The organism is Corynebacterium sp. LaCa_282, assembly GCF_057198125.1.
Genome location: NZ_CP191095.1, coordinates 1 through 229110 on the forward strand (window position 1 = coordinate 1; position 229110 = coordinate 229110).

The 229110-nt window shown below is 58.2% G+C and carries 194 protein-coding genes, 8 tRNA genes and 12 pseudogenes (1 of these 214 only partly in view); 117 read left to right on the plus strand and 97 right to left on the minus strand.

Annotated elements, in window-relative coordinates; all coding sequences use genetic code 11:
• From dnaA to gyrB, 5 genes are all read left to right on the plus strand, one after another.
• The gene (dnaA, locus tag ACP8KU_RS00005; protein WP_023028031.1) at window positions 1-1701 is read left to right on the plus strand and encodes a chromosomal replication initiator protein DnaA; all 1701 of its coding nucleotides are present in this window, start codon (window positions 1-3) and stop codon (window positions 1699-1701) included.
• A gap of 618 nt (window positions 1702-2319) precedes the next feature.
• Entirely contained in the window at window positions 2320-3501 is a 1182-nt protein-coding gene (gene dnaN, locus ACP8KU_RS00010) for a DNA polymerase III subunit beta (protein WP_005276004.1), read from the plus strand.
• Window positions 3501-4691 (plus strand): DNA replication/repair protein RecF, encoded by a 1191-nt coding sequence (gene recF, locus ACP8KU_RS00015; RefSeq protein WP_023029772.1) that lies wholly within the window; start codon window positions 3501-3503, stop codon window positions 4689-4691. The genes dnaN and recF overlap by 1 nt, the downstream gene beginning before the upstream one ends.
• Window positions 4688-5257 (plus strand): DciA family protein, encoded by a 570-nt coding sequence (locus ACP8KU_RS00020; RefSeq protein ID WP_005276009.1) that lies wholly within the window; start codon window positions 4688-4690, stop codon window positions 5255-5257. Before recF ends, ACP8KU_RS00020 begins: the two co-directional genes overlap by 4 nt.
• 168 nt (window positions 5258-5425) lie before the next feature.
• A complete protein-coding gene (gene gyrB, locus ACP8KU_RS00025; protein ID WP_023028034.1) occupies window positions 5426-7495 on the plus strand; it encodes a DNA topoisomerase (ATP-hydrolyzing) subunit B in 2070 nt (689 codons plus the stop codon).
• A gap of 89 nt (window positions 7496-7584) precedes the next feature.
• On the opposite strand, the gene ACP8KU_RS00030 is transcribed toward gyrB, so the two are convergent.
• The 4 genes from ACP8KU_RS00030 to ACP8KU_RS00045 are packed head-to-tail and all read right to left on the minus strand — an operon-like array spanning window position 7585 to window position 10069.
• Complete coding sequence (locus ACP8KU_RS00030) at window positions 7585-9084, minus strand: MFS transporter (RefSeq protein ID WP_484483789.1); 1500 nt, start codon at window positions 9082-9084, stop codon at window positions 7585-7587.
• 60 nt (window positions 9085-9144) lie between these two features.
• Window positions 9145-9582, minus strand: a complete 438-nt coding sequence (locus tag ACP8KU_RS00035) for a DUF6918 family protein (RefSeq protein WP_481971785.1) — start codon at window positions 9580-9582, stop codon at window positions 9145-9147.
• A gap of 11 nt (window positions 9583-9593) precedes the next feature.
• Window positions 9594-9851, minus strand: a complete 258-nt coding sequence (locus ACP8KU_RS00040) for a cell filamentation protein Fic (protein ID WP_237799792.1) — start codon at window positions 9849-9851, stop codon at window positions 9594-9596.
• Window positions 9848-10069, minus strand: a complete 222-nt coding sequence (locus tag ACP8KU_RS00045; protein ID WP_237799791.1) for a CopG family transcriptional regulator — start codon at window positions 10067-10069, stop codon at window positions 9848-9850. Before ACP8KU_RS00045 ends, ACP8KU_RS00040 begins: the two co-directional genes overlap by 4 nt.
• 78 nt (window positions 10070-10147) lie before the next feature.
• Between ACP8KU_RS00045 and gyrA the strand changes: the two genes are divergently transcribed.
• The 6 genes and pseudogenes from gyrA (at window position 10148) to ACP8KU_RS00075 (ending at window position 16325) form a co-directional block, all read left to right on the plus strand.
• A complete protein-coding gene (gene gyrA, locus ACP8KU_RS00050) occupies window positions 10148-12703 on the plus strand; it encodes a DNA gyrase subunit A (RefSeq protein ID WP_005276024.1) in 2556 nt (851 codons plus the stop codon).
• Window positions 12704-12706: 3 nt separating this feature from the next.
• On the plus strand, window positions 12707-13045 hold the full coding sequence (locus ACP8KU_RS00055; protein ID WP_005276027.1) for a DUF3566 domain-containing protein: 339 nt from the start codon (window positions 12707-12709) through the stop codon (window positions 13043-13045).
• A gap of 174 nt (window positions 13046-13219) precedes the next feature.
• Window positions 13220-13296 (plus strand) — tRNA-Ile (locus ACP8KU_RS00060).
• A gap of 9 nt (window positions 13297-13305) precedes the next feature.
• Window positions 13306-13378 (plus strand) — tRNA-Ala (locus ACP8KU_RS00065).
• Window positions 13379-13607: 229 nt separating this feature from the next.
• Window positions 13608-15750, plus strand: a pseudogene (locus ACP8KU_RS00070) (heavy metal translocating P-type ATPase).
• Between the two features lie 89 nt (window positions 15751-15839).
• Window positions 15840-16325, plus strand: coding sequence for a MarR family winged helix-turn-helix transcriptional regulator (locus ACP8KU_RS00075; protein ID WP_005276035.1), 486 nt, complete (start codon window positions 15840-15842; stop codon window positions 16323-16325).
• Here ACP8KU_RS00075 and ACP8KU_RS00080 read toward each other — a convergent pair whose 3' ends face one another.
• Window positions 16326-16874, minus strand: a complete 549-nt coding sequence (locus ACP8KU_RS00080; RefSeq protein ID WP_035108208.1) for a DNA-3-methyladenine glycosylase — start codon at window positions 16872-16874, stop codon at window positions 16326-16328.
• Window positions 16874-17776, minus strand: coding sequence for a polysaccharide deacetylase family protein (locus tag ACP8KU_RS00085; protein ID WP_284631262.1), 903 nt, complete (start codon window positions 17774-17776; stop codon window positions 16874-16876). The genes ACP8KU_RS00080 and ACP8KU_RS00085 overlap by 1 nt, the downstream gene beginning before the upstream one ends.
• Before the next feature lie 168 nt (window positions 17777-17944).
• Here ACP8KU_RS00085 and ACP8KU_RS00090 point away from each other — a divergent pair.
• Window positions 17945-18017: transfer RNA gene (locus tag ACP8KU_RS00090), tRNA-Ala, on the plus strand.
• 53 nt (window positions 18018-18070) lie between these two features.
• On the opposite strand, the gene ACP8KU_RS00095 is transcribed toward ACP8KU_RS00090, so the two are convergent.
• From ACP8KU_RS00095 to ACP8KU_RS00105, 3 genes are all read right to left on the minus strand, one after another.
• Window positions 18071-18544 (minus strand): GNAT family N-acetyltransferase, encoded by a 474-nt coding sequence (locus tag ACP8KU_RS00095; RefSeq protein ID WP_023016417.1) that lies wholly within the window; start codon window positions 18542-18544, stop codon window positions 18071-18073.
• Window positions 18545-18579: 35 nt separating this feature from the next.
• Window positions 18580-18783, minus strand: a complete 204-nt coding sequence (locus tag ACP8KU_RS00100) for a hypothetical protein (protein WP_023016418.1) — start codon at window positions 18781-18783, stop codon at window positions 18580-18582.
• 119 nt (window positions 18784-18902) lie between these two features.
• A complete protein-coding gene (locus ACP8KU_RS00105) occupies window positions 18903-19643 on the minus strand; it encodes a hypothetical protein (RefSeq protein WP_023016419.1) in 741 nt (246 codons plus the stop codon).
• 286 nt (window positions 19644-19929) lie between these two features.
• Here ACP8KU_RS00105 and ACP8KU_RS00110 point away from each other — a divergent pair, with 286 nt between their 5' ends.
• The 6 genes from ACP8KU_RS00110 (at window position 19930) to ACP8KU_RS00135 (ending at window position 27944) form a co-directional block, all read left to right on the plus strand.
• Window positions 19930-20862: a methylenetetrahydrofolate reductase gene (locus tag ACP8KU_RS00110; RefSeq protein ID WP_023016420.1), complete on the plus strand. Its 933-nt coding sequence runs from the start codon at window positions 19930-19932 to the stop codon at window positions 20860-20862.
• Entirely contained in the window at window positions 20849-23119 is a 2271-nt protein-coding gene (metE, locus tag ACP8KU_RS00115) for a 5-methyltetrahydropteroyltriglutamate--homocysteine S-methyltransferase (protein WP_484483790.1), read from the plus strand. Before ACP8KU_RS00110 ends, metE begins: the two co-directional genes overlap by 14 nt.
• A gap of 120 nt (window positions 23120-23239) precedes the next feature.
• A complete protein-coding gene (locus tag ACP8KU_RS00120) occupies window positions 23240-24877 on the plus strand; it encodes a dihydroxyacetone kinase family protein (RefSeq protein WP_484483791.1) in 1638 nt (545 codons plus the stop codon).
• A 69-nt stretch (window positions 24878-24946) separates the two neighbouring features.
• Window positions 24947-25477 carry a peptidylprolyl isomerase gene (locus ACP8KU_RS00125; RefSeq protein ID WP_005280498.1) on the plus strand — a complete coding sequence of 177 codons (531 nt, stop codon included), beginning with the start codon at window positions 24947-24949 and terminating at the stop codon, window positions 25475-25477.
• A 97-nt stretch (window positions 25478-25574) separates the two neighbouring features.
• Window positions 25575-26222: a rhomboid family intramembrane serine protease gene (locus ACP8KU_RS00130; protein WP_474897355.1), complete on the plus strand. Its 648-nt coding sequence runs from the start codon at window positions 25575-25577 to the stop codon at window positions 26220-26222.
• A gap of 306 nt (window positions 26223-26528) precedes the next feature.
• Window positions 26529-27944: a phytoene desaturase family protein gene (locus ACP8KU_RS00135; protein WP_484483792.1), complete on the plus strand. Its 1416-nt coding sequence runs from the start codon at window positions 26529-26531 to the stop codon at window positions 27942-27944.
• Here the strand turns inward: ACP8KU_RS00135 and ACP8KU_RS00140 are convergent.
• Together ACP8KU_RS00140 and ACP8KU_RS00145 are read right to left on the minus strand one after the other, a co-directional pair.
• Window positions 27934-28536, minus strand: a complete 603-nt coding sequence (locus ACP8KU_RS00140) for a hypothetical protein (protein WP_484483793.1) — start codon at window positions 28534-28536, stop codon at window positions 27934-27936. The two genes, ACP8KU_RS00135 and ACP8KU_RS00140, sit on opposite strands and share 11 nt — an antisense overlap.
• A gap of 349 nt (window positions 28537-28885) precedes the next feature.
• Complete coding sequence (locus ACP8KU_RS00145) at window positions 28886-29194, minus strand: hypothetical protein (protein ID WP_237792246.1); 309 nt, start codon at window positions 29192-29194, stop codon at window positions 28886-28888.
• 312 nt (window positions 29195-29506) lie between these two features.
• Here ACP8KU_RS00145 and ACP8KU_RS00150 point away from each other — a divergent pair, with 312 nt between their 5' ends.
• From ACP8KU_RS00150 to nagE, 3 genes are read left to right on the plus strand one after another with little or no spacing between them, the layout of a single operon-like run.
• Complete coding sequence (locus tag ACP8KU_RS00150; protein ID WP_484483794.1) at window positions 29507-30682, plus strand: N-acetylglucosamine-6-phosphate deacetylase; 1176 nt, start codon at window positions 29507-29509, stop codon at window positions 30680-30682.
• Between the two features lie 10 nt (window positions 30683-30692).
• Entirely contained in the window at window positions 30693-31457 is a 765-nt protein-coding gene (gene nagB / locus ACP8KU_RS00155; protein WP_023016428.1) for a glucosamine-6-phosphate deaminase, read from the plus strand.
• 57 nt (window positions 31458-31514) lie between these two features.
• The gene (gene nagE / locus ACP8KU_RS00160; protein ID WP_484484171.1) at window positions 31515-33602 is read left to right on the plus strand and encodes an N-acetylglucosamine-specific PTS transporter subunit IIBC; all 2088 of its coding nucleotides are present in this window, start codon (window positions 31515-31517) and stop codon (window positions 33600-33602) included.
• A gap of 66 nt (window positions 33603-33668) precedes the next feature.
• Here the strand turns inward: nagE and crgA are convergent, their stop codons facing one another.
• The 8 genes from crgA to ACP8KU_RS00200 all read right to left on the minus strand — a co-directional run bounded on the left by crgA (window position 33669) and on the right by ACP8KU_RS00200 (window position 42934).
• The gene (gene crgA / locus ACP8KU_RS00165) at window positions 33669-33941 is read right to left on the minus strand and encodes a cell division protein CrgA (RefSeq protein WP_005276080.1); all 273 of its coding nucleotides are present in this window, start codon (window positions 33939-33941) and stop codon (window positions 33669-33671) included.
• A 70-nt stretch (window positions 33942-34011) separates the two neighbouring features.
• Complete coding sequence (gene pknB / locus ACP8KU_RS00170; RefSeq protein WP_484483795.1) at window positions 34012-35964, minus strand: Stk1 family PASTA domain-containing Ser/Thr kinase; 1953 nt, start codon at window positions 35962-35964, stop codon at window positions 34012-34014.
• 3 nt (window positions 35965-35967) lie between these two features.
• Window positions 35968-37479: a serine/threonine-protein kinase gene (locus tag ACP8KU_RS00175; protein WP_023016431.1), complete on the minus strand. Its 1512-nt coding sequence runs from the start codon at window positions 37477-37479 to the stop codon at window positions 35968-35970.
• The gene (locus ACP8KU_RS00180) at window positions 37479-38909 is read right to left on the minus strand and encodes a penicillin-binding transpeptidase domain-containing protein (protein ID WP_484483796.1); all 1431 of its coding nucleotides are present in this window, start codon (window positions 38907-38909) and stop codon (window positions 37479-37481) included. Before ACP8KU_RS00180 ends, ACP8KU_RS00175 begins: the two co-directional genes overlap by 1 nt.
• Entirely contained in the window at window positions 38906-40258 is a 1353-nt protein-coding gene (locus ACP8KU_RS00185; protein ID WP_005276093.1) for an FtsW/RodA/SpoVE family cell cycle protein, read from the minus strand. The genes ACP8KU_RS00180 and ACP8KU_RS00185 overlap by 4 nt, the downstream gene beginning before the upstream one ends.
• A 3-nt stretch (window positions 40259-40261) precedes the next feature.
• On the minus strand, window positions 40262-41626 hold the full coding sequence (locus ACP8KU_RS00190) for a PP2C family protein-serine/threonine phosphatase (RefSeq protein ID WP_284638482.1): 1365 nt from the start codon (window positions 41624-41626) through the stop codon (window positions 40262-40264).
• Window positions 41623-42075, minus strand: coding sequence for an FHA domain-containing protein FhaB/FipA (locus tag ACP8KU_RS00195; RefSeq protein ID WP_005276102.1), 453 nt, complete (start codon window positions 42073-42075; stop codon window positions 41623-41625). Before ACP8KU_RS00195 ends, ACP8KU_RS00190 begins: the two co-directional genes overlap by 4 nt.
• A gap of 25 nt (window positions 42076-42100) precedes the next feature.
• Window positions 42101-42934 carry an FHA domain-containing protein gene (locus tag ACP8KU_RS00200; protein WP_005276103.1) on the minus strand — a complete coding sequence of 278 codons (834 nt, stop codon included), beginning with the start codon at window positions 42932-42934 and terminating at the stop codon, window positions 42101-42103.
• A 208-nt stretch (window positions 42935-43142) separates the two neighbouring features.
• Between ACP8KU_RS00200 and ACP8KU_RS00205 the strand changes: the two genes are divergently transcribed.
• Window positions 43143-43227, plus strand: a tRNA-Leu gene (locus ACP8KU_RS00205).
• A gap of 304 nt (window positions 43228-43531) precedes the next feature.
• Here the strand turns inward: ACP8KU_RS00205 and ACP8KU_RS00210 are convergent.
• The 7 genes and pseudogenes from ACP8KU_RS00210 to ACP8KU_RS00240 form a co-directional block, all read right to left on the minus strand.
• A complete protein-coding gene (locus ACP8KU_RS00210) occupies window positions 43532-43654 on the minus strand; it encodes a VOC family protein (RefSeq protein ID WP_005276107.1) in 123 nt (40 codons plus the stop codon).
• Window positions 43655-43719: 65 nt separating this feature from the next.
• Window positions 43720-44429: pseudogene (locus tag ACP8KU_RS00215) on the minus strand (IS6 family transposase).
• 267 nt (window positions 44430-44696) lie between these two features.
• Entirely contained in the window at window positions 44697-45311 is a 615-nt protein-coding gene (locus ACP8KU_RS00220) for a YdhK family protein (protein ID WP_005276111.1), read from the minus strand.
• Between the two features lie 47 nt (window positions 45312-45358).
• Window positions 45359-47593 carry a copper-translocating P-type ATPase gene (locus tag ACP8KU_RS00225; RefSeq protein ID WP_039885340.1) on the minus strand — a complete coding sequence of 745 codons (2235 nt, stop codon included), beginning with the start codon at window positions 47591-47593 and terminating at the stop codon, window positions 45359-45361.
• Between the two features lie 51 nt (window positions 47594-47644).
• Window positions 47645-47971, minus strand: coding sequence for a heavy-metal-associated domain-containing protein (locus tag ACP8KU_RS00230; protein ID WP_005276120.1), 327 nt, complete (start codon window positions 47969-47971; stop codon window positions 47645-47647).
• 114 nt (window positions 47972-48085) lie between these two features.
• Window positions 48086-49213 (minus strand): sensor histidine kinase, encoded by a 1128-nt coding sequence (locus ACP8KU_RS00235; protein WP_484483797.1) that lies wholly within the window; start codon window positions 49211-49213, stop codon window positions 48086-48088.
• Window positions 49210-49932 carry a response regulator transcription factor gene (locus tag ACP8KU_RS00240; protein ID WP_003859491.1) on the minus strand — a complete coding sequence of 241 codons (723 nt, stop codon included), beginning with the start codon at window positions 49930-49932 and terminating at the stop codon, window positions 49210-49212. The genes ACP8KU_RS00235 and ACP8KU_RS00240 overlap by 4 nt, the downstream gene beginning before the upstream one ends.
• A 404-nt stretch (window positions 49933-50336) precedes the next feature.
• Here ACP8KU_RS00240 and ACP8KU_RS00245 point away from each other — a divergent pair, with 404 nt between their 5' ends.
• The 4 genes and pseudogenes from ACP8KU_RS00245 (at window position 50337) to ACP8KU_RS00260 (ending at window position 53824) form a co-directional block, all read left to right on the plus strand.
• On the plus strand, window positions 50337-50912 hold the full coding sequence (locus tag ACP8KU_RS00245; RefSeq protein ID WP_023016447.1) for a CueP family metal-binding protein: 576 nt from the start codon (window positions 50337-50339) through the stop codon (window positions 50910-50912).
• A gap of 71 nt (window positions 50913-50983) precedes the next feature.
• Entirely contained in the window at window positions 50984-52465 is a 1482-nt protein-coding gene (locus tag ACP8KU_RS00250) for a multicopper oxidase family protein (protein WP_023028062.1), read from the plus strand.
• A gap of 72 nt (window positions 52466-52537) precedes the next feature.
• A pseudogene (locus ACP8KU_RS00255) lies at window positions 52538-52736 on the plus strand (hypothetical protein).
• A gap of 179 nt (window positions 52737-52915) precedes the next feature.
• Window positions 52916-53824 carry an IS3 family transposase gene (locus tag ACP8KU_RS00260; RefSeq protein WP_484483798.1) on the plus strand — a complete coding sequence of 303 codons (909 nt, stop codon included), beginning with the start codon at window positions 52916-52918 and terminating at the stop codon, window positions 53822-53824.
• 289 nt (window positions 53825-54113) lie between these two features.
• On the opposite strand, the gene ACP8KU_RS00265 is transcribed toward ACP8KU_RS00260, so the two are convergent.
• Window positions 54114-54695 (minus strand): LURP-one-related/scramblase family protein, encoded by a 582-nt coding sequence (locus ACP8KU_RS00265; RefSeq protein ID WP_284640629.1) that lies wholly within the window; start codon window positions 54693-54695, stop codon window positions 54114-54116.
• 28 nt (window positions 54696-54723) lie between these two features.
• The gene (locus ACP8KU_RS00270) at window positions 54724-55857 is read right to left on the minus strand and encodes an HNH endonuclease signature motif containing protein (protein WP_284640631.1); all 1134 of its coding nucleotides are present in this window, start codon (window positions 55855-55857) and stop codon (window positions 54724-54726) included.
• A 229-nt stretch (window positions 55858-56086) separates the two neighbouring features.
• Between ACP8KU_RS00270 and ACP8KU_RS00275 the strand changes: the two genes are divergently transcribed.
• Genes ACP8KU_RS00275 through ACP8KU_RS00285 form a run of 3 tightly spaced genes read left to right on the plus strand, consistent with a single transcriptional unit; the run spans window position 56087 to window position 57541 of the window.
• On the plus strand, window positions 56087-56428 hold the full coding sequence (locus ACP8KU_RS00275; protein ID WP_484483799.1) for a heme transporter: 342 nt from the start codon (window positions 56087-56089) through the stop codon (window positions 56426-56428).
• Window positions 56428-57258, plus strand: coding sequence for a hypothetical protein (locus ACP8KU_RS00280; protein ID WP_484483800.1), 831 nt, complete (start codon window positions 56428-56430; stop codon window positions 57256-57258). Before ACP8KU_RS00275 ends, ACP8KU_RS00280 begins: the two co-directional genes overlap by 1 nt.
• A complete protein-coding gene (locus tag ACP8KU_RS00285) occupies window positions 57236-57541 on the plus strand; it encodes a CHY zinc finger protein (protein ID WP_005280535.1) in 306 nt (101 codons plus the stop codon). Before ACP8KU_RS00280 ends, ACP8KU_RS00285 begins: the two co-directional genes overlap by 23 nt.
• Before the next feature lie 14 nt (window positions 57542-57555).
• On the opposite strand, the gene ACP8KU_RS00290 is transcribed toward ACP8KU_RS00285, so the two are convergent.
• The gene (locus ACP8KU_RS00290) at window positions 57556-58863 is read right to left on the minus strand and encodes a M20/M25/M40 family metallo-hydrolase (RefSeq protein WP_484483801.1); all 1308 of its coding nucleotides are present in this window, start codon (window positions 58861-58863) and stop codon (window positions 57556-57558) included.
• A 77-nt stretch (window positions 58864-58940) separates the two neighbouring features.
• Between ACP8KU_RS00290 and bioB the strand changes: the two genes are divergently transcribed.
• The 4 genes from bioB (at window position 58941) to ACP8KU_RS00310 (ending at window position 62465) form a co-directional block, all read left to right on the plus strand.
• On the plus strand, window positions 58941-59921 hold the full coding sequence (gene bioB / locus ACP8KU_RS00295; protein ID WP_484483802.1) for a biotin synthase BioB: 981 nt from the start codon (window positions 58941-58943) through the stop codon (window positions 59919-59921).
• Window positions 59921-60184 (plus strand): biotin synthase auxiliary protein BsaP, encoded by a 264-nt coding sequence (bsaP, locus tag ACP8KU_RS00300; RefSeq protein ID WP_023024778.1) that lies wholly within the window; start codon window positions 59921-59923, stop codon window positions 60182-60184. Before bioB ends, bsaP begins: the two co-directional genes overlap by 1 nt.
• Before the next feature lie 225 nt (window positions 60185-60409).
• A complete protein-coding gene (locus ACP8KU_RS00305) occupies window positions 60410-61531 on the plus strand; it encodes an ATP-binding protein (RefSeq protein WP_484483803.1) in 1122 nt (373 codons plus the stop codon).
• A 10-nt stretch (window positions 61532-61541) separates the two neighbouring features.
• Window positions 61542-62465, plus strand: a complete 924-nt coding sequence (locus ACP8KU_RS00310) for a Sir2 family NAD-dependent protein deacetylase (RefSeq protein ID WP_023016461.1) — start codon at window positions 61542-61544, stop codon at window positions 62463-62465.
• Here ACP8KU_RS00310 and ACP8KU_RS00315 read toward each other — a convergent pair whose 3' ends face one another.
• Window positions 62466-63479: an esterase/lipase family protein gene (locus ACP8KU_RS00315; protein WP_005276173.1), complete on the minus strand. Its 1014-nt coding sequence runs from the start codon at window positions 63477-63479 to the stop codon at window positions 62466-62468.
• A 440-nt stretch (window positions 63480-63919) separates the two neighbouring features.
• On the opposite strand from ACP8KU_RS00315, the gene amn reads away from it, so the two are divergent.
• The 6 genes from amn to ACP8KU_RS00345 all read left to right on the plus strand — a co-directional run bounded on the left by amn (window position 63920) and on the right by ACP8KU_RS00345 (window position 69222).
• Complete coding sequence (gene amn / locus ACP8KU_RS00320) at window positions 63920-65323, plus strand: AMP nucleosidase (RefSeq protein WP_005276174.1); 1404 nt, start codon at window positions 63920-63922, stop codon at window positions 65321-65323.
• A 72-nt stretch (window positions 65324-65395) separates the two neighbouring features.
• Window positions 65396-65908, plus strand: coding sequence for a phosphoribosyltransferase (locus tag ACP8KU_RS00325; protein ID WP_005276176.1), 513 nt, complete (start codon window positions 65396-65398; stop codon window positions 65906-65908).
• A 21-nt stretch (window positions 65909-65929) separates the two neighbouring features.
• Entirely contained in the window at window positions 65930-67411 is a 1482-nt protein-coding gene (locus tag ACP8KU_RS00330) for a SulP family inorganic anion transporter (RefSeq protein ID WP_023016463.1), read from the plus strand.
• A gap of 285 nt (window positions 67412-67696) precedes the next feature.
• The gene (locus ACP8KU_RS00335) at window positions 67697-68185 is read left to right on the plus strand and encodes a ferritin (RefSeq protein WP_023016464.1); all 489 of its coding nucleotides are present in this window, start codon (window positions 67697-67699) and stop codon (window positions 68183-68185) included.
• Between the two features lie 74 nt (window positions 68186-68259).
• Window positions 68260-68613 (plus strand): hypothetical protein, encoded by a 354-nt coding sequence (locus ACP8KU_RS00340; protein ID WP_023016465.1) that lies wholly within the window; start codon window positions 68260-68262, stop codon window positions 68611-68613.
• 12 nt (window positions 68614-68625) lie between these two features.
• The gene (locus tag ACP8KU_RS00345; RefSeq protein WP_023016466.1) at window positions 68626-69222 is read left to right on the plus strand and encodes an HAD-IA family hydrolase; all 597 of its coding nucleotides are present in this window, start codon (window positions 68626-68628) and stop codon (window positions 69220-69222) included.
• Here the strand turns inward: ACP8KU_RS00345 and ACP8KU_RS00350 are convergent.
• Entirely contained in the window at window positions 69205-70338 is a 1134-nt protein-coding gene (locus ACP8KU_RS00350; RefSeq protein ID WP_484483804.1) for an ROK family transcriptional regulator, read from the minus strand. The genes ACP8KU_RS00345 and ACP8KU_RS00350 overlap by 18 nt on opposite strands.
• Window positions 70339-70446: 108 nt before the next feature.
• Between ACP8KU_RS00350 and ACP8KU_RS00355 the strand changes: the two genes are divergently transcribed.
• Together ACP8KU_RS00355 and ACP8KU_RS00360 are read left to right on the plus strand one after the other, a co-directional pair.
• Window positions 70447-71016 (plus strand): LOG family protein, encoded by a 570-nt coding sequence (locus tag ACP8KU_RS00355; protein WP_484483805.1) that lies wholly within the window; start codon window positions 70447-70449, stop codon window positions 71014-71016.
• Window positions 71017-71087: 71 nt separating this feature from the next.
• Complete coding sequence (locus ACP8KU_RS00360; protein WP_237792267.1) at window positions 71088-72758, plus strand: DUF885 domain-containing protein; 1671 nt, start codon at window positions 71088-71090, stop codon at window positions 72756-72758.
• A 22-nt stretch (window positions 72759-72780) separates the two neighbouring features.
• Here ACP8KU_RS00360 and ACP8KU_RS00365 read toward each other — a convergent pair whose 3' ends face one another.
• Window positions 72781-73887, minus strand: coding sequence for an AbrB family transcriptional regulator (locus tag ACP8KU_RS00365; RefSeq protein ID WP_484483806.1), 1107 nt, complete (start codon window positions 73885-73887; stop codon window positions 72781-72783).
• Window positions 73888-73945: 58 nt separating this feature from the next.
• Here ACP8KU_RS00365 and ACP8KU_RS00370 point away from each other — a divergent pair, with 58 nt between their 5' ends.
• Complete coding sequence (locus ACP8KU_RS00370) at window positions 73946-74716, plus strand: TSUP family transporter (RefSeq protein WP_237799760.1); 771 nt, start codon at window positions 73946-73948, stop codon at window positions 74714-74716.
• Window position 74717: 1 nt separating this feature from the next.
• Here ACP8KU_RS00370 and ACP8KU_RS00375 read toward each other — a convergent pair whose 3' ends face one another.
• Both ACP8KU_RS00375 and ACP8KU_RS00380 read right to left on the minus strand, forming a co-directional pair.
• Window positions 74718-76994, minus strand: coding sequence for an ATP-dependent RNA helicase (locus tag ACP8KU_RS00375; RefSeq protein ID WP_484483807.1), 2277 nt, complete (start codon window positions 76992-76994; stop codon window positions 74718-74720).
• Window positions 76995-77660, minus strand: a complete 666-nt coding sequence (locus ACP8KU_RS00380) for a sugar O-acetyltransferase (protein WP_023016471.1) — start codon at window positions 77658-77660, stop codon at window positions 76995-76997. It lies immediately after the preceding gene.
• 39 nt (window positions 77661-77699) lie between these two features.
• Between ACP8KU_RS00380 and ACP8KU_RS00385 the strand changes: the two genes are divergently transcribed.
• The 3 genes from ACP8KU_RS00385 to ACP8KU_RS00395 are packed head-to-tail and all read left to right on the plus strand — an operon-like array spanning window position 77700 to window position 79724.
• Window positions 77700-78389, plus strand: coding sequence for an alpha-ketoglutarate-dependent dioxygenase AlkB family protein (locus ACP8KU_RS00385; protein ID WP_023028079.1), 690 nt, complete (start codon window positions 77700-77702; stop codon window positions 78387-78389).
• A 39-nt stretch (window positions 78390-78428) separates the two neighbouring features.
• A complete protein-coding gene (locus ACP8KU_RS00390; protein ID WP_237792271.1) occupies window positions 78429-78968 on the plus strand; it encodes an NADPH-dependent FMN reductase in 540 nt (179 codons plus the stop codon).
• 36 nt (window positions 78969-79004) lie between these two features.
• Window positions 79005-79724, plus strand: coding sequence for an SDR family oxidoreductase (locus tag ACP8KU_RS00395; protein WP_484483808.1), 720 nt, complete (start codon window positions 79005-79007; stop codon window positions 79722-79724).
• 67 nt (window positions 79725-79791) lie between these two features.
• On the opposite strand, the gene ACP8KU_RS00400 is transcribed toward ACP8KU_RS00395, so the two are convergent.
• Window positions 79792-81369 (minus strand): aldehyde dehydrogenase family protein, encoded by a 1578-nt coding sequence (locus ACP8KU_RS00400; RefSeq protein WP_005276211.1) that lies wholly within the window; start codon window positions 81367-81369, stop codon window positions 79792-79794.
• 45 nt (window positions 81370-81414) lie between these two features.
• Window positions 81415-83655 carry a choline BCCT transporter BetT gene (betT, locus tag ACP8KU_RS00405; protein ID WP_005276214.1) on the minus strand — a complete coding sequence of 747 codons (2241 nt, stop codon included), beginning with the start codon at window positions 83653-83655 and terminating at the stop codon, window positions 81415-81417.
• A 333-nt stretch (window positions 83656-83988) separates the two neighbouring features.
• Between betT and betA the strand changes: the two genes are divergently transcribed.
• From betA to ACP8KU_RS00435, 6 genes are all read left to right on the plus strand, one after another.
• Window positions 83989-85764, plus strand: coding sequence for a choline dehydrogenase (betA, locus tag ACP8KU_RS00410; protein WP_023029895.1), 1776 nt, complete (start codon window positions 83989-83991; stop codon window positions 85762-85764).
• Between the two features lie 190 nt (window positions 85765-85954).
• Window positions 85955-86083, plus strand: a complete 129-nt coding sequence (locus tag ACP8KU_RS00415) for a hypothetical protein (RefSeq protein WP_005280591.1) — start codon at window positions 85955-85957, stop codon at window positions 86081-86083.
• 576 nt (window positions 86084-86659) lie between these two features.
• Complete coding sequence (gene cmtR, locus ACP8KU_RS00420) at window positions 86660-87019, plus strand: Cd(II)/Pb(II)-sensing metalloregulatory transcriptional regulator CmtR (protein ID WP_023028086.1); 360 nt, start codon at window positions 86660-86662, stop codon at window positions 87017-87019.
• The gene (locus tag ACP8KU_RS00425; RefSeq protein ID WP_284643530.1) at window positions 87016-88908 is read left to right on the plus strand and encodes a heavy metal translocating P-type ATPase; all 1893 of its coding nucleotides are present in this window, start codon (window positions 87016-87018) and stop codon (window positions 88906-88908) included. The genes cmtR and ACP8KU_RS00425 overlap by 4 nt, the downstream gene beginning before the upstream one ends.
• Before the next feature lie 914 nt (window positions 88909-89822).
• A complete protein-coding gene (locus tag ACP8KU_RS00430) occupies window positions 89823-90410 on the plus strand; it encodes a Pycsar system effector family protein (protein WP_474898658.1) in 588 nt (195 codons plus the stop codon).
• 151 nt (window positions 90411-90561) lie between these two features.
• A complete protein-coding gene (locus ACP8KU_RS00435; RefSeq protein WP_237792314.1) occupies window positions 90562-91149 on the plus strand; it encodes an adenylate/guanylate cyclase domain-containing protein in 588 nt (195 codons plus the stop codon).
• Window positions 91150-91158: 9 nt separating this feature from the next.
• On the opposite strand, the gene ACP8KU_RS00440 is transcribed toward ACP8KU_RS00435, so the two are convergent.
• Entirely contained in the window at window positions 91159-91854 is a 696-nt protein-coding gene (locus ACP8KU_RS00440; protein WP_035108229.1) for an adenylate/guanylate cyclase domain-containing protein, read from the minus strand.
• A 296-nt stretch (window positions 91855-92150) separates the two neighbouring features.
• A complete protein-coding gene (locus ACP8KU_RS00445; protein WP_237792276.1) occupies window positions 92151-92840 on the minus strand; it encodes a Rossmann-fold NAD(P)-binding domain-containing protein in 690 nt (229 codons plus the stop codon).
• Between the two features lie 8 nt (window positions 92841-92848).
• Between ACP8KU_RS00445 and ACP8KU_RS00450 the strand changes: the two are divergent.
• The 10 genes and pseudogenes from ACP8KU_RS00450 (at window position 92849) to ACP8KU_RS00495 (ending at window position 97502) form a co-directional block, all read left to right on the plus strand.
• A pseudogene (locus ACP8KU_RS00450) lies at window positions 92849-93047 on the plus strand (hypothetical protein).
• Window positions 93048-93225: 178 nt separating this feature from the next.
• Entirely contained in the window at window positions 93226-93588 is a 363-nt protein-coding gene (locus ACP8KU_RS00455) for an IS3 family transposase (protein WP_284643532.1), read from the plus strand.
• Between the two features lie 71 nt (window positions 93589-93659).
• A complete protein-coding gene (locus ACP8KU_RS00460) occupies window positions 93660-93896 on the plus strand; it encodes a hypothetical protein (protein ID WP_484484172.1) in 237 nt (78 codons plus the stop codon).
• Window positions 93897-93938: 42 nt separating this feature from the next.
• Window positions 93939-94133: pseudogene (locus ACP8KU_RS00465) on the plus strand (integrase core domain-containing protein); the annotation flags it as partial.
• A 72-nt stretch (window positions 94134-94205) separates the two neighbouring features.
• On the plus strand, window positions 94206-94889 hold the full coding sequence (locus ACP8KU_RS00470) for a LysE family translocator (RefSeq protein ID WP_237800044.1): 684 nt from the start codon (window positions 94206-94208) through the stop codon (window positions 94887-94889).
• A 106-nt stretch (window positions 94890-94995) separates the two neighbouring features.
• Complete coding sequence (locus tag ACP8KU_RS00475) at window positions 94996-95643, plus strand: LysE family translocator (protein WP_232218889.1); 648 nt, start codon at window positions 94996-94998, stop codon at window positions 95641-95643.
• Window positions 95644-95652: 9 nt separating this feature from the next.
• A complete protein-coding gene (locus tag ACP8KU_RS00480; protein ID WP_005276253.1) occupies window positions 95653-95982 on the plus strand; it encodes a YbjQ family protein in 330 nt (109 codons plus the stop codon).
• 57 nt (window positions 95983-96039) lie between these two features.
• Window positions 96040-96324 (plus strand): RNA-binding S4 domain-containing protein, encoded by a 285-nt coding sequence (locus tag ACP8KU_RS00485; RefSeq protein WP_023016489.1) that lies wholly within the window; start codon window positions 96040-96042, stop codon window positions 96322-96324.
• The gene (locus ACP8KU_RS00490) at window positions 96325-97152 is read left to right on the plus strand and encodes a VOC family protein (protein WP_284643534.1); all 828 of its coding nucleotides are present in this window, start codon (window positions 96325-96327) and stop codon (window positions 97150-97152) included.
• Window positions 97153-97172: 20 nt separating this feature from the next.
• Entirely contained in the window at window positions 97173-97502 is a 330-nt protein-coding gene (locus tag ACP8KU_RS00495; protein WP_284643536.1) for an MGMT family protein, read from the plus strand.
• Here ACP8KU_RS00495 and ACP8KU_RS00500 read toward each other — a convergent pair.
• Window positions 97486-99111 (minus strand): amidohydrolase, encoded by a 1626-nt coding sequence (locus ACP8KU_RS00500; protein WP_023016492.1) that lies wholly within the window; start codon window positions 99109-99111, stop codon window positions 97486-97488. The genes ACP8KU_RS00495 and ACP8KU_RS00500 overlap by 17 nt on opposite strands.
• A 439-nt stretch (window positions 99112-99550) precedes the next feature.
• Here ACP8KU_RS00500 and ACP8KU_RS00505 point away from each other — a divergent pair, with 439 nt between their 5' ends.
• Entirely contained in the window at window positions 99551-100669 is a 1119-nt protein-coding gene (locus ACP8KU_RS00505; RefSeq protein WP_484483809.1) for an MFS transporter, read from the plus strand.
• Here ACP8KU_RS00505 and ACP8KU_RS00510 read toward each other — a convergent pair.
• Window positions 100666-102159, minus strand: a complete 1494-nt coding sequence (locus ACP8KU_RS00510; protein ID WP_484483810.1) for a PucR family transcriptional regulator ligand-binding domain-containing protein — start codon at window positions 102157-102159, stop codon at window positions 100666-100668. The two genes, ACP8KU_RS00505 and ACP8KU_RS00510, sit on opposite strands and share 4 nt — an antisense overlap.
• Window positions 102160-102305: 146 nt before the next feature.
• On the opposite strand from ACP8KU_RS00510, the gene gabT reads away from it, so the two are divergent.
• Window positions 102306-103634 (plus strand): 4-aminobutyrate--2-oxoglutarate transaminase, encoded by a 1329-nt coding sequence (gabT, locus tag ACP8KU_RS00515; RefSeq protein WP_284644403.1) that lies wholly within the window; start codon window positions 102306-102308, stop codon window positions 103632-103634.
• A 28-nt stretch (window positions 103635-103662) separates the two neighbouring features.
• On the opposite strand, the gene ACP8KU_RS00520 is transcribed toward gabT, so the two are convergent.
• From ACP8KU_RS00520 to ACP8KU_RS00530, 3 genes are all read right to left on the minus strand, one after another.
• The gene (locus ACP8KU_RS00520; RefSeq protein ID WP_284644401.1) at window positions 103663-104715 is read right to left on the minus strand and encodes a histidinol-phosphate transaminase; all 1053 of its coding nucleotides are present in this window, start codon (window positions 104713-104715) and stop codon (window positions 103663-103665) included.
• 103 nt (window positions 104716-104818) lie between these two features.
• On the minus strand, window positions 104819-106144 hold the full coding sequence (locus tag ACP8KU_RS00525) for an SLC5/6 family protein (RefSeq protein WP_284636569.1): 1326 nt from the start codon (window positions 106142-106144) through the stop codon (window positions 104819-104821).
• Window positions 106145-106214: 70 nt separating this feature from the next.
• Complete coding sequence (locus tag ACP8KU_RS00530) at window positions 106215-107468, minus strand: M20 family metallo-hydrolase (RefSeq protein WP_284644399.1); 1254 nt, start codon at window positions 107466-107468, stop codon at window positions 106215-106217.
• A gap of 168 nt (window positions 107469-107636) precedes the next feature.
• Here ACP8KU_RS00530 and ACP8KU_RS00535 point away from each other — a divergent pair, with 168 nt between their 5' ends.
• Complete coding sequence (locus tag ACP8KU_RS00535; RefSeq protein WP_484483811.1) at window positions 107637-108905, plus strand: RsbRD N-terminal domain-containing protein; 1269 nt, start codon at window positions 107637-107639, stop codon at window positions 108903-108905.
• Between the two features lie 7 nt (window positions 108906-108912).
• On the opposite strand, the gene ACP8KU_RS00540 is transcribed toward ACP8KU_RS00535, so the two are convergent.
• Window positions 108913-110568, minus strand: a complete 1656-nt coding sequence (locus ACP8KU_RS00540; RefSeq protein WP_023028097.1) for a thiamine pyrophosphate-dependent enzyme — start codon at window positions 110566-110568, stop codon at window positions 108913-108915.
• 130 nt (window positions 110569-110698) lie between these two features.
• Between ACP8KU_RS00540 and ACP8KU_RS00545 the strand changes: the two genes are divergently transcribed.
• Complete coding sequence (locus tag ACP8KU_RS00545; RefSeq protein ID WP_484483812.1) at window positions 110699-111598, plus strand: LysR family transcriptional regulator; 900 nt, start codon at window positions 110699-110701, stop codon at window positions 111596-111598.
• A gap of 301 nt (window positions 111599-111899) precedes the next feature.
• Window positions 111900-112748: a hypothetical protein gene (locus ACP8KU_RS00550; RefSeq protein ID WP_284622737.1), complete on the plus strand. Its 849-nt coding sequence runs from the start codon at window positions 111900-111902 to the stop codon at window positions 112746-112748.
• A gap of 18 nt (window positions 112749-112766) precedes the next feature.
• On the opposite strand, the gene ACP8KU_RS00555 is transcribed toward ACP8KU_RS00550, so the two are convergent.
• The 3 genes from ACP8KU_RS00555 to ACP8KU_RS00565 all read right to left on the minus strand — a co-directional run bounded on the left by ACP8KU_RS00555 (window position 112767) and on the right by ACP8KU_RS00565 (window position 115759).
• Complete coding sequence (locus ACP8KU_RS00555; protein WP_284624794.1) at window positions 112767-114098, minus strand: amino acid permease; 1332 nt, start codon at window positions 114096-114098, stop codon at window positions 112767-112769.
• A gap of 225 nt (window positions 114099-114323) precedes the next feature.
• Entirely contained in the window at window positions 114324-115175 is an 852-nt protein-coding gene (locus tag ACP8KU_RS00560) for a PrsW family intramembrane metalloprotease (protein WP_284624795.1), read from the minus strand.
• A 2-nt stretch (window positions 115176-115177) separates the two neighbouring features.
• A complete protein-coding gene (locus ACP8KU_RS00565; protein ID WP_284810260.1) occupies window positions 115178-115759 on the minus strand; it encodes a hypothetical protein in 582 nt (193 codons plus the stop codon).
• Window positions 115760-115801: 42 nt separating this feature from the next.
• On the opposite strand from ACP8KU_RS00565, the gene ACP8KU_RS00570 reads away from it, so the two are divergent.
• The 3 genes from ACP8KU_RS00570 to ACP8KU_RS00580 all read left to right on the plus strand — a co-directional run bounded on the left by ACP8KU_RS00570 (window position 115802) and on the right by ACP8KU_RS00580 (window position 120175).
• On the plus strand, window positions 115802-117736 hold the full coding sequence (locus ACP8KU_RS00570) for a M13 family metallopeptidase (protein WP_284810259.1): 1935 nt from the start codon (window positions 115802-115804) through the stop codon (window positions 117734-117736).
• Between the two features lie 58 nt (window positions 117737-117794).
• Window positions 117795-118673, plus strand: a complete 879-nt coding sequence (locus ACP8KU_RS00575; protein ID WP_284810258.1) for an alpha/beta hydrolase — start codon at window positions 117795-117797, stop codon at window positions 118671-118673.
• A 65-nt stretch (window positions 118674-118738) separates the two neighbouring features.
• On the plus strand, window positions 118739-120175 hold the full coding sequence (locus tag ACP8KU_RS00580) for a PepSY-associated TM helix domain-containing protein (protein WP_484483813.1): 1437 nt from the start codon (window positions 118739-118741) through the stop codon (window positions 120173-120175).
• On the opposite strand, the gene ACP8KU_RS00585 is transcribed toward ACP8KU_RS00580, so the two are convergent.
• The 5 genes from ACP8KU_RS00585 to ACP8KU_RS00605 all read right to left on the minus strand — a co-directional run bounded on the left by ACP8KU_RS00585 (window position 120114) and on the right by ACP8KU_RS00605 (window position 128393).
• Window positions 120114-123575 (minus strand): arabinosyltransferase domain-containing protein, encoded by a 3462-nt coding sequence (locus ACP8KU_RS00585; protein WP_484483814.1) that lies wholly within the window; start codon window positions 123573-123575, stop codon window positions 120114-120116. The two genes, ACP8KU_RS00580 and ACP8KU_RS00585, sit on opposite strands and share 62 nt — an antisense overlap.
• 74 nt (window positions 123576-123649) lie before the next feature.
• Complete coding sequence (locus tag ACP8KU_RS00590; RefSeq protein ID WP_484483815.1) at window positions 123650-125626, minus strand: galactan 5-O-arabinofuranosyltransferase; 1977 nt, start codon at window positions 125624-125626, stop codon at window positions 123650-123652.
• A 144-nt stretch (window positions 125627-125770) separates the two neighbouring features.
• Window positions 125771-126529, minus strand: a complete 759-nt coding sequence (dprE2, locus tag ACP8KU_RS00595; RefSeq protein WP_484483816.1) for a decaprenylphospho-beta-D-erythro-pentofuranosid-2-ulose 2-reductase — start codon at window positions 126527-126529, stop codon at window positions 125771-125773.
• Window positions 126530-126574: 45 nt separating this feature from the next.
• Window positions 126575-127990 (minus strand): decaprenylphosphoryl-beta-D-ribose oxidase, encoded by a 1416-nt coding sequence (gene dprE1, locus ACP8KU_RS00600; protein ID WP_284624802.1) that lies wholly within the window; start codon window positions 127988-127990, stop codon window positions 126575-126577.
• A 127-nt stretch (window positions 127991-128117) separates the two neighbouring features.
• On the minus strand, window positions 128118-128393 hold the full coding sequence (locus tag ACP8KU_RS00605; RefSeq protein ID WP_023028109.1) for a hypothetical protein: 276 nt from the start codon (window positions 128391-128393) through the stop codon (window positions 128118-128120).
• A 34-nt stretch (window positions 128394-128427) separates the two neighbouring features.
• On the opposite strand from ACP8KU_RS00605, the gene ACP8KU_RS00610 reads away from it, so the two are divergent.
• Genes ACP8KU_RS00610 through ACP8KU_RS00620 form a run of 3 tightly spaced genes read left to right on the plus strand, consistent with a single transcriptional unit; the run spans window position 128428 to window position 130262 of the window.
• A complete protein-coding gene (locus ACP8KU_RS00610; protein ID WP_023028110.1) occupies window positions 128428-128892 on the plus strand; it encodes a hypothetical protein in 465 nt (154 codons plus the stop codon).
• Between the two features lie 9 nt (window positions 128893-128901).
• Entirely contained in the window at window positions 128902-129810 is a 909-nt protein-coding gene (locus ACP8KU_RS00615; RefSeq protein WP_484483817.1) for a plasmid pRiA4b ORF-3 family protein, read from the plus strand.
• Window positions 129811-129821: 11 nt separating this feature from the next.
• Entirely contained in the window at window positions 129822-130262 is a 441-nt protein-coding gene (locus tag ACP8KU_RS00620; RefSeq protein WP_005280656.1) for a GtrA family protein, read from the plus strand.
• 12 nt (window positions 130263-130274) lie between these two features.
• Here ACP8KU_RS00620 and glfT1 read toward each other — a convergent pair whose 3' ends face one another.
• Window positions 130275-131201, minus strand: a complete 927-nt coding sequence (glfT1, locus tag ACP8KU_RS00625) for a galactofuranosyltransferase GlfT1 (RefSeq protein WP_198011985.1) — start codon at window positions 131199-131201, stop codon at window positions 130275-130277.
• A 62-nt stretch (window positions 131202-131263) separates the two neighbouring features.
• Between glfT1 and ACP8KU_RS00630 the strand changes: the two genes are divergently transcribed.
• A complete protein-coding gene (locus tag ACP8KU_RS00630; protein ID WP_034666764.1) occupies window positions 131264-131929 on the plus strand; it encodes a GNAT family N-acetyltransferase in 666 nt (221 codons plus the stop codon).
• Between the two features lie 3 nt (window positions 131930-131932).
• On the opposite strand, the gene wzt is transcribed toward ACP8KU_RS00630, so the two are convergent.
• Entirely contained in the window at window positions 131933-132733 is an 801-nt protein-coding gene (gene wzt, locus ACP8KU_RS00635; protein ID WP_005276318.1) for a galactan export ABC transporter ATP-binding subunit Wzt/RfbE, read from the minus strand.
• A 55-nt stretch (window positions 132734-132788) separates the two neighbouring features.
• Entirely contained in the window at window positions 132789-133640 is an 852-nt protein-coding gene (wzm, locus tag ACP8KU_RS00640) for a galactan export ABC transporter permease subunit Wzm/RfbD (protein ID WP_042404151.1), read from the minus strand.
• Window positions 133641-133854: 214 nt separating this feature from the next.
• On the opposite strand from wzm, the gene ACP8KU_RS00645 reads away from it, so the two are divergent.
• Window positions 133855-135108 carry an aminotransferase class V-fold PLP-dependent enzyme gene (locus ACP8KU_RS00645; protein ID WP_023016519.1) on the plus strand — a complete coding sequence of 418 codons (1254 nt, stop codon included), beginning with the start codon at window positions 133855-133857 and terminating at the stop codon, window positions 135106-135108.
• A 28-nt stretch (window positions 135109-135136) separates the two neighbouring features.
• Here ACP8KU_RS00645 and ACP8KU_RS00650 read toward each other — a convergent pair whose 3' ends face one another.
• Window positions 135137-136093 carry an NAD(P)H-quinone oxidoreductase gene (locus tag ACP8KU_RS00650; RefSeq protein ID WP_484484173.1) on the minus strand — a complete coding sequence of 319 codons (957 nt, stop codon included), beginning with the start codon at window positions 136091-136093 and terminating at the stop codon, window positions 135137-135139.
• Between the two features lie 128 nt (window positions 136094-136221).
• Between ACP8KU_RS00650 and ACP8KU_RS00655 the strand changes: the two genes are divergently transcribed.
• Window positions 136222-136306 (plus strand) — tRNA-Ser (locus ACP8KU_RS00655).
• A 109-nt stretch (window positions 136307-136415) separates the two neighbouring features.
• On the opposite strand, the gene ACP8KU_RS00660 is transcribed toward ACP8KU_RS00655, so the two are convergent.
• Window positions 136416-136709 carry a hypothetical protein gene (locus ACP8KU_RS00660; RefSeq protein ID WP_023016521.1) on the minus strand — a complete coding sequence of 98 codons (294 nt, stop codon included), beginning with the start codon at window positions 136707-136709 and terminating at the stop codon, window positions 136416-136418.
• A gap of 366 nt (window positions 136710-137075) precedes the next feature.
• On the opposite strand from ACP8KU_RS00660, the gene ACP8KU_RS00665 reads away from it, so the two are divergent.
• From ACP8KU_RS00665 to ACP8KU_RS00725, 13 genes and pseudogenes are all read left to right on the plus strand, one after another.
• Complete coding sequence (locus ACP8KU_RS00665; RefSeq protein ID WP_126318000.1) at window positions 137076-138380, plus strand: LGFP repeat-containing protein; 1305 nt, start codon at window positions 137076-137078, stop codon at window positions 138378-138380.
• Between the two features lie 41 nt (window positions 138381-138421).
• Complete coding sequence (locus ACP8KU_RS00670; RefSeq protein WP_126318002.1) at window positions 138422-139315, plus strand: AbfB domain-containing protein; 894 nt, start codon at window positions 138422-138424, stop codon at window positions 139313-139315.
• A gap of 117 nt (window positions 139316-139432) precedes the next feature.
• A complete protein-coding gene (locus ACP8KU_RS00675; RefSeq protein ID WP_484483818.1) occupies window positions 139433-143284 on the plus strand; it encodes a coiled-coil domain-containing protein in 3852 nt (1283 codons plus the stop codon).
• 89 nt (window positions 143285-143373) lie between these two features.
• On the plus strand, window positions 143374-143775 hold the full coding sequence (locus ACP8KU_RS00680) for a hypothetical protein (RefSeq protein WP_023016525.1): 402 nt from the start codon (window positions 143374-143376) through the stop codon (window positions 143773-143775).
• A 105-nt stretch (window positions 143776-143880) separates the two neighbouring features.
• On the plus strand, window positions 143881-144345 hold the full coding sequence (locus tag ACP8KU_RS00685) for a hypothetical protein (protein WP_431604295.1): 465 nt from the start codon (window positions 143881-143883) through the stop codon (window positions 144343-144345).
• A 307-nt stretch (window positions 144346-144652) separates the two neighbouring features.
• Window positions 144653-145486, plus strand: a complete 834-nt coding sequence (locus tag ACP8KU_RS00690; protein ID WP_284609939.1) for a hypothetical protein — start codon at window positions 144653-144655, stop codon at window positions 145484-145486.
• Between the two features lie 5 nt (window positions 145487-145491).
• Window positions 145492-146463 carry a hypothetical protein gene (locus ACP8KU_RS00695; RefSeq protein WP_484483819.1) on the plus strand — a complete coding sequence of 324 codons (972 nt, stop codon included), beginning with the start codon at window positions 145492-145494 and terminating at the stop codon, window positions 146461-146463.
• Window positions 146464-146763: 300 nt separating this feature from the next.
• Window positions 146764-147165, plus strand: coding sequence for a hypothetical protein (locus ACP8KU_RS00700; protein WP_484483820.1), 402 nt, complete (start codon window positions 146764-146766; stop codon window positions 147163-147165).
• A 163-nt stretch (window positions 147166-147328) separates the two neighbouring features.
• Entirely contained in the window at window positions 147329-147583 is a 255-nt protein-coding gene (locus ACP8KU_RS00705; protein WP_484483821.1) for a hypothetical protein, read from the plus strand.
• 74 nt (window positions 147584-147657) lie between these two features.
• Complete coding sequence (locus ACP8KU_RS00710) at window positions 147658-147903, plus strand: IS3 family transposase (protein WP_284810293.1); 246 nt, start codon at window positions 147658-147660, stop codon at window positions 147901-147903.
• Window positions 147904-148008: 105 nt separating this feature from the next.
• Window positions 148009-149244 (plus strand): IS256 family transposase, encoded by a 1236-nt coding sequence (locus ACP8KU_RS00715; protein ID WP_484483752.1) that lies wholly within the window; start codon window positions 148009-148011, stop codon window positions 149242-149244.
• A 95-nt stretch (window positions 149245-149339) separates the two neighbouring features.
• A pseudogene (locus tag ACP8KU_RS00720) lies at window positions 149340-149949 on the plus strand (IS3 family transposase); the annotation flags it as partial.
• Window positions 149950-150189: 240 nt separating this feature from the next.
• Window positions 150190-150441, plus strand: coding sequence for a hypothetical protein (locus ACP8KU_RS00725; RefSeq protein ID WP_284624921.1), 252 nt, complete (start codon window positions 150190-150192; stop codon window positions 150439-150441).
• Between the two features lie 21 nt (window positions 150442-150462).
• Here ACP8KU_RS00725 and ACP8KU_RS00730 read toward each other — a convergent pair whose 3' ends face one another.
• The 4 genes from ACP8KU_RS00730 to ACP8KU_RS00745 are packed head-to-tail and all read right to left on the minus strand — an operon-like array spanning window position 150463 to window position 153530.
• The gene (locus tag ACP8KU_RS00730) at window positions 150463-151470 is read right to left on the minus strand and encodes a ThiF family adenylyltransferase (protein WP_284624922.1); all 1008 of its coding nucleotides are present in this window, start codon (window positions 151468-151470) and stop codon (window positions 150463-150465) included.
• Window positions 151467-151928 carry a molybdenum cofactor biosynthesis protein MoaE gene (locus tag ACP8KU_RS00735; protein WP_278723874.1) on the minus strand — a complete coding sequence of 154 codons (462 nt, stop codon included), beginning with the start codon at window positions 151926-151928 and terminating at the stop codon, window positions 151467-151469. Before ACP8KU_RS00735 ends, ACP8KU_RS00730 begins: the two co-directional genes overlap by 4 nt.
• Complete coding sequence (locus ACP8KU_RS00740; protein ID WP_023028134.1) at window positions 151918-152397, minus strand: MogA/MoaB family molybdenum cofactor biosynthesis protein; 480 nt, start codon at window positions 152395-152397, stop codon at window positions 151918-151920. The genes ACP8KU_RS00735 and ACP8KU_RS00740 overlap by 11 nt, the downstream gene beginning before the upstream one ends.
• Window positions 152394-153530: a molybdopterin molybdotransferase MoeA gene (locus ACP8KU_RS00745; protein ID WP_023028133.1), complete on the minus strand. Its 1137-nt coding sequence runs from the start codon at window positions 153528-153530 to the stop codon at window positions 152394-152396. Before ACP8KU_RS00745 ends, ACP8KU_RS00740 begins: the two co-directional genes overlap by 4 nt.
• A gap of 58 nt (window positions 153531-153588) precedes the next feature.
• Here ACP8KU_RS00745 and ACP8KU_RS00750 point away from each other — a divergent pair, with 58 nt between their 5' ends.
• Entirely contained in the window at window positions 153589-153849 is a 261-nt protein-coding gene (locus tag ACP8KU_RS00750) for a MoaD/ThiS family protein (RefSeq protein ID WP_023016533.1), read from the plus strand.
• A 43-nt stretch (window positions 153850-153892) separates the two neighbouring features.
• On the opposite strand, the gene ACP8KU_RS00755 is transcribed toward ACP8KU_RS00750, so the two are convergent.
• Window positions 153893-154285, minus strand: coding sequence for a phage holin family protein (locus tag ACP8KU_RS00755; protein WP_023016534.1), 393 nt, complete (start codon window positions 154283-154285; stop codon window positions 153893-153895).
• Window positions 154286-155338, minus strand: a complete 1053-nt coding sequence (gene hisC / locus ACP8KU_RS00760) for a histidinol-phosphate transaminase (RefSeq protein WP_023028132.1) — start codon at window positions 155336-155338, stop codon at window positions 154286-154288. It lies immediately after the preceding gene.
• Window positions 155339-155458: 120 nt separating this feature from the next.
• Here hisC and ACP8KU_RS00765 point away from each other — a divergent pair.
• Window positions 155459-155547 (plus strand) — tRNA-Ser (locus tag ACP8KU_RS00765).
• 271 nt (window positions 155548-155818) lie between these two features.
• Window positions 155819-156007, plus strand: coding sequence for a hypothetical protein (locus ACP8KU_RS00770; RefSeq protein WP_023016536.1), 189 nt, complete (start codon window positions 155819-155821; stop codon window positions 156005-156007).
• 124 nt (window positions 156008-156131) lie between these two features.
• On the opposite strand, the gene ACP8KU_RS00775 is transcribed toward ACP8KU_RS00770, so the two are convergent.
• Window positions 156132-156509, minus strand: a complete 378-nt coding sequence (locus tag ACP8KU_RS00775) for an NUDIX domain-containing protein (RefSeq protein WP_034653750.1) — start codon at window positions 156507-156509, stop codon at window positions 156132-156134.
• An 85-nt stretch (window positions 156510-156594) separates the two neighbouring features.
• Between ACP8KU_RS00775 and ACP8KU_RS00780 the strand changes: the two genes are divergently transcribed.
• The 6 genes from ACP8KU_RS00780 (at window position 156595) to ACP8KU_RS00805 (ending at window position 161982) form a co-directional block, all read left to right on the plus strand.
• Window positions 156595-156957, plus strand: coding sequence for a YidH family protein (locus tag ACP8KU_RS00780; RefSeq protein ID WP_005276372.1), 363 nt, complete (start codon window positions 156595-156597; stop codon window positions 156955-156957).
• A complete protein-coding gene (locus ACP8KU_RS00785) occupies window positions 156950-157273 on the plus strand; it encodes a DUF202 domain-containing protein (RefSeq protein ID WP_126318016.1) in 324 nt (107 codons plus the stop codon). The genes ACP8KU_RS00780 and ACP8KU_RS00785 overlap by 8 nt, the downstream gene beginning before the upstream one ends.
• Before the next feature lie 125 nt (window positions 157274-157398).
• A complete protein-coding gene (mgtE, locus tag ACP8KU_RS00790) occupies window positions 157399-158763 on the plus strand; it encodes a magnesium transporter (protein WP_484483822.1) in 1365 nt (454 codons plus the stop codon).
• 282 nt (window positions 158764-159045) lie between these two features.
• Window positions 159046-160620, plus strand: coding sequence for an SLC13 family permease (locus ACP8KU_RS00795; protein WP_005280716.1), 1575 nt, complete (start codon window positions 159046-159048; stop codon window positions 160618-160620).
• 63 nt (window positions 160621-160683) lie between these two features.
• Window positions 160684-161751, plus strand: a complete 1068-nt coding sequence (locus ACP8KU_RS00800) for a GTP-binding protein (RefSeq protein WP_005276381.1) — start codon at window positions 160684-160686, stop codon at window positions 161749-161751.
• A gap of 158 nt (window positions 161752-161909) precedes the next feature.
• Window positions 161910-161982, plus strand: a tRNA-Arg gene (locus ACP8KU_RS00805).
• A 98-nt stretch (window positions 161983-162080) separates the two neighbouring features.
• On the opposite strand, the pseudogene ACP8KU_RS00810 reads toward ACP8KU_RS00805, so the two are convergent.
• The 4 genes and pseudogenes from ACP8KU_RS00810 to ACP8KU_RS00825 all read right to left on the minus strand — a co-directional run.
• A pseudogene (locus ACP8KU_RS00810) lies at window positions 162081-163169 on the minus strand (IS481 family transposase); the annotation flags it as partial.
• 92 nt (window positions 163170-163261) lie between these two features.
• Window positions 163262-164497 carry an IS256 family transposase gene (locus ACP8KU_RS00815; protein WP_023016495.1) on the minus strand — a complete coding sequence of 412 codons (1236 nt, stop codon included), beginning with the start codon at window positions 164495-164497 and terminating at the stop codon, window positions 163262-163264.
• A 105-nt stretch (window positions 164498-164602) separates the two neighbouring features.
• The gene (locus ACP8KU_RS00820) at window positions 164603-164731 is read right to left on the minus strand and encodes a hypothetical protein (RefSeq protein ID WP_484484176.1); all 129 of its coding nucleotides are present in this window, start codon (window positions 164729-164731) and stop codon (window positions 164603-164605) included.
• Window positions 164732-164960: 229 nt separating this feature from the next.
• A pseudogene (locus ACP8KU_RS00825) lies at window positions 164961-165095 on the minus strand (IS481 family transposase); the annotation flags it as partial.
• Between the two features lie 186 nt (window positions 165096-165281).
• Between ACP8KU_RS00825 and ACP8KU_RS00830 the strand changes: the two are divergent.
• From ACP8KU_RS00830 to ACP8KU_RS00845, 4 genes and pseudogenes are all read left to right on the plus strand, one after another.
• Window positions 165282-166091, plus strand: coding sequence for a class I SAM-dependent methyltransferase (locus tag ACP8KU_RS00830; protein WP_005280722.1), 810 nt, complete (start codon window positions 165282-165284; stop codon window positions 166089-166091).
• A 132-nt stretch (window positions 166092-166223) separates the two neighbouring features.
• Complete coding sequence (locus ACP8KU_RS00835) at window positions 166224-166517, plus strand: antibiotic biosynthesis monooxygenase family protein (RefSeq protein WP_005276388.1); 294 nt, start codon at window positions 166224-166226, stop codon at window positions 166515-166517.
• 344 nt (window positions 166518-166861) lie between these two features.
• Window positions 166862-167515, plus strand: a pseudogene (locus ACP8KU_RS00840) (IS256 family transposase); the annotation flags it as partial.
• Between the two features lie 36 nt (window positions 167516-167551).
• Window positions 167552-168279 (plus strand): annotated as a pseudogene (locus tag ACP8KU_RS00845) (IS1634 family transposase); the annotation flags it as partial.
• Window positions 168280-168309: 30 nt separating this feature from the next.
• Here the strand turns inward: ACP8KU_RS00845 and ACP8KU_RS00850 are convergent.
• Complete coding sequence (locus ACP8KU_RS00850; protein ID WP_023016542.1) at window positions 168310-169200, minus strand: cation diffusion facilitator family transporter; 891 nt, start codon at window positions 169198-169200, stop codon at window positions 168310-168312.
• A gap of 350 nt (window positions 169201-169550) precedes the next feature.
• Between ACP8KU_RS00850 and ACP8KU_RS00855 the strand changes: the two genes are divergently transcribed.
• A protein-coding gene (locus ACP8KU_RS00855) for an IS3 family transposase (RefSeq protein ID WP_284632127.1) occupies window positions 169551-170764 on the plus strand; the annotation gives its coding sequence in 2 pieces (ribosomal slippage) (window positions 169551-169824 and window positions 169824-170764; 1215 coding nt in all).
• 48 nt (window positions 170765-170812) lie between these two features.
• A pseudogene (locus tag ACP8KU_RS00860) lies at window positions 170813-171070 on the plus strand (IS110 family transposase); the annotation flags it as partial.
• Window positions 171071-171614: 544 nt separating this feature from the next.
• Here ACP8KU_RS00860 and ACP8KU_RS00865 read toward each other — a convergent pair.
• Genes ACP8KU_RS00865 through ACP8KU_RS00875 form a run of 3 tightly spaced genes read right to left on the minus strand, consistent with a single transcriptional unit; the run spans window position 171615 to window position 174251 of the window.
• A complete protein-coding gene (locus tag ACP8KU_RS00865) occupies window positions 171615-172436 on the minus strand; it encodes an ABC transporter permease (RefSeq protein WP_484483823.1) in 822 nt (273 codons plus the stop codon).
• On the minus strand, window positions 172429-173190 hold the full coding sequence (locus ACP8KU_RS00870; RefSeq protein ID WP_014303357.1) for an ABC transporter permease: 762 nt from the start codon (window positions 173188-173190) through the stop codon (window positions 172429-172431). Before ACP8KU_RS00870 ends, ACP8KU_RS00865 begins: the two co-directional genes overlap by 8 nt.
• On the minus strand, window positions 173187-174251 hold the full coding sequence (locus ACP8KU_RS00875; protein WP_014303358.1) for an ATP-binding cassette domain-containing protein: 1065 nt from the start codon (window positions 174249-174251) through the stop codon (window positions 173187-173189). Before ACP8KU_RS00875 ends, ACP8KU_RS00870 begins: the two co-directional genes overlap by 4 nt.
• A 411-nt stretch (window positions 174252-174662) precedes the next feature.
• Between ACP8KU_RS00875 and ACP8KU_RS00880 the strand changes: the two genes are divergently transcribed.
• The 5 genes from ACP8KU_RS00880 to ACP8KU_RS00900 are packed head-to-tail and all read left to right on the plus strand — an operon-like array spanning window position 174663 to window position 180817.
• Window positions 174663-175292 carry a sugar O-acetyltransferase gene (locus ACP8KU_RS00880; RefSeq protein WP_014303359.1) on the plus strand — a complete coding sequence of 210 codons (630 nt, stop codon included), beginning with the start codon at window positions 174663-174665 and terminating at the stop codon, window positions 175290-175292.
• Window positions 175293-175299: 7 nt separating this feature from the next.
• A complete protein-coding gene (locus ACP8KU_RS00885; RefSeq protein ID WP_284643938.1) occupies window positions 175300-176517 on the plus strand; it encodes a glycosyltransferase in 1218 nt (405 codons plus the stop codon).
• A complete protein-coding gene (locus ACP8KU_RS00890; RefSeq protein ID WP_023018093.1) occupies window positions 176514-177299 on the plus strand; it encodes a thioesterase II family protein in 786 nt (261 codons plus the stop codon). The genes ACP8KU_RS00885 and ACP8KU_RS00890 overlap by 4 nt, the downstream gene beginning before the upstream one ends.
• A 27-nt stretch (window positions 177300-177326) precedes the next feature.
• On the plus strand, window positions 177327-179093 hold the full coding sequence (locus ACP8KU_RS00895) for an ABC transporter ATP-binding protein (RefSeq protein ID WP_014307393.1): 1767 nt from the start codon (window positions 177327-177329) through the stop codon (window positions 179091-179093).
• On the plus strand, window positions 179093-180817 hold the full coding sequence (locus tag ACP8KU_RS00900) for an ABC transporter ATP-binding protein (RefSeq protein WP_014303363.1): 1725 nt from the start codon (window positions 179093-179095) through the stop codon (window positions 180815-180817). The genes ACP8KU_RS00895 and ACP8KU_RS00900 overlap by 1 nt, the downstream gene beginning before the upstream one ends.
• A 3-nt stretch (window positions 180818-180820) precedes the next feature.
• Here ACP8KU_RS00900 and ACP8KU_RS00905 read toward each other — a convergent pair whose 3' ends face one another.
• From ACP8KU_RS00905 to ACP8KU_RS00955, 11 genes and pseudogenes are all read right to left on the minus strand, one after another.
• On the minus strand, window positions 180821-182281 hold the full coding sequence (locus tag ACP8KU_RS00905) for an ABC transporter ATP-binding protein (RefSeq protein WP_227917020.1): 1461 nt from the start codon (window positions 182279-182281) through the stop codon (window positions 180821-180823).
• Window positions 182282-182295: 14 nt separating this feature from the next.
• Window positions 182296-183042 (minus strand): energy-coupling factor transporter transmembrane component T, encoded by a 747-nt coding sequence (locus ACP8KU_RS00910; protein WP_014303365.1) that lies wholly within the window; start codon window positions 183040-183042, stop codon window positions 182296-182298.
• The gene (locus ACP8KU_RS00915; protein ID WP_014307391.1) at window positions 183042-183668 is read right to left on the minus strand and encodes an MptD family putative ECF transporter S component; all 627 of its coding nucleotides are present in this window, start codon (window positions 183666-183668) and stop codon (window positions 183042-183044) included. Before ACP8KU_RS00915 ends, ACP8KU_RS00910 begins: the two co-directional genes overlap by 1 nt.
• 91 nt (window positions 183669-183759) lie before the next feature.
• Window positions 183760-191331: a non-ribosomal peptide synthetase gene (locus ACP8KU_RS00920; protein ID WP_070684482.1), complete on the minus strand. Its 7572-nt coding sequence runs from the start codon at window positions 191329-191331 to the stop codon at window positions 183760-183762.
• A 12-nt stretch (window positions 191332-191343) separates the two neighbouring features.
• Window positions 191344-192975 (minus strand): AMP-binding protein, encoded by a 1632-nt coding sequence (locus ACP8KU_RS00925; protein ID WP_284643944.1) that lies wholly within the window; start codon window positions 192973-192975, stop codon window positions 191344-191346.
• Entirely contained in the window at window positions 192972-193580 is a 609-nt protein-coding gene (locus tag ACP8KU_RS00930) for a VOC family protein (protein ID WP_014303369.1), read from the minus strand. The genes ACP8KU_RS00925 and ACP8KU_RS00930 overlap by 4 nt, the downstream gene beginning before the upstream one ends.
• Window positions 193573-199107, minus strand: a complete 5535-nt coding sequence (locus tag ACP8KU_RS00935) for a non-ribosomal peptide synthetase (RefSeq protein WP_070419941.1) — start codon at window positions 199105-199107, stop codon at window positions 193573-193575. The genes ACP8KU_RS00930 and ACP8KU_RS00935 overlap by 8 nt, the downstream gene beginning before the upstream one ends.
• On the minus strand, window positions 199089-200234 hold the full coding sequence (locus ACP8KU_RS00940; protein ID WP_014303371.1) for a Gfo/Idh/MocA family oxidoreductase: 1146 nt from the start codon (window positions 200232-200234) through the stop codon (window positions 199089-199091). The genes ACP8KU_RS00935 and ACP8KU_RS00940 overlap by 19 nt, the downstream gene beginning before the upstream one ends.
• Window positions 200235-200276: 42 nt before the next feature.
• Entirely contained in the window at window positions 200277-200876 is a 600-nt protein-coding gene (locus tag ACP8KU_RS00945) for a hypothetical protein (RefSeq protein ID WP_232218841.1), read from the minus strand.
• 291 nt (window positions 200877-201167) lie between these two features.
• A pseudogene (locus ACP8KU_RS00950) lies at window positions 201168-201386 on the minus strand (NAD-dependent epimerase/dehydratase family protein); the annotation flags it as partial.
• Between the two features lie 341 nt (window positions 201387-201727).
• Window positions 201728-202941, minus strand: a protein-coding gene (locus ACP8KU_RS00955; RefSeq protein WP_484483437.1) for an IS3 family transposase whose coding sequence is annotated in 2 segments (ribosomal slippage) — window positions 201728-202668 and window positions 202668-202941 — 1215 coding nt in all. Because the reading frame shifts where the segments join, the coding sequence is not laid out codon by codon here.
• 288 nt (window positions 202942-203229) lie between these two features.
• Between ACP8KU_RS00955 and ACP8KU_RS00960 the strand changes: the two genes are divergently transcribed.
• A complete protein-coding gene (locus tag ACP8KU_RS00960; RefSeq protein WP_484483824.1) occupies window positions 203230-204423 on the plus strand; it encodes an IS481 family transposase in 1194 nt (397 codons plus the stop codon).
• 95 nt (window positions 204424-204518) lie between these two features.
• Here ACP8KU_RS00960 and ACP8KU_RS00965 read toward each other — a convergent pair.
• Window positions 204519-204592: transfer RNA gene (locus tag ACP8KU_RS00965), tRNA-Gly, on the minus strand.
• Window positions 204593-204655: 63 nt separating this feature from the next.
• Between ACP8KU_RS00965 and dcd the strand changes: the two genes are divergently transcribed.
• Entirely contained in the window at window positions 204656-205225 is a 570-nt protein-coding gene (gene dcd, locus ACP8KU_RS00970; protein ID WP_023018083.1) for a dCTP deaminase, read from the plus strand.
• Window positions 205226-205261: 36 nt separating this feature from the next.
• A complete protein-coding gene (locus ACP8KU_RS00975; protein WP_302526147.1) occupies window positions 205262-206584 on the plus strand; it encodes a UDP-glucose dehydrogenase family protein in 1323 nt (440 codons plus the stop codon).
• Here ACP8KU_RS00975 and ACP8KU_RS00980 read toward each other — a convergent pair.
• The 9 genes from ACP8KU_RS00980 to ACP8KU_RS01020 form a co-directional block, all read right to left on the minus strand.
• Entirely contained in the window at window positions 206581-207708 is a 1128-nt protein-coding gene (locus tag ACP8KU_RS00980; RefSeq protein WP_284630798.1) for a YibE/F family protein, read from the minus strand. The genes ACP8KU_RS00975 and ACP8KU_RS00980 overlap by 4 nt on opposite strands.
• Window positions 207709-207964: 256 nt before the next feature.
• Entirely contained in the window at window positions 207965-209200 is a 1236-nt protein-coding gene (locus ACP8KU_RS00985) for a pyridoxal phosphate-dependent aminotransferase (protein ID WP_005279345.1), read from the minus strand.
• 49 nt (window positions 209201-209249) lie between these two features.
• Entirely contained in the window at window positions 209250-209900 is a 651-nt protein-coding gene (locus tag ACP8KU_RS00990) for a DUF1707 SHOCT-like domain-containing protein (RefSeq protein WP_005279347.1), read from the minus strand.
• A gap of 75 nt (window positions 209901-209975) precedes the next feature.
• Window positions 209976-211283, minus strand: coding sequence for a cation:proton antiporter (locus ACP8KU_RS00995; protein WP_284632003.1), 1308 nt, complete (start codon window positions 211281-211283; stop codon window positions 209976-209978).
• A gap of 34 nt (window positions 211284-211317) precedes the next feature.
• Window positions 211318-214236, minus strand: a complete 2919-nt coding sequence (locus ACP8KU_RS01000) for a (Fe-S)-binding protein (protein WP_484483825.1) — start codon at window positions 214234-214236, stop codon at window positions 211318-211320.
• Window positions 214237-214341: 105 nt separating this feature from the next.
• A complete protein-coding gene (locus ACP8KU_RS01005) occupies window positions 214342-215199 on the minus strand; it encodes an oxygenase MpaB family protein (protein ID WP_237799592.1) in 858 nt (285 codons plus the stop codon).
• A gap of 41 nt (window positions 215200-215240) precedes the next feature.
• The gene (locus ACP8KU_RS01010; RefSeq protein ID WP_023018075.1) at window positions 215241-216047 is read right to left on the minus strand and encodes an FAD-dependent oxidoreductase; all 807 of its coding nucleotides are present in this window, start codon (window positions 216045-216047) and stop codon (window positions 215241-215243) included.
• A 168-nt stretch (window positions 216048-216215) separates the two neighbouring features.
• Window positions 216216-217802 (minus strand): succinic semialdehyde dehydrogenase, encoded by a 1587-nt coding sequence (locus tag ACP8KU_RS01015; protein WP_023018074.1) that lies wholly within the window; start codon window positions 217800-217802, stop codon window positions 216216-216218.
• 77 nt (window positions 217803-217879) lie between these two features.
• Window positions 217880-218935 carry an oxygenase MpaB family protein gene (locus tag ACP8KU_RS01020; RefSeq protein ID WP_023018073.1) on the minus strand — a complete coding sequence of 352 codons (1056 nt, stop codon included), beginning with the start codon at window positions 218933-218935 and terminating at the stop codon, window positions 217880-217882.
• Window positions 218936-219335: 400 nt separating this feature from the next.
• Between ACP8KU_RS01020 and ACP8KU_RS01025 the strand changes: the two genes are divergently transcribed.
• The 3 genes from ACP8KU_RS01025 to ACP8KU_RS01035 are packed head-to-tail and all read left to right on the plus strand — an operon-like array spanning window position 219336 to window position 221174.
• Window positions 219336-219914 carry a DUF6230 family protein gene (locus tag ACP8KU_RS01025; RefSeq protein ID WP_005279354.1) on the plus strand — a complete coding sequence of 193 codons (579 nt, stop codon included), beginning with the start codon at window positions 219336-219338 and terminating at the stop codon, window positions 219912-219914.
• Entirely contained in the window at window positions 219904-220548 is a 645-nt protein-coding gene (locus tag ACP8KU_RS01030) for a DUF6114 domain-containing protein (RefSeq protein WP_284631681.1), read from the plus strand. Before ACP8KU_RS01025 ends, ACP8KU_RS01030 begins: the two co-directional genes overlap by 11 nt.
• Window positions 220545-221174, plus strand: coding sequence for a hypothetical protein (locus ACP8KU_RS01035; protein WP_023029329.1), 630 nt, complete (start codon window positions 220545-220547; stop codon window positions 221172-221174). The genes ACP8KU_RS01030 and ACP8KU_RS01035 overlap by 4 nt, the downstream gene beginning before the upstream one ends.
• Before the next feature lie 18 nt (window positions 221175-221192).
• Here the strand turns inward: ACP8KU_RS01035 and ACP8KU_RS01040 are convergent, their stop codons facing one another.
• From ACP8KU_RS01040 to ACP8KU_RS01050, 3 genes are all read right to left on the minus strand, one after another.
• On the minus strand, window positions 221193-223157 hold the full coding sequence (locus tag ACP8KU_RS01040; protein ID WP_484483826.1) for an ABC transporter ATP-binding protein: 1965 nt from the start codon (window positions 223155-223157) through the stop codon (window positions 221193-221195).
• On the minus strand, window positions 223157-224899 hold the full coding sequence (locus tag ACP8KU_RS01045) for an ABC transporter ATP-binding protein (RefSeq protein ID WP_484483827.1): 1743 nt from the start codon (window positions 224897-224899) through the stop codon (window positions 223157-223159). The genes ACP8KU_RS01040 and ACP8KU_RS01045 overlap by 1 nt, the downstream gene beginning before the upstream one ends.
• A gap of 110 nt (window positions 224900-225009) precedes the next feature.
• A complete protein-coding gene (locus ACP8KU_RS01050; protein WP_023018068.1) occupies window positions 225010-225426 on the minus strand; it encodes a hypothetical protein in 417 nt (138 codons plus the stop codon).
• A gap of 172 nt (window positions 225427-225598) precedes the next feature.
• Here ACP8KU_RS01050 and ACP8KU_RS01055 point away from each other — a divergent pair, with 172 nt between their 5' ends.
• The 3 genes from ACP8KU_RS01055 to ACP8KU_RS01065 are packed head-to-tail and all read left to right on the plus strand — an operon-like array spanning window position 225599 to window position 228566.
• Window positions 225599-226384, plus strand: a complete 786-nt coding sequence (locus ACP8KU_RS01055) for a phosphoadenylyl-sulfate reductase (RefSeq protein WP_284611542.1) — start codon at window positions 225599-225601, stop codon at window positions 226382-226384.
• Window positions 226384-227283 (plus strand): sulfate adenylyltransferase subunit CysD, encoded by a 900-nt coding sequence (gene cysD, locus ACP8KU_RS01060; RefSeq protein ID WP_284610898.1) that lies wholly within the window; start codon window positions 226384-226386, stop codon window positions 227281-227283. Before ACP8KU_RS01055 ends, cysD begins: the two co-directional genes overlap by 1 nt.
• Entirely contained in the window at window positions 227283-228566 is a 1284-nt protein-coding gene (locus tag ACP8KU_RS01065) for a sulfate adenylyltransferase subunit 1 (RefSeq protein ID WP_284631675.1), read from the plus strand. The genes cysD and ACP8KU_RS01065 overlap by 1 nt, the downstream gene beginning before the upstream one ends.
• A gap of 189 nt (window positions 228567-228755) precedes the next feature.
• Here ACP8KU_RS01065 and ACP8KU_RS01070 read toward each other — a convergent pair whose 3' ends face one another.
• Window positions 228756-229110 carry the 3' portion of a hypothetical protein gene (locus ACP8KU_RS01070; protein WP_284631674.1) on the minus strand. 317 nt of this gene lie beyond the right edge of the window, so the window shows 355 of its 672 coding nt (coding positions 318-672); its start codon lies off the right edge, out of view; it ends in the stop codon at window positions 228756-228758.

Consider the following 229110-nt stretch of genomic DNA (forward strand, 5'->3'; position numbering starts at 1 on the left):
GTGACTGAACCACAAGCGAACCTAGAAGCTGTGTGGCGCGCGATCGTCGATGATCTGCTCGCGCAATCCGAACAGCCCAACTCTGAGGTCCCGAGCTTTTCGCATACGCAACGCCTCTACCTGCAGTTGGTTCGCCCGATCATGATGGTGGAAGGCTACACGCTTGTCGCAGCAGAAAATGTCAACGCCAAAGAAGTTGTAGAAAATGAACTCGGCGGATACATCTCCAAGGCCCTTACCCGCCACCTCGGTCGCCCGTGTTCCTTCGCCGTCACCCTGGCTACCCCGCAAGAGCCACAACCGCCCGCGAGCGGATCGAATTCGGGGCCGGCACCGGGAGGGGCATCGGCAAGCACGCAGACCCCTTCCTCCCAACCCAACCCGCAAGCGCAGCACATGCCACCGGCGCAGACCGATTCTTCCTCCGCGCAAAGTTACGTCTCTCGCCCCCAGCAAACGGATGCGTCGGCAGCCCGCGGAAACAACAACTCCACCGCAGGTCAGACCCCGCCTAATTGGCGGTCCAGCCATGCCCCGGCAAGCCTGGATGAATTGGCGGAGCACTATACCAGCCAGCAGGACTATAACCGCCAGCAACCAGAATTTGGCGGATCTGCGAATGCCGCGCGCATTCCGCGGGAGGCCCCGGCGCACGATCCCAACCGGGAAACCTCGCTGAACCCGAAGCACACTTTTGAAAGCTTCGTCATCGGTTCTTCGAATCGTTTTGCCAATGGCGCGGCAGTAGCGGTGGCGGAAAATCCCGCCCGCGCCTATAACCCGCTATTTATCTGGGGCGGTTCTGGACTGGGTAAAACGCACCTTTTGCATGCCGCCGGCAACTACGCACAGGTGCTACACCCAGGGTTGCGCGTGAAATACGTGTCCTCGGAAGAATTTACGAATGACTATATTAATTCCTTGCGCGATGACCGCCAGGAATCCTTCAAGCGGCGCTACCGCAACCTCGATATTTTGATGGTGGATGACATCCAGTTCTTAGAGGGCAAGGAATCCACGCAGGAGGAGTTCTTCCACACCTTCAATGCGCTGCACCAGGCCAATAAACAGATCATTTTGTCCTCGGACCGGCCGCCAAAACAGCTCACCACGCTGGAAGACCGCCTGCGCACGCGCTTTGAGGGCGGGCTGATTACAGATATTCAACCGCCTGACCTGGAAACCCGCATCGCCATTTTGATGAAGAAGGCCGCCGCCGATGGCACTGAGGTGGATCGCTCCGTCCTGGAGCTCATCGCCTCGCGCTTCGAGTCTTCCATCCGCGAGCTCGAGGGCGCTCTCATTCGCGTCTCCGCCTACTCCTCCCTGGTCAATGAGCCGATCAACGTGGAAATGGCAGAAATTGCGTTGCGCGATCTCGCGCCGGATTCTGCTGACCGGCAAATTACCGCGGCCTCCATCATGGAGGTCACCGCGGAATACTTCGATATTGATGTAGAAACTCTGCGCGGTGCTGGCAAGAAGCGCGCGGTGGCCCACGCCCGCCAGCTGGCGATGTACCTCTGCCGCGAATTGACCGAGCTATCGCTGCCCAAGATTGGCGAGCAATTCGGCGGCAAGGACCACACCACGGTGATCTATGCCGATCGCAAGATCCGCAAAGAGATGACGGAAAAGCGCAATACCTACGACGAGATTCAGTCCCTGACCCAGCGCATCAAGAATCGCGGTCGCGCCTAGATCAAACGAACCACCCGGTGGCGTCTTCCTTAAATAACAGGAAGGCGCCATTTTTGTAAGCAGGCGCCGCGCTTGCCGATGCCCCCACCTTCCACCACCGCCTACCAGCGGTTATGTCCCTGCAAAGACCGCATAAACAGCTATCCACAGAGTTATCCACACCTGTGTAATTTCATGGATGTAATTTGTAGATTTTGCTCACATTTTTAAATTCCACAGGCCCTATCCAGCACGGACGCCCCTGTGATCAGCACTGTGTGCAGATCCGTGGAAAACTAGTGCAGGCTGTGGATAAAACGATGACCCGCCAATTTATCCACACTCCGGGCCGGTTGATCACAGCAAGATCACAAGAATTGGCACACCCCGGATCGCTGCGCTGAACTTGTCATTTACCCCGTTGATCACAGATCCCACAGCGCTTATTACTACTACTAAATTATTTCTCTGATCTTGTAAGTAGAAAGGGGATGTGTGAAATTGTGCCCGGCGCCGAGCACGCGGCGCTGGCTCGGACGGGCGGAGGGAAAATTACAAGGTTCACCGGATGCGGTAAGTTGGAAGCCAGCTTTTGAAAGTTACACATTCCTACCCCGCCAAAGAGGAGCTCTTCGCACCATGGATGAAGCCGTGTCATTTCGCGTTGCCAAAGATGACCTTGCCAACGCCGTAGCGTGGGTTGCCCGCAGCCTGCCTTCCAAGGTCACCCAGCCGGTACTGCGCGCAATGCTCATCACCGCTGATGACAACGGCTTAGAGTTCACCGGCTTTGATTACGAGGTTTCTACCAAGGTGCGCATCGCCGGCATGGTGGATGAGCCCGGCCAGATCGCTGTTGCCGGTAAGTTGCTTTCCGATATCGTGGCTACCTTGCCCAATAAGGAAGTTGAGATCTCTCAGGTAGATTCCAAGGCTTTGGTTACTTGTGGGTCCTCCCGCTTCGAGCTACCGCTCATCCCGCTCGATGATTACCCGCAATTGCCGGTATTGCCTGAGGTCACCGGCACGATCCAACCGCAGCTCTTCGCAGAAGCGATCCAGCAGGTTGCGGCCGCAGCCGGCAAGGATGACACCTTGCCCATGCTCACTGGCGTGCACATGGATATCCACGGCAAGGATATCGAGATGACGGCTACGGACCGCTTCCGCTTGGCCATGCGCACCCTAGAGTGGGAACCGGCTGCTGAGGACGTTGAAGCTAAGCTCCTAGTCCCAGCAAAGACCCTGCAAGATACCGGGCGCAGCCTGGATCCGCATTTGAATATCCCCATCGAGATTGCGGTGGGCTCCGGCGATAATATCGGCGCCGATGGCCTATTTGGCCTGCACGCGGATAACCGAGAAACCACTACGCGCATGTTGGATGCGGATTTCCCAAACGTTCAGCCCCTGCTTCCGAAGTCGCACACGAATATTGCCTCCGTTGAGGTAGCGCCGTTGCAAGAGGCCATTCGCCGCGTTTCCCTGCTGACGGACCGCAATGCGCAGATCCGCATGGAATTTGCCGATGGCCAGGTCACCCTGTCCGCCGGTGCCGATGCTGGTAATGCCACCGAGACGCTGCCGTGCGCGTTCCATGGCCGCGATGAATTCCTCATCGCCTTCAACCCGGGCTATCTGAAGGACGGCCTGGCGGTCATCAACACCGATCGCGTGGTCTTTGGGTTTACGGAGCCTTCCCGCCCCGCCATCATGATCCCGGAGCCAGAAGAGCTGCCGGAAGCCGATGAGGATGGCAATTTCCCCACGCCACAGACCAACTTCACCTACCTCTTAATGCCGGTTCGTCTGCCAGGTTAATGTTTATACGGGATCTCGATGTTCGGGATTTTCGCTCATGGCCCGAACTAAAGCTTGAGCTGGGCCCAGGGATTACTCTGTTTGTGGGCCGCAATGGCTTTGGCAAGACCAATATCGTGGAAGCCGTGGGCTATACCGCCCACCTGTCTTCCCACCGCGTCTCCCATGATTCGCCGCTGGTGCGCCAGGGCGCGCAGAGCGCGCGGGTGTCCCTTACTGCCGTCAATCAGGGGCGCGAATTAACCACCCACCTGCTGATAAAACCCCACGCCGCCAACCAGGCGCAGATTAACCGCACGAGGCTGCGCAGCCCGCGCGAGTTGCTCGGCGTGGTGAAAACGGTGCTGTTTTCCCCTGAGGATTTGGCTTTGGTGCGCGGTGAGCCCGCGGGGCGCCGCGCGTATCTCGATAGCATCATCGCCTCGCGCACCCCGCGCCTAGCTGGGGTTAAGGCGGATTATGACAAGGTATTAAAGCAGCGCAATGCGTTGTTGAAGTCGGCATCGGCAAGCTTGCGGCGCGGCTATGGCGATAGCGACGGCGCCTCGGCGCTGTCCACGCTGGATACGTGGGATGCCCAGCTCGCACGCTTAGGCGCACAGGTCATTGCGGCGCGCCTTGCGCTTGTCGATGCCCTCTTGGACCACATTCCCGCCGCCTATGCCGGCCTCGCGCCGGAGTCGCGGCCTGCGCACGTGGAGTATAAATCCACCATCGATACCTCTGACCGCGAGGTGCTGGAGGCCGTCATGCTGACCGAGCTGGCCTCTGCCCGGCAGCGCGAGATCGAGCGCGGCATCTCTCTGGTGGGCCCGCACCGCGATGATCTCGTGCTCCACCTGGGGGATCAGCCGGCCAAGGGTTTTGCCAGCCACGGCGAAACCTGGTCTTATGCCATCGCCCTGCGCTTGGCGGAGTTTGAGCTCCTGCGCGAAGAAGGGGGATCAGATCCGGTCCTCATCTTGGATGACGTCTTTGCCGAGCTCGATGCCAAGCGCCGCACCCAGCTGGTTCACCTCGCCGCCACGGCAGAACAGGTGCTAATTACCGCCGCGGTGGATGAGGATTTACCGGATAACCTGGAGCCCATCGTGCGTTACCGGGTAGGAGTGGAAGATACGGACCAGGGGCGCATTTCCACCCTGCACACGGAAGCAACAGCAGGAGAGGCTAGCGAGGAAGAAGCATGAGTGAGGAAGAAGGGGACACCGGCACGCAGCGCACGGATCCCGTTACCCAATACTTCCGGTTGGTGCGCTCTACCTCGAAGAATCCGCCAAAGCTTACGCGCCCAGTGCCGAAGATGCCGGTGCCCTCCTTGGCGGATGCCCAACAGCAGAACTATCGCGGCTACCAGGTGGGCAGGCCTACCGGCGCCGATGGCAGGAGGCCGCGGCGAAAGATTGATGTGCCGAGCCTGGGCGCACAGATTAAAAAGGAGATTTCCCACCGCGGCTGGGAGCATGAATTAGCGCACGGCTGGGTGATGGGGAATTGGGAAAGCCTGGTGGGCGAGCGCATTGCCGCCCATACGCAGCCGCAAAAAATCAAGGACAAGATCGTCTATATTTCCTGCGATAACTCCACTTGGGCCACGGAACTGCGCTACCTGCAGCGGGAAATCCTGCGCAAAATTGCGGACCGGCTCGGCCCCGATGTCATCGCTGAGCTGCGGATCCATGGCCCGCGGCAGCAGCGCAATTACGAGGGGCGGCAGTGGGTGAAGCCGCAAGGATCGCAAGATACCTACGGCTGATAAGTGGCTGATAGGCGCAGGTTAGCTCTGCCGTTTAAAAGATAAATAACCACAGAGCGCGCCACATAGCTACCTCTGGCCGGTGTGGGGTGTCATTCAGTAGGGGGTATGCGTGTAGAATAGTGAAAGTCTTAGAATCAGCTATAGCCAAAAGGAGAGCACGAATCCGTGGCTGAAGAACACGCATATGATGCTGGATCAATTACGATCCTGGAAGGTCTAGAGGCCGTCCGCAAGCGCCCCGGTATGTACATCGGTTCTACCGGATCGCGCGGTTTGCACCACCTTATCTGGGAGATCGTCGATAACTCCGTCGATGAGGCCATGGCAGGCTTCGCAGATAAGGTTACCGTCAAGCTCTTGGAAGATGGCGGCGTCGAGGTCATCGATAATGGCCGCGGTATCCCGGTGGAGATGCACGCCTCCGGTGCCCCGACCGTCCAGGTGGTCATGACGCAGCTGCACGCCGGCGGTAAATTCGACTCCGATTCCTATGCCGTTTCCGGCGGTTTGCACGGCGTCGGCATTTCCGTGGTCAACGCCTTGTCCACCCGCGTGGAGGCGGAGATCAAGCGTGAGGGTAAGCACTGGTACCAAAACTTCCAGAACGCCATCCCGGATGACCTTGTAGAAGGCGGCAACGCCCGCGGCACGGGTACCAAAATTCGCTTCTGGGCGGACCCGGAGATCTTTGAAACCACCGAGTTCGATTACGACACCATTGCGCGCCGCCTGCAGGAGATGGCCTTCTTGAACAAGGGCCTGACCATCGAGCTTATTGATGAACGCGTGACCCAAGAGCAGATCGAGCTCGAGGAAATCGCCGATGCGGAATCCGGTGAGGCGAGCGCGGATGAGACCTCCTTTGATGATGTGCCAGATGCCGGCGATACATTCAACGAGGAAGCCGACTCCAAGAACGTCACCAAGGCCGATAAGAAGCGCCGCAAGAAGATCACCTTCCACTACCCGGAGGGCCTGACGGACTACGTAAAATTCCTCAATAAGTCCAAGAGCGCAATTCACCCCACCATCGTGTCCTTCGAGGCTAAAGGCGAGGACCACGAGGTCGAGGTGGCCTTGCAGTGGAACCAGGGCTACAAGCAGTCCGTGCACACCTTTGCCAATACCATCAATACCCACGAGGGCGGCACGCACGAAGAGGGCTTCCGCGCAGCTTTGACCTCCTTGATGAACCGCTATGCCAAGGAGCACAAGCTCATCAAGGACAAGGACGGCAACCTTTCTGGCGATGACTGCCGCGAAGGCTTGGCCGCCGTCATTTCGGTCAAGGTGGGCGACCCGCAGTTCGAGGGCCAGACCAAGACTAAGCTGGGCAACTCCGAGATCAAGGGCTTTGTACAGCGCTCGGTCAACGAATACGTCAACGACTGGTTTGATGCCAACCCGGCAGAGGCAAAGGCCATTATCAATAAGGCCGTCTCCTCGGCGCATGCCCGCATGGCAGCGCGCAAGGCGCGCGAGATGGTGCGCCGCAAGTCCGCCACCGACTTAGGCGGACTGCCCGGCAAGCTTGCGGATTGCCGCTCTAAGGATCCGCGGAGTTCGGAGCTTTATATCGTGGAGGGTGACTCTGCGGGCGGTTCCGCGAAGGCCGGCCGTGACTCCATGTTCCAGGCCATCTTGCCCCTGCGCGGCAAGATCCTGAACGTGGAAAAGGCCCGCATGGATAAGGTCCTAAAGAACGCCGAGGTCCAGGCCATCATCACCGCGCTGGGCACAGGCATCCACGAGGAATTCGATATCAAGAAGCTGCGGTACGACAAGATCGTGCTGATGGCCGATGCCGACGTGGACGGCCAGCACATCGCCACGCTGCTGTTGACCCTGCTCTTCCGCTTTATGCCGCAGTTGGTTGAGGATGGCCACGTGTACTTGGCTAACCCGCCGCTCTACAAGCTGAAGTGGTCCAAGGGCACGCCTGGCTACGCCTTCTCTGATGACGAGCGCGATAAGCTGTTGGCAGAAGGCCTGGAGCAAAACCGCAAGATCAACAAGGATGACGGCATCCAGCGCTACAAGGGCTTGGGCGAGATGAACGCCTCCGAGCTCTGGGAGACCACCCTGGATCCCTCCACGCGCCTGTTGCGCCGCGTGGACCTGGAAGACGCACAGCGCGCTGATGAGTTGTTCTCCATCCTCATGGGTGATGACGTGGCCGCCCGCCGCTCCTTCATTACCCGCCGCGCGAAGGATGTCCGCTTCCTGGATATCTAAATCGCTGGCCTAGCCCTGTGCGTGCAGTGCCTAGAGCAATAGAGCCCACCGTGAATAATTCCACGGTGGGCTCTAACTATGGGGTGAGGTTAGCTGCGGGAAGAGCGCTGATCAGCAAACCCAAAGCTCAAGGACACCAAGCAGACGGCGATGATGACGCCAAAACCGGTCATGATCGAAACGGGCCAATCTCCGGAGGTGCTTTGGAGCATGGCAAAGACGATGGCGGTAATGATGGCCAAGCCAATGGCGGTGCCGATGCGCTGGCCGGTTTGCAGGACCGCGCCGGAGGAACCGGCGTAGTTATCTGGGACCTGCGCCAAGGTCAGGGTTTGGTTAGGCGAGACCACGGCACCCTGGCCAAGCCCGATAAATGCCAAGGAGAGGATGAGCCACCATTCGCTTATTCCCCAGTGCGTGGTGCCCCAGACGAATGCCACCGTGGCGATGAGGCCAAAGATTGTGGTCAGCATGCCGATGATGACCACTATGCGCCCGTACCGCGAGATCTTGCGGCCCGCGATGGTAGCGGTAATGGAGTTGAGAAGCGCGGATGGAATGCCCACCGAGCCGGCTGCCAGGGCGGAGTAGCCCAGGCCATTTTGGAAGTACAACGCAACGAGCACCCAGATGCTGGTAATGCCCATAAACCACAACGTGGCGATGATGGTGCCATTGCGGAAGCTCGAGGTGGCAAAGATATTGAGATCCACCATCGGCGGGTGGCCGGTGGCCTTGTGGTGGCGCTCCCACAGCACCCACACGCCAATAAGCACGGCACCTGCCAGAAGCAGCCACCACACGGCCGGGGACCCCGTGGAGTCCATGAAGGGAAAGAGGATGCACCATACCGCGGCACCGAGAATGAGCGCGCCGATGGGATCCAGGGTGGCCAGCGCCTTGAAGATGCCCAGCTTATTGCCCGCGGCATCGCGGACGCGGGAAAACAGCGGGCGTGGGAACCACATGAGGCCCAGGATGATGGCCAGCAGGCCGATCGGGGCATTGACCAACATGGTCAGCCGCCACCCGTGGTCAGGGCCGCCGATCTTAATGAGGAAGCCGCCTAAGACCGGGCCGATGGCCACGGCGATTCCCACGGTGGCACCAAAGTATCCAAAGGCGCGGCCGCGCTCTTCCCCGCGGAAGTATTGCTGAATCATTCCCACTCCCTGAGGGTTCAGCAATCCGGCGCCAACACCCTGCACAAAACGCGCGATATTCAGAGAATGCGCATTCGGCGCGAAACCCGCCACGGCGGCGCTGATGGTGTAGACGGCGATGCCGAGCAGGAAGATGCCCCCGCGCCCCACGAGATCGCCGGCGCGCCCTGCGGCGACGAGGACCACGCCGAAGGTAAGCGCATAACCAGACAGCACCCATTGCACATCCGAATCCGTGGCACCAAGCCCAGACTGAATCGACGGCAGCGCCACGTTCACGATGGACACGCTAATCAGTGACATAAACACCGTGACCAGCACAATAATAAGAACCCGCCAGCGGGCGGGGTCTTGGCCGGCGGGGTAGTCGGTACGGTTTGCTTCTGATGCCGACGATTTATGATGCGGGGAATAAGTCACTTCCACACTTATACTCCGCAGTCCAGAAAACCTTCAACCGCAGGAAAACCGGTGGAAACTATTTATTTACATGTGCTTTTGTACTATGCGGCCGAATGCAGGAACTTCCGGGCTTAAGATCTTGGTGGCCTTGCCACGCAGGGAATTATAGGGTTTGCGCAGTGCGGCGGAGTTCACCTTTTCTACGTGCTTATCTGCGATATTCATAATTTCATCGCTGACCTCTTCTTGGCGCGGTTCAAGGAAGGCGCCGAAATCATCCTTCCCGCTTTCCGCAAAGTCCTGCCACCGCGGATCCAGGGCATCGAGGACATCCGGCAGGATCCGTTCCAGCGCCTTGGGGACGACGTTGGCATCGGCCTTCTTGACGGCGGCCAATCCGCCTTTAATGGCCATGCCAGAAATGCCGGATTGGGAGGCGGCGACTTTTTCAACGAGATCCCCGCAGGCGGCGATGAACTCGGTGTGGGTGGATCCTTGCATCAAGGTAGAAAGGTGAGACATGGTGCCATACTTTACGCGAATTTAGTGGCCATATAGACGCGGGCGCAGTACTGCGCGAAGGTCTGATTTCCAGCATTTAACGCTGGCACCTTCTCTAAAACCTCAGCCATGGCCTTTGCGGCCTGTTGCTCATTGCCGTGAATGGCGATGCCCTCAAGGCGCGCGCTGCTGGCAGCGGCAGCGGCTACCAAGGCGGAATAGTTGATGATGCGGAGCTGAAAGCGGGCACAAAACTCTTGGGCTAGCAGGTACAACTGTTCGGCGCTCATGCGTGGGTCTTTCGTGCCCTGCGGATTTCGGCCTCTAGGTCTGAGCGGCCGGGGAGAAGTTCACGGGCGGTGGCTTGCACTTGGGCATCGGCAAGCGTGCGCGAGGCCGCCGCCACGATGGCACGCACCACGGCCTCGTGCTTCGAGGTCCCTTGCGCGGAAGCCAAGAGGGTAAGGGCGTGATCTTGTTCTGCGGTCAGCCGCAATGTCATTGCCATACCCCCGTGATACCACAGTGATACCACTCGTGTGGCAAATAAGGCCGATAAGGGCAGGAGAAGGTAGAATTTGGCCTTATGAGTGACAATAACGACGATCTTTTTGATCGGATTTTTCCCATTGACATTAATGAGGAGATGGAGTCGAGCTATATCGACTACGCCATGTCCGTCATTGTGGGCCGCGCGCTGCCTGAGGTGCGTGATGGTCTAAAACCGGTGCACCGCCGCATTCTTTACGCCATGTTCGATTCCGGCTACCGTCCTGAGCGCGGCTACGTGAAATCCGCTCGCCCCGTTTCTGACACCATGGGTCAATTCCACCCACACGGTGACTCGGCCATCTATGACACGTTGGTGCGCTTGGCGCAGTCTTGGAATATGCGCTATCCGCTTGTCGATGGCCAGGGTAACTTCGGTTCCCGCGGTAACGACGGCCCCGCCGCAATGCGTTATACCGAGTGCAAGCTCACCCCGTTGGCCATGGAAATGGTTCGCGATATCCGCGAAAATACCGTGGATTTCTCGCCCAACTACGATGGCAAGACCAGCGAGCCGGACGTCCTGCCGTCCCGCGTGCCTAACCTTTTGATGAATGGTTCCGGCGGAATTGCCGTGGGCATGGCCACCAATATCCCGCCGCATAACCTCAATGAGTTGGCTTCGGCCATCTATTGGTTGCTGGAGAACCCAGACGCGGACGAGGATGCCGCGCTCGCGGCCTGCATGGAACGCGTGAAGGGCCCGGATTTCCCCACCGCCGGCCTCATCGTGGGCGATCAGGGCATCAAGGATGCATACACCACCGGCCGCGGCTCCATACGCATGCGCGGTGTGACCTCCATCGAGGAATCCGGCTCCCGGCAGACCATCGTGATTACGGAACTACCGTTCCAGGTCAACCCCGATAACCTCATCTCCAATATCGCGGAGTCCGTAGCCAACGGCAAGATCGCCGGCATTTCCAAGATCGAAGATGAGTCCTCTGACCGCGTGGGCATGCGCATTGTTGTGACCCTGAAGCGCGATGCTGTTGCCCGCGTGGTGCTCAATAATCTGTACAAGCACTCTCAGCTGCAGACCTCCTTCGGCGCCAACATGCTCTCCATCGTCGATGGCGTGCCGCGCACCCTGCGCCTGGATCAGATGCTGAGCAATTATGTTGCGCACCAGATCGAGGTCATCGTTCGCCGCACCCAGTACCGCCTGGATGAGGCCGAAAAGCGCGCGCACATCTTGCGCGGCTTGGTCAAGGCGCTGGATATGTTGGATGAGGTCATCGCCCTGATCCGCCGTTCGCCCACCGTTGATGAGGCGCGCGAGGGCTTGAAGGAGCTTCTCGATGTCGACGATATCCAGGCCGATGCCATCCTCGCGATGCAGCTGCGCCGCCTGGCCGCCCTGGAACGTCAAAAGATCGTCGATGAACTGGCAGAAATCGAAGAGGAGATCGCAGACCTCAAGCACATCCTCGCCCACGAGGAACGCCAGCGCCAGATCGTCCACGATGAGCTGGAGGCGATCGTCGAAAAGTACGGCGACGAGCGCCGCACCGAGATCCTGCCTGCCTCCGGCGAGGTCACCGATGAAGACCTCATTGCCCGCGAAAACGTCGTGGTCACCATCACCGCTACGGGTTATGCCAAGCGCACCAAGGTCGATACCTATAAGTCACAAAAGCGTGGCGGCAAGGGCGTGCGCGGTGCGGAGCTCAAGCAAGATGACATTGTGAAAAACTTCTTCGTCTGCTCCACGCACGACTGGATCCTGTTCTTTACCAACTTTGGCCGCGTCTACCGCCTGAAGGCCTACGAGCTGCCGGAGAGCGGCCGCGCTGCCCGCGGCCAGCACGTGGCCAACCTGCTGGAATTCCAGCCGGAGGAAAAGATCGCCCAGGTCATTCAGATCCAGTCCTACGAGGATGCGCCATACCTGGTTCTGGCCACCCAGCAGGGCCGCGTGAAGAAGTCGCGCCTGACCGATTACGAGTCCGCTCGTTCCGCAGGGCTTATCGCCATCAACCTCAATGAGGGCGATGCGCTCATCGGTGCCCAGCTCGTTTCTGAGGGCGATGACATCCTGCTGACCTCTGAGCAGGGCCAGGCAATCCGCTTTACTGCCGATGACGACCAGCTACGCCCCATGGGACGTGCTACTGCCGGTGTGAAGGGCATGCGCTTCCGCGGCGATGACCAGCTGCTGGCGATGTCCGTCGTTCACGATGGCGAGTTCCTGCTCGTTGCTACCTCCGGTGGCTACGGTAAGCGCACCGCCATTGAGGAATACACCCCGCAGGGCCGCGGTGGCTTGGGCGTGATGACCTTCAAGTACACCCCGAAGCGCGGCAAGCTCATTGGCGCCATTTCCATTGACAAAGACGATGAAATCTTCGCCATTACCTCCGCCGGTGGGGTCATTCGCACCGAAGTAAACCAGATTCGTCCTTCCTCGCGCGCCACGATGGGCGTGCGCTTGGTTGACCTTGCCGATGATGTCGAATTGCTTGCCATCGACCGCAATGTTGAAGAAGATGGTGAGGAAGACGCGCAGGCTGTGGCCAAGGGCGAAAAGACCGTCGATGAGGTCCAGCAAGAGCACCACAAGGGTAGCGATGCTTCCAAGGATGAGGAGTAGGACATGGAACGACGAGACGTAACCATCCACCACATTTCGCCCACCTCGGCGTTTCGCGTTGGTCTGGCCCTGTCACTCGTCGGACTCATCGCGTGGTTGCTGGCCGTGTGCCTGCTGTACATCGGTTTGCACCAGGTGGGCATATGGGAGTCAGTCAATAGCCTCGTTGGTGGCGTCGGCGGCGGCTTTGAGGTCACCTTTGGCGTGGTGATCGCAGCCAGCGCGCTGATTGGCGTTATTTTCGCCGTCCTGTTCACCTTGCTCGCACCGCTGATGGCCGTGATCTATAACGCCATCGTGGATGTCTTCGGCGGGCTAAAGGTCAGCTTGGAGGACATCTAGACCACTGTGAGTGAGAGACAATGCCGGCAGCACACGTTGCCGGCATTTTTCTAGTTTTAAGCGCGAAGTAGCGTCCTCATTAGGCCCACGAAGAGCGCCTTTAAAAACCTCTTTGAGCTGCCGATTTGTGTTCTTTCCGGGGTGGTATGTAAAGTTACATCTCGTTCCGCTAAAGGGCCTATAGCTCAGTCGGTTAGAGCGCATCGCTGATAACGATGAGGTCGCTGGTTCGATTCCAGCTAGGCCCACCACGGAACAATGGGGCATTAGCTCAATTGGTAGAGCATCTGCTTTGCAAGCAGAAGGTCAGGAGTTCGATTCTCCTATGCTCCACAGCATCAGTCCGGTTTCCTTAAGGGAGCCGGACTTTTTCGTGTGTCCAGGTCGGTGCCATTAGGTAGGGAGCCTTTCTCGGCAGCTCCACTTCGCCTCTCATGCGAAAATGGCCCCTTTCGTTCCTGTAAATATACCTCCCCGGGGTATATGGTGGGGGAGTAACCATCACTGTGTTCCACCGACGCTAGGACTCCTCTCGGTGCAGGGAGGAGAAGAAAGGAACTTTATGAGTACTTCTCACCAACACGGTAAGCATTCCGGTGCTCACCAGGCCGCGGAAGCGGACCATACGCAACACACAGATCATGGCGGCCACGAAGGGCACTCTCACGGTGACCACCACGGTCACGAGCACGGGCATGGCCACGGTCACGGCGATCACGCGGCGATGTTCCGCAGCCGCTTCTGGTGGTCGCTGCTGCTATCGGTGCCGGTCGTCATCTTCAGCCCCATGGTCGCAGAATTGCTCGGCTACGGCGTACCCGAATTCAATGGTTCAGCCTGGATTCCCCCGGTGCTTGGCACCATCATCTTCATCTATGGCGGCACGCCGTTCCTGCAAGGCGGCTGGTCGGAACTGAACTCCCGCCAGCCCGGGATGATGCTGCTTATCGCCATGGCTATTACCGTGGCGTTCGTCGCCTCATGGGTCACCACCTTGGGGATTGGAGGATTCGACCTAGATTTCTGGTGGGAGCTGGCCTTGCTGGTCGTCATTATGCTGCTGGGCCACTGGTTGGAGATGCGCGCACTCGGCGCGGCCTCCTCCGCTTTGGACGCCTTAGCAGAACTTTTGCCTGACGAAGCCGAGAAGATCATCGATGGGCAGGCCCACACCGTGCCAGTCTCTGAGCTGGCGGTGGATGACATAGTACTGGTCCGCGCTGGAGCGCGGGCGCCTGCCGATGGCACCATTGTTAAAGGCTCAGCCGAATTCGATGAATCCATGATCACCGGTGAATCCCGCCCAGTCTACCGCGATAAAGGTGAGCGCGTGGTCGCCGGTACGGTGGCCACCGACAACACCGTCCGCGTCCAGGTAGAAGCCATCGGAGGAGATACGGCCCTGGGCGGTATCCAAAGCATGGTCGCCGAGGCGCAGGAATCCTCCTCCCGCGCTCAAGCTCTTGCCGATCGCGCCGCAGCGTTGCTCTTCTGGTTTGCGCTAATCGCAGCCCTCATTACTGCGGTGGTCTGGGCCATTATCGGGAGCCCAAGCGACGCCGTGGTACGCACCGTTACCGTGCTCGTCATCGCTTGCCCCCACGCCCTCGGTTTGGCTATCCCACTGGTCATTGCGATCTCTACCGAGCAGGCCGCACAGTCTGGGGTACTCATCAAGGAACGTATGGCGTTGGAGCGCATGCGCACCATCGACACCGTTCTCTTCGATAAGACCGGCACCCTAACCGAAGGCGCTCATGCCGTTACCGGTGTCGCAACCGTTGAGGACATCAGCGAGGGGCAGCTGCTAGCAGTGGCCGCCGCGGCCGAGGCCGATAGTGAACACCCGTTGGCCCGCGCCATCGTCAAGGCAGCCGAAGACCACGCGGAAGCATCCCAGGAGCAGCTGCACAGCACCGATTTCAGTGCTGCCGCCGGCCGGGGAATCCAGGCCACCGTAGATGGGGCAGAGGTCCTCGTCGGTGGACCGAATATGCTGCGCGAGCTAGGAGCTTGCCACCCCTGGGGTGTTCGATGCGCAGGTTGAAGAGTGGTCCCAGCGCGGCGCAGGTGTCCTGCATGTCGTGCGCGATGGTCAGATCATTGGCGCTCTCGCGGTCGAAGACAAGATTCGTCCCGAATCCCGCGCGGCCGTACAGGCCCTCCAAGAGCAGGGCGTCAAGGTTGCGATGATCACTGGCGATGCCACGCAGGTCGCCGAGGCCGTTGGCGAAGAACTGGGTATTGACGAGGTCTTTGCCGAAGTCCTGCCGCAGGACAAGGACTCCAAGGTCACCGAATTACAGGAGCGCAGCCTGGCCGTGGCCATGGTTGGCGATGGCGTCAACGACGCCCCAGCCTTGGCCCGCGCGGAAGTCGGCATCGCCATTGGCGCCGGTACCGATGTCGCCATGGAATCCGCCGAGGTCGTGCTCGCCAGCGATGACCCGCGGTCGGTGCTTTCAATGATCAGCTTGTCGCGCGCTAGCTACCGCAAGATGATCCAAAACCTTATTTGGGCATCTGGCTACAACATCATTGCCGTGCCCTTGGCGGCAGGCGTACTCGCACCCATCGGTGTCGTGCTCTCCCCGGCGACCGGTGCGGTATTGATGTCGCTTTCGACCATCGTGGTGGCATTCAACGCGCAGTTGTTGCGCCGGATTGAATTGGACCCAGCACGCTTAGCACCCACTAGCCACTAGGAGGATCAGTCCAAGCTCGGATAAGTGGGACGGGCTCCGGCTACTTGGGATTATTTTAGAATTGAAGTCCAGTTGCTAAAATAATCCTCATGACCGAGCGGGACGACTTTTGGCTGGAAGAGGATGAACTAGCAGCATTCATGTCCCTGATGAGCGTGAATGTCCGTCTCACCAATATTCTAGACGCGCAGCTGCGCGATGATGCCAAGCTAAGCTTCTTTGAATATACGGTGCTCTCACGGCTATCAGAGGCTGAGAACCATGAAATGCGCATGCGGGATCTTGCGATTACCGCAAATGGCTCCCTGTCCCGCCTGAGCCAAGTTGTCACCCGCCTAGAGCGCCAGGGTTGGGTCGTGCGGCGTCCTTGCCCCAATGATGGGCGGACGACGATGGCGCACCTCACCGATAGCGGCTGGGACAAGGTAGTAGAAACCGCCCCAGGCCATGCCAAGCAGGCCCGCCGATCCGTTATCGATAATCTGACCCGCGCCCAGATTCATCAGATGACCCAAATTAATGAGCGCATCATCAAAGCCATCGAAGCTGACGAGCGCTATGGCGGCCGCTATTAATTATTTTTTGGGATAGCCGCGGCGGCCGGAGACGGTCTTATCAAAGGGAATCCAAAACCGCAGGGCTGCATCCTGGTTTTTGGAGATGCCAATGCGCGGGCCGCGCACCCATTCCGGTGCAGACTCGCGCTCAGAAAGCTGCACTGGCAGGTGGTTATCCTCCAGCGTTGCTCCCAGAGCTTTTCCGAGGTTCCCGGGGCCGCGGGCTAGGTTATGAAAATCGCTGGTGCCGCGTCGTGCAAAGGCGGTATCGATCCCGGATAGCACCTCACCGCCGCGCAGTAGGCACCCTTGGCCCACGCCTTCGGGCGCGCACACGATATTGACATTGCGGTGGATACCGTAAGAGGCATACACATACAGCCGGCCGGGCGGGCCGAACATGGCGGCATTGCGCGGGGTTTTCCCACGAAAGGTATGGGCGGCGGCATCGTCTGTGCCCAAGTAGGCCTCGACCTCCGTAAGGCGAATGCTCACCCCAGCGTGCGTGATGACGCAGCCAAGGAGTTGCGGGGCTACGACATCAGCAGTGCGGGAGAAATCAATCATTAACGGGAGTAGTAGCGCTTTCCGTCTACCGGGGTGCGCAGCAACTCATCGAGGCTGACCGGCTCCAAGCCCTTGGCGCGCAGGCCATCGATAATGCACTCGGCCGCATTGACGGTGGTCGGGTGAATATCGTGCATCAGGACGATGGAACCTGGGTTAGCATCCTGGACGGCGGCATTGCAGACGTGCTGCGAGTCGCGGATCTTCCAGTCCAAGGTATCCACGTTCCATAGGGCCTGCGACAAGCCCTTATCCCTGGCTACCTGGTCAACCGTCTCATTGGTGGCACCGTAGGGCGGGCGCAGCCACTTTGGATTCTGCCCGGTGGCATTGCGGATCGCTGCATTGCCGGCGTCTATTTCTTGGGCAATATCGCCGTAAGCTAGTTGGTTGAGCTGGCGATGGGTCTTGGTGTGATTGCCAATGGTGTGACCTTCTGCCTGCATGCGCTGGAGCGCTTGGGGGTACTGGTAGGCGTGATCCGCTAGCACCATGAAGCTGGCGTGGGCGTTTTTTGCCTTGAAGGTATCCAAGAGCTGGTTGGTATAAGGGCTTGGGCCATCGTCAAAGGTAAGGGCCACGCAATTCGGGCAATCGACGCCGTTGCCCTGTGGCTGCGGGGCTGGTTGCGGTGCGGCTCCAGCTTGGGGATCCGGTGCGGGTGCAGCCTCATTCTGTGGCTCGTCTTGTGGTGCTACTGAGGAAACAAGATCCTGTGCCTGCGCGCGGGTGTTGTCGATGTGGCTTTGAATATCGGTCTGAATCTCAGAAACCGCGGATTGGATATTAGGTTCTGAGGATCCGGCTACTTTCGGGGTGCCTTCGAGGAATTGCGCATTGGCGCAGGCGGGAAGGGCAGCGGTGGCGAGTACGGTGAGCGCGGAGGTAAGAAGTCGACGCATACTTTTCCTAGGAACGAGGACAGATGGGCACGATTAGCCAGCCTACTCCACTGCGAAGGGAATTATGGATTAAACGCGTGTGATAAATGTGATAGAAGTAAATCACTGTGCCGCGGTGTCTTCGGCATTTTTGGAATGAGCGGCTGCAGTAGTAGAGTACAAGCCACTGGGGCATTAGCTCAATTGGTAGAGCATCTGCTTTGCAAGCAGAAGGTCAGGAGTTCGATTCTCCTATGCTCCACAGGAAAAGTCCGGATTCTGGTTAAAGAATCCGGACTTTAGTCATGCATAGGGTTACAAAAAGCGCTTGACCATGATGTAATGCTCGGCGTACACACCCACATGCTCGAATCCCAAGCGTTCATAAAGCTTCTGCGCACGCGGATTATCGGGGTGGACGGCCAGGGAAATACCGGGCGCTTTGAGGGTCTGGGCGAGGGAAATGGCGGCATCGATAAGCGCGGTGGCAATGCCCTGGCCCGCAAAGCGGCTTTCTACCGCGATGGCAAATTCTGGGATGGACGGTTCCACGAACCCGTAACCGTGATTGTCCTCGGTACCCCAACTGAGCCACACCCCGCCGGCGGGCACGAGGTCCTCCCAAGCGATGAAACCTCCCTGGTTGGGCTCCCAATTTTCCACGTAAAAGGAAAAATCATCGGCAAAACCGGAAGAAAGCTCGCCTCGTTCATCACCGAAGGTATCGGTCAGGAAGTTGAGGCGAGCTATATAAGTGCGATCGGATTCTTGTGTCGCGCGAATTTCCATAATCCCCAGGATATATGAAGAATCCGCCGGGCTAGTTAAGCCAAGTGATAGTTATGCACGTCCGCGCCGTTGAACTCGCGCATTTCACCGGATTCGTCAACGGAGCGGAAGGTAGCGCCGTTATCGATGGCAAAGCGGAGGTTATCCACGCGCGGGGAGGGATCATCGGTTACTGGGCCTGCGGGGAAATAGTACGTTGAACCGTCTTTGAGCTTGACGGTGAGAGACTCAAAGTTCATTGTTTATCTCCTTGTAGAAAGCCTTAATGGGTGAATTCAAGCAGGAGATTTTTGATTAGGCAAAGCAATGAGATCTAGGCAACGCCTACTGCACCCCCGCCGCGGGGGTGCGAAAGGAACTACTGCTCGTCAGATTGCAGGCGGTGCTTGCCTTCACTCTGGTGATCATCGGTGATGCGGGTGGTATCCGCTTCCTCCGCGGCGGCCTCTTCTTCCTCGCGGTGCTTAGCCAGCTGCTCATCGATGGACCCCAAGAGCTCCTCATCGCGCACAGCGCCCTCTTCGGCGAGGTCCGAATCGGCTTCGTGCTTAGCTTCGCTGGTGGAGGTGTAGACCAAGGTGGAATCTGGGGCGGTGTTTTGGGTGCCACCGCGGTAGTCATCCACGCGCGGTGGGGTCTGGGAAGGCTTGTCATTGGAGCGCAGCCAAGCGTAAATTGCACCGGTTGCCGCGGCGAGCAGGGCAACGATTCCGGCAACGGTCCAGAACTTGGAAGACTTCTTGTCCTTCTTGGTCTGCTTCTTTGCAGCCTTGGTGGCCTTCTTCTTGGTTTGCTTGCGGGCCTTCTTTGCCTTCTTGGTGGCTTCCTTCTTGGCCTCATCGAAACGCTCGACGGCGTCCTCGCGGTAGTTATTGAATTCCTCTAGGGCGCGCTCTAGGCGGGAGTGCGCGGCCTGGGTTACGGCGCCTGCCTGCTTGCGGGCCTCATCGAAGGCGCTATTGTCTTCCTTTTGCATCTGCTGGGCAGCCTCTTCGAGCGCGGTATACGTTTCGCGGGACTTTTCTTGCCGGTAATCGCGCAATTGCTTCCACAGGTTGGAACCGGTCTTCAACGCCATATTCACTGCGGTGGGGTTCATGAGTGCAGGTGCTCCTTAGATGAGATTTATCTGTCCTTTCCCATCCAGCATAGTGGCCAGCCTGGCACCCCACCACTGTTTTGGCGGGTGATTCAGGGGGTGGAATCACCCATAAAATAGACCGCTTGGTTCAGATTGGTGGATTAATATTCACGTCGATTTTGGCCAACCGCGCTGTTTATGGGCCTGCAAAGGTAATACCATTAGCGGCGTGCTACCCCGCAAACTGAACAGCTTGGTACGTTTTCCTCCAGACAGCAATTGAGATCGGGAAAAGGAGGTGACTATGAGCCCGCGATTTTCGGCGTCAGCACCGTTGGATTCCATGAGTGAAGAAGAGTTAATGGTGCCGGAGCGTTTGGCGCTATCTTTCGAGGTAATTCCGCCGCGCCATGATGCCGATGAAGCCAAAATCGACCGTTTGCTGGAAACCTTGGAAAGCTACCACCCGGATTATATTGCGGTGACAAGTTCCAAACGGTCCGGTTGGCTCGAAGGGACGACGGCCTTTATCGAGCGGATTTCGCGCACCACCTCGATGCGTCCGCTTGCGCACCTGGCCTGCACGGCTGGTTCGCGCACGGAACTTATCGGCTGGACCAACCGCTTGGTCGATGCCGGTGTCCGCGGCCTGCTGGCCCTGCGCGGGGACCTGCCAGAGGAAGGTTTGCCGGAGCACTATCCGCAGCATGCCGATGAATTGATAAGCCTCATCCGGCAACTAGAAAGGCAGCAAGCCGCGCGGTTCGCCGCTGGCCGCCTGGCCGTCGGAGTCGCGTGCTATCCCAGCGGGCACGTTGAATCTAAAAACGAAGATGAAGATTTTGACGTCTTGCTCAAAAAGCAACGCCTCGGCGCGGACTTCGCCATTACCCAACTATTCTTCGACGCCCAGGATTACCTGCGCTTTACCAAAAAGGCCCAACTGGCCGGGGTGCATATTCCCCTTATTCCGGGAATCATGCCCATGACCAGCCTGCGCCGGGTGGAGCGAATGGGTGAGCTGTCCGGGCTCGCCGTGCCTGAAAGGGTGCGGTCGGCGCTCGCGGCAGCGACAACCCCAGAAGAAGAATACGAAACCGGCATGGAACTGACCGCCGAACTAGCCCGCGACATCGTGGCTGGTGGGGCGAGCGGGCTCCATTTATATACCCACAACAATCCCGACAATACTCACGACCTACTAACCCGAATCGGAGTAGACAATGACCAACGCTAATTTCCCCAAGGCGACAATTGAGGGCTATCCCCGCATTGGCGCCAACCGCGAGTTGAAGCGCGCGCTCGAGTCCTACTGGGCCGGCCGCATCGATGCGGAGACCTTCGAGTCCGCCGCACACTCGCTGCGCCTGGATACCTACAACCGCCTGCGCGACCTCGGCCTGACCGAGGACTACGCCATCCCGGCAGACGTCGCTTACTACGACCAGGTTCTCGAAACCGCACTGACCGTCGGTGCCGTTGCCGGTGAAACCCTGGATGATGAGTTCACCCTGGCCCGCGGTAATAAGGACACCGCGCCGCTGGAGATGACCAAGTGGTTCGACACCAACTACCACTACATCGTGCCGGAAATTGCGGATGACCACGCTTTTAAGGCGTACCCACAGCGCATTATCAAGCTGGTAGAAGAAGCCCGCGAAGCAGGCCACACCGTACGCCCGTACCTCGTTGGCCCGGTCACCCTGCTGGCCCTGTCCAAGCAGGCCGAGGGTGCCGCCAAGGCCCCGCTCGAACGCCTAGACGATGCCGTTGCCGCCTACCAGGAGGTACTGGCGGAGCTGCACAAGGCTGGCGTGGAGTGGATCCAGTTGGCAGAACCCGCCCTCGTTGCAGATCTGATCAACGCCAGCGATGAGGAATTGGCCGCATATACCAAGCAGGCTTACTCCGCCATCTTGGGTGCAGAAGAGCGCCCACAGGTCTACCTGACCACCCCGTACGGCTCTGCCCGCAAGGGCCTCGATATCATCGCAGAGCTCAAGCCAGAGGCCGTCCAGGTTGACCTTTCCGTCGGCACCTTGGCCCTGGATGAGGGCTACCTCGAGCGCGTCAAGAACCTGAACACCCACGTTGTTGCCGGCCTTGTCGATGGCCGCAATGTCTGGGCCGCCAACCTGCGCGACCTGCGTTCCAAGTACGAGGACCTGGCAGGCAGCATCGATGAGCTGTCCGTATCCACCTCCGTGTCCTTGCAGCACGTGCCGCACTCTGTCGAGGCAGAATCCAAGCTGCCTGCCGATGTCGCTCCGTGGTTCTCCTTCGCTAATGAGAAGGTCAAGGAAGTCGTCGCCCTGGTACAGGGCCCAGAGGCAGCCGAAGAGGCCTACAGCGTCAGCGACCGCGCCGTTCGCACCCGCGCCGAGTCCGAGCGCATCAACAACGCCGCCGTGCAAGAGCGCATCTCTCAGCTGCCGGAAGGCGAGGTCAAGCGCGAGCCGGCCTTCAACGAGCGCAAGGAAGCACAGAAGGAGCTCGGCCTGTCTGAGCTGCCGACCACCACCATCGGTTCCTTCCCGCAGACCAAGGAAATCCGCCAGGCGCGTGCCGCGCACCGCAAGGGCGAGCTTTCTGATGCCGACTACAACTCCGCCCTCAAGGACGAGGTCAAGTCCGTCATCGAACTGCAGGAGCGCCTCGGCCTGGACGTCCTGGTGCACGGCGAGCCAGAGCGCAATGACATGGTGCAGTACTTCGCGGAGCTGCTCGATGGCTTCGTCACCACCGAAAACGGCTGGGTACAGTCCTACGGTTCCCGCTGCACCCGTCCGCCGATCGTGGTGGGTGACATCTCCCGCCCGGCTGCCATGACCACCGAGTGGTCGAAGTTTGCACAGTCGCTTTCGGAAAAGCACGTCAAGGGCATGCTGACCGGCCCGGTCACCATCCTGGCGTGGTCCTTCGTCCGCGATGACGTGCACCAGTCCGTATCCGCGGACCAGCTGGGCGTGGCCTTGGCAGACGAGGTTCGTGACCTGGAGGAAGCCGGCATCGACATCATCCAGATCGATGAGCCAGCCCTGCGCGAGCTGCTGCCGCTGCGCGAGCAGGACCGCAAGGCCTACCTGGACTGGGCAGTGCGCTCCTTCCGCCTGGTAGCCCTCGAGGCCAAGCCCACCACCCAGATCCACACCCACCTGTGCTACTCGGAGTTCGGCCAGATCATCGACGCTGTCGCCGGCCTGGACGCAGACGTCACCTCCATTGAGGCTGCGCGCTCCCGCATGGAGCTGCTGGAGGATATCGATGAGACCTTCCACTCTGAGATTGGACCTGGCATCTACGATATCCACTCCCCGCGCGTGCCTTCCGTGGAGGAAATGGCAGAGCTTATCCGCGCCGCGCTCAAGAACGTGCCGCTGGATCGCCTGTGGGTTAACCCGGACTGCGGCCTGAAGACCCGCGGTTACGAGGAGACCGAAACCTCCCTGCGCAACATGGTGGAAGCCCGCGATGTGGTGCGCAACGCCCTCTAAATAGAATCTGCGAAACTCTAGGTTCTTAAAGAAAACGCTATGCAGCCGGTCTGCATAGCGTTTTCGTGATCTTGTACCCACCCGTGACGCTATGGCCGGATCCGGATTACCGTGGGCGCTATGAAGCACTCAGCATTTCGCAATAGCCAAGAATCCTTCCTGTCTGATTCCCTGGCCGGGTTCATCGCCCAGCATCCCGATGCCACCTGGCACGACGCGGGCTTCATCGGGCGCAGCACCCCGCTGCGCACGGCCGATGATAAACCGGCGGTCGCGGTCATCTCCGGTGGCGGATCCGGCCACGAGCCCATGCACGCCGGCTTCATTGGGCAAGGCATGCTCGCCGCAGCCTGCCCGGGCCTGCTTTTTACCTCCCCGAATGCGGTCCAGGTCAGCGAAGCCACGCAGTGGGCCGACCAGGGCAGGGGAGTGCTGCACATTGTGAAGAACTACACCGGCGATGTCATGAACTTCACCGTGGCCCGCAACGCGGCGGAGGCCGTAGATACGCGTTCCGTCTTGGTTGCCGATGATATTGCTACCGAAGGCACCGGCGAGGGCCCTGGCAGGCGCGGTACGGGTGCTACGATCCTGGTGGAAAAGGCGGCCGGTGCCGCGGCGTATCGCGGCGATGACCTGGATAAGGTTACCGAGCTTGCGGAACGTACCGCAGATAATTCCCGCAGCATGTCCGTGGCGCTGGGATCCGGCTTTTTGCCCACCACGGGGCGCGAAACCTTTGATCTGGACGACGGGCACATGGAAGTCGGCGTGGGCATCCACGGCGAGCCCGGCACGCACACGGAAAAGGTCGATAATGCCCATGCCATCGTGGCTACCGTGCTGGAAAAGCTGGGTGCGGCCCTCGACATCAGCAGCGGCGACGAGGTGGTGTGCCTAGTCAATGGCCTGGGCGGCACCACGCCTTTGGAGCTGAGCCTTGTCTTCGGCGAGGCATCCGCGCAGCTGGCGGAAAAAGGAATTACGGTAGTGCGCTCCATGGTGGGCAACTTCGTCACCGCGGTCAATATGCACGGCGTATCCATCACGCTGCTCAAGGCGGACGATGAGCTGCTTGAGCTTATCGATGCCCCAACTTCAGCCCCCGCCTGGCCCCATACCTTGGGCGGTACCAAGCAGGTGGAATCGGCGCGGATTACCTTTGAAGATGAATTGCCTACCGAGGGCGAAGAGAACCAGTGGTTGAGTGACTTCGTTGACCGCGTGCAATCTTCCATCGAGGAGTTGACCGAGCTTGACCGCAAGGCCGGCGATGGGGACTTCGGCACCAATATGGAGGCGGCGCTTGAAAGTATTGAATTGCCGCTGCGCGGCGCGGATGATGAGATTTTCACCGGCTTGGCCAAGCGCTTCCTCGTCCTGGCGGGCGGAACCTCGGGCGCGGTCTTCGGCAGCTTCTTCAACGACATGGCCCGCGCGGAGACCTTAGCGGAAGGTTTGAACAGCGCGGCGGAGTTCATTCAAGAACTGGGCGGCGCGCAGCGCGGGGATTGCACCATGCTCGATGCGCTCATTCCGGCCGCGGAGAAGGCGCAAGAAATCGGCGCAGAACGCCCAGACGAGCAAACGCTCCAGGCCCTGTACGAGGCCGCACGCGAGGGCGTGGAAGAAACCGGAAAGATCGCCGCCAAGAAGGGGCGCGCATCCTACCTGGGCGATCGCAGCAAGGGAGTCATTGATCCCGGTGCTCTCGTGGTTAGCTGGCTATTTGGGGGACAAGCCCTGTCAGCTGAGTAGGGGAGAATGGTGGCGCGATCGCTGAGAGCGTTATGTCTTGCACAGCGGAGAGGAAGTAAATTCTTTACAATGGCTGGCATGACTCAGAAGACCGCAACTGCAACGATGCATACCAACTACGGCGATATTGTTATCGATCTCTTCGGTAACCACGCACCGGTAACCGTTGAAAACTTCATCGGTTTGGCCAAGGGCGAAAAGGACTACTCCACCCAGAACGCAAAGGGCGAGCAGTCCGGCCCGTTCTATGATGGCGCCATCTTCCACCGCATCATCGATAACTTCATGATCCAGGGCGGCGACCCCACCGGCACCGGCCGCGGTGGCCCGGGCTACCAGTTCCAGGACGAGTTCCACCCAGAGCTGCAGTTCGACCGCCCATTCCTGCTGGCCATGGCAAATGCTGGCCCAGGCACCAACGGTTCCCAGTTCTTCATCACCGTGGCGCCGACCCCGCACCTGAACAACCACCACACCATCTTCGGTGAGGTTACGGACCCAGCTTCCCAGGAAGTCGTTTCCAAGATTGGCAAGGTCGACACCGACCGCATGGACCGTCCGCACGAGGACGTTGTCATCGAGTCCATCGATATCGCCTAAGCGTTTTCTCGCACCGCGCCCGGCACCACACACCTTGCTGTGGTGCCGGGTTCGTTTAGTTTTATCCGAATGCCAACAAAGGGTCAGCTTCTACGCCATGGTGAAAAATTATTTGCGAACCGCCCCCGTTACCTCGACCATTGCCGCGATCTGCATCATCGCGTGGTCAATTACCGCGGCACAAGCTCGAACATTGGGCGAGACCTTCTTTCTTTCGACGCTCAGCCAAGATTGGGCCCTGTGGGGCCCGCAGTACGCCGATGCACCGCTCACGGCGCTGTCCTCGGAATTTATGCACTTAGACGGCGGGCACCTCGCGGTCAATATGGTGATGCTCCTGCTCATCGGTAGGGAAGTAGAGCGCGCCCTCGATACCGGGCTATACATCGCCGCGTACCTGGTTTCTTGTTTGGGCGCTTCCGCCATGGTGCTGTGGTTCGATTTTGGCACGCCCACGGTAGGCGCCTCCGGGGCGATCTTTGCGCTGATGGGCATGCTGGTGGGCGTCTTCCGGCAACGCGGGATGGATCTGCGCGCGCCCATCGTCCTCGTATTGGTCAATGTGGGCTATACCTTCGTCGCGGAGGGAGTCTCCCTGTGGGGCCACCTTGGCGGGTTGTGCACCGGCATCATCTTGAGCTTCTTCCTCTTTCATCGAAATAAGTCCGTGTGCTGGGCGGGTGTCGCTCTCACCGGTGCGGTCATCATTGTGTTATTGGCCCTGCGAGCTGGGGTTTGGGGATAACTGTGGAATTTGTTCACCGGAATGGGTGTGCGAAAGAAATCCACAACAGTTATCCACATTGTGGATAACCACATTCTTGTAATTTACCGAACGCTTTTCCGGAGTTTTCCCTGATCACACAGGTTATAGCGGTATCGGCGGCCGAAAAGTCACCTGTGGAAGGCCGTGAAAACACTTATCCACAGGGTGGGGATAAGTCTGTGAAATAAATTTTCCACAGGTTTCTTCCACAGCCTGTGGATAACTTTGTACCCATCGTGTGGGCGAATTGGTAAATTGGGGCCACTGACCTGCACAAGGAGGACTGTGGATAAACAACCGCACGCTGTGATCGTCGGCGCAGGGCCCAATGGGCTCACCGCCGCGGCCCGCCTCGCCACGGCCGGCTGGCGCGTGGATGTGTATGAGCGCGCCAGCCACCCGGGTGGGGCGGCGGCATCGTCGACGGAGATCTTCCCAGGCACCGTCGTCGATCTCGGCGCGGCCGGTCATCCTTTCGGCATCGCGAGCCCGGCCTTCCGCGCGCTCGATCTGGAATCGCACGGCCTGCGCTGGTGCCATGCGCGCTATCCCATGGCCCATCCACTGGAGAGCGCGCCGGCGGGCATTCTCCACAATTCCCTAGAGGAGACCGCCGCGGGGCTCGGCACCGATGCCCGGGCGTGGACCCGCCTGCACGGCCACGTGGTGCGCAATATCGACGAGCACGTGAATAACGCGCTCACCCCGCTGGTGCGCTGGCCTGAGCACCCAGTGCGCTTGGCGCAATTCGGCGCGCCGGGCGTGCTTCCGGCGAGCGCGCTCGCGCGGGCGGCATTTACTTCCCCGCAGGCCCGCGCCTTATTCGCCGGTAACGCGGTGCACGCCATTACCTCGCCTACCAGGGCTTTTACCTCCGCTTTCGGCCTGCTCTTTGGCGCGCTCGGCATGACCCGCGGCTGGCCAGTGGTAGAAGGCGGCACGCAGGCGCTTGCCGATGCCCTCGTCTCCCTCCTCCGCTCCCACAACGCCCGCATCTACACCGGCGCCGACATCACGGATGTGCGCAGCCTGCCCCGCGCGGATGCCCTTATCCTCAATCTCACCCCGCGCCAGATCCTTAGGCTGGGCGGGCTCGACCTTCCTGCACGGACTCGACGAAACCTGCGGCGGTGGCGCTATGGCAGCGCGGTGTACAAGGTGGATTTTCACTTAAGCGAACCCGTGCCGTGGGCCGATCCCCGCGTGGGCCAAGCCGGCACCGTCCACGTAGGCGGCAGCGTGGAGGAGATCAGTGGGGCGGAAAGGGACATCGGCAAGCGCCGCATGCCCGTAAATCCCCTGGTCATGGTGTGTCAACAGTACGTGGCCGACCCGTCGCGCGGGCTGGTGCTGTGGACCTACGCGCACGTGCCGCATGACTATGAGGAGCGCTTTCCGGGGGAGGTGACCGGCCTCATCGCGCGGCAGATCGAGCGCTTCGCACCAGGTTTTCGCGATACCATCCTGGCCACCCACACCACGAGTCCGGCCGATCTGGAACGCTGGAACCCCAACCTGGTGGGCGGCGATATCGCCGGTGGCGCGATGACCGGGCTGCAGACCGTGCTGCGCCCGCGCCTCTCCGCGCACCCGCACCGGCTCGCGCCGGGAATATTTATGGCTTCGGGGTCCACCGCGCCCGGGGCCGGCGTCCATGGCATGCCCGGCTGGTGGGCCGCTGGGGATGTGGCTACCCCTTAATAGGAGCCCGGCGTTCGCAGTAGAGGAAAACCGCACCGATCATCCACAGCGTTACCGCGGCAAGATATTCAGGGGTGGTCGTGGTCTGCGGCTCGATACTATTGCCTGGGATAAGCCCAGTAATCAGTGGCTCCAGCACGAAACCGAGTACGGCAACGTAATCTAGCCAGCCCAACCTGTGGGAAAATGCCCCCGCCACGCCGAAAAGTGGCCCGGCGATAAGGGCAAAGAGGAACCACGCGGCATTGGAGGAAAAGGCCGTCTGCCAGTCGTAGATGCCAAAAACGAAAAGCAGCCCGTAGTGCACCGCCAACATGAGCAGGAGTATGCCGGCTCCTGCGAAAAAGGCCGTGGTCCACCGGTGGGCGCACGCCTTGCCCATGAGGTAAGCAAATAGCGCCCACACCATGCCAGAGCCCAGCACTGGGCCAAGGTAATTGCGTAAGGACAGGCGCGCGGGTGCGGTGCCTTCGATCAGGGCGGGATCAGAAAACGCGATATGGACGACGGCATAGGCCACCGAGACGGCTAAGCCGGCCAAGAGAACGTACTGGGACCGGTGCCGCGGCGGTGCGGGCGAACGACTGGTCATGGTGTGCTCCTTGAGATGAGGATCCCGCCATGTCCGAGGCGAGTACTTGTGAAGGACATGAAACGGTTATTATTTCAATAATAATTGCATGCGCGATATCGCGGAAGAGCACTCTTAGTGGTCATTTAGACAGTAGATCGCACCCAATTTATCCCTGCGCTTTTGCAGAGTAGCTGCTTGATGACAAAACCGGAGGGTCCAGTTGAGCAGACTGATTATCAAGGCAATGAGCATGGATATGTCTCAAAATGCACATATAGGGCTAGTCATGAAGCAACAACCACAGTGCTAAGGGCTACGTAACTTAAAGGAGATACGTGGTCAGTTTTCATCTCTATTCTTCCGTAGGTCATTCATTGGTCGGGCGCATAAAGATATCCATCATCGAGAAGGTGGGATCTGACGAGGCAAAGATCCGGTCTGTTATATCACGCGGCGACCAGCTATCAGGGAAATCCTTGAACTCATTTGTGACAGTTCCGAGGGCCAAATCGGGACTATTTTTAACAGCAGTGAGGATGGTGAAAACCTCGTCAGGGGTGGCGTGGGAAGAGTTTATGTCATTAGCGCCGGTGGCATCAGCAATGCTGGCCCAATCATTTACTTCCGCAATATCGCTTAAAATATTAGAAACAATAGTTTCTGGTTTTAAATCCATATTTACGTTCTCCTGACGTGATGCGGTGGTTGGCGTAGGTAGCGCGCTTGCTAGAGAGAAGCCGAGGGTAGAGGTGGCATCGGCAAGCGATACTTCCTAAAGATCAATGTAGTCCAGTGGCTGGTGCGGGTCTATGCCTAAACGAAGTTGAGCATTACAGTCGATAGTCCTCGAAAATCTCACATAAAAAAGTGAAAGTGACATCATTGACACTGGGGTATGGTACCAATAGGTTATAACATAGTGCTGCGCTGGGATATCGGCGCGTTTATGGGATGGTGCCTGCCCACACAACAGAAAAGTGAACGAAATATGCAGACACAGACGAAGGGCCGCGTAGAGGGCCTGTACATCGACGAGAACGTCGAGCTGCGCGCTGGTGCGCTGAACTTTGGCGGGCGCATTGAAGACATCTCGTTTGGTGATGTCCCCGCAGCGCATGCGGCCTGGCAATCCGGTGACCCAAACGTTTTGCTGTGGGTCCCAGGTTTCGTGGATCTGCACAATCACGGCGGCAATGGCGGAAGCTTTCCCAATGGTGATTATGACCAGTGCCGCGCCGCCGCGCGCTTTCATCGCGCCCACGGCACCACCACGCTGATAGCCAGCATGGTTTCTGGGACGCAAGCGGAGCTGTGCGCGCGTGCGGAGCTGCTCGCCACACTGGCAGATGAGGGGGATATCGCCGGCATCCACATGGAAGGCCCATTCATCGCCGCGGCCAAATGTGGCGCGCAGGACCCATCGCGCATCGTGCCGGGAGACCCAGACTTTTTCCGCGCGGTGATCGACGCCGCCCGCGGCCACCTGCGCTCCATTACCTTCGCCCCAGAAACCCAGGCCGCTGCAGAGCTCCTTGAGGTTTGCGCAGAACACGATATTATCGCCAGCTTGGGCCATACCGAAGCCGATTATGAGACCACGCTGCGGGTCATGGCGCAGGCGAAAGACTTGGGCGTCACCGTGACCGGCACCCACCTTTTTAACGCCATGCCGCCCATCCACCACCGTGCACCCGGCACGGTGGCCGCGCTCCTTACCGGCTCGAAGGCGGGCGATGCGGGAGTAGAGCTCATTGCCGATGGCGTGCATCTTGCCGATGGCACCGTGGATATGGCCTATAACCGCCGCTCCTTTGCGGTCACCGATGCGATGGCCGCTGCCGGCATGGCCGATGGCTCCTATGAGCTGGGCTCCCTGCCCGTTACCGTGACCGATGGCGTGGCGCGGGTGGACAGTGGCGCCATCGCCGGTGGAACCTCCACCTTGGCGCAGCAATTTGCGCGTTTTGCCGCGCGCCACGGCGCAGAGGAGGCGGTTCGGTTTACCTCCACCACGGCCGCGGACGTACTGGGGGATAAGGACATAGGGCGTTTGGCTCCCGGCAAGCGCGCCAACCTCGTGGGCCTGAATGCGCAATTCGAGCCCATGCGCGTCATCGCTGATGGCATTGACATCACCGCCGCGACAGATACTGATTCACGTTAGGAAATACTGCATGGACATCCTCATTCGTTCCACACCAGCAGAGGTGGCTATTGCCGCCGCCGATATCTTCGTCCGCTATGCCAACGCCGGGGCCACCTTGGGCCTGGCCACGGGTTCTACTCCGGTAGCGATGTATCAAGAACTCACCGCCCGCTGCGAGCGCGGGGAGGTGAGTTTCGCTCGCAGCCGCGCCTTCCTCCTCGATGAATACGTGGGGCTGGATCGCTTCCATGAGCAGTCGTATTACTCCACCATCCGCCGCGTATTTACCAGTCACGTCGACTTCATCGATGAGTTAGTGCAGAGCCCCGAGGGCGATGCCGCGGACTCGGACCGCGCCGCAGCCGCCTATGACCAGGCCATTCGCCATGCTGGCGGCATCGATATCCAGCTGCTGGGCATTGGTGGCAATGGGCACATCGGCTTTAATGAGCCCTCCAGCTCCTTGCAATCGCGCACCAGGCTGGAAACGCTACACCCGCGGACGGTGCAGGATAATGCCCGCTTTTTCGAGAACACGGATAGCGTTCCTCGCTACGCGCTGACCCAGGGGCTCGGCACCATCAGCGAGGCCCGTCACCTATTGCTGCTGGCCACCGGGACCGAAAAATCCAGCGCGGTCCGCGACATGGTGGAGGGTCCGCTATCCGCGCACTGCCCGGCCTCAATCCTCCAGCTGCACCCGCGGGCCACGGTGATTCTCGATGAAGACGCGGCTTCCCAGTTGGAAGATTACGAGTACTACCGCTTTGTGGATGAGCACCGTCCGCACTGAAGCCCTCTTTTACCTCTTTACACCTTTGAAAGGACTCCTCTCGTGAAACTCAATATTATGGGGCCGCTGCAGCGGCTCGGAAAGGCGCTGATGGGCGCCGTGGCAGTACTGCCTGTCGCGGCGATCCTCGGCGGCGTTGGCTACTGGATAGCCAGCGTTGCCGGCCAGGATAACGTTGTCGCGCAGCTGCTGGTCAGCTCCGGCGGTGCCGTGCTGGATAATCTGGGCTGGATCTTCGCCGTTGCCATCGCCTTTGGCCTGGCCAAAGACTCCAATGGTGCCTCCGCACTGTCCGGTTTCCTGGCGTATGCCACCTTCATGAAGCTCTTGGGCCCCGACGCGGTGGCCGGCTATCGCGGCATCGAAGATCCCGAGGCTCTTACGGGCGACGAAGCCGTCGAATGGGCGGCTGAAGGTTGGAATGCAGTCGGTGACGGCAACGTTCTTTTCGGCATCCTTGCAGGCATCATGGCGGCGATGGTCTATAACCGCTTCCATGGCACTAAGCTGCCGGACTTCCTGGCCTTCTTCTCTGGCCGCCGCCTCGTCCCCATCCTCACTGCGCTTTTCGCCATCGTGGTTTCCGCCATCCTCTACTTCGTATGGCCCTTCATTTACCACGCGCTCTTCAACTTCGGTACCTCCATCCAGGGCCTCGGTGCTGCGGGTGCGGGCATCTACGGCGTGGCCAACCGCCTGCTCATTCCGACGGGTCTGCACCACGCACTGAACTCCGTGTTCTGGTTCGACGTTATTGGTATTAACGACATCGGTAACTTCCAATCCGGCCAATCCACTATCGACGCGGCCGCCGCGGCTACCTCCGCCGCAGAGTGCCCTGGTATTTGGGAAAACGGACAATGCACCGTGGACGGAGTGGTTGGACGCTACCAGGCCGGATTCTTCCCAATCATGATGTTCGGCCTGCCAGGTGCCGCCCTGGCCATGTACCTGCGCGCGGATAAGGGCCGCCGCAAGGTCATCGGCTCCCTCATGGCCGCCGGCGCCCTAGCCTCCTTCTTCACCGGCGTGACCGAGCCGCTGGAATTCTCCTTTATGTTCGTCGCCCCGCTGCTTTATGTGGTGCACGCGCTGCTGACGGGCCTGTCGGTCTTTATCGCCTCCGCGATGGAATGGACCGCGGGATTCGGCTTCTCCGCAGGTTTTGTGGATATGTTGTTGTCCTCGCAAAACCCGCTGGCCAATAAGTGGTACATGCTCCTAATTATGGGCGTTATCTTCTTCGCCCTGTATTTCGTTATCTTCTACTACCTCATCGGCTGGTTTAACCTGAAGACCCCAGGCCGCGGCGATGAAGAGGACGCCCCTGAAGACGACGATGCCGCCACGGGCGATGACAAGACTGCCGCGTCCGCCTCCCGCATCATCGAAGGGCTCGGTGGCAAGGATAATATCGATTCCCTGGATTACTGCACCACCCGCCTGCGCGTGGGTGTAAAGGATCGCGCGCTTGTCGATGACCCCACTATCAAGCGCGCCGGTATCTCCGGCGTCATCCACCCTTCCGAAAAGAACGTGCAGGTCATCGTGGGCCCCTCCGTGCAGTTCATGTTTGATGAGGTCAACCACCAACTGCGCACCGGCTCCGCCTCGGTAGCTACGAAGTCGGCGAAGCCCAGCGAAGAGGCTCGCCCGGCGGAGAAGATCGGCACCGATATTCAGCTCCACGCCCCGTTCGAGGGAACCGTCGTGCCGCTTTCTGAGGTCCCCGATGAGTCCTTTGCTCAGGGCATGGTGGGCGAAGGCTTTGCCGTTATTCCTACCGTGATCGATGCCTTCGATGTCTGTGCCCCAGTAGATGGCACCATCACCATGGTCTTCAAGACCGGCCATGCCTTCGGCATGCGGACTGAAGAGGGTCTTGACCTGCTCATTCACATCGGCATCGATACCGTGGAATTGAAGGGCGAGGGCTTTACCAAGCTCGTGGACAAGGGCGATGTCGTCCGCGCCGGCACCCCCATCATTGCGGTGGAGTCTGAGAAGCTGCGCGAACGCGGCATCAACCTCATCACCCCGGTGGTCTGCCCCACGGTAAAGCAGATCGCTGGAGTAGATATCGAACACGAGGGCCGCGCTGACCAGAGTGTCTCTGTTGCCCGTGTGCGCCCGGCTGAACACTAAGGCCTAAGCACGGAAACCCTCGCGGTCACCTTGCGGTGGCGGCGAGGGTTTCTTTTTGGCGGCGGTCTAGCGCCAGCCCATGGTCATGAGCAAACCAATGAGGGCGAGGCCGAAACCAATCCCGTAGTTCCAACCGCCGAGCTCCGCCATGAAGGGGATGGATTCACCGGCGAGATAATTGACCACGAGCCACAGCAGGCCAATGACCATCAGGCCAAGCATGATGGCCACGTACCACTTCGGGGTGCCTTCAGAGTTGATTTTGACCGGGGTGCGATTCGCCCCGGCAGAGCTCGATACCTGGGTGGCAGAGCTCTGGGTGATCTTTGACTTTGGCATAAGAGACCTTCTCTAGACTTCAGTTCTTATCTCAGTGCTTACTGATGAATTACGATACCAGCAGCGGTGGTTACGGCAGTAGCGCCGAGGCTTCGAATTTCCAGATGCGAACCTCCACGTCCTGATCCTTGCGGATGGTATCGCCAGGATTGATGGATGCCCAACCGATCTTATTGCTATCGACCAAGGCGCCGGTAGGAATTGGCTCGCCCACGCGCAGCTGGCCATCCCAGCCCGCCTGGCGCAGGGCATTTTCGGCTTGTCCTTGATTCTTGTGCATGACCTCAGGTGCCTTCATGAGCATCCCATTGGATACCTCAATGGTGACAGTCTGGCCCTTTTCCAGCTGTGCGCCCTGGTTGGACACGTTCAGCACGGTGCCTTCCGGCTCTAAGGAATCGACTTCGCGGACATTGACATCAAAGTCACTGGCTTCGAGGCGGCTGCGCGCATCCTCCTCGTTCAAACCGGAAACATCAGGAACGCGCTTCTTTTCGATGCCCTTAGATACCGTCACCCGGACCTTCGAGCCCTTGGACAATTGGGTACCACCCGCGGGGTTCTGCTGGATTACCTCGCCGGCGGGGGCCTCATCATTGCGCTCGGAAATATCGGAGTTCAGCTCTAGGCCTGCCTCTTCCAAGACCTGCGCGGCCTGATCCAAGTTCATGCCGGTGATATCCGGGACATCGATGATTTCCTTGCCGGAAGAAACGGTCAAGGTAACCGAGGCATTCTTCTGCAATTCCGAACCCGGGGCCGGATTGATGCGAATCGCCTTATTGCGATCGATATCCGGGTTAGCCTCTTCGTTAACGGTGACGAGAAGCCCCAAGTCCTCGAGATCTTTGACCACTTCATTGCGCGGGCGGTTTTCTACCTCCGGCACGATGACGCTATTGTGCTCCGCTACCTCGGTTTGGTCACGGCCACTCCTATCCTTTTCATCGTCGCTACTCCAGAAATCCCAGGCAAAATAGCCCAAGATGGCGACCAACAGCGCGACGAGGAGCAGCGCGAGCCATTTCATCCAACCGCCGCCTTCATCCTCTTCGGGTGCTCCGGTAGGACGCGTCGATTCGATCGGTGCCCGGTGGGATGTAGCAGTAGCGGTGGCCGGCGCGGGCATCGCCGTCGTGGCATCGTCCTCGTTGACGTGCATGCGGGCGGCCTCGGTGACCTGGCCCGTGCGCAGACGATCCAAATCGCCGGCCATCTCCCACGCAGACTGGTAGCGGTCCGCGGGGTGCTTGGCCATCGCGGTCAGTACCACTGCATCGATATTGACCCGCTGGGTGGGGGTCAACGAGGGGTCATCGATAAGCTCCGAAGGCGGGGTCGGTTCCTCCTGCACATGCTGGTAAGCCACGGCAAAGGGGGTTTCGCCTTCGAACGGGGTGCGGCCGGTGAGTACCTCGTACATGACGCAGCCCAGCGCATAGACATCAGAACGCGCATCGGCGTTCTTGCCGCGCGCCTGCTCCGGGGAAAGGTACTGGGCGGTACCGATAACGGCAGAAGTTTGGGTCATCGCCGAGGTCGAATCATCCAATGCACGGGCGATGCCAAAGTCCATCACCTTCACTTGGCCGGTGTTGGTGAGCATGATATTCGCCGGTTTGATATCGCGGTGAATGATTCCCGCCTCATGGGATGCCTGCAAGGCCTCCGCGACCGGCTTGAGGATCTCCGCCGCCTCTTGGGCAGGCAGCGGGCCATCTTCGCGAATAATATCGCGCAGCGTAGCCCCGTTGACCCGCTCCATCACGATATACGGGATGGTCATGCCGTCCATCTCGGTCTCGCCGGTGTCATAGACCGCGACGATATTGGGATGGTTTAATTTGCCCGAGTTCTGCGCCTCGCGGTAGAAGCGCTCGCGGAAGTTGATATCGCGAGCCATCTCCGTGCGCAGCATTTTTACCGCTACTTGCCGGCCTAAAGTGGTGTCTTCTGCGGCAAATACCTCGGACATGCCGCCGGAGCCGATGATCTCACCGAGCCGGTACCGGTCATTGACCATGGCTTAGTCACCATCCTGTCTTAATAGGTCAGATAAATCCCCAGGGAGTTCATCGGGCTGTGAGTTTACTGTGTTTTTCTGCTCAGGTGTATTTTCGACGTGCGTCTCCTGCGGCTGGCGCTGCTGGGGCTGACGTTGCTGCGTCGGGGTATTCGGGGCCTGCTGGTTTCGCGTCGGGGCCTGCTGGTTCGGGGTCTGCGGCTGCCGGTGATTATCGCGCGGCGCCTGGTTGCCCTCCCGATCCGTAGGCTCCGTCTCCGTCACCGTCACTTCCTGCGGCGTTTCATTAGTATCTTCTTCCTCCAGGGTTTCTACCTGCGTGGTCGTGGGATCCCGGTATTCGGTAACCACGGACGTTTCTTGGGTAGACGAAGGCTCGCTATCGCCGCCCTCGCTATTCATGAGGTTCATGATGGCGTAGCCGGCCGCGGCAAGCAGGGCGATGGCCGCGACGATACCCAGGCCTTTAAGGAAAGACTTCCCGCCCTTCGAATCATTGGCCGGGGCTGGTGCTGCCTTGCGCTGTGGTGCCGCCGTCCCCGTGGCCGTCCCCGCCGCCGGATGAATGGTGGTGGGCTGGGCGACATCGGCAAGCATCTCAGTCGATGCCGAGGGCGAGGGCTCCGGGGCCTGCTGGTGGGGCGGAATGGACTTGGGCTGCGGTGGGCGCTTGCCCAGGCGTACATCGGATACCGCGACCGTAAATTCATTGCCATCGGCATAGCGGGTATTGGGATCCTTGCGCAGCGCGATACGAATGAGCTCGCGCGCCGGGGCGCTAATCGTGGTCGACAGCGGTTCAGGCTCTTGATTAATGTGGGCAAGAGCAATGGACACGGAGGAATCGCCCGAAAAGGGGCGCTTGCCGCCGAGCATCTCGTAACCCACGACGCCGAGCGAATAGATATCCGAGGCAGGGGTGACCTCCTTGCCCTGCGCTTGCTCAGGCGAAACGTACTGGGCGGTACCTACCACCATGCCGGTGCGCGTGAGCGGTACCGAGGCAGCCGCCTTGGCGATGCCAAAGTCCGTAATCTTTACCTGCCCATTTTGGGTAATCATCAGGTTGCCGGGCTTAATATCGCGGTGCACCAAGCCCATCCGGTGGATTATGGATAGGCCGTGGCCCGCCTGCTCAAGCACGTCGAGCGCGAGTTCTTCTTGCAAGGTGTTCTCGCGCGCGAGCAGGTCCGCGAGGGATTCGCCCCGCACGTATTCCAAGGCCATGAAGCAGAATTTGCGGCCATTATCTTCCAGCTCGCGGTAGTCATACGTGGTCACCACGTTATCGGACTGGATAGATTCGGCGGATTCCGCTTCATTGCGGAAGCGAGAGAGGAATTCCTGGTTATCAGAAAACTCCGGCCGCAAAACCTTGATGGCTACTTCGCGGTCATTGCGAGTGTCATCGGCAAGCCACACCGTTGACATGCCACCGTGGCCAATGATCCACTGCAGCTCGTAGTCGCTGCCGATGAGTTCCTGGAGATGGTCCTTATTCTCGGTATTCTTCATTACTGCTCCCCCTGGTATGCGCTCAAGATGGCACGACCAATTGGGCCAGAGACTCTGCCGCCCGTTGCGGATTCGCCCAGGTTACCGCCGTTCTTGACGACGACCCCGACGGCAATATCGCGGTCCGGGTCAAAGGCCACGTACCACACGTGCGGAGCCAAGCCTTCGCCGTGCTCGGCGGTACCGGTCTTGGATGCAAAGCCATTGCCGTCGTAGCCCCACGAAGAACGCTCGGAGGCAAACATCAAGTCCTTAATGGTCGATGCGGTCTCTTCCGTCACGGCCTCGCCGCCCTTCTTGGGCTTGGTGGTGCGGATCTCCTTCATCTGGGCATCGGTAATGCGATTGACCAGGTAAGGCTCCATGCGCGTGCCCTTATTGGCCACGGTGCCGGCCATGACTGCCGCCTGCAACGCGCTCATGGTGACATCGCGCTGGCCGATGGCCGATTGCGCCGTCGCCGCACCATCCGGCAGGTCACCCAAGGTACCAGCGGAGGAAGAGACGCCCAGATCGTATTTCTTGCCGATTCCGAAACCCTCCGCGTACTTGCGCAGCTCATCCGCGCCAATCTGCTCAGACATCTGCACAAATGCGGTATTGCACGACAGCGCAAAGGCGGTCTGCAGGGTCACTGAATCCTGGCCGTTGCATTTCTCATTGCCGTAGTTGGTCAGCTCCGTGACGGCATCCGGCAGGGTAATCACGTTGGCACCGGTCAGGCTCGACGAGGGATTGAATCCATTATTCAATCCGGCCGCAGTCGTAATGATCTTGAAAATAGATCCCGGTGGCAAGGTATCCGCCGCTGCGTGATTGACCAGTGGCTGGCCCGCTTGCTCCTGCAAGCCCGTCCAGGCCTCATCGGCGGACTCGCCGACCAGTGAATTCGGGTTAAAGCCCGGGTTGGAGGCCATGGCCAGAATCTTGCCCGTCGATGGCTGGATGGCAACCGCCGAACCTTCGTATCCCGGACCCGCCAACTGGTCATACGCGGCCTGCTGCAAGGCTGGGTCGATGGTGACCTCTACATTGGCGCCCTGGGTGGGCTTATTCGCGATGGCATCCAGCCAGTGCTGCTTGAACAGGGAATCATCCGTGCCATTGAGAATGTCATTTTGCGAAGATTCCAATTCCGAAGCGCCGAATTGGCTGGACAAGTATCCGGTGATATTGCCAAAAGCAGGCGAATCGATGGGATAAGACCGGGAGTAGGTCTCATCCGGGTTTTCCGTGGATTGCGCCAGCACCGTATTGCCGGAATAGATCTGGCCGCGCGGGGTGGTCTGCAACTCAATAAACCCGCGCGAGTTCTTAGCGTTATGCGCGTATTTATCGTCCGAAAATGCCTGAATCACCGTCAGGTTCACCAACAGAATTGCGGTCAAGACGATGGCAAATAGGGACACTAGGCGGATGGATTTGTTCATCGGTAAGCCTCCTGAACCGACGGGAACATGGAGGTGTCACTCGGAGCATTGCTCGAGTTCTCCTGCATGGGTCGGCGTGCCGCGTTAGAGATCCGCAGCAAAATCGCCAACAGTACATAGTTAGCCATGAGAGAGGAACCACCGGCGGACATGAAAGGAGTGGTCAAGCCGGTCATCGGCAGCAGGGCGGAAATGCCACCGGTGACGACGAAGACCTGTACCGCCAAAGTAAGAGAAAGGCCTGAAGCGACCAGTTTGCCGTACGTATCGCGGGTACGCAACGCGGTATTGAATCCGCGGGTCACCAACATACCAAAGAGGACCAAAACGGCAGCTAGGCCAATCAGGCCCAATTCCTCGCCGATGGCGGCGAGGATGAAGTCAGAGTGTGCCACCGGCACCAATTCGGGGTGGCCCTGGCCCAAGCCGCTGCCGGAAATACCGCCAGAGGACATACCAAAAAGGGACTGGGCCAATTGGTAGCCGGTGTTGTCGTAGTTAGCCAGCGGGTCCATGAAGTTGGAAAAACGCTGCTGGATTTTTTCGGATACCTGGTAAATGCCAAAGCCACCGATACCGACGAGGACGAGGCCAATAAATAGCCAACTAACCCGGCCGGTAGCCATAAATAGCATGCCCAGCACCGTGCTAAAGAGCAGCAGTGCCGGACCGAAGTCATTGGAAATGCCCATGATGATGATGGCGATGGCCCACACGATGAGAATGGGGGCGAGGTCGCGCAAGCGGGGCAGGGAAATCCCTAAGAAACGATAGCCAGCCACGGTAAAGAGTGATCGCTTCTGCGTCAGCAGCATGGCGAAAAATAGGATCAGCATGATCTTGGAGAACTCACCCGGCTGAATGGAAAATGGCCCGAAGTTCAGCCAAATGCGCGCTTCAACGCCATCAGGTTGTGGCCACACCAACGGCAGCGCCAACAGTACGAGGCCGGCCGCACCCAAGATATAGGAGTAGCGGGTGAGTGAGCGATGGTCCTTGACAACCGCCAGGACCAGCACAAAGAGCACGAGGCCAACGACAGTCCACATGACTTGGCGGACCGCGAGACCCCGATCATTGACCAAATCCAAGCGGGCCAAAACGATAAGCCCAATGCCATTAAGGATGGCCACGATAGGCAACATGATCTGGTCCGCGTAGGGCGCCAAGAAGCACATTGCCAGGTGCGCAATGGTAAAGACACCAATGAATCCACCGATGAGGTAGATCAGGTCCGTCGTGAGCGCATTATCTTGCGACAGCTCCAAACTGACCAAGGTAATGGCAAAGACAGCCGCGGCGAGGATAAGGAGGCCGAGTTCGATTCTCCGGCTAAAAAACTTCTGCATCAGCTACACCTCCCTACAAGTGACCCCAGGTTTGTTTTCCTTGGTGTTTTTATTATCTTTTTGGCTCGGTGCAGTGATACATGGCTTGAGTGCCTTTTCACCCAGGTCATTAATCTGATCCTGAACCTTGCTCAGATCACCGGCGGAAATGTGGTTGACCGCGCCGCGCTCAGACTCGGGCAGGTCAGAGACCTTCAGCGGGGTGAAGTCTCCCTTGCACTTCTGTGCAGAAAACAGCAAGGAATTCTTGTCATTAATGCACACGTATTGGTGGGTGGAGCTTAAATCCTTGCCAAATACGGAATAATCCGCGCCCTTCAGGATGGTGATTTCCTGGGCATCGTTGGTCTCGGCGTAGTAATTATTGGACAAGAAGTTCTTGACCCACAGCCCCGCGCCGATAACGAGCGCCAAGATGATGATGAGCGCGATGAGGACCTTCCACCCGACTTTTCGTCGAGAAGGCTCGTCCTCTGCCTCTTCTTCATCGGAGTCCTTAGCCGCGTTGTCTTCATCGGCCATGACGGCCGGCGGAATCACCTGGGGTTTACGGGTGAGTTTGGCGGCGCGTGATGCAGAAGAATCCGGGTGAGTGGGCTCTTCTACCGAACCCGCCAGCGCACCGACGCGGAAAGGCTCGTGGGTGGCGGGCTTTTCTTCCGTAACCTCGCCGATGACGACCGTGACATTGTCTGGTCCGCCCGAACGAATAGCGAGATCCACGAGGGTGGACCCCGCCTGTTCGATGCTTCCTTGGCCAAGGGCGGTTTCAATAGTGGAAGCCGTAACCGGGTCAGACAGTCCATCCGAGCACAGCAGGATGCGGTCACCCGCCTTGGCTTCGAATGTAAAGAGGGTCGGCTCCACCGCACGCCCGGTATAGGCCTTCAAGATGAGGGACTTTTGTGGGTGGGAAGAAACATCTTCTGCAGCCAGCTCGCCCTTATCCACCAAGGACTGCACATAGGTATCGTCCTTGGTGATTTGCTCGAGCTTGCCATCGCGCAGCAAATAAGCGCGCGAGTCGCCCACATGGCAGACACCAAAGGTGGTGCCATTGAACAGCATCGTGGACAGCGTCGTGCCCATGCCCTCGGTCTCCGGGTGGGCGGTGACGTGCTCGCTGATGGCCTCATTGGCGTCATCGGCAGCAGCCGCAAGGAGCGCCTCCGTGTCCTCCTTACCCGGATCCTGATCCAGGATTTCGAGGTGGTTGACCATGAGTTGGGAGGCGACCTCACCCGCGGCATGCCCGCCCATGCCATCGGCCAAAATCAGCAGGTGAGACCCGGCGTATCCGGAGTCCTCATTATTTCCGCGGATAAGCCCGCGGTCCGACTTGGCAAAAAAGTTTAGCTTCAGTGTCATGCGTTCAACCTCACGGTAGTGCGGCCTAGCTTAATTTCGGAGTTCGCGCCGACTACCTCAGGTTGGTCGATGCGCACACCATTGACGAGGGTTCCGTTGCGAGATTCCAAATCCTCCACTACCCACTCGCTGCCGCGGCGAAATAGGCGTGCATGATGGCCGGAAGAGTAATCATCCCCAGTGACAAAATCACAGTCAGCGGCGCGGCCCAAGGTGCATTCCTCGAGCGTGCCCAAATTCATGTGGGATCCCTGCAAAGGGCCCTCCACAATAGAAAGCTGCTTCACTGCAGCATGACTGCGCGGGGACGCACCCATTTTTGACGGCTGTGGCATAGCACCTGCGGATTTATTGGTATCCCGCCGCATGGCATTCAAGGCCACCAGGACAAATACCCACAAAAGAGCCAATAAGCCGATGCGAAGCGCCAGCATGATGACTGCATCCATGGCGGCCTCCCTTCCTCAGTGTGAATTAGTAACTATGCGAATCAAGGCCCGTAATGCGGACCTCGACGTGGGAATGGCCCATGGTGATCACATCGCCATCGGCAAGCAGCCAGTTATCAATAGGAGTGTCATTGACCGTGGTGCCATTGGTGGACTGCAAATCCACCAACACGGCATCTTCACCGTTCCACGTGATTTCCGCGTGCTGGCGGGACACGCCCGTATCCGGCAGGCGCAAATCTGCATCATTGCTGCGGCCAATAATATTTGACCCTTCCTGCACGTGATAGACGCGGGAAGAGCCATCCTGCAACATCAAATTGACTGCGGGGCCCTGCGTTTGCGGCGCGGGTTGGTCATCTTGCGCAATGAAAGCGGTAGTAGCTGCGTCATCCGCATTATTTTCGTGCGGGTTGGTCATCTGGTCCTCCTGACCATCAAAGTCGTGGAAAATCGCCTCGAAACCGGTCTCTTCTGTGGGCTCGTGATCTATAAACGAGGACACACGAAGCTGGCCCGTGCGCAGGCCCGATTCCTCCGCAATCCGCACAATGACGGGACCAGCGAGGGACCATCCGTTATTGCGGATAAAGCGAGATAATTGGTCTGCGCAATCGGCAGGCAAATCGGGGTCTTGCGACAAGTTCTCCAAATCCTTGGAGGAGACACCTACAGTCATGACATTGGGACTATAGAGTTTGTCATCGTCCCCGTGGCCGAGATTGTCCTGGGCTTCTTGCTTCAAAAGCTCATCAATCTCTGCAGGAACGACCTTGCCGCCGAAGACAAAAGCCATGCCGTTATCAAGGCCGCGTTGCATAGCGGAATCGAGCTTCGCCAGCCTTTCTAAAAACGCCACGAATTTTGCTCCTTTCCGCTATACAGCGATCAGTAGTGATCAGTAGTAGCCATTATAGTTTGTACACCCCTTTCAAACGTAGACGGCGGCGCGAAAGTTCCTAGATTTTCGCCTTTAAATGCGCAAAATAATCCGCTTTTCCTGCTGATTTGTAATTGCATGTGCTTCCTGTGCTATCTTTATCTAGTCGCACTGACAACCACACCCTGCCCGGGTGGCGGAATTGGCAGACGCGCTGGCTTCAGGTGCCAGTGTTCGATAAGGACGTGCGGGTTCAAGTCCCGCCCCGGGCACAATGAGCAGTTGAACAAACTGCGAGACCGGAGGTAATAAACTCGAAAGGGTTCGTGACCTTCGGTTTCTTTGTTTTTCTGAACTTTGGCGGTTGAGGATTGCAAGTGTGGGAATTTACATCCTAACTCCCGCTCTCTTCTGTCGAACTCTTGTTTTCGATGGTGTCAACAAGTCATTTTGCTTGTTATTTTGATCTGACGTTCTGGCTTTAGCTCCCGCTTCGGGGAAATTGGAATCCTCCAACTGAGATGTTTTCCTTGGGCTGTTGGAGGATTTCCTAGTTGTTGAATCCCAATTTAAGAATTAAACGACTGGGCTGACGCGGAACAGGTTTCCATCAGGGTCGGCAACTACGAAGGTGCGGCCGAAGACGTCATCGTCGGGTGGCTGCACAATTTGGACTCCTTTTGATTGGTGCTGTTGCAAAGTTGGGCGGAGAGCAGCGAAGACTCAGTTTCTCATTCCCTGACGGCCGCTGCGTGTGGGCGTTGTTAGGCCGTCTCGAAGACCCGGTTGACGATCACCGCGTCCGGGTTCGGTTGCCCGTAGGCAAACATCGCGCCTAGCCCTTTCCGCAATGAGTGCATCGCCTCCATCCCTTTCAACGTCCGATATGCAGATATCCGGTTCTTAAACGCGCCTTTCGGCCCGAGAATCCGCTTCAGCCGACCATGGTCGCCTTCCAGGATGTTGTTGAGGTATTTCACCTGCCGGTGTTCCACTGTTGGCGGGCAGATTCCCTCTGACTTCAACTCGGCGATTGCCCTGGCTAGGGAGGGTGCTTTATCGGCGTTGATCACTCTGGGATACCCGGCTGACGCATTGGATCTGAGGGCCTTGGCCAGGAAACACTTCGCTGCGGCCACGTTCTGCTTCGAAGAGAGGTAAAACTCCAAGGTCTGGCCACCGGCGGTGATCGCCCGATAGAGGTAGCACCACCTGCCGCCGACCCGGATATAGGTCTCATCCACCCGCCAGGAACTAGCTTGCCAGTCAGGTACCTGCCGGTACCACCGTGTTTGCTTGTCCAGCTCAGGGGCGTATTTCTAGACCCAGCGGTAGATCGTGGTGTGATCGACCGGCACGCCCGGCTCGGTCATCATTTCCTCCAGATCGCGGTAGCTCACCCCGTAGCGGCAGTACCACCCACTGCCCACAGAATAATGTCACGGGGGAAATGACGACCCGAGAAGATACCCATGGCTGTGATTAGTTCACGTCGCCCTTCCTACTGCCCCAACTTTGCAACAGCACCCAAAGCCCTGGAATGAACTCCTGTCACCAGGGTCATTCCAGGGCATATTTCCCTGACTAAGAGAAGCAGTGACACAGAAGGTCTACCTCAGCGTGGGCCCTGTGGGCGTGCAGGTTCCGTGTGTGGCTGGTGTGCTGCGGCATGGTCGGCAGCGATTGATGACCGACTCTGGAGCGGGTGCCTTGTCTGGTCTCGCGGTTCAGGGTGGGTGGACTATTCGGCGGGTTGGATCTCGCTCTCGGTGACCCACTTGTGGTTGGTCATCGTCATCCCGTCGACGGTGAGATCAACCATGTAGACCGTCTCCTCGGTGGAGTAATCGATGGTGGCCTCAGCACCCTTCATGCCGGACATGTGCTCGGCATCCAGGACAACGCTCGCCCCGTCGGGCAGGGGGGCCTGACCCGGATCGACGAGCTCCTCATGGACGACCCAGCGGTGGTCGGTAACCGGGGCCCCACCCTCGGCGGGGGTGTAGCTGACCGAATAGGTCGTGGTGTCAAACGCCCCGGAAATGGTGGCGGTGGCCCCGTCCATGCCGGGCATGTGGTCAGCGGTGAGGATGACCTCGGTGCCCACCGGGTACGTGGGATCCTCGGCCTCTTCAATGCCTGCCGGCGGTGCCCCGCCGTCGGCAGGGTGGTCGTGCCCGCCGTGCTCTTCGTCGGCAGTGGTGGTGTCTTCCTGGTGGGTCTCGTTGGTCTCTGCGGTTGCCGTCGTGGTGCTGGTGGTGTCGGCATCGTCGGAGTTGTCGGTGGCGTCGCTGCAGGCGGTCAGCGCCAGGGTGGAGGTCAGTACCAAGGCGGCGAGGGTAATGCTGCGTTTCATGAGCGTTCCTTTCAAAGGTGGTGTGAGTTAGGGGTCGAGAGACAAGGTCAGTCAGTAACGGTTACGGGGGATATCGACCTACTGTGTTCCTCCTTCCCGTCGGTCGGAGCCAGGTGAGCCGGCTCCAGATCAATGCGGCGCAACAGCTGGGCGTTCAGGGCCACCACGATGGTCGAGGCAGACATCAAGATCGCGCCCACGGCCGGGGACAGCACGAACCCGATCGAGGCGAGCACTCCGGCAGCCAGCGGCACGGCGAGGATGTTGTAGCCAGAGGCCCAGATCAGGTTCTGGATCATCTTGCGGTAGCTGGTCTGGGACAGCTCAATCATCGACAGCACTGCCCGCGGGTCATCACTGGCTAGGACCACCCCGGCAGATTCCATGGCCACATCCGTGCCGGCACCAATGGCGATACCGACGTCCGCGCGGGTCAGAGCGGGGGCGTCATTGACACCGTCACCGACCATGGCCACGCTCAAACCCCGGTCCTGCAGCTGCGTGACCTTGGTGTCTTTGTCCTGGGGCAGGACCTCGGCGAAGACCTCATCAATGCCTAGGTCCTGACCAACCGCCTGGGCCACCTGTTGCGCGTCGCCGGTGATCATCGCGACCTTCACCCCGCGTTCCTGCAGGGCTTTCACAGCGGCGCGGGATTCGGGGCGGATCTTGTCCTCGACGGCCACCGCACCGATGATCTGACCGTCGCGGACAATATGGAGCACACCGGCCCCACGCCCGGTCCAGGCACTGGTGGTGTCGGTGAGCTCGGCCGGGGTGGTGAGGTTGAACTCGCGCAGCATGTTCGGCCCTCCCACGAGGATCTCAGCGCCATCGACAGTGGCCCGGACTCCCCGGCCGGAGGCGGCGTTGAAACCAGTTGCACGGATTTGCCGACGGGAGGCCTCGGGATGGGCGGCCGCGGCCGCCACGATGGCACGGGCCACGGGGTGCTCGCTGTCGGCCTCCGCAGCGGCGGCCAGGGCCAGTAGCTCGTCCTCGGTGACGCCGACAGCTGCCGCGACACCGGTGACCGCGTGCGCACCCTCGGTCAGGGTGCCGGTTTTGTCGAAGAGCACCACGTCGATGGTGCGCATCCGCTCGAGCGCCATCCGGTCCTTGATGAGCACCCCGGATTTCGCGGCCCGCTCGCTGGAGATCGCAATGACCAGCGGAATCGCCAGGCCCAGGGCGTGCGGACAGGCGATGACCAGCACCGTAACCGTGCGCACCACGGCATCGTCCGGGCTGCCGATGATGGTCCACACCACCGCGGTGATCAGAGCGGAGATCAGCGCGAACCAGAACAACAACGCCGCCGCCCGATCCGCCAGGGCCTGGGCCCGGGAGGAGGACTCCTGGGCGTCGGCAACCATGCGTTGGATCCCAGCCAGGGCGGTGTCCCCGCCGGTAGCCTCCACCCGGATGCGGACGGTGTTGTCGGTGGCCACAGTACCGGCGACCACCTTGTCACCGGTGTCGCGGAAGACGGGACGGGATTCGCCGGTGATCATCGCCTCATCGAATTCGGCGGCTCCGTCGAGGATGGTTCCGTCGGCCGGCACCCGGGCACCGGCCCTCACCAGAACGACGTCGTCGACGACCAGCTCGGAGATGGCCACGGTGCGGGTGGTCCCGTCGATGACTTTCTCGGCCTCATCCGGCAGCAGGGCAGCCAGCGCGTCAAGCGCGGAGGACGCGGCCCCGAGAGCGCGCATCTCCAGCCAGTGGCCCAGCAGCATGATGGTCACCAGCAGGGCCAGCTCCCACCAGAAGTCCAGGTCAAAACCACCCAGCCCCAGAGTGGTGACCCAGGAGGCGACAAACGCCACGGTGATGGCCATGGCGATCAGGAGCATCATCCCGGGTTGGCGGGATTTCAGTTCTTTCCATGCGCCCTTGAGGAAAGGCGTTCCGCCGTAGACGAAGATGATCGTGCCCAGCACCGGGGGGATCCAGGTGGATCCGGGGAATGCCGGGAGGTGGTAGCCAAGCAGGTGGGCGACCATGGGGCTGAAAATAACGACGGGAATGGACAAAATCAGCGACCACCAGAAGCGGTCCCGAAACATTGCGGTGCTGTGTCCGGCGTGTTCGCCGTGACCATGAACGTGGTGGTCTTCGTCCGGGGCGGAATGCGGGTGATCGTGGGGCATTGCCTGGCCGTGGGTGTCGGCATCTGCGTGGTGTTCGTGGCTGGCATGATCCGGGTGGTGGGTGTGGTCTGTTTCCGGAGCGGGGTGATCACCATGGTGATCACCCGAATGGTGGGGAGTGCTCATGACGTTCCTTTCGCTCAACCCGGTCGGGGTCGAGATGATGGGTAAAACTGATCAGGATAAGACGGTGTAGCCAGCCTCCTCGATGGCCCGGCGAACCATCTCCGGAGGTACGACACCGGTGACCGTGACGGTGGAAACTCCACCAGCAGCGAGATCAATCTGGACGTCGTCGACTTGGGGGAGGGCCTGAAGGGCCTGGGTCACGCTTTTCGCGCAGTGCCCGCAGGTCAGGCCGGTGACCTGGTAGCTAGGGGAGGACCCTCCTGCTGACGAGTCGCTGGCGGCAGGGATGGAGGCGGTGTCGGCACGTGAGGCAGGTCCGCAACAGCTGCAGCCGTGGGAGGCCATCGGCAAGAGGCGGGGCGGGGAGGTGATCATGGGAAAGCTCCTACGAGTCGGTGGGATGCGGCGATGCCACTCTCTAGCATATACCCCCCAGGGGTATATTTTCAATGGGTGGAGGGCGCGGCTCTCACGCAGGGCAGGGTGTGGTCACCGAGCAGCCTCCTCACTGTCGGGAGGGGACAGCGGGAGGCGGAGGGCAAACACCGCTCCGCGACCGGGTCCGGGGGAGGTGGCGGTGAGAGTGCCGCCGTGGGCCTCGATCAATGCCTTGGAGATGGTCAGACCGATACCGGCCCCGCCGTCGTCCCGGCTGCGGGCGGCATCCCCCCGGTAGAAGCGTTCGAAGATGTATCTGAGCTGGTCAGGCGGGATGCCCTCGCCGTCATCGGCGACGTGGATGAGTGCGGTGGACGCCCCCTGTCGGTGGACGCTGATCCGGACCTGCCCGCCGGCCGGGGTGTGTCGTAGCGCGTTCGAAAGGAGATTGCTCATCACCTGGCCGAAGCGTTGCCGGTCCACGAGCACCCGGGCGGTGTCCGTAATGGTCTCGACCTGTAAATCGACGCCTTTGTCAGCATAAGCCTCCCCCGCGGCAGCAGCGGCGGTATGGAGCAGATCCCCGAGCCCTTCCTCTGCCAGGTCGAAATCGATCCGGTGTTCCTGGGCCCGGGAGACATCGTCAATGTCTTCCATTAACCGGGTCAGGCGGGTGAGTTGGTCAGCCATGATCGTGTGGGTGGCATTATTCCAGTCCACGACCCCGTCCTGGAGACCATCGAGGTAGACCGTAAGCACCGATAAGGGGGTGCCCATTTCGTGGGCCAGATCAGAGAGCATCTGGCGGCGGACCTGTTCGGTGTGTTCCAGCCGATCGGCCATGGTGTTGAAGGCATGCGCCAGGGTGGTGACCTCGGGGCCTGCTTTTCCGGCGGGCACGCGGATACGGGAGTTGCCGGCCGTCAGGCTGGTAGCGGCGCGGGTGAGATCCTGCAGGGGGGCGCGCAGACGACGCGATAACCACAGGCTGGCCAGCAGGGCGCTGATCAAGGCGCTGGGCAGGGCGACGGCCAGGGTGATCAGGTTGGCGCCCCGGTAGGCCTGCTCGGCATGGAACAGCTCCAGCGAGGGGTCCTCCTGGCCGGTCATCAACATATGATCATGGAACAGGGTCGGACCCACCGTCGTGGCCACGGCCGCGGCCACCAGCAGGCTAATCACCACGACCAACACCTGGGCGGCCAGGAAGCGGAAGGTCAGGCCGGGTCCGTGATTCATGGTTGCCCCACCCGGTAGCCCACGCCACGCACGGTGTCGATAAACCCCCGGCCCCGGGTGTCGGTGCCGAGCTTGCGACGCAAGTTGCCGATGTGGACATCGACGATGCGTTCATCACCGACCCAGGTGGTGTCCCAGACCTCGGTGACCAGGTCGTGGCGGGTCAGCACCTGGCCGGGGCGCAGGGCCAGGGCAACCAGCAGCTCGAACTCCGTGCGGGTGAGCTCCACGGTCGTCTCCCCCACCCGCACCTGATGGGCGACGGGGTCAAGGATGAGGTCACCAACGATCAAGGGGGTGGTCACCTGCGGTGGGGTGGTGCTGGTGCGCGGGCGGCGCAGCACCGCATGCACCCGGGTCACCAGTTCCCGGATGCTAAAAGGTTTGGTGATGTAGTCATCCGCCCCCAAGGTCAAACCGCTGATCTTGTCGTCCTCGCTGCCACGCGCGGTGAGCATGAGGATGTAGCAGTCCGAGAAGGTGCGGATCCGTCGGCACACCTCCAGGCCGTCGAGTTCGGGCAGCCCCAGATCCAGCACCACAACATCAGGGGAAAAGCGACGAGCCTCGTCCACGGCCTGGGTGCCGGTGTGAGCCTGGCGGGTATCGAAGCCGGCCCTGATGAGGTAGGAGGCCACCATCTGAGCCAGGGGTTGTTCATCATCGACGACCAGCACCCGCCCCGGGGGCGTGGCGGTGGTCGGTGTGCGGTCAGCCATAGGCCCCAGTATTGCTCCGGTCAGGGGGGAATACCACCCTCGCTCAGTGCCCGGCGGGGCAATCTTCATCAAATCTTCAAACATCACCCTTCGACTGCCGTCACCCTTGTGCCCCACCCCGGGCCGGCGGCATCGCCTCCCCTGGTCGGTTCAGCAGGCGCCACCAGGGATTTCACTGCCTGCACCGCATACCCGGGGCGGGTAGAAGGACATCGCCCACGGCTGTGGGGTGGTGTCCCGGTGGTGACCCAGCCCACCGAATCCACCCCCTTTTCGCCCTGTTATAAGGCTGTGAGCAGGGCTTTTGATTTCTAGTCCGTCAGGCACCCGTGCTAGATAAAGGTATGACATCGACCTTGAGGCGGTGTCTTCTCACGGTCTTACCACGATCCAAGGAGATTGACGTGAAACGAGCAGCGATCGCAGCCGCCGCCCTTGCCCTCGCCCTCACGGGGTGTTCGGCCGCCGACCCGGAACCCACCGCCGACGGGACGGTGTCCCGGGATACATTCCTGACTACCCATGGCCTGGCCGCCATGGACGCGGTGGAGATCATTGATCACCTCGACCGGCAGAAGGTCACTGAGCGTCCCACGGATCTGATCGCTTCAGTGCGTGCCGATGAACTGCTGCTCTCGAGCGATGACCAGGAAGTCGTGGTCGATCTTCCCGACAATCAGACGTATGTCTCGATCGCGCCCTATCTCACCTCCACCCACGACTGCTTCTACCACAGCCTCACGACCTGCCTGGGGGAACTCGACAATGAGGATATCCAGATCACGATCACCGATGAGGCGACCGGTGAGGTGCTGGTGGACGAGGCGACAACCACCTTCGACAACGGGTTTATTGGCTTCTGGCTTCCCGATGATGCCACCGGCCTGATTGAGGTCAGCTACCAGGGGCGTACCGGCACCGCGGAGTTTTCCACCGCCGACGATGGTGCCACCTGTGTCACAGACCTGCACCTGACGTGATGGCTCAGCAGGGTCCTCACCTGCGCCTGTCTCCCGTGTCACTGAAATCTAACACCAAGGAAGGTTAAATCATGATGAATGGATTTTCCCGACGACAGTTTCTGCTCGGCGGGCTCGTCCTCGCCGGCACCGGGGCCGTGGCCGCCTGCACCAGCGACCCTGGACCCGCTGCCTCGGCACCAGGTTCCTCTCTTCGCCCCACTCCCACCCCCACTGCGCTCGGTGAGCCGACGGTGCGCCGGACACTGACCGCCCGGCCCCTCTCTCTGGATATCGGCGGCATCGAAGCCAAGACGTGGGGATACGTCTCTGACACCGGGGATGCGGCCATTGAGGCCACCGCCGGCGACGTCCTCCAGGTCGATATCACCAATGAACTTCCTGAGAGCACCTCCATCCACTGGCATGGTATCGCACTCCACAACGCAGCCGACGGTGTGCCCGGCATGACCCAGGACCCCATTGAACCTGGCGAGTCTTTCTCCTATGTTTTTGAAGTCCCCCACAGTGGCACCTACTTCTACCATTCCCACTCCGGCCTGCAGCTTGATCGCGGCCTCCACGCCCCACTGATCGTCCGTGACCCGCAAGACGCTGAGGACCAGGACGTCGAGTGGACCATCGTGCTCGACGACTGGGTCGATGGCATTCAGGGCACTCCCGACGATGAGCTCGACAAGCTCACCGGAATGGGTTCAGGCGACCATAACGGGAAGAAGGGAATGGGAGGTCACGGCCAGATGATGCACGGCACCCCGGACCGGGTACTGGGCGGGGATGCTGGCGATGTGATGTATCCGCACTACCTCATCAACGGACGTATCCCCCGTGCTCACCGGACCTTCGAGGCTCGCCCGGGCGACAAGGCCCGCCTGCGGTTTATCAACTCCGGCGGTGACACCATCTTCAAGGTGGCCCTCGGTGGTCACCGCATGACCGTCACCCACACCGACGGCTTCCCCGTCCAGCCTCGGGAGACCGAATCGATCTACCTGTCGATGGGCGAGCGTGTCGACGTCGAGGTCATCCTCGGCGACGGCATCTTCCCGCTCACGGCTTTGGCGGTGGGTAAGGACGACCGCGCCTTCGCCGTCATCCGCACCGCCGGCGGCCAGGCCCCCCACCCCGATGTCGACTTCCCCGAGTTGTCGTCCACCGGACTGCTTCTGTCCTCCCTGAAGCCAGCAGACCGTGCACTCCTGCCCGAGGACACACCAGACCGAGAAGTCAGTATCGACCTGGGCGGGCAGATGATGCCGTATGAATGGAGCATTCTCACCGACGGCCAATCCTCCTCCGCGACCGTGCAGGAGGGCCAGCGCCTGCGGATGGTCATGCGCAACAGAACCATGATGCCCCATCCCATGCACATCCACGGCCACACGTGGGCGCTGCCCGGCAGCGGCGGGCTACGCAAGGACACCGTCCTTCTCCGCCACGGTGAAACCATGATCGCCGACCTGATCGCTGACAACCCCGGTGAGTGGGCATTTCACTGCCATAACGCCTATCACCTGGAAACCGGGATGTTCAGCTCGCTTCGCTACGAGTAACCCCCACAGCAGGGTTGAGTGCCGAGGTGGGCGGGGGTGTCCCCCGAGTAGTGGACACGGCGTTGGTGTGAAGTGTCCCAGGTTTTGTTCCGTTTGAGTAGATGGGAAAATCTGGAACATGCCGAGAAAATTTGACCAGGATGCAAAGGACCGTGTGGTCCGTCTCGTGGAAGACCGCATCGTGGCGGAAAATATGTCGATGCAGGCCGCGTGCCAGGCAGTAGCCCCAAAGCTGGGGGTTTCATGGCACACGGCTCGTCAATGGACTTAAGCCTGCCCGCCGTGCGGGGAGCATCCCAGAACCTGTGTGTGAAGATTTGGCTGCCGAAAACGCGAGGCTACGTCGTGAAAATCACCAGCTACGCGATACTAATGAGTTGTTGAAGGCTGCCTTGGCTTTTTTCGCCTCATGACTCGACCCCAAACGTTAAGAAATGATCCGGTTCATCGATGAAAACCGGAATCGTTTCTCTGCCCGAGTTCATCTGCAAGACGTTGAAAAATAACCGGGCTGGTGGGTTTATCACCTCGCGTGGGTATCGCCAGTCCAAGGCTCGCGGGTTAAGTGCTCGTCGACTTCGTGATGCTGCGTTGGTTGAACGCATTAGTGCTGTTCATAGAGATAATTATGGTGTCTACGGTGTGCGGAAAATGTGGCATGCTCTTCGCCGTGAAGGAATCGATATCGGTCGTGAACACGCTACCCGGCTGATGCGCCTGGCTGGCGTTTCTGGCAAAGGCAAAGGCGGATCACCGATTACAACCCGAAAAGCTAACGTGCCTGATCTGCGCCCGGATTTGGTCGAGCGTGAATTTAAAGCCCGGGGCCCGAATAAGCTGCGGGTGGCCGACATTACCTACGTGCGCACGAAGAAAGGCTTTGTGTATGCCGCATTTGTCACCGACGTCTACTCCCGGCGGATCGTCGGATGGGCGCTGTCAGATTCGATGCGCACTTCAAGCACTGCCGCTGCAAGCTCTCAACCAGGCGACCCAAGTGTGCTGAGGAAACAACAGGTCTCATTCACCATTCGGATCACGGATCGCAGTACGTCAGCGTTGTCTACAACCAGCGCCTTTCCCAGCATGGCATTGCCGCTTCCACTGGGACTGTCGGTGACTCCTACGACAATGCTCTGGCTGAAAACGTTAACGGCCCCTCATAAGAACGAGCTAGTCCATACTCGCAGGTGGAATGACGTTGTAGAGGTAGAAATTGCGACATTCGAGTGGGTGTCATGGTGGAACGAGACTAGGCTCCACCAAAGCTTGGGGTACCGAACCCCGGTCGAGGTGGAAACCGAGTTTTGGAAGCAGAACTTGCCACAGGCAATAATAGAAATCAAGGCAAATGCCTAGGAACAAAACTCGGGGCACTTCATTCCTTGGCGGAGTATGCAATGCCGTTCAGGTGGCTGCACTGCGAATCATCGTTGTTGGAACCGTACCTGATGGGGTTAAGCCCAAAGCCCTTTCTACGATGGGATCGATAAATAGCTCTGCAATGCTTATTGGATACATCATTGGGGCGCCAATCGTAAGTGCCATCGGCCCAGCCGCGGCACTGGCCGTATCCGGAATTGGAACCTCGGTGCTCACAGTAGGACCAGTCCTGAAACACCGTTTGCACTGATGCCCATGCGCGCACCTAGTTGCTGTTTTTCTGCTTTTTCGTGCGCAGCATGTCCATGCTCATTACGGCGCCGATGATGGCGGCGTGCTGTTGCTCGTTGAGGTCTGGGGCGATCCGCAGGAGATACGTGTTTTTACCCATGAAGTAGTTGCCCATGCCGGTCCATTTATTGGAGACATCGGCAAGCTGGCGATCCTGGGAGGTGATGGTGAGGTTCCAATCCCAGAAATCGCCGTGCACTTCGACGCCGGCAAAGCCCTCCATTGTTAATTCCATCTTCGTTTTGAACATGGAGAAGCGCTTGGTGATAACGGCCATGGGCTGTTCAATTCCCGGTAGGTGTACTTCGTAGGTATCCCTCAAAAAATTCGCCGGATCCGAGATCGTCATGACTGTTTGTTGGGGGTTGCCTTCGGCATCCGTGAGCGCGACCTCCAAACTGCGGGAGGGTTTAAACACCATCTCCTTAAGGCTGGTGGATTGCACAATGGTGCCCACTGGGGTCCCGTTGACATCAGAAATCATGAATCGAGCCTTGAGGAGGGACTTGGTCTGGGAAATAACCAGCTCGTTGAGCGTGAATAAGTTTTGCATCATGCCAGCCAATGTATGGCAGTGGGCGTTTTTAATCCTCCTCCCTAGGGGTGGTTTTTGCTTCTTCCTGTGCTTGGTGGGCCTCCTCGTAGGCTCGCGCGCGGTGGGCGGTCATGGTTTGTGCAAAAGTTTGCACCCAATTCTTATTCTTTTCTGCCAGTGGGCCGGAAGGCTCGGTGACGGTCCAGGTGCCGTCTTCGAAGAGCCAAATAATGTCTCGGGTGTGCGGATCCATGACGTAGAAGGCCCGGCCATCGGTCTTTATGTTGTGGTGGTGTTGGCACAGGCAGGCAAGGTTTGCGGGAGTCGTCGGCCCGCCATCCGCGTGATTGATGCGGTGATCCTTTTGGCACACCGTGGCAGGGCGGTTGCAGCCTGGGTAGCGGCAGGTGCCGTCGAATCCTTCGAGGTAGGCTGCCATATCCGGCGGGGTTACGTATCCCTTTACCTCTTTATCCGGGTTCATTTCCCGGATCTTGGAGTAGGGCAGCGCGTTGGAGTGCGCCGGGTCGAGCCACCCAACGGATTCAATGAATGCGGGGGAGTTGGGGACATCGGTTGCCTTGTAGGCATTCAGGATGACCTGGGGTGCTTCGGTATTGCCGGTGAGGAGGGAAATGGCGGCATCGGCAAGCGAGCAATCCAGCTTGAGTGCAGTCTCCTTGATGCACTTATCTACGCACGCCATCACCGAGGGATCCGCGCTCAGCGTCATCGCCGTAGTATTGTTGCCCCAATTCTCCATGGTGTAGCGCGGCTGGGTCGGCCCCTTCTTGACCGCAAGGGTGTCATCTTCGAGGTTGATGAGCTCATTGATCTTTCTTTTAATCTGCGCTTGCGTCCGCATGGACTGGTTGGCGCGGGTGGGAGTGAGGTAGGCGGTGAGCTGCTCATCGATGCGCGCGACTACCTCCGGGGTCGGGTTGCCCAGGCGGTTAAGGGATTTATTGATGGCAATGAGGCGGTCTAAATCTAAGTGATAGAGCTCGTGTTGCAGCTCTTTTAGCTGTGGGAGCTCTTCCAGGCGGTACAGGGCCATCAGGATATGGCCGATTCGCCCTTCATTAACTCCGGTCGTGCGGTAGAGGGATTGGGTGACTAATTCGAAATCAGAATCGAGATCGGGGATCTGTTCAGTCCAGAACTCGTATTCAGTCTTCCGCATTTCAAAAGCTAAGCGTGTAGTGGGGTCTTTGGTGTTGGTCGTGGAAAAGTAGGGATCTTCCATGGCGCTTAAAACCTAAATTTGTTGTGTGAACGTCTGTACGAAAAGCACTATAGAACACCCGCCGGACATTCGCCTGTTTTAAGACGTTTCCGCAGGTAGGACTGCATATTCTTTCGTCAAAATAAACAGCTTAAAAAGCAAAATTATGTGCTAGCTTGAGGAAGGTATGAGTCAGGAGCAGGACACGCAGGAAGAACCCGGCCGCGCGTGGTGGCAGTGGTGGGCGCCTTTGGCGATGATCGCTAACTTCCTGGTGCTCCCGCCGGCGATTTACCAGGCGGTTTCCGGCACGGTATTGCTCGGCATCATGGGTGGGCTTACCGTGCTTATTGCTCTTATCGATGCCACCACATTCCGCTACTCATGGACCATCTTCTGGGTTGCGGGCATCGCCTATTTCGCGGCCATGGAGATGTACTTCAACGAGGGGACATGGATTTACCTGCCGGTAGTGGTCCTTTTGGCGTTGGGTGCTGGCAAATTGGGCGCCAAGTTGAGGAAGCGCTGATGGAAATCTGGCGGTTGGATCACCCTGAGGCTGGCCTGCTCGAGGTTGAGCGCGGCTACGATGCCGAGTTCGCCGAGCGGGGCGAATGGCCCAAGGAGCCGAAGGAATTTACGCCGGTGCTGGGCGATGCCCCCTTTATCCGCCGATTCCAGCTCTGGCGCAAGAATCCTGCACCCCGCATGCAGATCGTGGTCGACGGCGAGGTTCGCAGCCGGCACGACAAGCCGCGTGGCGGCCGTTATTCATTGCAGAAGAAGCTGGAAAGCGATCTCTCATTCAGTGAGAATAGTGCGCCGCCGACTGAGCCCTATGTAGATATCCAAGCTACGCCCTTTGGGGAGATACAGGATGTCTACTACCGCGATGGGGAGGAGGCCGTGGCCTTTGATCCACCGGCGGGCTCCTTGGGTGAAAAGCGGCGCCGGGCAATGGAAGAAAGCCCCTTCAAGCGCGTGCTGTATCCACTGCTCGGTGGGCTGGGGAAGTCCGGGTGGGCCATCGCGATGATTGTTTTGGCTCCTATTATTAGCCGCATCCTCTCGCGCTTGCTGCCGGATTGGGAGCTGCCAGATGTAGATTTCCCAGAGATTTACCTTCCGCTGCCAAATTTGCCGAACCTGCCGGAGCCACCGCAGATTACCTTGCCCGCGCCGCAGTTTGCGGTGCACTTTGAAGCACCGGAGTGGGTGGTTTTCCTTATGGATTACAGCAGGGTGTGGATGCCTATAGTTATTGCCATTGCCTTTGGGGTGATGGCGGTGCGCAATGCCAAGAAGTCGGAGGCGAAGAAGAAGGAGTGGCAGAACCATGAAGATTCGCGGCGCGATTGATGCGGAGGGCCGGTGCAAGCATTGGCATTCCCCGCTCGACGTGGTGGCCAATAAGTGCGCGACCTGCGGCGAGTACTTTGCGTGCGCGCTGTGCCATGCGGAGCTGACGGATCATGAGTTTGGGCCCATGCTTGTCGATGCCCCCGCTGCCCTCTGCGGTTCCTGCGGCTTCGAGATGGATTACCGGCTGTATTCTACTGTCGAGGCATGCCCGGAGTGCGGGCATATGTTTAATCCCGGCTGCAGTGCGCATGCCGGGATCTATTTTCAGGTGACCGCGTAAAAGCGAGGGGAGCGCTACTGGTTCAAGCCCAAGAAGCGGTTGACTAAGCTGTGGTAGGCGCGCACGGTGAGATCGAGGTCCTCGAGGTAGAGGTGCTCATCGTGGCTGTGTAGCTGTGAGTTGGCGCTGGCCATATCGCGGCCCTCGGCATGCATGGCAAAGCCATAAGCATTGCCGCCCTTGCGGCGGGCGAAGCGTAAATCGGACCCGCCGGTGGCATGAACGGGCACGACGTCTTTGTCGGGGAAGAACTCCTTTGCCGTCGCCTCAATGGTGCGCCAGAGTTCGGTATCGGTAGAGGACTGGGTGGCGTTTTCGGTGATGAGGTGTTCGATTTCTACTTCATCGGCGAGATCGCCCAGTGCGCTGCGGAGGAAATCGTCCAAGTCTTCCTGGGTTTGTCCGGGGAAGGGACGGATATCCATCTCTAGGTAGGCGTGAGAAGGCAGCACGTTGATGGCACCGCCGGCGCGCAGGACAGTCTCGGCGATGGTGGTGTGGCTAAAAGCGTGAGCATAGGCATCGAGGTTGCCGAACTTGGTGTAGTCACCGGTGCCATCGATAAGCTCTTTTTCGGTCTCTGGGTCGAACTTAAAGGTACGGACGAAGCCTTCCCAGATTTCATTGGAGGCTGTGGGTGGCTCGGCCTCGGCGATGCGGCGGGCGACCTCGCCAATCTTTACGATGGCAAAGTCCTTGCCGTAGGGAGTCGAGCCGTGTCCGGCATCACCGGTGACATGGAGGCGGCGCTGACCGGCGCCCTTTTCGCCCACGTTGAAGCCCACCGCGCCGGGCAGGTGGCTACCGCCGGTTTCGGAGAGGCAGTTCTTCCAAGAAAAGGCATCGGGGTGGTTTTCTGCCATCCAGCGCACGCCTAAGCCGCCGCGGGCCTCTTCATCGGCCATGCCCACGAAGGCGAGCGTTCCGCCGGGGTTGCCGGCGCGCGCCACCTCGCGGGTGACGGCTGCCATGGTGGCGGTAATAAAGAGCATGTCCACGGATCCGCGGCCATAAAGCTTGCCGTCTTCAATAAGCGCCTCGAAGGGCGGCTTGGTCCACTTGGGTTCATCGACGGGCACGACATCGGTATGCCCCATAAGGGTGAGGGGCTCCTTGGCGGGATCACCGGGAACGGTCACCACGATGGACACGCGCCCCGGGTGGGATTCAAAGCGCTCAATCTGGACGTCTTCTCCGGCGAAGAAACTTTCCAAAGAATCGGCATTGCGCACTTCAAACCCGGAATCCGGGGTGAGATCGTTTACGCAGGCATTGCGGATGAGTTCTTGGAGGAGTTCGAGGGTGTCATCGTAAAGCGTCATGCCCCTTAGGGTAATCCCGCGAAAAAAATTTTGTGATTTTGGCCAAAGTTGAACGGCGTTCAAGTATGGTTCACTGCATGAGCATTGTTGACATCGCCCGTGACAAAGCCCTGGAGCAAGGCAAAGGCCTGAACCAGGAAGAACTACTACAAGTACTGCAGGTTCCAGATTCCCAGCTGGAAGAAATTGCTGATATCGCCCACCAGACCCGCCTGAAGTGGTGCGGTCCGGACGTATCGGTGGAAGGCATTATCTCCATCAAGACCGGTGGTTGCCCAGAGGATTGCCACTTCTGTTCCCAGTCCGGCCTTTTTGAGTCCCCAGTGCGCGCAGTGCGCCTGAACATCCCTGAACTGGTGGAAGCGGCACAGAAGACCGCCAAGACCGGCGCTACCGAGTTCTGCATCGTCGCTGCGGTGAAGTCCCCGGATGACCGCCTGCTGGACCAGGTGGGCGAGGCCATCGCCGCCATTAATGATGCCGTTGACATCGAGATTTCCTGCTCCCTGGGCACCCTGACCCGCGAGCAGGCACAGCGCCTGAAGGACATGGGCGCACAGCGCTACAACCACAACCTGGAGACCTCCCGCTCCTACTTCCCCAACGTGGTCACCACCCACTCCTGGGAAGAGCGCAAGAAGACCCTGGATTACGTGCGCGAGGTAGGCATGGAAGTCTGCTGTGGCGGCATCATCGGCATGGGCGAGTCCCTGGAGCAGCGCGCCGAGTTCGCAGCCCAGCTGGCAGAGATCGATCCGTGCGAGGTCCCGATGAACTTCCTCGACCCTCGCCCGGGCACCCCGTTCGCTGATCGCCCGCTGGTTCCGCTGGGTGAGGGCCTGCGCGCCGTTGCTGCATTCCGCTTGGCGATGCCCTCCACCACCCTCCGCTTCGCTGGCGGCCGCGAGCTTTCGCTTGGCGATGACGGCACCGAGCGCGGTTTGCTCGGCGGCATCAACGCCATCATTGCCGGCAACTACTTGACCACCTTGGGTCAGGAAATCGAAAAGGATGTGGACATGCTGGGCCGCATCGATCTCCCGATCAAGGCTCTGTAGTGTCCGAGCCGAACTCTGAGTTGGCAACCGCCGTCCTGGCCGGGGACGAGCCAATTTTCCACCCCAATACCGGCAAGCCGATCGAAGAGGTCTTCACGCTACACCCCGCTGCAGCCGCCGGCCTCGACGTGCCGCGCTACTGCCAGATCTGCGGCCGCCGCATGGTGGCCCAGGTGCGCCCCGATGGCTGGCACACCAAGTGCTCGCGCCACGGGGAGCTAGATTCTGAGTGGTTATACGTAGAGCAGCTACCAGAGAGTTAGCACTACTAAGATTAAGATAGGGAGCCGCTGCCGCAAGGCAGGCGGCTCTTTTTCTATTGAAAAACAGCCGTGAACTGCGGGTAGGTAATCCTACTTGCGAAATTTGGTGCGTCCTACTTTAGAGATTTGGTAATCTCTACTTTAGAGATTTGGTGCGTTCTACTTGCGAAATTTGGTAAATTTATGTTTGTTCCTCGGCAGCTCAGTGGATCTATAACGCAGTTAATGAAATGGTTTCCAGTTGTCAGCGTGACGGGGCCGCGGCAGTCTGGGAAGTTGACTCTTCTGAGAGAAATGTTTCCGGACTTGTCATACCTCAATCTTGAGGATCCAAGTATTCGAAGGGTGGCACAAGAAGATCCTGTGGGTTTCCTTTCGAGCCAAAGTGGACCGTTGATTATAGATGAGGCTCAATATGCACCGGACCTGTTTTCCGTTGTCCAACTTCGCTCGGATGAAGTGGGAAGCCCTGGGCAATATATCTTATCCGGATCGCAAAATTTCTTGCTTATGGAATCCATAACGCAATCGCTGGCGGGCCGCGTTGGGATCAGTCATTTGTTGCCCTTCGGCCTCATGGAAGCTCGCTCTATATCAGCTGATCTGACCGTTGATGAATTTATGGTTCGTGGTGGATATCCGCGCTTGTACCAGGCTCAAATTCCTCCGGAAATCTATTTTGAAAACTACGTGCAGACTTATCTCCAACGGGATGTGAGTGGGTTACTCAATGTTCGGAATAGTGATAGCTTTTGGCGATTCATTAAGGTCTGTGCGCTGCAAGCTGGAAACTTAATCAACTATTCCGCAATCGCAAATGAGATTGATGTTTCTTTCCAGACGGTAAAAAATTGGGTCTCAATTCTGGAGTCTAGTTTCATCATATTTTCTTTACCCAGCCACCATTCCAATCCCCGGAAGGTGCTTACTAAGACCGCGAAGTTGTATTTCTATGATACTGGCCTGTTGTGCCACCTTCTTGGTATTTCTTCACCAGAAGAACTTTCTGTGCATCCACAGTCAGGTGCAGTGTGTGAAAATATGGTGGTAGCAGAAACCATGAAAACGCATATTCACTCTGGTCGCAAGCCGGATCTACGGTTCTATCGGGATAGTTCTAAAAGAGAAATCGACCTATTGGATTTTACGGGCGGCGATCCTAAGGCTTATGAAATCAAGGCATCGCAGACCTATCATTCCAAATACACGCGTCATCTCGCGACTGTAGGTGAAGAGCTGGAGATCAAACCCGCAAACCGCACAGTGCTATACCGCGGCCAATATTCCTTTCAAGCACATGATGCTGAAGTAGTCCCGATTGAGCAGTACTTGCAATCGCTTGATTAGATTGGTGGGTATGGATCCCGCCGTAGCTCACGCACATCAGTCCGCGCTGCGATCGATTGCGCGCGTCGTGGAGGAGACGGCGCCGCATACGGAGGCGGGGAAGGCTTTGGGGGACATCGCCAAGCAGCTGCGGGAAGGGCCGGTGATGGTGCTGACGGGGGCGGGGGTATCGACGGAATCGGGGGTGCCGGACTATCGCGGGCCGCGGGGCTCGCTGAGCAGGCACCGGCCGATGACGTATCAGGAATTTCGCCATGATCCGGCCGCTAGCCATAGGTATTGGGCGCGTAGTTTTGTGGGCTGGCGCGTGATGGATTCTGCGGTGCCGAATCGCACGCATTATGCGCTCGTGGAGTTGGAGCGCGTCGGGCTGGTTAATGGTGTGGTCACCCAAAACGTGGATGGCCTGCATAAAAGGGCGGGTACGGAGAGGTTGGTGACGCTGCACGGTGATATGGAAACCGTGGTGTGCTTGTTGTGTGGGCACTATGAGGATCGCGGGCACTTCGATGCGCGTTTGGCGGTCGCAAACCCGGGGTATCTGGATCGTCTGGTGGTGGAAAGGGACCAAGTTAATCCGGATGGTGACGTGACGTTGGATGAGAAAGACGTTGCGGCGTTTCGGATGGCTGGCTGCGAGCGCTGCGGATCGGAGCTGCTCAAGCCGGACGTGGTGTATTTTGGTGAGCCCGTGCCAGCCACGCGGCGGGATGCGGCATTTGCGCTATTGAACGAGGCAAGTTCGCTGTTGGTGGCCGGTTCTTCGCTGGCGGTGATGAGCGGGTACCGTTTTGTGCTTGAGGCAAAGAAGCAGGGCAAGCGCGTGGCCGTCATCAACGGCGGGCCAGGCCGCGGGGACAAGAAGGTGGATACGCTATGGCGCACGCAGGTGGGCCCGGCATTTGATGCCCTGCTCGATGAGCTGGAGATTTAATCAACGCGGCGTGTGCTCGACCATCCTGAGCAGCGTGCGCACGATGGCGTGCACGCGCCTATCCATGGGCATATCTTCGTGCATGACCACGGCATGGCGGTCAAAATCTTGGATATAGATATTGCGCACCGCACCTTCGGGCGCGCCCTCTGGGTCGAGGAAACAGGTCTCGGGCGGGACGACGACGGCATCGGAACGCGTGGCGATGCAGGTGTAGCTCACGCCGGATTCGAGGTCGCCATCGCGGTTGACATCGCGAAGCACCTCGCTGCCTACCACCTGGTCCATGCCGGCGGGGCCAAACCAGCCATCGATGATGGAGCGGATCACCGCCTCTTGGCGTTGGGTTCGAATGAGGCGACTGGCGATGCCCCCGTGGGTCGTCCCATGATTAGGCGCGCTGATGCTCATGAGGTGGACGACCTTTTCGGCGCCGCCGTCCATGCGCATCCAGTACCGCGCGAGCAGTCCGCCCTGGGAGTGGCCTACCAAGATGACCTTTTCTGCTCCGGTGACGGCGAGCACGGTATCGATATACGCGCCGAGCTGCTGCGACGATTCCGGGATGGTCTGCGTGGCGCGGTGACCGTAGTCAGGGGCAAAGACCGCCCAGCCGTCTTGGCGCAAGATATTGCCCATAATTTGCCAGACGCCCTTGGTATCGCAGGTGCCGTGGATCAGGATGACCGGCCAGGGGCGCTCGTCGCTCGGGCGGGCGCCCCAATCGTCTTCGAAAACGCCGCGCGGCTTCGTGCGTGCGCCGAGGGGCAGGGTCCTTGCGGCATCGGCATCGAGGGCGGAATCGCCGGGACTGGACTTGTCCTTTTCGGCCTTGAGGCGGTCAACGATCTCGTCGGCGACGTCATCCTGCAAAGCACTGGCCGCGGCCGGGGAGGCGATGCCAAGGCGTGGCGAATCTTTTTCTTCGGGTGCATCTTCCTCGTTCACGCGCCCGAATTTGAGGAGTTGTTCAGAAATAATGCTTTTCAACTCTGCAAGAGATTCGACAGCCATGCCTTCCAATCATACGCGTTAATGCAGGTAAATGGCCTCTTTAGAAAAGTTGAAGAAATTTATGGAGAAAGCCCTTGACCTCACGCCATAATCTTTGTAAACTTAGGCTTGCCTAATCACGGGCGGTGCTTACGGCGTAGGGCGCTCCACTCCTTGCCGCTAAGTGCCAGAGATTAGTCATGGGGAGAGGGCCCGCCGATGCGCAGTCGGCGGGCCTTCGTTTATGCCTCGGGAGGGTTAGTCGTCGAAGCAGGCGGCGGGTGCTTCATCCTCACGCGGGGGAATGGGAAGATCAACGGGAAATTCACGGGTGGCGGCAAAAAGCTCCACCCCAATATTAGTGGCAGGCATAGAGCTAACGATACCAAGTGGGTGTTCCGGATTCAGAGCTGGAAAAGACTCCGCTGCCGTACTGCGCTGTCCCCGCTAAACTCGCGGTTATGACCGATCTGCAGCATGTCCACTCCGTAGATGAAGCGGTGACTCGCTTAATTGAGCATTATGAAACCTCGTGCGAGATGGCGCGCGAGGCTCTTGCCTCCGGCACCCTCGATGATTATCGCCATGTGGTTTATCCCAAGGTGACCGTGGAGATCCGTAAATGGCAGCCGATCGACCGCTCCGAGCCCTTTGGCTATGTGGACGAGGCCGGCAAGTATTCTGCGGTCGTCTCCAAGCCGCACATCATCCGAGAGTACTTGCACGAGCAGCTGACTCGGCTGACTAACAATTATCCGTGCGATATCTTCGTGGGCCAATCGGATGAGCGCATTCCGCCGGAATACATCAAAGATGCCCCGGCGGCGCCGCAGGAACGCGGCCCCATTCCGCGCCCGACCTTGGATGAGGTCAATGATGCGATTATTGATGGCGAGTGGGATGCGTTTCACGGCGGGGAAAAGCCGCTCTTTCACTTCGGGGCGCAGCGCTTCGATATTGCCTGTGCGCGCATTGAGCATTACACCGGCATCGAGGTCGATACGGTGCAGAAATACATTCTGTTTACCAATTACGCGATGCATACCACGGAATTCGTGAAATTCGGCCTGCGCGAGCTGACCAAGGAGGATTCGCGTTATACGGCGCTGGTATTGCCCAATGGGGAGACCATTCACCCTAATGATGCGGTGGACCTCGACCTGGATGGGCTAACGCTGACCTCGCGCTTTCAGATGCCCCGGTTCGATCTCATTACCGCAGGTGGCGATGGCATCACGATGATCAACATCGGCGTGGGGCCATCGAATGCCAAGACCATTACGGACTGCTTGGCCGTGCTGCGGCCGGAGGCCTGGATCATGATTGGCCACTGCGCCGGCATGGATGGGCGCATGCGCATCGGTGACCTGATCTTGGGCAATGCCTACGAGCGCCACGACCACATCTTGGACCGACAGGTGGTTTCTTCCACACCGATTCCGGCCATTCCAGAGGTCCAGCGCATGCTGGAGGCGGCCGTCGATGAGGTCTACGGTAGCGATAATTCGCTCATGCGCACCGGCACGGTGCTATCGACCGATGACCGCGATTGGGAGTGGCGCACCAGCCGGGATCTGTGGGAGTGGTTGCGCACTTCTACCGCGGTGGCGGTGGACATGGAATCGTGCGCCTTGGCGGCGAATGGGTACCGCTACCGCGTGCCTTATGGCACGCTGCTGTCCGTGTCGGATCTGCCGCTGCACGCCGTGCCGAAGCTGCCGGCGCAGGCCCAGGCGTTTTATTCCAACTCCAAGGAAGCCCACGTCATGTGCGCGGTGCGCGCGGTGGAACAGCTGGCAGAAAATCCGGAGCGCCTGCGCACTCGCAAGCTGCGGCGGACGCTGGGAGAGGTTCCTTTCCGGTAGCTGCTTTCCCTTGGTAGGTATCGCTAGTTAAACTACAAAGAAAGCCCATGACGCAAAAGGAGCCGCGCAATCGTGACTGAGAATTGGATCCACCCGGACCGGGAGAACCTCACTTGGGAAGTCTTCGGCGAAGCGAGCCGGAATCTTTCGGAGCAAATCGTGGAATCCGGCTGGTTTCCTGACTTGATCGTGGGCGTTGCCCGCGGCGGCCTGATCCCGGCCGGTGCCATTGGTTATGCCATCGGGGTCAAGGCCATGGGCGCTATCAACGTGGAGTTCTACACCGATATTGGCCAGACCTTGGATGAGCCGATCATCTTGTCCCCGCAGTTGGATACGGATTCCCTCAAGGGCAAGAAGGTGCTCGTCGTTGATGACGTGGCCGATTCCGGCAAGACCTTGGATCTGGTGGTGAACTTCTTGGAAGAAACTGCCGATGAGGTGCGTTCCGCTGTCGTCTACACCAAGCCGAAGACCATTTTCGAGCCGGACTATTCGTGGAAGAAGACGGATAAGTGGATCAACTTTGCCTGGTCGGTGCTGCCGGTCATCACGGCGGATGGCTCCTTTCAGGAAGGCTCGTAGTAGCTACTAGTATGTGCAGGCGTGATTAACGAGCAGCCTGCACCCACCGGCGTCATCGCCAGTTTCCGCTTCGCATTTTCCTCACCTGCGCGTTTGCGCAAGGAAGTGCTCGGCGGGCTGGCGGTGGCGCTTGCTTTGATCCCGGAAGTTTTAAGCTTTTCTATTCTCGCTGGCCTCGACCCGCGGGTGGGGCTGTATTCTTCGGTGATTATGGCGATGGCCATCGCCTTTACCGGCGGGCGGCCCGCCATGATTTCCGCAGCGGCCGGTGCGGTTGCCCTGGTGGTGGCCCCGCTCGCCCACGAGTATGGGCATGATTATGTGGTGGCGGCGGTGCTTGCGGCCGGTATCATCCAGGTGCTGTTGGCGTGGGTGGGCATCGCCAAGCTCATGCGTTTTATCCCACGTTCGGTGATGACGGGATTCGTCAATGCGCTGGGCATTATGATGTTTACCGCGCAGCTGCCGCACCTTATTGATGTCCCCTGGATGGTCTATGTGCTGGTGGCCATTGGCCTGGCCATCATGATTGTTTTGCCGCGGTTTACCCAGGCAATTCCGGCGCCGTTGGTGACCATCGTGGTGGTAAGCATCATCGCCGTCGCGGCGGGGTGGAAGGTGCCGGATGTGGCGGACCAGGGCGAGCTGCCCACGACGCTGCCGGGCCTTTTCATTCCGGATATTCCGTGGAACCTGGAGACCCTGCAGATCATTGCGCCCTACGCCTTTGGGATGGCGCTGGTGGGCCTCATGGAATCGCTGCTTACGGCGAAGCTTGTCGATGACATTACGGATACCCACTCCGATAAGACCCGCGAATCCTTTGGCCAGGGCATTGGCAATATATTGGCCGCGGCGATTGGCGGCATGGGCGTGTGCGCAATGATTGGCCAGACCATGATCGGCGTCAAGGTATCCCAGGCGCGCACGCGCTTGTCGACGTTCCTCGCCGGCGCCTTCCTCCTCGTGCTGTGCCTGCTTTTCGGCGAGGCGGTAGGCCGCATTCCGATGGCCGCGCTGGTCGCGGTGATGATCCTCGTGGCGGCGACGACGGTCAATTGGCATTCCATCCGCCCGCGCACGCTCAAGCTGATGCCGCTTTCTGAAATCCTCGTCATGCTGCTGACGGTCGCGGGCACGCTGGCCACGCATAACCTGGCGGTAGGAGTGGTCTTAGGCGTGGTGGCTGCATCGATTGGCTTTGCCCGCCGGGTGGCGCACCTCGTGGAAGTTGAGTTGGTAGATGGATATACCTACGTGGTGCATGGCCAACTCTTCTTCGCCTCCTCGAATGATTTGGTTTACGCCTTTGATTACACGCTTGATACGGACTTCGTGGTGGTGGACCTTACCGATGCCGAGGTCTGGGATGCCTCGACGGTGGCGACGCTGGATGCGGTGCAGAAAAAGTACGCGGATCGCGGCATTGAGGTGGAGTTTCGGGGCCTCGATGGGGCGAGCGCGCAGCGCCTGGAGCGCCTGAGTGGGCAACTGGGTGATTAATATCACATTGCAAGTTTGATGTGCGGGGGCGTACCCGCCGCAAGGCGGTAAATGGAGCGACCTAGCGCGGCGAGATTGGCCGTTTAGGGCAATGACCTCGAACTATTAGGCGATATTAACTTTGCGCCGTGGTGCAGCTTTGTCTTAACTAACTTAGGTGATCCAATCTGAAAAATGCCCCTGAGGTGCGGGTTTGATTAAGCATACCTTGCTAGACGGGAGATTTTATTTGGGTATTGTAGTGCCTACAACCAATTAATTGATTCCTACAGAAAGGATTTAGCAATGGATGAGAAGCTGCAAACCCTGCTAAACAATCAGGTCATTAACGAGCACGGCGCCGCTATGGTCTACACCCAGCTGGCCTACGAGATGGACAACCTGTCCTTCCCGGGCATGCGCGATTGGTTCATGGCTCAGGCTGGCGAAGAGCGCGTTCACGCACAAAAGCTTGCGGATCACCTCTTGGCACGCGGCTACCGCGTAGAGCTCAACGATATCCCGGTTGGCTCCATCAAGGCTGCCACCCCGCTGGATGCGTTCGAAGCTTCCTTGGCGCACGAGCAGAAGGTCTCCGAGCAGATCCGCGAGATCGCCCGCGTTGCCCTTGACATCCAGGACTTGGACTCCCGTCAGCTCATTGACTGGTTCTTGGCTGAGCAGATCGAGGAAGAGGACACCGTTTCTGAGATCATCGACCAGATCAAGCTGGTGGGCAACGATGGTGCTGGCCTGCTGCGCATCGATTCCCGTTTGGCTAACCGCAACTCCTAAGTTGTGAATAACAAACACATCAAGATTTAAATCAATCCTCCCATGGCACTGCGCTGCTGTGGGAGGATTGACGTATGTCTGCACACCTCAAAACAACCCTCTCCGCCACCCTGGCGGTATTGGCATTAAGTCTCATCATTGGGGCTGCGGTCATCTCAAGCCACGTCACCCTCGGCATCTTTTTAACCACTGCGGCGCTCATGCTGAGCCCGTTTGCGGGGGTGGTGATGCTGGCGTGTGGGGTCATCGGCAAGCGCGGGCTGGTCAACCGCTCCCTATATTCCCTGAGTGGAATGCTGATTTTGGCCTCGCTGGCCGTGCTCATCGTTTTGCCGATGGCGCAGGCGACGCTGGCGCTGGTGATTTTTATCGCCGGTATCGCGGTGGGGATCGTGGCAGTGCAGACCCAAGCTACTAGGCGCGCATAAACTGGATGCATTATGCCGAAGTTGCTGTTTGATCTCTACGGCGTGCTGCTGCGCCCCGCCACGCCGGAAGCGCACGCTGAACTGGAGCGCTTCCTCGCGCCGGCAAACCCAGAGGCATTCTGGGAGGCCTATAACTTTTTCCGGCCCGATTACGATGCCGGAATTTTTAGCGATAGCCACTACTGGAACGAGATTGCCGCCCGCGCGGGGATGGAACCTATTGATTGCGCCGGGGCCGTGGCCTGCGAGAATCAGTACCTGCTCGAGGCGGACCCAGAGATGGTGGCGCTGGTTAAAGGGCTCATCGGGGAGGGCTTTAGCGTGGGGATTTTATCCAATATCCCCACAACCCTGGCGGAGCAGGTGCGCGCGCAGCACCCGTGGTTAACTGAGTGTGCGGCGGTAACGTTGAGCTGCGATATCGGAGTGGCTAAGCCGCACCCAGAGGCCTACCGGGTGGCGGTGGACGCGCTCGCGGCGCAGCCGAAGGACACGCACTTTTTCGATGACAGCATCGACTACATCGAGGGCGCGACCTATTGCGGGTTGCACACCCACCTATTTACCGGAATCGACTCTGCGCGTGAGGTTCTACGCGGTCTGGAGTGAGCGGCCGAGCTCCAATGGCTCGCGCAATAGCTGATCGGTGGCCACGGTGCGGGCGACGGCGCGCACGATTTCTTTGTGGCTTGGAATCATGCGCAGCTCCAGATCGTCCGAGGCAGAATCGCGCACGGTGGAGGCAAAAAGCTGGGGCGCGCGGGAATCGCCGGTAAAGGCCCCGCCGGCAATGACCACGGTTTTTGGTGCGTATTCGTGGAGCATGTCCGCCGTAATCTGGCCCAGCTGGCGGGCGCGCTCATCCAAAATGGCGCGCACGGCTGAATTGGACTCGGCGATGGTCGCGACCTCGGGCAGGGTACTGGCCTCGATGCCGTGGCGGCGCACGGCCTCCAGGATGGACTGGGTGGCCAAGAGGTGTTCGGAAGCGCCGTGGCCCAGCACATCAGAGCGGGTCTGCGGCAGCGGGATGATGGAATTTACTTCGTCATCGACGGAAAGCGCTGATCCTAAAGAATCGTCCGCGAAAAGCAGGAGCACGCGTTCGTTCGTGCCAATCTCGGCGGCCTGCGTCTCCGAACCCAAAATGGCGGAAATGGCGGAGGTCACCACCACGGGAACGCTAAATTGGAAGCGCAGGCGCGCGGCGATATCGACGCCGTGCCAGCCCAGATTCTCCGCGGTGACCAGGCCCTGTTCATCCACGGTGCCCGAAGTAGTAATCCCCAAGGCTACGAGGCGACGATCCAGGCCCGTCAGCATGCGGTTGATGCCGGCCATGATGTGTTCAAGAAAATCTTCCTCCGTCAGGCGGGCGACGGGGGTGGCGATTTCTTCTTCCGAAACGGTGCGGCCCTTGATGTCATAGAGGCCGATATAGGTCTCAGAGGTACCGACGGCAATCCCGCCGAGTACCCAGTTATTATCCGCGGCCTCGAGGGGGACCGTAGGGCGGCCCCGGCCCTGGGATTGGGTGAGGTCGGTGCGCTCTTGGATGAGTCCTGCGTTCAGGAGCGCGGTGGTGGCGCGGGTAATGGTGGGCTGGGAGAGCCCGGTGGCTTCTACCAGCTCACTACGGGTAATGATCGGGTTCAGACGCACCAGGTGAAGGCACTTAGCGGCCGGTGTACGGGGGCGTGTGAACACGGGGCCAGGTTTGATCATGAAAGAAAGTATATGTGTCACAGACTGCTTTGTCTAATCTATTCATAGGTGTGTGTACCGAATGGTCTAAAGGTGGAGGTAGGCCAAAAATTCCCTATGCTGGGGCGCATGAAATCAGTAGCGGTTTATTGTGGCTCCGCCGTGGGTAATTCGCCCGCCTATAGTGCAGCGGCACAACAATTGGGCGGCGAGCTTGCCCGTCGCGGGCTGAACTTGGTGTATGGCGGCGGAAACATTGGCCTCATGCGGGAGGTGGCCAATTCCTGCCTCCATGCTGGCGGCACCGTCACTGGCGTCATGCCGCAATCCTTGGTGGACCTAGAAATATCCCACCCAGGATTGACCCGCCTCGAGGTCGTGGATTCTATGGCCGAGCGGAAAACCCGGATGGAGCAGCTGGCGGATGCCTTTATCTGTTTGCCCGGCGGCGTGGGCACGTTGGAGGAAGTGACAGAGGTACTGACCCAACAACAGCTGGGCAGCATTCGTGGGCCCGTTGGCTTGGTTGACGTGGAAGGTTTTTGGCAGCCCTTTTATGACATGTATGCCGCCATGGCTGAGGCGGGCTTCATCCTGCCTCGCTTTGTAAAAGCACTGGTCATAGAGGAAAATCCCGCGGCCGTGCTGGATGGTTTTGTCCAGTGGCACTACCCGGGCACGAAGTGGAACAACGATTAGCTAACAAGTTTGCAACATTTGGGTGGGGCTGGGTGGCCTATCAACAAGATAAAGGGTTAGACTTCCCTCTTATGAGTTCTGAGCAGACCGCTAAGCGCCAGCCCTCTCTACTGGACGCTTCGTGCGATAACTTCGTTCACGACCTAGCCGAGCTATCCCCAACTGATGCAACCGCGTGGGGAATTGACGGTTTTGAAGGCGAATTGCAGGATTTTTCCCCTGACTATTTTGAGGCGGTCGCTGATCGCACCCGCGATATGGTTGCGGATCTAGATGCCTTGGATGACACCACCGATGAATCCGATGATGAGGATGACTTCGATGATGTGGATTATGTCACCGCCGCCGTCTTGCGGGATCGTCTCTGCTTAGATCTGGATTTGCACCACCACGGCGAGGATATTCGCAGCCTTAATAATATTGCCTCGCCCGTGCAGACCATCCGGGATTCCCTGCTGCTTATGCCGCAGGAGACCCAGGAGGACCGCGAGGCCATTCGCTCCCGCCTGTCCAAGGTCAAGGGTTCCCTCGATGGCTACCGCGAGTCCCTGAAGGAAGCGGCCTCCCACGGCATGGTGGCACCGCACCGCCAGATCTCTGAGGTCATTGTGCAGTGCGAGCGGCTTGCCGATGCCGACTCCATGCTCGAGGGCCTCGGCCTCGACCCCGACTCCGCCGAGGTAAAGAAGGCGAAGGAGGCCTTTGGCGAGTTCTCGGATTGGCTGTCTAATGATCTGCAGCCGCAGTCCTCTAATAAGGACGCGGTGGGCCGCGAGCGTTACGAGCGTTTCTCCAAGCTTTTCGTCGGCGATTCCGTGGACTTGGACGAGGCCTATGAATGGGGCCTTGACCAGGTGCGTTACCTGCGCGGCGAACAGGAGAAGATCGCGCACGAGCTTTATGGTCCGGAGTGCTCGGTGCGCTCTGCCATGCGCAAGCTGAACCACGAGGAACGCTATACCCTGCGCGGTACCGATGCCTTGGTGGAGTGGATGCAGAGCAAGGCCGATGCGGTCATCGCCGAGCTCAACGGCAAGGAATTCGACATTCCGGAAGAAGTCGAAGAGATCGAGTGCTGCATCGACCCAGCGGGCACCGGCGGCATCTTCTACACCCCGCCCAGCGATGACTTTTCGCGCCCGGGCCGCATGTGGTGGTCCGTGCCGGAGGGCCAAGATACCTTCCACACCTGGCAGGAGCTGACTACCGTGCACCATGAGGGCGTACCGGGTCACCACCTGCAGCTGGGTTCTGCCCTGGTACAAGAGGATCTCAACCTGTGGCGCCGCGCGGTGACGTGGAATTCCGGCCACGGCGAGGGTTGGGCCCTGTACGCCGAGCAGCTCATGGCCGAGCTCGGCTACATGGACGATCCTGGTGTGCGGATGGGGCTGCTCGATGCCCAGCGCCTGCGCGCGGCCCGCGTCGTGGTGGATATCGGATTGCACCTGGGCAAGAAGCTACCGGACTGCACCGTATCCGGCGTATGGGATAAGGCCCACGTGAAGACCTACATGCGCGAAAACACCGCCATGGATGATGCGAACCTCAACTTTGAGGTCAACCGCTACCTGGGTTGGCCGGGCCAGGCCCCGTCCTATGCCTTGGGCCAGCGCCTGTGGCAAGAAACCCGCGCCGCCGCCGAAGAGCAGGGCATGAGCGCCCGCGAATTCCACTCCGAGGCGTTGGCTCTTGGCTCGGTGCCGATGTCGGTGCTGCGCGAGGCCGTGCTCAATAACTAAGCGCGCAGGCTAGCCGCGCAGGCTAGCGCCTTTTAGCAAACTTGCTGACAGCCCTGATGAGCTGCGGCAGGTACCCGGCAATGACCAGCACGGCGATGAGGCGGGTGAGCTGCACCGCGATAACCACGGGGCCAGCCCCGCCTTCCGCGGAGAGCGCGAGCACGGTCTCTAGCGCGCCGGGGCTGGTGGCTAGGTAGGCCTCGAAGTAACTGATATTCAGCCAGTGCATCAGCGGCCACGCCGTGGCCGCACACAGGCCGAGGACGGCGGCGATGGAAAGAATCGTCGCGGGAAGTTGTTTGGCAAAGGCCTTGAGCGATGGGAGGGAAAGCCCGCCGCCGCAGACCCACCCGATGGATAAAAAGGCGATGACCTTAAAGGCATAGATCGGCTCCAGCGTATGCCCCTCCGGCAGGAAGAAGGAGGCCAGCACCGTCAAGATCAACGGGCCGAGCACGGCCGCTGCGGGCAGGTGCAGGAATTTTCCAAGGCTTTCACCGACCAGCGCGATAACGAGCACCAACGCGATGATCCACCAGGTGGTTTCCGCCTCCAGCCTTAAGTCACCGCCCCTTCCGGCCGGCGTATCGAGGAAGGTCACGACGGCGGGAAGGGATATGGAGACGATCAATAACCGCAGGTATTGGGTGAGCGCGACGTAGCGGTAGTCGGCACCGAGTTCATCGGCAAGCGCGGGCATGAGCGAGGCACCGCCGGGGAGCATGGACAGGATGCCGGTTTCGGAGGAGACGTCCCGTGGCCGCTGGCGGTGCAGCATGACGCCGCAAAAAATTCCCAACGCGATGGTGACAAAGGACATGGTTATGGCAGCCGGCAGGTATCCCACCAATTGGCCGAAGGAAACTACCGTCAGCGGCAGCGCGGCCATGATGCCGATGAATCCGCGCGATAGCCCATAAAATTTGCGGTTGACCTTGAGGTCTTCACCGGTGATAAGGGCCATGGCGCCGGAGGCGATGATCGCGGCCAAAATCCACGCGGCCGGCACGTGCCACATACTAAAAAGCCAGCCCAAGAGGATGGAGACGGGGACCACGATGCTCCACCGCAGGATGGTGTGGGTGTCTACGCTTATTCCCCAGTGCCGCTGTGCCACGTATTCTCCCATCTTCTGCTCGTCTCCGATCGAGTCTAGACCTCCCCGCCGCGGGGCTTATGATCTCCTCATGGATATCGACGTGGCGCAGTGGGCGGTGCTCCTTGTGGGAGCGGCGGGGGCAGGCTGGATCGACGCGGTCATCGGCGGGGGAGGCCTCGTGCTAATTCCGCTATTGCTGGCCGTGGTTCCGGGGCTCGCGCCGGCAACGGCGCTGGCCACCAACAAGCTCGCGGCGGTATCCGGCACGGCATCGGCGGCCGTGACCTTGGCGCGCAAGGTGCGCCCGCCCGCAGGGGAGCTCGTTCGCTACGCCCTCATCGCCCTCGTGTGCGCCGGGCTGGGCGCGAGTGTGGCGGCGAATCTTAATAGTGACATTATGCGCCCGCTCATCATCGTGCTCTTAGTGGTGGTGGGCGTCTTCGTGACCTTTAAGCCGAGCTTTGGCACCACCGAGTCTCCCGGCATCCGCGGCGGATGGCGCACCTGGGCGGGGCTTGTGGCGGTGGCGGCCATCTCCTTTTATGACGGCATTTTTGGCCCGGGTACCGGCATGTTCCTGATTATGGCCTTTACCTTCATCTTCTCCCAGAACTTCTTAAAATCCGCGGCGATGGCCAAGGTGGTCAATACCGCCACGAACCTCGGTGCGCTGGTGACCTTCATCCTTGGCGGCCACGTGTGGTGGACCCTTGGTATCGCGTTGGCCGCCGCCAATATCCTCGGCGCCCAGGTGGGCGCGCGGACGGTGCTCAGCGGCGGGACGAAGTTTATCCGCTATGCCCTGCTTACCTTGGTAGTGGTCATGAGCTGCTATTTATCCTGGCAGCAGTGGGGTTAGGCTACATCCGGTTCTTGGTCCGCGCGGTGGCGATGGCATTCCACGGATCCTCGGGCCACGGGTGCTTGGGGTAGCGTCCGCGCATATCGGCGCGCACCCCGGCGTAGGGGCCGGACCAGAAGCTAGCAAGATCATCGGTGACCGCCAGCGGGCGGCCGGCGGGGGAGAGCAAGTGGAATTGCACGCGGTTGCCGCAGTACTCCGGGGATTCGGCCAGGCCGAAGCATTCTTGCAACTTGATGTGGACCACGGGGCGCTCGCCCGACCAATCGATCTTGGCATCGCGGCCGGAGGGCACGGGCAGGCGCTGAGGTGCGAGCTCGTCCAGGCGGGTGGCTTCGGGCCAGGGGAGCAGGCGCTGCAGGGCGGGGTACATGTCTATTTTGGCGGTGGGGGTTCCCGCGGCAATCTGGTGCAGCTCGGGCCCAAGCCACTCGGCGGGATCGGCGGCATCGACTTCCGGCCAGGGGTCGCCGTAGTGCGCGTGCAGGTGGCGGAGCCTATCTTTTAAGCTCTGGGCCTTCTCGCTGAAGGTAAATAGGCCGAGGCCTTCTTCGCGGATGCCGGCGGCAAGGGCCTGCGCGGCGGCATCGCCGGTGACCTTGACCGGGGTTTCGGACAGCACAATCGCCCCGGCCGCCCGGACTTTGACCCCGCGCACGCGGCCCCCACGCAGGAAGGCGCGGGTTTCTTCTGTGACGCCGATGGCATCCAGCGCGGCAGACTCTTCGATGCGCGCGGCGGTGCGGATGATGGGGTTTCCGGCATTGGAGAGGGTGACCTCCGCGATGGCGAGCCACGGCGAGCCGTCCAGCCCGGAGTTATCCAGTAGCCGGGCGCGGGTGCCGCTGGCCAGCAGGTAGTCTTCACCCACGCGCTTGGCCACCTGCTCGGGATAGGCGGTGGCGACGACCTCGCCGGGGTCTGCGGGGCCGAGATCCTCCACCAGGCGGGACAGGCGCCTGATTTCCTTCTGCGGTGCGGGGCGGCGGGTGAGATCGGTGGTGTTGGTGGGGGCATCGGCAAGCGCGGCGATGGTGGGCGCCGCCTGGCTGCCGTGCCGGATAAGGGCCGCGCCTTGGCGGGGATCGGTGGGCAGCAGGGCGAGTTCCTGCGTCGCGCCAATGCGCTCGAGGGTGGCGCGCGCGGCCGCAAGGGCTTGGGCGGGCGGCGAATCGAGCAGCGGGAAATCCGGGCCCGCGCCCCAGCAGTCTAAAAACAGCGCAGCCTGGGTGAGGTCCGCGGACAGGATCTCCGGCGTGGTGTGCGGGGAAAAGTGCTGGTAATCGTCCTGGGAATAGCAGCGAATGACCGTACCCGGCGCCTCACGCCCGGCACGGCCCGCGCGCTGGTCCGCGCTCGACCTCGATGTGGAGACCGTCACCAGGCCAGACATGCCGCGCTGCGCATCGCGCCGGGGAACGCGGGCCAGGCCCGCATCCACCACCACGCGCACACCAGGTACTGTCAGCGAGGACTCAGCAATGGACGTGGCCACCACAATGCGCTGCTCAGCGCTATACAGCGCGGCATCTTGTTCCGCGGTAGTCTGCTTGCCGTGCAGCGGCAGCGCGTTGCATCCCTGCGCGCGAAGCTCCTCACACACCAGGTTGACCTCGCGCACGCCGGGCACAAAGACCAGGGTGGACTCGTGCTGGCGGGCTGCCTGCTTGGCGATGCCCCCGTAAAACTCCCGCGACCCCGCCGCGCGCCCCGGCTGTGGCGCGTACTGGATATCCAGGGGATGGGTCACCGCCTCGGTGGTGTGGACGGGCGCGCCCATGAGCTGGGAAAAGCGCTGCGCGTCTACCGTGGCGGACATGGCGATGACGCGGAAGTCTTCGCGCAACTCGGTCAGTTCCAGGCACATGCCGAGCACCAGATCCGTATCCAGCTGGCGCTCGTGGACCTCATCGATGGCCACGGCGGCCACGCCCTCGAGCTCCGGATCTTTGAGTAGGCGGCGCAGCAGTACGCCTGGGGTGACGAATTCGACCTCGCTGCCCGTGCGGGATTCGCCGCGGATGGCGAAGCCGACCTTCTCCGGGGTGCCGCTGAGGGTGCTCAATCGCTGGGCGGCCGCGCGCACGGCGACGCGGCGCGGGGCGGTGACGATGACCTTGCCGCGCCCTGCGGAATGATTGGCTAGCGCCGGTGGCACGAGCGTGGTTTTACCCGTGCCGGGCGGTGCCTGAATGACGACGTTTCCGGTGTGGGGAAGCGAATCGATGGTCTCGGCTACGGGCAGCCCCGCGCCAATGCTGGCGAGATCGAACATTTACTGCGCGGCCCCGAAACCTTCCACGGGGCCGTCCAAATCCTTGCGCTCCCACGAATCCTCATCGCCGTCCAGGGTGCGCACCACGCGGCCGGGCGTGCCCAGGACCAGCGAATTATCCGGAATATCCTTGGTCACCAGCGTGCCGGCACCAATAACGCAGTTTTCACCAATGGTAACCCCCGGCATGACGGTGGCATTGGCCCCAAACCACGTATTGCGCCCCACGGTGATGGGGTGGGCGATTTCCCACCCGCCCTCGCGCATCGCGTGATCATTGACGGGGTGGCCCACCGTAATGAACGAGCAATTGGGCCCAATCAACACGCGGTCACCGAATGTGACCTTGGCTTGGGCCAAAATGCTGCTGCCAAAGTTGATGAAGACGCCTTCCCCACAGACGATATTGCAGCCGTATTCCATATTCAGCGGCGCGTGCGCCCCCGGCACGTGTGATTCCTCCGGCAGGATCTCCCGCAAGATTGCCTGCGCCTGCTCCTTATCGGTGTTGTGCAGATCGTTGAACTGCCCAATCAGCCCAAAGGTGCGCTGGTGCTCCTTGTCGATGTCCCCCATGCCCGGCAGGTGCCACTGCCCACCGGTCATTCGCTCCCAAGTGCCGTAGCGTTGCAGGTCGTGCAGCTTTTGTTCATCCATGTGAGCCATTGTAGAGGCCTCCACGGCGGTGGCGATTAGAGTGGAGGAATGCTTTTTGATTCACTGCCGCGGCCGAATGCGTACGTCGCGCCGGGCGTGGGGCACGTGCCGGGGTGGGTGGGCATCGGCAAGCAAAAGGCCCTTGTAGAAGAGACGCGGGAGATTGCTCGCGCGTATGCGCATACGCCGATGGCGATGGTGCAGCCGCGGCTGAAATCGGGCGGGCAGATGAGCGTATTTCAGCTGCATCTTGGCAGGTATTGGCATTATCCCAGCTACCGGTACGTGGACAATATGGAAGGCACGCGGGTGCCGCCGGTACCGGATAGCCTGCGGGAATTGGCCCCGGCGGCGCTGCGGCAGGCGGCCCAGGTTGCCCCGGAGCTTGAACCATGGGTGGATAACTTCGTGCCGGAGATGGCGCTGGTGAATTATTATCCGCCCGGCTCGGCGATGGGGATGCACGTGGATGACTCCGAGGAATCGCCCGCGCCCGTGATTTCGCTTTCGATTGGGGATGAGGCCCTTTTTCGCATAGGCCATACCGAAAATCGCACTAAGCCCTGGGACGATGTGACTTTGTGCTCGGGTGATTTGGTGGTCTTTGGCGGGCCGAAGCGCTTTGCCTACCACGGGGTCGTGCGGGTAAATGATGGCACGCTGCCGGAGGGATGCGGGCTGCAGGAAGGCAGAATCAATATCACCATCAGACAAGTTTCGGCGAGCGCGGTAGGCTAGGGCGGGTTACATAAAGGTTGAAGGAAAGAGGTTTTTCTTATGTCCCGAATTGGCATCATCATCGGCTCTACCCGCGATAAGGCGGCGGGCCAGGCAGTAGGCGAGTGGGTCAATGACCTCGCCCAAGGCCGCGAGAACGGTGTGGAGTACCAGCTGTTGGAGCTCAAGAAGTTCAATATCCCCATCCTCACCAGCGAGGTTGTTCCGGGTGCGGCGAATAAGCAGTACGATGACGCCAACGTGCAGGAGTGGTCCAAGGCCGTCGATGCCTGCGATGGCTTTGTCTTCGTGACCCCGGAGTACAACCACTCCGTGCCTGGTCCGTTCAAGAATGCCTACGACTCGCTCGGCGCGGAATGGGCGGGCAAGTCGGTGGCCTTCGTGGGCTATGGCTCCGTCGGTGGCGTGCGCGCGGTCGAGGCATGGCGCAATGTCGTGGCTAACTTCTCCATGCCACAGCTGCGCAACCAGCTGGACTTTAATATCTTCACCGACTGGAACGATGGCGAATTCCGTCCCAGCGATGACTCCTACGAGCGCGCAAACTCCCTGCTTGCTGAGCTCGAGGACGCACTTTAAGTAAAAGGCCCTGCACCGCGCAGCGCGCTGCGTAGCATGGGGTGCATGAGTGAAAAGAAAGTAGCAGTAGTAACCGGCGCCTCTTCTGGCATTGGGGAGGCCACCGCGCGTTCTTTGGCCAAGGACGGCTGGCACGTTGTCGTGGGCGCGCGCCGCACAGACCGCCTGCAGCAGCTTGCCAATGAAATCGGTGGCGAGGCCTATGAGCTGGACGTTACCTCCGATGTTTCTGTTTCCAAGTTCGTCTCCCACCTCGACCGCGTAGATCTTTTGGTCAATAACGCCGGCGGTGCCAAGGGCTTGGAGCCGCTTGTCGATACCTCCATTGAGGACTGGCAGTGGATGTACGAGACCAACGTGCTCGGCACCGTGCGCATGATTCAGGCGCTCATGCCCAAGTTAGAGCGGGTGCCAGATCTTTCCGGGCTAATTATTAACGTCGGTTCCATTGCTGGCTGGACCGTGTACGAAGGCGGTTCCGGCTATAACACCGCTAAGCACGGCGTGCGCGTGATTTCCCGCGCGCTGCGGCTAGAAAATCACGATGTGCGCGTTACCGAGATTGATCCTGGCCGCGTGGCCACGGACTTTTCCTTGGTGCGCTTCAAGGGCGATGAGAAACGCGCGGCCAAGGTGTATGACGGCCAGCTCAACCTCGTGGCAGAAGACATTGCGGAGGCCATCCGCTGGGTCGCCGCCCAACCGGCCCACGTCAACGTGGATACGATGACCATTAAGCCGCGCACGCAAAGCTAAGGCCCCGCGGGCCTCTGCAAAGAGCAGCGGCGGGGCGGGGCCTAGGCTTTATCTTCCTGCTTGAGCCTTATTGCAGGCCAAACTGATCCCATGCGGCAGGGGCCAGGTTCTGGTACACGTGCTTGTGCTCTTGGTATTCGGCAAGGCCGGTGGGGCCCAGCTCGCGGCCGTTGCCAGACTGCTTGTAGCCGCCCCATTCCGCCTGCGGCAGGTACGGGTGGAAATCATTGATCCAAATGGTGCCGTGGCGCAGGGCGCGGGCAACGCGCTCGGCGCGGCCGGCATCGGAGGTGTACACCGCGCCAGCCAGGCCATACTCGGTATCGTTTGCGATCTCGATGGCCTCTTCTTCGGTGGTGAAGGTCTCGATGGTCACGGTCGGGCCGAAGGCCTCATCGTGGACGCAGTCCATCTCGCGGGTAGCGCCATCGATGATCGTGGGCAGGTAGTACACGCCCTGGCCCAGATCCGTGGTGCCGGTGCCGTGCTGGCCGTTGGTGTCCTCGCTGGTGGCGGCGCGGCCTCCGGTGAGGATCTTGGCGCCTTGTTCGCGGGCCTTGTCCACGTAGGCTGCTACCTTCTCGCGGTGGTCGGCCGAAATAAGCGGACCGGTCTCGGCCTTGTCATCGGTGGGTCCACCGATCTTGATCTTCTCGGCGCGCTCGACCAGTGCGGCAACGAACTTATCGTGCAGGGACTCTTCCACCACGATGCGCGAGCCGGCGGAGCAGACCTGGCCGGAGTGGAAGAAGGCGCCGTTGAGCGCATTATCCACGGCGACGTCGAAGTTGGCATCAGCAAAGATAACGTTCGGGTTCTTGCCGCCGAGCTCTAGCGCCGTGCGCTTGACGGTTTCGGCCGCGTTCTTTGCAATCAGCTTGCCGGTAACGAGGCCGCCGGTGAAGGAGACCATGTCCACGTCGGGGTGCTGGGAGAGCGGATTGCCGCAGTTAGCGCCGGCGCCGGTGATGAGGTTGCCCACGCCATCCGGCAGGCCGCATTCCTTTAGCGCCGCCATGAGCAGCATCGCGGTGTGCGGGGTCAGTTCCGCTTGCTTGAGCACGAAGGTATTGCCGGCAGCAAGTGCTGGGCCAACCTTCCAGGACACCTGCAGCAGCGGGTAATTCCAGGGGGTAATCAGGCCGCAGACGCCCACCGGCTCGGCGTCGATGCGCGAGCGCAAATTGGGGTCTTGTGGGTCGACCACGCGGCCGGCTTGGTGCTGGGCCAGGGTGCCGAAGTATTCGAAAGCATTGGCAATATCGTCCATATCGCCCAGGGATTCCTCGTAGCGCTTGCCGGTATCCGCGGATTCGGCTTGGGCGAAAAGCTCCTTGTGCTCACGGATGAAATCCGCCAGGCGGATGACAATCTTGCCGCGCTCGGCGGACGGCGTTGCGGCCCACTCGCCCTTATCGAATGTTTCACGTGCAATCTGGATGGCGCGGAGTGTATCTGCCTCAGAAGCCTCAGAGACGACGCCGACGGTGGAGCCATCGGCAGGGCAGACAATGGTGCGGGTCTCGCCATCCTGGGCGGCCTCCCACTGGCCGTTGATGAAGAGCGATTTCGGGGCATCACCGGAGTGCACGCCCTGGAGCAGTTCGGTGGTCGTGGGATCGAACAAGGTGTTCTGGGTGCTCAAAGTGCAAGCAACCTTTCTCTAATTGCGGCGGTATTGCCCGCCAGTTTAACTATCTTCGCGCCAGGTGCGTTCCGGCTCGGCGCCATCGGAGACATCGGAATCGCCCGGCTGGCTTTGCTGCATGTAGAGGAATGCCAGGTGGCGCTCGTACAGGTCCAGCACGTTATTGATGATCTGGTTTTCGGAGTAGCCGTAGACGTCATAGCCCAGCGAACCGGTCATGTCGTAGACCTCCAGGCGGTAGTACTCGCCGTCGCCCTCGCAGAAGTCCGGTCGCTCCGCGGAAACCGGGAAGAGCTGGTAGCGGAATTGGCGCTCGTTGTGCAGCCGGACCTCGAGATCGAGCTGGGGCAATTCGGCATCGGGAAGCTCACTGGTAAGCAAGATGGCGTCATAGCCGCGGGTGCGCATTTGCGTGGCCACCTGCTCGAGGGCGTAGGCGGCAGTTCCCCGCAGGTAGTCATCCATGTCCTGTTTGGTGGGGAAGGAGTTGGCGCGGTCCAGGCGGTTTTTCCACAGGTTGGAATCGCTCGGCTCGCGCTCGGTGCGGCTGCTGATGGCGCCGTGCAACGCGGTTTTCCGGGCCTCGCGTTGGACGATTTCCAGGCGCAGCGACTTCCAGAGCGAGAACATGATGAGGTAGACCACGAACGCGAAGGGCAGGCCCATGACCACGGTTGCGGACTGCACGGTGGCAATGCCATCGAGCTGCAGCAACGCCAAGGTGAGCGCGCCGACGGTAATGGACCAGAAAATGCGCAGCCACCGGGCGCCATCCTGCCGGTTATCCGTGATGCGGGAGGTGAAGTTGGACATGACCAGCGCACCGGAGTCCGCCGAGGTGATATACAGCAGCAGGCCGATGAAGGTGGTCAGGAAGATGACGATGGCGGAGCCAGGGAATTCCTGGAGCATGTCATAGAAACCCTGCTCCGGAACGTTGATGGCGTTTTCCGCAAATTCCGGATAATCACCGGAGCGCACCATGTCCAGGGCGGTATTGCCAAAGAAGGACATCCACATCAAGATGAACAGGAAGGGGAAGGTCAGCGTGCCCAGGATGAACTGGCGCAGCGTGCGGCCGCGGGAAATGCGGGCCAGGAATAGGCCAACGAAGGTTGCCCAGGCAATCCACCAGGCCCAGAAGAAGAGGGTCCAGGACTGCATCCAGGTATCTACGCTGGCTTGGTCCTCAGCAAAGGCGAAGGTCTCCAGCGTCCAGGAGGGGAACTTGGAGACGTAGTCACCGATATTGGTGACGATGGCGTCGAAGAGGTAGGCGGTCTTGCCAAAGACCACGACGTAAACCATCAGCGCGATGGCCAGGTACACGTTGAGCTCAGAGAGGAAGCGAATGCCCTTATCCACGCCGGATACGGCCGATAGCGTCGCAATGACCACCGCGACAATGATGAGTGCGGATTGCAGCCCCAGCCCCTGCTCGATGCCAAAGATGAGGTGGAAGCCGTAGGACAGCTGCACCACGCCGATGCCCAAGGACGCGGTAACGCCGAAGACGGTGCCCAGCATGGCGGCAATGTCCACGGCCGAACCAATGGGCCCGTGCACGCGCTTGCCGATGAGCGGGTATAGCGCCGAGCGAATAGCCAGCGGCATATTCAGGCGGTAGGCGAAGTAACCAAAAGCCATGCCCATCAGCGCATAGAGCGCCCAGCCGGTAAGCCCGTAGTGGAACATGGCATAGACCACGGCCTCTTTGGCGGCCTCCATGGTTTCGCCATCGCCCACCGGCGGATCCATGTACATCGTGACCGGCTCGGCCACGGCGAAGAACATGAGGTCCACGCCGATGCCGGCGGCAAAGAGCATGGATACCCACGAGAAGGTATTGAATTTGGGCCGGGAGTGGTCCGGTCCCATGCGGATGCTGCCGGTATTGGAAAAGGCGATATAGAGGACAAAGACCACGGCGATGGTGGCGGTCAGGACGTAGAACCAGCCCAGGTTCGTGCCGATCCATCCGGTGACGCTGGCGAGGGTATTCGCCGCGGACTCCTGCCCGAAGCCCGCGTACAGCGCCATGGCGATGATGAGGACACCGGAAATGATAAAGACCGGCCAATTGGGCTTGGGCGCGGCCACCTCATCGGCGCCGACATCATCGCCGGTTTCGGCCTTGTAGCTGCCGACGATGGCGCGTACTTGGTTGCGCGGTTTACGGCCCTTGTCCCCAGCTGAGCGAGTATCCCCAGCGGAGCGAGCGAGAGAGGTGTCGGAGTCCCCTGTGCGGGACTCCTCATGGTCGTGCGGACCAAGGTTAGCCATCTACTTCTCCTAGTCTTGATCGATTAAGTACCGAATCCTTCGCACGAGTGCCCCATAGTCCCCGAAAAAGAGGGGTGAGAGATAGGTTGGTGGCATAAATCATATGCGGGCAATCTATGCGTAAAGACCCCGGATTTCATCTACTTAGATGCATATCCGAACACCGTAAATATACATTAATCTGGGAAAACGTCCACCGGATGTGTATTCTGGGGGCGCTATTGTGCATAAATGAAAGCGAAAAAGCGCAGATTTTTTGCGCAGGATACAATGGATCCGCCCGAAATACGGCGAGAACTACGCGTGAGATGGCTCACAGAAGGAAGGGGATTTATGGGTATTGTGGATAAGTTGACTAAGAAGCGCTCGACAAAGAGGGCGACGGATGAGGTCAGCGATGTGGTCGTCGTCGGCGGTGGCTCTGCCGGCTCCGTCATTGCGGCTCGCCTGACCGAGGACAAAGACACCCGCGTGCTCGTTCTTGAGGCCGGACGCCCGGATTCCCTCTGGGACCTATTCATCCACATGCCTTCTGGTTTCTCTTTCCCCATCGGGGCAAAGAACTATGACTGGATGTATGAATCCGATCCGGAACCGGAGATGAATGGTCGCCGCATCTACCACGCCCGCGGCAAGGTACTCGGCGGTTCTTCTTCTATTAACGGCATGATCTATCAGCGCGGCAACCCCATGGACTACGAAAAGTGGGGCCAGAACCCGGGCATGGATAACTGGGATTTTGCCCACTGCTTGCCGTATTTCAACCGCATGGAAACCACCGCTGCCGCAGAAGACGATGATCCGCGCCGCGGCCACGATGGCCCGCTCTACCTGTCCCGCGGCCCGGCTACCTCGCAGCTTTTCCAGGCGCTATTTAAGTCGGTACAAGAAGCGGGCTATAACCTGACCAATGACGTCAACGGTTACCGTCAGGAAGGCTTTGCCCCCTTCGATCGCAATATCAAGCACGGCAAGCGTTGGTCTGCTGCCCGCGCCTACCTGTACCCCAACCAGGACCGCGACAACCTTGAGGTGCGTACCCGCGCATTTACCACCAAGATCCTCTTTGAAGGCACCAAGGCAGTGGGCGTGGAATACGAGTGGCAGGGTGGCACCCACCGCGTTTTCGCAGACAAGATCGTCTTGTCCGCCGGTGCCATCAATACCCCGCAGCTGCTAGAGGTCTCTGGCGTGGGCGACCGCGAGATCTTGGAAAAGCACGGCATCGATGTGGTCAAGCACCTGCCAGGCGTGGGTGAGAACCTGCAGGACCACCTCGAGGTCTACATCCAGTACGAGACCACCAAGTCCACCGCTTCCTCCCAGCCTTACCTGGATAAGTGGCGTTGGCCGTTTATGGGCCTGCAGTGGTTGCTGACGAAGAAGGGCCCGGTGGCTACCTCGCACTTTGAGGGCGGCGGTTTCGTGCGCTCCAACGAGGATGAGGCCTACCCGAACTTGATGTTCCACTTCCTGCCCATGGCGGTGCGCTATGACGGCCAAAAGGCCGACGTTAAGCACGGCTTCCAGTGGCACGTTGGCCCGATGTTCTCCGATACCAAGGGCCACGTGCACATCAAGAGCTCCGATATCCGGCAAAAGCCCTCCATCCTCTTTAATTACCTGCGCACTGAGCAGGACCGCCGCGAATGGGTAGAAGCCGTCCGCGTCGCCCGTTCCCTGCTGGATACCAAGGCGATGGAGGAAGTTGGCGCCCGCGAGTTCAGCCCGGGCCCAGAGGTCCAAAGCGATGAGGAAATCTTGGAGTGGGTCCGCAATGACGGCGAGACCGCACTGCACCCATCCTGCACCGCCAAGATGGGCGATGAGTCCGATCCCATGGCCGTGGTGAACCCAGAGACCATGGGCGTATGGGGTATCGATGGCCTGTATATTGCCGATGCTTCCGTATTCCCCTCGGTTCCCAACGGCAATATCTACTCCCCGACTATGATGGTGGGCGAGAAGGCTGCGGACCTTATTGCCGGCCGCACGCCGCTCGAGCCGAACCACGCCGAGTGGTACAAGGCTAAGCAGGATATGCCGCTCTACGCTGAGGGCGAAGCAGTCCGCGATCACAAGCACTCCATCCAGGGCGCTGACCACTAAGCACCCTCCCGCGGGATTGCTCTAGCGCCGCGTTTCCCATTGTGGGGCGCGGCGCTTTTGCTTGCCGACGTCCCCCTTTCCCCACCGCGCACCCCTCCGCCTGGCCAGAACCATGATTTAATCGCCGGGCAAGGAATCGGCCCCAATGGAATGAAGCTGGAATGAAGCGCCAGAGTAAAGGAGGTCAGTGATGCTCAGCATTATCGCTGTAGTCATTAGTATCGTTTTCGCCGTTGCCGTTATTAAGAAGCTCGATGACATCGATACGCACCTGAAGGAGCTGCTCGCCGCGCGCGAAGATGGCGAAACACCGCGTTAATCGTGCGGGTGGCTAAGGAGATGGTGAACGAATTTCGAATTAACCAACTGCAAAAGGCCCATACCGACCGTGAAATGGAATTTTCCTGCGATGTAGCTTGAAGGCTATGGCTTCGTAGACCTAAGTGGTTTCCAAGCAGCAGTTCCAGTACTTCGTACGTGGGGTAGCCAACACCGCCGACTTCAAGGAAGTATCATTCCCGGATACCAGCGAAAAGAGTTAGTCATTTGGCTATTAGAAAGCTTCGCTACGTGTGGTTCGACCCGTACGCAATGTCCGTGAGTGTCTAGCCCTTGAGGGAGAACCTGGTGTCAGTGTCGCTGGCCGCACCTACGCCGCCGTCATGCCCGCCGACACCCTGTTCATCACCATCCCCACAGGGGTGGGTGTGGACATCCACGTGAAGATTCTGGAGAACTTCGCCGCCCACGCCCCCCGCGTTGGGTTAGCAGCCGAACCGCGAAGGACCAGTCATCGGCTATCCCATCGACTAATTCTTGCAGGTGGCGGGACTTTCGCGTGACTGTTAGTTCACCCCATTTTAAATAGTTCACCGAACACTGTATAGTTCAGCATATGCTGACTATTGCTTCGCGCCTCGACGTCATGAACCGGCTCGGCCGGGCCATGGCTGATCCGACGCGCTCCCGAATCCTGATAACCCTACTAGACGGTCCGAGCTACCCGGCTGTGCTCTCGCAAAGTTTGGATCTGACCCGCTCGAACGTTTCGAACCACCTGTCTTGCCTGCGCGATTGTGGCATTGTCGTCGCTGAGCCGGAGGGCCGTAAAACCCGCTACGAAATCGCCGATCCGCACCTCGCGGCAGCGCTCGAAGCGCTGGTCCACGCGACGCTGGCCGTCGACGAGAATGCCCCCTGTATCGACACTGAGTGCTCGGTGCCCGACTGCGGCGAGAAAGGAAAGAACGCATGAGTTCAGCATGTGGATGCGAACACGAACCCGCCACGGAGATCGACGAGCTCGATCGGCCATGGTGGAAGGACCCTGAGCTACTGCTGCCGATCTTCTCCGGCGTAGCCCTCATAACAGGACTGGCGCTGGACTGGTCCGACTTGGAGACGCCCGCGACGGTACTGTATTGGGTTGGGCTGCTGTTGGGCGCTTACACGTTCGCGCCTGGAGCGATCCGGAACCTTGTCATGAAGCGCAAGCTCGGCATTGGCTTGCTAATGACGATCAGCGCGGTCGGTGCGGTGATCCTCGGATTCGTCGGAGAGGCCGCGGCGCTAGCGTTCCTGTACTCGATCGCCGAGGCACTGGAAGACAAGGCGATGGACCGGGCCCAAGGCGGACTGCGGGCGCTGTTGAAGCTGGTACCGCAGACCGCGACGGTGCTGCGCGACGGCACAGCGGCCGAGGTCGTAGCGAAGGACCTCGAGGTTGGCGAGCTAATGCTCGTGCGCCCCGGGGAGCGGATCGCCACGGACGGCATCATTCGGTCCGGGCGCTCCAGCCTTGACACCTCAGCGATCACCGGAGAATCCATTCCGGAGGAGGTTGCGCCCGGCGACGAAGTGCCTGCGGGAGCGATCAACTCCGCCGGGGTGCTGGAGGTCGAGACGACCGCAGCTGGAACGGACAACTCGCTGACCACACTCGTGGACCTAGTCGAGCAAGCGCAGGCGGAAAAGGGCGACCGCGCCCGGATCGCCGACCGGATTGCCCAACCCCTAGTGCCCGGGGTGATGATCCTGGCGGTGCTGGTCGGCGTTATCGGCTCGCTGCTGGGCGACCCTGAGACGTGGATCACCCGTGCGCTGGTAGTCCTGGTCGCAGCGTCGCCGTGCGCGCTGGCAATCTCCGTGCCGCTGACGGTCGTGGCCGCGATCGGCGCGGCCAGCCAGTTCGGAGTGGTCATCAAGTCCGGCGCGGCGTTCGAGCGGCTCGGCGGCATCCGTCACCTGGCAGTGGACAAAACCGGAACCCTTACCCGCAACCAGCCTGAGGTTACCGGAGTGGTCCCGGCAGACGGATTCGATCGGCCGCAGGTGCTTTCCTTCGCGGCAGCAGTTGAGCAGCAATCGACACACCCCCTCGCCGCAGCGATCGCGGCAGCGGGGCCCGAAGCGCCCACCGCCTCGGACATCAGCGAGGAAGCTGGGCATGGCATCGGCGGCACCGTCGAAGGCCGACGGGTGCTGGTGGGCAGCCCCCGATGGATCGACGCCGGGCCACTGAAAGCAGACGTTGAGCGCATGGAGTCCGAGGGCCAGACCTGCGTCCTGGTCACCGTCGATGACGCTCTCGCCGGGGCGATCGGGGTCCGTGATGAGTTGCGGCCCGAGGTGCCCGAAGCCGTGCAGGCCCTGCACGCCAACGATGTGGAAGTAAGCATGCTCACCGGCGACAACACTCGCACCGCCCGGGCGCTGGCTGGAATCGCCGGAATCGACGACGTGCGCGCCGAGCTGCGCCCTGAGGACAAGGCAAGCATCGTCGCTGAATTCTCCTCCAAGACGCCGACGGCGATGATCGGCGACGGCATCAATGACGCGCCGGCACTGGCGGGTGCGACGGTGGGCATAGCGATGGGAGCGACCGGCTCTGACGCCGCGATCGAGTCTGCTGACGTCGCCTTCACCGGCCACGATCTCCGGCTAATCCCGAAGGCGCTGCAGCACGCCCGCCGAGGAAGCCGGATCATCAACCAGAACATCGTGCTGTCTCTGGCCATCATCATCGTGTTGATGCCACTGGCGATCAGCGGCGTGCTGGGTCTGGCCGCCGTCGTGTTGGTTCACGAGGTCGCCGAAGTGATCGTGATCTTGAACGGCCTGCGGGCTGCGCAAGCGAAGCGCTGAGGCTGTGACCGGCAAGTCTCATAGGGGTTAAACCACACGCCGAGCGGACACACCTTGGGCCAGGCACGTCATTCGAGTTCACGGTCCGTCTCCGTGGAATTGGGATCGTACCCGGTGGCCTGTCCGTTCTCGGTGCGTGTGGGCACGGGGGCTGTGGGCGAGCCACCACCCGGCACGTGCCCCAGCCGGTCAAGGGCCCCGAGCGCTTGGCGTCTCCAGTGCAGATCGTGGAAGGATCGAACTTGCTCAGGGACCAAGCGTCACTGCGAGACTCTTTTCGTCCCGCAACTTGAATAGTTCAGCGGCCTTGATACCACGGACATCCATTCGGAGTGCTGCCGAGTCTCATCGACACAGCCCGCGACTACCTGGGCAGTGTGTTTGACAAAGGACCCCACCCTCATCAGCGTTGCCGAGCCCTCGCCGTTCCAGTTGCCGTAACTGACTAGATGCAGATTCTTCACCGCGGTTTCGCGGCCGCGCATGAGGTGGCGGAATAGACCGAGAGCCGAACGAAAACCAGCGCACCAGATCAGATGGTCGTGCTCACTCAAGCTATCGAAGATGGGGGATGTCCCCGAGGTTCGGGCCGGAATCGCCGCCGAGAATCCGGCGGCGGCCGCGTCGGCGAACGAACAGACCGCGCTTCAACCTACCCCCAATAACGCGAAGCGTCATCAACGCCCCGCGTTACACGTTTAATTTGAACTCGACCACGTTTCAGTACAGGGTAACCTCCTAATCGATAGGTAGCGCTTCCGCCGCAGTCGCCCCGGCAGCTGCGGGGGCAGGAGCGTAAACCGTCTTCAAGCTCTACCCGTGACTGCCAGCTCGTGGGCCCATTTGAGACTCGCGTGTAATGGACGTTCCTGAAGTATCTATGTAAACCTTTGTACTCTAGAGCTATGTTTCGAATGCCGTTTCGGCGCGGTGGACGACGGACCACCGAGGGCCATCCGCACGACGCGACCACGCTCGCCAGCTCACCCGAACCTAACCCAGATCACGCATGGAAGACACTCGCATTGGTGAACGAGTGGATTCGCCACTCAGATGCGAAGGCCAGCGTGACACTTGCCTTCACCGGGGTGATGGCAACAATGACATACAACCTCGCAAAGGACGTTACTTCCCGGACTGTATTGTTCGACACTCTCGTTGGGTTGACCTGCTTGTTGCTTTTTATTACCGGCGCTTGGTGCGGATGGACACTGACACCGAGAGTCAAGGACAAGGATGCAGATCGAGACGCGATCAACAGACTGTTTTTTGGAAGCATCGATCGAAATTTCAGGGGCAAGAGGCATGAGTACAGCGAGGTGCTCCATGTACTGACCTCTAACCCTGTTGAGCTGACGAAAGATCTCGCTGACCAGATACATGTCAATGCTCGGATTGCCACGGTAAAAGCATCCGCCGCAAAGTGGGCCATCCGGTACGCTCTCGCTGCAGGAGCCGCTATCGCAGTCCTGTCCCTCGTTGTCGGTATCACGAACAGTTAGGACGCAAATGGACGGCAACTATAGACCGTATGACTGGAAGGCCAGCTCGGCACGGATCCAAGCGATCCTGGACCAGCCGGCAGGAGCGTATGAGGAGGTAGACGGACTCCCTGACCGAGACAACCTCACGTTCTCTAACGGCTTCTACGGCATGTGCTCGGCGATCTTCATTGACATCCGAGATTCGTCCGGCCTGACATCGAAGCACAAGAGACCCGTTCTTGCGAAGATCTACCGGTCGTTTATCTCGGAAATGGTCGCAGTCCTAAACTCCAACTCTAATGTGCGCGAGGTCAATATCGTCGGCGACTGCGTGTGGGCCTCCTACAAGACGACGCAGGTCAACCACATCGACGATGTGTTCGCTACAGCAGCGCAGGCCAATACCCTCCTAGACCTCCTCAACCACCACTACGAGAAAGCAGGGATCACCCAGCTCAGCATCGGCATAGGCGTTGAGTACGGGCGGGTCCTCATGATCAAGGCGGGTTATAGCGGCAGCACGATCAACGACGTCGTATACATGGGCGACGTCGTCAACAGGGCAGCCCATCTAGCGCACCTAGCGGGGCGCGGTTGGGGATCGAGCCCGGTTGTCGTCGGAGGCGTCTTCTACTCGAACCTGAACGATCACAACCAAGGCCTACTCCGGCCGCAGGGGATGCCCGGCATCGGAACCGTGTACCAGGGAAATCCCATCATCCCGCAGATGGACGAGTGGATCAGCTCCCTCAGTTGACATCTCCCGTCAGACAGACCACCAGAACGTCGACCCATAGATCCGATAGCCCATGTCGGAGGTCCCCAGGTCAGTCCACATGTTCTGCTTCGGGTTACCCCCTAGCTTCGAGGTCTCATTCAGCCTGTTGTAGACGTCGGCGGTGATGTAGGTCGGGTAGCGAGGATCGAGCGCAGCCAGCTTCGCCGCATTGTTTGCTGCGTTCCCAACCCACACCAAGTCATTGCTGCCTCGGATGCCTGTTCGGGCGACGAAAAGCTTCGAGGTATCGATGCCGACCCGCTGCTTGAGCACGAAGGTGCTCTTCGGGTACTTCTCAGCGATTTTCGCTGCCACGATATTCTTCGACGCCCAGTTGATCTGGAGCCCACACTTCGCGGCAGCGGTGTTCTTCGAGTCCCCGATGAACACACCCATGACACGGTCCCCATCGTAGGCCGTGATGATACCACCCCGCGCTCGAATGATCTTAGCTGCACAATAGAGATAGCTCTTGTAGACCTCCGCAGCGAACCAGTCCTTGTACCCCTTGACCATCTTCGTCGACGACGCAAGATCCGCGTAGAGGACAGTTGCGTCGAGCTCGACAGCAAGGTTCTTCAGCGGAAGGTCATCGGCGTCGGGCACCTTCTGGCCTGCGCGACGTTCCCACTGTTCGTCGACGGTCTTCTGGACGTACTCCTCCAGGTCATCTTTCAGACTCATGCCGAGGCTCCTCCCCACGATCGCTCTAACCGTTTGCTCATTCAGCTTACCCATTGCGCGGTGTCAAGGGGTTGCTGCAATAGGTCTGCTCGCGACCTTTCACATACACCAGAGGTTATATGACGAAACAGAACTCCACGGAGGGGCGAAAGAAGACAAGATCGCTCCCCGTTACGAAGAGCTAGCACCGCAGAAGTTGCGCTCAAGTCTGATTCGGACTCATTCTCACAGTCAGTCGCGGGGCGAAAACCAACTCAGCGCGGTCCCGACTGCAACTAAAACTGGTCCTGCCGAAACTAAATACCATCTTCTAACCGCTGGCGAAGCACGACTTCCTCTTCATCGCTGAGCCCAGTGAGTCTTTCCCCCTGATGTTCTTCTTCGAATCGCAGCGCATCCGCCAATGTTTCTTTCAACGGGCGAATCCGCAGGCCAGCTTCGTAGGCTGCGGCGCAATCGAGTAGCGCGATGTTGCGAAACTGTTCACCTGGTACCCACAACGGCAACGATTTTGGGCCCATCCACGGGGTTACATCATTAGCGAGAAGCAGTTCATCAGAGCAAGGTCGTTCCGTAGCCTCCGATGCGGTTAACTCACGCGAAATCTTGAACACATCGGACAAGGAAGTAGCAAACCCCGTAGCGTTAAAGGTTCCGAAAGTCCCAACTTCTGCAGACTCAACTATCCAGCCTGCAAGGTCTTTCACATCAATCATAGCGACGGGAAACGCCAGGTCTGGGACGATCACGTTCTCACCCGTGGGATGCGCGAAGCGCCACGGATAGTAACCACTGCGCCCTGTTTCGTCGCCGTAGCCGGCGATCAGACCGGGTCGAACTACCATTACCGACCGATTTGTGCTGCGATAAATAGTTTCGCAAGCAGACTTTGCGGCTGGGTACTGCCCCATGTTCTCCATGTAGTCAATTTCAAGCGGAGCGACTACGGAATCAGACTCAGAAGAAAATACTTCCCTGATTCTCATATACTGAAGTGTCCCAGGTTTTGTTCCGTTTGAGTAGATGGGAAAATCTGGAACGTGCCGAGAAAATTTGACCAGGATGCAAAGGATCGTGTGGTCCGTCTCGTGGAAGATCGCATCGTGGCGGAAAATATGTCGATGCACCCCGCGTGCCAGGCAGTAGCTCCAAAGCTGGGGGTTTCATGGCACACGGCTCGTCAATGGACTTAAGCCTGCCCGTCGTGCCGGGAGCATCCCAGAACCTGTGTGTGAAGATTTGGCTGCCGAAAACGCGAGGCTACGTCGTGAAAATCAAGAGCTACGCGATACTAATGAGCTGCTGAAGGCCGCGTCGGCTTTTTCGCCTCATGACTCGACCCGAAACGTTAAGAAATGATCCGGTTCATCGATGAAAACCGGAATCGTTTCTCTGCCCGAGTTCATCTGCAAGACGTTGAAAAATAACCGGGCTGGTGGGTTTATCACCTCGCGTGGGTATCGCCAGTCCAAGGCTCGCGGGTTAAGTGCTCGTCGCCTTCGTGATACTGTTCTGGTTGAACGCATTAGTGCTGTTCATCGGGATAATTACGGTGTCTACGGTGTGCGGAAAATGTGGCATGCGCTTCGCCGTGACGGAATCGATATCGGTCGTGAACACGCTACCCGGCTGATGCGCCTGGCTGGCGTTTCTGGCAAAGGCAAAGGCGGATCACCAATCACAACCCGTACACCTCAACGTGCCGGATCTGCGCCCGGATTTGGTCGAGCGTGAGTTCAAAGCCCAAGGCCTTAAACAAGCTGTGGGTGGCCGACATTACCTACGTGCGCACGAAGAAAGGCTTTGTGTACACCGCGTTTGTCACTGACGTTTACTCCCGGCGGATCGTCGGATGGGCATTATCGGACTCGATGCGCACCGAGGTATTACCGCTGCAAGCACTCAACCAAGCGACCCAAGTGTGCGAGGGAAACAACAGGTCTTATTCACCATTCGGATCACGGCTTATAGTACGTCAGCGTTGTCTACAACCAGCGACTTGCCCAGCACGGGATTGTCGCTTCTACTGGGACTGTCGGTGACTCCTACGACAATGCTCTAGCTGAAAACGTAACGGCTCTTACAAGAACGAGCTCATCCATACTCGCAGGTGGAATGACGTTGTCGAGGTAGAAATCGCGACATTCGAGTGGGTGTCATGGTGGAACGAGGTAAGGCTCCACCAAAGCCTGGGTTATAGAACCCCAGCCGAGGTGGAAACCGAATTGTGGAAGAAAAACCCGCAACAGGGAATAATAGAAATCAAGGCAAATGCCTAGGAACAAAACTCGGGACACTTCACTACTATTATTTACAGACTGAAACCTCTATCTGGTACAAGGATCTAGTTCATGACCATTTCCTCACTTCTTACCCTGATGGGGATTTGGCTCGCGGCTTTGGTGTCTCCGGGCCCGGATATCGTGCAGGTCATCCGCGTGGCCCCACGATCCACGCGCGCCGGGCTATTGTGCGCGGTGGGGGTATTTAGCGGGACGGTCTTTTGGATTGTCGCCTCCCTGGCCGGTTTATCGGCGCTGATTACGGCGCGGCCGGGCGTGCTGAGCATCTTGCAATTGCTCGGTGGGCTTTTCTTGTTGTACATGGGCGTATCGTCCCTGCGCAGCGGGTTAGCCGCGCGGCGCGCACCCGCGCGCGAGGTGGACACGGAAGACTACGCGGAGCAGGCGCGGGCGGCTGGCGATGCCGACGTCGAAGACATGACCAACTGGCGGGCCTTCAAGCTGGGGCTGGTGACTAACCTGTCGAACCCCAAGGCATTGGTATTTTTCGGGGCGGTATTCGCCCAATTCATCCGCCCGGAAATGTCTGTGGGGTGGACCATCGCCGTGGCGTTGATTCTTGCTGCCATGTCCTTCGTGTGGTTTTCTTCCTTCGCGCTGCTCGTGCGCGCGGCCGCGCGGTGGACGGCGCGGTATTCCGCCGGCATCGATATGGTCTCAGGCCTCGTCTTTGGGCTGCTTGGTGTGGTGATGGCCGGGGAAGGCGCCACCGCGCTGCTGAAGTCACAGTAGTTACCTGTTTCGCTGCAGGTGAGACACTTCCTACAGTTGTTTGCGTTAGTAAAAATGCATATGAATGTGGAGGTGTTAGGTGGCTATAGGTGCCCTTGTGACCCTGATGGGCGTATGGTTCGCGGCCATGGCTTCGCCGGGGCCGGATGTAGTGCAGATTATCCGCCTGGGTGCGCGGTCCACCCGCGCGGCGGTGTGGGTGGCCATTGGCAGCACGACGGGCCTTGCCCTGTGGACCATCGCTTCGCTCGCCGGGCTTTCGGCATTGATCTCTACGCATGAGGGCATCTTGGTGCTCCTGCAGGTCTTGGGCGGCAGCTATCTGCTGTGGATGGCCTATAGCGCGATTTCCTCCGGCCTGCGCGAGCGGCGCGCACCCGCCACCGTCGTAGGCACGGAGAAGCAGGCACCGCAGCCGCGCGGGTTTACCCCGGACGGCATCATCAAGGCGAAGACCGCCTACCGCATGGGGTTGGTCTGCGATCTTTCCAATCCCAAGGTGGTCATCTTCTTTGGCGCCATCTTTGCCAATTTCATCGACCCAGGCATGGGCGTGGGCGGAAACGTCGTCGTCGCCGCGGTGCTGATACTGGAAAGCTTGGTGCTCTTCGTCGGCGTCGGTTTGAGCACGCGCGCGGTATCGAAGTGGATGGCCAAGAACTCGGCGTGGGTGGACATCGTCAGTGGCATCGTCTTTCTGCTCCTCGGCGTGATTATCCTCTTTGAAGGCATTCGCGGGCTCATTGCGATGTAACCTGAAGTTATGATTTTTACTACCACGAATACCGTCGACGGCTATGAAATCACCAAATACCTGCGCATCATCGCTGGTGAGACCGTTACCGGGATCAATATGCTGAAAGACTTCGGGGCATCGATACGCAATATCACCGGCGGCCGCGCCTCTGGCTATGAAAGCGAGGCCATCAAGGCCCGCGAGGCGGCGCTGGATGAATTGTGGCGCCGCGGCCAGGAATTGGGCGCCGATGGCGTGGTGGGCATTGCCTTCGACTATTCCCCAATGGGCACCAATAATGACATGCTTTTGGTCACTGCCACGGGCACGGCGGTCTCGCTGCGCGCGCGTGACTAAGTTTCTCCACCCCCACCCATAGCCGCGCGGGAACGGCCTCTGGGTAAGCTGGGCGGCATGCTTGAGGTTGCAATTTCTGGCGAGTCCATCAAATTGGGCCAGTTTATTAAACTGGCCAGCTTGGTCGGCACCGGTGGTGAAGCCAAGGAACTTATCGCAGAAGGCGCGGTCACGGTCAACGGTGACACCGAAACCCGCCGCGGCGCCACGCTGCAGATTGGCGATGAGGTGTGCATCGAAGGCACCTGCGCGCGCGTGGGTGAGCCCGACGATGATGATGACTATTTTGATGAAGCCACCGCAGACGATGACTTTGATCCGGAAAAGTGGAGGAATCTATAAATGCCCGCATTTGAAGCCGAAGTAGGCATGCCCTACTGGATCGATCTGACCACCTCGGATCCGCGCAAGTCCGCCCACTTTTATGAGCAGGTCTTGGGCTGGGAAATCTCGGCCGAGTCCCAGGAGGACAACCCCTACCAGATGGCGCGCCTGCAGGGCCTGCCCATCGCCGGCCTCATCCCGCAGCCGGACGAGGCGCCTATGCCGGATACCTGGGTGACCTATTTCCTCTCCAAGGACATCGACGGCGATTGCCAGCGCACGGAGAACCTCGGCGGGCGCATCTTGGCCGCGCCCCAGCCCGTAGAACTGGGCCACATGGCCTTGCTTGCCGATGCCGCCGGTGGCATGTTCGGCCTCATCCAGCCCTCCGGCCCGGAGCACTTCGTTGCCGGTGGCGAACCCGGCACCCCGGTATGGCACGAGCTGACCGCCACAACGCGATTCCAGCAGGCCATGGACTTTTATGGCGAGCTATTTAACTGGGAGATTCGCGCCATGGAGTCCGAGGACGAGAATTTCATTTACGCCACCGCGGAAGAAGACGGTGCCCCGTTCGCGGGCCTGTGGAATGCCGAAGGCCAGTTCCCGCCCCAGGTGCCGAGCTTCTGGCAGACCTACCTAGGGGTGCGCAATATCGATACCGCCGCCGAGAAAGCGGTAGAGCTCGGCGGTGAAATCATCCGCGAACCGTGGGATTCCCCCTTTGGCCGCATGTGCTTGCTCGCGGATTCCACCGGGGCGACCATCACCCTGACCGAGGTCGAAGACGCTCCCGAGGATGAGCCCACCGAATCCGATGACGTGCTCAACCCCACCAGGGACTAAACGCGGGGAGAGAGGCGTTTATGTCAGACTCCTCTGATTTAGCACAGCGCGTGCTAGCCATCGTGGCCATTATCCCACCCGGCAATGTGTCCTCCTACGGTGAGGTAGCAAAACTCGCCGGGTGCGGGGCCCGCAATGTCGGCACCGTCATGAATAGGCACGGTGGTAACGCCGCCTGGTGGCGCGTGGTCCGCGCCAATGGTGCCTGCCACGATCCCGTTCGCGCGGAAGAATACTGGGACCGCGAGGGCATCGAGCACTCCCACGGGCGCGTCGCCATGCATAAGCACGGCATGGATGCGCGGGACCTAAACGAATTATTGGGCGATGATGCTATGCGCGATGAATGATTTCTCCACCACGCATAGTTGCATTAATCGGAATAGTAGATAGTTCTTCAGTCGGGGTTTCAAGCGGGTTTTGCTGCAAGAAGGCGATATCTGCAAGGAATCCTTCTTCAATTTTTCCTTTGTGTCCACTCCAACCGGTAGCACGTGCGGAGCCAATCGTATAGGCATCGATAGCTTGCCGTACGCTTATGCGCTCAGCAGGGGAATACGCACTATTGGAAGAGGTTAATCTTTCTACAAAAGATTGGATAACCTTTAACGGGGCGCCTTCAGCTACAGGCCGGTCAGAGCTTCCAGGTAATACGGCGCCGGCATCAAGTAACCTCTTAGCTGGATAAGAGTCCTTAACTCGGTCGGGACCCAAGAGCTCTGCCATGCTATCGCCGAATGCCTTAATAAAATGTGGCTGCGGGGCTAATGCGATATCGAGTTCTGCAATGCGTTGTACCTGCGCATCAGTGGTAACGCCACCATGTTCAATGCGGTGGGGGATAGCAGGGCGACCGTAAGCCGCGGTTGCTTTGTCAATGGTGTCGATGGCAAGGTCTACCGCGGCATCGCCGAGTGCGTGCATGGCTAAAGACCACCCAGAAGCGGCGGCCCGCAGCGCGCTGGCTTGCATGGCTTCTGGGTCGTGCTGGAAATAGCCGGAATTTCCCGCGCACTGGCAATAGTCATGGCTCATAGCCGCAGTCGTTCCGAGGATGGAACCATCTGTGAAAATTTTCGTAGGTCCAATTTGTAGGCGGTTGTCCCCCAATCCTGTGCGCATTCCGGTATCAAGGGTTAGAGCTTCTGGATCATCGGCGTGATGGGGAAGGTCGTGCAAGGCGTCTAGTGTGATCATTGTCTGCACACGATGCCGTAGACGATTATTGTCTCGCGCGTTTTGATAAGCCTGCAGCTCCAGCGGTGAATGCCCAATCCATCCGCCGGCAATTCCTGCATCGGTGACAGAGGTAAGGCCTTCTGCGGCATAGACCTTGGATGCTGCGGCTAACGCCTTTTCCAAGTGAGGAAGGGCCTTAGGCTCGAGGAGCTCATTAATTGGGCGCATAGCATTTTCATCTAGTACTCCAGTAGCCTTTCCGCTTTCATCCACATTGATGGTTCCCCCTTCGATCTTTTGCTCAGGGTGGGTGCCAATGCCGGCGCGTTCTAAGGCCTCAGAATTAACCGTTATTGCGTGGCCCGAATTGTGTTTTATAAGAAGGGGTCGCCCCTTGGTAATGGAATCGAGGGTATTGATATCGAGGGGGCCGTCATCCAATAGATGTGGGTTAAAGCCGGAGGCGATGATCCACTCACCCGTAGCCTCATCTAGTGATCCCTTTAGAGTGTCATAGACCGTAGAGCATTTACGCGCATCAGCAAGGCTAATCTCTAAAAGGGTTTCGCCGAACCATACCGAGTGTGCATGTACATCGTTGAAGCCAGGTAGCGCATAGCTTCCTTCGGCATCGAATTCTGTGTGAGCTGAGGAAGCGAAAGGGGCCTCTCCCGCTGGGGCAATATTGGCGATTTGTTCCCCGAAAACGGCGATATCGTATAGCCTGTTCGTCTCCGTTAAGGGCAGATGAACATTGCGGATAATAGTGCTGAACTGCATCGTAACTCCCTATAGTTGCTTGGGTCACACCCTAACAGGTGGGAAATCTTCAGGGGGAGGGATTGCCGGTAAAGCTCGTTGAATTGTGCATTTATCCAATATGAAGATGATTATATTGTAAAAAATTAGGTTTGTTATAAGTTTATTTGCGCTGGATCACAGTCTGTATAAAGTGTTGGCCAAGCAAATGAACGGAGAAAAAGTTGTCCGAACCACACAAAACGGCCCTTTCTGGGGCGCACCAGAACGAGGAAAATATAAGTGAGGAAGTCGTAAGCCAAGATATGGGACGGATTGCCTTATCGGCATTCGTCGGTACTGCCTTGGAATGGTATGACTTCTTCTTATTCGGTACAGCTTCGGCTCTGATTTTCAATCATCTATTTTTGCATCAGGAGACCCGGCTACCGCAGCATTGGCATCCTTTGCCACTTTTGGTGTGGGATTTTTAGCTCGTCCCCTAGGGGGCGTTCTGTTTGGTCAAATGGGCGACAAATGGGGACGCCGTCCTGCATTGATCCTTTCCATTGTGGTTATTGGTACTGCAACTGGTCTGGTAGGTGTCCTCCCAGATTACTTTGCCATAGGTATCGCTGCGCCTATCCTGCTGACATTGTTGCGGCTTCTACAAGGTATTGCGGTTGGTGGTGAATGGGGTGGCGCCACCACGCTCGCTATCGAACATGCACCGGAAGAAAAGCGCGCTCGATATGCATCGCTCGTACAGGTCGGTTCGCCTGCAGGTACATTGCTATCCTCCGGCGCTTTTGCCTTGGTCTTTATGCTGGACGATGGCCAAGTAGATTCGTGGGGCTGGCGAATTCCATTCCTTGCAGCTTTCCCTTTGCTCGGGGTAGCGCTATGGATTCGTATGCAGGTTGAAGAATCTCCCGTATTTCGGGCCTTGGAAAATGAAGCAGAAAGCGCGCCAAAGGGTTCGCTCAAGGAGCTGTTTACTGAATGTGCTCCTCAGCTTTTGTGGTCGACACTCGCAGCGCTTTTGGGCATTGGTGGATTCTTCGTGATGAATACATACGTGCTGAGTTATGGTTCTTCGGCGCTTGGACTAGAGCGGCAGTCATTGGTCAATGCGACTGTCTTGGCTGCTGTATTCCAGATACTCATCTTGTTCTTTTTGGGTCGCCTTGCAGAGAGAATCGGCAGTAGCCGTGTGATTGTCTTTGGTGGCATTTTAACCGCTATTGCGGCATGGCCCTTGTGGCTAATGATCGACACTGGGAATATGGCATTGGTGACGATGGCCATCGTTTTGGGGATTTGCTTTGCCACCATTCCTTATTCCGTTATTGGTGTGTTATTGGGACAAATGTTCCCGGCCAATCTTCGCTATTCCGGCATGGCCATTAGCTACAACGTATCAGGCGCAATCTCGGGGCTTTTGCCACTCATTGCTACATGGTTGAACTCCTTTTATGAAGAACAATCCATAGTTCCAGCCATTATCATCCTCATCGTTATTTCTCTTGCGACTGCCCTCGGTGGGTTCATGGGTGGCCGCCACCAGCGAAGCGATGATGTGCAGGTCCGGGAGAGTTAGTCGCTGACTACCAAGAGCAGGAGCTCAGCGCGAACAACGGGATCTGTGAGGTCTACTCCGCAGAGTGCTTGAATTTTCCTGATTCGAGAGCGCACGGTATGGCGGTGGACTGCGAGGTGCTCCGAGGTGGCAGCGATCTGAGAACCAGCGAGCAAGAATGCTTCAAGAGTGGGGAGCAATTGTGTCCCGTGCTCGGTATCGTAATCAGTCAAAACATCTATGGTGGTGCTGCGGCGATTTTCTAGTGCCTCGCGGACGTACGGGTTATGTAGCCAATCTGGTGCGGGTGATGAGTAGACGCCGCTCGTCCCGCGGTCAAGGCTATGTGCATGTTTATTCATCTGCGCTATTAGCTCGGGATTGACTTCGCGCCAGGGTATTCGCGGAAGGATTGAAACACGCACTGTTGGAAGATTGGGTGCGGAAAGTACTTTTTCCTGCGATACATCGTCTGCGGGGGCGGTGACGATTAGAGCAGCCGAGTTATCTACGGGCAGGTGGAAGTAATTGGTTCCGCCTTGTGCGGTCGTATGTTTTAGTGAAGCTAGGACTCGCCGTAACTGTGCTGGGGTGTCAGCGCACACTAAGTAAGCGGTGACGTTATCGGACGTGGAGAGTGTTGAAAATGCAGCCTCTAGGAGCATTGGCACTGAGGATTCCAATTGCACAGCTAGGGCTAGCTGTCCCAAAAGGTCCTGTGCAGTGGACCACGGGGGCTGCAGAAGCAAGCCAGCTAGCCCGACTACATGTCGGATTAGCGCGCGGTCAAAAGAGCCTATTTTTTCGGTGGCGCAGACTGTGAGCCCGTAACGATGCTGGGAATTGCTCTGAAAGTAGGTAGTTACCGTGGATAGGTTCCCTGAATTTTTAGAGTTCACAGAATGTGCCGTTGACGGTGAGTCCGAGACAGAGAAACTGGAATCATTCGTTGTTTTCAACGCATCGAGTCCTTGATACGTAGCACTTGCAATCTCAATGCCCTGGGCATCGGTGAGGGTGACTGCGGCGTGTAGCTCTTTTCCGGCATGAGTTATGAGCGAATTAATGCCTTGGGTCGCAGCACGATTTAATCGCTCTTGTTGGCGCTCAAATACGCGTCGTTGTTCTTGGTCTTGGCGGGTGAACTCCGCATTCACAGCGTTGATTATGGATATAAACGGAATGGCACGGGGAACCTCAAATAGCGTAAGGCCATAGTCGATGCATGCGCGTTCTAGCTCGGGAGGCACCTTAGAAAAAACCAAGCCGGTTCCGAATCCAATGCCGTGTACACCGGCCGAGGCCAGCGTGCGCGCGTAGGTAGAGAAATCCGCCGGGGAATGTTCAAAGGCGAGGCCCAAGGTAAGAACGACTGCTCCTTCTTTGGTGAATTCGGTGGGATTTTTAAGTTCGTTGGCTTGGACCGTGGTGAAAGACTGGTGGGGACAATGAAGCGGGCGCAGTTGTAGTTTGCTTTGATGAAAAAGCCAGGTAAAAGTACTGGTGCTCATAAAAGTCTCGTTTGCTGTCGGAGTGGCTATACGGTCTGTATATCACAGTGGGAAATTTTCACCATAGTGTACGTAGAGGAGAAGCTATGTAGGCGGTCACAATATATTTAGACAGGTTGAAAATCACTGTGTGGAAAGGACACGATATGCGAGAGCTTGAATACCGTTTGGAGCAAACCCGCAAAGTAGTAGGCCAGCTCCCTGGGCCGAAGAGTGCTGAATGGGATGCCCGCCGTAAGGCGGCGCTGCCGGCTGGGCTCAATCCAGGTTTGCCTGGCTACGTGGTGGATGCCGATGGCGGAATCCTTGTAGACGCAGATGGAAACCGATTCATCGACTTGGCTTCCGGCATTGCAGTGACCTCTGCGGGCGCCTCTAATCCGGCGGTTGTACAGGCAGTACAGGAGGCGGTCGGGCATTTCACTCATACGTCTTTTCCCATCTCACCGTATTCTTCTTATATCGAAGTTGCGGAAAAGCTCAACTCGGTGACGCCCGGTGATCACGAAAAGCGCACCATCCTATTTAATTCTGGAGCGGAGGCTGTAGAAAACGCGGTCAAGATTGCCCGCAATTACAGTGGTAAAACCAGCGTGGCCGTGATGGACCGCGCGTTCCACGGCCGCACCAATCTCACTATGGCGATGACCGCCAAGCAAAGCCCTTATAAGTCAGGATTTGGGCCATTTGCGCCGGATGTCTTCCGCGCACCGATGTCTTATCCGGTTCGCGATGGGCTTAGCGGAGAAGAAGCCGCAAAGCGCACTATTACCACTTTGGAACAAGAGATCGGTGCCTCTAATTTGGCTTGTGTGGTCATCGAGCCGATCCAGGGTGAAGGCGGCTTCGTTGTTCCTGCGGAAGGTTATCTTCCCGCCATTGTTCAGTGGTGCAAGAACAATGACGTCATCTTTATCGCGGATGAAATCCAGGCTGGCATGATGCGCACTGGTACTTGGTTTGCTAGTGAACATGAAGGCATTGTCCCCGATATGATCACTACTGCGAAGGGCATTGCCTCTGGTATGCCCCTTTCTGCTGTAACTGGGCGTGCCGAAATTATGGATGCTCCGCAACCAGGCGGGCTTGGCGGCACCTATACCGGTAACCCGGTGGCCTGTGCAGCTGCTTTGGCCACATTTAAAGAATTCGAAGAAAAAGACTTCGGTGCCCGTGCTAGCCGCTTGGAAGACATTGCGCGAGAGGAACTGGCGGAGCTTATCAAGGATGAGCGTGTTGCCGACTTCCGCGGTCGTGGCGCGATGCTGGCACTGGAGTTTGTCACAGCGGACGGTGAGCCAGACTCTGAGTTGGTGCATAAGATTGCCGCCGCTGCGAAGGAGGAAGGAATTCTGATATTGACCTGTGGTCTTGACCACAACGTCATTCGCTTCCTGCCTTCGCTGGCTATTCCAGAGCACTTGTGGCGCGAGGGCTTGCAGGCGGTCGTGGACAAATTCCACGAATTTAAGTAAAGCCGGTTTGGCCTTTGTGCCACCCAGCCTAGTCGCCGGTTTCCCCTTCCCAAGACTGGATACCGGCGCGCTCCCAAGCGTTGAGGAAGGCTGTTGTCTCTTCCTCGGTGGTGATGGAAACGCGCACGCCCTCATCGAGGTAACGGCGGATAATGATGCCTTCCTCCGAAATCTTTCGCTCTACTTCTTTAGCATCACCTCGTGGTAGCCAGACGAAATTGGCGCGTGATTCGGGAACACCGAGGGCCTGTGCCACGCGGGTGCGCTGACGTTTGGTTTCGTCCACGCGTGCATCCAGCTCATCTTGGGCATGAAGTGCGGCGATGGCTCCAAGCTCGCCAATGTAGCTGACAGTGAGTGGCAAGGCGAGGAGATTGAGGGCATCGACAAGCTCGGGTGATGCCATGCCATAGCCCACGCGCGCGCCTGCAAGACCAAAGGCTTTGGAGAAAGTCCGAGCACCAATGAGATTTGGGTAGTTCTGAATCTCCTTGGCCGCATTTGGGCTATCCGGATCATCGTTGTATTCCCAGTAGGCTTCATCTAGGAGGACCACGATGTCCTTCGGTACCCGAGCCATGAAGTTTTCGAATTCTTCCTGGCTAATGGTGGTGCCGGTGGGGTTATTAGGATTGCACAGGATGATGAGGCGCGTCCTATCGGTGATTGCATCGATCACTGCATCGAGGCCCAGCCGGTCATCATGTGTAAGCGGAGTCATTATAGGTTCGGCGCCAGCCATGCGCACATACAGCGGATAGGCTTCAAAAGAGCGCCATGGAAAGATGACTTCGTCGCCGGTATGGCAGGTAGCCATCACCGCCTGCTGCACAATGGCAGATGCTCCTGGGGCTACCGCGATGTTTTCTTCTGGTAGGCCCAGATAAGTCGATAATTCCGCTCGCAGCTCTGGTGAGCCATTGATTTGGTACCGATTCGCCACAGAAGCCGCCTGCGTCATAGCCCCCAGAACGGATGGAAGGGGTGGATTTGGAATTTCATTTGCAGAAAGCTTGAGCTTATTTGGCTCAGTTTTACCGGGCTTGTAGTCGGGGAATTTGTGCAAATCATCGCGTAGCATCGTAGTGCTTCTCCTTAAAATTGAATGTCAGCAGTGGAGAGATCGACGTTGAAATATAATGACAATCTTTTGAATTGACAAGGACGGAGAGGGAAGGGGGCCTTTAAATCAGGTTCCAGACCGTTACGGCCATAATGACAAGGCCCATTCCAAAGACGAAGTAATTCCAGATATCATCCTTGAACTGGGAATAGTCATCAAACTTCTTAAACATGTAGACAGGCAGTAGGTAGACCAAGAAGGCAACGAAGATGCCACCGACCACGGAGATCATGTCCACGATGGAAGGGTTATAGACGGACACCAAGGTGGTAGCCGTAAAGACAATGATGTAAATGATGTTGAGCAAGGTGCGGCGGGACACCTTATTTGCTAACCGCGGTACAGCGATGCGCAGCAAATATTCTGTGCCTTCCTCAGAGCCCAGCATGTGTCCAAAGTAGGAAGAAATGATTGCGCACATGGTGATAACTGGTGCCATGTAGGCCATGAATTGTGAGCCCGTTATGTTCGCAAAATAGGACAACACGGGGATGTTTTGCTCGGTCGCTTCCTTCATGCCGTCTGCACCCAGAGCTAGTACACAGGACCAGACGAAGAACATGGTGAATACGACCAGCAGAGCAGCGGTGTAGACCTCCGTGCGGGAGACATGTTTTTCCGTCTTATCGCCGTAGGCGGGCTGCATATCTACGGAGAATTGTGAAAGCGCTGCCATGTGGGAAAAGGAAAAGACCAGCACCGGCAGAATAAGTAGAATCCCTTTCAGGATGCTCAAGCCACCGTCTTCATACTCAAAGTGGATAAAGCTTTGGATATCCCACTTTGGAATCAAATAGAACGAGGTGGCAGCAAGGGTGATGATGAGCGGGTAGACCAGTATTTGCGCTAGCCACAGCATGGGCTTGCGGCCAATGGCAAAAAGGCCAGTCATGATGCCAACGCAGACGATAGATAGTACCCACCGGTTAATGCTGGGGCCGCCGAGTTGGTTGACGATAAAGCTGTCGACCACGTTGGTGATGCTGATGCCATAAATAAGCACCGTTGGGACGATGGCCAGCCAATACAAGATGGCGATGAAAAGTCCACCATTGCGACCTAAGTAATGGCGTACAAGCTCTAGGACATCTTTGCCGTGCTGTTCTCTTGGGGCACCGCTGACGATCCGAGCATAAGTCCGGTGAGAAAAGTAAACCAGAGGGAAGATGAAAACTGTGGCAAATACCAGCGGCCAAAAGCCAAACGAACCGGCGTTAAGCGGCAAGAAAAGAATGCCGGCACCAACGGCGGTGCCAAACAAGGTGATTACCCAGGAAAGAGTGGAACCAGTCGTTTCGGCCTTTTGCGTTTGCTGCGAATTATCATCCGGCGAGGAAGGATTATCAGTGTTTTCTGTGTTCGCCGGATCGTGAATTGGGGTACTCATAATGGTCCTCAGTTATTAATTGGGGCGGATGGAATGAAAAGCCAGTCTTTTGACTGCCACGGTCCGCGATTTAAGCGTTAAGTGCGCCTTGGCATAGCTCAGTCAGGGTGGCTGTCATCATGCGCACGCCGTCTTCCATGTCTTCATCTTTCGTAAACTCTGCCTCATTATGAGAGATGCCGTCTACGCTGGGGATAAAGAGCATGACGGTGGGGCAAGTATCTTTCATATTGGTCGAGTCGTGCCCCGCTACGGTTTGGACTTGTTCGTGCTTGAGGCCAAGCTCAGTGGCAACCGCATCGGCCAGGTGGACGCCTTCTGGTTGGTAGGGCGATAGCTTCCACTCATGCGTGGGGGTGAGTTCAATTTTTACCTTGGCTTCTGATTCGGCTTTGCTAACGATGTCGCGTACTGCCGTGTAGCCCTCATTGAGTGTGTCCCAGTCTGGGGAACGCAGGTCCAGGTTCATCTGAACTTCGCGGGCGATGGTGACTGGGGAATTGGGTAGGACTTTCATGGTCGAAACGGAGGCCTGCAGCGGGTGTCCTTCGCGGGCTTCGGCATAGCGGCGTAGTTCCGAAATCACAATGGAAGCACCAAAGAGTGCGTCTTGACGATCCGCCAGAAGGGTGGATCCAGTGTGCCCCTGTTCGCCGCGAACAGTGACTTGGAATTTTTTGGCGCCCCACGTCTCAGCCACGAGCCCGATGGTGGCACCGGAGTTATCCATGCCGCGTCCCTGCTCGACATGGATTTCCGCATACGATGCGGCCTTGGGTGGGGTAAAGCTGCCGATGAACCCGTGGCGTTTCAGTTCAGAGCGGGCAGTGGTCCCATCCAGCGCAGTTGATTCATAGGCGCTGGTGAGATCCATCTTTCCGGTATAAACCGAGCTACCCATCATGGAAGGTGTAAAGCGCGAGCCTTCTTCGTTGAACCAATTGACCACCGCGAGATTATGGGTGGGGGTGAGCTCGCCAGCCTCCACTCGGCGCTTGACTTCAAGCGCTGCGTGGGCGGAAGCCAGGACTCCGTAAGAGCCGTCGAAGCGCCCTGCTAGAGGTTGGGAATCCATGTGGGACCCAGTGAGTATGAAGTCGGCACCGTCTATGAAATTGAGCAATCCGTATTGGTTGCCAATCTCATCGTATTCGACGCGGAAATCGTGGCTTTCTAGCCAAGTGTGGAACCAGCGGCGTACGGCAGCATCCTCGTCGGTGGCTGCCTGGCGGTCGATTCCGCCGCCTGAGGTGGCACCGAAAGAAGACATGGTATGAAAATCTTCGATAAATTCCGGTGTGTCTTGTGTCGATGTAGCAGACATAAAAGGCTCTCCTCAGCTCTTTGTAGTGTGCATCACAAAGAAATACATTAGCGAGCAATATTACGTTTTATTAGTGAATTTGAGAAAATGATGGGTTATAGTGGCTTTTATTGTGCATTTGCACAAAATTAGGTTGGGAGAGGGCTCGGGCCGGTAATGGGAGGTGCTATGCCCGCAGAAAGGCTGGATACAGAGTGGAATGACCTCGTCCGCAGCATCGAAGGGGATGTGGGCATATTCGTCGATGAGTTCATTACGGAGTTTTTAGCACGCAGCCCCTACGGTGATATCGCCGTTGATGAGTCGGATTTGCGGGAAACTTCACGGGCGGTATTTACCGCATTGATTACTAAACTATGGGATGCTCCCCAGGGCGAGTCGGCCCTTCCTGTTGGCGAGCAAGCAGCGCTTGATAGGCGCTTACAGGAATTTGGCCGCTTGCGGGCACTGCAAGGGATTTCCATTACTGCGGTGGTAGAGATCATGCGCCTAGACTTCATCGTTCTTTGGCGCGGGCTAGCTAAGCGTTCCACCCCACAGACTCAACGTGCTCTAATCGCGAATGCAGAGCGGGTACAAGCTGCCGTTGATGAGATTTCTTCCCAAGTCAGGGTGGCGTTTATGCAGCAACAAGCGGCGATGCGCAATGACGCGAGGGTCAGTGCGCACCGTCACTTGGAAAGACTGTTTAATGCCCCAGAGCTAAGTCAGAACCAATTAGAGTCCATTGCCCAGGCCTTAGGGGTGGACCAGCATGAGGTTTATGATGTTCTCGTTGCTGGTCCCTCACACGCCGCCCAGTTGGAGCAGGCTTTAGCGCCGTATCTGGCGGCCGGTTCGGCGTGGGGTATTTATGTGCGCCAGGCTTTTTGCGCTTTTTACCCGGTTGCAACAGCACGAGGTAATGAGGCGGCACCAACGGCAAATCCAGAGGCTGCAGACGCGTTAGCACCAGAGGAATCCTGTGTCTTAGATCGTGCCCGTGAGATGACTGCGAAGGCTGTTTCTAGCATTGTTCTGCCAGCCCAACGAGGGATCGGCGCAGTGCGCGTGTGTAGTGGCGGGCTTATTGATATGGCGGCGGCGGTAGAAGCTTCCGGCGTGATGGGTGATAAGGGACCAATAGCAGCCGAGGAAGCTTTGCCCATAGCCTTAAGTAGTTATGCGTATCATCTGCTTCCCGGCGGTACTGATGAGCCCGTAAGCCGTATGGAGCGATTGCCGGACAAAGAACGCACCAAGTTGATTGATACAGTCACATCCTATTTTGCGGACGGTTCTATCAAAAGCACCGCCCGCGCGCTGGATTGTCATCGCAATACAGTCATTAACCGGCTCAAGCACTTTCATGAAGTAACCGGGCTATCACCATTGGTGCCTGCCGATGCGTTCTACATAGAAATGGTGCTCTATCGGTTAAAACATACTGCTAAATAGCACAGTTTTATTGCGCTGCAGGCAATGACAGATCCTGATCGGTATACACATTGACCACGGCCGGAATGCCATTATTAACTGCATTTAAAGCGCGTTCGATAGCCTCGGAAACATCTGCGTCCGCGTCTACTGATTCTCCATGGGCACCGTACCCCTTGGCGACGGCGGCAAAATCCGGATTAGCCAATTGCGTACCGGAGACACGGTCTGGGAAGTGATTTTTTTGGTGATCGCGGATGGTGCCGAATTCACCGTTGGTCATGATGACCGTCAAAAATGGTGCCCCGAATTGTACAGCCGTGGCAAGTTCCTGACCATTCATCAGGTATTCCCCGTCGCCGGCAATGGCAACCACGGGGCGTTCAGGGAATTGCAATTTCGCCGATACCGCACCTGGTACGGAATAACCCATCGACCCGTTGCGCGCTGCTAGTTGAGAAGGGTAGTGCTGGGTGGGCAGAAATTGTTGTGCCCAAATGCAGTGGTTGCCTGCACCAAAGGTAAAAATGGCCTCTTCCGGGAGTTGGTCTTGCAACGCCTTAATGACTGCTTCCATATGCGCGGTGCCTGCAGAGGTTGCTCGCCAGTCCGACTCACTTGGAATGGTGGAGAACTCCTGGTGAGCGCGACGAGCGTTTTTAAACCACTCGGATTGCGCTGAAGATATCTCTCCGGTGTTGATGTTGTCGAGGGCTTCCGCCAAGGCAACGGGGGAAGCCAAGATATGGCGGCTGATGGCTCCGGAATGTCCACGTAGGCCGGTATCGATGTTGACCACGATATTTTCCGCATGGGGATCTTGGCGCAAGGTATATCCGTCGGAGGGGACATCGGTAAGCAAAGCTCCTACCTCCAGTAGCACATCGGCTTCAGAAAGGAGCTCTGCGGCATGTTCATTGCGGCCATAGCCCAACCAACCGGCATTGGCTGGCGAAGAAAAGGAGATGCGGTCGCTGGCGCGAAAATCGTGCACCACGGGAATCTGGTTGATTTCCGCGAACTTTTCGATCGCTCGCGCGGATTCTGGGGTCCAGCGGCCGCCGCCGGCAAAAATTAACGGCTTTTTGGCAGCAGCCAGCTTTTCCGAAACATAAGCGGCATCCGCTGCAGAAACGGCTCCCTCCGTCACTGGGATGGGTTCTTCAATTTCGCCTGCAAAGTCCTGGTAGAGCACATCTTCCGGTAGTCCCACGATCACGGGGCCGGGGCGGCCTTGCTTGGCCTGGAAGAAGGCTTCTGCCACGACGCGGGAGGCGCGCGTTGGATCATCGAGGACGAAAACCTGCTTGGCCTGAGTGCCAAACCACGCCTTAGGGTCGAATTCCTGGAAGGATTCACGGTCGCGGTCAGAGAAGGGGATGAGACCGACGAAGATAACCATTGGAGTGCCATCCTGCCAGCCGGTGTGGACTCCTACGAAGGCATTGGACGCGCCGGGGCCGCGGGTGACCATGGCAACACCGGGCTCGCCCGTAGCCTTGCCGTAAGCCTCTGCCATATAGGAAGCGCCGCCTTCTTGGCGGGACACGATCGCTTCTACAGGTGAGTTATACAGCCCGTCCAGGACAGGCAGGAAGCTTTCTCCAGGGACGAGGAATGCCCGAGAGGTGCCGTGGGCAGCCAGGGATTCGGCGATAGCGGTACCAACATGACGACGAGTCATAGCAGTCACTCCTTAAAACTGTGCACTGAATTACTGCATTCATTATCCAAGTCTGATGCTATGCCTGTCTAATGTCTAAACCGCTGCTATTTCATTACCATTGCGCATAACCAATGCTTAAAATAGGTATGTGGATATACAACACGTCAAATATTTCCTTACCCTGGCGGATTCGCCCACAGTCACCGCAGCGGCTTCTAAGCTCGGCATTACCCAACCGGCATTGAGCCGGCAATTGCGTCGCTTCGAAAAAGAGGTCGGCCTCGAGCTGTTGGAGAGGGGCACGGGCGCAACTGGTTCTCCTGCTACTTCATTGCGGTTGAACGATACGGCTCGATCACTTCTTCCCGCGTGTCGTCGCCTTTATGCTGAAAACCGAAGTACCGAACGTGCCACAGAAGTCCTGCGGCAAGGTGTCGTAGAACGGCTAATTATTGCTGCAACACAAACTACGATTTCCACCATCGTGGCGCCTCTGATTGCTACTGCTCAAGAAGGCATTCCAGTGGTCACCACACAGCCGATAGAACACTATGCAGCATTCAATGCTTTGGAAGGCAATGCCGATGCCGTGGTGTCTCCATTGCCCCCACGAGATGACCTCTGCTTTCATGCGTTGGGGCAAGCCCCCATTCGCGCCTGGGTGCCGCCAAGCTGTGCGTTGGCCGGGCGGGACAACGTGGATATTGCGCAGCTATCCCAACACAGATTGGCGCTTCCTAGCCACCGCAGCGTGTCCCGCACTCTGTTTGATGCCTTCCTTGGTACCGCAAGCGCCCCGCTCGGAGAGATGATTGAATGCGATGACACCGCCACCTTATTGGCGTTAGCTAAAGCGGAGAAGGCCCTTGCGATTTGTACTGCAATTGCCGAGGCTAACTTGGTACCGCTAAAAATTACTGCGGGCGACGAAAGCCTTCAGGGGGTACCGCTGTATTTGGTGTGGAATCCGGGCCATTTTGCTAGCGCGCAATTAGAGAAATTGGGCGATGCACTGCAGAACTATATTGCTGCGGCTACGACGGCCTAAAGCGATAGTCTGGGGAACGTAAGAATGGCGGACAAAATAGCGCCTCCTCTGCTGTGTTGTGGTTATAGCTGTCATCGTTGCTTGCGTATTTATTGCCGCGCAGTACGAACTAAATGCTTGGCGGATACAACAAGAGCGCTATGGGTGGGGTATCGAGCACTCCCACGGGCGCGTCGCCATGCATAAGCACGGCATGGATGCGCGGGACCTAGAAGTATTGCTACAATAGATGGTACAATAGGGAAACTTTTTGCATTTATAGCCTGCGGCGATGTAGAGCCCCGGCTACGCTAAATGCGTTATGAAAAAGCTGGCAATAAGTTCTCTCGTTACCGCACTTTCCTTCGTGACCATCCCTGCTGCCCAAGCGGTCAGCCTCGATCCCCACTCCGTGCCTGAGCGCACGCAGATCACCGTCAGGCACGATTCCGGCGCCACCGTCTCTACCGCCAATAGTCATGAGTCCCGCCCGGCGCTATCCTTGAGCAAGATCTACCTGGGGTATTGGGTGCTCAAGTACGGTTCTGTTGCCGATAAAGCCCAGGTAGAACATATGATCCGCTACAGCGACGATGCCGTGGCCAGCGACCTGGACCGCCGCTACCCGCAGGCCATCCCCAGCATCATCCAGGAATTCGGGCTGAGCGAGACCCACTACACCGGCTACTGGGGAACCACGCAGACCTCGACCGAAGACGTCGCGCGGTTTACCGCGGAGATCCAGCACGATCCCATCGCTGCGCCCATTTTCGCGGGAATGGCCACCGCGGCTCCCGTGGCCGCGGATGGGTACCGCCAGGATTTCGGCACAGACCACATTCCCGGAGTATGGGGCACCAAATTCGGTTGGTCCGATGACCGCACCATCCACGCCTCCGTATCTACCGGGCATGGATTTACCGTAGCCGCCAATACGTACGGCGATGCGCAGACCCATACCGCGGATGTCACGCGCGGCATCGGCAATGCGCCGGTCGGCGGATCCAGTGAGGCCATCGGCGCGCGCATCGAAAATGACCTCAACCTGCCAGAACCTGCGCAGCAGGCGCTTCGCGATGCCACCCGCACCGCCGCCGACCTTGAGCGCCAAGCGTGCGCGAACGCTAATCAAGCCCTGGCGCAGGTCAGCCAGGTGCGGGTCTGCCAATAAGCGCCGAACAGCTGGCCTTTAGATCAGGTTCCAGACGGTCACGGCCATGATGACAAGGCCCATGCCAAAGACGAAGTAATTCCAGATATCGTTTTTGAACTGGGAATAATCATCGACCTTTTTAAACATGTAGACCGGCAGCAGATAGACCAAGAATGCCACGAAGATGCCGCCGACCACGGAAATCATGTCCATGATGGAGGGGTTGAATACTGACACGAGGGTCGTTGCCACGAATACGATGACATAAATGGTGTTGAGCAGCGCGCGGCGCGAGAGCTTATTGGCCATGCGGGGAACGGCAATGCGCAGGAGGTACTCGGTGCCTTCCTCGGAACCAAGCATGTGCCCGAAGTAGGAAGAGATGATCGCGCACATGGTAATTAGCGGTGCCATATAACCAATGAACGGCGTGCCCGTGACGTTGGCGAAATAAGACAGCACCGGGATGTTTTGATCGGCTGCCTCCTTCAATCCGTCCGCGCCGAGCGCGAGGACGCAGGACCAGACGAAGAACATGGTAAATACCACGAGCATTGCGGCGGTATAGAGCTCCACGCGGGAGACGAATTTCTCCGTCTTCTTGCCGTAGGCCGGCTGCACGTCTACGGAGAACTGCGATAGCGCGGCCATGTGGGAAAAGGAAAAGACCAGAACCGGCAGGATGAGCAGAATACCTTTAAGGATTCCCCAGATACCGCCTTCGTATTCAACGTTAAGGAAGCTTTCGAAATCCCACTTGGGGATCAAGTAAATGGAGGTTGCCGCCAGGGCGATGATGAGCGGGTAGACCAGCATTTGGGCCAGCCACAGCATGGGGCGGCGGCCGATGGCAAAAAGGCCCGTCATGACGCCTACGCAGGCAATGGACAATATCCACCGATTGATACTCGGCCCGCCGAGCTGGTTGACGATGAAGCTATCGACCACGTTGGTGATGCTGATGCCGTAAATGAGCACCGTCGGCACGATGGCCAGACAGTACAATACTGCGATGAATAGGCCGCTATTGCGGCCCAGGTAGTAACGCACCAGCTCCAGGACGTCCTTGCCGTGCTGTTCTGGTGGCGCGCCGCTAACTATGCGGGCGTAGGTCCGGTGGGAAAAATACACCAACGGGAAGATGAAGACGGTGGCGAAGACGAGCGGCCAAAATCCGAAGGCACCTGCGTTGAGCGGCAAAAAGAGGATGCCGGCACCAACACCGGTGCCAAAAAGCGCGATGACCCAAGACAGGGTGGAGCCCACTGCCTTTTGCCGGTTGGCTTCCTCTGCGGAGTTTTCGGGAGCTGCCCCCTCTGTACTTTCCGTGCTGTTATCCGTGCGGGACTCGTAAGTTGGGGCATTCATGAAGGTCTTCAGTCCTTTAAGTGGAGGATAGGTGGCAAAAGCGCCTTGAAGCGAGTGTAGCGAATGTCACTACTAACATGTGCCATAAACCACATATTTATGCGCCCGGGAGAGCTTCGGAAGGCTAAGGCGTCCAAAGCAACCGCGTTTGTCCAAAAATCGAGGGAAATTTTGGCGGAATGCGGTTGTTTTGGACATTTTGGGAGAAACAAGCACGGCTTGGGGTTAGCGGGTGAAGGCTAGCGCCTCCTCTGCGGTGCTGTGGCTGTAGCTGTCATCGTTGTGTGCGTATTTATTGCCGCGCAGGATGAGCCAGACGCTCAGCGGGTACAAGATGATTGCCACGGAGAGGGCTTGGATGACGGCCGCGATATCGGAATCTTGCAGGTAATTCCAGCCAAAGTGCAGAAGGAAGGATACCGCGAGGCAGCCGAGTGCCACGCCGATGCGCCACCAGAGCGGCTTGGCCGCCGCGTAGAGGGCCCAGCCGATGCCCCAACCGGCCAGCGCCGTGAGCAAGACGTGCAGGCCAGGGCCGGCGATAAGGCGCAGGCCCCACATCTGTATGAGCCCGGCGAAATCGCTATCCGGGTGGGTGGTAGCGCCCATGGAGCCGTAGAGGATGTTTTCGTTGGCCTCAAAGCCAAGGCCCACGACGGCGCCGACCATCCACCCGTGCCAGGGGCGGTTGAGCTGGCGGAAGGACATCAGGACGAATAGCACGCCGGCGGCCTTGGAAATCTCTTCGGGATAGGCGCCGCTCCAGGACATGAAGGAATCGACCCAGCCTGAATTGATGGCGAGCTGCATGACCGCCGGGGAGCTTATAGATGCCAAGCTAATGGCCATGCCGGAGCCCCATAAAAAGGCAAGCGGTGCCCATACGCGCGCCGGGCGCGCCCACATCGGGCTCAGGCGCAATAGCGCTATGACTACCGCGACTAGGATCGCCGCGATGAGGAAGCTGATAATGCCCATCAGCGGCGAGATAAACAGCGTAATGACTGACTGGGAGATAAATCCGATAAGCCCCAGGCCGGAGAAAATCCACAGCGCGGTGCGAAAGAGCTTAGACATTTTTACACCAAGGCCTTTCCAGAAAACTCCTCGATATCAGCGGTGACTCCTTCTGGTAGTTCCTCTTGCCCAAAGGCTTTCCAGAGGCGTTGAGTGGTCGTGCGCGTTGCTGCGGAATCTCCGGTGACGGTGACCACCCAGTTCTTATTCTCGTCCGCACCGGTGCCGTTGATGGAGATGGCAGCGGTGGAGGAGGGGGCATCGGCAAGTGCGAGGGCGCCATCTTTACCTTCGTAGACTTCGCCTTCAGGAAGGCCTGGGGCCATGCCATAGGCGCGGACCATGCGGCGCAGGGTGTGCTCATCGTCGTCGGTATCTTCCACGATGACGGCCTGCACGGTGACGTCACCGCAGGTCCAGCCAACGCTGGCCAGCGAAGCATAATCGCGCTCGCAGTACAGATCGGAGACAGTAATATCCCAGTCGTGGCTGGGATCGGACAGGGTTACCTGCTCCACATCGGCGTGGTGCGTCGGTAGCACCGCGTGGACGATAGCGGGCAAGGCAAGGACCACCGTCACGAAGGCGATGATGGCAATAAATAGGCTGCGCGGCCGGGCTGGTGGAAACCGGAATTTTTCCATAGTCCATACCTTAACTGGAAGGTTTGGCCTACAGTGGCAACCATGAAAGATCTTTATCAATTGGTCAATGGACCTTGGGTAGAAAATCACGTTGTCCCAGATGATCGCGGTGTGGATGGCACCTTCCACGCGCTGCGCGATGAAGCAGAAGAACTGGTTCATGACATCGTCAAAGATAACGATGGTCGCCCCGGCAAGCTCTATGCATCCTTCATGGATACTGAGGGAGTCAACAATGCTGGCATGGCCCCGCTGGATGCGGACCTTGACCGCCTGAGCGCCGCCGACCCCACGGAATTGGCGCACCGCTTGGGCGAGCTCGAGCGCGAGGGCGTGGGGGCGCCGGCGACGTTCTGGGTAGAAAAGGACTCCGGCTCGGAAGAAGCCGTGGCCTATATCGTGCAATCCGGGTTGGGCCTGCCGGATGAAGCCTACTACCGCGAAGAAGCGCACGCGGAAACCCTGGCCGCCTACGAAAAGCACGTGGCCGAGATGCTGGGCTTTATCGAGCCCACCCGCCTATTTGGCCTCGGCACCGAAGTTGCCGCCGAGCGCATCGTGGGCCTGGAAAAAGAGCTGGCGGCGGGCCACTGGGACGTGGTTTCTACCCGCGATGCGGTAAAGACCAATAACCCGTGCGAATTTTCTGAGCTGCCCTCCATCACCCAAGCCTTGCTGGCCGGCGGGAAGCTGCCGGAGCACCGCGTGGTCAATATGATGCCGTCCTACCTGGAGCACCTGGAAAAGCTCTTTACCGCTGACCGCATGGCCGATTGGCAGCTGTGGGCCACCTGGCACATCCTGCGCTCCCGCGCCGCCCTCTTGCCGGAGGAAGTAGGCGCTAAGAATTTCGAGTTCTACGGCACCCGGCTATCTGGTGCCACCCAGCAGCGCGACCGCTGGAAGCGCGCGGTGGGCTTGGCCGAGAGCCTGGTAGGAGAGGAAATTGGCAAGGAGTTCGTGGACGCGCACTTCCCAGAATCCTCCAAGCGCGAAATGGATGAGCTGGTGGACTACCTCATCGCTGCCTACCGCGAGCGCATTTCCCAGCTGGAGTGGATGACCCCGCAGACCCGCGAGCGCGCCCTAGAAAAGCTTTCACAGTTCAAGGCCAAGATTGGTTTTCCCGATGCCTGGCGCGACTACTCCGGGCTGGAGATTTCTGACCAGGGCGCGGATCTGATTGCCAATGCCCGCGCCGGGTCCGCCTTTTCCCACGACTATGAACTGACAAAGATTGGCAAGCCCGCCAACCGCGATGAGTGGGTCACCACCCCGCAGACCGTCAACGCCTTCTATAACCCGGTGGTCAATGACATCACCTTCCCGGCCGCCATCCTGCGCCCGCCGTTCTATAACCCGGATGCGGATGCTGCAGAGAACTTCGGCGCCATTGGTTCTGTCATCGGGCACGAAATTGGCCATGGCTTTGATGACCAGGGCTCGCAATTCGATGGCCAAGGCAACCTGAACTCCTGGTGGTCCGATGAAGATCGCGCGGATTTTGAGGCGCTTACGGCAAAGCTGGTGGAGCAATTCGATGGCCAGGTCCCCACGGTGCTAAAGGATGCCGGCACCGAATCCGCCGGCGTCAATGGCAAGTTCACCTTGGGCGAAAACATTGGTGACCTGGGCGGACTGGGCATTTCCGTGGTGGCCTACAAGAACTACTGCGCCGATAAGGGCATTGACTTGCTGGGCCAAGAAGAAGAATTTGTGGTCGACGGTGCCGAGCCGGAATTGGCCGAGCACACCTATAACGGCCTGCAGCGCTTCTTCTTGTCCTGGGCTCGCGTCTGGCGCACGGCCATCCGCCCGGAGATGGCGACCCAGTACCTGGCCATTGACCCGCACTCGCCCGCGGAGTTCCGCTGCAACCTCATCGCCGCGAATATCGCGGAGTTCTACGAGGCCTTCGACGTAGACAAAGACTCCGCGATGTACCTGGCCCCAGAGGACCGCGTCACCATCTGGTAAATCGGTTCTCCCCCGAGCCCGCCTTGTGCGCATCATGTGCACGCGTAGGCTCGGGGATATGACTGATGCACACGATAAAGATCCGCACCGGCCGCTAGAGCCCGGCCAAGAATGGCGCATCGGCGGGCAAGACCGCCAGATGAGCGAGGAAGAACAGCTAGAGCAGCTGGTTTCTTATATCGACGCCCATTATGAGACGCCGGATTTCCGCCCGCCTTGGGCCGGCGGTGGCTCGCCGGAGGCGGACCAGTATTGCGCACTGTTGCCAGACCGCATCACCCACGCCGCCATGATGGTTCTGGGCACCGGAGTTAATCATGCGCTGCCCGGCACGGCGTTTACGGACGGCATTACCGTAGAATCCGCCGAGGTCGGCGCCATTTTTCGCCCCTCTGAGCCCACCGGCCGGTGGGCGGTATCGCTGCATTCCGGCGGCTGGTGGCGCGGCGATGGCAAGGCGCTGGAAATGCAGTGGCGCCCCGAAGTTGCCGCCGCCGCGCAGCTTTCCGGCACCACGATCATTGACGTGGATTATCCGCTCGCACCGGAGCATACGGTCAAAGACATGGTCGCGGCGGTCAACCGCGCCATTGATTACGCCCGCGAGCAGGGCGCCTCCCACGTCACCACGTGGGGATATTCTTCCGGCGGTGCATTGGCAGCGCTCGCGCCTGCCGATGCCCTCTTGCTCACCTTCCCCGATTTCGGCGCTCTGGCCAACCTGCCGGAGGACTACCGCGTGGGCTATGAACTGCCCAAACAATTCCCTGAGACCTTCGTGCAGACTGCGACCGAGGATGAGATAGCCGATCGCGTCCACATCCCGCAGGCGCACGAGCGCGATTACGTCTCCACCCACCGCGTGTCCACCCCGGCCGTGGCGCGCCAGCGGGTGCAGGATGCAGCCGAATTTTTGCGCGGTGAGCTGGCGCAATAGATTAAGGCTCCATTATTTCAGCGATAATCGGGAACTTATGCCAATAAGGCTGCGACTAGTGAGCCATGAAGACTACAACTCATGGTGCGCTATCGCGCCTGCATAAGTTTGCCGGCGTGATCGTCGCGCCGTTCCTCATTGTTGCCGCGCTCAGCGGCTTCTTCTACGCGCTCGCGCCCACTCTTGAGCAGTGGGTGTACCACGATGAAATCACCGCCACCGCGCAGGGCAGCCCACGCAGCTTGGACGATCAGATCGCCGCGGCGCAGCGCCAACACCCCGGCGCTGCGGTGGCCGCGGTGGAGGCGTCTGAAGATCCAGAAGAGACCACCCGCGTGCTGTTCACGGATCCAGATGCTAAGAGCCCTAGCTACACCCATGCGGTATTCGTTGATCCAGTAGACCTGCGCATTACCGGCGAAGAACAACAATACGGCGGCTCGCGGGCGCTGCCACTGCGCACGTGGCTATCCAACGGCCACCGCACCTTGTGGCTGGGCGAGCCCGGCCGCATCTATGCGGAGCTCGCTGCGTCCTGGCTCGGCGCGCTGACGATCGCCGGTGTCTATCTCTGGCTCAAGCGCAGGAAGAAAAGCCAGAAGAAAAACAATAAGGCGCTGCGGATACACGCCCGCTTGGGCAGCTGGTTGCTGCCCGGTTTCCTATTCCTCACCATCACCGGCTTGACCTGGTCGATGGTCGCCGGCAGCAATATTGGCAAGGTGCGCGAGGAGCTCAACTGGAAGGAGCCATCCGTGGCAACTTCTGTGGCAGAAGCCGGCGCCGGCACAGGGGCAGGCGAGGGTTCCGGCGCGCATGCTGGCCACGAGGGCCACGCAGGTCACGAGGGCCACGCTGGGCATAGCAGCGGTGAGGTCACGGACAACGACGTGCTCGAAGGCGCGCAGACGGCCTTGTCCACCGCTCGCAGTGAGGGGCTTACCGGGGTGCTGCGGATGACCCCGCCGGAGCAGGCCGGCGATGCCTGGACTGTGCGCGAGGGGCGCGCGGCATACAAGCTGCGTAGCGATGCCGTCGCGGTAACCGCAGATGGCCGCGTCATCGACCGCATCAATTCGGCGGATTGGCCGCTGGCCGCCCGGCTTACCTCCTGGCTTATCCAATTGCACATGGGCACCCTCTTCGGCATCTACAGCCAGGTGGCCTTGGCCGCGCTGGCGTTGGGCCTTCTCGTCATCAGCATCGCCGGGCTGTGGATGTGGTGGAATAAGCCGCGCCGCCGCCTCCCCGAGCTAAAAATAACCCCCGCCGTGGTGGCAGGGGTTGTGATCTACTCGATCATTGCGCCGCTATTTGGAGCATCGCTGCTCCTTTTCTTCGCCGGCGACTGGCTGGTACGTCGGCTGCGGCCCCAGTCCCGATCCCGGTCCCGGTCCGGCTCTCAGTCCGGACCGGGCCGCAGCAACGGGGCCAGCGGGCCTACTGCTCGTCCTCGGGGCGAATCTTCATCTCGGATTCCTTCCACAGTCCAGAACGGGTAACGTCCTCGTAATCAATCTCCGCGTCGGCCGGGGTATTGCCCTGCGAATCGGTACGCAATTCGTACTTTTCAATGGCACCCCAGTCGCGCGCCCAATCGTTGTTGAGGTAGCTCGGGATTTCGTAGGAGTAGTTCACCGCTTCCGCGGTGGACATGGCGCCACCACCGGCGAAGGATTGGAACTCCGTGAGCGAGGTCTGCGCCGAGGCATCCGGCAGGATGCGGTACTCCGGAATCTCGGTCACGCCGGCGTAGTGGTCAAAGGTGCGCTGGCAGGGGAACTGCAGGGCCACCGCCCAGTCCAGCAAGGCCGGGGTTTCCTTGGGGAATTGGTTATTGATGGTGTCCAACTCCGGCACGCGCGGTGGGGTAAAGGCAATCCAGTCATCCTCGTCGGTGGAGTCATCCTTGGCCACGAGGCGAACCACGTTGGCATCGTCAGGCAGCTTATCCATCGGGATGCGCAGGTTGCGCCACTTGGGGGTTGCACCGACGGCGGACATCTCCTCTTCGCCCTTATTGCTGACGTTGCCATCCTCATCGATGGTGCCGTACTCCAAGGTGAGCTCCATGCCGTCTTGTTCCACGCCGTTGACGTCATGGTGGTAGATATTGCCGGCCGCAGAAACCGCGAGCACTGGGGTCTTCTCGGTTGCCTCCGGCAGGTTATACCACTGGGTGGTTACCTGCGAGGTGGCCTCTTGGTCTTCAGAGTACGAGCCCAAGACCGGCACGGTGGTGTAGTCCAAGTTGAAGGGCAAATGCATGGTGGAGCCATTGACTCCTTCGGTGCCGCGCACGCCGCCCTCAGAGGTATTAGTGGTCTCTCGGGCGTGCTCATCCTTTTTGCGCTTGGTCTCCTGCGAATCAGAGGAACCAGAAGAATCGGAGTCATCGCCGCCCAATTCGGTATCCGAGCCCGAGGTCGCGTCCTGCGAGGCAGAATCGGAGTCTCCCGAGCTGCCACCGATGGCACCAACGGAAGCAGAGTTCTGGTCTTCTGGCTCGATCGACTCGGGGATATTATTCGGCCCGAAGCCAGCGTGGGTCTCGTCCTCATTGATGAGCGAATCGCCCAAGCTACCGCTGACCGGAGTGAGGAAGGAGTCATTGGTATTGGTCTCCACCAAGGTCTCGTTGGCCAGCGAGCAGGTATCGCCGCGCAGGGACGCGAGGTTGCCCTTGCCCACGGAGTAGGAATCCGCCTGGGCGATGGTGGACTTGGCAAAAGAGGCCATGGAAAAAGCCACCACAATGGCGCAGGCTAGCGCGATGGGCGCGGACATGATGCCGGCCGAGCGCGATACCTTGGCCGCGGCGTCGTCCTTGAACTGTTCCACAGTGCCGTCTTCTTGCGCCTGCAGCTTGCGGTGATCGTGGCGCAGGGATTGCACCACGCCAACCGCGAGGACGACTAAAGAGATGGCCAGCAGGATCTTATTGGCCTCAACACCCTTGAACTGCACCGTGCGGTCCCACCACGGGATGCCGAAGGAGGAGACATACCACCATGCGTTCCAGCCCGCGAACGTTAGCGCGAGCAAGAAGATGACCGCCGCGATGCTGAAGGTGCGGGCGCGCGGCGAGTGCAGCGCAAACCGGGAGAGGACCACGGCGGCGAGCGCGGCAATGACACCGGCTACTCCGGCATAGATGCCAAAGTGATGCGTCCACTTGGTTGGAGTGAACATGAGGAAGAACATGGACAGCGCCACGATGATGAGCAGGCGCTGGGTAGGGCCAACGGCGATGCCGCTGATCCGGCGATCCTTAATGACCGCCGCCGCAATAAGTGCCAGGCAAAACAGCATGGTAAATACGGCGAAACGGCGGGTCAGCGAGCCGTCCACGGATTCTTGGAAGAGCGTGGAGTAGCGGGCGTATTCCGAATACCACGGCAGCGACGGGCCGACCTCAGAGCGGACGCGGGTGGATTCCATGACATTGGCCAAGGTTTGATCCCCGAATGCTGCGACCATGATGGCGGTGCCAGACGCCAAGAATGGTGCGATGAGGGCAAGCCATCCGGTGGAGCCGCCGCCCATGGCGGGAACGCGCTCGCTCATGGCGCGGAAAAGGTGGGGCACGCTCACGAGGAAGACGCCGACTGCAAATAGGCCGGTTGGTCCAGCGGCCAGCGTCAGGGTAGCGGCGATGGTACCCACCGCGGCGGGCAAGAGGCGGCGCGTGGCGATGGATCGCTCAAACGACGCCCAGGTCAGCATGACGCCGAAGGCCACGATCGGCTCCGGGCGAATGCCATTGTTATACGGCAGCCAGAAGGCTAGGAACATCAGCGCGGCCGTCCAGTGGCTAACGCGGCGCTTGTCGATGACCTCCCCAAACCGCGGCAGCATTTCGCGCGAGAGGATAAACCAGGTGATAAGACCTGCAATCAAGCCCGGCAGGCGCACGAACACGGACGCGGTGGAGATTTGGGACAGCAGCGCGACGAGGTCGTAATACGGCGCACCGAAAGGCGCCTCGGGCACGCCGTACCAGCGGTAATAGTTGGCCATGTAGGTGGCGTTATCGAAGACGCGGCTCATGGAGAAGATGAAGCCATCGTCTGAAGTATTGGCGCCAAAGATGTACCAGAATCCCAAGATGGCGGCGACCACGCCATCAAGCGGGCGCACCTTCTTCCACGATTCCGGCATGAACTTCAAGCGGCGGCCATCAAGCCGGTCGATGCGCCAGAGGCAGTAGAGGGACACAATGACCATGGCGCCGCCCAGCCACATGGCGATGGTCTTAACCGGCGACGGCGAAGAGGTAAACCGCGAGTTGATATCGACGTGGACATTGAGGCCATCATCAACCAAACGCTGCACGTCGGCCTTATCGTCCAATTCGGTATAGACGCCGGTTACCTGTGGGCGCAGATCGTCGTCGGTGGTCTTTTTATGCTTGCCCACGCTGACGGTGGTGCCGTCGCCGGTGGCGGAGATCTTGAGCTTGGCGGCATCGTCAAGCTGCGCTACCTCCTTGGCGTTGAGGGTAAGCAGCACCTCATCGAGCGAGACGACGGATAAGCCGTCATCGTTGGCGCGGACGAAGAGCCCGCGGTTCGAGGCCTTCTTTGACTCCGGCGGCACGGTGCCATAGACCATGTTCTGGCCATCGCGCAGCTCATTGACCGCGGACATGGGGATGGTGGCCTCTAGCGACTCGGGAGCCACGGAGATAAGCGGTGCGTTGATGGATTGCACCGAATCATGCTGCGGCCAATCATAAGACGACTGGGTCTGATCCACCGGCAGCAGCGGGGTGGCTATAAAACACAAGAAGCCAATCAATCCGGCAATGATCGCCGTCCACCGCAACCCCTTAGGGGCGGTGGAAAAGCTCAAGCCGGAAGATCTCGCTTTATTCGAATTCACAGTTAGGCTATCTGACACGGCGATTAGTGTACGTCAGATACGCCCTACTTCTTGGGTGCACGCCCGATAACACGGGCGAAGTGTGGGTGAACTTACTGGGTTCGTACCGCTGTTACGAAAGGACCGGTTTGTTTGAGCTCCCAGCCCTTGTCAAAAACCTCGGCGTTGAAAAAGACCGCGCGGAAGCGAATATTGGGCTGGTTGGGATAAATATCCTCGGCCAAGTGCAGCTTGTAACCGTCGTCTTTATTGTCTAGATCGCCGCGGAAAATCATGACGTCTGGCCCGCGCCATGGGGTGGAATCCAGCGACTTCTTGAATTCTTCGGGGCTTTGCTCCCAGGAATCATTCGCCCAGGTTTCAATCTGGTCATTGCGGGTCGTAAACTCGCCCAGCGGATTGGCATAGTGGCTGGTAAAGGCGTTAAAGCCCCAGTACGGGTAGTAGGCCATGAACGTCTTTTCATCCGTGAGGACCACGGTTTCATTGGCGGTATAGCCCTGGTCCTGGATGAAGTTGTGGATATCGAGGTAGTGGTGGGAGGAATCGCTGGTAAAGCGGTCCCCACGCTCACCGTAACCATCGGTATCGCGGTAGGCGTAGTCGATGGCATCCTCATTTTCCTCCGGGATCTGCTGGGCATAGAACACACCCGCCAGCGTCAAAATGACGCCGAAGACGGCGGTCAGGCGCTTATTGCCCGCGCTGGAGAAGCTAGCGGGGTACAGGCGGTGGATGCCAACGGTGCGCACCTCCCCTAGGGCGAGGATGCCGGCGGTGGCAAAGAGCAGCACCACGATGACCTCGAGGCGGAAGCTCAGCAGCGTGGTGCCGGCCAGGGTCACCACCATGGATAAGATGATCCACCCGTAGATGCCGATGAGGGCAAGGCCGAGCGCGCGCATCTCCGCGTTCTGCAGGCGCATGACGATGTAGACCAGGCCGACCAAGCAGAGGAATCCGACGATGCTCAAGGACAAGAAGGGCACCGGAAGCTGTGTGCCTTCTTCCGGCAGGTAGTGCTGCGCGGTGGTTTGCAGCGGGGCAGAGGAGTGCAGCACGCTCCAGAGATAGGGGGCCCATGCAATCAGCGCGATGGCGATAGAGATAACCGCGATGATGATAAGCCGGATAATGGGGCGCCACGTGCGCTCATAGAATGCGGTAAATACCGCAATGAGGCTCACGACGGTAAGCGCGGCCGCGCCAGTAAATAGCGTGTAGAACGTGGCGGAAATACCCAGGTACAGCGCCACCGCAAGGATGGACAAGCGTGATCCCTGGAAAGCCCTAGTGCTCAAGACCGCAATGGCAGGAATACCCATGGCGATAACGGCAGAGTACGGCTCTTCCGCCGCGATGGTGAGCGTGACGGCGGTGGTGGTCAGCGCGATGGCGGTTCCCACGGGCAGGGACTTAGTGAGGTGCTGCCAGATGGGAACGAGGATGCAGCCTGCTACCGCAATGGAAATCAGCGACCAGGGCTGGTAGACCTCCCAGCCTGGGACGCCGAGCAACGAGCCGAGGCGCCCTCCCAGCCAGAACCAGCCCAGCGGGTAGAAGGTGGGCATGTCCAGGTAGTTCATGTCCGCATAGCCCATTTGATCCACCGAGCGGGTAAGAAACTGGGTGCGGAATGCTTGGTCCACCTGCACGCCATCGAGCCACAAGCGCGAAGCAGAAAGCGGCAGGCCGATAGACGCGAGGGTGAGAAGGGCCGGCGATAGGTAGGTCACCGCGTACGTCACCCACGTGCGCCACCGCGGCCTGGAGAAAGTCTCCTTGTAGTGGTCATAAATCCACCACGCGCTAAATCCACCGGCTAGAACCAAGGTGATGACGACGCCGACGGTAGATAGCGCGCGGGTGACCATGGAGGTATTAAAGGACGGCAGGGATACCGCCTTGAAGGCATACCAACCAAGGAGGGTAACGGCGCCGCCGCCGAGGGCGGCGAAAAGGATACCCAGCAGGGTAGAGCGGTGGGGGAGTGCATCTGCGTGATACGCGGTGGTGCGATTCTTCTCGCTCGCTGGAGCTTTTTGGGAAGGCGTAGCTGGGCTTGTCATGCCCTTTAGTTTCGCATACCTTAATCCCACTTCTGGGATAAGGCGCGGTGTGAGCTGGCTTATTAACTAGCAAAGCGCGCAGGGCCGCGGGCCTTTTAGGGGCCCTGCGTACCCTGCGCGCTGCGAGGCACGCCGGAACCGCGGTTAGAACGGCAGCTTGCGGAAGATGGGCTGCGGAATGAACTTGAACGCCAGTGAGACGTACTTGAACAGCGGGTGGACGTAGATGGATTGCTTGCCATCCAGTACTGCCTGCACGGTGGCCTTGGCCACGTCAGAGACGTTGACGGTCAGCGGGGCATCGCCGGCCTCGGCCGACATCTTGGTGCGAACCTGGCCCGGCCGAACGACGAGCACGTTGGCACCGGTACCGCGCAGCGCTTCATCCAAGTTGATGTAAAAACCATCCACGCCGGCCTTGGAGGCGCCGTAGACAAAGTTGGAGCGGCGCACGCGCATGCCGGCCACCGAGGACATCGCCACGATGGTGCCGTGGCCCTGGTGCTTGAACTTTTCGGCCAACAGCACGCCGACGGAGACGGGCGCGGTGTAGTTGGTCTGGGCAGAAGCCACGGCCTTGTCGTGACTTTTCCACAGCTCTTCCTGATCCCCCAGGGTGCCAAAGGCCACGATGGCGATATCGACATCGCCGCGCTCCCAGGCCTTATCGATGACCGCCGGGTGCGAGTCAAAGTCGGTGGCATCAAAGTCCACGATCTCGACATCCGCGCCGCGGGCTTTCAGGTCAGCCTGCGCCTTTTCGATGCGCGGGGACTGGGCGCGGGCAGCCAGGGTGACCTTGGCGGGGCCGCGCTCAAGGAATTCGGCAACGACGCCGAGGCCGATTTCAGAGGTACCGCCCAAAAGCAGGATGTGCTGGGCTTGGCCTACTGCATTAAGCATGGTTTAAAAAATCTCCTTCATGAGGGGTGGTGATGAGTCCAGTGATTAGTGCAGCTCGAGGCGGCGGGACATATCGGAGGCAAAGACCCCGGTGGGGTCGATGTCATTGCGGGTCTTGAGCCAGCCTTCTAGGCCCGGGTACATCTGGTGGAAGTTCTCGGCAGAGGTGCGCGATTCCTTTGCCAAGTACAGGCGGCCGCCAAACTCCATGACGCGGCGATCCAGGTCATCGAGAAGCTCGCCCAAGCCCGGGCGGATGGGGAAGTCCACGCAGACGTTCCAGCCAGGCATCGGGTACGACAGCGGCGCGCGGTTTCCTTCGCCGAAGAGCTTGAATACGTTCAGTGCGGAGTAGTGGCCGGAGCGCTGGATATCGCGAATGATCTCCTTGAACGGCTCCACGGCCTCCGTGGGAACGACGAACTGGTACTGCAAAAAGCCCTTGGAACCGTAGCCGCGGTTCCACTCACCAATGAGATCGAGCGGCTGGTAGAACTGCGTCAAGTTCTTGACCTGGTTCTTCGCCGGCGCGCCCATGGTGTAGTAGGCCAAGCCCACAGCGGACAGGCTGAGCTTATTCAGCGTCCAAGACGGGAAGATATCCGGCACGGTCATCAGCTGCGGCGCGTTGAACTTCAGCGGATCCTTCGCCAGCTTGGGGGCCAATTCCTCGAGCTGCGCCAAGGTGGCCAGCGAGCCGCGGGAAATGGTGGAGCGGCCTAGCTTCGGCTCTGGGGAGATGACATCGAACCAGGCGGAGGAATAGGTGTAGTTGTGCTCCGAACCATCCGAGTGGAAGGCAATGGTTTCTTCCAGGTTATCGGTGCGATCCGTATCCGCGATGAAGTAGGCGGTCTCCGTCTTGGTCATGCGGATGGTAGCGCGCAGGATGATGCCGGTAAGGCCCATGCCGCCGATGGTGGCCCAGAAGAGCTCACCACTGGGGTCATCCTCGCTGCCCTCTGGGGTGAGGTGGAGTACGCGGCCATCAGCAACCAGCAGCTCGATGGAAACTACGTGGTTGCCAAAGGAACCGGCGGAGTGGTGGTTCTTGCCGTGGATATCGGGGCCGATGGCGCCGCCGATGGTGACCTGGCGGGTGCCCGGCAGGACCGGAACCCACAGGCCATAGGGCAGCGCGGCCTTCATGAGCTGGTCGAGGGTGACGCCACCATCGACATCGACAAGCGCGGTCTCCGGGTCAATGGAGTGGATCTTGTTCAGCTTTTGCATGTCGATGACCAGGCCGCCGCCATTTTGGGCGGGGTCACCATAGGAGCGTCCCATGCCGCGGGCGATGACGCCGCGGCGCAGGTGGGCGGGCTTGTCCGAGTTATCTTCCGCAACCTGTGCCACTGCGTTCTTGATGACGTCCACGTCTTCCGTGGACAGCACATGGGCGGTCGTGGGGGCGGTGCGGCCCCAGCCGTGCAGGGACTTTTCGGTGGTATGTAGTTCCATCTCTTACTCTTTGCTCGACGGATTGTATCGATGTACCAGCCTACCTAGCTCATAGTGCGGTGGCTGGAGTGACGTTCGTGATATTTAAAACATCGTGGGGCATACAGGCGGCCCCGAATGGTGTGTTTCAGAGATCCATGATCTCGCGGATTTCTTCCGGCAGGCCTGCTTGGGACTCAATGGTGGGCCCTTGGTAGGTGCCTAAAATCTCGTACACGCGGCGCCGCGAAGTGGAATCCAAAATCGGCATTTCCTCTGCCATCAGGCGCGTCATAAAGGGGCTGAGCGGCAGATTGGTGTGCTCTGTTGCTTCAAAATGCCCGTTGCGCTTATCGTCCTCGGCCCGCTCATCCTGAGCGGCTTGTTGGGCGGGTGTCATATGCTCTGTCTTTTCCGAGTACATGCGCAATAGCTTACCGCCGCTTAGAGTGGTCGCTATGACAAACAACCACGAAGTAGCAGAAAAATCCCGCGATAATTACGCCCTCGATGACACCTTGGCAGGCCGAATCACCCAAGCGGCCGCACAGGGCATCGTCACCTCCTACCCAGATTGGATCAAATCCAAAAAAGGCCTTATCACCGCTTACGTTTTGTCCACGATTGGTTTTGGCGCATTGGTGGCCTATACCAACGCCCAGGCCGAAGAGGACGGCGATGAACCGCGCTCCCCGCAGGAATTTGCGGATAAGGGCCTGAAACTTTGGGCCATTTTGGCGGCGGTGCTCATCTTGGTGGGCCTTGCTTTGTGGGCCGATGTAGCCGTGTCCCGCAAGGTGGTGTCTTTCCTGCGCAAGCGCGGCGTTAAGCGCCCGTGGACGCTGTTGGGAGCTATCGGCGCGGCGGCGACGTTTATCATCAGCGAGCTAGAAGCGCGCGATATAGAAAAACTGGCTTCTTAAAATTTGCGTATGGTGGGGCCCATGAATGCAGGGGTCACCGATATTGGACAGGCACGGGCTCGCCGTGCTGACCTGCTGCTGTCGCTCAAGCGAGAACCGCTCACCGTCATCTGCCAAGCCTCCAATATCCGCGCGGATGAGGAGGTCCACCGCCAAATCGGCTTTAGCGATGCACTTACCCTGCACGAGCTGCAGAAAGTACTGCATATCTGCTTTGGGCTGCCGGATGAAAAGTCCCCGTGGCATTTTTATGAACACACCGATGCCCGCGGTCCGCGCCTTGATCCAGAGCGTCAAGCTTCCGAATTCCTCTGGCGCGAGGGAGACCAGATCGATTTTGTGTGGGGGCTCTGGGACTTTGAGCTGGTGGTCGCGGAAATCTATCCCCGCGATAATGGCACCCCCAGCGCGCTGTGCGTGGGCGGCTCGGGCAGCCTCTTTGCACCCTTTGAACTTACCGCGGTGAACCGGGCATTAACCGGTGAAAAGATCACCGATGAAGTCCTGGCACAGGTTAAACCCCAGGTAAGGGCGCTCATCGAGCGCACCAAGCTTTATGACTTTGTTCCCCTCTTACAGGCCATGGACTTAAACCGTGGAAGCGACCTACCGGCGGCCACCGCCGAGGCACTGGCTAGCCTGCCGCGTGAGGTTACCAACGAGGGCAAGGATGCCTTTTGGTCCATGGCCTTGGCGCTATCCTGCATGGGCGGTGACGAGCTGACCGATTCCGTGGTGGAAACCACCATGGATGCCTTGGGCTGGGTCAACGATGATGGCAACACCTTGAAAGGCGCGGAGATTCGCGCGCTGTGCGATGCCTCCTTGCACCAGCTATCCCAGATTGGTGCCTACGGCAAGGACGCCGCCGCGCCGGTGTACCGCCTAGACATGTACCGCGCGCTGCTGCGCGGGTAAGCTAACTGCCTGTGACTAATCCACTTGAAGATGCTGCAGAAGTAAAGCGCCCCTCCAGCTCTTTGAAGCAGCAGCTGGTGCGATTTATTGCGGTAGGCGTCTTTGCCGCCGTCATTGACTATGGGTTGACGCTGTTATTGACCCATCTAGGTCTGCACCGCTCTGGGGCGAAGGCGATTGGTTGGGTCTTTGGCACCATCGCTGCCTACCTGGCCAATGCGCGCTGGACCTTTGGAACGAAGGTGTCCGGCCGCACGGCCGCGACGGTGGGCGTGTTATACGTATCCACCTTTGCCGTGCAGAATTTCTTGTACTGGGTGCTCAATGAGCCGCTGATTTCCTTAGGCTTTGAGGGCGCGGTGAAAGACACCATCGCCTTTGTCATTGCCCAGGGCGTGGCGACGGTGACCAACTTTGCCATCCAGCGGGTCTTTATCTTTAAAGAAAAGTAGGTCTGCTGCGCCTTAGGAGCGAGTGCCGGGGCGGCGGAAATCCTCGCGGCGCCCGCGGTTGTGCAGCTTGAGCCACTCCAGGAAGCCTGCCGGATCGTGGCGTTGGACCAAGAAGAACCAGCCAAAGCGGGCAAATTCCTGGGGCAAAAGCTTGCGCATGCCGCGCTGCCACAGCAGGTAGCCGCGGTTGCGGTAGGTGAAATAGCGCTTGAACTCGCCTTCTGGGTACTGGGTATGCATCTTGCCGCCCAGGATGGGCTTGAATTCATCCGAGCCATCTGGGTGCAGGTAGCTGGTGGTCAAGGCGGTGCCGAAGGACAGCCCGGAGTTGACCAAGCGGCGGTGGTATTCCACCTCATCGCCGCGGATGAAGAGGCGATAATCCGGCACGCCGATGGTTTGCATCGCCGCGGCGGAAATCAGGGCGCCGTTAAACAGAGAGGCGATGCCGGGCAGGAAGTCTCCCTCGAGTTCCTCCATGCGGCGGCGCCACACCAACCCTTGGCGCAACGGGAAGGCCAGGCGGCCGGGATCGTCGATATTGCACACGGCAGGTGAGACTTCGTGCAGGTTATTATTTCCTGCCACGCGGTAGAGCTCTTCTAATACGCCGTAATCGGCGGGGCGGCCATCATCATCGGCGCACCACACGGCGTCGGCACCGAGCGATAGCGCGGTAAGAAAACCGAGGGCGAAACCGCCCGCACCGCCCAGGTTGGTCTTGGACGGCACATAGACCGCTCGATCACCTGCCAGGGATTCCACCGCGTCACGGACCGCATCTTCGGCGCCATTATCCACCACGATGACCCACTCGACGGGGTGGGTTTGGTTGACTACCTTTTCGAGCGAGGCGCGCAGCAAGTCCGCGCGCTGGTGAGTGACAATGACGGCAGCGGTGGTACCGGTGGAATCAAGGGTGGCAGTCATGCGTTCCATCTTGCCACCGGGGAATGGATCTGCCGCGGATAAACACTCCGCGTGGGCTAAGCTGACTTTCTATGGAAAGCATGTGGCCACCGTTCGGGCTAAGGATATACGCGAGCGATACTACCCACCCCGGCATCGAACTCCGCGTGATGCGCGATGAGGATATTGCGGCAATCGCCGGTGTGGCGGCAGAGGATATCTACGGCGCAGACATTCCGGATTATGCCTTTCCGTGGCTCTTTAAGCCCGGGATGAATACGCCTGCAGCGGCGGCCCAGTTCCGGTGGACCAACCGCGCGCAGCTGCGCCCAGAGAAATGGTCCTTGGATTTCATCGTGCGCGAGGTGCATTCGGGGGAAATCCTGGGCACCATCGATGCGCGGGCGCAGGACTTTGCTATGGCGCGAGAAATCGCGACCGGTTCCTGGGTCTTTCACCGGTTCCAGGGCCAGGGTGTGGGCACGCTCATCCGGCACGCGGTGGTGGCCTTTGGGCTCGATTACCTGGGTGCGCAGGCGATGACCACGAGCTGGGTGGCACAGAATGAGGCCTCGGCGCGGGTGAGCCAGAAGCTGGGTTACCAGGGGGTTTCTGAAGGAGAAGAAAAGGCGGGGCCAGAGAATAGTTCGCAGCGGCACGTGACTGCGCGCGTGGAGGCCGACACCTATAAACGCCCGGATGACCTGCACGTGGAGGTCTCCGGGCTGAGCCAGCAGCTGCTAGGGATGCTGCGCTAGCTTCTACCCGGCTGCCTCTTCGCCCTCAAAGCGCTGGCGCAGATCGCGCACGTATTCGCCTACTTCTGGGCCCTCGTACTGGCCCACGACCTCGGAGACCTCGCCCACGGAGCGGATTTCGCCGTGATCGATCCACAGCGCGGTATTGCACAGCTGCGCCAAAAAGTCATTGGAGTGGGAGGCAAAGACCAAAATACCGGAGCGCTTAACCAGCTCTTGCAGGCGCACGCGGGCCTTGGCCATGAAGGCGGCGTCGACGGCGCCGATGCCCTCATCCAGCAGCAGGATTTCCGGCTCGATGGAGGTCACCACGCCGAGTGCCAGGCGCACGCGCATACCGGTGGAGTAGGTGCGCAGGGGCATCGATAAGTAATCGCCCAGCTCGGAGAACTCCGCGATCTCATCCATCTTTTTCTTCATCTGCTTGATGGATTGGCCCAAAAACAGCCCGCGGATGATGATGTTGTCGTAGCCGGATACCTCTGGGTCCATGCCCACGCCCAAGTCAAAGACGGGGGCGACGCGCCCGCGGACATCGGCAGTACCGCGCGTGGGCTCGTAGATGCCGGAGAGCAGGCGCAGCAGCGTGGACTTGCCGGCGCCATTGTGGCCAACGAGCCCGACGCGATCGCCTTCGCGCAGGTGCAGGTTAATATCCCGCAGCGCCTCAACCACCACGGTGTTGTGGGCATTTTTCCCAATGGCACCGCCCGCGGTAGAAAGCATGGCCTTTTTTAGGGAGCGGGATTTGGCATCAAAGATGGGAAAGTCCACGCACGCGTTATACGTATCGATTGAGACCATCAGTTTTTATCCTTTCAACGAGCCTCATGGTGGGGTGGGAGACAAGGACGGGAAGCTATACCCAGTAGCTCACGCGGAAGCGCCACTTGCGCATGACTAGCCCGGCGATGAACAAGCCGATTGCGGTGCAGCCGATGACGATCCACCAGTGGTAGGCAGCAACGGGTTCCCCAATCATTGGGGCGCGCACGATTTCCAGGTAGTGATACAGCGGGTTGATTTCCGCGATGCGGGCGCGGTCTGCCACCGCACCGCCTTGGTCCTTGAGCGTATTGGTCATCCAGACAATCGGGGTGACGTAGAACAATAGCTGCGTCAGGGCCTCTAGCAGCGGGGCAACATCGCGAAAGCGCGTGGCGATGATGCCAAAGAACATGGTGACCCACACACCGTTGATGAGCAGGAGGAGCAGCCCGGGGATGAAGAGGAAGAATTCCCAGCCCAGGTTGCGCGGGAAGATCATAATGAGCAAGAGCCAGATGATGAGGTTATGGCCCAAAAACAGCGTTTGGCGCCACACCAGGCGGTACACGTGCACCGAAAGCGGGGCGGGAAGCTGCTTAATCAGTCCCTCATTTTCAATAAAGACCGTGGCGCCTTCCTTGATGCAGCCCGAGATGAAGGTCCACATAATAAGGCCCACGGTGACGTGGGGAAGGAATTCCGCGACGGGAATCTGGAAAAGCATGGAATACAGCAGGCCCAAGGCAAGCGCCATCACACCGGTGGCGATGGTGATCCAGAACGGGCCAAGGACAGAGCGGCGGTAGCGCTGCTTGATATCTTGCAGGCCCAGCTTGAACCACAGCTCACGCTGCTGTGCACCCCGCGTAAGGTCCGCGAAAGCAGCCTTGAGGGTCATGGACTGGGACGCTGGGACGGCCTCGCCTTCTGGCTGGGAGGTCATGCGGGCGATATCAGCGCGCAGTTGATTGTTATCTTGCACGCCCAACACCCTAGCGCGCGTGCTGGGCAAACGGGGAACTACACGCCGCTAGCCTGCGAAAACAGCGATGCCCAGGGAAAATTCAGATTTGGGAAACTGAAGCCAAATGCGTATACAGTAGGGAATCGACCGCCACGTGGTGGCAGTTGTTCAGCGCGATGAAGAAGGGGACCTAATGCCAGCAGCTTCGGCACACTATGACGTCTTTAGTGCGCGAGGTTTGTACACCGGGCTATCTGATGGCTGGACGTACCTCAACGCGCACGCGGTGCCCCAAATTTCGGAGCGCGTGACCTCCGGCGTTGCCCGGTCCTTCCGGATGGCGACGGCGGTAGCGACGCAAGAGGGCCCAGGCGGCGCCCACTCGGCCGCGCCAGAGCCGGGTCGGTTGGCAGGCGATGGCAACTACGCGGCAGCGCGCATGGCCATTGCGGATCTCACCGGTTCCAAGGCGGACCGCGTGGTCCTTGGCCCATCCTTGCCCGTGCTGTATCAATCCTTAGCGCGCGCGGCACGCCCGCTATTGGGCAGCAACTCCTCGGTGGTGCTGTCCAAGCTGGACCCGCCCACGCTGTATTCCGCTTTTTCTGAGGTGCGCGCCGATATCCGCTGGGCGCAGCCGGATCTGGGCACCGGCGAATTGCCGGGGTTCCAGTTCGCGGAGCTTGTCGATGGCTCCACCAGGCTCGTCTCCTTTTCCGCCGCGCATGAGCTTCTGGGCACGGTATCCCCGGCCGAGGAGATCATTGACACGGTGCGGGGGCGCTCGCGTGCCTGGACGCTTCTCGATGTCTCCGCAATCGCGCCCTACCGCCCCATCCGCTTCGATGAGCTGGGCGCGGATATTGTGGGTATCGATATCGGGCTGCTGGGCGGGCCGCAGATGGCCGCCTTGGTCTTCCGCGATACGCGCATGCTCCGCCGCCTGGATGCCCTAAATCCCATTTATTCCAAGGAAGACGGCCGCAAGCTAGAAACCCCCGTCTCCTCCGGCTTGGCCGGCGGCGTGGGGCCACTGGTAGACCACCTCGCGGCCCTGGCCGGTGGGGATAAGGGATCGCGCCGGGTGCGGCTTAATAAGTCCATGACCGCCTTGAATGCATACCTCGAGGACTTGCGCGCGGATCTGTACTCATTTTTGAGCACGCTTCCCGCCGTGCACATCCTGGGTATTACCGGCGAGGCAGCAGCGGGTGCGTCCGATAATCGCTTGCCGCGCCTTACCTTTGCAGTCCAGGGCGTGCCCGCAGAGACGGTGTACAAGCGCCTCTTTGATAATGGGCTCGTCACCACCCTGGCCCCGCAAACGCCGCTGCTTACGGAAATGGGCGTGGAAGAGATCGGCGGTGCCGTCACCGTGGCATTAGGCCCGTTTAATACCCACTACGATATCGAGCACCTCGTTCGCGTCGTTGCCTCGCTCGCCTAGGTTCGCTTGAGTAAGGCGCGCCGGGAAGCTACACCGTAAGGACCAGAGTGCCGGTGACCTCGCCGCTGTCGAGGGCGGTGTGGGCTTGGGCGGCATCGGCAAGCGGGTACGTGCCATGCAGCGCGTGCTTCACGCGGCCATCTTCCAGCATGGGCCACACATTTTTGATGGTCCCGGCGACGATCTCTGCCTTATCGTCCAAGTCACGCGCGCGCAGCGTCGTGCCCTGAATGGTTAGGCGCTTCGGCAGCATGGGGGCTAAGTTGATATCCGCCTTGGTGCCGCCCTGCATGCCAATGATGATGAGCTTGCCGTCCTTGGCCAGGCACTTCATGTTCTTTTCCAGGTACTTCGCGCCGATGATATCCAGGATGACATCGCAGCTGCCCTTGAGCTCGTCGACGAACTCCTGCTCCTTGTAGTTGATGAGAATATCCGCGCCAAGCTCGCGGCAGCGCTCCAGTTTTTCCTGCGATCCGGCAGTAACAGCCACCTCAGCGCCCAGCGCCTTTGCTACCTGGATGGCAAAGGTGCCGATGCCGCCGCCACCGCCGTGGATGAGCACGCGCTGGCCCTCGTGCAGGCCCGCCTCGATGCCCAAGTTGGACCACACGGTGCAGCCGACCTCAACCACGGCCGCGGTTTCTTCCAAGCTAAATCCCTTGGGCAGCGGAAGGAGTTGACCCTGCGGGACCGCGACGTATTCCGCATAGCCGCCGCCTGCGAGTAGGCATCCGACCTCGGTGCCGACCTTCCAGTTCGTATCGCCGACATCCTCAATCACGCCGGCGGCCTCCAAGCCGATGATGTCCGATGCCCCTGGTGGCGGCGGGTACGCGCCCATCGTCTGCAGAATATCGCCGCGGTTGACGCCCGCGGCCTTCACCTTCACCAGTACCTCGCCGGAACGCAGCTCAGGAACGTCTACGTCCTGCAGCTCTAGCGACCGTGGGGTATCAGGATCGGTTTGGACGATTGCCTTCATCTGTGTAGCACTCATACCGCCAATCTAATGGAGAAGGTGTGGTGTGCGCCACGTCAATTTCCTCGTGGGGCAATGTGATTCGCGCGGAACCGTTTAGTAAGCTAACCAAGTTGCCTTTTCGGCACGATGGAGACGTGGCAGAGCGGCCGAATGCACCGGTCTTGAAAACCGGCGAGGTTTATTCCTCCGCGGGTTCAAATCCCGCCGTCTCCGCAGGTGTCATGAGTCGCGACATGCTTGACAGGTCAGTCGCGACATCGTTGACAAACCGGCACCTCAGTTGTTTTTGTTCTGGGGTGCCGGTTTTTCTGTTATTTAGGGTTTAGGGGTAGGTCTCCTTTTTCCAGTAGGGCTTTTGGTAGTCGCGGGCTGTGTCGATGTAGTGCTCGGTGATGATTTCTCCGGTCGCAGCTAGTGATGTGGTTGTCGGCGATGGCCATGAGGATTTTTGTTTCTTGAATGCGCGCCCGATGCCTAGGTGGAAGAGCTTGCCGTCGTAGCGGACGGTGACTTTGCCTTCTGTCCCAGACGATGTCTTTTCTGGTGCGCCATTCTTGTGTGAGATTGTTGAGGCTGGCTTTTGCCTAGGCCCACCCCACGAAATTAATACCCCCATACATGACCTTCGCTGCCTCTTACCAGATTACAGAGACAACTACAAGGCGTAACACCGGGACCCCCACCTTGCCCAAATGGGGCGGAAGCTCTCAGTTTCTTACACTGTCGAGACTGTATGTGCAGCATGAATGTTTAGATTAGGGTCTAATATACCCCCATATAGGTTGGTTCGAGTGTCGTTCCAGGATTTGAAAATCAAGGCTGTGCATGTGTTACCTGGCGTTTTGGTGAATTATTTAGGTTTTAAGAAAGTTCCTAAATATTTAACTATGGACTACCCGTATGCATAAGGCTACCCTAACCTTATCTGTCAATTATCTGGTGTTTAGCTGTTTTTAAATGCGGTGGCGGGAAAGGGCTACGGATGAAATTCGCTAAGAAGTTGACTGCAACTATTGCGGTATGTGCCAGTGTTACTTTTGCTGGTGCTGGTGTTTCAAGCGCCAAGGTTTTTCACGGCCATTGGATTGGTGGCCGTATTGAAGAGGCGTATCACCGGCTTGGTGGGTGGCAGACTTTTGGCGACGCTACAACTGATGAGCGTGTAGCTAAAAATAATGGTCGGTTCCAGGTGTTTGCTAAGGATGCCTCCATTTATTGGCATGCTGGTGTTGATAATGGAATTGCTCACCAAGTGGGTGGGCGTATTCGCAATAAGTGGGGGGATCTTGGCTGGGAAGGCGCGGCCTTGGGATATCCCATTACGGATGAGTTGAAGACCCCTGATGGTAAGGGGCGGTTCAATCATTTTCAGGGCGGGTCTATCTACTGGTCGCCAGAGACTGATGCTCATCAAGTGTGGGGAGGCATTCGCGATAAATGGGCTCAGCAAGGCTGGGAGACCGGTGAGCTAGGGTACCCAACCACCGATGAGTTGCTTACCCCGGAAAAGACTGGGCGCTACAACCATTTTCAAGGCGGATCTATTTACTGGTCACAAGCTAGCGGAGGCCACAGTATTTCTGGCCCCATTCGGGATTTCTGGGGAAGTCAGGGATGGGAACGTAGCTCTTTGAAGTTTCCCACATCGGAAAAATACGCTGCAGGCGGAGGCATAAAGCAGGATTTCCAGGGCGGATCTATTCAGTATTTTAAGCCTACTGGCAAGGCCCTAGAGGCTTATGACAATCAAAATATTTCAAGCTACCGTCAGATTTATCCACTGTTTAACACCACCGACTTCAAGCGGTGGCATGCAGCCGGGGTCTATCGAGAGGTTATCCAAAACATGGATAAATACTTTCCCCTCTCAGGGTGTCCTGACGAAATTACCGAGGGCTCTGTATGCACTTTTACCGGTGTGGGCGGAGCTAAAAGCAAAGTAACCGTAGAACGTATCTCTGATGAGGGATTCTCACTGGTTACTGCTAGCGATCATCCTGAAGGCGGCGGCAGAACACTAAACATCCGATTCGATGAAGTAACTTCCCCCAATGCCGGTGATGACAATGTTGTCTTTGACAACGACAGCGTAGAAACTTCCTACACCGGCTCTGACAAAACATGGGTTCGTCTCGTAGTTGAATCCTTTGGTCCGACACAGACCTCAAAGGTTCAAGGTCCTTTTAGCTCCGATCACATTGGTTCACAGGTATGGAGCAAGTTTGCCGGAACTGTGCGTTCAACAATTGACTCTTCCTCGACGACGTATATCCCGTTGGCACAGTAGCCATAGTGTTTATCCATGTATCTAGATTCAAGGAGCCTATTGTGAACTCTTTTGTTCAACGCTTATCTATTGGAGTGCTTACCTGCATAGTTTCTGCTGGTCTTGCTACCTCTCCTGCACTAGCGGGAATACCTGTGACCATCACAGCAGGTGACGGTGGCCTCGTTCAAAAAGACTGTGCTACTGGCGCGGAGTATGTGCGTATTGATTCTTCCGAGCTGGAAAACTCTAAAGCGTGCTTTTTCCTTACAAAGCCCACAGGCTGGGTGGCCGTGAACATTACGGGATCGTATGGAGTTGTCAATCGCTTAAAAGTGCCGGTTTCAGTGGCCTTTAAATTGCCCGATGGTGAAGTGTACTGGCAGAGAGTAGTGGAACCAGGAAAAATCCAAAGCATCGACGTCGGACATAATCGTTCTACTGTTGTTGAAATGCAGGTTACCCCGGTGGCGACCTCAAATGGTGCTGGCACTGGCGACCTTAGCGTGGATACAGTCAACCCACACGTGATCAGTATGCGTGCTGCTGGACGGTATGCAGGTGGAAAAATACTGCGGTTGTCGTGGTCTGGAGTAGAACTATCAAGCATAGATAGAAACTCAGGCTTTAATGATCGCCTCGATGCGTCTTTTAAAGTAGTCCCAGCCCGCGATGGCTCTCAGTGCCTGTCCTTGGAAGCAGCTGCATACTCGGGCGTCTACTTGACCATGCAATCTAACGGATCAGTATCTGTTCAAAGCAACCCGAACGCCAAAGGCGCAACGTGGTGTCCTGCGAGTGTGGCCGAAATCCCCACAGGAACTCGCCTTGCCTCGGCATTAAATCAAAATCGTGTTCTCACAGCAAGTGGGACGCAAAAGATTGCGACCACCACTTCTCGCACGAGTGAATCGGTGTGGTTTATTGACCAGGGCCTTGCCCTACCCGGGAAGTAAACGCAAAACATGTAATAAAAGGGCCGCCACTGTGTATGCCTGCCTTTCTTCAGGCTGCTGTCGCTGTAGCGCATAGCGCCCAGTTAACCCCATACCTTTAGATAAGAAAGTCCGCACATGCGCTACAAGCATCATCACCCTGCGAAGACAATGACACATTGCGCTCGAAAAATCATGTCCGCCATCACCGCTGCTGCAGTAGGACTAAGTCTTTCGTCAGCGCATGCGCTTGCCCAAGCAGATCAACGCGACCTGGGCGCTGAGATTGCTGATGAACAGCAAGCGAGAAACTATGCCATTGAAATGGTGAGCACCAACTTCCCTGCCTCGCAGGCAGCTGCTGAAGAAGTACTTCGCGGTGGGCAAGAAGAATTATCTGCTTATACGAAATCAGGCATGGATGAGGCCCGCACCCTGGACCTTCGCCACATAGTAGTGACAATCTCTTCACTATCTGAAGAAAACGTTCAAAACGCAGCCAAACAGGCACTCGATGCAGGTGATATCGACAGTCTTAGCAACTTTATCGATACTGGGTGGCAAACAGCCCAAACCGAAGATGATCGTGCCACAGCGTGGAAAGCTACCCAAGCATCAGAAGGAAGTGTCCTTAAAGCAGCAGCCGAACAGGCACTATCTACAGACACTGAAGAAGCCCTAAGCGAGTTTGCAGCTACAGGTGCAGATAAAGCTCGCTGGGATGATAAACGACGCGAAGTCTACGAACTTTCCCGATCCCCACTTCCATCAGTTGCTGCAGGCGCTTCTGAAGCACTGATGACAGATACAGATACAGCAATTGAGTCGTATCTTCGCTATGGGCAGTTTGTTGATGCAGCCCAAGACTCAGAGAAGATGAGTATTACCGAACTGGTCGATACCGCTATCGAAGAGTCCGATAAAGCCCAGCGTGCCGCAAGCTTCGCTGCAACAAACGCTGACCAAGCCAGACGGGCAACAGAGGCATCTCGACAGGCTACTCAAAAAGCAAAAGATGAGGCACTAGCCGCCGATGCAGCACAAGTAAGGGCAGACAATGCCGCAGCGTCGGCAGGAAAGCTTGCTAACCAGTCTGCCCAAGTAGCCGATAACGCAGTGGCTGCAGCAGCAGAAGCACGACAAGCCTTAGCCCAAACTGCCGATGCTCTAGCTCGTGCAGCCTCTGCTGCTTCTCGGGCGCGTATTGCAGCCCAAGAAGCAGCATCTCGTGCTTCTGCGGCAGGCTATGACGCCTCCATGGCATCTCAAGCGCGTCAAGCAGCCGAACAAGCTCGTGATGCTGCACGGGCTGCTGACAAAGCCGCGCAATCTTTTGCCCACGCAGACGCTGCTGCCGGTTTTGCCCGCACCGCCAGTGGTGCCGCAGCCAGCGCTGCAAACAATGCTGATGCGGCAGCAGCCGCTGCATCCGAAGCAGCAGCCGCCGCAGGAGCTGGTGACCAAGCCGCTGCAGAAGCACGAGCAGGTGCCGCACGAGCACGAGCAGCAGCCTCTCGAGCACGCGCAGCCTCTAACGAAGTCGATGGAATCGTCAACCAGATTACCGAACTAGTACGAAAAGCCCGTACAGCTGCTCGACAAGCCGCCGACCACGCAAATAAAAGCGCCCAAGCCGCTGAAGACGCAGCACGAGAAGCCGGCAATGCTTCTGCCGCCGCACAACGAGCCGGTGCTAATGCTCAATCAGCCCAAGAAGCAGCCTTAAAATCTATCGAGGCCATCAACCTTGCCAATGACATCGCTAAACTTTCTCAAGAAGTTGCCACCCAGCGCCAAGAACAAGAAGCCCAATACCTCAAAGACCAAGCAATTCAAGCAAATGAAGATGAGGCCCGTGACGATAAATATAAAAGCGATCAACTAGATAGGCGTAAGAAATTTGAAGCAACGCTAAGGAAGTTGGGGGCGTATTCTGAGCTTGAAGAGTCGGCAGATGGCTTTGGGGCGAGCCTTTCTGAGCCAAGCGATATCAGTGAGCTTCGCGATGCAACGATTGCTGCAGCGATAGTCGGCGGTCCATCCGTATCCGAAGCAGCAAAATTAGCTCTATCAAGCGGGACAGACCAAGATCTTCGGCAGTTTGCTACAAACGGGTATTCTGCCGCGTTAATAGATGATGAGCGAAACCAACTCAGAACGTGGTGGGCAACCGACCCGAACGAGGAGGTTCGCAATGGAGCCGAGGAATGGGTAAATGCAGACGGTGTAGTCGTTCATTGGTTTGCAACCGACGAAGTGAAACGGCTTCGCACCCCTATTCTGCTTGAAAAGGCCTGGGGCCTCAAAGAAAACGCCGGAAAAGCAGTCCAGCAAGCTGCAGACGCAGCTATTTCCGAGGGAACATATGATGCTCTTGATGATTTTGTCAACGGGACCGGCTATTCCAAAGCTCTCCATGAAGATCAACTCCAACAAGCCTACGAATTGGAAAGAACAGGCGGACCGGAACTAAAAGCTGCTGCGGAAGCTGCAATTCTAGGAGACCGAGAAGGGCTCAATGAGTTCATCACCATCGAAGCAGCTCGAAAAAGCGCAAATGATGCCGAAAAGAACACCCATGACCAACAGGTCAACGCGCTGTTAGAGAAAGGCTTCTTTGCAGCTCACCGAGCAGCAGAGGAAGCCGCTAAGGCACAGGAGTCCTACTTTTCCGCCTATGGTGATGCTCGGAAAGCCGCATCATTTGCACAGGAAGCTACGAAATGGTCTGGCCGTGCTCAGCAATCAGCGCAACGAGCACATATGTCTTTGGCATCGGCGCAAGAATCACTGAATTTTGCAAAAGAACAGCAACAACGTTCACATACAGCTGCAAACCAAGCTGAACAAGCTGCAAACCAAGCGTCTGCGAATTCTGATCAAGCACAAAGCTTTGCTTTAGATGCCCACTTATCGGCTAATCAAGCACGATCCTCTGCAGAGCAAGCAAGAGGATCGGCTGCAGCGGCTGGTAAAGATGCTGCAGCCTCTGCGCAGGCTGCAGATTCTGCATACCAAGCAGCAACCGAAAAATGGCAAAACGAACAAGTAGAGCTTCAAGCCGCTTACGAAGCTGGAAAAATTCAAGACGGCGTAAACACAAGTTCACCCGGAATTCTCGAAAGCATAAAGGAAGCGATTGGAAAAGAAGCATTAAATCTTCTTCTTGATTTCATTGGGGTTACCGATGTTATTAACTGCTTCCATGGTGAGATTTCTGGTTGCCTATGGACAGCGGTAAGCCTGCTCCCAGCTTCGAAACTTCTAAAAGCAGGCAAAGCAATACCTGTCCTGCGTAGACTCTTAAGCAAAACTGGCGAAATCCGCCATTTGCTCAGCGCACGACGCGCCGAACGTTCAACCAAGCTTAAAGAACTTCACAACATCCCATCCTGCGGACTCGTTTCCCTCAGCTCATCTACCTCACCCAAAAATCGAGTCCAATTTGCGCTAAATAGTACGAGCTTCCTTGAACGCCTGCGGTTTGAAGAAATTGCAAGCACGAAATGCACTGTTGGTTCAATATCGGGAAGGATCTATCGAGGAGGAAACTACTATCAACTTATGACACGTGCTTGGACCAACCCGCTCCAAGCATTCAGAGTCCAGCGGCACCACATCATTTCCTCTTCCGCGATCAAAAAAGAGGAGAAGTCACTTCCGAAAGGAATGAATCGTAACAATGCTCCCGCAATTCAAATGGACCCAGCAGATCACAAGGAGACTTTGTCTTGGGGAAGCGGTCCTGACGCAAAGAAATACCAAGAGGAGCAGGCTCAACTAGTTCGAGAAGGGAAAATTGATGAAGTATTTCAAAGAGAATACGAATACAATAAAAATAGGTTCGCCGGAAAATATGATCAGGCGCTAGACGAAATGATTGACGACGCTCTAGCCCGCGGTTTCCTAAGCAAAGACTTCCGTATCGGAAACAGTCGGGCAGCAGACAATCTAACAATGAAGCCAAACTACGCCACGCTTGTGGCCTAGACTGCAAAGAATAGAGCTCTCGTCTAAGTTGGATCTTCCAAAAGGCGGGGTCTAGAAGATAAACATCTTGCGTCAAGGAGTTGTAGAAAATGAAGTTTACTTTTGATGTTCCTGAACCGTTGCAGCTATCTGCACCTGTTTCATATTACGAAAATCTTCTGTCTGATTACCGATACCTGGATATTTCTTATCTCGGTATCGGCAGAACGGGCCAAATTTTTGGCAAATGTGAGATGGGGGGCATCGACTACGACATTAAGGGCTTTGAAAACGACGGATTGATTGCCTCAGTAGAAATCTTGGACGCGCGGGAGTCAGATAGCTTCCTTGATATCCCACTGTCATTGTCGAGTCGAAAGTTTGTAAAGGCCCTAAAAGATGTGGGGATCGAATTTGAACACGACCGTGACGGCATAACCATTCCCCACGACAATGGGACAATCGCATTGTCGTACCAATTCGGCAAAGTTGTAGCTATTTACTGGGGGTAGCTAGCCAATTTCAATCACACGAGTGTGCAGTCTGACTTACGCGACAGCCTAACCGAAGACCTTGACGTATTAAACAACCGACGAAGAAAGAAGTGCATCGAAAAAATGAAAATTGAAGGTACCTGTCCCTTGCCCGTACAACCCGGTATGACGGTGAACCAGGCTACTAAAGCATGCTACGACTCTGACCTGACTGCTGATACGTATGAGGAACAATTTGAAGGTTGGGTCGATATCGAAGCACTAGAACCCGGTGATCCTGGCCGCAAGATTGTGTGCTGCGTGGAAGACGGTAAGTGCGTCACCGTTGAAATGAAGTACCTGGAGGTACCAATCACGGATACTTTCTATGGTGTTGACCTTAATCGTCGCCCCGCCGAGACCGCGCAGGAGAGCACTGAACGAGTCGCGACAGAGCTACAGCGCCAAGGAATCCGCACCGAGATAAATGAGTTCCTCATCTTATTGCCTGACCAATTCGTCGCAGTCGAAATCGACGAAGGCGTTGCGTGGTTTGATCCTGAATATTGGAGTCTTGAGGACTTTCTTGAAACGTCGTTCCTTGCCTAGAGAAAAGTAATTCTTAGACGTTAGCGAACGCGCCGGCGGCAGCATGCTTTAACGGAAAACAATTAGGACAAGCCTCAACTTGGTGAAGGTTCCAGTTTCCCACTTTGTACTACGGTATACGACTAAGGTCGTTGTGCTCGTAAAGCGGGCACGGATCTGACCACTATTAGGTAGATACCTGATATCCAGACCAGTTGGGCTGAGAAGAAAGATAATCTACTGCCATGTCTGGATACTCCACACATTTTAACCGTGACGCCGACTACTTCCTTGATTCAGAAACGGGTCAGGTCCAAGGGATCTAAACATGAGTGTGTACCTGCGGCGAGATATTGATTATCTGCTAGCCCCTTATTCTTATGATCAGTTATTTTTGAAGCTGCCTTTCGATTATGCGGTTGAGGCTGCCGCACGGTCACGTGTTTTCCACACGCCTTTAGACACAGCTAATAGTTACTGGTCACAGCAGTATGTAAACATTGATACCACCGTCGATGATCTTCCCCATGCGCTGCGTCTTGGGGTGCACGATCCGCAGTTTCCTCGTCGTTGGGCAGCAGTTTTGGAAACCACGAATCCCGATTGGGTGTGGTTTATCAGCGATGATACGAGCAACAATCACGACTTTTTCGCAACCGTTAGGTATAACGGTTCTATTCCTTTTGTTCCCGGTATGACACAGCTACGTATCGTGGATGAGCCAGATGAACGCAAAATCGTCACAGGATGGAACTACCGCTCAGGCAACAAGTGCCTCATCATCGACACCTACGATATGGATGCTGCTATCGGCAAACGCGCCCCTGTCGCTGAAATCCGAGGAAACAATACCTTTATTGTAGGGATCGGGGAAGGAGAATCCCGGTTCCAGGCTTTTACCGACTGGCCTGACGGCGAAGAATTTGCCTTCCCCGGACTAGAACGACTCAAAACCAAAAAAGGTCCACTACGCAAGCGGTTTACTACCGAAGATCTCTTCGAATGCGCACAACTTTTCGGACTCGATCCCTTCAACAGGCAATTCCTCACCGGGCGTGCAACACTCATCAATAGTGGATACCCTTTGCCTAAAAAGTACGGACCATGCGCTTTATTTGAACGTCGTGAACACACCTGGGACCGCGAACACGAAGGGAACTAAAGACAATGACGAAGTATTTCTACACCAATTCCATCGCACCGGTATCCCATGCTGTGGCGCTTCTTCGGTTTCCACTATCTACCGTTGTTGAAGAATTTCAACAGTGGGCATCAGGAATAGAAAGCATTTATACAAGGGAGTATTCCCGCAGGAAGAAGCAAAAGGTTGAATGTGTAGTTCATGCGGACAAGGTATCGGCCAGTAGGAACCAGCTTGCAGAGTTACTTAAACCGCAAAATCACATTACGCAGTTTGTATTCGTCCCCACCGAGTCAGAATGGACTGCAGTTTTTAGCCCCTGCTGCTTTACCAAAGCGCCAAAGATGCCACGGATTGGTGAATTTGCCTGCCTTTTGGCGCGCAAGAAAGAAATTGAGTCACAAGTTCCTTACTACATCGAAATCAAGCACACGCCGTGGGTAGATACCGACGATGTAGCCTTTTTCCATCGCGCAAGCTATGGAGAAATAGAGTTTATGATGTGCGCGCTTCCCTCCGAATTGCCCGATGATCGTTTAGGCCGATTTGATTGTTGCTTCTACAGATCTTTTAGCAGCCACAAACAGTTAAAAGCTGATGGTACGCTGCACCGTTCCATGTCGTACCTCGAGGATCAAAGTGAGCCTTTTAAGGATTACGGTTTTGATTTTGACTCCCTGCCAAAGGTCACTGAGTTTCCACAAGAAACGTTTACAAAAGAACACGCGCAGATTATGTGGTCTCAGTTTGGGGAGAAGCAGATAGAATCCATCCTCGCCCCGCTAGGTGTATCCCCGTATGATGACGCATTCTATGGGACAGATGGTTACTTGGCCCGTCTAACACCAGCACGCGTTGTCGACCCACACACTAAGGAGTTGGTCACGGCTCCCGACTTCGATCCCCCGGCACGTATCCCTCTAGAAAAGTACCAGTTTTTCCAAGGGCTCCACGACGGCCCCCTCCGTTCCTGGTCGTCAACACCTATTGCAGAATAGAAGTCAGACGAAACACAACCTGAGGCATCTCAAAACGGCGCTCCAGACTCCAAACACGCGGAAGCATCGCTGTAACAAGCCCCGAACTTCATACCGAGCCGAAAGCACAAATGGCTACACCACTACACGGGACTTGACCTCCGTATCGGAAACGGACGAGCAGCAGACAATCTAACAATGAAGCCAAACTACGCCACACTTGTGGCCTAGACTGCAAAGAATAGAGCCCTCGTCTAAGTTGAATCTTCCAAAAAGGCAGGGTCTAGAAGATAAACATCTTGCGTCAAGGAGTTGTAGAAAATGAAGTTCAATTTTGAGGTACCTGAACCGTTGCAGCTATCTGCACCTGTTTCATACTACGAAAATATTCTGTCTGATTACCGATACCTAGATATTTCTTATCTCGGGATAGGCAGCACGGGCCAAATTTTTGGCAAATGTGAGATCGGGGGAATCGACTATGACATTGATGGCTTTGAAAACGACGGATTGATTACCTCAATAGAAATCTTAAACGCGCGGGAGACAGATAGCTTCCTTGATATCCCACTGTCATTGTCAAGCCGAAAGTTTGTCAAAGCCCTAAAAGATGTGGGGATCGAATTTGAACATAACCGTGACGGCATAACCATTCCCCACGACAATGGAACCATTGCTTTGTCATACCAATTCGGCAAAGTCGTGGCTATTTGCTGGGAATAGCCAGCCAATTTCAATCACACGAGTGCGCAGTCTGACTTACGCGACAGCCTAACCGAAGACGGACCTGACCCCCATGTGGTGGACACCTGATATCCAGCCCAGTCGAGCTGGGAAGAAAGGTAATCTACCACCATGTCCAGGTATTCCGAACAGTTCAAACGCGATGCCGTGGCCCTCTATAAGGAACAATGAGGAACTCTCGCTGAACTCAGCATTAGCCGAACTCGGCATCAACCGAGCTTCGCTGCATTCTTGGGTCAAAAAGTACGGCACCGGCAAACGTGCCCGCATAAAAGCCGTGCATGATAAAGCCCAGGCAGCGAATGAATCCGAACGCATTCGCCAACTGGAGAAAGAAAACGCAAAACTGCGCGAAGAACGTGACATCCTGCGTAAGGCTGCGAAATATTTTGCTTAAGCAACTCACGGGAGTTCTGCTTCCAGTTTGTCTATGACCACCGAACCGAATACTCGGTTAAGCGGATGTGCCACGTGTTGAAGCTCAATCGCTCCTCGTTTTATAAATGGGTCCACACCCGTGAAAAGCGCAGGTCAAGGATGTATTCTGATGCCCTTATTGGTGCAAAAATCAAGGCCACTTTTGATGATGAGCATGGTCTTTATGGTGCTAAACGCATCGCTGCAAGCCTCAACAGTGATACGGATTTCAGCCCGATAAATCACAAGAAAGTCGCACGAATTATGAAAGCCATGGGGCTTAGAGGTTGCGTCCAGTAGCGTGGTGTATCTGTAACTGACGGTGGGCCCCTTATGAATGAGGCCGGCGACCACCGTAGTACCTTTCGATTCCGTAACCACACTTCCTCGAAAGGGATAACCACGATGGCCGCTAGCCCATATTCTATAGACCCGACTACCTACTTAGACGAATTGCTTGCCCAAGCATCCCCAGATCTCATGCGCGAGATGCTTCAAGGATTCATCAACCAAATCCTATCGACTCAAGCAGACCAGATCTGCGGCGCCGAATACGCCACCACGTCTAAGTCTCGAACCAATGTCCGCAATGGCTACCGCCACCGCGATCTTGATACTCGCGTTGGCACCATTGATGTCGCTGTACCCAAACTACGTACCGGGTCATTTTTCCCGGACTGGTTATTGCAACGACGCACTCGGGCAGAACGAGCACTAACAACCGTAATAGCTACCTGCTATTTAAAAGGCGTGTCCACACGCAGGATGAACGATCTCGTCGCCAGTTTGGGAATTAATAATCTTTCAAAGTCGCAGGTATCTGACATGGCTAAAGACCTGGACGAGATGGTCGAAGACTTCCGTACCCGACCACTCGATACCGGTCCATACCTGTATGTTGCCTGTGATGCATTGACCATGAAAGTCCGCGAAGGAGGACGCGTGGTCAAAGCTTCCGTCCTCGTGGCTACCGGGGTTAATGCCGAAGGCTATCGTGAGCTATTGGGCATGCAGGTTGCTACATCTGAGTCTGTGGCGTCGTGGACTGGGTTCTTTAGGGATCTTAAAGCTCGCGGACTTAATGAGGTCTATCTTGTCACCAGTGACGCGCATCTAGGAATCCAGCATGCGATTAGTGACGTGTTGCCGAATGCGTCCTGGCAGCGGTGTCGAACGCACTTTTCTAAAAACCTGTCTTCGATGGTTGCCAAGACCCAGTGGCCAACCCTATCGGCGATGTTTCATACGATATTCCAGCAACCAGACTCGGAATCGGTGTGGTCCCAAGCACGTGAGGTCGTAGCGTTTTGTGAAGATAAATTCCCCCACGTTGCCAGCTACCTGGAAGAAGCCCTCGACGAGCTCTTAGCTTTTACCAACGCCCCGAAATCCGTCTGGAAGAAAGTCTGGTCGAATAACCCTACTGAACGGCTCAATCGTGAAATCCGCAGGCGTACGGATGTTGTAGGCATCTTCCCCAATCGTGACGCTGTCGTGCGCCTTGTTGGTGCTGTCTTAGCAGAACAACACGATGACTGGATCCAGCAAAACCGCTACATGTCACTAACCAGCCTGGAACAGACCAAAGCATTGATTACCGCCAACGTCATAGACGCTGACACCACCAAGGAGGTCGCATGAACCAGTTAAAGCACCGAGCACGTGCTGGCCCCTGACACCATCACACTGCATGCTCTATCGAAAGGTAGAAACACCACTCAAACGGACTTGACCGGCTTAGAGGCTTTACCAAGCGCCGCCGATGTGTCACTACCAGGCGCAAGCCTGGCCACCGAGTCATGCCGGATTTGCTAGGCCGCAAATTCGCAGCTAACGAGCCGAACCGCGTTTATGTCGGCGATATTACCTACTTGCCATGTAAAGGAGGGAAAAACATGTATTTGGCCACTGTCATTGACACGTATTCACGCAAACGTGCAGGTTATGCACTCGCAGACCACATGCGTGTCTCACTGGTCATCGATGCCCTAGCCCACGCACACGGCGTGCGTGGCAGTCTTGACGGGGCTGTATTCCATTCCGATCACGGCAGTGTGTACACCTCATAAGCGTTTAGAAACTACTGCTCGTCGCTGGGTGTACGCCAATCCATGGGGGCGGTAGGAACGAGTGCTGATAGAAGCCCTAGCAGAATCATTTAACGCCACCTTAAAACGTGAAGTGCTGCGAGAGCGGAAAGTCTTTGACAATCCGATCGCCTGCCGCCGGGAAGTCTTCCGGTGGTGCATGCGTTATAACACGCGCCGGCGGCACTCCTGGTGCAATCTCGTAGCGCCTGATGTCTTTGAAGCCGAGACTTCAGCTACACTGACCACAGCAGCATAGCTAACCCCCGACGTGTCCACTTTCCGGGGGTCAGGCCCTACAGCAAATGTGGAGGTAACAGGGCACCGGAAAGCTGCCTAAGTTAACAAGCTTCACGCTTGTTGCTGCGGCATTTCATACCGGGGGATGACGCGCCTGGTGCGGCGCAGACTTAATCTTGGAAATGTACAGGGGCAAGTCAGGTGTGGTTGTTTGCTGGCTTTGTCCTAGAGATAAAAAATTACTCGACGAAAGGACATCATGAGTACCTCGGAACTTTATGTAGCAGCAACGGAATCCACTAACCCTAATGACACGTGGTGGTTCCTCGGGTTCCTGCCCATCCTTTTGCTCGTTGCGTTCTGGATTGCGGCGGTTATTTCTATTATCGCTTCTGGGTACACGATTGCGGCCAAGGTGCTCTTTATCGCCGCTACCTTTGCCCTTCCCTTCTTGGGACCGCTCATCTGGTTCCTCTTTGTTCGCGGCAGGGAAGACAAACAAAGGCGCTAGAAGGGCCATCGTGCGGCTGGTCTAGGGCATCCCGTGCTGTTCCAACCACGCGTTAATGCCGCCGCGCAGTGAAACAACGTGCTCGTAGCCGCGGCCGCGCAATGCGTGGACGGCTTGCGCGGAGCGGATGCCGCTGGCGCAGTAGATAACGGCTACCTCGTCCCGTGCGATAGCGGGGTTCTCCCCGGCGAGGATGCGGTCTAGGGGCAGATGCGTTGAATCAGGAATGGCGGCGCGGGCGCGTTCGGCGTCGGTGCGGACATCGATAAGCGGGGCGTGCGCGGGGATCTCGCGGACCTCGGGGGCATCGGCTGGCTGGGTAGGCTGCGCGCCGGTGGGGCGGATGGGGATATACTCCCAGGTCCCAGATAGGGCCTCAAAGTAACCGAGCGTGCCAATAAGCGGGGTGCCGACGCCGGTAATGATCTTCAAAGCCTCCAAGGCCATCGCGGATCCCACCGTGCCGACGATGGGGCCCAGGACGCCGGCTTGGGAGCACGACGGAACCTCGCCCGGGGCAGGGGCGGTGGGGAAAACATCCTCGTACACAGGGCCCTTGCCGGACCAAAAGACGCTCATCTGCGCATCAAAGCCCAGGATAGAAGCCCAAATATGCGGAATGCCCAGGCTATGGGCGGCCCATGAGCACAGGTAGCGGGCGTCGAAATTATCCGTCCCATCGAGGAGCACGTCGCAGCCGCGCAGCTGCTCGAGGGCGGTGGCGGATTCCAGGCGGCCGTGGCAGATAAGCTCCACCTCAGGGTTGAGGGCGCGCACCGCCGCCGCGGCCGATTCGGTCTTTGCAGTGCCGATGGAGGCGGTGGTGTGAATGACCTGCCGGTGGAGGTTGGAGGGGGAGACGAGGTCGTCATCGAAAAGCGAGATGCGGCCCACCCCGGCCCCTGCTAGGTAGAGCAGCGCTGGTGAGCCAAGCCCGCCCGCGCCGATGACCGCGACGTGGGAGTCGGCCAATTTCTGCTGGCCCTTTTCACCCCACAGGGCCTCTTGGCGGGCATAGCGGATGCTCATTCGAGGCCCACCCAGTTAACGGAGCCATCGCCGTGGCTTTGTTCCTTCCAGATGGGAACCTCGGCCTTGACGCGATTGGCACAGGCCTCCGCGGCGCGGAAGGCATCGCCGCGGTGGGCAGAGGCGGCGACGACGGTAAAGGCCAGATCGCCCACCTGTAGATCGCCAGTGCGGTGGGCTGACCACAAGCGCACGGGGTGTTGGCCTGCTACTTCATCGACAATCTCGCGCAGCTTTTCCGGGGCGCTGGGGTGCGCGGTATAAGTTAGCAGGGTGACATCGGGCCGGCCGCCATCATGATCACGCACGATGCCCTCGAACGTGACCACCGCGCCCATGGCTGGGGTGATGACCTCTGCCTTGGCCGCGGCAAGGAGGGGCTCGAGGGGCTGCTCGGTCAGCATCGTGCCGACAGTGAGCCCGGTCTGCGCGGCGACATAAGAGGGATCAGTGCTCATGTTTTCCTTCTAACATATCGACGATGTGGACGATTAATTCATCTAACACGGCGCACCCATCTTTGACCCCGCCGGTAGAACCGGGCAGGGTCATGGCAAAGGTGGTGTCATTCACACCTGCGACCGCGCGCGAGGCCACCGCGGTGGGGATATTCTCCAAGCCCTTATTCCAAAAGGCCATGGCGATGCCGGGAAGCTCGCGCGTGAGGTGGGGTTGGACGGCATCGACGGTGAGGTCATCCGGGGTCAGGCCGGTTCCGCCGGAGGTGAGGATGACCGCGGGCTTTTCGGCGAAGGCCTGGTCCACCGCTGAGGCGATATCGGCATCAGGAACCACGCGGGCATCAGGGCAGTCGAAGCCCTTGCGGCGCAAGAAATCTACCGCGATGGGGCCCGAGCGATCCTCGTAGACCCCGGCGGCGGCGCGGGTGGAGGCGACCAAAACAATGGCGGTGCGAGCAGAACTCATAGGGGATAGACCTTTACTTCTTCTCCTGCGCTGAGGCTCTTACCAGCAGGAATGCGGATGAGGTGGGTGGCATCGACGGCTTGGGCCAGCAGGTGGGAACTAGCGCCGCCGGTAACCCGGGCCTGCGCACCAGCGTACCCGCGGCGGAATTGATCCTTGTGGGGTAGGCCCTCGATGGCGTGCGCGATTGGCACGCGATATGCCGCGGGCGCCCAGCCCAGGGTGGGGGCCACAAAGAGGCGGAAGCTTACCATGGTGGAAATCGGATTGCCGGGCAAGCAGATGACCGGGGTGCCATGGAAACTGGCGATGCCCTGCGGCCCGCCAGGCTGCTGGTCCACGTGGCCAAACCAGCCGGTGAGCACCTGCCGGATAACCTCGTATTTGCCCGCGGAAATCCCGCCGGAGGTGACGATGGCATCGGGGCGGTAGTCCTGCGTGGCCTCCTCCAGCGCGCGGGTGAGCACCTCTGGATCGTCATCGGTGGTGACGTATCCGGCGACCTCGATGCCGGCGCGGTGGGCCATAGCGGAGATGAGCGGCGCATTGGCATCAGGAATAGCAGCAACACCCGTACCAATTTCCGCGCCGCCGGTGCACACGAGGATGCGGGCGGGGCGATAAACGCTGACCTCCTCGATGCCCTGGGAGGCCAGCGCGGCCAGGCGCACCGGAGTGAGCTTCTCGCCCTTGGCGGCCAGGAGAACGCCCTGCTGGAGGTCCGTGCCCGTACCGCGGATGAATTGGCCCTCCTCAGTGGCCGGAACTGTAATGGTCTCGCCTGGCTGGAGGAATTCCTGCGGCTGGCACTTTTCAATCGGCACGATGGATGCCGTGCCCTCTGGAACCTTGGCTCCGGTCATGATGGGGCAGGCGGTGTGCAAGGGACCATCCAGCAGCTCGGTGGGATTCGCGCCGGCGGCGATGGTGGGGCCCACCTCGTACGATCCGGCTGCGGTGGCGGGCAGCGCGTAGCCATCCATCTGGGAATTGCTAAAGCGCGGCGAGGGGAAGGCGGTATGGACATCGGCGGCAAGGACCATCTCCTGCGCCTGCCCCAGGGGCCGGGAGATGACTTGGCGCGGGCCGAGGGCTGCCGCGACCTCGTGTGCGTGGGTTTCGGGAGTGCGCATAGAGCCAAGTTTACCCGCGAGTTCGACACGTTCGAAGCCTGCGGGCATAGTAGAAAGCATGTTGACCGTTCACTATTTCGCCGCCGCTCGTGCCGCGGCCGGCGTTGCTTCGGAGCAGGTAAAAGCGCCCACCACCTTAGGCCAGCTCATAGAGCAGCTGGGTAAGGACCACACCGGCACCACCGAGGCCGGCATGAGCATGAAAGAGGTGCTGGGGCGCTGTAATTTTCTTATCGATGGCGCCGGGAACACCCAAGCGGACTCGCCGCTCATGGGCGTGACCCGCGTTGACGTGCTTCCGCCCTTCGCCGGGGGATAGCCCGCTCCTTCGGACCGGCTGGTGTGTTAGACCAGCCAGCGCCTTAGACCGGCTTGCGCAGTGGGCTGGTAAAGAAATTAACCAGGCTGCTGACCAGGGACAAGATGATGGCGCCGAAGATTGCAGAGCCCCAGGAATTGACCACAAGGTGGCCAATTCCTAAGTCAAAGGCGTTAAGCGTCCACTCCACGATCAGCAGGGCGGCGCCATTGATGACGAGCGCGAATAGTCCGAGGGTAAGGCAGGTTAGCGGGGCGCCGATAAAACGCAGCACGGGCATGACCACCGCGTTAATAATGATGAAAACAATGGCCACGGCAATGAAATTGCCCAGCTTATCCGGGGTGATATAAATCCCGGGAATAATGCCCACTACGACCCAGAGCGCAATCGCGATGGCGACCACGTTGAGGGCAAAATTGGTCAACGAACGCATTTAGCCTCCTACGGTATCGTTCCACGCCCGAAGCAGGGCGTTAGTTTCTTCCTTAGTTGTAATGGTAATGCGGATGCCTTCGCTAAAGGCGCGAACGAGCACGCCGCGTGTGGCCAAGCGCGCGGCTAATTCCTGCGGCGTTCCTAGCTTTTCAATATTCGCCGCCGGCAGCCATACGTGGTTGGCCTCCGAGCGGGGAACGCCCCACTCTGCCAACTCCTTTTCCACGCGCTGGCGCTGGCCACAAGTCTCTTCGGTGCGCTCGCGCAGCGAATCCTGCGCTGCGAGCGCGGCACGGGCACCGGCCTGGGCCACGGCGTTGATGGAAAACGGAATCGCTACCTTATTCAGTGCCGCGATGACGTCTTCTGGGCCATAGGCATAGCCCACGCGCACGCCGGCCAAACCATAGGCCTTGGAGAAGGTCCGCAGGAAGACCACGTTGGGGTAAGTACCAAAAAGCTCGGTGCCCAGCGGGGTATCGGCATTCCGATTATATTCGATATAGGCCTCATCGAGGGCCACGAGGACATCGCCTGGCACCGCGTCCATAAATTCGGAAAACTCCGCCTTAGTCACGGTAGTGCCGGAAGGATTATTCGGATTGCAGACGAAAATCAGGCGCGTATCTGAGGTAATTTTCTCCGCCATTGCGGGCAAATCCACGCGCTGGTCCGCATCGAGCGGAACCGGAATGGGGCGCGCACCCACCACCTGGGCAAAAATGGGATAAGCCTCAAAGGAACGCCACGGGAAAATCACTTCCTCACCGGGCCTGGTGGTGATTTGTACCAATTGCTGGCACAGCGCGGAAGAACCCGTGCCCACCGCAACCTGGTCAAAGCTCACGCCTAAGTGCTCGGCCAGATCCTCACGCAACTCGGTGGCCGCGATATCCGGGTAGCGATTGGCCTCGGCAGCGGCGCGGGCCATAGCCTCGGCGGCCTCAGGCAGCGGTGGCTGCGTGGCTTCATTAGAAGACAACTTGAGGGCATCATCGTGGCGCGCGCCGGGCACGTAGCCAGGGATGGCGCGTAAGTCGGAGCGAATCATGGCTACCACTCTAGGTCGTCTCTCCTGCGCGCGTGGAAGAAAACCGGGGACAAAACCAGGGGGTTAGTTTGGCCGTGGCGCATGCGGCAGGTATTGTCTTTTACGGTTCTTTCTGAACTTGGAGATGTGCCAGAGCGGCCGAATGGGGCTCCCTGCTAAGGAGTTGACCCTTCTGGGGTCCGGAGGTTCGAATCCTCTCATCTCCGCCACCCAAATCCCGGGCAATTGCGCTCGGGATTTCGTCGTTTTGCCAGCTTAAACAATAGGCCTAAGCGGCGGCTTAAACGGAGTTAAATGACAAAATGTGGTGGCCACCAAGCAGGAGCCAGACCCCTATTCTGTAAGCAGGGATACGAGTATTCGCTCGCTACGGGCATGAAGCGGAAATGCAGTTCTCCGAGGGCGCTTTTGGAGCGCAAGGAGATTTTTCAAAAGGATGAACTCGTCACGTGGTGAATTTTTATCGTGAATAATGGCGCTATGGATAAAGTGCAGAAGATAAAGAACGGAATTTTGCTCGCTTTAGCAGTTGCCTCTTTGGTGTTAATTGTTTTGTGGCTGACCGATGTAATAGGCATCGGCTTAGTGACCATCTTCATTGTTGTTCTGACTGCTGCTTCTGTGGGAGTGCGCGTGTGGGCGGAGAATGCAGGGCGTCAGTCTAAATAAGTAGTACACCGCACCCCGTTTATCCCAGGGTGACTGTTACGTGACCGTTGGTTCATGATTTTCCCTGGCGCAGGTGGTGCGGTGTAGGCGTAGTTTCCTTTGCTGATGCGCGGGCTTGACCACTTTACAGCGCCGGAAAAACCTCGCTGCGCAGGAGATCAGCAAGCTCGCACTGCGGGTCGGCGGGATCGATCCAGGCGGTTTCGGCGATTTCGGCTGCGGCGTGGGCGATGACGGGGCGCGGGTAGGTAAAGATATGCCCGCGGACGGTCTGGCCCGGTTCATTGGCAGCGGGGGCAGTGAAGGTGCCGAGCTCGGTAAGTTCAGGTAGGCGAACCCGGACGCCGATTTCTTCTTCCGCCTCGCGCGCAGCGGCCTGGACAGGGCTTTCGCCTTCTTCTAGCTTGCCGCCCGGCAGCTGGAACTTCGTGGATGAGGCCTTGCGTACGCCAAGCACGTGGTCAAAGGAATTGCGGAAAACGATTGCTGCGACTTCAATCATGGCCCCGATCATAACGAGGTGGCCGGCGAACAGGCTCGCAGCCTTATCGCGCCAAGGGTGGACATTGAATATAAGGTAGGAAGGCATGAGCGATTCGAGGTTTCCCCGCTCGGTATTTGGGGTAGGAAGCGACCCTGATCCGCGTTTTACGCTGGCGAATGAGCGCACCTTCCTCGCATGGATCCGCACCTCGCTCGCGCTGATTGCCGGGGGAGTGGCCTTGGAAGCTTTCGACGTGCCGCTGCCGGCGACGCTGCGCGCGGTGGTCTCCGCATTCATGCTGGTGGTGGCGATTGTGCTGCCGGTAGTCGCGTGGGTGCAATGGAAGCGGGCTGAGCGCGCCTTGCGGCAACAGCGCCCGTTGCCCTTCAGCATCGCCATCCCGGTGCTTGTAGGCACCATCGTCGTTATCGCGGCTGTCCTGCTGGTAGGCGAGCTACTTGCCTAGCCCGCAGCAACATGGGGAGCTCTTTGACCCCGGCTTGCAGCCCGAGCGCACCCGCCTATCGTGGCAGCGCACCATCCTCGCGCTGGCGGTGATACTCCTAGGGGTCATGCGGGTGGTCAGCGTCAGCGTGTTTCTCCCGTTGCTGGCGCTCGCGGCTGGCGTGCTGGTGCTGATAGTGGCGGTGAGGAAGCGGGCATCGCTTGTCGATGCCTCCCTGCGAACCCACCGCCACCTCCCCGGCGCCGCCGTCTTGGCCAGTAGCGCGGGGCTGGTCTCCCTGCTTGCGGCCTTTGCCTTGTGGGGTGTTTTTGCCTAAAGGCAAAGTTTTCCGCCGCAGCGCTGTGTACTGGTGGGGGATACGCGTAATCTATGTGAGGCTATATCAATTACGGTGGCCACCGGTGCCGCGGTATGAGGGGCGAGAAGGGCAAGGTGATGGCAATGGCGGATATTACTGAGCAGGCCAGCGATACGGTCGAGGCATGGTTGAAGCAGGATTCTGCCATTGACCCACAAAAGGCACCCCGCTTGCAGGCGCTGCTTGATGAGGTGCCGCTGCAGGAGCTCATCGCCATCGTCGAGCGGCAAAATGCCATCCGCGCCGCGCTGGCCCTGCGCTTGTTGCCGCGGCGTAAATCCATCGTGGTATTTGATGCCCTGGATGCCAAGCACCAGGCCGATATTATCGATGAGCTGGGCAATGCTGATGTCTATGAGTTCTTCGATGAACTTGAGCCGGAAGACCGCGTGGCCCTTTTGGATGAGCTGCCGGCGGAAATCGCGGACCGGCTGCTGCGCTCGCTTACCAAATCGAAGCGGGATGTCACCGGGGTTGTCTTGGGCTACACCAAGGGCTCGGTGGGCCGCCGCATGTCGCCCGAAGTCCCCGGAATCCATCCAGAAATGAGCGTGGAGGAAGCGCTGCGGACCCTGCGCGCGAAGGCCGATGAACTGGAAACCATTTATGCGGTGCCCATTACCCGCGCGGATCGCCGCCTGGTGGGCGTGGTGACGCTGCGGGAGATTTTTACCGCGGAGGAGGGCATCACGATTGGGGACATCATGCAAAGCCCCATCTATGCCAATGCCAATGATGATGCGGAAGAAACCGCCAGGTGGTTCCTGCCGCTCGATATTTTGGCATTGCCCATCGTGGATGATTCGGACCGCCTGGTAGGCCTTTTGACCTGGGACGATGCCATTGACATCGTCGAGGCAGAGGACAGCGAGGACTCCGCGCGCGCCGGTGGTACCGAGGCCCTGCAGCAGCCATACCTTTCTACACCGCTACTAAAACTGGTGAAGTCTCGCATCGTGTGGTTGCTGGTCCTGGCGGTTTCCGCGCTGTTGACCGTGCGGGTCTTGGATGCCTTTGAAGACACCTTGGCGCAGGCCGTGGTGCTATCCCTGTTTATCCCGCTGTTGACCGGTACCGGTGGCAATACGGGAAATCAGGCGGCAACGACGGTCACCCGTGCGCTTGCGCTTGGCGATGTCCGCGGGCGCGACCTCCTCGCTGTCCTCTGGCGTGAGCTCCGCGTGGGTATGCTGCTTGGCACTGTATTGGGCTTGGCAGGACTTGGTCTGGCAACGGTGGTCTACGGCGTGGATATTGGCATAGTCATTGGCTCGACGCTGTTTTTGATTTGTTCGATGTCTGCCACCGTGGGTGGGCTTATGCCCTTGGTGGCCAAGACCATCGGAGCCGACCCCGCCGTATTTTCCAACCCATTTATTTCTACCTTCTGCGATGCCACGGGCCTGATCATTTATTTCCTCATTGCCAAGGCGGTGCTCGGCTTATAAAGATCCCCGGGCCCACGGGCCTGGGCGCTTCGTGCGGGGGTGGCGAACCGGTGGGGGAGATTTCACATTTTGCGTAGCTGCGTTGTGTGAATTTTAAAATTGGTGGGGGTAAATTTGGCAAAGTTTGTGGTTTCTGGTGCAAATGTTTTGTAGGGTCTTAGCATGCTCTGCATGGACTGAATGATGTTCGGTATGCACCAAGGATCCGGCTCGATTGCTGGTAATTGACAGAGCTATTACCCCCGCCCTGCTAAATGTCTCTCTAGCAAAGGAGTTCGCGGCATGACCACCCCGCATACTCACGAATCTACCGCCCAATCAGAGGGCGCTGAGGATCCCGGTGCCCCACGCAATGAATGGCGCCGCCAGTTCATCGGTCTTTTCATTGGCCTAGCCCTGGCTATCCTCGTATTTTTCATCTTCCCCTCGAATGCGATCGACACCGTCCAAGAGTCCAGCGGCGTGGATGCGGAAGCTGACTACACCCTCGGCGCCATTCGCACCGTGGCCGCGGTGACCATCCTCATGGGTGTGTGGTGGATGACTGAGGCCATCCCGCTAGCGGCCACCGCGTTGATTCCCCTGGTGATCTTCCCCTTGTCCGGGGTGGGAACCATTAAGGAAGTCGGTGCGCCATATGCCTCTGCCACCATTTTCTTGTTCATGGGTGGCTTCCTGATCGCGCTGTCGCTGCAGCGCTGGAACCTACACCGCCGCCTTGCTCTTTACGTGGTCAAGCTCATCGGCACCTCGCCGCGCCGCCTTATTTTGGGCTTTATGCTGGCCACCGGATTCTTGTCCATGTGGGTATCGAATACCGCGACGGCCGTCGTCATGCTGCCGATCGGTACCTCCGTGCTGGCCCTTACCGCAGAGACCGTTGGTGGTTGGGATAAGCAGAAGAAGTTCGCTACTGCGCTCATGCTGGGTATCGCGTACTCGGCCTCCATCGGTTCGCTAGGTACCTTGATCGGTACCCCGCCGAATGCATTCTTGAATGCGTATATGGCCGATACATGGGAGGTTACCCTTGGCTTTGGCCGCTGGATGGCCGTCGGTGTGCCCCTAGCACTGACCTTCCTGCTCATCGCGTGGGCGCTGTTGATTACCGTCTTCAAGCCGGAAATGACCGAAATTCCCGGCGGCCGTGAGCTGATCAATGAAGAGATCAAAGCGCTCGGCCCGTGGACCCGCCCACAGATCATGACTGGCATCATCTTCGTGCTGGCCGCGCTGGCTTGGGTATCGCTGCCCATTATCCTTGGTGACTTTGATAACTACGATGACGCCATCGTCGGTATTGCCGCAGGCATCCTCTTGTTTATCTTGCCGGCTGACTCGGAGCGCCGTATTCGCTTGCTGGACTGGAAGACGGCCAATGAAATGCCGTGGGACGTCCTTCTCCTCTTTGGTGGTGGCCTGTCCCTGTCCTCGGCCTTTAACTCTTCCGGTCTGTCCCTGTGGATTGGTGAGATGGCTAAGGGGCTTAGCGTCTTGCCGATCGTCCTGATCGTGGCAGCTGTGGCCACCTTGGTGCTCTTCTTGACGGAGATTACCTCCAATACCGCTACTGCGGCGACCTTCATCCCCATCATGGGTGGTGTCGCCGTGGGTGTGGGTCTTACCGGCGAAGGTGATATCAACGTCTTGCTGCTCACCATCCCGGTTGCCTTGGCCGCAACGTCTGCCTTTATGCTCCCAGTGGCTACCCCGCCGAATGCCATTGCTTACGGTTCGGGCTATGTCAAGATTGGCGAGATGATCAAGGGCGGTGTTGGCCTCAACATCATTGGTATCTTCCTCATCACCCTCACCGTCTTCCTGCTGGCGGTTCCTATCTTCGGACTGACGGTCTAGCCCACCCACCGGTCGGCCAGACCCTTGTAGCCATCCTTTAATGAAAAACGTTACCATTAAAGGATGGCTACACCTGTTACCGTGCTGTCCGGATTTCTAGGCAGCGGAAAGACCACGCTCCTCAACCACCTGCTCGCAAACCGTGAGGGCCGCAAACTCGCGGTCATCGTCAATGACTTTTCCGAGGTCAACATTGACGCCGCCCTCGTCGCTGGCGAGGGGCACCTCGAGCGCGGTGAGGATCGCTTCGTGGAACTATCGAATGGCTGCATTTGCTGCACCCTGCGCGAAGACCTCATTGAATCTGTGGGCAAGCTAGCTCGCTCCGGCCGCTTCGATCAGATCGTCATCGAATCCACCGGCATTTCCGAGCCCATGCCGGTGGCAGCCACCTTCGAGTGGGAATTTTCCGATGGCACCACGCTTGCCGATGCCGCCCCCATCGACACCATGGTCTCCCTCGTCGATGCCTCAACCTTCCTAACCCAATTGCGTCGTGGTCGCAGCCTCGTCTCCGAAAGCATCGAAGCCACGCCCCAAGACGATCGCACCATTTCCGATCTCTTAGTGGATCAGGTCGAGTTCGCCGACCTTATCCTCATTACCAAGACCGACCTGGTCGATGCCGCTGAGACCGAGCGCGTGGTCGCCACCGTTCGCGCCATGAACCCGCGGGCTCGCGTAGTGCCGGTAACCCACGGTGTCATCGAGCCTGGGCTTGTCCTGGATGCACATTTGTTCAATGCTGCCACCGCCGCGTCCTACCACGGCTATGCCGAAGAGCTGGCTAACCCACACACGCCAGAAACCGAGGAATATGGCATTTCTTCCGTCGTATTCCGTGCCGATCGCCCCTTTAATCGTGAGCGTCTCATCGCCGCCTTGCGGGCCAGTACGGGCCTCGTGCGTTCTAAGGGTTATTGCTGGATCGACACCGACCTGCGCGTAGCCCACGCCTGGCAGCAAGCCGGCCCTAACCTGCAAATCATGCCAGCGTCACTGTGGGCCGCCAACGGCGTAACTCCTGGCACGGAGCTCGTGCTCATTGGTATCGATTTCGACCACGAATCCACCCTGCAGGCTTTCCAGGACGCCCTGCTTTCCGATGCCGAAGCCTCCGTCCTCGTATAACCCCGCGCCGAGTCGCAGCATGAACGGCGGGTGAACTACACGCCTTTGACTATCCCGCCGATCATGGTTGTGTACTGGTGATTTGTTACTTTGCATGTCCGTGGGTATAGTAAATTCTCGTTGCACAGCAGAGCATCCGCGCTGCTACACAACGGACTGCGCCCGTAGCTCAACGGATAGAGCATCTGACTACGGATCAGAAGGTTGGGGGTTCGAATCCCTCCGGGCGCACAAATGTCATGAGTCGCGACATGCTTGACAGGTGAGTCGCGACATCGTTGACAAACCGGCATCTCAGTTTCTTTTTGTTCTGGGATGCCGGTTTCTTCTTATTCTGGGCCTAGGGGTGGGTCTCCTTGTTTCCAGTAGGGCTTTTGGTAGTTGCGGCTGGTGTCGATGTAGTGTTCGGTGATGACTTCGCCGGTTTCGGCTAGTGATGTGATGACGTGGTTGTCGGCGATGACCATGAGGATTTTCTGTCTTTTCCATTTGCGGCCGATGCCTAGGTGGAAGAGTTTGCCGGCGTAGCGCACGGTGGTTTTGCCGTTGTCCCAGACGACGTCGTTTCTTGTGCGCCATTCTTGTGTCGGGTTGTGGGCTGGGTTGGCTTTGGTGCCGGTGGTGTAGGCCTGGTGTGGGGTGCGTCGGCCTAGTGCTTTGTGGGGGCGTGTGGTGTTGTAGTAGTCGCGGAATTCATTGAGGAGTGTCTGCAGGTCAGCTACGGTTTTAGCGGGTGGTCGGGCGTTGATCCATTTTTTGAGTGTTTGGTGGAAGCGCTCGATTTTTCCTTGGGTTTGGGGATGGCCTGGTCGGCCGTTTTTCTGTTGGATTTTGTTGGCGTTGAGGACTTTTTCAAAGGCGTTTCGTCCGCCTTTGCGTCCTGCTAGGCGGGCGGTGAAGACGAGGCCGTTGTCGGTGAGTGTGGATGCTGGTGGTCCGTATTCTGCTATCAGGCGTGATAGTTCCTCGGCGACTTGTGTGCCGCTAAAGGCTGCGGCTGCGGTGATTGATAGCAGGTAGCGGGAGTGATCGTCGAGGAAGTCAAGGACTTCGATGCGGGTGGTGTCCGCTAGGTACAGGTGGGTGATGTCAGCCTGCCAGCATTCGTTGGGCATGGCTGCTTCGAAGCGGATGAAGGAGCTTTTGGGCTTCTTTTTTGGTGCTGGGGTGATGAGTCCTTCTTTTCTTAGGATGCGGCGGATTGTCGAGGTTGAAGGGACGCGTTTGCCGTCTTGTTGTAGGTGGTAGGCAATGGTTTCTGGACCTGCGTCGAGTCCGTGACGGGTGAGCTGTTTACGGATTGTGATGATGTCTTTGCACACGGTGTCTGGCACGGCTTGGGGGTGAGTGCGTGGGGCGCGGGATTTCGGCGCGATGGCGTCTGTGCCACCGGCATCGAAGGCATGAAGGATTTGGTGGTCAAGTCCGTTTGAGTGGTGTTTCTACCTTTCGATAGAGCATGCAGTGTGATGGTGTCAGGGGCCAGCACGTGCTCGGTGCTTTAACTGGTTCATGCGACCTCCTTGGTGGTGTCAGCGTCTATGACGTTGGCGGTAATCAATGCTTTGGTCTGTTCCAGGCTGGTTAGTGACATGTAGCGGTTTTGCTGGATCCAGTCATCGTGTTGTTCTGCTAGGACAGCACCAACAAGGCGCACGACAGCGTCACGATTGGGGAAGATGCCTACAACATCCGTACGCCTGCGGATTTCACGATTGAGCCGTTCAGTAGGGTTATTCGACCAGACTTTCTTCCAGACGGATTTCGGGGCGTTGGTAAAAGCTAAGAGCTCGTCGAGGGCTTCTTCCAGGTAGCTGGCAACGTGGGGGAATTTATCTTCACAAAACGCTACGACCTCACGTGCTTGGGACCACACCGATTCCGAGTCTGGTTGCTGGAATATCGTATGAAACATCGCCGATAGGGTTGGCCACTGGGTCTTGGCAACCATCGAAGACAGGTTTTTAGAAAAGTGCGTTCGACACCGCTGCCAGGACGCATTCGGCAACACGTCACTAATCGCATGCTGGATTCCTAGATGCGCGTCACTGGTGACAAGATAGACCTCATTAAGTCCGCGAGCTTTAAGATCCCTAAAGAACCCAGTCCACGACGCCACAGACTCAGATGTAGCAACCTGCATGCCCAATAGCTCACGATAGCCTTCGGCATTAACCCCGGTAGCCACGAGGACGGAAGCTTTGACCACGCGTCCTCCTTCGCGGACTTTCATGGTCAATGCATCACAGGCAACATACAGGTATGGACCGGTATCGAGTGGTCGGGTACGGAAGTCTTCGACCATCTCGTCCAGGTCTTTAGCCATGTCAGATACCTGCGACTTTGAAAGATTATTAATTCCCAAACTGGCGACGAGATCGTTCATCCTGCGTGTGGACACGCCTTTTAAATAGCAGGTAGCTATTACGGTTGTTAGTGCTCGTTCTGCCCGAGTGCGTCGTTGCAATAACCAGTCCGGGAAAAATGACCCGGTACGTAGTTTGGGTACAGCGACATCAATGGTGCCAACGCGAGTATCAAGATCGCGGTGGCGGTAGCCATTGCGGACATTGGTTCGAGACTTAGACGTGGTGGCGTAGTCGGCGCCGCAGATCTGGTCTGCTTGAGTCGATAGGATTTGGTTGATGAATCCTTGAAGCATCTCGCGCATGAGATCTGGGGATGCTTGGGCAAGCAATTCGTCTAAGTAGGTAGTCGGGTCTATAGAATATGGGCTAGCGGCCATCGTGGTTATCCCTTTCGAGGAAGTGTGGTTACGGAATCGAAAGGTACTACGGTGGTCGCCGGCCTCATTCATAAGGGGCCCACCGTCAGTTACAGATACACCACGCTACTGGACGCAACCGATTTGGTAAACGCGTTGGCGAGAGATACCGAATTGCTTGGCTACTTGTGATGGGCTGCGCTTTTGCCCGCGGACTGCTTTGACGATGGCGAGGTTACGGTTGGGACTGTTCATAGTGTCAAACATGTCCCGACTCACCTGTAAAACATCACCTGACACGGTAAGGGTGGGCTAAGTGTCAAGTTTGTCCCGACTCACCTGTCAAGCATCAGGACTGCCTTCGCAGGAACAGGGTGTCAAATATGTCGTGAACTCAGACACCTCCGGGCGCACAAATGTGAAGTCTCGAGACATTGTTTCTATTTCGATGTCTCGGGGCTCTCTTCGTGTTGGGGGTTCGTTTTTAGATTTCGCCTGTGTGGGGGTTAATGGCGGCGATGTCGTTGTTGATGCAGATGAGCATGATTTCTTTGGTGCGGTGTTTTCTTCCGACGTAGAGTTTGCGCATGTTGCCGGCCCAGCGGAGGGGGCCTGACCCCCGATGCGTCTACTTTCCGGGGGTCAGGCCCTATGTCCAAGAAAAGTCACACTATTTTGGCAAGCCTATCCTTTACAGTCGCCAGGAATTAGACTCAGAAATGGATGCACATTAGGCCTGCCTTAAAGTACCTGCAAGCATCTGCCTTAGTCCGTTGTAGGTGGGCCTTCGAGAAAGGAATCCACCATGACTCACTCCTCCCACCAGGACAATCCACTTCCCTATGCGCAGCGTCGTGCAGAAGATGTACCCGGACACTGGCTGCTCGCGCGGCTGGGCAAACGAGTGCTGCGGCCAGGCGGTTTGGAACTCACCCGCAAGTTGCTCAAGCATGCCGGTCTTAGTGGTGCTGATGTCGTCGAGTTGGCACCGGGCTTGGGGCGCACCGCCACCGAACTATTAAGTTTCCAACCTGCCAGCTATGTCGGTGTGGAAAAAGACGAAGATGCCGCACGCATTACCGGTGAGATCGTCAAAGACACCGGACGCATGGTGCATGCTGATGCCGCGGATACCGGTTTGCCCGATGCTCACGCTGACGTCGTGCTGGGTGAGGCAATGCTAACGATGCAATCGCCGAACGGAAAACAAAAGATCGTCGACGAGGCCGTGCGGGTGTTGCGACCAGGTGGACGCTATGCGATTCATGAGCTCGGCTTGCAACCCGACGATCTTGATGATGAATTCAAAACAGAGCTGCGCAAAAACCTCGCGCGGGTGATTAAGGTCAATGCCCGCCCGCTCACCGTGGTTGAGTGGACCGAGCTTCTCGAAAACGCTGGCTTAGTCGTCGAATGGACAGATACCGCGCCAATGGCGCTGCTAAAGATGCGCCGCAATCTTGCCGACGAAGGACTGCTGGGTACGTTGCGCATCATCAAAAATGCCTTACGCGATAAGGAGGCCAGGCGCCGCATGTTGGCAATGCGCAAGCTTTTCAACGAACACAGCGATGTCTTGCGCGGTGTGGCTTTGGTGGCCCGGAAACCGAGCTAGAACCAACCAAACGACGAGGTTAAGGCGCGCAACTCGCAGAAAATACCACGGTAATTCTGCTGAACTTCACATCCCCACCAGATTAACTATCGCTAAAATGAAGGATGAATCCAATCACAGAAAGGATGATCTATGAGCTACGTTAACATCACTGCCCTTTCCTTCCCTGAAGGTGCTGGCCCGGAAATCGAGCAGCGCTTTGCGCAACGCGCAAAAGGTGTCGACAAGGCCGAAGGCTTTGAAAGCTTTGAGTTGCTGCGCCCCGTCGCCGGTGAGGATCGCTACTTCGTCGTCACCCGGTGGGACAGCCAGGAAAACTACCAAAAGTGGGCTGATGCACGGCCAGCAGGCAACCATGTCGAAGACGAAAAGCGTGGCATGTCCGTCGACGTGCTGGGCTTTGAATCCATTCAGCTCGAAAGCTAACTCATCAAAAATCTTCACAGGCACGACAAGCGAAACCGCGGGCCCGGAAATCCGGAACCCGCGGTTTTCATTATCCCCCGGTTGCACGCGCTAACTGGCGAACCAGCCAGCGCGGCCTGTACTAGTTTTAAAGCTCGCTAATTGGGGTACGGTGTGGCAACACGCGCGGGCGCTTACCCGCGATGTCGGTTGCGTCCTTTAGTGTGGTGTATCTGTAACTGACGGTGAGGGTCTGATGGATGCATGAGGCGACCACCGTAGTACCTTTCGAATGAGAGTGGGTGTGGGAACCTAACCCGCATGAGGAGGGGCCCGACCCCCGACGTGTCCACTTTCCGGGGGTCGGGCCCACATTCTGGGCGCAGGTATGCGCCAACCTGGCCAATCGTGGGGTCAAAGACGTCTTTATCGTCTGCTGTGACGGGCTGAAAGGCCTGCCAGAGGCAGTTGAGGCAACCTGGCCGAACTCTATGGTGCAAACCTGTATCGTGCACCTGATTCGCGCCGCTAACCGGTGGGTAGCCTACGGGGATCGCCGGGGCGTATCAGCCGCGTTGAAAAAGATTTACACTGCCACGGACGAGCCCACAGCACAGGTTGCTTTAGACGAATTTGAAGCCTCCGAGCTGGGTGAGAAATATCCCCGCTCAGTCAAGGTCTGGCGTGATGCGTGGGCGCGTTTCGTACCGTTTCTGCAGTTCCCACCAGCAGCCAGAAAGGTAATCTATACGACGAACTCCATTGAGTCGTTCAACAACCAGCTGCGTAAAGCTACCCGCAACAGGGTGCAGTTCACCAACGATGAATCAGCGATAAAGACGCTGTGGTTGATGATCTGCAACATCGAAGACAAACGAGCCGCAAAGAGGGCAAAGCAAGGCAAACGAGTCTCAGCGACAGCCGGCAGACTCATGGAAGGAGCCCGAGTTTCCGGCTGGAAACAAGCCATTAACCAAATGGCCGTGGCCTACCCCGACAGCTTCGACAAATACCTATAAACCTACCCCCACACACAAACAACTTGACACCCTCCGAACAAGCAAGCATTGATAGATGCAGGTCTGCACTACATTTTGTCGGTGAAACCCCACCGTGCCTGAGGTGATTGAAACCTGGCGGCGGGAAATCCCTGGTGAAGCCTACGCCCACGGCCAGATCTGGACACAAGCCTCGGCAAGCGATGCGCGCAAACACACAACCCCGAATACGGTGACCCACTTCCAGTACTCCTATGATCGGGCCAGACGCGGCCTGCGCGGAATCAAAGAGCAAGTCGCAAAAGCCAAACGCGCTGTTGACGGCGAAATCGCCATTAAGCGCAACCGCTATTTCGATCTTTCCACCCCGAACAAGAAGGTCAACTACGCTCTCGCTGCCAAACACCGAGCCCTAGCCGGAATTAAAGGCTATGAAACCGACCTGACCGCTCTTCCCGCCCAGGAGGTTATCGGGCATTACCGCAGGCTATTCCACATTGAAAATGTCGTATCGGATGTCGAAATCAGACCTGAAAGCACGCCTAATCTATGCGAGGAAACAAAACTCGATCACAGCACATCTCAATATTGTGATGGCAGCACTAGCCGTGACCCACCTGATGGAGACCCGCAGTGGTCACTTCATCAAACGCCTCGTGAGAACACTCAAGAAATACCGCAGCTTTCAACTCGTCGTTGGCGGCGAAACCATTCACGCCGCCGTACCATTCCCGCCCGACCTCACGGCCACCATCCAAGTAATCACCGGCCGCGAACTTCCGCACAAAATTGGCCTAAGTCAGGTTAGAAGGGAATCAGCACACCGTCTCGTGGGATTCGTGCTCTGGGTGCTCAATCTGGATGGTGGAGTGCTCGATACCGTGTTCGCGCAGGGCCTGCTGGGCGGCATCCAACAGCGGGCCGGTGCCGACGGTGCCGTCGCGCACGATATGCACGGTCGTGAGCACGTTCACGCCGTCCAGGCTCCACAGGTGCAGGTCGTGGATGTCAGCAACGCCCTCGACCTGCCGCAGCGCGGGCTCGATCGCACTGGCGTCGAAGTCCGCCGGGACTTGCTCGAGCAGCACGCTCGTCGAAAGCCGCATGAGCTGCCAGGCGCGCGGCAGCACCATCGCCGCGATCGCTAGGGAGGCGATCACGTCCGCCGCCACAAACCCCGTGGTCAGTACCACGATGCCGGCCACGATTACTGCGACAGAGCCGAGCATATCCACTAACACGTGCAAGAACGCGCCCTCCACGTTGATCGAGGATTTGCGGTGCCGGTGCAGAACCCACGCCGATAGCGCATTCGCCACCAGGCCGATCACCGCGATGATCAGCATCGTTTTTCCCTGCACTTCGGCCGGGCTCTGCAGGCGGCGCACCGCCTCGACGACAATCCACACCGAGATCGCCAGCACCATCACTGCGTTCGCCAGTGCAGCAAGCACCTCCACTCGTCGGTAGCCGTACGTGGCCTGAGCCGATGCTTGTCGGCGCCCAACCAACACCGCTGACACCGCGATGATCAACCCCGCAGCGTCGGAAAGCATGTGCATCGCATCCGCCATCAGCGCCATCGAACCCGCCAACCAGCCGCCGATCAGCTCCGCGAAGAAGACGGTGCCGGTAATGCCTAGCGCAATCAAGAGTGCGCGCAGCGGCGTGCTGGAGTGATCGTGGTCGTGGTGCTCGTGTGCCATGCACTCAGCCTATCCCCGTCGACGCTTATTGACAATTAAATGCAAATGGATGGCGGTAAGCGCAGCCACTGAGGCCAAGTCGGCCTGCTTTAGGTCATTGTGCAGTTGTCCTTTGAATGTGTAGAGAAGCTGAAACATGAACAACCAAAAAGTAGGGTTAAGTAGCAGAATGTGTGTCCGTTCGGCGTGTTGCGGGGCGGGTACACGGTTAGTTACTTCATGGGGTCTTTTCTGATTCCTATCGAGTGTTCGTACTCGGTTGGGATAGCGTTGTCGTAGAAGGCTGGTCGTGAGGTTACCCTCGTTTAGTGGACACCCGATTAGTGCGGATCTTGTGTCCGTAGGAGAGGATGTTCATTGTGAGTTCGTCAAGGAAGAAGTACACCCCGGAGTACCGGCAGGAGGCCGCCAGACTGGTCATTGAGTCTGGGCGCCCAATCGCTCATGTGGCTAAGGAAATTAGCGTATCGGCCACAATTTTAGGCAGGTGGGTCAAACTTGAGCGGGAACGCCAAGGCTCGGTAGATGGCCGCAGTGATGCCGATATACGGGCCGAAAACGCTCGCCTGCGTCGTGAGTTAGCTGAGGCCAAGATGGATAATGAGTTCTTGTCAAAAGCCACCGCCTTCTTCGCTGCGAAGCAACGCGATCGGAAAAATTTGAGCTAATGCAGCAGGAGAAGGCGAACTACAGCATCAAACGAATGAGCAGGTTATTAGAGGTTTCTCGTTCTGGCTACTATAAATGGCAAAAGGCTCAAGCAGTACGGCTTCGTGGTGAAAATCAGCGTCAGAGATTCCTCGACCAGTTAGACAGGAAAATTCATGACATCTGGGAAGATTCTGACGAAGTCTACGGTGCCCCACGGATTACTGCAGAACTCGCCGAGGGTGGGGTCTATGTGAATCGCAAAACCGTGGCCAAACGCATGCGGATGATGGGTATTGAAGGCATCTCACCCAGGGCGTTTGTTCCCGTAACGACGATTCAATCCAAGCGGAAGTCAACGCTTCCAGACCTAGTGAAACGCCTATTTGATCAAGGGCAGCTTAATCGAGTGTGGATGTCGGATATTACCTATCTACGCACGAGTGAGGGCTGGCTGTACCTATGCGTTATCCGCGATGGACACTCCCGCCGAGTCCTAGGCTGGTCCATGGATAGTGTGCAGGATTCTTACCTGGTTGAACGTGCACTGCGCATGGCTTATACCCTGCGTGGTGAAGTACCCGACGGCGTGGTCTTCCACGCCGATCGTGGTACCCAGTTCACCAGCGAACAGCTGTGGCAGGTCTGTCAAGAACTAGGGATTGCACAATCGGTCGGCCGTACTGGTGTCTGCTTTGACAATGCGATGGCCGAGTCGTTCTGGTCGACATTGAAGACCGAATTTTACGATCGGAAGGAATGGCGAACCCGCAACGAAGCCCGGAAGGCGGTGGCTCGCTGGATTGAGATTGTCTACAACCGGCGCCGTCGCCACTCGTCCATCGGGATGGTAAGCCCCGTCGATTTCGAAGCCCAGCTCGCTGATCAAAATGGTAATAAGAAGGCCGCTGCTTAACCCCTAAGCAGCTTAACTACGTGTCCACGATTTGCGGGCAACCCCAGAACGTCTATCATGTCGAATTCGCCTAACCGGGCTGGCAACAAAAAATTAAAGAACGCCCTATGGCAATCGTCTTTTGCATCGATCAGATTCCACGAGCGTTCCCGGCAATTCTATGAACGAAAACGCAAAGAAGGCAAAAGACACAACGCCGCAGTCGTCGCACTCGCACGCCGGCGCCTCAACGTTCTCTTCGCCATGATGCGAAACGGCGAGCTCTACCGAGACATCTCCACAGTCCAGGAGGCCGCAGCAGCCTAGAACCAACAGACCCTCACCTCAAGCCGATTGCACAGCAAGCCCAATCGGCTCCTCACCGTGCCCGAAAACAACATCCACAAGGAAAAGCAGAAACCCTTCACACCCCCCCCAACAAACTCACCCACGGAATTGACAAACTATATAGGAACACCTCCCTGGGCGATGGTGCAGGCGCGGAGAGCGCCGCTGTTGCCGATGCCGCGCCCAACACCGCGACGGTAGTAGAGTACCCGCTGCCGGTGCAGGAGTTTGCGGTGACCCGCTACGATTTGCCCGCCGGCACCACGGTTTCCACGCAGCTTCCCGGACCGGCCATCGCCCTGGCTACTTCTGGTGTGGTCACGGTAAACGACCTGGAGCTAGCCCCGGGCGAGGCCGCCTGGTTGCCGGTAACCGGCGGCGACACTACCCGCCTTAGCGCGGCCGCGGGTAAAGATTCGCAGCTCTTTATCGCGGCGGCGCGCCCTGCGCGGCAAGTAGCGCTACCGCGCCGCTGGGGACGCCGCCGCGCGACAAGTAGCACTGTCGCGCTAACCGGCGCTATTTACGACATGGTGGGGCGGCGGAACGCAGCTGCGGCGGCTAGCAGCACTACGGTGAGTGCTACCATCCAGGCCACGAAAGCCCAGACTGCGGTGCCGGGCTGGCCGGTGGCAAGGATTTCGGCGCTTGGCGTGCCGTCGATGGCGGCGCCGGCGCGGGCGGCGAAGGTAAGCGGATTCCACCGGGCGATGGGTTGAACCACACCAGCGAATTGCTCCACGGGCACGAGGCCGCCGTTAAGTGCCATGGCCGCCATGATGATGGGGGCCGGGCCAATGGCGGCCTCCGGGGTGGCGCACATCGCGCCCACCATGGCCGATAGCGAGGCGGCCACCACCGCGCCGAAGATGATGACTAACAGCACCCAGCCAAACCCGGCCAGCGTGTGAATACGCAGGCCAGAAGCCACGGAAACCAGCAGCACCGCGCAGCCGGAGATAAGGCTGCGTAAGGAATCGAAACACCAGCGGCCGAAGATCTCCGGGCTGGTGCCGTAGCGCGTGGTCGCGATGCGGGTGGTGATACCGCGTTGGCGTTCCTTAATTATCTGCGCGGCGGCGGAGGTGCCATTCATCAGTTCGCTGGAAAGGATGAGCGCGATGGTAAGCGGTAACGCGTCGAGCGTGGCAGAGCCTTGCGAGGCCGCCATGAGGTCGCCAAACAGCCACCGCATGACCAGGAACATCAAAACGGGACCAGCCACGGTATTGGTAATTACCGCGCTATCGCGGCGGGCGGCGCGCAGGTGCCTTCCAAAATGCGTGGCGACAGTGGACAGCCAGGTGGTGTCGTGCGACACGGTGGCGGTGGTGTGGTTAGTCATGTTTCCTCCCCTGGAAAGCGGTGATAAAGCCCCATACGCCAACGACGGTCATGGCGATGAGCCAGCACAGTGCTTCGACTCCGCGCGCCCCCAGGGCAGCGCCACCTAGTAGGTTGCGGGCGGTGTCCAAGATGGGAGATAGCGGTACGTGCCGGATGATGGGGCCAATGCCGCCGGGCAGCGCATCCGCAGGCACGAATGCGGTGGAGAACATCACCATGACCAGCACGAGGTTTTGGAAGAGCAAGGACGCCGAGGTGGGCTTGGGGGCCAACAGGCAGGAGCCATCGATAAACGCGGAGAGGATGATGGTGAGGGCGGCGAAAAGGGCGATGGTAAGGATAATACGACCCGGTCCGGCAGCGTAGCGGGCACCGAGCAGGATCGTGGTGAGGACGACGATGCTGCACGACCACGCGGCGCGGGTGAGATCTGCCAGCAGCCGGCCGACGACCGTGGCCCAGGCGGGCGTCCCGGTGGCGCGGATGCGGTCGTGGATGCCGTTTTCGGCGTCACGCGTAATCGCCAAGGAGGAGCCCCCGGCGGCGAACACAATCGCCTGAATAACGCCGGCGGGCAGGAGGAAGGCGGCGTAATCGATGCCGAGTTCCGTCGAAGCCTTGGCGAAGGTGGCGTAAAAGATGACCATGAACAGGCTGGGTATTGCCACGGCGGAAACCATTACGGCCTTGTTGCGGACGGTGCGCAGGACATTGCGGTGCCACGAGGCAGCGACTGCTCCGAGCGCGTTCACTGGGAGCCTCCACCGGTGTGGGGAGCCTGCTGCGCGATGTCGCCGGACCCGGCGATAGCGAAGTAGACATCGTCCAAGGAGGGCGGAACCAAGGAGACGTCCGCGACCGAGGTGTCGTCGCCATCCCACAAGGCCAGCGCCCGGACTAGGGTGCGGTGGCCATCGGGCGCATCGACGCGCAATACGGTGTCCTCTTGGCGGCAGTCGATGCGGTGTTCTTGCAAGGTGTGGGTGAGGCGTGCGGCATCGTCCGGGCTAGACATCGTGATGAGGCACACCGTGGTGCCATAGCGGTCCTTGAGCTCGGCGGGGGTGCCTTCGTCGAGCACCTTGCCTCCGGCGAGCACGGCGACGCGGTCTGCGAGCTGGTCAGCTTCTTCCAGGTATTGGGTAGTAAGCAGGATCGAGGTGCCGTCGGCCGCCAGCCCGCGGACGGTATCCCACACGGAGCTGCGCGCGGCGGGGTCGAGGCCCGTGGTCGGCTCGTCGAGGAACAGCAGCGCGGGCGGGACAGTGAGGGAGGCGGCGATATCTAACCGCCGGCGCATGCCGCCCGAGTATGCCGAAACCAGGCGGTCGGCGGCGCCAACCAGATCGAAGCGCTCAAGAAGTTCCGCGGCGCGGGCCTTCGCATCGCTAGCTTTAAGCCCTGCCAGGCGGCCAAAGAAGATGAGGTTTTCCTTGCCGGTAAGCTCCTCATCCACTGCGGCGTATTGCCCGGTCAGCGCGATGGAAGCGCGCACCTTGGAAGGATCTGTGGCTAAGTTGTGGCCATCGATGATGGCGGTTCCGCCCGTGGCGGGCAGCAGCGTGGAAAGGACATTGACCAAGGTTGTCTTGCCGGCACCATTGGCGCCTAGGACGGCGAGGATGCCCCCGCGCGGAATGGCGAGGGTCACACCGCGCAGGATTTCCGTTCGCTTCTTGACTTTTCCCAGGCTACATCGCAGATCTTGGACATCAAGCACCAGGTCGCGGCCTTTTGCGTGGGCGCTGGTTGAGGGGACTGCGGTGGCGCTGGGGTCACCGCTAGCGGTTGCCGTGGTGGGGTTTTCTTTCATGATTCATCCCTGGATATACGTCAACGGTCTATTAGACGGCGCACCGATTCTCCTACCGCAGAAGGAAAACCGATTATTGCCCGCGAACGATGGATTGTGGTCCACGGAGCAAGCGCCTGGGGTAGTGCCAACTAATCCTTAGAAAATGATGTATGTCTAGCGGCACCGGGTCGTGCACAGCGCCCCGCAGGAGAGGGCTGCACAGGTCGGCTGATCGGCGGCGACGCTGCAGGTTGCTGCAAAGTTGAGCATACCATAATTAGGCATGGCATGCTTGACAATTAAGTCGAAGGCCTGTAAGCTACCAAGTGTGAGCTAAGAATCTGGGTATTCCGACTAGTCAGGGTCAAACCGCGTGGCTGACCGTAATTCGTATTGTGGCTCGCGCCTCTCAAGCACAAAGGAGTATCCATGGATTCTCGAGAGCAGATCGAAGATAAGATTCTCTGCGGTCAGCCCTTCCGCCCTATTGAGGACCCGGATCTCTATTACGAGATGATGGAGGCGGCGGAGAAGTGTCACGATCTCAACCAGCTTCGTCCACTTCAAACAGCGGAGAAGCAGGCAGTGATGGCAGACCTGCTTGGTGAACTGGGGGAGCGCTTAATGGTTTTCCTGCCATTTCATGTCCAATATGGCTCGAAAATCAAGGTCGGAGATGGCGTGACCTTCAATCGAGGAACGACGGTACTTGATATGGCCCCGGTGACATTTGGCAATGAGGTCATGGTTGGTCCATGGTGTTCCTTCTTTGCTGGCAATCACGCCTTAGACCCCGTAGAGCGGCAATACATGGTGTGTACCGGGGGTGCGATCACCATACAAGACCATGTGTGGCTTGGTGGCAATTGCACGGTAACTGCGGGTGTCACGATTGGGCATGGTGCAGTAATTGGTGCTGGCAGTGTTGTGACAAGAGATATTCCGCCCATGGTACTCGCAGCCGGTAATCCGTGCCGAGTCATTCGTGATATTGGCCCGGAAGATAAGCTCATGGGGGAGTCTTGGGTTCCTGAGTGGCCTAGTTGGATTACGGATTGAGACGGCTGTGAAAGTTCTCGCGGTCGTCCTGGGTTCTGAGGGTGATATGCTGCCATTTGCGCACCTTGGTGTCGCACTTCGAGATCGTGGCCACCAGTTTGTTTTGGCTGGGTTTAGCGAATTCGGCGGGAGTTTTCGTGCAAACGGGGTGGACTACATCGAGTTACCCGGTGATTACCGGGCGTTAATGAAGCGCCTTTTGGGCGATAGTAAAGGCATGATGGACACTGTCTTAGGTATCCGTGAGATGATATCTGACGCCCACGTTTTCGATGTGTTAGAGCATGCCATGGATGGCGTTGACGTGGTCATGTACACCCAATTCAGTGAAGTTGCTCGGTTGTTAGGGGCTGCACGCGGAGTCCCCAGCGTTCGGGTGCAGGTTTTCCCTACCGAACCCTGCCTCCGTTACAGCCTCGTGGATCCGCGAAAACTGGACGGCTCTGTCGGAGCTCTGGTCACCCACTGGATGTCCAATACTCTGATGGCTTGGGCGATGCGCCCAGTGATAGCGGCATGGCGCCGTAGGTTGGGGCTGCGTCAGCGAGCGCTCTCCTCTCCACCAACCACGATCTACCAATTCAGTCCCGCGTTGAGTCCGCCGGCGCCGGAATGGAAAAACCACATTCACGTCACTGGCGAGTGGCTTGACCCGCACCACAGTGAACTCGCCCTAGACCCAGCAGTCGAGGAGTTTGTGACTGCCGGCTCGGCCCCGGTTCTGGCAAGCTTTGGGAGTATGGTCTCAGATCGCGTTTATGACCTTCAACGATGGACTCGAGACGCGTGCATCGAGCATGGTCTGCGGGCGATAATCGTCGATCCCGATCATGAGCCTGGTGTGAGAGAAGGAATCCTCACCGTCGCCCGGGTCCCGTTCGCGACTGTGCTTCCGTGGTGCCGTGCAGGCATCTGCCACGGCTCACTGGGCACCACCGGGGCGATCCTGCGCGCCGGCAAGCCGTGCCTTGCGGTTGCATTCGGTGGTGACCAACACTTCCATGCCAACGCAGTTTGTCGAAACGGTGCCGGGCCGAACTATATTGACGCCCAGCGAGGCGAACTGAGTGCCCAGTCCCTGGCCGCCGGAATTGCCGATTTGGTAAGTGGAGCATACGACTCCGCAGCCCGCAGGATGCCCGAGTTGCTTGCCACAGACCCGGGTACCGTCGCAGCAGTAGAAATCGTGCTTAATCAGTCCGACCTAGCGAAAGGCGAAAAATGACAGAAATCAGCTGCGAGGGAGTCTTTCCGTTTGTGGCCGGACATCGCACTGGAACCCTCTTGTTTTGCTTCCATCACGCAGGAGGCAGCGCTTCCGTCTATCGTGGATGGGTGGGGGTCAACCCAAGCATTGACGTGGTGCCGGTGGAGCTTCCCGGAAAGGCAACCCGTCGCCGAGAGAAATGGGTAAGCGACTTTGACAAGCTCGCCGATATGTGCGCAACCGAGATAGTAGATCTGGCGGCGGGCGCGCCGATTGCGTTGTACGGCCACTCCATGGGGGCAGCGCTGGCCTACCAGGTTGCTGCCTGCCTGCAGCAGATGCATCGGCCCACTATACCGGAAGCCGTGGTGGTGGCCGCACGGCAGGCGCCCGGAGAAACCGTGCCTGGGGAATACCACTCGTCAATGGGGTTCGGTGCGCTGCGCAGGGAGTTTGAGAAGGTAGGTGGCACACCACCTGAGATCCTTGCCAATGATGATGTGATGAAGCTGCTGCTCGCTGACATTCGTCGCGATTATGTGTTACACGAGGGCTTTCACCATGCAACCACGGTGCTTCGCTCTCCTGTGCTGGCATTGGCGGGGGATAGCGACCCAGCTGTCAGCCCAGAGATGCTTTCCCGGTGGGAAAATTTTACCAGCGGTAGTTTTGAACTGAAGGTCCTGCCGGGTGGGCATTTCTTCCCGCTCGATACTGGAACCGAGTTCCTCGACCTGCTTGCCGGTTTTCTAGCGGGAATTACTGGGAACACTGCCTGGTTAGCGCGGAACAATGCGTGATTGTGACTGTTAAGTAAAGAGGCCCCGATGACCGAACAAAAACCACCCATTACATTTAGGCAAATATCTCAACCTGCCCACCGGCAGATCACGGTGTCGCTGCTATTGGCGGTGCTGGCGGCGTTTTTGTCGCTGGTGCCGGTAATCGTGCTGGTTGAGCTGGTGCGCACCGTAATGCTGTCCTTCCAGGGAGAGCCGATAGATGCGTCAAAGCTGTGGCTGCTAGTCGCGGCGCTCATGGTGGCCACCGTCCTACATGGACAGGCAACCGTGAAGAGCCTCCAGGTAAGCCACCAGGCCGACGGCCTTTTGGGCGAGCACTTACGCCAGCAGCAGATTACCAAGCTGGGTAGGCTCCCGCTGTCTTGGTTTACGCGGACACCTTCGGGGACTGTGAAAACCTACATCGAAGACGACGTCACCAAGATCCACCAGCTCATCGCCCACGCGCCGCACGATTATTCGGCCGGTGTACTCGTACCGCTATTGAGCCTGGGATACATGTTCGTGGTGGACTGGCGGATAGGCCTGCTGGGCCTGGTACCACTGCTGTTGGCAGTGGCCACCATGCCGTTTATGATGCGCGAGTTTCAAGAAAAGGCGGAGAAATTTAAGTCCAGCCAGAAGCAGCTAGACGCCGCCGTCGTAGAGTTGGTGCGCGGCATCCCGGTTATCAAGGTGTTTGTTCCGGAAGGCTACGACGAGAGCATTTTCCTTAGTCGTTCCCGGAGTTTTGGTGGGTTCTATCGCGAGTGGTTGCACGCCACCGTACACCCCACCGCTTTGATGAAGATCTTCACCTCCACCGGGTTTGGCCTGCTGGTGGTAGCCGCGGCCAGCCCGTGGCTCATCACGTCTGCGGGCGTACCAGTGGCCGATGTGCTGGCAGCGTTTTTGTTGATCAACAACATCGCCGCGCCTCTGCTTATGCTTTCGCGCACTAACATCATGTTTTCGGAGGCGAAGGCTGCCGCGGCGGATCTCACCGAGTTCTTCAACATCCCGGTATTGCCGCCCGCTGCTGGCGGCAGGGAGCCTGCAAACGCCGGAATTGAGTTGAAAGATTTAAGCTTCTCCTACGTGCCGGACACCCCGGTGCTTTCCGGCATTAACCAAAAACTTACCGCCGGCAGCATCACTGCGGTGGTGGGACCTTCCGGCTCGGGGAAGTCCACGTTAGCCGCGCTCATCCCCCGGCTATTAGACCCCACGGAGGGGTCGGTGCGCATTGGTGGCGTCCCTAGTACTGATCTCCGATCTGACCAGCTCTACCGTAGGGTAGGGTTCGTCTTCCAGGACCCTTACCTTATGCGGATGAGCGTGCGGGATAACATTCGCCTCGCTCACCCGGAGGCCACCGACGCAGACGTGGTTCGCGCCGCCCGCGCCGCCCAGATTCATGAGCGCATTACCCATCTGCCGCGCGGCTACGACTCGGTGGTGGGAGAGGACGCGCAGCTTTCCGGTGGCGAGCAGCAGCGGCTGGCTATTGCCCGGTCCATCTTGCTCGACGCGCCGATCCTCGTGTTGGATGAGGCCACCGCTTTTGCGGATCCGGACTCCGAGGCCGCGATCCAGCGGGCCATTACCGAGCTGGTGGCCGGGCGCACGCTAGTAGTTATCGCACACCGGCTCCACACGATCACCGGCGCTGACCGGATCCTCATGCTGGAAAACGGTGAGGTCACCGAAGCAGGCACTCACGAAGAGTTAGTGGCGGCAGGCAAGGGCTACGCCACGATGTGGGCACGCTACCAAACCGCGCAGGCGGGCATCCAAGGGGAGGAAAAATAATGATCCGCACGCTCTATTCACTGGGCAGTCCGGCTGATCGTCGCCGTCTGGTGCTGGTCCTTACGCTAATTGGGATTTCCGCGGTGGCGTTGGCCATTGGCCTTATCCTCATTGCACTGTTTTTGGACACGCTGTTTAGCGAAGATCCCGCGCAGGCCGCAGCATGGTTGCCCTGGATCATTATCTCCGTCCTCGTCTACGCCGCCGCAGACTGGCCCACTGAGGTTATTGCCCAGGACCTGGGGCATGATTACGTGCTGCGCATCCACCGGCTTATCGCCGATCGCACGGCACAGCTACCCCTGGGCTATTTTGAAGAAGATCGCGCCGGCCAGATCGGTGTTGTAGCCACCAGCGGTGCGCTGTTTGCCGCTAACGCGCCGGCAATGATGCTGCGGCCCATGCTGCACGGTGCTGCCTCGGCCGGTTTGGCTTGCGTGTTTCTCATCGCCGTGGACTGGCGGCTGGGGCTGGTTACCGTTGCAGTGGCTGCCGTGGTGTGGTTCGCCTATAACCGCCTAATGCGGCAGTACCGCGTGGCAGAGCGCCAGAAGGGCGAGCGCAACGAGCACGGCGCCGCGGAGGTGCTGGAGTTCGCCCAGGTGCAGCCGGTGCTGCGCATGGCTGGGCCGGATTCGCTGGGGGAGCGCGCCGTGCGCGCCTCGATTCGAGAGCAGCTTAGCGCCCAGCAGCACACCCAGAAGACAGGTGAGATGATCATGGGTCGTCTGGCTTTAATCATCATGGTCGGTACCGTGGTCATTGATGCCCTGGCCACCGTGCTACTTCTCAACCACTGGCTAGAAGCAGGCACCTACATTGGCGTCATTGTGTTGGTGTTCATCCTGGCTCGCGTTGCTATGTCGGGCATACCCTACGGCGAGGGCTTGGAATCCGCGCGCAATACCTTAGATGAGATCCAAAAGATCCTCGATGCGCGGGTGTTGCCGGAGCCTGCGGTTCCGGCGGCGCCACGCGACTATGGCATCGAGTTCGATGGGGTGGGCTTTGGCTACGAACCCAACACCCCAGTGGTCCGCGACGTGAGTTTCCGCGTGGCGCCCGGAACTACTACTGCGTTGGTGGGTCCCAGCGGCTGCGGCAAGAGCACCTTGCTAAAACTTGCGGCACGCTTCTATGACGTTGACCAGGGGACCATCCGTATCGGTGGTGTGGATATTCGCGATCTTGGCTCCCGGGCGGTGTTGGATTCGCTGGCTATGGTGTTCCAATACGTGTACCTCTTCGAGGACACACTGTATGAAAACATCCGCCTGGGCTGCCACAATGCAACGCGGGAGGAGGTGCTCCGCGCAGCGGAGTTGGCCGGTGTCACCGAGATTGCCCGGCAGCTGCCGCAGGGGTTTGACACCCTGATTAGCGAGGGCGGGCAGAATCTCTCCGGTGGTGAGCGTCAGCGTGTCTCCATCGCTCGTGCGCTACTGAAGGACGCGCGGATCGTGCTGCTTGATGAGGCGACTAGCTCTCTAGACGTGCAGAATGAGCACCTTGTGATGCGCGGTATGAAAACGCTTTCTGCCGAGCGCACCATCGTCGTCATTGCGCACCGGCTGCACACCATCCGCGACGCGGACCAGATTGTGATGATGAGTCCCTCCGGCACCGTGGAGTCTATCGGCAACCACGAGGAACTCATGGAGAGTTCCCCACGCTACCGCAGCTTCTGGGGTGAAAAGAGCGACGCCACCAGCTGGAAGCTGTAGGGACTAGCTGTCGCGGCCGCGTAGATACCGCACCGTGCGCGCCAGTGCGAGATCATCGCACGGTTCGCAGGCGGTAAGGCGGCCTTTTTCCACGCGCAGGAGAAGATCGCAGCACCGCGCCACCAGCTCCATGTCATGGGTTACTACCAAAACGGTCTTGCCCTGCCGGGCTAGGGCGTCTAGCAGGTGGGCCACCCGGTGCATGCGGCACAGGTCCAGCCCGCTGGTGGGTTCATCGAAGACGATTACCTCGCGCTCACTTAGGACTGCTGAGGCGATGGCCACGCGCTGGCGTTCGCCGCCCGAAAGCGACATCGGGTGCCGGGCCCGCTTGTCCGCGAGATCAAGTGCACCAAGCACCTCGGTAAGGCGCGCTTCGTTTTTCCCATCCGGTCCACTGGTGCCGATGATTACGTCGGACTCCACGCTCTCCCCGAAAAGCTGGTGGTTTACGTCCTGCATTACTAAATAGGACTGGCGCAGGCGCTGCCGGGGACCCGAGAGCGAGCGGTTATTGATGTCCACCACGCCGGTGGCCTTAGATTCCAGGCCAGTCAGAACGCGCACAAAGGTAGATTTTCCGGCCCCGTTGCGTCCTACCACGCCGATGACTTGTCCTTGCGGCAACTCCGTGTGGCTGATGCTCAGGGATGGCTCTGTAGCCTTGGGGTAGGTGAACTGTAGCTTTTTGAGCACCATCGTGCCACTTGAAGGGCGTGGCTCGCGGGTCACCTCGGGGACCTGCTGCGCTGAGCGCAAGCCCATGCGGTACAGTTCGGCCTTGTCTAGGGTGCGAAACTCCGAGCCGCTGAGATCATGAGCGATCTGCCCGTCCTGCATAACCAGCACTCGGTCCACGATGTCAACTAGGTAGGAAAGCCGATGCTCAGCGATCAGGACGGTGCGGCCCTGTGTCTTCCACTGCGCGACGATGCGGCGCAGCTCATCGACGGCGGCGAGGTCGAGATTTGATGATGGTTCGTCTAGTAGTAGTACCTGTGGGTGCATCGCGGCCACTGAAGCGCATGCTATTTTTTGTTTCTGGCCGCCGGAAAGTGTGAACAGGTGCCGGTCGAGGAGATGAACCATGCCGAAATCTGCGGAAAGTTCCCCAATACGCTGTCGAATCTCGTTGGGCGCCACGCCGAGGTTTTCGCAGCCAAAGGCGAGTTCGCTGGCTACTTCCAGCGTGAAAAATTGCGACTTGGGGTTTTGGAACACTGAGCCTACGCGTTCGGCGATGTCGTGTGGGTGGGCATGAGTGATGTCTTCGTCGTCCAGCAGCACCTCCCCCGAAATCTGGGCGTCGCAGAACGTGTGCGCCACGCCGTTTATCAGGCGTAGCAGGCTGGACTTACCGCAGCCTGATTCGCCACACACTAGAACTAGTTCGCCCTTCGCCACGGTGAGATTTACGTGGTGCAGCACCGGCTCCGCTGTGTTTTGACCATAGGATAGTGACACATCGTGCAGCTTTATCACGGCAGCATCACTATATTTACCAGTAGTAGGATCAGGGACACGACGAGCACGCTTATGACTATTGCGTCGCCTACGCGGAAGCCTATCTCGCACAGCGTGGTTCGTCGGCGAGGCGAGCCCAATCCGCGGGTCACTGCAGACATAGCCAGCTCGTTGCCGATGCTCACAACGGACGCCAACAGTGGCACAAAGCGGTATTCGAGCATAGCGATCGGGTTGCGCAGGCCCGAGATGCCACGCATCTGCATGGCGGTGCGGATATCGCGGTATTCCTCGAGAATCGTCGGGAAGAACCGGAACATGATGGACGTGGGGATGGTCAGGGCGTCGGGGCTCCGCATGCGCTGCATCGCGGCCATGAATTCGCTGGCCGAGACGGTGCGTAGTAGGTACCAGCAGCACGTGATACCAGGGAGGATGAGCGAAAGCCCTGCGAACCACGTAGCGCACACGTCCACGATGATGTGGCGCTCGGGCAGGGCCTGTACCACCACCGCAGGAAAGCCGGCGAGCACCGCGAAGGTGAGTGCGTATCGCAGTGCAGCGGCCACCATGCCGGAGGCGAGGAAAAGTGCCCCGGGAACGGCAATGAGCATCCACCGGGCGGTGCTGCCCAGCGCCCCACTGGACCCGGCCGGTGAGATGAGCACCGAGGACACCACGAGGATGACCAGCACCGTGGTGCGTGGGTCCAGATGGAGTCCCGCTGTGTGCGTGCCTGATCCGGGCAAAGTGGGCGACATCAGGCGATTCCTGCTCGCTGGAAGTGCTTGGTGAAGATGCGCCGGCCGAGGATCCCGCCGAGGATCCCGCAGACGAAGGTTACTATCACAATGATGAGGAATAGCCAAGTCATCTGGCCAATAGAGGTGAGGCCATCCGCGAAACTAGCACCATATTTGGTCTGCATGCCGCTGCTCTCTATGTAGCGCCGAGTGGTGAAGAAAAGCGGAATATATGATGCGGTGGGTGACACTGCTATAAAGGCATAGGCGATCACACTGTGTATTGCGCTCGTATACTTGCCGGCGCGCAAAATTAACTCGGCAAACACGGCCATGACCAAGCTGAGCAGCAGTGGCCATATGCCTAAACCAAGCAGCAGGCTGGCGAGGCCGCTGAGAAGAAGGAATATGAAGACCATGCCGGGCTTGTGCACCTTGGCCAAGAACAGCATCATCGGGATGCCCAGGATGAGGGCCTGAACGCTGGTGATCATCACGTAGGTGATGGGGGTGATGCCGATGAAGGCGATGACCACGCCGGCTACCAAGTTGATGACGAAGAAGATGCCGATGTTCATCAGGTCGGTGATGTTCAGCCGTCCTGCTTTTGCATCTTTCGGGGTGGTGTGGGGAGTACTGGGCATGATGTTTCCTTTCAGATTAGGCTGCTTGTGCGTAGCACTGGGTTGGGGGCAAGTGGCTTGTCAGGTGAGTGAAACAGGTGTGGCATGAACTCTAAATTTCGCCTTCTTCTACGTCGCTGCCGACGATGTCGGCGATCAGGTCGGACAATTCTCGGACCGTTGGATGGTTGAATACGTCACGTATGGAGATCTCTACTGACATTTCTCGACGAATCGAGTTAGTAAGCCGCACGGCCGTGAGCGAGTCGGCACCGATGGTGAAGAAGTCATCGTCGATGCTGATCTCCTTGGGCCCGAGGAGTTCTTGCAAGATGGTAATGATACCCGAATCTCGGTGATTACGAGAGCGTTCCCTTGTTTGTGGTTGTTCAAAGGTTTTTCCTTCTAAACTCTTGCGATCAATCTTGCCGTTCCAAGACCGTGGTAGCCCATCAATGCGTGATATCACGCGTGGACGCATATAGGCAGGGAGAGACTCGGCGAGGTGGTTATTGAGTGCTGCCATGTTAAAGCCCTCATGCGTAACAACGTAGAGAACAATGCCATGGTCGTTGACAGCGACGCAATCGCGGAGTTCGTTGAATTTTCGTGCTGTTGACTCGATCTCACCGAGTTCGATGCGGTAGCCGTTGACCTTAACCTGACCGTCCTCGCGCCCCAGGAAGATGATGTGACCAAGGTGATTGTAGAGGGCCTTGTCGCCCGTGCGGTACATTCGTTCGCCGGTGCGGGGGTGGGTGATGAATGATGCTGCGGTCTTCTCTGGGTCCTTCCAGTACCCCATGGCCAGGCCACGTCCGGCAATGTAAAGGTCTCCCGGCACATGCGTGGGTCGGGGGTTCAGGGCCTCATCGAGGATGTACATTCGCTGATTTGCCAGCGGCGTTCCATAGGGAATGCTGGTACGCGAGGCATCATCGACGCCTACCTCGTACCAGTTTGACCATATCGATGCCTCGGTAGCACCCCCAGCAGCGAAAACTGTGCAGTCCCGGAAGAGGGTGCTGACCTGGTAAGCGATATTTACAGGTATCCAATCTCCGCTGAGTAGTGCCGACCGTACGGAGGAACCAATGAGGCTCCGTTCGCGGAGGTGTTCCACGTACATCGAAAAAAGTGCTGGCACAGAGTTCCACAGCGTCACCGAGTGCGTAGTTACGGCATCTGCCCAGCACTGCGGATCACGTTTGTCTGCTGGAGATGGCAACACCAAGGTAGCACCCCGCGCGAACATCCCGAAGATGTCGTATACCGATAGATCGAAGTTTAGCTCTGAAATCCCCAATATCCGGTCGGTCGGAGTCACCCCGAGGCGTTCGTTGACATCGACAATCGTATTGACCGCCGACTCGTGGGTGATGGCTACTCCTTTGGGAGTGCCCGTCGTACCAGACGTGTAGATGACGTACGCAAGCGAGCTGGGTGTCGGACTCGATTCGCTTAAGGCCTGGTCACCTGGCCGATGCCGGGCGACATCGGCCAGAGTGATGACTGTGCAGTGCTCGGCTAACGCAGCGAAATCATCGTCCGGATGGTCCATCGCAACAATGGATGCACCCGCATCGTTGATGATGGAAGTGTTACGCCCCACCGGTTGGTCCACGCTCAGCGGCAAGTAGGCGCATCCGGCCTTCATTGCGCCTAGTACCGCTGCGATCTGTTGTGCGGACTTTTCCATCATGATGCCAACGAGATCACCAGGCGCCGGGTCAGTTGCAGCAATAAGCTGGGCCCACTTATCCGACTGCTCATTGAGTTGCTCGTATGTCCATTGCGTGGTGGCGTCTATCACCGCGAGGTTGTCACCATGCTCGGCAAGTCCCTTCTGATACAGCCCCAGTAGGCTCTTATCCGCTCCGGGGAGTTCCCGGTCTGTGTCGTTGATTCGATCTGCGGTGGGCGCGTTGGTCGTCGGAGCTATGGTACTGGTGGGCGCGTTCCAGAGTTCAGGGGACTCTGCGAGGTGCGAGAGAGTGGCTGTAAGGCTGGTGAAAAGCTCCGCCACCATGTCGTCGGGGAAGATCGCCTCGACCGCGTCCATATTCAGCATCAGGCCACCATCGTGTTCATAGACCTGGAGGTCCATCCATACCTGTGGCGTCTGCGATAGGCCATGATCGATTACGCCCAGGTAAGGACTCTGATCTGACTCGGGGTGCTCCACGACGCCCAGGCCACACGTGAAGACCACCGGCATGGTTACCCGAGCACCGCGTTGCTTAGTAAGCATTCGCTGCACCGACACGCCGGAGACACTGCCGTGATCGAGATTGCTGAACATGCGCCTGTGTAGCGCTGCAGCGCGGTCCCGGAACGATGGTGCACACTGGGTATCCACGCTGAGAATAGATAGGCTGGTGAAGTCGCCAACTATGTGGTCAACCTCGGGGGCGAACCGAGTGCGGTCGAACCGGGTCAGGTTGATGCTAAGTCGCGGCTCATCGCTGTACCTCGCTAGGACTTCGGCGTATACCTCGGCTAGGAATACGGCTTCGGTCATCCCCTCCTCACGTACCCGTTGCTTAATCCGGCGCCACTTCGCAGCGTCCACCAGGGCGTGGTGGCGGCAAAACTGCGAGGTATTAGCGCCGTTTGTGTCGGTCACCGGCAACTGCGGTGCAGGATAAATAGTATCCACTGCCGATTCCCAATAGGCTTGGTCACGCTTATGGATGTCGCTGTGTGACAGTTCAATCGTGGCTTCGACATAGTCTTTAAATGAATAGGGGATTGCCGGATCGAGACTGTCTACGCCGTGGTCGTAGGCCTGCTTCCACTCACGGAAAATGTGGAACATGCTCCAGCCGTCGATAAACAAGTTATCGAAACTTAAAAGCAGTCGACCCGCGTCGGGCTCGGCTACGTAGCGCACGTCAAAGCATGGCCACTGAGTGGGATCAAACTTCTGGCGGGACATTTCCTCTCGGATTTCATCGAGAGTATCCTCATTGTCGGCGTTGCCGGAGCGAATGAGGGCAATGCGGTAGCGTGGTACTTCGGGCAACACACGCTGACTCAATCCGTCCTCACACACGACGGTGCGCAGCATGGGATGGCGTTTAATCAGGGCATTGAACGCGTCTTCCACTCGCTCCGGGTCTAGGCAGGCAGTGGACATTTCAAAGTAACAGTGGCTGGAAACGTCGCCGAGTTCGATGGCTCCAGAGCTGCCGATGAGATAGGACTGCTGCACCTCAGTCAGCGGGAACGGAGCGTACTGTTCAGACCCGTGAACAATCTTGGGAAGATCCGATTGCTGGTGGGGGACTTCGGCTATCTGGTCAATTCGGGCGGCCATGTCGCGCAGCAACGGAACGTCAAAGATATTCTCTAACGGAAATTCCACGCCAAAACACTGTTCGATGGTACGGCGCAGGCGTGTTGCTGTGAGAGAATCACCACCCAAGCGAAAGTAGTCTGAGTTCACGTTGGAGCTGGTGTGCAGCAGCTCATCCCAGATATCGATGAGCCGTTTCTCGGTGGCGGTGTGCGGAAGTTCGGTGACAGCGGGCTCGTTGTCGAAGTATTCCGGCACTAATGCTGTGAGCGCTTTGCGGTCAATCTTGCCGTTGCTGGTGAGTGGAAACTTCGCTAGCTCCAGGATGCGTTTCGGTAGCATGTACTCCGGAAGGCGGGTGGCCAGTAGGTTTGTAGCCTTGGCATAGTCAGAATCGCATAGTGTGACCGATTCGTTGGAACTAGCGCGTTCGGCGATGATAAGCGCCGTCGTTTTAGTGATCTCTACATGCTCTACAGGTTTCCACCCAGTGCGCTGCAGGATTTCTTTCCAGCTGCGGGCGCTGAGTAGTACTGTACCGGTTTCGGCCCGAGCGTCCGTGGTATTGTTGGCAATAAATGCGGCGGTGATATCGGACATCGGGGAGGGGGCAGTGGGCTCTACCACCACCATCGTTGCTCCAGGGGCGCTGAGGCCCCAGGCCTCACAGAGCGTTTTCTCGATGTCCTCGCTCTGGTGCAGCGTCTGGTTGCACAGCACCAAGTCCGCCTTCGTCACTGCCTCCCCAGGAGTCGGTTGGGGCGTGCTAGTGACTCCGAGCTGGCGGTACGTGAAGGTGTTACCAACACGTTGTCCGGCATGTTCGAGGTGATGACGATAGGGATCAGCGAGCACGTATGCGCTCGTCCCCGCGATAGCCGCGTAGTCCGCAGAGGCCTCGGGTCGGCGTGACCCGATCTCAAGAATCTTGAGCTCGCTGGTTGAGTGGGTACTGCATTCACGCACAACCGCGCCGAGGACCCGGTGAACCAACCGACCCAACGGACGGGTTGCGAGGAATTGCTCCACCGACATCGAATCTGGGCTTTGGATGAACTCAGCGATACTGCGCTGCTTCTCCGCCATTACGAAGGCTTGCTCGAAGGGGGTGACAAAACGCTCTAACGCGCCGAACGACTCGTCGTCTAGAAGCAAGTCTGCGGTAGCCGGGTGTTCATCTGCTTTGCCTAGCCATGTCTGCCAGCGATTACGGTGTTCGCGGAGGTGGTTTGGGGTCCCCACGCCGGTGAGTTGCTCCTCCCAGCGTCGCATCACTGAGAAGGCATATGCGGTCTGTAAATGCTCATCGTGCTCGACGGACGTGCGGATGTCGCCCTCGGTCAGCACGTCGTTGACTTTGGCGCGCAATGACGTCGCAAACTGCTCCGGAGTAGTTCGGGCAACATGTGACGGTGTGAACTGAGCAAACGTAACCAAAGATGGTGACGATGATGCACCTTGGTGCGTGATACACACGGCACGCTCTATTGGCAGCAACGCTTCACACGCGGACTCGATCTCGCCGAGTTCGATGCGGTGGCCACGAACTTTGACTTGGTTATCCGAGCGGCCTAAAAACTCGATCGTCCCATCGGCCCAGAACCGGCCCATATCGCCTGTGCGGTACCAACGTGAGTCCTCCGAGATTACGAACTTAGTTTCGGTGAGTCCGGGGTCGCCGACATATTGTGTAGCTACGCCCAGGCCGCCAATCCACAGCTCCCCCACAGAATAATCGGGACAGTCCTGGCCATTGCTGGACACCACCCGGTACATCTGTTTGGCAAGCGGCCGACCATAGGGAATTGAGGTCCACTCGGGTGACACTACATCGAGGTCGAGACCATTGGACCAGATAGATGCCTCCGTCGCACCGCCCATAGCTAATAGGTGTGCCTGCGGGGTAACCGTGCGCATGCGCTCAGGCAGGCTGGTATCAATCCAGTCGCCAGATAGCAGAACATGGCGTATGCTGCTGAGCTTGCCCGGTGTCCGATCAGCCGCAGATAAAAGCATCTCAAACAAAGTAGGCACCGAATTCCAGATAGTTATGCCTAAACTATCCACCAGCGATACCCACTTCTTGGCGTCGCGGCGCGCATCATCTGGGATGGTTACCAGTTCGCCGCCAGCAGAAAGGAGCCCGAAGGCGTCGTACACCGAGAGATCGAAATCAAAGGAAGATACGCTTAGTAGGCGGTCTGTCGGACCAACGCCCAGGCGACGGTTGATCTCGCTAATGGTGTTCCATGCAGCACCGTGGCAAATCTCGACTCCTTTTGGTGTTCCAGTGGTCCCAGAGGTGTAGATTACATAGGCTGGGTCTTGTGGATGCAGCTGCGGAAGATTGGCTGTGCCGGTAGCGCTCGTGAAATCTACTACCTGAACTGCAGTTTCGCTCAGAACCTTATCGGGTCGGTCAGTAATCAGATGCGTTACTTGGCTTGCCCCCAAGAGAGCGGCAATACGAGATTCCGGTTGCTGTAGACTCACCGGTACATATGCTCCGCCCGCCATCATCGCGGCTAGCGCACCAATAATCTGGCGAGGACCACGCTCCACCATCACTGCAATCAAAGCGCCTCGCCCAACCCCGGAATTCACCAAAGCAGAGGCGATGGTGGTGGCTTGCTCTTCCAAATCTTGGTAGGTAATAACGTCGCCGCTTGCACTGCGAATGGCCGTGGCCTGGGGGTGGCACCGTGCAGCGGCAATCACCTCATCGACAAGGGTGGTGTCAGGCAGCCGCCAAGAGGCAACTTCGGCACGTGACGCTCGACGGGCCTGCGCTCCTGGGCTCTCTACCGGGTCTGAATGCGAGAGATCGTCGGTGATTGCCTTGTCAATCTCCATCACTAGGGTGGCGAAGAGATCGTCCAGCATCTTCTCGGGGAACAACTGTTCAACTGCGTCGCAGACGATTAGGAAGCCGTTGACGGTGGTGAAGACTTGGAGGTCAATCCACACCTGGGGGGTCTGGGAGATCATGTAGCTAATCTCTCCGAAGGTATCTATAAACTCTTGGCCAACCAGTGGGTCTCCCAGGTTGCAGGAGAACACCACGGGAGCCAAAACTTGCTCACCTCTGGAAGCACGTAGGTCTCGCAGCACCCGCACCGCCGAATACTGTGAATGTGACGAATCCTCATAGAAAGAGGCCTGTATATCCTTGAGGTCCTCGCTGAAAGTGCGGCGTGTGGACTGATCGATACTGGTGAGTGTCAGGGCGGTAAAGTCTGCGACGACATTCTTTATCGCTGTGTCTGAACCGCGGTTGAACAGAGGTACGGCCATGAGGAATTTTTTATTCTCGCTCCATTGGCCGATGGTGCGGGCGTAGGCGGTCAGCAACACCATTGCTGGGGTAGTAGCGTGGTGTTCACACACCTCACGCAAGCGCGACCAAGTTGCCGAATCGAATGATCGACTGCGGCGTACAAACCGGTGTGCTTGTTCCTCGTTGGTGCCGTGGCTCATCGGCAAGGTTGGGGCACCCGGCAACTCGGAGAGGCGATTGCGCCAGTATGCCTGGTCACGGTCGATATCGGCGACGCCTTCGCGAGCGTGTCCAGCGAGGTAGCGAGCGAAACTCCACGACGGGTCGGCGTCGGGGGCTTCACCGGTGGCGTAATGGTGGGCGAGGTCGTGCAAGATAATTTGGAAACTCTGCACATCGCACACAAGCAGGTCGATATCGAAGTGAATAACTGCTACATCCTGAGGGAGGAGGCTGACTTCTAAAGATACCACATGGCCGGTAGCTATGTCCAACAGTCGGTGCGAAAGGCGTTCGCGCGTGGATAGCAGAGCTTCTTCGCGCGTGGACTCGTCCATCTTGGTGAGGTCATGAACGAGGATGGTGGGGTGGGGCGGCTCTGGCAGCACATATTGCTTGCCATCTTCGGTGTAGCAGGCGCGCAACATCGGGTGGGAACGTAGCAGCGTCAGCCAGCTTTGTTGCAATCGGTCGATATTGATACTGCGGGATTCGACCTCTACGTAGCCGTGGGTGCCCACCCCGCCCAGTTGCTGCGAGGAATTGCGGCCAATCCAATAGGCGTATTGGACATCTGTGAGGTCAAAGGGTACGGAATCGTCGATGGGAGCGGCAAACCCATCTTTGGGGGACTCAATGGCGTCAGTGCTGTGGTTTGGTGTGGATTCTACAAGCATCTTCGCCCACTGCCTTACCGTTGGGGCGCGCATGAAATCTCCAAAGGAGACGCGGTGTCCCTGTTTCATCCAATCAGCGAGCAGACGGACTGTTGGAAGTGACTCCAGGCCGTGGGAGAGCAGGTTGTCGTCGATGCCGATTTCGGCATCTTCGCCGAGGATCTGGTGGAGCGAGGCGAGGAGTTCTTCGCGAATTTGTTCCTCTTTGATCATGGTCTTGTCCTCTCAGCTTTGTTCGGATTCACGGTCAGTAAATTGCGCTGCCGCGAGAGCACGCAGCTTTTTCTTGTCGACCTTGCCTATGTTGATCAGTGGAATTTCGTCGACAGTGATCACCTGGTCCGGCACCTTGTATCGGGATACGCCTCGGGTGAGGAAATCATCCAGAATGGCGGAGCGGTTAACGCCTGGTTGGGCGACGATGGCTGCAACGGTGCGCTCTCCCAGTGCTCTATCTGGCATTGGGAAGACGGCTGCAGCACTAATGCCTGGAGTTCCAGACAAGAGTGTCTCGACCTCAGAAGGGGAGACGTTTTCGCCCAGGCGATTGATCTGTTCAACCACGCGCCCGCACAGCACCAGGTTGCCGTCCTCGGTAAGGTAGCCACGGTCACCGGTGCGGAAGAAACCATCCTCGGTGAAACAGTCCGGGGTATCGCGGTTTCCTTCGTAGCCGAAGAAAGTATAAGGGCCCTTTTCTAGTATCTCTCCCGGCTCGCCTCCCGGGCCATCGATTACCAACTCGTCAGCATCAGAGATGGGACGACCTTGCGTGCCAAGAATCACCGCTGGAGGGTCATCAATACGCGTGAACGTAGTGATGCCTTCACCCATGCCATAACCCTGGTGGATACGCACACCGAAACGATCCTGTATTGCCTCACCTAAGCCGTCGTTAAGCGCCGCTGCGCCAATGATAATTCGCTCCAAGGAAGAGAAATCTGCGGGAAACCACTCTGCGGCCTCCACCCACACCTGGGCTACCGCAGGAACTAGTGCAGTCAGCGTGACCCCGTGGGTCGCAATGGCCGGAAACGCCTCATCGAAGGCTGCGCTGGTGCACAGAACCACAGTGCCGCCCGAAAGCAAGGTGCCCAGAATCCCGGGCTGAGCTAAGGCGAAATCATGAGAGGTAGATAGAACCGCCAAGTATACCGTATCTGGCCCGACGCCGCAGCACTGTGCCGCCGCACGGGTGTTATATGCATACGCCTCATGTACCCGGGGAATTATTTTTGGCATGTTCGTGGTTCCGCCAGACAAAAGATTCAGCGCAACGCTGCGTGGATCCGGCCACTTAGTAGGCGGAGAACATTTGGTAGAAATCGGGGCAGTGAAGAGACCTGGCAGAACTCGGTACGAGGACTCCTTGTCGTGCGTGGGTCCGTTATCGGCCCACAGTTCTTTGAGTCCGAGCTCGCCGGGTCCCATAGCCTCTACCATGGCTACGGTGTCAAAACCGAGATGGTCGCGGCCACCGATATAAGCAACTGGGTGTAAAGACTCACACAACGCTGCAACTTCGGCCTCTCTATGCGCGGGAAGCAGCAGGGTTGGGATAGCACCCACGCGCATCAGCGCAAGCAGAGTCACCACATACGCTGCGGTGTTTGGCAGTTGCAGTAGCACGTGGTCTCCTGGCGAGAGGCCGCTTTCTCGTAGCTCCTCGGTGAACACACAAAGTGATTGCTCGAGTTGTGCGTAGGTCAGGTGTGCGTCGTCAGCGATGACAGCTACATGGTCCGAATAAATCTCGGATGATTCGAACAGTTCCTGGCACAGGCTTTTTCGGGCCAGGTGGCCGGTGCCTTCGTAATGCTTCAACACACTGTTGCGGTCGATATCGCGCCCTCTCATGCAAACTCCAAATCAATCGTGCCTGTGCCGGAACGGCAGGTGAGGCCGCCGTCGACACCAACGTGCTTACAAATGCTTAATGTCTTCTCACTGGCCGCAAAATCGATGTCGGTTATGTGGGTAATCCCGTTAGGATGCGGGGTGCTGCGATGGGTATCAATGGCAAAGGGGGTCACGAAAAGCGGGATCGCCCAGTCGTCGGGTGACAGACACCAGCAGGCGAGCCGTCTGCCAGCGGGATCCTTGCGGGAGAACGGGATTGTCAGGCTCTTGGTTTGATGAGAATCAAAAATCTCCTTTATGTGGTCAAATTCCTTGCGCTGCGCCTCCAGTACCACCCGTGAGTACCCCTGTGACATGGTGGCGAATCTGTCATAGGAGTCGACGAATTTTCCATTGCCAGTAAGGTGTAAAAGTTGGCGGAAAAACGGTGGTACGTCGGCTCGCTCTCGTATCTCCAGGTAGGGACCCTCGCAGAAATAAATAAGCGCGCTTGCAGCGTTTTTCTGTTGTCCTGGTTCAACGTCAAAGCCGCGCGAACGGAAGTAATTAATTGAGTTCTCTAGGTCGTCTGCTTTATAGATAATGTGTCCCACATTAGCCATTTCGTTGTTCCCTCTCCGTGAAGAACGGAAGTAGTGAGGGTACGTTCTCCTGTAGCAGGCAGGTGGCATGAGAACCGGCCACGGCATGTATCTGCAGGTTGCCGAGCACGGTCGCTGGCCAATCGATGTCTCCGCCTAGGCTCGGGTAAAAACCAGTTACACCTTCGGTAGGCTGCAGTACGACTACATCACCGAAATAGACATCGGGGACGTAGTCGATGGTTCCGAGTAACGAATGCCGGAAGACATCGTATAGGATGTCCAGCATCCCGCGAGTGGACTCGGAGTCTGTGTCGAATTCACGGATGCTTCGGTAGATGAGTTTGCGGCGCGCCCTGGGACTCAACACCGCCATCTTTTGGAAGAATTCCCCGATATCTGCGTATGGGCCTTCAAGGGTACACAGTTCTTCGTCACTGATATTGCGGTTGATGCCATCAAGGGTGTGCTCCAGGGCTGCTGCGAGGGTTTTGAGGTCGAAGTTCGCCCCCATTGCACTTAGGTCAGCGTTGAAAATGCACCCATAGGCGAGCTCACACAGCAGTTCATTAGTGACCCGGTGCGGGCACTGGTGGGTGCTGATGCAAGTTACCTGGCGCACGTCGCGGCCGAGTTCGGTGAGCGCCTTCGCGGTCTCCAGCGCTAACATACCGCCAATGCAGTAGCCGACCAACTGATAAGATTCCATATCCAACTCATCAAGTTCCTGGGCGTAGCTCTGGGCCAGATCCCTGATCAGCGTACGGGTTGTGTAGTCCAGGAATCGATCTGCGTCACCAGCGGTAAAACCAACGTGGGCAATCTCTGGCTGGCGTTGAAGCAGTTCGGGCATCAAGAACTCGTAGTCCTTCAGGCGGCCAGTGCCAGCGTGGATCATCACGCGGCAGAACGTTGCGTCCTTCGGCAATCGGTATACATGCAGATTTGAAGACCCAGTTGGAGAGCCACTGGCTACAGTAGACAGAGCAGTCAGTTCAGGGGAGGTATGATTAGCAGAATTAACGGCTTTTAATGCTTCGGGTTGACAGCTACTTCCTGCAGCCTGTGCTAGCGCGGAAATGCCTGCGATGGTTGGCACCTTGAGTACGCCACGCATAAGGGCGTCCCACGTGTGCTGCTGTAGGCCAGGTATTTCTTGGCGGAGCCGGGTTACCGTTTCGGCCATGAGCAGTGAGTCACCCCCAAGCGCATAGAAGTCATCATTGCGCCCAACCTCCGTGGTGTCGAGGACATCGCGCCAGATAGTCGCTATCTGCTCTTCCGTTTCGTTGCGTGGAGGATCGATCCGGTTGTTGGGGCTTCCCACCGGTTCTAAGCAGAGTTGCGCTAGGGCCTTGCGGTCTACCTTGCCATTTGAGGTTAACGGCAATTCCGGTAGTACATTGACGGAAGCCGGAACCATGTAACCCGGTAGGTGAGCACGCAGGTAGCCCAGAATGTCTTCACTGTTGAGCGTGGGGACATCGTCGTCATCGGCACCAACGATGATGAGTCGTTGCCCGCATTCGCGCAACGGGTCACTAGTGTTTGGGTACTCCGCGATGCGGTGCATCTGGGTATCCCTGAAGACCTGATCCCACTGCGCGTCCTCGATGAACACCTTGTGTGATTCCGCACGGTGGTCCGTGAAATCAACCAGATTCATCTTGATGGACACCGAGATAAGGGCTGCGTAAAGTTCAGTGATCGGCTCTACTATGACGATCACGCCCCCGGGGCGGCGCAGCTGCTTTAAGCGGGTGAATGACTCCTCGATATTTACTGAATTATGCAGTACGTTGGCGCACAAAATGATGTCGTAACCGCCGAACTCTACATCTTGCGATGTGCAGTCTGAGTTCATATCAAACAGGCCATAGGTCATGGCACCACAATGCGCGAACATTTTTTGGGCTTTATGTAGGAAGAATGTCGAAATATCGGTGAAGCGGTATTCGATTACGTTCTCGGGGAGTCGGCTAACAATTTTTTCCGTCGTAGCACCTATGCCAGCGCCGACCTCGAGGATCCTTACCGGATGATCAGCGTGGTGCTCGGCAATGCCGATCACTGCCTCTGCGGCCGCAGCATTCATCGCCTTGCTAATGCGGTTTTCGCCGTAAATGGTGCGGGCGTTATGGGTATCTCCCTCCGGGAAGAACACCTCGGTGGGACTGATCTCTCCGCGCAACTGGGAAAGAAGCGCCTCAGCTGCGTGCCGTTGGTAATTGAATAATTCCTTACTGTTATTGATTTCCGCTTCCATGTTGCCGAACTGATCCCAGGCCTCTCCGAACACGAAGAAGTCCAGGGTCTGTTGGCTGACAGTCCAACCCTCATCATCCTTAGTGGCTAAGCCTTCTCCAGTCAGAATATTGAGCCAACGGGTTATGAGTTCGCGATACTCTTCGGAGGGATGGATCGCCGCGGTGATTTCCGTAAGAGTGTGGTATTTTCCTGCAACGAGGAAAACACCGGCTTGTTGGAAAGCCGCGAGCAAAGCAGCCATCGCGGCTTCGTTTCCCAGCCGCATCCATGTGGCAAATATTCCCGTGTCAAGGCTCGTATCTGCAGGTGTCCAGCGCTGCTCAAGCATTGTACGGAGCTCCGAGTTTCTGATTTGCCCAGCATCCTTGAGCTCATCTTTGTCGCTCTGTGCATCAGTGACGAAAGCATGTAGTTTAATTGGGTCACTGGTTTCCTGGGTGAGTACTATAGCGCGTTCGACGAAGTCGTTGGATTCGAGGACTCCTTCTATCTCGCCGGTTTCCACTCGATAGCCGTTGATTTTTAGTTGATTGTCCCGACGGCCGTGAAACTCGATTACGCCGTCTGGGCGGTAGCTTCCTATATCCCCGGTAGCGTACATACGTGTGCCATGCTTTTCGGAAAAGAAAAATTTCTCTGCTGTGGAGGTTGGATCGTTGAGGTAACCGGTGGCTAGGCTTTCCCCGGAAATATGGATTTGCCCTCGCACCCAGTCCGGACACTCATTGCAGGCCTCGTCGAGCACCCACATTCCTTGGTTGGGTAACGCGGTACCATATGGTATGCTAGTTTCATTTGTGTGACAGGTCATCGGGTGGAAAATCGACCATATTCCGCCCTCCGTGGCGCCGCCGAGGCTGATGAGTTCAGCATTAGGGAAGTGGGGTGCAGCATGCGCTGGGAGAGTGCCCGGGATCCTGTCTCCGGACAGCATAACCAGGTCTAGGCTGAGGATGTTCGGGTGACGGGTCACCTCTACCTCTCGCACAAGCATTTGGAACAGTGCAGGAACAGAGTTCCAGGTATCGACGTTGTTATCAACAAGGAAATCGATCCATTTGCTGGGGTTTCGCGATTCCTCGTCTAACGGCAGGACCAAAGTGCCACCGCTTGCGAAGGTACCGAAGATGTCATACACGGATAAGTCAAAGGATAACTTCGATACCCCCAATACCGTGCGTCTTTTATTTCGGCCGAGGAGATTGTTCACGCTATCTATGGTGTTCATTGCAGCCGAGTGCGTAACGACAACACCTTTTGGAATTCCGGTGCTGCCTGAGGTGAAGATGATGTAGGCGGTTTCGGTGGGGGAAACCGGTGAGGCTATGGTGCCACTGTACTGTATCGGGCTGAGAGTATCGACGTTGATGTTGGAGATATCGGTATTTTCTTCGGAGAAATGAGAATTAGTGATGACGTTGGCAGGACGACACGCTTCTATCATTGAACGTTGGCGGATTGCGGGTTGCTCGTGATCGATCGGCACGTAGGCTGCACCAGTTGATACCACGGCAACAGCGGCAGCTATTTGCCATACTCCGTTACCTAGGACGATGGCAATGTAATCTCCGGGACCGACATCAGAGAGCTCATGCTGTAATGCCCCGACGTAGCCAGCCAGATGTTGGTAGCTGTAGGTTTTTCCGCCACACACCAGCGCTGGCTGGTGTGGGTGCTGCTGGACGTTATCCCAAAACCCGTCGTGGAGGCATCGGGTGGTCTGCTGTACGTGGGTTTTGTGAATGCGGTTACGGATGGCGATCGTCTTATCGGGCAAGTGGACTGAATCAGTTTCCTGCCACGCCGAACCGTCGTCGACCAGGCGATCGAGTAGGTCGGTAAATGACTCCCACATGTCGTCGATCAACGCCGGTTCAAAGACGTCCTCTCGCACGTCCCAGTTGACGTTGCAAGAGCCTCCGTCCTGGAATGCCTGACAGTCAATCCATACCTGCGGCGTTCGGCTTACGCCGGAGACAAGGTTGTAGGCCGGACCATTGTTGTGCGGTGTGTCTGCACCCAACGCGCTGGTGAATACTACCGGGATTACCGCGGGCTGCCCGGTAGTGCGGGCTATATCGCGCAACACGTCAACCCCGGAATACGCAGCGTGTGATAGCTCTTCGGATAGCTGCTCCTGGGTTGCGTGCACGCGCTCACTAAAGGTTCCAGTGTGCGGATGGCAAGCATGTAGGGTCATCTCGGTAAAGTCTCCGATAATACGGTTGATTCCGGCAATGGCAGAATCTCGGTTCATCGAAGTGACATTGACGCAAAAGTCACTTGTGGAGGACCAACGGCGCAGTACATCGGCGTAGGCGGTAAGTAGCGTCGCCGAAGGAGTGACGCCGTGAGTGCTTGCTGCGTCGGTGAGCTTTGACCATGCTGCTGGCGAGCATCGCCAGGTACGCCGGGTGAAACGCACCGGCATTTCGGATGTGCGATCGGCTGAGGTCAGCGTCGGCAGTAAGGGTTTGCCGGACAACGAGGGGATGATCTCGGACCAGTACTTTTTTGCATTGGTGCGTGCAGCGAAGCCAGCGGCACTCTGGCTGTGGTGGTTACGGGAGGTGATTATATCCCGAAACGTGGTGTCCTCTAGTTCCGGTAGAACGTTACCTGCGTAGAGAGTTAGAAGTTCCTCGACCATCACCCTCACGCTTACAAAGTCGGCGATGATCATGTCCACCGAAAACTGTAGGATGCTGCATTCGTCAAATTGCAAAAGCTGGAATTCGTGCAGTGGCCAGGTGCCCAACGGGTAGCTACGGTTTTCCAATTTTGCGCGGTGACGAAGATACTCGGCGTCCGGGACATCTGGGTTGTGGCCCGCGAGGTCTACAGCTTGTAGCACCGGCAAACTGCGAGATTTAACCACCTGCAGCGAATCCGGTGGAACGACCACTGCAGAGAGCATGTCATGGCGCTGGATGAGTTCGTGCCAGGCCTGTTCAAGGCGGCTGCGATCAAGGCGTTCCGTTCGTATTTCGGCGTAGCTGTGGCACCCGGTGCCACCCAGATCATAGCCTTCGTTCTGACCGGTTGCGTATGCGCGCTGAATATCGGTCATGGGGAAGGGGGCGAACCGTGCTTGCTCATCATGCGGAACGGCCTCCCGCTCACGCAACCATGCCAAAACCTTTTCCTTATTTGACCTTAAGGCCGCGAGGTCTTCCTCGCGCAAGGAACCCTTGGGTGAACGGTAGTTGAGTCGATCGCCGTTCACCCATAGCGCTATACCGCGGGATTCAAGGTCGTTAATCAGCGCTGTGACATCCATGTTATCTCTCCTGTGTTCCGGTGGTTGGGGTTGTTTCGCTCAATGGGGGAGGTATGAGACTCCCCCAGCGGCCACATCAGACTCTCGAGACTGAGTGGTTCGGCATGCATAGCTGCTTGGACGGTACATGTGGGACCCAGTAATTGTCCGGTGCGCGCCCAGACTGCGCACAATGCCAGGAGGTATTCGGCTTCTTGCGCTTCGTTCTTGGAGCACGCCAACTTGTCATATACTTCGTTCAGAAACTCCGCAATGCCTGCAGGCCAGGTATGGTCGTAGAGGGCGACACGGGTAACGCACGGCTCGATAAGGAGATTCTCATGCAACTGTAGAGTGCTCAAACGATCATCGGCAGCAGTGCTTAGCAAGCCAGCTTGATCTCGTGGGATTGGGGTGTTTGGGTGCCAGATGATGGTTCCGTCAGTCTCGGTGAGCACCAGATTTCCGGCGTGCGTGAAAACAGTTATTCGATGCCCCACGTGAGCGAAATCGTCTGGCTTTTCTGGGTCGTTGTGATTAACCACGCGCAAGCAGAGCGGGGTTTTGCGTATCGAACCGGTGAGCGTAGTGAATATTCCGGTAACTTGGGTGTCGTCATCAAAGCTCCATGGGGTAAAACCGCCGGTAATCCTTCCGATGATATCGAGCGTTGAGAATAGAAAGTGAATGCTACATTCGGCGTCTATGTGGATGATTTTGAACTGCCTGGTTAGTGTTGTTGCGATTTCCAAGTACCGGGATATGGTTGGATTCCAGCGGTAGAAGGTGTTGAGCTTGAACTGCACGTTATTTTTCGCTGCCATCCGGTAGCAATCTACAGAGTCTTTCTTGTGGATCGGGTGCTCCATCACTACATGCTTGCCACGGCTTAAAAACTCTAGGGCGAGCTGCGTGCCGGAACCGCCAACGACGCTAGATCTGACCACCACACAGGCAAGATCAAAAGCGGGGAGATCTTCGATCTTGGTACACAGAGGTACGCCTAGCTGCTCTGCCAGCCGGCGCGACTGTTCGCTGCCCTGAGATAGGATTGCTACCAGCGAAAATTTATCCGCAAGCTTTTTTATCCCGTTGATGTATATACGGCCAAATGTTGTGCCGCATACGACGACGCGTACAGTGTTCATGCGACGGGCCTTTCTAGGTTCTGAGCCGAAATACCGGGGTTTTTAAATGAAGCCTGCATCGTCGTCATCACTCCATTGAGGTGCGTCGGTAGTTGCTGTAGGGCCGACGATTTTAATGTCGACGTTGTAAGAGGCCAGTGACGAGAGGACAGTTTGAGGGGCCGGCAGCTCATAGCCCCATTTCGGCCCGGTTAGTAGTTCGTCGCGGATAACGCTTTTTGTCGCTTCCGCAACAAAAAGAGCGGTGATGAAGGTGGAGTCCGGTGCGTGGACACTGCCTGAGACGCGAACAGGGCGGCCCCGTAGGGTGCCGTGGACAGTGGCTTGGATGGCAAACCAGTGGTTCTTTCCGGCATCGAGTTTGGTCTTCGCTGCAGCTATGTCTGCGCACAAATTCATGAGCGTGGTTGGGTCTGATATGTCGGTTTGTGAGAGCGCACGTAAAAGTAACTGCTGGGTGTCCCGGTCCGGTATGGCCGTGACCCCTATGAGGCGCGGAATAGAGAAATCTTGGGCCACCTTGCGTAGCTCGTTGGTGACGAACGGGCTTGCTATGAGTCCGTCATCGCTTGGGAAAGGTTCCAGATCTTCAGCGTGGATGCTCCCAGGTTGGTAAGCCACGAGGTCGCCGTCGACAATCATCTTCCCAGGATGTCCGTAGGAGTTGTGGGTACTTAGCACCACATCGACCAGACCCGACAGCCCGCCCCGGTCGCGTCCACCAGTGCAGAGAGTTACCGATTGACAGTCGTCGATTAGGCCCGCCAGGTGGCGTAGTAATAGACCGCTGAGACCGGGGGTAGCGCCGGCGTTGACCACGCACGGACGGTTGGTGGGATAGTTGTCGAATGAGTTGGCTCCGAACGGGTCTATATAGCCCACTGAGTCTGGTAGTGCCGACGCTACTGAGGTCTTGAGAAGACATGACGGTCCGGCGCAGTTGACGACGGCATCAAGGTCACGGGAAAATTTGTTGACAGATTCCTCGTCGTGAGCGTCAACGATAGCGGTGCGCTCATCTGATGTGTGGTGAGACCGATTCCCGCAGTTCACCATATGTCCGCTAGCGCGCAACAGTGCGGCTACTTGGCGGCCTACTTCGCCATGCGAACCGAGAACCCCCACTCTTGCCGTCTCTCCTGTGCGAACCACTCAATGTCCTTTTCTTAGCGAGCACATAACGCCAGATAGCGCCTGTTTAGGTTAGGCTACCCTGCGCGGCAATGAGTTGCAATAGATAGAGGGTAAAACGGCTCTTCCCAATCTAGAGTGCGTAGCAACATAGCTACCTGGCTGGGGGGTAGGGGTCGTTGGGCCGGGTCAAAAGGATAGGCAGGGGGTGTTTTGGTGGTGTCGTGGCATAGCAAGAGGCCCTAGACGGTGCAAGATGGTCGTTATCACACAGTCCATCCAGCCACCTAGGGCCCTGACCATGAACTTGTGCAGGTGGGGTTGCCCGCAAATCGTGGACACGTAGTTAAGCTGCTTAGGGGTTAAGCAGCGGCCTTCTTATTACCATTTTGATCAGCGAGCTGGGCTTCGAAATCGACGGGGCTTACCATCCCGATGGACGAGTGGCGACGGCGCCGGTTGTAGACAATCTCAATCCAGCGAGCCACCGCCTTCCGGGCTTCGTTGCGGGTTCGCCATTTCTTCCGATCGTAAAATTCGGTCTTCAATGTCGACCAGAACGACTCGGCCATCGCATTGTCAAAGCAGACACCAGTACGGCCGACCGATTGTGCAATCCCTAGTTCTTGACAGACCTGCCACAGCTGTTCGCTGGTGAACTGGGTACCACGATCGGCGTGGAAGACCACGCCGTCGGGTACTTCACCACGCAGGGTGTAAGCCATGCGCAGTGCACGTTCAACTAGGTAAGAATCCTGCACACTATCCATGGACCAGCCTAGGACTCGGCGGGAGTGTCCATCGCGGATAACGCATAGGTACAGCCAGCCCTCATTCGTGCGTAGATAGGTAATATCCGACATCCACACTCGATTAAGCTGCCCTTGATCAAATAGGCGTTTCACTAGGTCTGGAAGCGTTGACTTCCGCTTGGATTGAATCGTCGTTACGGGAACAAACGCCCTGGGTGAGATGCCTTCAATACCCATCATCCGCATGCGTTTGGCCACGGTTTTGCGATTCACATAGACCCCACCCTCGGCGAGTTCTGCAGTAATCCGTGGGGCACCGTAGACTTCGTCAGAATCTTCCCAGATGTCATGAATTTTCCTGTCTAACTGGTCGAGGAATCTCTGACGCTGATTTTCACCACGAAGCCGTACTGCTTGAGCCTTTTGCCATTTATAGTAGCCAGAACGAGAAACCTCTAATAACCTGCTCATTCGTTTGATGCTGTAGTTCGCCTTCTCCTGCTGCATTAGCTCAAATTTTTCCGATCGCGTTGCTTCGCAGCGAAGAAGGCGGTGGCTTTTGACAAGAACTCATTATCCATCTTGGCCTCAGCTAACTCACGACGCAGGCGAGCGTTTTCGGCTCGTATATCGGCATCACTGCGGCCATCTACCGAGCCTTGGCGTTCCCGCTCAAGTTTGACCCACCTGCCTAAAATTGTGGCTGATACGCTAATTTCCTTAGCCACATGAGCGATTGGGCGCCCAGACTCAATGACCAGTCTGGCGGCCTCCTGCCGGTACTCCGGGGTGTACTTCTTCCTTGACGAACTCACAATGAACATCCTCTCCTACGGACACAAGATCCGCACTAATCGGGTGTCCACTAAACGAGGGTAACCTCAAAACCGAGGCACCGGTTTATCCACCATGTCGCGACTGAGTTGTCAACTATGTCGCGACTGATGACATTGGAGCCGACGACGGTGTCTGAGTTCACGACATATTTGACACCCTGTTCCTGCGAAGGCAGTCCTGATGCTTGACAGGTGAGTCGGGACAAACTTGACACTTAGCCCACCCTTACCGTGTCAGGTGATGTTTTACAGGTGAGTCGGGACATGTTTGACACTATGAACAGTCCCAACCGTAACCTCGCCATCGTCAAAGCAGTCCGCGGGCAAAAGCGCAGCCCATCACAAGTAGCCAAGCAATTCGGTATCTCTCGCCAACGCGTTTACCAAATCCTTCATGCCTTCGATGCCGGTGGCACAGACGCCATCGCGCCGAAATCCCGCGCCCCACGCACTCACCCCCAAGCCGTGCCAGACACCGTGTGCAAAGACATCATCACAATCCGTAAACAGCTCACCCGTCACGGACTCGACGCAGGTCCAGAAACCATTGCCTACCACCTACAACAAGACGGCAAACGCGTCCCTTCAACCTCGACAATCCGCCGCATCCTAAGAAAAGAAGGACTCATCACCCCAGCACCAAAAAAGAAGCCCAAAAGCTCCTTCATCCGCTTCGAAGCAGCCATGCCCAACGAATGCTGGCAGGCTGACATCACCCACCTGTACCTAGCGGACACCACCCGCATCGAAGTCCTTGACTTCCTCGACGATCACTCCCGCTACCTGCTATCAATCACCGCAGCCGCAGCCTTTAGCGGCACACAAGTCGCCGAGGAACTATCACGCCTGATAGCAGAATACGGACCACCAGCATCCACACTCACCGACAACGGCCTCGTCTTCACCGCCCGCCTAGCAGGACGCAAAGGCGGACGAAACGCCTTTGAAAAAGTCCTCAACGCCAACAAAATCCAACAGAAAAACGGCCGACCAGGCCATCCCCAAACCCAAGGAAAAATCGAGCGCTTCCACCAAACACTCAAAAAATGGATCAACGCCCGACCACCCGCTAAAACCGTAGCTGACCTGCAGACACTCCTCAATGAATTCCGCGACTACTACAACACCACACGCCCCCACAAAGCACTAGGCCGACGCACCCCACACCAGGCCTACACCACCGGCACCAAAGCCAACCCAGCCCACAACCCGACACAAGAATGGCGCACAAGAAACGACGTCGTCTGGGACAACGGCAAAACCACCGTGCGCTACGCCGGCAAACTCTTCCACCTAGGCATCGGCCGCAAATGGAAAAGACAGAAAATCCTCATGGTCATCGCCGACAACCACGTCATCACATCACTAGCCGAAACCGGCGAAGTCATCACCGAACACTACATCGACACCAGCCGCAACTACCAAAAGCCCTACTGGAAACAAGGAGACCCACCCCTAGGCCCAGAATAAGAAGAAACCGGCATCCCAGAACAAAAAGAAACTGAGATGCCGGTTTGTCAACGATGTCGCGACTCACCTGTCAAGCATGTCGCGACTCATGACATTGGAGCCGACGACGGGAATCGAACCCGCGCCAGCAGCTTGGGAAGCTGCAGTTCTACCATTAAACTACGTCGGCACTGCGCTAAATGCGCTTTCCCTACTATACACCTAGGGCAGGCGATTGAGTAGAATCGGGGCCGTGCTTCTTTCAGATCGTGATATTCGTTCCGCCATTGATTCCGGAGAGCTGGGCATCGAGCCCTTTGATAGTGAGCTTATCCAGCCTTCTTCCGTTGACGTGCGCTTGGATAAGTACTTCCGCGTATTCAATAACTCCCGCTATACGCACATTGACCCCAAAGAGGAGATGCCGGAGCTTACCACCTTGGTGGAAGTAGAAGAGGATCAATCCTTTATTCTCCACCCCGGTGAGTTTGTCCTTGGTGCCACGCTGGAGAAATTCACCCTCCCGGCTGATTTGGCTGGGCGTTTGGAGGGCAAGTCCTCGTTGGGACGGCTGGGACTTTTAACTCACTCCACCGCGGGCTTTATCGATCCCGGTTTTTCCGGGCACATCACCTTGGAGCTTTCTAATACCGCGAACCTGCCCATTGCGCTGTGGCCGGGGATGAAGGTGGGCCAGTTGGCCATCTTTAAGATGACCTCGCCGGCGGAAAGCCCCTATGGCACGGGTGCCTTGGGATCGAAGTACCAAGGTCAGCGCGGCCCAACGCCATCAAAGTCTTACCTGAACTTCCGCAGGGATTAATCTGGTATTTACATAAAATCTCTAGGATGAGGTTTTATGCGGATGACTGTTATTGGCACCGGTTACCTGGGTGCCACCCACGCCGCCTGCATGGCGGAATTGGAGCATGAAGTTTTAGGCGTCGATGTAGACGAGGATAAGATCGCCGTCTTGCAATCGGGCAAGGTTCCGTTCTTTGAACCGGGGCTACCGGAGGTGCTCGAGCGCAATATTGATGCTGGGCGCCTAGGGTTTAGCACGGATTATGACGAGGCCGCGCAGTTTGCCAACGTGCACTTTCTCGGCGTGGGAACCCCGCAGCGCCGCGGCTCTTATGCGGCGGATATGACTTACGTTAAGGCCGTTATCACGGACTTGGTGCCCAAGCTGCGCGGGGAGCACGTCATCTTTGGCAAATCCACCGTTCCGGTAGGAACGGCGGCGGAACTACAAGAACTGGCGGATAGTTTGGCGCCCGAGGGAACCCGCGTGGAGATCGCGTGGAATCCGGAATTCTTGCGCGAGGGTTATGCGGTGCACGACACCATCACCCCGGACCGCATCGTGATTGGAACCCGTGAATCGGAATCTCGTGCGGAGGAGCTTGCCCGTGAGATCTACGCGCAGCCGCTAGCGCAGGATACGCCCTTCATCGCGACCGACCTGCAGACCGCAGAGTTAGTAAAAGTCTCCGCCAACGCCTTTTTGGCCACCAAGATTTCCTTCATCAATGCGGTCTCTGAGATTTGTGAGATCGCGGGGGCGGACGTAGTGGCGTTGGCGGATGCCATTGGCATAGACAAGCGCATTGGCCGCAAGTTCCTCGGCGCGGGCCTTGGCTTTGGCGGTGGTTGCCTGCCTAAAGATATTCGCGCCTTTATGGCGCGCGCCGGTGAGCTCGGTGCCGATCAGGCTCTGACCTTCCTGCGCGAGGTGGATGCGATTAATATGCGCCGGCGCGACCGCATGGTGGATCTGTCTAAAGGAGCCTTCAATGGCTCCCTCTTGGGCCACCGCGTTACCGTGCTGGGCTGTGCCTTTAAGCCGAACTCGGACGATGTGCGGGATTCCCCGGCGCTTTCGGTCGCTGGGTCCTTGTCCTTGGCGGGTGCCGCGGTAACCGTCTATGACCCCGAGGGCATGGACAACGCCAAGAAGGTTTTTCCCACCTTGGACTATGCCGCCGATACGGAATCCGCCTTGCGGGAGGCGGAGTTGGTCATCCTGGCCACCGAATGGCAGCAATTTAAGGAGCTGGACCCGAACGAGGCTGGCGAGCTCGTGGATAATAGGCACATTATCGATGGCCGCAATGTGCTCGACGTTGCGGCTTGGTCCAACGCCGGTTGGAAGATTCAGGCGCTGGGCCGCACGTTCTAACGGCGGCGTGACGGGACGGTAAACGCGGCAATCAGCGTGGTAATCGGTACCGCGAGGGTCAGCGCCATGGCGCCGACGCCGGAGCGCAGGAGCTCGGTGGCGACGAGATCGCTGCTGAGAATTTGCCCCGCGGGGCGTTCGGCGGCGGTGATGAGCAGGAGTAGGGGCAATGCGGCGCCGGTATAGGTCAAAATGAGGGTATAGACCATCGAGGCGATGTGGTCGCGGCCGACCCTCATGGCGGATAGGAAAAGCTCGAGCGGTGAGGCCGCAGGATCGGATTCGTGCAGCTCGGTGATGGTGGAGGCTTGGGCAATGGCGACATCGGCAAGGCTGCCCAACGCACCCACGACAAAACCGCACAGCAGCACGCCCAGGATGGAGACATTGGGCATATACAGCAGTAGCTTGAGGTTGTCTTCGGAGCTATAGCCTTGCAGCTGCGAACTATCGATGGCCGCCCACGCAAGGAATGCGGCGATGGCGAGCGCGGTCAGGGAACCGCCCACCGCGGAGGCGGATTTCCAATTCACGCCGTGGACCAGCGGCACGGCAAGGAGAATGATGGCGGTACAGGCGGCAAGCGCCACCCAGAGGGGATTAGTGCCCGCGATGAGCGCTGGGATGAGGAAGCTAAAGACGATGCCAAGGCTCAGCCCCAAGCCGATGATCGCGCGCACCCCATGCCACGCGGCGAAAGCAATGATGACAATAGCGATGACCACTCCCCACAGCAGGAGGCTATTGCTGCGCTGATAATCGGCAAAGGCATACGAGACGGATCCGGTGGGATCGGTGGCCTTGGACAGCACGATATTATCGCCCGGCTGCAATTCTGGGTCGCCCGCGTTGCCGTAGGTGACCAATTGGGTCATCTTTCCCTCGTCCTCGCCGGAGGTGATCTTCACCAACGCCCGGTCACAGTCCACCTCTTCCTTTTCCGGAATCAGCGGCGGGGTATCGAAGGCCAGGCCGGTCTGCTCCGATTGGCACGCGGAGTGGTCGGTCTTTTCCACTGTTGCCTCAACCTGCGGGTGGTTCAGCGCGTAGGTGGACTCGAACTCCTCCGAAGTGTGCTCTGAGGCAGCACTAGAGGGCCACAGCAGGACGAGGCCAATCAGCATGGCGACAAGGGCCGTACCGATGGCGGTGACCAGGCCAACGCGCCACGGGTGGCCGGATACCTCCTGCGCCAGCTGACGTGGATTTAGGCGTTCCAACGCCGACTGACCTGGCGCGTGCCCGCTGGACCCAGATCGACGCTGCGCTTGCCGATGCCGCGAAGCCGAGTCCGATGCGGAATTAGAAACCGAGGAATGCCGTCCCATACGGTGTATTGTGAACGATTATTACTGCAATTACCAATCGCCTGCTGGGGTGCTATTGGCGGTAGCTTACCAAGAAATTGCCCAAGCGCTCGATGGCGTTTTCCAGCTGGGAAGCCCAGGGCAGCGTGACCACGCGGAAGTGATCCGGGTGCGGCCAGTTGAAGCCGGTGCCTTGGACCATGAGGATCTTTTCGGCCTTGAGGATGTCCAACATGAGCTTGGAATCATCGTGAATCTCATAGACATTGGGATCCAGGCGCGGGAAGAGGTACAGCGCGCCCTTGGGCTTTACCGCGGACACACCGGGGATCTCATTGATCTTGTCGTAGGCGATATCGCGCTGGCGCAGCAGTCGTCCCCCCGCTCCGGTGAGCTCGTAGATGGATTGGCGCCCGCCCAGCGCCACCTGGATGGCATGTTGGGCAGGAACATTCGGGCACAGGCGGGTACCGGCCAGCAATTCGAGGCCCTCGATAAGCCCGTGCGCATGGTGCTTCGGGCCCGTAATGACCATCCAGCCCGCGCGGTAACCACAGACGCGGTAGGCCTTGGATAGGCCATTAAAGGTAAAGGTCAAGAGATCGGGGGCCAGCGAGGCGATGGAGATATGCTTCGCATCGTCATAAAGGATGCGGTCATAAATCTCATCGGCCAAAATCAGCAGGTTGTGCTCCCTGGCGATGTCCACGATCTGCTGCAGGACCTCGCGCGAATACACCGCGCCGGTTGGGTTATTCGGGTTGATAACCACGATGGCCTTGGTCTTTTCGGTGACCTTGGACCTAATGTCCTCGATGGATGGGTTCCAGTCGTCTTCCTCATCGCACAGGTAGTGCACTGGGGTGCCGCCGGCCAGCGAGGTTGCCGCCGTCCACAGCGGGTAATCGGGTGCCGGGATGAGGATCTCATCGCCGTTATTGAGCAGCGCCTGGGTGGTCATGGTGATAAGTTCTGATACGCCATTGCCCAAGAAGACATCGTTGATATCAAAATGAGGGAAGTCTTCGAGCTCATAGCGCGTGACGATGGACCGCCGGGCCGAGGTAATGCCTTTAGAAGTGGAGTAGCCCTGGGAGGTGGGCAGCGCGCTGATCATATCGCGCATGATGACATCGGGTGCATCGAAGCCAAAGACGGCGGGGTTGCCGGTATTGAGCTTGAGGATGGTGTGGCCGTCCAGTTCCATTCTCTCTGCTTCCGCTGAGACCTCACCGCGAATATCGTAAGCGATGCCCTTTAGTTTTTCGGACTGGTCAAAGATGCGGGGTTTGGGAGAAGTCATGGCCATATTGTGCCATCTTTCACAGCGCTAAGAAATATTGCAGCGCACCTCAGCGCTATTTATTATTCCACTTGCTGATTTGTTTCTTCGCCATTTCCATAGCCTGACCGGTAATTTCTCCGGCCTGCTGGCGGCGTTGGGCCCACATTTTCTTCTCTAATTCTTTTTGGTGCGCTCGCTCGTGTGCCGTCAGCGCACGGATTTCGCGCTGCTGTTGGCGCTCAATTTGCCGCACCGAGGGGGCATGCCAGGATTGCGGGCCCACCTTGGCCACGTACAACAGGATCCACACGATGGGGATGAGCGCTGCGGCTACCGCGCCGCCCGCCAGCAACCAGGGGCTATTCATGGTGGCGCTGAGCATGACAAGAGTGGGCGATGCCGTGAGCAGCACCACCGAGCTGGTCAGCGCCGTAGCGATGCGGGGCTTCTTCGCGGCAGTATAGGCGCGGTCTACATCGCCTTGGGAGTAGATCTTTACCTCTTGCGAGCCGGTCGCAGGAATATCGCTAAAGATCGGTGCCAAGTCTTTCTGGGTGACGGCCTGCATGACGCTATCGGAGCGCTCCTCAAACTCGGTCATCGATAGGCGGCCTTCGCCCACTGCGCGGGCGAGATCGGTCAGGGCATCGTTGCGCTCTGAATCAGATAGACGCAGTGTCCGGTCATAGGGGGAGGATCCGTAGCTATTAGTCACAGCCACCATAATAGACAAGCTAATTCAAAAAGAATATGCCCTGCCGCGGTGGCAGGGCATGGTTTCTAGCGTGGAGTGCACAGATTAGAGCTCTTGCGACTCTTCTTCCTTATCGTCCTCGGTGGAATCCGATTTCTTCTTTGGATCGGATTCATCAACCGTCTTGGAGTCTTTCCTTCCCACCAAGTTGGCCAGGAACGGGAAGATGGCAACGGTCAACGCGCCACCGGCGACGAAGATCGAGGCGGTTTCTTGCTTCATCAATTCGGAATTAACCGCCAGCGACGTCACCGCGACGATGATCGGCAGGCCGGTCGCCGTGTACAAACTGACTTGGAGGCGCTCGCGCACCGTTTCAATTTCGGAGCCGGTGTGGCCCACATTCTCGCGCAGGAATACCGGCAGGCCGCGGGTGACAAGAATAAGCGCCGGGATGCCCAGTACTTTCCCCGGATTATTGGCGATGGTATCCCAGTTAATCGTCATGCCAGAGACCACGAAGAATACCGGGATGAGCATGGAGTGGAAGACCACATCGAGGCGGTGCTCCAGCCGGCGGTGGAATTCATCCGGAATGATGCGGTTTAAGATGATGCCGGCGGCGAAGGCGCCCAGCACGATGTCTAGCTCAAAGACCGCCGTGACGGCCATGAGGGTGGCAAGGATCAGGATGATAAGGCGCAAAATGGTCTGGTTGGTAGACCCCGCACCGGAGATAAACGCCGCTTTAACCCACGGAATCGTCGTGGCAATGGCCGCCGGCATGATGGCAACAGCCACGGCGATGCCGATGAACGCGAGCATAATCAGCAGCGTGGTCCACGTGGAGCGCGTGCTGAGCAAAAGCGCCATCGCGGTAATGGGCGCGACCTCACCAATAGCGCCGTGAATCATGACCGATTTGCCCACCTTGGTCTCGAGCACGCGGTCCTGTTTCAACATGGGCTGGAGCGTGCCCAACGCCGTGGACGTTAGCGCGAGCGCCACCACGATGGCACCTGGGACGTTATCGACCAAGAAGTACGCACCAACACCACAGGCTACGAGGCAGATAAGCCAGGTGGATAGCGCCGTTCCCGCCTCTTTGGTCTTGAGCGTAGAAATCTCGATCTCAAAACCTGCGAGCAAGAAGAGCGCACCAACACCCAGCTCTTTCAGCATGCTGATGCCGGCATCTTCATGCGCGACATCCAAAAGCGATGGGCCGATGACCATGCCAAAGATGATCAAAAGGGCAACGGCCGGCAGCCGGTTGCCCAACATGAATGACACTATGGGCGCCAGTAGCGCCGCAAGCATGATCCAGGCAAAGGAAACGAGGCTAGTGGTGTTTTCCGTCGCACCTGCTGCCAGAACAAAAGTATCCGCAGCCCATCCCACATCTAATTGCATGAATCACAGCGTACGCACTCACCCCTGCACATGCCTACTCGGTATTCGCGTCCTTCGGCGGCTCCGGTGGCTTGGGGGCCTTGGGAGCCTCTGCGCTTTCCGATGACGCCGGTGGTGCCGGCGGAGCGGGCGGCATGGCCGATGCCGGCGGAGCAGGAGGCGCGGGTGGTGCCGCTGCCTCGGGTTTCTTGTCGGCCTGCGGTGGCTTTGGCGCTGCTGGAGCTTGTGGCGCCTTGGCAGCTTGCGGAGCCTTTGGCGGCTGTGGAGCTGCAGGTGGTTGTGGCGTAGTTGGTGCTTGCGAAGCGGCGGGTGGCTGCGGGGCACTAGGCGGTTGGGGTGCCGCGGGTGCCTTCGCATCTGGAGCAGCCGGCGGAGTCGGGGCACCTGGAGCTGCCGGGGCACTTGGTGCTGCCGGAGCCTTCGGAGCCGCCGGGGCGCTAGGTGCCGAAGAAGAACCCGGAGCGGTAGGAGCAGCGGGGGCCTTGGGAGCCTTTGGCGGCTTGGTAGCACCCGGTGGGGTTGGCGCGCTAGGCGCGGAGGGAGCACTCGGTGCAGAAGGCGGAGTAGGCGCTGCCGGGGCATTAGTGGATTTCGGGGTACTCGGCGCGCTGGGTGCGCTGGGTGCCGAAGGGGCCTTGGGGGCAGCCGGGGTAGAAGGAGCCTTTGGTGCGGATGGAGCCGCAGCATTGGGGACCGCCGGTGCCGTCGGAGTAGAGGGCGCGCTTGGAGCTGCCGGTGCCGAAGGCGCGGATGGGGCTGCTGGAGCGGCGGGCGCAGCAGGTGGCGTCGCGGCAGTGGGGGTGTTGGTAGAGGAGGGGGCATCGGCAGGCGCGGGCGCCTTGGGGGCATCGGGGGTGGTGGTTGAAGCCGCGCGGTGGCGTACTGGGGTGCCCAGGAAGGCCTTGGGGCGGGGTTTGGGAAGAGTGCCCTTGTCATCCAGGGAAATAGAATTGCGCAGCATGGTCGCCACGTCGTTGACCTGGGTGGTGGGGGTGGACTCGGTGGCCAAAGATTTCACACCGCCGGTCATCATGACATTGCAGAACGGGCAGCCGGTGGCGATTTCCTCGGCGCCGGTCTCGAGTGCTTGCTCCGTGCGGAACTCATTGATGCGAGAGCCCAGCTTTTCTTCCATGAACATGCGTGCGCCGCCGGCGCCGCAGCAGAAGGCTTCATCGCGGGACTTGTCCATCTCGCGCAGCTCGACGCCCGTGGCCTCGAGAAGCTCGCGCGGGGGATCGAAGACCTTATTATGCCGGCCTAAGAAGCACGGATCGTGATAGGTGATGGGCTTGCGGTTTTCCGGGGTGCGCGGAACCGGCTGCAGCAGCTTTTCGCGCACCAAGCGGTTGAGCAGCTGCGTGTGGTGGAAGACATCGAAATGCCCGTCAAAGTCCGGGTACTCATTGCGGATGGTATTAAAGCAGTGTGGGCAGGTCGTGATGATTTTTCGCTGGCCTTCCGGCACGCCCTCGAAAGCGTTGTTGAGTGTTTCAACGTTTTGTTGTGCCATCATTTGGAACAAGAACTCATTGCCGGCGCGGCGGGCGGGATCGCCGGTGCAGGTCTCACCGGTAGAAAGCACGCCGAACTTGACGCCGGCGGTGTGCAGCAGATCCACGACGGCGCGGGTGGTGCGGCGGCCATTGTCATCATAAGCGCCGGCGCAGCCTACCCAGAGGAGGTATTCCATATCGGAGAAATCGGTGGCGTCCTCGCCAATGATGGGTACCTCGATGCCATCGGCACGCGCCTCATCAATCCAGGCGCGTCGCTCGGAATTATTGCGGCCCCAGGGGTTGCCCTTGGTCTCCATGTTTTTGAATAGGCCGGTGAGTTCCGAGGGGAAATCGGATTCCGCCAAGACCTTGAAGCGGCGCAGGTCTGCAATATGGTCGATGTGCTCGATATCGGTGGGGCACTGATCCACGCAGGCACCGCAGTTGGTGCAGGACCACAGGACGTCATCGTCGATGACACCGGCCATCGAGAGCACATCCAGGCCCTCGTACGGGTTGTAATTATCCAGCGCGCCCTGGCGCAGGTCCATCATGACCTTTTTAGGGCTGAGCGGCTTATCGGTATTCCAGGCCGGGCACAGCTCCTGGCAGCGGCCGCACTCGGTGCACGCGGTCGAATCCAGCAGCATCTTCCAGCTGCCAGGGGTGATGTCTTCTTCCAAGTCCGGGGTAGGCAGGGATTTGAGCGCCTTTTCCCCTGAGGTATTGCGCTGGAAAAAGATATTGAAAAACGCCATGAAGCGGTGCCACATGACACCCCACTGGAACTTGCGGGAAATAAAGAAGATGAAGAGGAGCCCAGATAGCAGCTTGACCAGGGCGAAGAAGCTGACCAGTGCCGGGGATTCGGGAAGCGCCTTAGCCAGGTGAACGGTCAAGAAATCCGCGACTGCGGAACCGCCACCAAAGGCCGCGATCTTGGAGGCCTTGACCAGGAGCATGCTGAGACCCTCGATAAAGACGATGGCCTCCACCCAGCGGGCCGCTGCCGTTTGGGAGTTGAAAAAGCGGCTGCCGCGCTCGGTATCGCCTAATTTCAGGCGCACGCCGATGAGGAAGCAGATGCCTAGCACCGTGCCGATCCCGAGCACTTCTTCCACGAAGTGATAGACCGTCCAGGTGCTTAAGCCTGGCCACCCTTTATCCGGGGCGAAGGATTGGATATAGGCCTCAAACCAGACCAGGATGCCGAATAAGAAGCCCACCATGACTAACCAGTGGGCGGCATTGACCAGTGGTTTGCCCTTGAAGTGGGTGTGGCCGAAGACCTCAACCAGCACGCGCCAAAGGCGTTTTACGGGGCTATTGGTGCGCTCTAATTGGGTGGATCCGCCCGAGCGGATGAACTTAATGAGCGCCCCGACGCGAGCGAAAAAGTATAGCCACACCGGAAACGATGCGGCTATAGCAATCCAACCGAACACGGTAGTCATTCGTGCTCCTTCACTACTGATACTCCACGTTGTTATCTACCTTAAGGCCTAAAGCCGTGAATCTGAGAGTCAGTATTCAATACCAATGAGTGAAGGGGAATGGTTTTAATAGTGGAAGCCGCCTTCGGCTTCAGCCTTTTCAAATGCGCGCGTAGCAATAGGAACCATGCGTGCTTTGCGTGGGAGGACAGAGAAGATACCACGTACAGTACGGGAGAAAATCTTCAGCTTGCGCTCGTCCTTTTTAGTCCACTCCCAGCCAAGTTTATTGCGCAACTTGTCTGGAATCATACCGATAGCAACCCACAGCAGCAGTCGGGATGCGTAGGGTGCGATGGGTTTCCACAGCCAGTTGGGCACCTTAGGGTCTGGGGGGTCAAGGGTAAGGCCGTTGATAATGCGGGAGCGCTCGATGGTCTCGCTGATATCGAGGGTATCGATCATGAGGTCCAAGTACTCTTCAAATTCTGCGTACGTCTTTGGTGCATCATCCGGCTCTGCAACTCCGTAGAACGTATACCAAGTACGGGTTTCTTGGAAGAGCTGTTCGCGTTCCTCTGGGCTTAAGGGAACCATGAAGTTGCCGGCCAACTGGTAAGGCATGGCTGCGAAGGTGGCATGGGCCCAGTAGTAAACATCCGGATTCAGCGGGTGGTAGCGGCTTCCATCTGGATGGGTTCCCTTGATGTCCTTATGGAAATCACGAATCATTATGCCGACTTCGGGGCCTTCATAAATCGTGCGAATGATCGGGAAAGCGGACCGAACAAGGCGTGCAACCTCGTTATCGAAGACGTTGGAGTGCTGCACCAAGGAACGGCTGACGTCGCGCTGGGTAATCTGTAATAGACCAGCGGACAGGGCAACGAATGCCGAGCGCCAGTCACCAAAGCGCTGCCACAGGATGGAATCTGGACCCAACTCAGGCAGGTTTTCCGTATTGGTATCGGACGCTTGGGTCATCTGATCGTTTACAGTGCTTTCAGGATTGCTCAGAGTGGTCATCATGCCTCCTTAAGGGCAGTAGCGGACTTTTGTTGAGTCTGGCGTTCTGATGAGGCGGATTCAGAGGCGTAGTTGGATGCTCTCTTGAAATCATGGGCCGGTGCATCGAACCCCGCGAGCACTTCGCGGATTCCGCGTACAGTTCCGGGTTGGACCAACCACTTATCATGCTTGACCGTTAGTTCTCCGGGTCCACGAATTTCGAGTTGGCGAACGTAACGGCGGCAGTGATCCGCACGGGCCTCGATAACAGCCAATGGGCGGCGTTTGAGGTAGGAATCACGCGGGGTAGGGCCGTCGACGAAGAGGGCATTAGGAAGTCCAAAGACCTCGACACCGTGGTGGAGGTACATATCGTCGACATTTGCCTTCGAACGTCCCGGAACGGAAATCCACGGAGACGCCTCACCGGTGGCGCGGATCAGGACATCGAATGCTTGGGTTTCCTGGCCGGAATCACTGAGGTAGGAAATTTCCCATTGTCCTTCTGCGCGGTCGAATTCAGCTCCGGTAACTTCGGTGGAACCACGGAACTCGGCGCCACTGGCCTCGACAGCCTTTTCAAGGTGGCGAATGACAGAAGCCGGTGAGCCGTCAGTCCTAGTGAGGCGGAGGTACGGCGTACGGAAGTGGTATTTCCGGGATACCTCAGTGGCTAGAGCAGAATTGAAATGACCACCGATATGTGGTTCTTGTTCAAAAAGAACGGTGTCGAATCCTGAGAATGCGCATTCAGAAGCCGCGGCGCATCCAGCTACTCCGGCGCCAACCACTGCGACAGTCGGCCGACGGTATGGCTTGAACATGCTGTTCCTTTCGAGTTTCGCAGGGCGCTTACTGGCCGCTGTATGGTGTGAATTTTATGTAGTCAGTAGGTCACATTTCGTGAATAAGTTGTGATAGTACACACAAAGCTATGGAATGTGAAGTGTGTTACTGGGAATTGAGTGGTTCCTAGGTGCTATGGCGAGCGCTTAAGGTAGGAAGTGCAGGGCTTTTCCTAAACGCAATGCGGAGCTCAGCAGGGTGCCGTAGTACTTATTGGGTAGCCAGCTTGGCCCGCGCATCGGCATGATCCTTTGGGAAGAGATATTTTTTGCTTCCGTGTACTTAGTCAGGCCCTCGTGGCCGTGGCGGCGACCAACGCCAGATTCCTTGACGCCACCCAGTGGGGTAGAAATCGAGGCCCACGTTGAAGCGTAGCCATCATTGATAGTCACACTTCCTGCATCGATTTTCTCAGCGATGGCCTGAGCGGTCTCTGGCTGGCCAAATACGGAGGAGTTTAGACCATAGGGCAATTTATTTGCCTGTTCGATTGCCTCTTCGACATCGCGCACGCGTTGCACATATACCACTGGACCAAAGACCTCTTGCTCTGCAAGCTCGGTGCCATCGCCCAAATCAGTGAGTACCGTGGGTTCAAAGTGATAGGGGCCGATATCCGGGCGGGGCTTGCCTCCGGTAATAACGGTTGCACCCTTGTTTACTGCGTCATCGACAAAGTGCTGCACTACATCCAATTGATCTTGGCCGATGAGCGAACCCATCGTGTAGTCCCAGTTCAAACCAGAGCCAAGTTTGATGGATTCGGTTGCTCGGCGGAATGCGGTAATGAATTGATCGAAGATGGCTTCGGGAACGTAGATGCGTTCGATCGAAACGCACAGCTGGCCCGAATTTGAGAAACAGGCGGTAGCGATGGTGTCAATATGCTTATCGATGTCTGCATCCGGCGCGATGATCATCGGGTTCTTTCCGCCCAGCTCTGCGGAGTATCCAACAAGGCGCTCGCCTACGGTGGTACCCAAAATCTTGCCGGTCTTGGTAGAGCCGGTAAACATCAGGTAATCGCAGCGTTCAGCGATGGCGGAACCGACGACTCGGCCGGAACCGGTGACGATCTGTAGTAGATCCTTCGGCAGTCCTGCTTCCTTTAAGAGATAGAGGGAAATCAGGTTAGAAAACGGCGTGGAGCCGTCGGGCTTGGCCACGATGCCGTTGCCTGTAAGCAGTGCCGCAACGGCATCGGAAATGCCCAGCGCTAATGGATAGTTCCACGGGCTGATTTGCCCTACAACACCCTTAGGAACCCGCTGTAGGCGAGTCTTAGTAATGAATGGAAATGCACCTGGCTGTTTCTGTGTAGCAAGTAGCTTTGGCGCATTATTTGAATAATAACGCGCGTTGTTCAGTACATCGAGTACCTCATCAAAGGCGGCCGTGCGGTCCTTACCGGTCTCCAGCTGGATGAAATCCGCCAGCAGCTCGCGGTTCTTGGCCACGAGGTGATGGAAGCGCTTAATTACCTTTACGCGTTGCTTAACGTCAGTGTCAGCCCAGAGCATTTGGGCTTGGCGTGAACGACGGAAAGCTTCATCTACGTCTTCTTCGGAACCTACTCCAACCCACCCCAATTCTTCTTCGAAGAGAGGGGAATGGACCGCTTGGTGTTCGCCTTTATCCAGCGAACCGGTGGAGTAGTTGGTGGTGAGATGTTGCAGTTCGGTCAGTAAATGCTGTGGCAAAGGCCGTTCTTGTAGTCGGCGGGGTAAAGACATGTAATGCACGCTCCAGGGAGATTAATGAAAAGGTTCGTGAGCTTAAAGCCCACGAACAATGAAGAAGCCGGTGTGTTTTAGAATGGACAGCCGGCTGCACGGCGTGCGGCTACTGCATCATCGGAATCCGGCTTGTCGGTAGATTCTGCGGTGGCCGCAGAGTCCTTAGCCTGGGCGGCGTTGTAGCCTTGAATCTTCTTCGGCTCCTTGTACTTGCCCTCGATCATGCCGTTTTTGATCATCAGGGAGCGACCCGGCTCCATGTAGCGCTTGTCCTCTGGCAGGTGATCCATGATGAAGCGGACGGACTTGGCAATGCGGTCGAAGCGCTTTTGATCGCGCTTGGACCACTTGAGATCCAAGATATCGCGGTACTTCTGGGGCAAGGTGGCCACCGTCAACCAGATGGCGCTGCGCATAATCGGCTTCCAGATAACTTTCCACACGGCCTCTGGAACACCTTCCGGAGCCTTGACTGGTTCTACGCGTGCAGTACGTAGTGCGAAGTCAACGGTCTCATTGCGTTCGAGGACGGTATCTGCCATCTCGTCCATGTATTTGATTAAGTCATCGTAGTTATCGATGACCGGACGCTCAGACATGCCGTACTTATCCCACCACGTCACGCCTTCGCGGACGATTTGGTCGCGCTCTTCCTTGGTGAACGGGGTGCCGAAAAGGTCTTGTGCGTAGATGACACGGTAGACAAAGGTCGCATGTGCCCAGTAGTAGGTCTCTGGATTTAGAGAGTGGTAGCGCTCGCCATTTTTCAGCGTGCCCTTAATGGTGACGTGATAATCGCGGATGCGCTCGCCGATGTCCCCGTCGTCATAGATGGACTGAATAATCTGCGGCGTGGAGCGCTGCAGGCGGGCGAATGGCTCGTCGAAGAACTTCGAGTGATCCAGGAGGGATTGCCCGATGGCCGGGTGCATATTCTGCAAAATGCCGGTATATCCGCGCAGCAGCTGCAGGCGGTTATCCGATCCCCACTTCCACAGCAGGGAATCTGGACCTAAGGGGGCGCGCCGGAGTTCGCGCTTCGACTCCTTTTCCTTACTCGGGGCAGCGGAGTTGTTCTGGTCGTTGTCCTCCGGAGCTTGGTATGCACTGGCATTAAGCGAGTTGGACATTTTAGCCCTCCCTGGTTTCGATTGATATTGAATGCTGTGTAGCGTAACACACGCCACATTTGGACTGTTGCCTAAACCACAAATTTGGGGGTGTAGTGAGGTGGGTTAAATATGGCCAGTGTACTGGCTTGAACCGCTTAGAGTTCCAAGATTTTGTACGGCAAACCTAGGGTCGAGGATTGCGATCTTGGCAATAACCCCTTAGTCTTTGTGTTCTGTATCTCATTTAGTGCTGTCGTTTGGAAGAACTCACAAGGATTTATGTTTCCTTCGGAGATGCTTTCGCATTGGATGAGACGGAAACTGGGGACCTATTTAAATGGGTCACCGGTGACAGGGAAGAAACGATGTCTTTAGGCGTGTTTCTTCGCTTTGTAATCTTTCAAAGAAAGGTGCCTTCATGGGCAGAATAAGCATTCCAAAGTTTGCGGCCGCTCTGGCTGCAGGTCTCGCGGCATTCGGCGTTACAGGTTTTGCGGTAGCCCAGGGTGGTTTGACTGCCAATATTGCCCTATCGGGAACCTTTTTTAAGGTAAATATGAGCCACCTTGAAGGTGAAGGCCTGTCGATCTTTGTTGATAGAGATCAAATGGGAGAGGAAACCATTCCGGCCGCACGCTTGAAGTTCGAACATGCCGTGGCTTCTAACCTATGCTTATCCGCCAATCTTCCGGATGTTCCTGGTGTGGGCGAGACCACCTTTGCTCTCCGTGCGAACGGAGATGACAGCGTGGAGGTCAGAAACCTATTGGTCGGTGCGACCGACATTAAGGGAGAGCTGGATCTGACCAACGCCAACGTGGGAGTCGATGCAAGTCAGGTTAATGACAAAGCAGATCCAGGCTCATGGGGCCTGTATGCGCAGAAGGTGACCTTGAGCGCAGATGATATTCGAACGACCTCGGTCGGAGCGGAAAAGCTCGCTGCTTCCGGAGTGACCGTGACAGTGAAGAGGGGAAGCAATAACAATGCCTGCTAAGTCCTCTGATGATGAGACTTTGCGCATGCCTGCGGTGACTGACCCCGATAATGGTGCCGAAACCGCTGAATCTATGGAAGGAACTGCTGGGATTGCAAGTGCGGCGGGCAACGCGGCAAAAGAGCCTTCGCAGTCGGTGGCGGACGCAGTCAAAAGTGCCAATGAGGCTCATGCTTCTATGGCGAACGACGAAGCTATTGCCCAAGTAGCAACCAAGCAGAGCCGGTGGAAGCGGTTTAAGCACTGGCGCAAGCGCCGCCCCTTTGCCGGTGGACTGCTACTTATCCTGTCTGGAATCGCCATCGCCGCGCCCGCCTATATTACTGTGCGTATTTCTGATCTTTTGGTGATGATTTCTACGGTTTCTGGGGTATCCACTCTGCTCATTGGCGTAGCACTTATTATGTTTGGCTTAGGCTCTTGGTTTAGGCAGGAGACCTCGACTTACTTGGGTGTTTTGGGCATACTTGTAGCCATTATTGCGCTGCCCACCTCAAACCTTGGCGGCTTTCTCATCGGTAGCCTGTTGGGCATTATCGGCGGTGCACTCGCCTTTGCTTGGCAGCCGCAGGATCGGCAGAAGGTGTCGAATAAGAAAAAGTCCGAGGCGAAAGAGGTGGCGGTTTCCGCATGAGGCTATTCAGACTAGTCTCGCTATCGCAAGGCCCTTCCCCTCGCGCGTTAAAAGCAAGTGCGCTCGCGGTGCTCTGCGTTTTTATGGCAGTGTGCGTGGTCAACCATCCTGAGAAAACCCGCGCGCAGGAAGATTTGGCCTTGGCACAGTCTGAACTTAGTACTGTCACCGCTGATAATGTCACGCTGACCGGAAACGTGACAGCCTCGCTCGTTACGGTGCAAACGGCACAGGGCGAGCAGCGAGCGCTCAAGCTGGTGGGTGATAAACTTGCTGCGCGAAATCTCGCCCTTACCCTTCCTAGTGTTGTGGGACAGGGAAAACTGACTACCGGTGATGTGGAAACCACCGTTACTGATGGACCAGTAACCGTGCTGGCGACCGGGCTGCAGACAACCCCCGCGGTGGTAGACCATCCCACCATTCCGGTGAACGTGGATTTGGACAACGAGGATATCAATGCCGTACTTGATCAGTTGGGCGTTCCTGCTCCGCACGCAGTCCCCGATGCCCCTATTCCCAATCCCCTGATGGAGCGCATTTCGCTGCAAGACGTCACCATGGAGCTGGTTAACCTGCAAGGCGCGAATCTGCACGCCCCGCAAGTCCAACTCACAGTGAGGTAATCATGCAGCAGCGCTCCCTTAAGAATCGTTGAACTGCGATTGGTGCAGGCGCCAATAAGTGCTCTGGGCGCGCAGCAGCTCTTCGTGGGAGCCTTGCTCGACTATGCTGCCGTTTTCCATCACCAAGATCAGGTCAGCATCCCGGATGGTGGACAAGCGGTGGGCGATGACGAAAGAGGTGCGCTCGGCGCGCAGGGCATTCATGGCCTCCTGGACGAGCACCTCGGTGCGGGTATCCACGGACGAGGTCGCCTCATCCAAGATGAGCAGTGCGGGCTGGGCCAAAAAGGCGCGGGCGATGGTAATCAACTGGCGTTCGCCGGCGGAGATGGCGCCGCCATCTTGGTCGATGACGGTGTCATAGCCCTCCGGTAGGGAGTGCACGAAGCGATCCACGTAGGTGGCCTTGGCCGCGGCGATGACCTCATCATCCGTGGCATCGAGCCGGCCGTAGCGGATATTGTCCATGATGGTGCCCTCAAAGAGGACGGCATCTTGTAGCACCATGCCCACTTGGGAGCGCAGGGCGGTGCGGGGCATATGAGCGGTATCGTGGCCATCGATAAGAATGCGGCCTGAATCGATGTCATAAAAGCGCATGAGCAGATTGACCATGGTGGTCTTGCCCGCGCCGGTGGGGCCTACGATCGCCGCGGTTTGCCCCGGTTCCACGCACAAGTTGAGCCCGGTGATAAGCTCCTTCTCCGGAGAATAGGAAAAGGCAACGTCCTGGAACTCCACGCGGCCGCGGGCGCGGCCCACCAACTCATCGCTTGTGGTCTCCAGCGATTGTTCTTCCGCGTCGAGGAATTCGAAGACGCGCTCGGCTGAGGCCACGCCGGATTGTACCTGTTGCATCATTCCGCCCAATTGGCCCAGCGGCTGGTTAAATTCGCGGGAGTACTGGATAAAGGCGGTGGCCTGGCCCAGGGTCATCTGCCCGTTGGCCACGCGCAGGCCGCCAAGCACGGCGATGGCCACATAAGACAGGTAGGACACGAATTGCATGATGGGCATCATGATGCCGGAGAGGAATTGCGCCAGCGCGGAGGAGCGGAAGAGCTCGTCATTGCGCTCATCAAATTGGCGCGTCATATCCTCCGTGCGGCCAAAGACGATGCCTAAGTCGTGGCCGGAGAAGGACTCTTCCACCTGGCCATTGAGCTGGCCGGTAGCGCGCCACTGGGTTTTGAATTGGCGCTGCGAGCGCCCGCCGATGACCCCGATGATCAGCGCGGTTAGCGGGAGCGCCAAGAGTGCTACCAGGGCGAGCCGCCAAGAGATGCTCAGCATCATCACGGTGATGCCCAGGATCATCAGGATGTTATAAAACAGCTGGGACAACGCCTGTTGGAGGGCTTGTTGCACATTGTCGATGTCATTGGTGGTGCGCGAGAGGATATCGCCGCGCTGGTTGGAATCGAAGTAATTCAACGGCAGCGCATGCACCTTGGCTTCCACGCGCTGGCGCAGCTCGTAGACCGTGTCGATGGTCAGGCGGTTTAAGATGAGCCCCTGCCAGAGCTCGAAGGCGGCAGAGACGATGTACATCGCGATCACCGCGATGATAAGCGTGCCCAAGCGGGTAAAGTCGATGCCCTCGCCGGGAATGAAATCCATGCCGGAGGCCATATCGGCCACCTGATCTTGGCCTTGGGCGCGCATGCCGTCGATGGCCTGTTGCGCCGAGATGTCAGACGGCAGCTCGCGGGCGATGACGCCAGAGAAGATGACGTCCATGGCATCACCCAAGATCTTAGGGGCAAAGACCGCGAGGAAGACGCAGACTATGTTCATCGCCGCCACTACCGCCAGCATGCGCTTATAGGGCATGAGTAGGAGCAGCAAGCGCTTGGCAGAGGGCCAGAAATTCTTGGCCTGACGCGGTGCGGATCCGGACCATTCATCGGCGGCGAGCTTGGCCTCAAGCTCCTGGAGCTCGGCGTCCTCGGCGGAGGAGTCTCGTGTGGTGTCCTTGGCCATTAGTGCTCTCCTCCAGTTACTCCGGCGGTTTCTTGGGATTCAACGATTTCCTGGTACACGCCCGAGGATTTCAGCAGCTCGGCGTGGGTGCCGCGGGCGACAATCCGTCCTTTATCGATGACCAAAATCTGATCGGCATCCTGGATGGAGGCCACGCGCTGGGCCACGATGATGGTGGTCACGGCCTCGCCGCGCTGGGCAAAGGACTGGTGCATGGCGGCGCGCACATTGGCATCTGTGACCACATCCAGCGCGGAAAAGGAATCATCAAAGAGATAAATGCGTGGCTGGGCCACGAGCATGCGGGCGATGGATAGGCGCTGGCGCTGCCCGCCCGATACATTGGTACCGCCCTGTGCGATGGGCATGTCCAGGTCATCGACGAAGTCCGCCTGTGCCACGCGCAGCGCCTCCCATAGCTCATCGTCGGTGGCCTCGGGGCGGCCCAACCGCAGGTTGGAGGCCACCGTGCCGCTAAACAGGTAGGCCTTTTGTGGCACCAGCGAGACGCGGCTGACGATGTCGGGGCGGGAGAGGGAGGTGGTAGGGGTGGCATCGATAAGCACCTCGCCTTCGCTCGGGACGTACAGGCGCGGGATGAGGGAGAGGAGCGTGGTCTTGCCCGCGCCGGTAGAACCGATGATCGCGGTGGTGGTGCCGGGAGGGGCGGTAAAGGAAATATCCTCTAGCACCGGGGCATCCGCGCCGGCATAGGAGAAGCTGACATTGCGAAACTCCACGGTGCCGGAATTGGTCGCCGGGGTGACGGTATCCTTCGGCGGGGTAATGGACGGCTCGTGGCTTAAGACCCCGGTGATGCGGCGGGCACACACGAGGGCGCGCGGGAGCATCATCGCCATAAACGTGCCCATCATGACGGCGGCGAGGATTTGCAGCAGGTACTGGAGGAAGGCGGTGAGCCCGCCGACATCGACAAGCCCGGCATCCACGCGCTGGCCACCGAACCACAGCACGGCGCCCGTGGCAACGTTCAAGACGACGGTGATAAGCGGGAACATGAGGACAAAGAGCTGGCCGATTTTCAGCGAAAGCTGGGTAATGTCCTTATTGGCCTTGGTAAAGCGTTCAGTTTCATAGGCCTCGCGCACAAAGGCGCGCACGACGCGGATGCCGGTGATCTGCTCGCGCAGGGTGCCGTTGATGGTATCCAGCTTGTCCTGCATGGCACGAAAAAGCGGCATGAGCCGCGCGATGAGGACGGAGATGGTGCCGAGCAGCACCGCGACAGAAACCCACACCAACCAGGACAGTCCGGCGTCCTCCCGGATGGCCATGATGATGCCGCCGATGGACATAATGGGCGCTGTGACCATGAAGTTCAGCATCATCATGTAGACCATCTGCACCTGCTGCACGTCATTCGTGCCGCGGGTAATAAGCGTGGGCGTGCCGAACTCGCTCATATCTTCTGCAGAAAACGTGGTGACCTTGCGGAAGACCTCGCTGCGCAGATCCCGGCCCACGCCCATGGCGGTGCGGCTGCCGCACCACACCGCGCCGATGGCGGTAATGACCTGGACAAAGGCCACAATCAGCATGATCGCGCCGGTGTGCCAGATATAGTCGATATCGCCCTTGGACACGCCCTCATCGATGATTTTGGCGTTCAAGGACGGCAGATACAGGGTAGCCGCGGTGGACAGCGCCTGCAGGATAAGTACCGCTAGGACATAGGGCGTATAGGGCGCCGAGCGGGTAAAAAGGATTCGGACTAGATCCATAAACCTGCGCTTCTTTCGAGGGAGAATAGGGATTAACCAGCAAGCATATCTGGTGGGCGCAGATGGGGCGAACGGTTTTTATATTTAGGCACCTGACCGTAAGGGCGAACCTAGACCAAGACGTGCGCCAGCTGCGCCCGGGCGATGACGCTAGTCCAGTCCTCAAAATCCGTGATCGGCGTGCACAGTCCCTCCCACGTGGTGACGGGAATACCGCGGGCCTTTAATTCCATGACGATGAGCTCGCGGTCCCCGTGGGCGGCCAGCTGGTGGACCTCGTTATGGGTGATATCGCCGTCTACTCCCACGCGCACGTTTCCTAGCAAGCGCAGCCGCGGGGTAGTACCCGGTGCGCACTCGTGCGGCACGGCCTCATCAACCACGCCGGCAAGCCCCGCAAAGCGGCGAAGTAGACCGAACGGTGCAGTTTTTTCTGAGATGAGGTCTACGCACATGCCGGCGCTCAGGAGTCTTTCCACGGCGGATAAGGCGGCAGGACCTTCCCCAATGATGGCGACACGCTGCATAAAAGTTCCTCCTCGGGCGAGTTCGGCCGGCCCGCAATAGACTACATTGTCTATAAATCTAGTCAGCTTGGTTCAGAAATAAAACATTTTATTCTTCCCTTCGGCCAAGCTCAGCGCCCTTTCCAGAAAAACGTGCTGCGTGAGCTACCGCGGTTGCCTAGTGTGTGAGCTCATGAACCCAACGACGAACCTGCTGGATGGTGGACACTCCTTCCGCGATCCCCATATCTCGCCCGAAGGCACGCGCGATACCGCGCCGCTTCCCGCCGAGGTGGCCGCGCGCAATGAACAGCTAGTGGACACGTGGGCGGATAAGCTCTACGCCGAATCCGCAGAAAGCATCACCGAGTGGGCCGCCGAGCACGCCCCCGGCCGGTTAGCGGTGACGATGTCCATGGAAAACACCGTGCTGGCAGAGCTCTCCCACCGCGCCGGGCTCGCTGCTGACCTGCTTTTCATCGATACCGGCTGGCACTTCCCGGAGACCCTCCAGGTGGCCGAAGAGGTGGACAAGCGCTACCCGGATCTGCCCCTAGTCCGCGTGCTGCCGCTGCTGAGCCCCGAAGAGCAAGACGAGGTCTACGGCCCGCGCCTCTACGCGCGCGATACCGCCGCCTATAACCGCATGCGCAAGGTCGAGCCGCTGAATATGGCCATGGATCCTTATGCCGGATGGGTGACCGGGCTGCGCCGGGCCGATTCCGAGCACCGCGCCCACGCCCCAGCACTCAGCCTGGACCGCACTGGGCGGCTAAAGATTTCGCCGATCATTACCTGGGACTTGGACGATACCGATCAGTACATCGCAGAAAACGACCTCATCATCCACCCGCTGACCCTGCAGGGATACCGGTCCATCGGCGATGCGCCGTTGACCTTCCCAGTCGGCGAGGGCGAGGACGCCCGCTCCGGGCGAGTATTTGCAGATGGCAAGACAGAATGCGGGTTACACGAATAATGAGCACACTTTCCCCACACCTACAAGACCTAGAAAATGAATCCATCCACATCCTGCGCGAGGTAGCCGGGCAATTCGATAAGGTAGGCATCCTCTTTTCCGGTGGCAAGGACTCCGTTGTCGTCTTCGAGCTGGCCCGCCGCGCCTTCGCCCCGGCCACGGTGCCTTTTGAATTGCTCCACGTGGATACCGGTCATAACTTCCCCGAAGTCATCAAATTCCGCGATGACCTAGTCGCGGAATCCGGTGCCCGCCTCCACGTCGCCCACGTCCAAGACTGGATCGATAGTGGCGAGCTGCAGGAACGGCCCGATGGAACGCGCAACCCGCTGCAGTCGGTGCCGCTGGTAGAGACCATCGCCAAGCGCGAGTACGACGCCGTGCTGGGCGGGGCCCGCCGCGATGAGGAGCGCGCCCGCGCCAAGGAACGCATCTTTTCCATCCGCGATTCCTTCGGTGGCTGGGACCCGCGCCGCCAGCGCCCCGAGCTGTGGGACCTGTACAACGGCGGCAAGATGGCCGGCGAGAACGTGCGCGTCTTTCCCATTTCTAACTGGACCGAATCCGATATTTGGGAATACATCGGCGCGCGCGAGCTTGAGCTGCCGCCCATTTATTATTCGCACCAGCGCGAGGTCTTCAACCGCGGCGGCATGTGGCTTTCGCCAGGTGAATGGGGCGGACCGCAAGACGATGAGCAGCTAGAGACCCGCACCGTGCGCTACCGCACCGTCGGCGATATGTCCTGCACCGGTGCCGTCGACTCCACCGCCTCCAGCCCCGATGAGGTGCTCGCGGAAATCTCCATTTCCACCCTGTCTGAGCGCGGCGCCACCCGCGCCGATGACAAACTTTCTGAATCCGCCATGGAAGACCGCAAGAAGGAAGGCTACTTCTGATGACGACTACCCTCGCGCCGAATGTCGGCGCCCTCAAACAGCGCGATACCCTGCGCCTGTGCACCGCCGGCTCCGTTGATGACGGCAAATCCACCTTCGTCGGACGTCTGCTCTATGACACCAAGTCCGTACTCGCGGACCAGGTTGAGTCCATGGAGCGCTCCTCTTCCGATCGCGGCTTCGACGGCATGGACCTTTCCCTGCTTGTCGATGGCCTGCGCGCCGAGCGCGAGCAAGGCATTACCATCGACGTGGCCTACCGCTACTTCGCCACCGATAAGCGCACCTTCATCCTCGCCGATACCCCCGGCCACGTGCAGTACACCCGCAATACGGTCACCGGCATGTCCACTTCGCAGGTAGTGGTGCTGCTTATCGATGCCCGCCACGGCGTCGTCGAACAAACCCGCCGCCACCTCAACGTGGCCGCGCTCCTGGGCGTGCGCCACGTCGTCCTCGCGGTCAACAAAATCGACCTCGTGGACTATGACGAGCAGGTCTTCCGCGATATCGAGGCCGAATTCCATAAGATTGCGCAGCGCCTGGACATTACCGATACCACCGTCGTGCCCATTTCCGCGCTCAAGGGCGATAACGTGGTCGAGCGCTCTACCACCATGGATTGGTACACCGGCCCCACCGTCCTCGAGGTGCTCGAGACTATCCCCGTCGCCACCGGCCGCGCCGATGAGCTGGACTTTCGCTTTCCCATCCAGTACGTCATTCGCGAGCACGCCACCGATTACCGCGGCTACGCCGGCCGCGTGAAGGCCGGGTCCATCTCCGTGGGTGATACGGTGCACCTGCCCGAAGGCCGCACCAGCACCGTCACCCAGATCGACACTGCCGATGGCCCGGCGTCGTCGGCCGCCGCCGGCGATTCGGTGACGCTCCTGCTTGCCGATGCCATCGATCTCACCCGCGGCGATCTCCTCGCCGGCTCCCAGCGTCCCGAAGCCACCCGGGAATTCGACGCCACGGTGGTCGGCTTGACCGAAAAGGATCTCAAGCCCGGTCAGATGGTGAAGCTGCGCTATGGTTCCTCTTTGGTCAAAGCCCGCATCGCTACCATTGCTCGTACCTTGGATCTCGATGGCGTGGCCGACGTAGAAGACCCCGAGACCGTGGCCATGAACGATATCGCCCACATCACCATCCAGACCCAGGCCGAACTGCCCGTGGAGGACTACGCCGCCCGCGGCGCCGTGGGCAACTTCCTACTCATTGACCAATCCTCCGGCAATACCTTGGCCGCCGGCTTCGTGGGCCACCGCCTGCGCTAATTCCAAGCCCGCTCGCGGCGCGGGGGCCTCCCGAAGCTCCGCTCGGCGCCGCACACGTGCCGCGGTGCCGCACGCCCTGACCGCCTGCCACATTGTCCAAAACAACCGCGTTTCTCCTAAAATCACCCCAATTTTTAGCGAAACGCGGTTGTTTTATACATCTGCGGCCAACCCCAATGAGCTAGCGGCTTAACACCTCAGCAGATCCTCCACGATTTCCTTTGGCACGCCAGCCTTGGAGAGCTTCTCTTCGCTAAAGCACTGGTAGTTGGAAGGGTAGCTTCTGCCATCCTTTTCAATTGCCGCCCAGGTATCCCCGGACCACTGGTACAAGGTGTGGAAGGAAGTTCCTTCATCACCGGCGAAGAGCCAGTTGGCATCGCAGTAGATTTGCACGGGCCTATAAAAACCACCCATGTGGGCTTCAGCATAGGATCCGCACTTTTCACCCGTGCTCGGTTCCTGGCTTCCAGCTTTTGCCTGCGAGTCCTTCTGTCCCTGAGAGTTCGCATCCCCGTTCTGCGCAGTGGCGTCCTTCTTCTTT

What these genes read in the sequence shown, in the direction of transcription:
- dnaN (WP_005276004.1), top strand. Translation starts at nt 2,320, where the DNA reads ATGGATGAAGCCGTGTCATTTCGCGTTGCCAAAGATGACCTTGCCAAC.
- recF (WP_023029772.1), top strand. Translation starts at nt 3,501, where the DNA reads ATGTTTATACGGGATCTCGATGTTCGGGATTTTCGCTCATGGCCCGAA.
- ACP8KU_RS00020 (WP_005276009.1), top strand. Translation starts at nt 4,688, where the DNA reads ATGAGTGAGGAAGAAGGGGACACCGGCACGCAGCGCACGGATCCCGTT.
- ACP8KU_RS00035 (WP_481971785.1), bottom strand. Translation starts at nt 9,582, where the DNA reads ATGTCTCACCTTTCTACCTTGATGCAAGGATCCACCCACACCGAGTTC.
- ACP8KU_RS00040 (WP_237799792.1), bottom strand. Translation starts at nt 9,851, where the DNA reads ATGAGCGCCGAACAGTTGTACCTGCTAGCCCAAGAGTTTTGTGCCCGC.
- ACP8KU_RS00045 (WP_237799791.1), bottom strand. Translation starts at nt 10,069, where the DNA reads ATGGCAATGACATTGCGGCTGACCGCAGAACAAGATCACGCCCTTACC.
- gyrA (WP_005276024.1), top strand. Translation starts at nt 10,148, where the DNA reads ATGAGTGACAATAACGACGATCTTTTTGATCGGATTTTTCCCATTGAC.
- ACP8KU_RS00055 (WP_005276027.1), top strand. Translation starts at nt 12,707, where the DNA reads ATGGAACGACGAGACGTAACCATCCACCACATTTCGCCCACCTCGGCG.
- ACP8KU_RS00075 (WP_005276035.1), top strand. Translation starts at nt 15,840, where the DNA reads ATGACCGAGCGGGACGACTTTTGGCTGGAAGAGGATGAACTAGCAGCA.
- ACP8KU_RS00080 (WP_035108208.1), bottom strand. Translation starts at nt 16,874, where the DNA reads ATGATTGATTTCTCCCGCACTGCTGATGTCGTAGCCCCGCAACTCCTT.
- ACP8KU_RS00085 (WP_284631262.1), bottom strand. Translation starts at nt 17,776, where the DNA reads ATGCGTCGACTTCTTACCTCCGCGCTCACCGTACTCGCCACCGCTGCC.
- ACP8KU_RS00095 (WP_023016417.1), bottom strand. Translation starts at nt 18,544, where the DNA reads ATGGAAATTCGCGCGACACAAGAATCCGATCGCACTTATATAGCTCGC.
- ACP8KU_RS00100 (WP_023016418.1), bottom strand. Translation starts at nt 18,783, where the DNA reads ATGAACTTTGAGTCTCTCACCGTCAAGCTCAAAGACGGTTCAACGTAC.
- ACP8KU_RS00105 (WP_023016419.1), bottom strand. Translation starts at nt 19,643, where the DNA reads ATGAACCCCACCGCAGTGAATATGGCGTTGAAGACCGGTTCCAACCTG.
- ACP8KU_RS00110 (WP_023016420.1), top strand. Translation starts at nt 19,930, where the DNA reads ATGAGCCCGCGATTTTCGGCGTCAGCACCGTTGGATTCCATGAGTGAA.
- metE (WP_484483790.1), top strand. Translation starts at nt 20,849, where the DNA reads ATGACCAACGCTAATTTCCCCAAGGCGACAATTGAGGGCTATCCCCGC.
- ACP8KU_RS00120 (WP_484483791.1), top strand. Translation starts at nt 23,240, where the DNA reads ATGAAGCACTCAGCATTTCGCAATAGCCAAGAATCCTTCCTGTCTGAT.
- ACP8KU_RS00125 (WP_005280498.1), top strand. Translation starts at nt 24,947, where the DNA reads ATGGCTGGCATGACTCAGAAGACCGCAACTGCAACGATGCATACCAAC.
- ACP8KU_RS00130 (WP_474897355.1), top strand. Translation starts at nt 25,575, where the DNA reads ATGGTGAAAAATTATTTGCGAACCGCCCCCGTTACCTCGACCATTGCC.
- ACP8KU_RS00140 (WP_484483793.1), bottom strand. Translation starts at nt 28,536, where the DNA reads ATGACCAGTCGTTCGCCCGCACCGCCGCGGCACCGGTCCCAGTACGTT.
- ACP8KU_RS00145 (WP_237792246.1), bottom strand. Translation starts at nt 29,194, where the DNA reads ATGGATTTAAAACCAGAAACTATTGTTTCTAATATTTTAAGCGATATT.
- ACP8KU_RS00150 (WP_484483794.1), top strand. Translation starts at nt 29,507, where the DNA reads ATGCAGACACAGACGAAGGGCCGCGTAGAGGGCCTGTACATCGACGAG.
- nagB (WP_023016428.1), top strand. Translation starts at nt 30,693, where the DNA reads ATGGACATCCTCATTCGTTCCACACCAGCAGAGGTGGCTATTGCCGCC.
- nagE (WP_484484171.1), top strand. Translation starts at nt 31,515, where the DNA reads ATGGGGCCGCTGCAGCGGCTCGGAAAGGCGCTGATGGGCGCCGTGGCA.
- crgA (WP_005276080.1), bottom strand. Translation starts at nt 33,941, where the DNA reads ATGCCAAAGTCAAAGATCACCCAGAGCTCTGCCACCCAGGTATCGAGC.
- pknB (WP_484483795.1), bottom strand. Translation starts at nt 35,964, where the DNA reads ATGGTCAATGACCGGTACCGGCTCGGTGAGATCATCGGCTCCGGCGGC.
- ACP8KU_RS00175 (WP_023016431.1), bottom strand. Translation starts at nt 37,479, where the DNA reads ATGAAGAATACCGAGAATAAGGACCATCTCCAGGAACTCATCGGCAGC.
- ACP8KU_RS00180 (WP_484483796.1), bottom strand. Translation starts at nt 38,909, where the DNA reads ATGAACAAATCCATCCGCCTAGTGTCCCTATTTGCCATCGTCTTGACC.
- ACP8KU_RS00185 (WP_005276093.1), bottom strand. Translation starts at nt 40,258, where the DNA reads ATGCAGAAGTTTTTTAGCCGGAGAATCGAACTCGGCCTCCTTATCCTC.
- ACP8KU_RS00190 (WP_284638482.1), bottom strand. Translation starts at nt 41,626, where the DNA reads ATGACACTGAAGCTAAACTTTTTTGCCAAGTCGGACCGCGGGCTTATC.
- ACP8KU_RS00195 (WP_005276102.1), bottom strand. Translation starts at nt 42,075, where the DNA reads ATGGATGCAGTCATCATGCTGGCGCTTCGCATCGGCTTATTGGCTCTT.
- ACP8KU_RS00220 (WP_005276111.1), bottom strand. Translation starts at nt 45,311, where the DNA reads ATGAAACGCAGCATTACCCTCGCCGCCTTGGTACTGACCTCCACCCTG.
- ACP8KU_RS00225 (WP_039885340.1), bottom strand. Translation starts at nt 47,593, where the DNA reads ATGAGCACTCCCCACCATTCGGGTGATCACCATGGTGATCACCCCGCT.
- ACP8KU_RS00230 (WP_005276120.1), bottom strand. Translation starts at nt 47,971, where the DNA reads ATGATCACCTCCCCGCCCCGCCTCTTGCCGATGGCCTCCCACGGCTGC.
- ACP8KU_RS00235 (WP_484483797.1), bottom strand. Translation starts at nt 49,213, where the DNA reads ATGAATCACGGACCCGGCCTGACCTTCCGCTTCCTGGCCGCCCAGGTG.
- ACP8KU_RS00240 (WP_003859491.1), bottom strand. Translation starts at nt 49,932, where the DNA reads ATGGCTGACCGCACACCGACCACCGCCACGCCCCCGGGGCGGGTGCTG.
- ACP8KU_RS00250 (WP_023028062.1), top strand. Translation starts at nt 50,984, where the DNA reads ATGATGAATGGATTTTCCCGACGACAGTTTCTGCTCGGCGGGCTCGTC.
- ACP8KU_RS00260 (WP_484483798.1), top strand. Translation starts at nt 52,916, where the DNA reads ATGAAAACCGGAATCGTTTCTCTGCCCGAGTTCATCTGCAAGACGTTG.
- ACP8KU_RS00265 (WP_284640629.1), bottom strand. Translation starts at nt 54,695, where the DNA reads ATGATGCAAAACTTATTCACGCTCAACGAGCTGGTTATTTCCCAGACC.
- ACP8KU_RS00270 (WP_284640631.1), bottom strand. Translation starts at nt 55,857, where the DNA reads ATGCGGAAGACTGAATACGAGTTCTGGACTGAACAGATCCCCGATCTC.
- ACP8KU_RS00275 (WP_484483799.1), top strand. Translation starts at nt 56,087, where the DNA reads ATGAGTCAGGAGCAGGACACGCAGGAAGAACCCGGCCGCGCGTGGTGG.
- ACP8KU_RS00280 (WP_484483800.1), top strand. Translation starts at nt 56,428, where the DNA reads ATGGAAATCTGGCGGTTGGATCACCCTGAGGCTGGCCTGCTCGAGGTT.
- ACP8KU_RS00285 (WP_005280535.1), top strand. Translation starts at nt 57,236, where the DNA reads ATGAAGATTCGCGGCGCGATTGATGCGGAGGGCCGGTGCAAGCATTGG.
- ACP8KU_RS00290 (WP_484483801.1), bottom strand. Translation starts at nt 58,863, where the DNA reads ATGACGCTTTACGATGACACCCTCGAACTCCTCCAAGAACTCATCCGC.
- bioB (WP_484483802.1), top strand. Translation starts at nt 58,941, where the DNA reads ATGAGCATTGTTGACATCGCCCGTGACAAAGCCCTGGAGCAAGGCAAA.
- ACP8KU_RS00305 (WP_484483803.1), top strand. Translation starts at nt 60,410, where the DNA reads ATGAAATGGTTTCCAGTTGTCAGCGTGACGGGGCCGCGGCAGTCTGGG.
- ACP8KU_RS00310 (WP_023016461.1), top strand. Translation starts at nt 61,542, where the DNA reads ATGGATCCCGCCGTAGCTCACGCACATCAGTCCGCGCTGCGATCGATT.
- ACP8KU_RS00315 (WP_005276173.1), bottom strand. Translation starts at nt 63,479, where the DNA reads ATGGCTGTCGAATCTCTTGCAGAGTTGAAAAGCATTATTTCTGAACAA.
- amn (WP_005276174.1), top strand. Translation starts at nt 63,920, where the DNA reads ATGACCGATCTGCAGCATGTCCACTCCGTAGATGAAGCGGTGACTCGC.
- ACP8KU_RS00335 (WP_023016464.1), top strand. Translation starts at nt 67,697, where the DNA reads ATGGATGAGAAGCTGCAAACCCTGCTAAACAATCAGGTCATTAACGAG.
- ACP8KU_RS00340 (WP_023016465.1), top strand. Translation starts at nt 68,260, where the DNA reads ATGTCTGCACACCTCAAAACAACCCTCTCCGCCACCCTGGCGGTATTG.
- ACP8KU_RS00345 (WP_023016466.1), top strand. Translation starts at nt 68,626, where the DNA reads ATGCCGAAGTTGCTGTTTGATCTCTACGGCGTGCTGCTGCGCCCCGCC.
- ACP8KU_RS00350 (WP_484483804.1), bottom strand. Translation starts at nt 70,338, where the DNA reads ATGATCAAACCTGGCCCCGTGTTCACACGCCCCCGTACACCGGCCGCT.
- ACP8KU_RS00355 (WP_484483805.1), top strand. Translation starts at nt 70,447, where the DNA reads ATGAAATCAGTAGCGGTTTATTGTGGCTCCGCCGTGGGTAATTCGCCC.
- ACP8KU_RS00360 (WP_237792267.1), top strand. Translation starts at nt 71,088, where the DNA reads ATGAGTTCTGAGCAGACCGCTAAGCGCCAGCCCTCTCTACTGGACGCT.
- ACP8KU_RS00365 (WP_484483806.1), bottom strand. Translation starts at nt 73,887, where the DNA reads ATGGGAGAATACGTGGCACAGCGGCACTGGGGAATAAGCGTAGACACC.
- ACP8KU_RS00370 (WP_237799760.1), top strand. Translation starts at nt 73,946, where the DNA reads ATGGATATCGACGTGGCGCAGTGGGCGGTGCTCCTTGTGGGAGCGGCG.
- ACP8KU_RS00375 (WP_484483807.1), bottom strand. Translation starts at nt 76,994, where the DNA reads ATGTTCGATCTCGCCAGCATTGGCGCGGGGCTGCCCGTAGCCGAGACC.
- ACP8KU_RS00380 (WP_023016471.1), bottom strand. Translation starts at nt 77,660, where the DNA reads ATGGCTCACATGGATGAACAAAAGCTGCACGACCTGCAACGCTACGGC.
- ACP8KU_RS00385 (WP_023028079.1), top strand. Translation starts at nt 77,700, where the DNA reads ATGCTTTTTGATTCACTGCCGCGGCCGAATGCGTACGTCGCGCCGGGC.
- ACP8KU_RS00390 (WP_237792271.1), top strand. Translation starts at nt 78,429, where the DNA reads ATGTCCCGAATTGGCATCATCATCGGCTCTACCCGCGATAAGGCGGCG.
- ACP8KU_RS00395 (WP_484483808.1), top strand. Translation starts at nt 79,005, where the DNA reads ATGGGGTGCATGAGTGAAAAGAAAGTAGCAGTAGTAACCGGCGCCTCT.
- betT (WP_005276214.1), bottom strand. Translation starts at nt 83,655, where the DNA reads ATGGCTAACCTTGGTCCGCACGACCATGAGGAGTCCCGCACAGGGGAC.
- betA (WP_023029895.1), top strand. Translation starts at nt 83,989, where the DNA reads ATGGGTATTGTGGATAAGTTGACTAAGAAGCGCTCGACAAAGAGGGCG.
- ACP8KU_RS00415 (WP_005280591.1), top strand. Translation starts at nt 85,955, where the DNA reads ATGCTCAGCATTATCGCTGTAGTCATTAGTATCGTTTTCGCCGTTGCC.
- cmtR (WP_023028086.1), top strand. Translation starts at nt 86,660, where the DNA reads ATGCTGACTATTGCTTCGCGCCTCGACGTCATGAACCGGCTCGGCCGG.
- ACP8KU_RS00425 (WP_284643530.1), top strand. Translation starts at nt 87,016, where the DNA reads ATGAGTTCAGCATGTGGATGCGAACACGAACCCGCCACGGAGATCGAC.
- ACP8KU_RS00430 (WP_474898658.1), top strand. Translation starts at nt 89,823, where the DNA reads ATGCCGTTTCGGCGCGGTGGACGACGGACCACCGAGGGCCATCCGCAC.
- ACP8KU_RS00435 (WP_237792314.1), top strand. Translation starts at nt 90,562, where the DNA reads ATGTGCTCGGCGATCTTCATTGACATCCGAGATTCGTCCGGCCTGACA.
- ACP8KU_RS00440 (WP_035108229.1), bottom strand. Translation starts at nt 91,854, where the DNA reads ATGAGTCTGAAAGATGACCTGGAGGAGTACGTCCAGAAGACCGTCGAC.
- ACP8KU_RS00445 (WP_237792276.1), bottom strand. Translation starts at nt 92,840, where the DNA reads ATGAGAATCAGGGAAGTATTTTCTTCTGAGTCTGATTCCGTAGTCGCT.
- ACP8KU_RS00455 (WP_284643532.1), top strand. Translation starts at nt 93,226, where the DNA reads ATGAAAACCGGAATCGTTTCTCTGCCCGAGTTCATCTGCAAGACGTTG.
- ACP8KU_RS00470 (WP_237800044.1), top strand. Translation starts at nt 94,206, where the DNA reads ATGACCATTTCCTCACTTCTTACCCTGATGGGGATTTGGCTCGCGGCT.
- ACP8KU_RS00475 (WP_232218889.1), top strand. Translation starts at nt 94,996, where the DNA reads ATGGGCGTATGGTTCGCGGCCATGGCTTCGCCGGGGCCGGATGTAGTG.
- ACP8KU_RS00480 (WP_005276253.1), top strand. Translation starts at nt 95,653, where the DNA reads ATGATTTTTACTACCACGAATACCGTCGACGGCTATGAAATCACCAAA.
- ACP8KU_RS00485 (WP_023016489.1), top strand. Translation starts at nt 96,040, where the DNA reads ATGCTTGAGGTTGCAATTTCTGGCGAGTCCATCAAATTGGGCCAGTTT.
- ACP8KU_RS00490 (WP_284643534.1), top strand. Translation starts at nt 96,325, where the DNA reads ATGCCCGCATTTGAAGCCGAAGTAGGCATGCCCTACTGGATCGATCTG.
- ACP8KU_RS00495 (WP_284643536.1), top strand. Translation starts at nt 97,173, where the DNA reads ATGTCAGACTCCTCTGATTTAGCACAGCGCGTGCTAGCCATCGTGGCC.
- ACP8KU_RS00500 (WP_023016492.1), bottom strand. Translation starts at nt 99,111, where the DNA reads ATGCAGTTCAGCACTATTATCCGCAATGTTCATCTGCCCTTAACGGAG.
- ACP8KU_RS00510 (WP_484483810.1), bottom strand. Translation starts at nt 102,159, where the DNA reads ATGAGCACCAGTACTTTTACCTGGCTTTTTCATCAAAGCAAACTACAA.
- gabT (WP_284644403.1), top strand. Translation starts at nt 102,306, where the DNA reads ATGCGAGAGCTTGAATACCGTTTGGAGCAAACCCGCAAAGTAGTAGGC.
- ACP8KU_RS00520 (WP_284644401.1), bottom strand. Translation starts at nt 104,715, where the DNA reads ATGCTACGCGATGATTTGCACAAATTCCCCGACTACAAGCCCGGTAAA.
- ACP8KU_RS00525 (WP_284636569.1), bottom strand. Translation starts at nt 106,144, where the DNA reads ATGAGTACCCCAATTCACGATCCGGCGAACACAGAAAACACTGATAAT.
- ACP8KU_RS00530 (WP_284644399.1), bottom strand. Translation starts at nt 107,468, where the DNA reads ATGTCTGCTACATCGACACAAGACACACCGGAATTTATCGAAGATTTT.
- ACP8KU_RS00535 (WP_484483811.1), top strand. Translation starts at nt 107,637, where the DNA reads ATGCCCGCAGAAAGGCTGGATACAGAGTGGAATGACCTCGTCCGCAGC.
- ACP8KU_RS00540 (WP_023028097.1), bottom strand. Translation starts at nt 110,568, where the DNA reads ATGACTCGTCGTCATGTTGGTACCGCTATCGCCGAATCCCTGGCTGCC.
- ACP8KU_RS00550 (WP_284622737.1), top strand. Translation starts at nt 111,900, where the DNA reads ATGAAAAAGCTGGCAATAAGTTCTCTCGTTACCGCACTTTCCTTCGTG.
- ACP8KU_RS00555 (WP_284624794.1), bottom strand. Translation starts at nt 114,098, where the DNA reads ATGAATGCCCCAACTTACGAGTCCCGCACGGATAACAGCACGGAAAGT.
- ACP8KU_RS00560 (WP_284624795.1), bottom strand. Translation starts at nt 115,175, where the DNA reads ATGTCTAAGCTCTTTCGCACCGCGCTGTGGATTTTCTCCGGCCTGGGG.
- ACP8KU_RS00565 (WP_284810260.1), bottom strand. Translation starts at nt 115,759, where the DNA reads ATGGAAAAATTCCGGTTTCCACCAGCCCGGCCGCGCAGCCTATTTATT.
- ACP8KU_RS00570 (WP_284810259.1), top strand. Translation starts at nt 115,802, where the DNA reads ATGAAAGATCTTTATCAATTGGTCAATGGACCTTGGGTAGAAAATCAC.
- ACP8KU_RS00575 (WP_284810258.1), top strand. Translation starts at nt 117,795, where the DNA reads ATGACTGATGCACACGATAAAGATCCGCACCGGCCGCTAGAGCCCGGC.
- ACP8KU_RS00580 (WP_484483813.1), top strand. Translation starts at nt 118,739, where the DNA reads ATGAAGACTACAACTCATGGTGCGCTATCGCGCCTGCATAAGTTTGCC.
- ACP8KU_RS00590 (WP_484483815.1), bottom strand. Translation starts at nt 125,626, where the DNA reads ATGACAAGCCCAGCTACGCCTTCCCAAAAAGCTCCAGCGAGCGAGAAG.
- dprE2 (WP_484483816.1), bottom strand. Translation starts at nt 126,529, where the DNA reads ATGCTTAATGCAGTAGGCCAAGCCCAGCACATCCTGCTTTTGGGCGGT.
- dprE1 (WP_284624802.1), bottom strand. Translation starts at nt 127,990, where the DNA reads ATGGAACTACATACCACCGAAAAGTCCCTGCACGGCTGGGGCCGCACC.
- ACP8KU_RS00605 (WP_023028109.1), bottom strand. Translation starts at nt 128,393, where the DNA reads ATGTACTCGGAAAAGACAGAGCATATGACACCCGCCCAACAAGCCGCT.
- ACP8KU_RS00610 (WP_023028110.1), top strand. Translation starts at nt 128,428, where the DNA reads ATGACAAACAACCACGAAGTAGCAGAAAAATCCCGCGATAATTACGCC.
- ACP8KU_RS00615 (WP_484483817.1), top strand. Translation starts at nt 128,902, where the DNA reads ATGGTGGGGCCCATGAATGCAGGGGTCACCGATATTGGACAGGCACGG.
- glfT1 (WP_198011985.1), bottom strand. Translation starts at nt 131,201, where the DNA reads ATGGAACGCATGACTGCCACCCTTGATTCCACCGGTACCACCGCTGCC.
- ACP8KU_RS00630 (WP_034666764.1), top strand. Translation starts at nt 131,264, where the DNA reads ATGGAAAGCATGTGGCCACCGTTCGGGCTAAGGATATACGCGAGCGAT.
- wzt (WP_005276318.1), bottom strand. Translation starts at nt 132,733, where the DNA reads ATGGTCTCAATCGATACGTATAACGCGTGCGTGGACTTTCCCATCTTT.
- wzm (WP_042404151.1), bottom strand. Translation starts at nt 133,640, where the DNA reads ATGACCTCCCAGCCAGAAGGCGAGGCCGTCCCAGCGTCCCAGTCCATG.
- ACP8KU_RS00645 (WP_023016519.1), top strand. Translation starts at nt 133,855, where the DNA reads ATGCCAGCAGCTTCGGCACACTATGACGTCTTTAGTGCGCGAGGTTTG.
- ACP8KU_RS00650 (WP_484484173.1), bottom strand. Translation starts at nt 136,093, where the DNA reads ATGAAGGCAATCGTCCAAACCGATCCTGATACCCCACGGTCGCTAGAG.
- ACP8KU_RS00660 (WP_023016521.1), bottom strand. Translation starts at nt 136,709, where the DNA reads ATGGGGGTATTAATTTCGTGGGGTGGGCCTAGGCAAAAGCCAGCCTCA.
- ACP8KU_RS00665 (WP_126318000.1), top strand. Translation starts at nt 137,076, where the DNA reads ATGAAATTCGCTAAGAAGTTGACTGCAACTATTGCGGTATGTGCCAGT.
- ACP8KU_RS00675 (WP_484483818.1), top strand. Translation starts at nt 139,433, where the DNA reads ATGCGCTACAAGCATCATCACCCTGCGAAGACAATGACACATTGCGCT.
- ACP8KU_RS00680 (WP_023016525.1), top strand. Translation starts at nt 143,374, where the DNA reads ATGAAGTTTACTTTTGATGTTCCTGAACCGTTGCAGCTATCTGCACCT.
- ACP8KU_RS00685 (WP_431604295.1), top strand. Translation starts at nt 143,881, where the DNA reads ATGAAAATTGAAGGTACCTGTCCCTTGCCCGTACAACCCGGTATGACG.
- ACP8KU_RS00690 (WP_284609939.1), top strand. Translation starts at nt 144,653, where the DNA reads ATGAGTGTGTACCTGCGGCGAGATATTGATTATCTGCTAGCCCCTTAT.
- ACP8KU_RS00695 (WP_484483819.1), top strand. Translation starts at nt 145,492, where the DNA reads ATGACGAAGTATTTCTACACCAATTCCATCGCACCGGTATCCCATGCT.
- ACP8KU_RS00700 (WP_484483820.1), top strand. Translation starts at nt 146,764, where the DNA reads ATGAAGTTCAATTTTGAGGTACCTGAACCGTTGCAGCTATCTGCACCT.
- ACP8KU_RS00705 (WP_484483821.1), top strand. Translation starts at nt 147,329, where the DNA reads ATGCCGTGGCCCTCTATAAGGAACAATGAGGAACTCTCGCTGAACTCA.
- ACP8KU_RS00715 (WP_484483752.1), top strand. Translation starts at nt 148,009, where the DNA reads ATGGCCGCTAGCCCATATTCTATAGACCCGACTACCTACTTAGACGAA.
- ACP8KU_RS00725 (WP_284624921.1), top strand. Translation starts at nt 150,190, where the DNA reads ATGAGTACCTCGGAACTTTATGTAGCAGCAACGGAATCCACTAACCCT.
- ACP8KU_RS00730 (WP_284624922.1), bottom strand. Translation starts at nt 151,470, where the DNA reads ATGAGCATCCGCTATGCCCGCCAAGAGGCCCTGTGGGGTGAAAAGGGC.
- ACP8KU_RS00735 (WP_278723874.1), bottom strand. Translation starts at nt 151,928, where the DNA reads ATGAGCACTGATCCCTCTTATGTCGCCGCGCAGACCGGGCTCACTGTC.
- ACP8KU_RS00740 (WP_023028134.1), bottom strand. Translation starts at nt 152,397, where the DNA reads ATGAGTTCTGCTCGCACCGCCATTGTTTTGGTCGCCTCCACCCGCGCC.
- ACP8KU_RS00745 (WP_023028133.1), bottom strand. Translation starts at nt 153,530, where the DNA reads ATGCGCACTCCCGAAACCCACGCACACGAGGTCGCGGCAGCCCTCGGC.
- ACP8KU_RS00750 (WP_023016533.1), top strand. Translation starts at nt 153,589, where the DNA reads ATGTTGACCGTTCACTATTTCGCCGCCGCTCGTGCCGCGGCCGGCGTT.
- ACP8KU_RS00755 (WP_023016534.1), bottom strand. Translation starts at nt 154,285, where the DNA reads ATGCGTTCGTTGACCAATTTTGCCCTCAACGTGGTCGCCATCGCGATT.
- hisC (WP_023028132.1), bottom strand. Translation starts at nt 155,338, where the DNA reads ATGATTCGCTCCGACTTACGCGCCATCCCTGGCTACGTGCCCGGCGCG.
- ACP8KU_RS00770 (WP_023016536.1), top strand. Translation starts at nt 155,819, where the DNA reads ATGGATAAAGTGCAGAAGATAAAGAACGGAATTTTGCTCGCTTTAGCA.
- ACP8KU_RS00775 (WP_034653750.1), bottom strand. Translation starts at nt 156,509, where the DNA reads ATGATTGAAGTCGCAGCAATCGTTTTCCGCAATTCCTTTGACCACGTG.
- ACP8KU_RS00780 (WP_005276372.1), top strand. Translation starts at nt 156,595, where the DNA reads ATGAGCGATTCGAGGTTTCCCCGCTCGGTATTTGGGGTAGGAAGCGAC.
- mgtE (WP_484483822.1), top strand. Translation starts at nt 157,399, where the DNA reads ATGGCGGATATTACTGAGCAGGCCAGCGATACGGTCGAGGCATGGTTG.
- ACP8KU_RS00795 (WP_005280716.1), top strand. Translation starts at nt 159,046, where the DNA reads ATGACCACCCCGCATACTCACGAATCTACCGCCCAATCAGAGGGCGCT.
- ACP8KU_RS00800 (WP_005276381.1), top strand. Translation starts at nt 160,684, where the DNA reads ATGGCTACACCTGTTACCGTGCTGTCCGGATTTCTAGGCAGCGGAAAG.
- ACP8KU_RS00815 (WP_023016495.1), bottom strand. Translation starts at nt 164,497, where the DNA reads ATGGCCGCTAGCCCATATTCTATAGACCCGACTACCTACTTAGACGAA.
- ACP8KU_RS00820 (WP_484484176.1), bottom strand. Translation starts at nt 164,731, where the DNA reads ATGAACAGTCCCAACCGTAACCTCGCCATCGTCAAAGCAGTCCGCGGG.
- ACP8KU_RS00830 (WP_005280722.1), top strand. Translation starts at nt 165,282, where the DNA reads ATGACTCACTCCTCCCACCAGGACAATCCACTTCCCTATGCGCAGCGT.
- ACP8KU_RS00835 (WP_005276388.1), top strand. Translation starts at nt 166,224, where the DNA reads ATGAGCTACGTTAACATCACTGCCCTTTCCTTCCCTGAAGGTGCTGGC.
- ACP8KU_RS00850 (WP_023016542.1), bottom strand. Translation starts at nt 169,200, where the DNA reads ATGGCACACGAGCACCACGACCACGATCACTCCAGCACGCCGCTGCGC.
- ACP8KU_RS00865 (WP_484483823.1), bottom strand. Translation starts at nt 172,436, where the DNA reads ATGACTAACCACACCACCGCCACCGTGTCGCACGACACCACCTGGCTG.
- ACP8KU_RS00875 (WP_014303358.1), bottom strand. Translation starts at nt 174,251, where the DNA reads ATGAAAGAAAACCCCACCACGGCAACCGCTAGCGGTGACCCCAGCGCC.
- ACP8KU_RS00880 (WP_014303359.1), top strand. Translation starts at nt 174,663, where the DNA reads ATGGATTCTCGAGAGCAGATCGAAGATAAGATTCTCTGCGGTCAGCCC.
- ACP8KU_RS00890 (WP_023018093.1), top strand. Translation starts at nt 176,514, where the DNA reads ATGACAGAAATCAGCTGCGAGGGAGTCTTTCCGTTTGTGGCCGGACAT.
- ACP8KU_RS00895 (WP_014307393.1), top strand. Translation starts at nt 177,327, where the DNA reads ATGACCGAACAAAAACCACCCATTACATTTAGGCAAATATCTCAACCT.
- ACP8KU_RS00900 (WP_014303363.1), top strand. Translation starts at nt 179,093, where the DNA reads ATGATCCGCACGCTCTATTCACTGGGCAGTCCGGCTGATCGTCGCCGT.
- ACP8KU_RS00910 (WP_014303365.1), bottom strand. Translation starts at nt 183,042, where the DNA reads ATGTCGCCCACTTTGCCCGGATCAGGCACGCACACAGCGGGACTCCAT.
- ACP8KU_RS00915 (WP_014307391.1), bottom strand. Translation starts at nt 183,668, where the DNA reads ATGCCCAGTACTCCCCACACCACCCCGAAAGATGCAAAAGCAGGACGG.
- ACP8KU_RS00920 (WP_070684482.1), bottom strand. Translation starts at nt 191,331, where the DNA reads ATGATCAAAGAGGAACAAATTCGCGAAGAACTCCTCGCCTCGCTCCAC.
- ACP8KU_RS00925 (WP_284643944.1), bottom strand. Translation starts at nt 192,975, where the DNA reads ATGAGAGGGCGCGATATCGACCGCAACAGTGTGTTGAAGCATTACGAA.
- ACP8KU_RS00930 (WP_014303369.1), bottom strand. Translation starts at nt 193,580, where the DNA reads ATGGCTAATGTGGGACACATTATCTATAAAGCAGACGACCTAGAGAAC.
- ACP8KU_RS00935 (WP_070419941.1), bottom strand. Translation starts at nt 199,107, where the DNA reads ATGGATGTCACAGCGCTGATTAACGACCTTGAATCCCGCGGTATAGCG.
- ACP8KU_RS00940 (WP_014303371.1), bottom strand. Translation starts at nt 200,234, where the DNA reads ATGAACACTGTACGCGTCGTCGTATGCGGCACAACATTTGGCCGTATA.
- ACP8KU_RS00945 (WP_232218841.1), bottom strand. Translation starts at nt 200,876, where the DNA reads ATGATTGTCGACGGCGACCTCGTGGCTTACCAACCTGGGAGCATCCAC.
- ACP8KU_RS00960 (WP_484483824.1), top strand. Translation starts at nt 203,230, where the DNA reads ATGAACAGTCCCAACCGTAACCTCGCCATCGTCAAAGCAGTCCGCGGG.
- ACP8KU_RS00975 (WP_302526147.1), top strand. Translation starts at nt 205,262, where the DNA reads ATGCGGATGACTGTTATTGGCACCGGTTACCTGGGTGCCACCCACGCC.
- ACP8KU_RS00980 (WP_284630798.1), bottom strand. Translation starts at nt 207,708, where the DNA reads ATGCTGATTGGCCTCGTCCTGCTGTGGCCCTCTAGTGCTGCCTCAGAG.
- ACP8KU_RS00985 (WP_005279345.1), bottom strand. Translation starts at nt 209,200, where the DNA reads ATGGCCATGACTTCTCCCAAACCCCGCATCTTTGACCAGTCCGAAAAA.
- ACP8KU_RS00990 (WP_005279347.1), bottom strand. Translation starts at nt 209,900, where the DNA reads ATGGTGGCTGTGACTAATAGCTACGGATCCTCCCCCTATGACCGGACA.
- ACP8KU_RS00995 (WP_284632003.1), bottom strand. Translation starts at nt 211,283, where the DNA reads ATGCAATTAGATGTGGGATGGGCTGCGGATACTTTTGTTCTGGCAGCA.
- ACP8KU_RS01000 (WP_484483825.1), bottom strand. Translation starts at nt 214,236, where the DNA reads ATGACTACCGTGTTCGGTTGGATTGCTATAGCCGCATCGTTTCCGGTG.
- ACP8KU_RS01005 (WP_237799592.1), bottom strand. Translation starts at nt 215,199, where the DNA reads ATGACCCAAGCGTCCGATACCAATACGGAAAACCTGCCTGAGTTGGGT.
- ACP8KU_RS01010 (WP_023018075.1), bottom strand. Translation starts at nt 216,047, where the DNA reads ATGTTCAAGCCATACCGTCGGCCGACTGTCGCAGTGGTTGGCGCCGGA.
- ACP8KU_RS01015 (WP_023018074.1), bottom strand. Translation starts at nt 217,802, where the DNA reads ATGTCTTTACCCCGCCGACTACAAGAACGGCCTTTGCCACAGCATTTA.
- ACP8KU_RS01020 (WP_023018073.1), bottom strand. Translation starts at nt 218,935, where the DNA reads ATGTCCAACTCGCTTAATGCCAGTGCATACCAAGCTCCGGAGGACAAC.
- ACP8KU_RS01025 (WP_005279354.1), top strand. Translation starts at nt 219,336, where the DNA reads ATGGGCAGAATAAGCATTCCAAAGTTTGCGGCCGCTCTGGCTGCAGGT.
- ACP8KU_RS01030 (WP_284631681.1), top strand. Translation starts at nt 219,904, where the DNA reads ATGCCTGCTAAGTCCTCTGATGATGAGACTTTGCGCATGCCTGCGGTG.
- ACP8KU_RS01035 (WP_023029329.1), top strand. Translation starts at nt 220,545, where the DNA reads ATGAGGCTATTCAGACTAGTCTCGCTATCGCAAGGCCCTTCCCCTCGC.
- ACP8KU_RS01040 (WP_484483826.1), bottom strand. Translation starts at nt 223,157, where the DNA reads ATGGCCAAGGACACCACACGAGACTCCTCCGCCGAGGACGCCGAGCTC.
- ACP8KU_RS01045 (WP_484483827.1), bottom strand. Translation starts at nt 224,899, where the DNA reads ATGGATCTAGTCCGAATCCTTTTTACCCGCTCGGCGCCCTATACGCCC.
- ACP8KU_RS01050 (WP_023018068.1), bottom strand. Translation starts at nt 225,426, where the DNA reads ATGCAGCGTGTCGCCATCATTGGGGAAGGTCCTGCCGCCTTATCCGCC.
- ACP8KU_RS01055 (WP_284611542.1), top strand. Translation starts at nt 225,599, where the DNA reads ATGAACCCAACGACGAACCTGCTGGATGGTGGACACTCCTTCCGCGAT.
- cysD (WP_284610898.1), top strand. Translation starts at nt 226,384, where the DNA reads ATGAGCACACTTTCCCCACACCTACAAGACCTAGAAAATGAATCCATC.
- ACP8KU_RS01065 (WP_284631675.1), top strand. Translation starts at nt 227,283, where the DNA reads ATGACGACTACCCTCGCGCCGAATGTCGGCGCCCTCAAACAGCGCGAT.